Source organism: Pseudomonas sp. S3E17 (genome assembly GCF_024168685.1).
Taxonomy (GTDB): Bacteria; Pseudomonadota; Gammaproteobacteria; order Pseudomonadales; family Pseudomonadaceae; genus Aquipseudomonas; species Aquipseudomonas marginalis.
The window spans coordinates 5364111-5594796 of record NZ_JALJWE010000001.1; the positions used below are offsets into that span (position 1 = coordinate 5364111).

Annotated in this window: 196 protein-coding genes, 5 tRNA genes, 3 rRNA genes and 2 pseudogenes (2 of these 206 only partly in view); 90 read left to right on the plus strand and 116 right to left on the minus strand. The window is 61.7% G+C overall.

Translation table 11 applies throughout. The annotated features are described in order from the left end of the window. Nucleotides 1–1485, plus strand: the 3' portion of a protein-coding gene (locus J3D60_RS24165) for a methyl-accepting chemotaxis protein (protein ID WP_253493067.1). It extends 450 nt beyond the left edge of the window; the window shows 1485 of its 1935 coding nt (coding positions 451–1935); the start codon falls outside the window, past its left edge; its stop codon occupies nucleotides 1483–1485. Nucleotides 1486–1534: 49 nt separating this feature from the next. On the opposite strand, the gene J3D60_RS24170 is transcribed toward J3D60_RS24165, so the two are convergent. The 4 genes from J3D60_RS24170 to J3D60_RS24185 all read right to left on the minus strand — a co-directional run bounded on the left by J3D60_RS24170 (nucleotide 1535) and on the right by J3D60_RS24185 (nucleotide 4598). Then, nucleotides 1535–3100 carry an iron ABC transporter permease gene (locus J3D60_RS24170; RefSeq protein ID WP_253493070.1) on the minus strand — a complete coding sequence of 522 codons (1566 nt, stop codon included), beginning with the start codon at nucleotides 3098–3100 and terminating at the stop codon, nucleotides 1535–1537. After that, nucleotides 3100–4125, minus strand: coding sequence for an iron ABC transporter substrate-binding protein (locus J3D60_RS24175; RefSeq protein WP_253493071.1), 1026 nt, complete (start codon nucleotides 4123–4125; stop codon nucleotides 3100–3102). Before J3D60_RS24175 ends, J3D60_RS24170 begins: the two co-directional genes overlap by 1 nt. 145 nt (nucleotides 4126–4270) lie before the next feature. Beyond that, nucleotides 4271–4357: transfer RNA gene (locus tag J3D60_RS24180), tRNA-Leu, on the minus strand. A 154-nt stretch (nucleotides 4358–4511) separates the two neighbouring features. Next, nucleotides 4512–4598, minus strand: a tRNA-Leu gene (locus J3D60_RS24185). A 224-nt stretch (nucleotides 4599–4822) separates the two neighbouring features. Here J3D60_RS24185 and rnr point away from each other — a divergent pair. The 13 genes from rnr to J3D60_RS24250 all read left to right on the plus strand — a co-directional run bounded on the left by rnr (nucleotide 4823) and on the right by J3D60_RS24250 (nucleotide 22976). Next, a complete protein-coding gene (gene rnr, locus J3D60_RS24190) occupies nucleotides 4823–7456 on the plus strand; it encodes a ribonuclease R (RefSeq protein WP_065940880.1) in 2634 nt (877 codons plus the stop codon). Then, nucleotides 7453–8208: a 23S rRNA (guanosine(2251)-2'-O)-methyltransferase RlmB gene (rlmB, locus tag J3D60_RS24195; RefSeq protein ID WP_003217493.1), complete on the plus strand. Its 756-nt coding sequence runs from the start codon at nucleotides 7453–7455 to the stop codon at nucleotides 8206–8208. The genes rnr and rlmB overlap by 4 nt, the downstream gene beginning before the upstream one ends. A 248-nt stretch (nucleotides 8209–8456) precedes the next feature. After that, the gene (rpsF, locus tag J3D60_RS24200; protein WP_003171371.1) at nucleotides 8457–8879 is read left to right on the plus strand and encodes a 30S ribosomal protein S6; all 423 of its coding nucleotides are present in this window, start codon (nucleotides 8457–8459) and stop codon (nucleotides 8877–8879) included. 29 nt (nucleotides 8880–8908) lie between these two features. Next, on the plus strand, nucleotides 8909–9139 hold the full coding sequence (gene rpsR, locus J3D60_RS24205) for a 30S ribosomal protein S18 (RefSeq protein ID WP_003171373.1): 231 nt from the start codon (nucleotides 8909–8911) through the stop codon (nucleotides 9137–9139). 36 nt (nucleotides 9140–9175) lie between these two features. Then, nucleotides 9176–10066, plus strand: coding sequence for a hypothetical protein (locus J3D60_RS24210; RefSeq protein WP_065925619.1), 891 nt, complete (start codon nucleotides 9176–9178; stop codon nucleotides 10064–10066). 18 nt (nucleotides 10067–10084) lie between these two features. Continuing rightward, complete coding sequence (rplI, locus tag J3D60_RS24215) at nucleotides 10085–10531, plus strand: 50S ribosomal protein L9 (protein WP_003171376.1); 447 nt, start codon at nucleotides 10085–10087, stop codon at nucleotides 10529–10531. A 110-nt stretch (nucleotides 10532–10641) separates the two neighbouring features. Beyond that, entirely contained in the window at nucleotides 10642–12039 is a 1398-nt protein-coding gene (gene dnaB / locus J3D60_RS24220; protein WP_065940881.1) for a replicative DNA helicase, read from the plus strand. A 96-nt stretch (nucleotides 12040–12135) separates the two neighbouring features. Next, the gene (locus tag J3D60_RS24225) at nucleotides 12136–14439 is read left to right on the plus strand and encodes a YgiQ family radical SAM protein (RefSeq protein ID WP_141156605.1); all 2304 of its coding nucleotides are present in this window, start codon (nucleotides 12136–12138) and stop codon (nucleotides 14437–14439) included. A gap of 207 nt (nucleotides 14440–14646) precedes the next feature. Beyond that, on the plus strand, nucleotides 14647–15567 hold the full coding sequence (locus J3D60_RS24230) for a hypothetical protein (RefSeq protein ID WP_027607691.1): 921 nt from the start codon (nucleotides 14647–14649) through the stop codon (nucleotides 15565–15567). Then, nucleotides 15564–16025, plus strand: a complete 462-nt coding sequence (locus J3D60_RS24235; protein ID WP_065940883.1) for a hypothetical protein — start codon at nucleotides 15564–15566, stop codon at nucleotides 16023–16025. Before J3D60_RS24230 ends, J3D60_RS24235 begins: the two co-directional genes overlap by 4 nt. A gap of 187 nt (nucleotides 16026–16212) precedes the next feature. Continuing rightward, on the plus strand, nucleotides 16213–19503 hold the full coding sequence (locus tag J3D60_RS24240; RefSeq protein ID WP_253493072.1) for a transglutaminase family protein: 3291 nt from the start codon (nucleotides 16213–16215) through the stop codon (nucleotides 19501–19503). 96 nt (nucleotides 19504–19599) lie between these two features. Next, on the plus strand, nucleotides 19600–22086 hold the full coding sequence (locus J3D60_RS24245) for a circularly permuted type 2 ATP-grasp protein (RefSeq protein WP_253493073.1): 2487 nt from the start codon (nucleotides 19600–19602) through the stop codon (nucleotides 22084–22086). Then, a complete protein-coding gene (locus J3D60_RS24250; RefSeq protein ID WP_253493074.1) occupies nucleotides 22086–22976 on the plus strand; it encodes a transglutaminase family protein in 891 nt (296 codons plus the stop codon). The genes J3D60_RS24245 and J3D60_RS24250 overlap by 1 nt, the downstream gene beginning before the upstream one ends. A gap of 103 nt (nucleotides 22977–23079) precedes the next feature. On the opposite strand, the gene J3D60_RS24255 is transcribed toward J3D60_RS24250, so the two are convergent. Next, nucleotides 23080–23262: a hypothetical protein gene (locus tag J3D60_RS24255; RefSeq protein WP_027607695.1), complete on the minus strand. Its 183-nt coding sequence runs from the start codon at nucleotides 23260–23262 to the stop codon at nucleotides 23080–23082. Between the two features lie 332 nt (nucleotides 23263–23594). Between J3D60_RS24255 and azu the strand changes: the two genes are divergently transcribed. Further along, a complete protein-coding gene (azu, locus tag J3D60_RS24260; RefSeq protein WP_253493075.1) occupies nucleotides 23595–24041 on the plus strand; it encodes an azurin in 447 nt (148 codons plus the stop codon). Nucleotides 24042–24115: 74 nt separating this feature from the next. Here the strand turns inward: azu and nadE are convergent, their stop codons facing one another. The 3 genes from nadE to J3D60_RS24275 form a co-directional block, all read right to left on the minus strand. Beyond that, nucleotides 24116–24943: an ammonia-dependent NAD(+) synthetase gene (nadE, locus tag J3D60_RS24265; RefSeq protein ID WP_027607697.1), complete on the minus strand. Its 828-nt coding sequence runs from the start codon at nucleotides 24941–24943 to the stop codon at nucleotides 24116–24118. Nucleotides 24944–24946: 3 nt separating this feature from the next. Next, nucleotides 24947–26161 (minus strand): nicotinate phosphoribosyltransferase, encoded by a 1215-nt coding sequence (gene pncB / locus J3D60_RS24270; protein ID WP_065947132.1) that lies wholly within the window; start codon nucleotides 26159–26161, stop codon nucleotides 24947–24949. 145 nt (nucleotides 26162–26306) lie between these two features. After that, nucleotides 26307–27197, minus strand: a complete 891-nt coding sequence (locus J3D60_RS24275; RefSeq protein ID WP_065925611.1) for a LysR family transcriptional regulator — start codon at nucleotides 27195–27197, stop codon at nucleotides 26307–26309. A gap of 153 nt (nucleotides 27198–27350) precedes the next feature. On the opposite strand from J3D60_RS24275, the gene J3D60_RS24280 reads away from it, so the two are divergent. The 9 genes from J3D60_RS24280 to J3D60_RS24320 all read left to right on the plus strand — a co-directional run bounded on the left by J3D60_RS24280 (nucleotide 27351) and on the right by J3D60_RS24320 (nucleotide 38312). Beyond that, nucleotides 27351–28841: an aldehyde dehydrogenase family protein gene (locus J3D60_RS24280; RefSeq protein WP_141156609.1), complete on the plus strand. Its 1491-nt coding sequence runs from the start codon at nucleotides 27351–27353 to the stop codon at nucleotides 28839–28841. Nucleotides 28842–29012: 171 nt separating this feature from the next. Beyond that, nucleotides 29013–30296: an FAD-binding oxidoreductase gene (locus tag J3D60_RS24285; RefSeq protein ID WP_253493076.1), complete on the plus strand. Its 1284-nt coding sequence runs from the start codon at nucleotides 29013–29015 to the stop codon at nucleotides 30294–30296. 374 nt (nucleotides 30297–30670) lie between these two features. After that, the gene (locus tag J3D60_RS24290; RefSeq protein ID WP_027607701.1) at nucleotides 30671–31807 is read left to right on the plus strand and encodes a branched-chain amino acid ABC transporter substrate-binding protein; all 1137 of its coding nucleotides are present in this window, start codon (nucleotides 30671–30673) and stop codon (nucleotides 31805–31807) included. 183 nt (nucleotides 31808–31990) lie between these two features. Continuing rightward, nucleotides 31991–32905 (plus strand): branched-chain amino acid ABC transporter permease, encoded by a 915-nt coding sequence (locus J3D60_RS24295; protein ID WP_003236186.1) that lies wholly within the window; start codon nucleotides 31991–31993, stop codon nucleotides 32903–32905. A gap of 2 nt (nucleotides 32906–32907) precedes the next feature. Next, nucleotides 32908–34185, plus strand: a complete 1278-nt coding sequence (gene livM, locus J3D60_RS24300) for a high-affinity branched-chain amino acid ABC transporter permease LivM (RefSeq protein WP_027607702.1) — start codon at nucleotides 32908–32910, stop codon at nucleotides 34183–34185. Then, on the plus strand, nucleotides 34182–35057 hold the full coding sequence (locus J3D60_RS24305; RefSeq protein WP_027607703.1) for an ABC transporter ATP-binding protein: 876 nt from the start codon (nucleotides 34182–34184) through the stop codon (nucleotides 35055–35057). Before livM ends, J3D60_RS24305 begins: the two co-directional genes overlap by 4 nt. Continuing rightward, a complete protein-coding gene (locus tag J3D60_RS24310; RefSeq protein ID WP_027607704.1) occupies nucleotides 35054–35770 on the plus strand; it encodes an ABC transporter ATP-binding protein in 717 nt (238 codons plus the stop codon). The genes J3D60_RS24305 and J3D60_RS24310 overlap by 4 nt, the downstream gene beginning before the upstream one ends. Nucleotides 35771–36492: 722 nt before the next feature. Further along, nucleotides 36493–37257, plus strand: a complete 765-nt coding sequence (locus tag J3D60_RS24315; RefSeq protein WP_065940985.1) for an SDR family oxidoreductase — start codon at nucleotides 36493–36495, stop codon at nucleotides 37255–37257. Nucleotides 37258–37406: 149 nt separating this feature from the next. Next, on the plus strand, nucleotides 37407–38312 hold the full coding sequence (locus J3D60_RS24320) for a cation diffusion facilitator family transporter (RefSeq protein WP_092358954.1): 906 nt from the start codon (nucleotides 37407–37409) through the stop codon (nucleotides 38310–38312). Nucleotides 38313–38339: 27 nt separating this feature from the next. Here the strand turns inward: J3D60_RS24320 and J3D60_RS24325 are convergent, their stop codons facing one another. The 5 genes from J3D60_RS24325 to ureE form a co-directional block, all read right to left on the minus strand. Then, nucleotides 38340–39461, minus strand: a complete 1122-nt coding sequence (locus J3D60_RS24325) for an AGE family epimerase/isomerase (RefSeq protein ID WP_253493077.1) — start codon at nucleotides 39459–39461, stop codon at nucleotides 38340–38342. A gap of 118 nt (nucleotides 39462–39579) precedes the next feature. Continuing rightward, nucleotides 39580–40152, minus strand: coding sequence for a HupE/UreJ family protein (locus J3D60_RS24330; RefSeq protein WP_253493079.1), 573 nt, complete (start codon nucleotides 40150–40152; stop codon nucleotides 39580–39582). A 22-nt stretch (nucleotides 40153–40174) separates the two neighbouring features. After that, nucleotides 40175–40789, minus strand: a complete 615-nt coding sequence (gene ureG / locus J3D60_RS24335; protein WP_017849719.1) for an urease accessory protein UreG — start codon at nucleotides 40787–40789, stop codon at nucleotides 40175–40177. A 21-nt stretch (nucleotides 40790–40810) separates the two neighbouring features. Beyond that, nucleotides 40811–41485: an urease accessory protein UreF gene (locus tag J3D60_RS24340; protein WP_253493080.1), complete on the minus strand. Its 675-nt coding sequence runs from the start codon at nucleotides 41483–41485 to the stop codon at nucleotides 40811–40813. Continuing rightward, nucleotides 41482–41982: an urease accessory protein UreE gene (gene ureE / locus J3D60_RS24345; RefSeq protein WP_065940896.1), complete on the minus strand. Its 501-nt coding sequence runs from the start codon at nucleotides 41980–41982 to the stop codon at nucleotides 41482–41484. The genes J3D60_RS24340 and ureE overlap by 4 nt, the downstream gene beginning before the upstream one ends. A gap of 276 nt (nucleotides 41983–42258) precedes the next feature. On the opposite strand from ureE, the gene J3D60_RS24350 reads away from it, so the two are divergent. After that, entirely contained in the window at nucleotides 42259–42756 is a 498-nt protein-coding gene (locus J3D60_RS24350; protein ID WP_065940897.1) for a C40 family peptidase, read from the plus strand. Nucleotides 42757–42760: 4 nt separating this feature from the next. Here the strand turns inward: J3D60_RS24350 and J3D60_RS24355 are convergent, their stop codons facing one another. Together J3D60_RS24355 and J3D60_RS24360 are read right to left on the minus strand one after the other, a co-directional pair. Next, nucleotides 42761–43393 carry a TetR family transcriptional regulator gene (locus tag J3D60_RS24355; RefSeq protein WP_065900186.1) on the minus strand — a complete coding sequence of 211 codons (633 nt, stop codon included), beginning with the start codon at nucleotides 43391–43393 and terminating at the stop codon, nucleotides 42761–42763. A gap of 162 nt (nucleotides 43394–43555) precedes the next feature. Continuing rightward, nucleotides 43556–43927, minus strand: coding sequence for a hypothetical protein (locus J3D60_RS24360; RefSeq protein WP_065940898.1), 372 nt, complete (start codon nucleotides 43925–43927; stop codon nucleotides 43556–43558). 358 nt (nucleotides 43928–44285) lie between these two features. Here J3D60_RS24360 and J3D60_RS24365 point away from each other — a divergent pair, with 358 nt between their 5' ends. Next, on the plus strand, nucleotides 44286–46355 hold the full coding sequence (locus J3D60_RS24365) for an AsmA family protein (RefSeq protein WP_253493081.1): 2070 nt from the start codon (nucleotides 44286–44288) through the stop codon (nucleotides 46353–46355). Nucleotides 46356–46420: 65 nt separating this feature from the next. Here J3D60_RS24365 and J3D60_RS24370 read toward each other — a convergent pair whose 3' ends face one another. After that, complete coding sequence (locus J3D60_RS24370; protein ID WP_065940900.1) at nucleotides 46421–46951, minus strand: bacterioferritin; 531 nt, start codon at nucleotides 46949–46951, stop codon at nucleotides 46421–46423. 176 nt (nucleotides 46952–47127) lie between these two features. Here J3D60_RS24370 and J3D60_RS24375 point away from each other — a divergent pair, with 176 nt between their 5' ends. Then, the gene (locus tag J3D60_RS24375) at nucleotides 47128–48018 is read left to right on the plus strand and encodes a triacylglycerol lipase (RefSeq protein ID WP_027607716.1); all 891 of its coding nucleotides are present in this window, start codon (nucleotides 47128–47130) and stop codon (nucleotides 48016–48018) included. On the opposite strand, the gene J3D60_RS24380 is transcribed toward J3D60_RS24375, so the two are convergent. Continuing rightward, nucleotides 48015–48893: a DMT family transporter gene (locus J3D60_RS24380; RefSeq protein ID WP_065940902.1), complete on the minus strand. Its 879-nt coding sequence runs from the start codon at nucleotides 48891–48893 to the stop codon at nucleotides 48015–48017. The genes J3D60_RS24375 and J3D60_RS24380 overlap by 4 nt on opposite strands. A 97-nt stretch (nucleotides 48894–48990) precedes the next feature. On the opposite strand from J3D60_RS24380, the gene J3D60_RS24385 reads away from it, so the two are divergent. The 3 genes from J3D60_RS24385 to J3D60_RS24395 all read left to right on the plus strand — a co-directional run bounded on the left by J3D60_RS24385 (nucleotide 48991) and on the right by J3D60_RS24395 (nucleotide 51340). Then, complete coding sequence (locus J3D60_RS24385; RefSeq protein ID WP_253493082.1) at nucleotides 48991–49779, plus strand: helix-turn-helix transcriptional regulator; 789 nt, start codon at nucleotides 48991–48993, stop codon at nucleotides 49777–49779. A gap of 71 nt (nucleotides 49780–49850) precedes the next feature. Beyond that, a complete protein-coding gene (locus J3D60_RS24390) occupies nucleotides 49851–50150 on the plus strand; it encodes a PsiF family protein (protein WP_027607719.1) in 300 nt (99 codons plus the stop codon). A gap of 176 nt (nucleotides 50151–50326) precedes the next feature. Beyond that, nucleotides 50327–51340, plus strand: a complete 1014-nt coding sequence (locus J3D60_RS24395; protein WP_027607720.1) for an AI-2E family transporter — start codon at nucleotides 50327–50329, stop codon at nucleotides 51338–51340. 141 nt (nucleotides 51341–51481) lie between these two features. On the opposite strand, the gene J3D60_RS24400 is transcribed toward J3D60_RS24395, so the two are convergent. Continuing rightward, nucleotides 51482–52750 (minus strand): Hsp70 family protein, encoded by a 1269-nt coding sequence (locus tag J3D60_RS24400; RefSeq protein ID WP_253493083.1) that lies wholly within the window; start codon nucleotides 52748–52750, stop codon nucleotides 51482–51484. A 238-nt stretch (nucleotides 52751–52988) separates the two neighbouring features. Here J3D60_RS24400 and J3D60_RS24405 point away from each other — a divergent pair, with 238 nt between their 5' ends. After that, nucleotides 52989–53927: a DnaJ C-terminal domain-containing protein gene (locus tag J3D60_RS24405; protein WP_253493084.1), complete on the plus strand. Its 939-nt coding sequence runs from the start codon at nucleotides 52989–52991 to the stop codon at nucleotides 53925–53927. 46 nt (nucleotides 53928–53973) lie between these two features. Here J3D60_RS24405 and ureC read toward each other — a convergent pair whose 3' ends face one another. From ureC to urtA, 11 genes are all read right to left on the minus strand, one after another. Beyond that, nucleotides 53974–55674, minus strand: coding sequence for an urease subunit alpha (gene ureC, locus J3D60_RS24410; RefSeq protein ID WP_253493086.1), 1701 nt, complete (start codon nucleotides 55672–55674; stop codon nucleotides 53974–53976). 111 nt (nucleotides 55675–55785) lie between these two features. Then, nucleotides 55786–56091 (minus strand): urease subunit beta, encoded by a 306-nt coding sequence (locus tag J3D60_RS24415; protein ID WP_027607724.1) that lies wholly within the window; start codon nucleotides 56089–56091, stop codon nucleotides 55786–55788. Continuing rightward, nucleotides 56088–56621, minus strand: coding sequence for a GNAT family N-acetyltransferase (locus tag J3D60_RS24420; RefSeq protein WP_253493090.1), 534 nt, complete (start codon nucleotides 56619–56621; stop codon nucleotides 56088–56090). The genes J3D60_RS24415 and J3D60_RS24420 overlap by 4 nt, the downstream gene beginning before the upstream one ends. A 5-nt stretch (nucleotides 56622–56626) precedes the next feature. Further along, nucleotides 56627–57139 carry a GNAT family N-acetyltransferase gene (locus J3D60_RS24425; protein WP_253493093.1) on the minus strand — a complete coding sequence of 171 codons (513 nt, stop codon included), beginning with the start codon at nucleotides 57137–57139 and terminating at the stop codon, nucleotides 56627–56629. A 9-nt stretch (nucleotides 57140–57148) separates the two neighbouring features. Beyond that, nucleotides 57149–57451, minus strand: coding sequence for an urease subunit gamma (gene ureA / locus J3D60_RS24430; protein WP_003171437.1), 303 nt, complete (start codon nucleotides 57449–57451; stop codon nucleotides 57149–57151). Between the two features lie 146 nt (nucleotides 57452–57597). Then, the gene (locus tag J3D60_RS24435; protein WP_253493097.1) at nucleotides 57598–58437 is read right to left on the minus strand and encodes an urease accessory protein UreD; all 840 of its coding nucleotides are present in this window, start codon (nucleotides 58435–58437) and stop codon (nucleotides 57598–57600) included. Nucleotides 58438–58470: 33 nt separating this feature from the next. Further along, entirely contained in the window at nucleotides 58471–59169 is a 699-nt protein-coding gene (urtE, locus tag J3D60_RS24440; RefSeq protein WP_065940908.1) for an urea ABC transporter ATP-binding subunit UrtE, read from the minus strand. Nucleotides 59170–59181: 12 nt separating this feature from the next. Then, entirely contained in the window at nucleotides 59182–60015 is an 834-nt protein-coding gene (urtD, locus tag J3D60_RS24445) for an urea ABC transporter ATP-binding protein UrtD (RefSeq protein WP_174562753.1), read from the minus strand. Continuing rightward, nucleotides 60012–61079: an urea ABC transporter permease subunit UrtC gene (urtC, locus tag J3D60_RS24450; protein ID WP_065940909.1), complete on the minus strand. Its 1068-nt coding sequence runs from the start codon at nucleotides 61077–61079 to the stop codon at nucleotides 60012–60014. Before urtC ends, urtD begins: the two co-directional genes overlap by 4 nt. Then, nucleotides 61079–62581, minus strand: coding sequence for an urea ABC transporter permease subunit UrtB (gene urtB / locus J3D60_RS24455; RefSeq protein WP_253493099.1), 1503 nt, complete (start codon nucleotides 62579–62581; stop codon nucleotides 61079–61081). Before urtB ends, urtC begins: the two co-directional genes overlap by 1 nt. Before the next feature lie 139 nt (nucleotides 62582–62720). Beyond that, a complete protein-coding gene (gene urtA / locus J3D60_RS24460) occupies nucleotides 62721–63986 on the minus strand; it encodes an urea ABC transporter substrate-binding protein (RefSeq protein WP_027607732.1) in 1266 nt (421 codons plus the stop codon). A gap of 312 nt (nucleotides 63987–64298) precedes the next feature. Between urtA and J3D60_RS24465 the strand changes: the two genes are divergently transcribed. Further along, a complete protein-coding gene (locus J3D60_RS24465) occupies nucleotides 64299–70859 on the plus strand; it encodes a DUF4329 domain-containing protein (RefSeq protein WP_253493101.1) in 6561 nt (2186 codons plus the stop codon). Nucleotides 70860–70862: 3 nt separating this feature from the next. On the opposite strand, the gene J3D60_RS24470 is transcribed toward J3D60_RS24465, so the two are convergent. From J3D60_RS24470 to J3D60_RS24515, 10 genes are all read right to left on the minus strand, one after another. Next, entirely contained in the window at nucleotides 70863–71873 is a 1011-nt protein-coding gene (locus tag J3D60_RS24470) for an iron ABC transporter permease (protein ID WP_065940912.1), read from the minus strand. Then, a complete protein-coding gene (locus J3D60_RS24475; protein ID WP_253493102.1) occupies nucleotides 71870–72817 on the minus strand; it encodes an ABC transporter substrate-binding protein in 948 nt (315 codons plus the stop codon). Before J3D60_RS24475 ends, J3D60_RS24470 begins: the two co-directional genes overlap by 4 nt. Next, entirely contained in the window at nucleotides 72814–73596 is a 783-nt protein-coding gene (locus J3D60_RS24480; protein ID WP_253493103.1) for an ABC transporter ATP-binding protein, read from the minus strand. Before J3D60_RS24480 ends, J3D60_RS24475 begins: the two co-directional genes overlap by 4 nt. A gap of 44 nt (nucleotides 73597–73640) precedes the next feature. Next, nucleotides 73641–75749 carry a TonB-dependent siderophore receptor gene (locus tag J3D60_RS24485; protein WP_253493104.1) on the minus strand — a complete coding sequence of 703 codons (2109 nt, stop codon included), beginning with the start codon at nucleotides 75747–75749 and terminating at the stop codon, nucleotides 73641–73643. Between the two features lie 152 nt (nucleotides 75750–75901). Next, complete coding sequence (locus tag J3D60_RS24490; RefSeq protein WP_253493106.1) at nucleotides 75902–77284, minus strand: PepSY domain-containing protein; 1383 nt, start codon at nucleotides 77282–77284, stop codon at nucleotides 75902–75904. A gap of 71 nt (nucleotides 77285–77355) precedes the next feature. After that, nucleotides 77356–79425, minus strand: a complete 2070-nt coding sequence (locus J3D60_RS24495) for a TonB-dependent copper receptor (protein ID WP_253493109.1) — start codon at nucleotides 79423–79425, stop codon at nucleotides 77356–77358. 93 nt (nucleotides 79426–79518) lie between these two features. Continuing rightward, entirely contained in the window at nucleotides 79519–79920 is a 402-nt protein-coding gene (locus J3D60_RS24500) for a DUF2946 domain-containing protein (protein ID WP_253493111.1), read from the minus strand. 11 nt (nucleotides 79921–79931) lie between these two features. Beyond that, on the minus strand, nucleotides 79932–80414 hold the full coding sequence (locus J3D60_RS24505; protein ID WP_065940919.1) for a copper chaperone PCu(A)C: 483 nt from the start codon (nucleotides 80412–80414) through the stop codon (nucleotides 79932–79934). 47 nt (nucleotides 80415–80461) lie between these two features. Next, nucleotides 80462–80857 (minus strand): DUF2946 domain-containing protein, encoded by a 396-nt coding sequence (locus J3D60_RS24510; RefSeq protein WP_253493113.1) that lies wholly within the window; start codon nucleotides 80855–80857, stop codon nucleotides 80462–80464. A gap of 175 nt (nucleotides 80858–81032) precedes the next feature. After that, entirely contained in the window at nucleotides 81033–81389 is a 357-nt protein-coding gene (locus tag J3D60_RS24515; protein WP_065940921.1) for a DNA-binding protein, read from the minus strand. Between the two features lie 443 nt (nucleotides 81390–81832). On the opposite strand from J3D60_RS24515, the gene J3D60_RS24520 reads away from it, so the two are divergent. Then, the gene (locus tag J3D60_RS24520) at nucleotides 81833–82084 is read left to right on the plus strand and encodes a DUF6124 family protein (RefSeq protein WP_253493115.1); all 252 of its coding nucleotides are present in this window, start codon (nucleotides 81833–81835) and stop codon (nucleotides 82082–82084) included. Nucleotides 82085–82142: 58 nt separating this feature from the next. Here J3D60_RS24520 and J3D60_RS24525 read toward each other — a convergent pair whose 3' ends face one another. The 4 genes from J3D60_RS24525 to cbiE form a co-directional block, all read right to left on the minus strand. Further along, complete coding sequence (locus J3D60_RS24525) at nucleotides 82143–82631, minus strand: PIN domain-containing protein (protein ID WP_065940923.1); 489 nt, start codon at nucleotides 82629–82631, stop codon at nucleotides 82143–82145. Continuing rightward, on the minus strand, nucleotides 82628–82906 hold the full coding sequence (locus tag J3D60_RS24530) for a hypothetical protein (RefSeq protein WP_253493117.1): 279 nt from the start codon (nucleotides 82904–82906) through the stop codon (nucleotides 82628–82630). Before J3D60_RS24530 ends, J3D60_RS24525 begins: the two co-directional genes overlap by 4 nt. Before the next feature lie 127 nt (nucleotides 82907–83033). Next, a complete protein-coding gene (locus J3D60_RS24535) occupies nucleotides 83034–83759 on the minus strand; it encodes a cobalt-precorrin-6A reductase (RefSeq protein WP_253493119.1) in 726 nt (241 codons plus the stop codon). Then, nucleotides 83756–84961, minus strand: coding sequence for a precorrin-6y C5,15-methyltransferase (decarboxylating) subunit CbiE (gene cbiE / locus J3D60_RS24540; protein WP_253493120.1), 1206 nt, complete (start codon nucleotides 84959–84961; stop codon nucleotides 83756–83758). Before cbiE ends, J3D60_RS24535 begins: the two co-directional genes overlap by 4 nt. A 38-nt stretch (nucleotides 84962–84999) precedes the next feature. Between cbiE and cobG the strand changes: the two genes are divergently transcribed. The 5 genes from cobG to J3D60_RS24565 all read left to right on the plus strand — a co-directional run bounded on the left by cobG (nucleotide 85000) and on the right by J3D60_RS24565 (nucleotide 90354). Then, nucleotides 85000–86346 carry a precorrin-3B synthase gene (gene cobG / locus J3D60_RS24545; RefSeq protein WP_253493121.1) on the plus strand — a complete coding sequence of 449 codons (1347 nt, stop codon included), beginning with the start codon at nucleotides 85000–85002 and terminating at the stop codon, nucleotides 86344–86346. Next, nucleotides 86339–86965 (plus strand): precorrin-8X methylmutase, encoded by a 627-nt coding sequence (locus J3D60_RS24550; RefSeq protein ID WP_065925569.1) that lies wholly within the window; start codon nucleotides 86339–86341, stop codon nucleotides 86963–86965. The genes cobG and J3D60_RS24550 overlap by 8 nt, the downstream gene beginning before the upstream one ends. Then, entirely contained in the window at nucleotides 86965–87696 is a 732-nt protein-coding gene (locus J3D60_RS24555; RefSeq protein WP_065925568.1) for a precorrin-2 C(20)-methyltransferase, read from the plus strand. Before J3D60_RS24550 ends, J3D60_RS24555 begins: the two co-directional genes overlap by 1 nt. After that, nucleotides 87696–89333, plus strand: a complete 1638-nt coding sequence (gene cobJ, locus J3D60_RS24560) for a precorrin-3B C(17)-methyltransferase (RefSeq protein ID WP_253493122.1) — start codon at nucleotides 87696–87698, stop codon at nucleotides 89331–89333. The genes J3D60_RS24555 and cobJ overlap by 1 nt, the downstream gene beginning before the upstream one ends. Before the next feature lie 238 nt (nucleotides 89334–89571). After that, complete coding sequence (locus J3D60_RS24565; protein ID WP_065940929.1) at nucleotides 89572–90354, plus strand: hypothetical protein; 783 nt, start codon at nucleotides 89572–89574, stop codon at nucleotides 90352–90354. Here the strand turns inward: J3D60_RS24565 and J3D60_RS24570 are convergent. The 3 genes from J3D60_RS24570 to purD form a co-directional block, all read right to left on the minus strand. Further along, nucleotides 90351–90947, minus strand: coding sequence for a MarC family protein (locus J3D60_RS24570; RefSeq protein WP_003217330.1), 597 nt, complete (start codon nucleotides 90945–90947; stop codon nucleotides 90351–90353). The two genes, J3D60_RS24565 and J3D60_RS24570, sit on opposite strands and share 4 nt — an antisense overlap. A 147-nt stretch (nucleotides 90948–91094) precedes the next feature. Continuing rightward, nucleotides 91095–93866 (minus strand): hybrid sensor histidine kinase/response regulator, encoded by a 2772-nt coding sequence (locus J3D60_RS24575; protein WP_065940931.1) that lies wholly within the window; start codon nucleotides 93864–93866, stop codon nucleotides 91095–91097. A 102-nt stretch (nucleotides 93867–93968) separates the two neighbouring features. Beyond that, a complete protein-coding gene (purD, locus tag J3D60_RS24580; protein WP_065940932.1) occupies nucleotides 93969–95261 on the minus strand; it encodes a phosphoribosylamine--glycine ligase in 1293 nt (430 codons plus the stop codon). 58 nt (nucleotides 95262–95319) lie between these two features. Between purD and J3D60_RS24585 the strand changes: the two are divergent. Then, a pseudogene (locus tag J3D60_RS24585) lies at nucleotides 95320–95409 on the plus strand (outer membrane lipoprotein carrier protein LolA); the annotation flags it as partial. Nucleotides 95410–95424: 15 nt separating this feature from the next. On the opposite strand, the gene purH reads toward J3D60_RS24585, so the two are convergent. The 10 genes from purH to J3D60_RS24635 all read right to left on the minus strand — a co-directional run bounded on the left by purH (nucleotide 95425) and on the right by J3D60_RS24635 (nucleotide 107311). After that, nucleotides 95425–97032, minus strand: a complete 1608-nt coding sequence (gene purH / locus J3D60_RS24590) for a bifunctional phosphoribosylaminoimidazolecarboxamide formyltransferase/IMP cyclohydrolase (RefSeq protein WP_065940933.1) — start codon at nucleotides 97030–97032, stop codon at nucleotides 95425–95427. 81 nt (nucleotides 97033–97113) lie between these two features. Next, the gene (gene fis / locus J3D60_RS24595; RefSeq protein ID WP_002555375.1) at nucleotides 97114–97434 is read right to left on the minus strand and encodes a DNA-binding transcriptional regulator Fis; all 321 of its coding nucleotides are present in this window, start codon (nucleotides 97432–97434) and stop codon (nucleotides 97114–97116) included. Continuing rightward, a complete protein-coding gene (gene dusB, locus J3D60_RS24600) occupies nucleotides 97431–98444 on the minus strand; it encodes a tRNA dihydrouridine synthase DusB (RefSeq protein ID WP_253493123.1) in 1014 nt (337 codons plus the stop codon). The genes fis and dusB overlap by 4 nt, the downstream gene beginning before the upstream one ends. 185 nt (nucleotides 98445–98629) lie before the next feature. Beyond that, nucleotides 98630–99868, minus strand: coding sequence for a DUF3426 domain-containing protein (locus J3D60_RS24605; RefSeq protein WP_253493124.1), 1239 nt, complete (start codon nucleotides 99866–99868; stop codon nucleotides 98630–98632). A 30-nt stretch (nucleotides 99869–99898) separates the two neighbouring features. Beyond that, entirely contained in the window at nucleotides 99899–100777 is an 879-nt protein-coding gene (prmA, locus tag J3D60_RS24610) for a 50S ribosomal protein L11 methyltransferase (protein WP_253493125.1), read from the minus strand. 217 nt (nucleotides 100778–100994) lie between these two features. Further along, a complete protein-coding gene (gene accC / locus J3D60_RS24615; RefSeq protein ID WP_065940936.1) occupies nucleotides 100995–102356 on the minus strand; it encodes an acetyl-CoA carboxylase biotin carboxylase subunit in 1362 nt (453 codons plus the stop codon). Between the two features lie 17 nt (nucleotides 102357–102373). Beyond that, nucleotides 102374–102838, minus strand: coding sequence for an acetyl-CoA carboxylase biotin carboxyl carrier protein (gene accB / locus J3D60_RS24620; protein WP_065940937.1), 465 nt, complete (start codon nucleotides 102836–102838; stop codon nucleotides 102374–102376). A 24-nt stretch (nucleotides 102839–102862) separates the two neighbouring features. After that, on the minus strand, nucleotides 102863–103318 hold the full coding sequence (gene aroQ, locus J3D60_RS24625) for a type II 3-dehydroquinate dehydratase (RefSeq protein WP_065940938.1): 456 nt from the start codon (nucleotides 103316–103318) through the stop codon (nucleotides 102863–102865). A 307-nt stretch (nucleotides 103319–103625) separates the two neighbouring features. Continuing rightward, on the minus strand, nucleotides 103626–105587 hold the full coding sequence (locus J3D60_RS24630) for a methyl-accepting chemotaxis protein (protein ID WP_253493126.1): 1962 nt from the start codon (nucleotides 105585–105587) through the stop codon (nucleotides 103626–103628). 53 nt (nucleotides 105588–105640) lie between these two features. Beyond that, the gene (locus tag J3D60_RS24635) at nucleotides 105641–107311 is read right to left on the minus strand and encodes a PleD family two-component system response regulator (RefSeq protein WP_115486350.1); all 1671 of its coding nucleotides are present in this window, start codon (nucleotides 107309–107311) and stop codon (nucleotides 105641–105643) included. Between the two features lie 299 nt (nucleotides 107312–107610). Between J3D60_RS24635 and J3D60_RS24640 the strand changes: the two genes are divergently transcribed. Beyond that, entirely contained in the window at nucleotides 107611–108678 is a 1068-nt protein-coding gene (locus J3D60_RS24640) for a DUF2333 family protein (protein ID WP_053134622.1), read from the plus strand. Nucleotides 108679–108680: 2 nt separating this feature from the next. Then, nucleotides 108681–109217 carry an NUDIX hydrolase gene (locus J3D60_RS24645; RefSeq protein ID WP_065940941.1) on the plus strand — a complete coding sequence of 179 codons (537 nt, stop codon included), beginning with the start codon at nucleotides 108681–108683 and terminating at the stop codon, nucleotides 109215–109217. A 99-nt stretch (nucleotides 109218–109316) separates the two neighbouring features. Here the strand turns inward: J3D60_RS24645 and J3D60_RS24650 are convergent. Further along, nucleotides 109317–109406: pseudogene (locus tag J3D60_RS24650) on the minus strand (outer membrane lipoprotein carrier protein LolA); the annotation flags it as partial. A gap of 127 nt (nucleotides 109407–109533) precedes the next feature. Here J3D60_RS24650 and J3D60_RS24655 point away from each other — a divergent pair. Both J3D60_RS24655 and speA read left to right on the plus strand, forming a co-directional pair. Further along, nucleotides 109534–109905, plus strand: a complete 372-nt coding sequence (locus tag J3D60_RS24655; protein WP_027607992.1) for a translation initiation factor Sui1 — start codon at nucleotides 109534–109536, stop codon at nucleotides 109903–109905. 143 nt (nucleotides 109906–110048) lie between these two features. Next, complete coding sequence (speA, locus tag J3D60_RS24660) at nucleotides 110049–111962, plus strand: arginine decarboxylase (RefSeq protein WP_027607991.1); 1914 nt, start codon at nucleotides 110049–110051, stop codon at nucleotides 111960–111962. Nucleotides 111963–112014: 52 nt separating this feature from the next. On the opposite strand, the gene J3D60_RS24665 is transcribed toward speA, so the two are convergent. Both J3D60_RS24665 and J3D60_RS24670 read right to left on the minus strand, forming a co-directional pair. After that, entirely contained in the window at nucleotides 112015–112326 is a 312-nt protein-coding gene (locus tag J3D60_RS24665; protein ID WP_253493127.1) for a hypothetical protein, read from the minus strand. A gap of 95 nt (nucleotides 112327–112421) precedes the next feature. Then, nucleotides 112422–113771 (minus strand): MATE family efflux transporter, encoded by a 1350-nt coding sequence (locus J3D60_RS24670; protein WP_253493128.1) that lies wholly within the window; start codon nucleotides 113769–113771, stop codon nucleotides 112422–112424. Between the two features lie 213 nt (nucleotides 113772–113984). On the opposite strand from J3D60_RS24670, the gene J3D60_RS24675 reads away from it, so the two are divergent. Further along, nucleotides 113985–118880 carry an alpha-2-macroglobulin gene (locus J3D60_RS24675; protein WP_253493130.1) on the plus strand — a complete coding sequence of 1632 codons (4896 nt, stop codon included), beginning with the start codon at nucleotides 113985–113987 and terminating at the stop codon, nucleotides 118878–118880. 138 nt (nucleotides 118881–119018) lie between these two features. On the opposite strand, the gene J3D60_RS24680 is transcribed toward J3D60_RS24675, so the two are convergent. Continuing rightward, nucleotides 119019–119309, minus strand: coding sequence for a hypothetical protein (locus tag J3D60_RS24680; protein WP_253493132.1), 291 nt, complete (start codon nucleotides 119307–119309; stop codon nucleotides 119019–119021). A 99-nt stretch (nucleotides 119310–119408) separates the two neighbouring features. Between J3D60_RS24680 and pbpC the strand changes: the two genes are divergently transcribed. The 6 genes from pbpC to J3D60_RS24710 all read left to right on the plus strand — a co-directional run bounded on the left by pbpC (nucleotide 119409) and on the right by J3D60_RS24710 (nucleotide 126266). After that, the gene (gene pbpC / locus J3D60_RS24685; RefSeq protein ID WP_083236471.1) at nucleotides 119409–121739 is read left to right on the plus strand and encodes a peptidoglycan glycosyltransferase PbpC; all 2331 of its coding nucleotides are present in this window, start codon (nucleotides 119409–119411) and stop codon (nucleotides 121737–121739) included. A gap of 95 nt (nucleotides 121740–121834) precedes the next feature. After that, nucleotides 121835–122143 carry a MazG-like family protein gene (locus tag J3D60_RS24690; RefSeq protein ID WP_253493134.1) on the plus strand — a complete coding sequence of 103 codons (309 nt, stop codon included), beginning with the start codon at nucleotides 121835–121837 and terminating at the stop codon, nucleotides 122141–122143. Then, complete coding sequence (locus J3D60_RS24695) at nucleotides 122136–122885, plus strand: methyltransferase domain-containing protein (RefSeq protein WP_027607984.1); 750 nt, start codon at nucleotides 122136–122138, stop codon at nucleotides 122883–122885. The genes J3D60_RS24690 and J3D60_RS24695 overlap by 8 nt, the downstream gene beginning before the upstream one ends. Nucleotides 122886–122909: 24 nt before the next feature. After that, a complete protein-coding gene (locus J3D60_RS24700; RefSeq protein WP_253493136.1) occupies nucleotides 122910–123512 on the plus strand; it encodes a DUF4136 domain-containing protein in 603 nt (200 codons plus the stop codon). Between the two features lie 44 nt (nucleotides 123513–123556). Further along, on the plus strand, nucleotides 123557–124114 hold the full coding sequence (locus tag J3D60_RS24705; protein ID WP_027607982.1) for a DUF4136 domain-containing protein: 558 nt from the start codon (nucleotides 123557–123559) through the stop codon (nucleotides 124112–124114). 139 nt (nucleotides 124115–124253) lie between these two features. Next, complete coding sequence (locus J3D60_RS24710) at nucleotides 124254–126266, plus strand: pilus assembly protein TadG-related protein (RefSeq protein WP_253493138.1); 2013 nt, start codon at nucleotides 124254–124256, stop codon at nucleotides 126264–126266. Here the strand turns inward: J3D60_RS24710 and J3D60_RS24715 are convergent. Continuing rightward, nucleotides 126263–129004, minus strand: a complete 2742-nt coding sequence (locus J3D60_RS24715) for an ATP-binding protein (protein WP_253493139.1) — start codon at nucleotides 129002–129004, stop codon at nucleotides 126263–126265. The two genes, J3D60_RS24710 and J3D60_RS24715, sit on opposite strands and share 4 nt — an antisense overlap. After that, nucleotides 129001–129441, minus strand: a complete 441-nt coding sequence (locus tag J3D60_RS24720) for a TadE/TadG family type IV pilus assembly protein (protein ID WP_065940950.1) — start codon at nucleotides 129439–129441, stop codon at nucleotides 129001–129003. Before J3D60_RS24720 ends, J3D60_RS24715 begins: the two co-directional genes overlap by 4 nt. Nucleotides 129442–129513: 72 nt before the next feature. Between J3D60_RS24720 and J3D60_RS24725 the strand changes: the two genes are divergently transcribed. Continuing rightward, entirely contained in the window at nucleotides 129514–129987 is a 474-nt protein-coding gene (locus J3D60_RS24725) for a prepilin peptidase (protein WP_253493140.1), read from the plus strand. Nucleotides 129988–130115: 128 nt separating this feature from the next. Further along, the gene (locus J3D60_RS24730) at nucleotides 130116–130898 is read left to right on the plus strand and encodes a response regulator transcription factor (RefSeq protein ID WP_065940987.1); all 783 of its coding nucleotides are present in this window, start codon (nucleotides 130116–130118) and stop codon (nucleotides 130896–130898) included. Here the strand turns inward: J3D60_RS24730 and J3D60_RS24735 are convergent, their stop codons facing one another. Genes J3D60_RS24735 through cpaB form a run of 8 tightly spaced genes read right to left on the minus strand, consistent with a single transcriptional unit; the run spans nucleotide 130899 to nucleotide 138334 of the window. Continuing rightward, nucleotides 130899–131174, minus strand: a complete 276-nt coding sequence (locus tag J3D60_RS24735) for a DUF3613 domain-containing protein (protein ID WP_065940952.1) — start codon at nucleotides 131172–131174, stop codon at nucleotides 130899–130901. A gap of 19 nt (nucleotides 131175–131193) precedes the next feature. Next, nucleotides 131194–131910 carry a lipopolysaccharide assembly protein LapB gene (locus J3D60_RS24740; protein ID WP_253493142.1) on the minus strand — a complete coding sequence of 239 codons (717 nt, stop codon included), beginning with the start codon at nucleotides 131908–131910 and terminating at the stop codon, nucleotides 131194–131196. Nucleotides 131911–131921: 11 nt separating this feature from the next. Next, entirely contained in the window at nucleotides 131922–132806 is an 885-nt protein-coding gene (locus tag J3D60_RS24745; RefSeq protein WP_065940954.1) for a type II secretion system F family protein, read from the minus strand. Between the two features lies 1 nt (nucleotide 132807). After that, complete coding sequence (locus tag J3D60_RS24750) at nucleotides 132808–133692, minus strand: type II secretion system F family protein (RefSeq protein WP_065940955.1); 885 nt, start codon at nucleotides 133690–133692, stop codon at nucleotides 132808–132810. A 10-nt stretch (nucleotides 133693–133702) separates the two neighbouring features. Continuing rightward, nucleotides 133703–134974: a CpaF family protein gene (locus J3D60_RS24755; RefSeq protein WP_065940956.1), complete on the minus strand. Its 1272-nt coding sequence runs from the start codon at nucleotides 134972–134974 to the stop codon at nucleotides 133703–133705. Beyond that, the gene (locus J3D60_RS24760) at nucleotides 134971–136158 is read right to left on the minus strand and encodes a pilus assembly protein (protein ID WP_065940957.1); all 1188 of its coding nucleotides are present in this window, start codon (nucleotides 136156–136158) and stop codon (nucleotides 134971–134973) included. Before J3D60_RS24760 ends, J3D60_RS24755 begins: the two co-directional genes overlap by 4 nt. Then, complete coding sequence (locus tag J3D60_RS24765) at nucleotides 136155–137369, minus strand: type II and III secretion system protein family protein (RefSeq protein ID WP_065940958.1); 1215 nt, start codon at nucleotides 137367–137369, stop codon at nucleotides 136155–136157. Before J3D60_RS24765 ends, J3D60_RS24760 begins: the two co-directional genes overlap by 4 nt. A 20-nt stretch (nucleotides 137370–137389) precedes the next feature. After that, nucleotides 137390–138334 carry a Flp pilus assembly protein CpaB gene (cpaB, locus tag J3D60_RS24770; protein WP_253493143.1) on the minus strand — a complete coding sequence of 315 codons (945 nt, stop codon included), beginning with the start codon at nucleotides 138332–138334 and terminating at the stop codon, nucleotides 137390–137392. 317 nt (nucleotides 138335–138651) lie between these two features. Between cpaB and J3D60_RS24775 the strand changes: the two genes are divergently transcribed. Beyond that, entirely contained in the window at nucleotides 138652–138843 is a 192-nt protein-coding gene (locus J3D60_RS24775) for a Flp family type IVb pilin (protein ID WP_065940960.1), read from the plus strand. Between the two features lie 54 nt (nucleotides 138844–138897). Continuing rightward, a complete protein-coding gene (locus tag J3D60_RS24780) occupies nucleotides 138898–139302 on the plus strand; it encodes a response regulator (protein ID WP_065940961.1) in 405 nt (134 codons plus the stop codon). A gap of 33 nt (nucleotides 139303–139335) precedes the next feature. On the opposite strand, the gene J3D60_RS24785 is transcribed toward J3D60_RS24780, so the two are convergent. From J3D60_RS24785 to J3D60_RS24800, 4 genes are all read right to left on the minus strand, one after another. After that, entirely contained in the window at nucleotides 139336–141018 is a 1683-nt protein-coding gene (locus tag J3D60_RS24785; RefSeq protein WP_253493144.1) for a ShlB/FhaC/HecB family hemolysin secretion/activation protein, read from the minus strand. Between the two features lie 184 nt (nucleotides 141019–141202). Further along, entirely contained in the window at nucleotides 141203–142774 is a 1572-nt protein-coding gene (locus tag J3D60_RS24790) for a collagen-like triple helix repeat-containing protein (RefSeq protein WP_253493146.1), read from the minus strand. Nucleotides 142775–143075: 301 nt separating this feature from the next. Then, nucleotides 143076–143930 carry a MaoC family dehydratase gene (locus tag J3D60_RS24795; protein WP_253493148.1) on the minus strand — a complete coding sequence of 285 codons (855 nt, stop codon included), beginning with the start codon at nucleotides 143928–143930 and terminating at the stop codon, nucleotides 143076–143078. 2 nt (nucleotides 143931–143932) lie between these two features. Further along, the gene (locus tag J3D60_RS24800) at nucleotides 143933–145276 is read right to left on the minus strand and encodes a 3-oxoacyl-ACP reductase (protein WP_065940965.1); all 1344 of its coding nucleotides are present in this window, start codon (nucleotides 145274–145276) and stop codon (nucleotides 143933–143935) included. A gap of 103 nt (nucleotides 145277–145379) precedes the next feature. Here J3D60_RS24800 and J3D60_RS24805 point away from each other — a divergent pair, with 103 nt between their 5' ends. Beyond that, the gene (locus tag J3D60_RS24805) at nucleotides 145380–146657 is read left to right on the plus strand and encodes an acetyl-CoA C-acetyltransferase (RefSeq protein WP_141605439.1); all 1278 of its coding nucleotides are present in this window, start codon (nucleotides 145380–145382) and stop codon (nucleotides 146655–146657) included. Between the two features lie 133 nt (nucleotides 146658–146790). Beyond that, nucleotides 146791–147690, plus strand: a complete 900-nt coding sequence (locus tag J3D60_RS24810; RefSeq protein ID WP_027607961.1) for a PA4780 family RIO1-like protein kinase — start codon at nucleotides 146791–146793, stop codon at nucleotides 147688–147690. Between the two features lie 83 nt (nucleotides 147691–147773). Here the strand turns inward: J3D60_RS24810 and cueR are convergent, their stop codons facing one another. The 3 genes from cueR to J3D60_RS24825 form a co-directional block, all read right to left on the minus strand. Beyond that, on the minus strand, nucleotides 147774–148175 hold the full coding sequence (cueR, locus tag J3D60_RS24815) for a Cu(I)-responsive transcriptional regulator (protein WP_065925533.1): 402 nt from the start codon (nucleotides 148173–148175) through the stop codon (nucleotides 147774–147776). Continuing rightward, complete coding sequence (locus J3D60_RS24820; protein ID WP_253493150.1) at nucleotides 148172–150373, minus strand: cation-translocating P-type ATPase; 2202 nt, start codon at nucleotides 150371–150373, stop codon at nucleotides 148172–148174. Before J3D60_RS24820 ends, cueR begins: the two co-directional genes overlap by 4 nt. Nucleotides 150374–150438: 65 nt before the next feature. Next, the gene (locus J3D60_RS24825) at nucleotides 150439–150819 is read right to left on the minus strand and encodes a hypothetical protein (protein ID WP_027607958.1); all 381 of its coding nucleotides are present in this window, start codon (nucleotides 150817–150819) and stop codon (nucleotides 150439–150441) included. A gap of 147 nt (nucleotides 150820–150966) precedes the next feature. Here J3D60_RS24825 and J3D60_RS24830 point away from each other — a divergent pair, with 147 nt between their 5' ends. Both J3D60_RS24830 and J3D60_RS24835 read left to right on the plus strand, forming a co-directional pair. Beyond that, the gene (locus J3D60_RS24830; RefSeq protein ID WP_027607957.1) at nucleotides 150967–151164 is read left to right on the plus strand and encodes a heavy-metal-associated domain-containing protein; all 198 of its coding nucleotides are present in this window, start codon (nucleotides 150967–150969) and stop codon (nucleotides 151162–151164) included. A gap of 85 nt (nucleotides 151165–151249) precedes the next feature. Continuing rightward, nucleotides 151250–152443 carry a multidrug effflux MFS transporter gene (locus J3D60_RS24835; RefSeq protein ID WP_027607956.1) on the plus strand — a complete coding sequence of 398 codons (1194 nt, stop codon included), beginning with the start codon at nucleotides 151250–151252 and terminating at the stop codon, nucleotides 152441–152443. 8 nt (nucleotides 152444–152451) lie between these two features. On the opposite strand, the gene J3D60_RS24840 is transcribed toward J3D60_RS24835, so the two are convergent. From J3D60_RS24840 to J3D60_RS24850, 3 genes are all read right to left on the minus strand, one after another. Continuing rightward, entirely contained in the window at nucleotides 152452–152634 is a 183-nt protein-coding gene (locus J3D60_RS24840; protein WP_027607955.1) for a hypothetical protein, read from the minus strand. 147 nt (nucleotides 152635–152781) lie between these two features. Next, nucleotides 152782–153795, minus strand: coding sequence for a zinc-binding alcohol dehydrogenase family protein (locus J3D60_RS24845; RefSeq protein WP_065940969.1), 1014 nt, complete (start codon nucleotides 153793–153795; stop codon nucleotides 152782–152784). A gap of 24 nt (nucleotides 153796–153819) precedes the next feature. Then, entirely contained in the window at nucleotides 153820–154113 is a 294-nt protein-coding gene (locus J3D60_RS24850; protein WP_065925529.1) for a putative quinol monooxygenase, read from the minus strand. Between the two features lie 115 nt (nucleotides 154114–154228). On the opposite strand from J3D60_RS24850, the gene J3D60_RS24855 reads away from it, so the two are divergent. Both J3D60_RS24855 and J3D60_RS24860 read left to right on the plus strand, forming a co-directional pair. Next, complete coding sequence (locus J3D60_RS24855) at nucleotides 154229–155155, plus strand: LysR family transcriptional regulator (protein WP_253493152.1); 927 nt, start codon at nucleotides 154229–154231, stop codon at nucleotides 155153–155155. Nucleotides 155156–155292: 137 nt separating this feature from the next. Next, nucleotides 155293–155988, plus strand: a complete 696-nt coding sequence (locus tag J3D60_RS24860; RefSeq protein WP_065940971.1) for a helix-turn-helix transcriptional regulator — start codon at nucleotides 155293–155295, stop codon at nucleotides 155986–155988. Nucleotides 155989–156061: 73 nt separating this feature from the next. Here J3D60_RS24860 and J3D60_RS24865 read toward each other — a convergent pair whose 3' ends face one another. After that, nucleotides 156062–157015 (minus strand): adenosine deaminase, encoded by a 954-nt coding sequence (locus J3D60_RS24865; protein ID WP_027607950.1) that lies wholly within the window; start codon nucleotides 157013–157015, stop codon nucleotides 156062–156064. 194 nt (nucleotides 157016–157209) lie between these two features. On the opposite strand from J3D60_RS24865, the gene J3D60_RS24870 reads away from it, so the two are divergent. Then, entirely contained in the window at nucleotides 157210–158301 is a 1092-nt protein-coding gene (locus J3D60_RS24870; RefSeq protein WP_146478243.1) for a calcium:proton antiporter, read from the plus strand. A 104-nt stretch (nucleotides 158302–158405) separates the two neighbouring features. Here the strand turns inward: J3D60_RS24870 and J3D60_RS24875 are convergent, their stop codons facing one another. The 6 genes from J3D60_RS24875 to J3D60_RS24900 form a co-directional block, all read right to left on the minus strand. Beyond that, nucleotides 158406–159764, minus strand: a complete 1359-nt coding sequence (locus J3D60_RS24875) for an 8-oxoguanine deaminase (RefSeq protein ID WP_253493154.1) — start codon at nucleotides 159762–159764, stop codon at nucleotides 158406–158408. A gap of 146 nt (nucleotides 159765–159910) precedes the next feature. Next, nucleotides 159911–160597, minus strand: a complete 687-nt coding sequence (locus tag J3D60_RS24880; RefSeq protein WP_065940974.1) for an SDR family oxidoreductase — start codon at nucleotides 160595–160597, stop codon at nucleotides 159911–159913. Nucleotides 160598–160653: 56 nt separating this feature from the next. Continuing rightward, nucleotides 160654–161235 carry a YigZ family protein gene (locus J3D60_RS24885; RefSeq protein WP_065940975.1) on the minus strand — a complete coding sequence of 194 codons (582 nt, stop codon included), beginning with the start codon at nucleotides 161233–161235 and terminating at the stop codon, nucleotides 160654–160656. A 12-nt stretch (nucleotides 161236–161247) separates the two neighbouring features. Beyond that, nucleotides 161248–161907, minus strand: a complete 660-nt coding sequence (locus J3D60_RS24890; protein ID WP_027607945.1) for a TetR/AcrR family transcriptional regulator — start codon at nucleotides 161905–161907, stop codon at nucleotides 161248–161250. Nucleotides 161908–161994: 87 nt separating this feature from the next. Beyond that, on the minus strand, nucleotides 161995–163389 hold the full coding sequence (locus tag J3D60_RS24895; RefSeq protein WP_253493155.1) for a uracil-xanthine permease family protein: 1395 nt from the start codon (nucleotides 163387–163389) through the stop codon (nucleotides 161995–161997). Between the two features lie 87 nt (nucleotides 163390–163476). Beyond that, complete coding sequence (locus J3D60_RS24900) at nucleotides 163477–164397, minus strand: LysR family transcriptional regulator (protein WP_027607943.1); 921 nt, start codon at nucleotides 164395–164397, stop codon at nucleotides 163477–163479. Nucleotides 164398–164523: 126 nt separating this feature from the next. On the opposite strand from J3D60_RS24900, the gene J3D60_RS24905 reads away from it, so the two are divergent. From J3D60_RS24905 to J3D60_RS24950, 10 genes are all read left to right on the plus strand, one after another. Further along, the gene (locus J3D60_RS24905) at nucleotides 164524–165873 is read left to right on the plus strand and encodes an aspartate aminotransferase family protein (protein WP_253493156.1); all 1350 of its coding nucleotides are present in this window, start codon (nucleotides 164524–164526) and stop codon (nucleotides 165871–165873) included. 39 nt (nucleotides 165874–165912) lie between these two features. Further along, nucleotides 165913–167406, plus strand: coding sequence for a CoA-acylating methylmalonate-semialdehyde dehydrogenase (locus tag J3D60_RS24910; protein ID WP_167656884.1), 1494 nt, complete (start codon nucleotides 165913–165915; stop codon nucleotides 167404–167406). Nucleotides 167407–168033: 627 nt separating this feature from the next. After that, nucleotides 168034–169570, plus strand: a 16S ribosomal RNA gene (locus J3D60_RS24915). An 83-nt stretch (nucleotides 169571–169653) separates the two neighbouring features. Then, nucleotides 169654–169730 (plus strand) — tRNA-Ile (locus J3D60_RS24920). A 30-nt stretch (nucleotides 169731–169760) separates the two neighbouring features. After that, nucleotides 169761–169836, plus strand: a tRNA-Ala gene (locus J3D60_RS24925). A 249-nt stretch (nucleotides 169837–170085) separates the two neighbouring features. Further along, nucleotides 170086–172977: ribosomal RNA gene (locus J3D60_RS24930) — 23S ribosomal RNA — on the plus strand. Nucleotides 172978–173129: 152 nt separating this feature from the next. Further along, a 5S ribosomal RNA gene (rrf, locus tag J3D60_RS24935) occupies nucleotides 173130–173245 on the plus strand. Together the 16S, 23S and 5S rRNA genes with 2 tRNA genes alongside form the textbook arrangement of a ribosomal RNA operon. A gap of 152 nt (nucleotides 173246–173397) precedes the next feature. Continuing rightward, entirely contained in the window at nucleotides 173398–174057 is a 660-nt protein-coding gene (locus tag J3D60_RS24940) for a paraquat-inducible protein A (protein ID WP_065938397.1), read from the plus strand. Continuing rightward, the gene (locus tag J3D60_RS24945; RefSeq protein ID WP_027606959.1) at nucleotides 174044–174667 is read left to right on the plus strand and encodes a paraquat-inducible protein A; all 624 of its coding nucleotides are present in this window, start codon (nucleotides 174044–174046) and stop codon (nucleotides 174665–174667) included. Before J3D60_RS24940 ends, J3D60_RS24945 begins: the two co-directional genes overlap by 14 nt. Next, complete coding sequence (locus tag J3D60_RS24950; RefSeq protein ID WP_065938398.1) at nucleotides 174660–176963, plus strand: PqiB family protein; 2304 nt, start codon at nucleotides 174660–174662, stop codon at nucleotides 176961–176963. Before J3D60_RS24945 ends, J3D60_RS24950 begins: the two co-directional genes overlap by 8 nt. A 60-nt stretch (nucleotides 176964–177023) precedes the next feature. On the opposite strand, the gene mksF is transcribed toward J3D60_RS24950, so the two are convergent. Genes mksF through mksB form a run of 3 tightly spaced genes read right to left on the minus strand, consistent with a single transcriptional unit; the run spans nucleotide 177024 to nucleotide 181835 of the window. After that, nucleotides 177024–179864: an Mks condensin complex protein MksF gene (gene mksF, locus J3D60_RS24955; RefSeq protein WP_027606957.1), complete on the minus strand. Its 2841-nt coding sequence runs from the start codon at nucleotides 179862–179864 to the stop codon at nucleotides 177024–177026. Then, nucleotides 179861–180568, minus strand: a complete 708-nt coding sequence (gene mksE / locus J3D60_RS24960; protein ID WP_065938399.1) for an Mks condensin complex protein MksE — start codon at nucleotides 180566–180568, stop codon at nucleotides 179861–179863. The genes mksF and mksE overlap by 4 nt, the downstream gene beginning before the upstream one ends. Continuing rightward, a complete protein-coding gene (gene mksB, locus J3D60_RS24965) occupies nucleotides 180558–181835 on the minus strand; it encodes an Mks condensin complex protein MksB (RefSeq protein ID WP_027606955.1) in 1278 nt (425 codons plus the stop codon). Before mksB ends, mksE begins: the two co-directional genes overlap by 11 nt. Nucleotides 181836–182022: 187 nt before the next feature. Between mksB and J3D60_RS24970 the strand changes: the two genes are divergently transcribed. Together J3D60_RS24970 and rimI are read left to right on the plus strand one after the other, a co-directional pair. Further along, complete coding sequence (locus J3D60_RS24970; protein WP_141157853.1) at nucleotides 182023–182766, plus strand: energy transducer TonB; 744 nt, start codon at nucleotides 182023–182025, stop codon at nucleotides 182764–182766. Next, a complete protein-coding gene (gene rimI / locus J3D60_RS24975) occupies nucleotides 182759–183211 on the plus strand; it encodes a ribosomal protein S18-alanine N-acetyltransferase (RefSeq protein WP_003188286.1) in 453 nt (150 codons plus the stop codon). Before J3D60_RS24970 ends, rimI begins: the two co-directional genes overlap by 8 nt. Before the next feature lie 73 nt (nucleotides 183212–183284). Here the strand turns inward: rimI and J3D60_RS24980 are convergent, their stop codons facing one another. Then, a complete protein-coding gene (locus tag J3D60_RS24980; RefSeq protein ID WP_253493157.1) occupies nucleotides 183285–183689 on the minus strand; it encodes a serine kinase/phosphatase in 405 nt (134 codons plus the stop codon). A 151-nt stretch (nucleotides 183690–183840) separates the two neighbouring features. On the opposite strand from J3D60_RS24980, the gene can reads away from it, so the two are divergent. After that, nucleotides 183841–184485 (plus strand): carbonate dehydratase, encoded by a 645-nt coding sequence (can, locus tag J3D60_RS24985; protein ID WP_003188288.1) that lies wholly within the window; start codon nucleotides 183841–183843, stop codon nucleotides 184483–184485. On the opposite strand, the gene J3D60_RS24990 is transcribed toward can, so the two are convergent. The 3 genes from J3D60_RS24990 to J3D60_RS25000 all read right to left on the minus strand — a co-directional run bounded on the left by J3D60_RS24990 (nucleotide 184482) and on the right by J3D60_RS25000 (nucleotide 188127). Next, nucleotides 184482–184991 (minus strand): SET domain-containing protein-lysine N-methyltransferase, encoded by a 510-nt coding sequence (locus J3D60_RS24990; RefSeq protein WP_065938402.1) that lies wholly within the window; start codon nucleotides 184989–184991, stop codon nucleotides 184482–184484. The genes can and J3D60_RS24990 overlap by 4 nt on opposite strands. A 144-nt stretch (nucleotides 184992–185135) precedes the next feature. After that, nucleotides 185136–186305 carry a hypothetical protein gene (locus J3D60_RS24995; protein ID WP_253493158.1) on the minus strand — a complete coding sequence of 390 codons (1170 nt, stop codon included), beginning with the start codon at nucleotides 186303–186305 and terminating at the stop codon, nucleotides 185136–185138. A 121-nt stretch (nucleotides 186306–186426) separates the two neighbouring features. Further along, nucleotides 186427–188127 carry an acid phosphatase gene (locus tag J3D60_RS25000; RefSeq protein WP_253493159.1) on the minus strand — a complete coding sequence of 567 codons (1701 nt, stop codon included), beginning with the start codon at nucleotides 188125–188127 and terminating at the stop codon, nucleotides 186427–186429. Between the two features lie 158 nt (nucleotides 188128–188285). On the opposite strand from J3D60_RS25000, the gene J3D60_RS25005 reads away from it, so the two are divergent. Beyond that, complete coding sequence (locus J3D60_RS25005; RefSeq protein WP_253493162.1) at nucleotides 188286–188576, plus strand: nucleotidyltransferase family protein; 291 nt, start codon at nucleotides 188286–188288, stop codon at nucleotides 188574–188576. Continuing rightward, nucleotides 188573–188917 carry a DUF86 domain-containing protein gene (locus J3D60_RS25010; RefSeq protein WP_253493164.1) on the plus strand — a complete coding sequence of 115 codons (345 nt, stop codon included), beginning with the start codon at nucleotides 188573–188575 and terminating at the stop codon, nucleotides 188915–188917. The genes J3D60_RS25005 and J3D60_RS25010 overlap by 4 nt, the downstream gene beginning before the upstream one ends. Nucleotides 188918–188955: 38 nt before the next feature. On the opposite strand, the gene J3D60_RS25015 is transcribed toward J3D60_RS25010, so the two are convergent. Continuing rightward, entirely contained in the window at nucleotides 188956–190374 is a 1419-nt protein-coding gene (locus J3D60_RS25015; protein ID WP_027606949.1) for a short-chain fatty acid transporter, read from the minus strand. A 185-nt stretch (nucleotides 190375–190559) separates the two neighbouring features. Between J3D60_RS25015 and J3D60_RS25020 the strand changes: the two genes are divergently transcribed. Continuing rightward, on the plus strand, nucleotides 190560–191849 hold the full coding sequence (locus tag J3D60_RS25020; protein WP_253493166.1) for an MFS transporter: 1290 nt from the start codon (nucleotides 190560–190562) through the stop codon (nucleotides 191847–191849). Between the two features lie 3 nt (nucleotides 191850–191852). On the opposite strand, the gene J3D60_RS25025 is transcribed toward J3D60_RS25020, so the two are convergent. Then, the gene (locus J3D60_RS25025; protein WP_253493168.1) at nucleotides 191853–193223 is read right to left on the minus strand and encodes a gluconate:H+ symporter; all 1371 of its coding nucleotides are present in this window, start codon (nucleotides 193221–193223) and stop codon (nucleotides 191853–191855) included. A gap of 185 nt (nucleotides 193224–193408) precedes the next feature. Here J3D60_RS25025 and J3D60_RS25030 point away from each other — a divergent pair, with 185 nt between their 5' ends. From J3D60_RS25030 to J3D60_RS25040, 3 genes are read left to right on the plus strand one after another with little or no spacing between them, the layout of a single operon-like run. Beyond that, nucleotides 193409–194629 (plus strand): TolC family protein, encoded by a 1221-nt coding sequence (locus J3D60_RS25030; RefSeq protein WP_253493171.1) that lies wholly within the window; start codon nucleotides 193409–193411, stop codon nucleotides 194627–194629. An 18-nt stretch (nucleotides 194630–194647) separates the two neighbouring features. Further along, a complete protein-coding gene (locus J3D60_RS25035; RefSeq protein ID WP_253493173.1) occupies nucleotides 194648–195754 on the plus strand; it encodes an efflux RND transporter periplasmic adaptor subunit in 1107 nt (368 codons plus the stop codon). 18 nt (nucleotides 195755–195772) lie between these two features. Continuing rightward, on the plus strand, nucleotides 195773–198919 hold the full coding sequence (locus J3D60_RS25040) for a CusA/CzcA family heavy metal efflux RND transporter (RefSeq protein WP_065938410.1): 3147 nt from the start codon (nucleotides 195773–195775) through the stop codon (nucleotides 198917–198919). Here the strand turns inward: J3D60_RS25040 and J3D60_RS25045 are convergent. The 3 genes from J3D60_RS25045 to J3D60_RS25055 form a co-directional block, all read right to left on the minus strand. Next, on the minus strand, nucleotides 198843–200279 hold the full coding sequence (locus J3D60_RS25045; protein ID WP_253493175.1) for a heavy metal sensor histidine kinase: 1437 nt from the start codon (nucleotides 200277–200279) through the stop codon (nucleotides 198843–198845). The two genes, J3D60_RS25040 and J3D60_RS25045, sit on opposite strands and share 77 nt — an antisense overlap. Continuing rightward, on the minus strand, nucleotides 200276–200950 hold the full coding sequence (locus tag J3D60_RS25050; protein WP_027606942.1) for a heavy metal response regulator transcription factor: 675 nt from the start codon (nucleotides 200948–200950) through the stop codon (nucleotides 200276–200278). The genes J3D60_RS25045 and J3D60_RS25050 overlap by 4 nt, the downstream gene beginning before the upstream one ends. A gap of 339 nt (nucleotides 200951–201289) precedes the next feature. Further along, nucleotides 201290–202609 carry an OprD family porin gene (locus J3D60_RS25055; RefSeq protein ID WP_065938412.1) on the minus strand — a complete coding sequence of 440 codons (1320 nt, stop codon included), beginning with the start codon at nucleotides 202607–202609 and terminating at the stop codon, nucleotides 201290–201292. Between the two features lie 225 nt (nucleotides 202610–202834). Between J3D60_RS25055 and J3D60_RS25060 the strand changes: the two genes are divergently transcribed. The 3 genes from J3D60_RS25060 to J3D60_RS25070 all read left to right on the plus strand — a co-directional run bounded on the left by J3D60_RS25060 (nucleotide 202835) and on the right by J3D60_RS25070 (nucleotide 205223). Next, nucleotides 202835–203167 carry a DUF2790 domain-containing protein gene (locus J3D60_RS25060; RefSeq protein ID WP_065938413.1) on the plus strand — a complete coding sequence of 111 codons (333 nt, stop codon included), beginning with the start codon at nucleotides 202835–202837 and terminating at the stop codon, nucleotides 203165–203167. Between the two features lie 105 nt (nucleotides 203168–203272). Further along, nucleotides 203273–204589, plus strand: coding sequence for a PAS domain-containing methyl-accepting chemotaxis protein (locus J3D60_RS25065; RefSeq protein ID WP_027606939.1), 1317 nt, complete (start codon nucleotides 203273–203275; stop codon nucleotides 204587–204589). 58 nt (nucleotides 204590–204647) lie between these two features. Next, the gene (locus J3D60_RS25070; protein ID WP_065938414.1) at nucleotides 204648–205223 is read left to right on the plus strand and encodes a flavin reductase family protein; all 576 of its coding nucleotides are present in this window, start codon (nucleotides 204648–204650) and stop codon (nucleotides 205221–205223) included. A gap of 6 nt (nucleotides 205224–205229) precedes the next feature. Here J3D60_RS25070 and J3D60_RS25075 read toward each other — a convergent pair whose 3' ends face one another. Next, complete coding sequence (locus J3D60_RS25075; protein WP_065938415.1) at nucleotides 205230–206039, minus strand: AraC family transcriptional regulator; 810 nt, start codon at nucleotides 206037–206039, stop codon at nucleotides 205230–205232. A 137-nt stretch (nucleotides 206040–206176) separates the two neighbouring features. On the opposite strand from J3D60_RS25075, the gene J3D60_RS25080 reads away from it, so the two are divergent. Together J3D60_RS25080 and ddlA are read left to right on the plus strand one after the other, a co-directional pair. Continuing rightward, entirely contained in the window at nucleotides 206177–206815 is a 639-nt protein-coding gene (locus J3D60_RS25080; protein WP_065938416.1) for a LysE family transporter, read from the plus strand. 44 nt (nucleotides 206816–206859) lie between these two features. Continuing rightward, complete coding sequence (ddlA, locus tag J3D60_RS25085) at nucleotides 206860–207954, plus strand: D-alanine--D-alanine ligase (RefSeq protein ID WP_065938417.1); 1095 nt, start codon at nucleotides 206860–206862, stop codon at nucleotides 207952–207954. Between the two features lie 55 nt (nucleotides 207955–208009). Here the strand turns inward: ddlA and pgeF are convergent, their stop codons facing one another. The 9 genes from pgeF to J3D60_RS25130 form a co-directional block, all read right to left on the minus strand. After that, entirely contained in the window at nucleotides 208010–208732 is a 723-nt protein-coding gene (gene pgeF, locus J3D60_RS25090) for a peptidoglycan editing factor PgeF (RefSeq protein WP_253493176.1), read from the minus strand. A 23-nt stretch (nucleotides 208733–208755) separates the two neighbouring features. Then, nucleotides 208756–210585 (minus strand): gamma-glutamyltransferase, encoded by a 1830-nt coding sequence (gene ggt, locus J3D60_RS25095; protein WP_253493177.1) that lies wholly within the window; start codon nucleotides 210583–210585, stop codon nucleotides 208756–208758. A 36-nt stretch (nucleotides 210586–210621) separates the two neighbouring features. Next, nucleotides 210622–211401, minus strand: a complete 780-nt coding sequence (locus tag J3D60_RS25100; RefSeq protein WP_253493178.1) for a PhzF family phenazine biosynthesis protein — start codon at nucleotides 211399–211401, stop codon at nucleotides 210622–210624. Nucleotides 211402–211502: 101 nt separating this feature from the next. After that, nucleotides 211503–213944: a TonB-dependent siderophore receptor gene (locus J3D60_RS25105; protein ID WP_253493180.1), complete on the minus strand. Its 2442-nt coding sequence runs from the start codon at nucleotides 213942–213944 to the stop codon at nucleotides 211503–211505. 104 nt (nucleotides 213945–214048) lie between these two features. Then, nucleotides 214049–215005 carry a FecR family protein gene (locus J3D60_RS25110; protein WP_253493182.1) on the minus strand — a complete coding sequence of 319 codons (957 nt, stop codon included), beginning with the start codon at nucleotides 215003–215005 and terminating at the stop codon, nucleotides 214049–214051. Further along, nucleotides 214998–215525, minus strand: a complete 528-nt coding sequence (locus J3D60_RS25115; RefSeq protein WP_253493183.1) for an RNA polymerase sigma factor — start codon at nucleotides 215523–215525, stop codon at nucleotides 214998–215000. The genes J3D60_RS25110 and J3D60_RS25115 overlap by 8 nt, the downstream gene beginning before the upstream one ends. Before the next feature lie 132 nt (nucleotides 215526–215657). Further along, complete coding sequence (locus tag J3D60_RS25120) at nucleotides 215658–216491, minus strand: EamA family transporter (RefSeq protein ID WP_253493184.1); 834 nt, start codon at nucleotides 216489–216491, stop codon at nucleotides 215658–215660. Between the two features lie 228 nt (nucleotides 216492–216719). Further along, nucleotides 216720–217670, minus strand: a complete 951-nt coding sequence (locus J3D60_RS25125) for a transporter (protein ID WP_083236335.1) — start codon at nucleotides 217668–217670, stop codon at nucleotides 216720–216722. Between the two features lie 190 nt (nucleotides 217671–217860). After that, on the minus strand, nucleotides 217861–219108 hold the full coding sequence (locus J3D60_RS25130) for an acyl-CoA dehydrogenase family protein (protein WP_253493186.1): 1248 nt from the start codon (nucleotides 219106–219108) through the stop codon (nucleotides 217861–217863). Nucleotides 219109–219615: 507 nt separating this feature from the next. Between J3D60_RS25130 and J3D60_RS25135 the strand changes: the two genes are divergently transcribed. Continuing rightward, a complete protein-coding gene (locus J3D60_RS25135) occupies nucleotides 219616–220623 on the plus strand; it encodes a helix-turn-helix domain-containing protein (RefSeq protein ID WP_253493189.1) in 1008 nt (335 codons plus the stop codon). A gap of 298 nt (nucleotides 220624–220921) precedes the next feature. On the opposite strand, the gene J3D60_RS25140 is transcribed toward J3D60_RS25135, so the two are convergent. From J3D60_RS25140 to J3D60_RS25170, 7 genes are all read right to left on the minus strand, one after another. After that, the gene (locus tag J3D60_RS25140; protein ID WP_253493191.1) at nucleotides 220922–221599 is read right to left on the minus strand and encodes an energy-coupling factor ABC transporter permease; all 678 of its coding nucleotides are present in this window, start codon (nucleotides 221597–221599) and stop codon (nucleotides 220922–220924) included. A 68-nt stretch (nucleotides 221600–221667) separates the two neighbouring features. Then, entirely contained in the window at nucleotides 221668–222108 is a 441-nt protein-coding gene (locus J3D60_RS25145; RefSeq protein WP_253493193.1) for a nitrile hydratase accessory protein, read from the minus strand. Then, nucleotides 222105–222758, minus strand: coding sequence for a nitrile hydratase subunit beta (gene nthB / locus J3D60_RS25150; protein WP_065938429.1), 654 nt, complete (start codon nucleotides 222756–222758; stop codon nucleotides 222105–222107). Before nthB ends, J3D60_RS25145 begins: the two co-directional genes overlap by 4 nt. Before the next feature lie 20 nt (nucleotides 222759–222778). Continuing rightward, nucleotides 222779–223411 carry a nitrile hydratase subunit alpha gene (gene nthA, locus J3D60_RS25155; protein ID WP_027606924.1) on the minus strand — a complete coding sequence of 211 codons (633 nt, stop codon included), beginning with the start codon at nucleotides 223409–223411 and terminating at the stop codon, nucleotides 222779–222781. Between the two features lie 91 nt (nucleotides 223412–223502). Further along, nucleotides 223503–223991: a group 1 truncated hemoglobin gene (locus tag J3D60_RS25160; RefSeq protein ID WP_027606923.1), complete on the minus strand. Its 489-nt coding sequence runs from the start codon at nucleotides 223989–223991 to the stop codon at nucleotides 223503–223505. A 720-nt stretch (nucleotides 223992–224711) separates the two neighbouring features. Then, nucleotides 224712–224788, minus strand: a tRNA-Met gene (locus tag J3D60_RS25165). Nucleotides 224789–225148: 360 nt separating this feature from the next. After that, nucleotides 225149–225700: an RNA polymerase sigma factor gene (locus tag J3D60_RS25170; RefSeq protein WP_253493196.1), complete on the minus strand. Its 552-nt coding sequence runs from the start codon at nucleotides 225698–225700 to the stop codon at nucleotides 225149–225151. Between the two features lie 262 nt (nucleotides 225701–225962). On the opposite strand from J3D60_RS25170, the gene sctW reads away from it, so the two are divergent. The 4 genes in view from sctW to J3D60_RS25190 are tightly spaced (at most 34 nt apart) and all read left to right on the plus strand, a layout consistent with a single transcriptional unit that may run on beyond the window. Then, nucleotides 225963–227027, plus strand: a complete 1065-nt coding sequence (sctW, locus tag J3D60_RS25175; protein WP_253493197.1) for a type III secretion system gatekeeper subunit SctW — start codon at nucleotides 225963–225965, stop codon at nucleotides 227025–227027. Continuing rightward, nucleotides 227024–229117: a type III secretion system export apparatus subunit SctV gene (gene sctV, locus J3D60_RS25180; RefSeq protein WP_065938431.1), complete on the plus strand. Its 2094-nt coding sequence runs from the start codon at nucleotides 227024–227026 to the stop codon at nucleotides 229115–229117. Before sctW ends, sctV begins: the two co-directional genes overlap by 4 nt. Nucleotides 229118–229151: 34 nt before the next feature. Next, a complete protein-coding gene (locus J3D60_RS25185) occupies nucleotides 229152–230051 on the plus strand; it encodes an FHA domain-containing protein (protein WP_253494034.1) in 900 nt (299 codons plus the stop codon). Beyond that, nucleotides 230048–230686, plus strand: the beginning of a protein-coding gene (locus J3D60_RS25190) for a FliI/YscN family ATPase (RefSeq protein WP_253493198.1). The gene runs 720 nt beyond the window's last position; only the first 639 of its 1359 coding nucleotides appear in the window; the start codon lies at nucleotides 230048–230050; its stop codon lies off the right edge, out of view. The genes J3D60_RS25185 and J3D60_RS25190 overlap by 4 nt, the downstream gene beginning before the upstream one ends.

The following is a 230686-nucleotide window of genomic DNA, read 5'->3' on the forward strand; positions in this document are numbered from 1 at the left end:
TATGACGACGCGGCGGGTGAGCACCTGACTCGTTATCTGAATCGCGAAAATCCGATCAACAAGGCGTTGCTGGAAAAAGGCCAGGGCGATCGCGCCCTGGACAAAGTCCTGAACGCCGCGAAGAACGATCCTTCGGTGTTCTACGTCGAGGCGTCCATCAGCCCTAACGGCGTGGAGATTGGCAAGGTGCTCATGGGGGTGTCGACCGCGTCCGTCGAGGCCGATCTGCAAGCGCTGGACAAGCGTTTTGCCGCACTGATAGCCAGCGGTGATCAGTTGGTCGGCGACAGCCTCAAAGGTGCCGCGGCGGATAGCGCGGCGGCCATGGGCGCTCGCCTGCAGTCGGCGCAAGCCACTGCGACCCAGATGACCGTCAACACCACCGGCGCCGTGCAGGAGGCTGCCGGCACCTTGCGTTGGCGCATCGGCATGGGGCTGGCGGTGGTCGGTTTCGGCGTATTGCTGCTGATCGCCGTGGTTCTCGGCCGCCGTGTGGTCAATCGCCTGAAACTGCTTATCGCGGCCATGGATGACCTGGCAGCAGGCGAGGGCGACCTCACCAAGCGCGTGCAGATCAACAGCAAGGACGAAATCGGCGACATGGCCTCGGCGGTCAATCGCTTTGTGGATAAGTTGCAACCCATCGTGCGCGAGGCGGGCGATGTGGCCCAGCGTACCGGCGTGGAAATCGACGCCATGACCTTGCGCAATGCCGGCGCCGATGCGGCCGCTGGCTTGCAGCGTGATGAGGTGGCGGAAAGTTTGCGCGCGCTGTCGCAAATGGCCGACGAGGCCCAGGCCGAAAGCCACGCCATGCAGGCGGCGTTGCAGCAGGTGGTGGATATTCGTCAGGCGACGGACGAGAACTCGCGCACGTCGGCCGAAGTTGGCAGTTTGATCGAGGCGCTGGCGGGGCAGGTCCAGGCCGGGTCCCAGGTCATCGAGCGCCTGGCCCAGCAAAGCGAGCAGATCGAAGTGGTGCTGACGGTCATCCATGGTATCGCCGAGCAGACCAACCTGCTGGCGCTCAACGCGGCCATTGAAGCCGCGCGTGCGGGCGAGACCGGGCGGGGCTTTGCGGTGGTAGCGGACGAAGTGCGCGCGTTGGCCAGTAAGACCCAAAGTTCTACCGGCGATATCCAGGCCCATATCGTCGCGTTGCAGCAGGGCGCGCGGGAGGCGGTGGAAACCATCGGCAAGGCCGGGCGCCAGGCCAACGAAGGTTTGCTGGTGCTGCGCGACAGCGTGCGCTTGCAGCAGACGGTGCAGGCCTCGGTGGAGCAGGTGCATGCAGCGATTGGCCTGGCTACCCGCGCCGCCGAGCACCAGGCCCAGGGCGCCCATGCGGTACGAGGCCGTGTCGAGGTGATCCATGCCCAGGCCGAGCGTGCGGCGCAGGCGGTGGTGGAGACTACCGCCAGTGGCAAGGTGCTGGATGGGTTGGCGGCGCAGTTGAAGGCGAGCTTGGGGCAGTTCCGGGCTTAGCGTCGTCTGTTCTGGTCTCATCGGGGGCTTGCCCCCTCCGATAGCGATCTCAGCGGCTCAAGTACATCCGAGTTGTCAGCAGATAGACCGGCAACCCCGACACCACGATCAACAGCGCCGCATAAGGCGCTGCCGCCGCAAACTCCACATTCGAGGTGTGCGCCCACACGGCAGTCGCCAAGGTATTCAGCCCGGTGGGGCTGAGCAGCAACGTCGCCGTCAATTCCTTCATGGCGTCCAGGAACACCAGCGCAAATGCCGCACCCAATGCCGGAAAAATAATCGGCAGCGTCACTCGGCAAAACGCACTGAACGACGATGCCCCCAGCGTGCGCGCAGCCTCTTCCAGCTGCGGTGCGGCTTTGTTCAAGGCCGTGCGGATCGGCGCCTGGGCCAATGGAAGAAACAACAAGGCATAGGCGATCAGCAGCAACGCAGAGGTCTGGTACAGCGCCGGTACGTAATGCAGGGCGAAATACACCAGTGTCAACGCAATCACCAGGCCGGGCAGGGCGTGCAGCAGGTACGGCAGGCGCTCGGCCCAGATTGCCAGTCGGCCCTTGTAGCGCACCACCAGCAGCCCCACCGGTACCGCCAGCGCCAGGCACAGTGCCGCGCCCCCCAGCGACAGCGCCAGGGAGGACAGCAATGCCTCGCCAATCTCGGCCACTGGAAATGCTGCCGAGGAACCTACCGCCAACCAATAGCCGAGCATGCCCAAGGGAATGCCGCTGCCGATGATCGCCAGTGCCAGGCAATACACCTGGCCCAGTGGCGCCCACTTGCCCAGTCGCACCTGCGCCGCATGCCGCGCCGCGCCCTGGCCGATGCGCACGTGCCGGCCCTTGCCGCGCACGCGCAGTTCCAGCCACAGCAGGGTCAGGCACATCACCAACAATACCGCCGAAAGCATCGCCGCATTGGCATTGCTGAATTCCAGCTCGAATTGCTGGTAGATCGCGGTGGTGAAGGTTTGCAGGCCGATGATCGACAGCGCGCCGAACTCCACCAGCATATGCAGGGCAATCAGCAGTGCCCCGGCCAGCAGCGACGGCCACAGCAAAGGCAGGGTGATGCGCAGGAATATGCCCCAGCGATTGAGCCCCAGGGTGCGGGCCGATTCTTCAAGGGAAGGGTCCAGGTTGCGCAAGGTTGCCGCCACTGGCAAAAACACCAGCGGGTATTTGGACAGGGTCATCACCAGGATCGCGCCGCCGAGCCCTTCGAAGTGGGCGCTCAGGGATACCCAGGTGAAGCTGCTGACAAACGCCGGCACCGCGAACGGCAGGCACAGGACCACGCCCCAGAGGCGGCGCCCTGGCAGATTGCTGCGTTCCAGCAGCCAGGCCAAGGACAGACCGATCACGCCGCACGCCACCGTCACGCCGACCATCAGCGCCAAGGTATTGCGCAGCAGCCCGAACACATAGGGGCGCCAGAGCAGATGCACCGCCTGCTCCCAGCCCGCCTGCCAGGCCTTCAGCCCGACGTACACCAGTGGCAGCAGGCTCAGGCCAACCAGTAGCAGGACGGGGAGCAGTAGCCAGATCGAAGGGCGCTTGCGGCGCGGGCTGAACCCCCCGCGCAGGGCGGGGGCGGGGAGCGATGGGTTCATCAGTTCAAGCCAACCTCACGTTCCAGGTCCAGGGCTTCTTCTGCGTTGCCGAGGTCGGCAGGCGTGACTTTCGGCGGTTGCAGTTCGCTGAAAGGCTTGAGGCCGCGGTTGGATTCCATGCCTTTGCGCAGCGGGTACTCGGCCGAGGTAGTGGTAATCACGCGCTGGCCTTCTTCGCTGGCCATGAACGCCAGCAGTTGCTGGGCTTCTTTTGGATGCTTGCTGGATTTCAGCGCGGCCGCCGAAGACACGGTGATCAGGCCGCCGGCATCGCCATCGGTGAAGTAGTGCAGTTGGGAATCGAGGTTGGTTTTTTCTTTCTTCAGGGCAAACCAGTAGTAGTTGTTCACCAGAACGGTGGCTACTTCGCCGTTTTCCACGGCCTTCAGGGCGACCATGTTGTTGCTGTACACCTTGCCGAAGGCACGCAGACCGGTCAGCCATTCTTCGGCGGCTTCACGGCCGTGCAGCTTGATGATCGCCACGGCCTGTTCCTGGAAGGCGCCGCTGGTAGGTACGAAGCCGACCTTGCCTTGCCACTCGGGGCCGGCGAAATCCAATACCGACTTGGGCAGGTCTTTCTCGGCAATCAGTTTGGGGTTGAAGGCTACGACGCGGGTGCGTGCGGTCACGCCCATCCAGTCCCCGTTACGGCCGACGTAATCCTTGGGCAGGACGTCGAGCGTGCCTGCATCGATCTTGGCCAGCAGGCCTTGCTCGCCAAGTTTGTTCAATGGCGGCGATTCTTCGGTGTAGATCACGTCGGCAGGGGAGCGGTCGCCTTCCTCCACGACTTGGCTGGCCAGTTGGTTACTGCTGCCCTTGCGTACGTTGACGTGAATGCCGGTGCTGGCTTCGAAGGCCTTGGCGAGTTCATCGCCGACTTCTTTGTGTTGGCCGTTGTACAGGGTCAGGGAGACCTTGTCGGCGGAATAGGCGGCGGGGGAGAGTAGGGTCAGGCCGAGCAGAGTGATGGTCAGGCCACGCAGAAGGGATGTCTTGAGACGGGTATCGCGGATCATCATCCGGAAGTTTCCTCGCTTGAGTGCAACAAATCATTGCAAGGATAAACGATAAAACTTCTCAAGTGCGCCGAAGAGGGGAAATTGCTGGTGGAGTTTTCAAACCCCGGAAACGAAAAAACCCGCTTTCGCGGGTTTGATCTGAATTTGGTGCCCAGGAGAAGACTCGAACTTCCACGACCTTGCGATCACCAGCACCTGAAGCTGGCGTGTCTACCAATTTCACCACCTGGGCATTATCAAGCAACGTTGCCGCTGTTGATGGGGCGAACTATACGGCGGGCTTTTTAATCTGTAAACCCCTGATTCGAAAAATATAAATCGATTTTCTCGTTAAAAATCAGAAGCCTGAAACGAAAAAACCCGCTTTCGCGGGTTTGATCTGAATTTGGTGCCCAGGAGAAGACTCGAACTTCCACGACCTTGCGATCACCAGCACCTGAAGCTGGCGTGTCTACCAATTTCACCACCTGGGCAACATCAACAACGTTGCCGTCGTCGATGGCGCGCACTATACGGAGCGGTTTTTTAGCTGTAAACCCCCGCTATGAAAAAAACCTGGAAAATTTCGCCAATGGTCGTGCAAGGTGCGCGGCGAGGGCTGTAAAAGGCTTTTAAACGCTTGTTGATGCCTGAAATTTCCCGTTTCAATACGCGTATGCCAAACTAACCCGCATATAGACAAGGTGAAAAATCTCTAATGGCCGATTGGCAGTCCCTCGATCCCGAGGCCGCTCGTGAAGCGGAAAAATATGAAAACCCTATTCCTAGCCGCGAACTGATCCTGGCGCACCTCGCCGATCGGGGTTCGCCTGCTAGCCGTGAGCAGCTGGTCGAAGAGTTCGGTCTGACCACCGAAGACCAGCTCGAAGCCCTGCGCCGCCGCCTGCGTGCCATGGAGCGCGATGCTCAACTGATCTACACCCGCCGTGGCACCTATGCACCCGTGGATAAGCTCGACCTGATCCTCGGCCGCATTGCCGGCCACCGTGACGGCTTCGGCTTCCTGATCCCGGATGACGGCAGTGATGACCTGTTCATGAGCCCGGCGCAAATGCGCCTGGTGTTCGATGGCGACCGTGCCCTGGCGCGGGTTTCCGGCCTGGATCGTCGCGGTCGCCGTGAAGGCGTGATCGTCGAAGTGGTGTCCCGTGCCCACGAGTCCATCGTCGGCCGCTACTTCGAAGAAGGCGGTATCGGCTTTGTTGTGCCGGATAACCCGAAGGTCCAGCAGGAAGTGCTGATCACCCCGGGCCGCAATGGCGCTGCCAAGGTCGGTCAGTTCGTCGAGGTGAAAATCACCCACTGGCCCACTGCGCGCTTCCAGCCCCAGGGCGATATTGTTGAAGTGGTCGGCAACTACATGGCGCCGGGCATGGAAATCGACGTCGCGCTGCGCACCTACGATATTCCTCACGTCTGGCCTGAGGCTGTGCTCAAGGAAGCCGCCAAGCTCAAGCCGGAAGTCGAAGAGAAGGACAAGGAAAAACGCATCGACCTGCGCCATCTGCCGTTCGTCACCATTGACGGTGAAGATGCCCGCGACTTCGACGATGCGGTCTACTGCGAAGCCAAACCCGGCAAGCTGCGCCTGTTCTCCGGTGGCTGGAAGTTGTTCGTCGCGATTGCCGACGTTTCCAGCTATGTGAAGATCGGTTCGGCCCTGGATAACGAGGCCCAGGTACGCGGCAACTCCGTGTATTTCCCTGAGCGCGTGATCCCGATGCTGCCTGAGCAGCTGTCCAATGGCTTGTGCTCCCTGAACCCGAAAGTCGACCGTTTGGCCATGGTCTGCGAGATGACTATCTCGAAAACCGGCGAAATGACCGATTACCAGTTCTACGAAGCGGTGATCCACTCCCAGGCGCGCCTGACCTACAACAAGGTCAGCACCATCCTGGAACAGCCGAAAACCAGCGAAGCCAAGGCGTTGCGTGGTGAGTACGGGCATGTGGTGCCGCACCTCAAGCAGCTGTACGCGTTGTACAAAGTGTTGCTGGGTGCCCGTCATGTGCGTGGCGCGATCGATTTTGAAACCCAGGAAACCCGGATTGTCTTCGGTTCCGAGCGCAAGATCGCCGCGATCACCCCGACCACCCGTAACGATGCGCACAAGCTGATCGAGGAATGCATGCTGGCGGCCAACGTGGCCACCGCTGAATTCCTGAAAAAGCACGAAATCCCTGCGCTCTACCGTGTACACGATGGTCCGCCACCGGAGCGCCTGGAAAAACTGCGCGCGTTCCTCGGCGAGCTGGGCCTGTCCCTGCACAAAGGCAAGGACGGCCCGACGCCGAAGGACTATCAGGCACTGCTGGCCAGCATCAAGGACCGTCCGGATTACCACGTGATCCAGACCGTGATGCTGCGCTCCCTGAGCCAGGCGGTGTACAGCGCTGATAACCAGGGCCACTTCGGCCTGAATTACGAGGCGTATACCCACTTCACCTCGCCGATTCGCCGTTATCCGGATTTGCTCACGCACCGCGCAATCCGCAGCGTGATCCATTCCAAGCAGAACACCCCGCACGTCAAGCGCGCGGGTGCCATGACCATTCCGAAGGCGCGGATCTACCCGTACGACGAAGCGGCCCTGGAACAGTTGGGCGAGCAGTGCTCCATGAGCGAACGCCGCGCCGACGAAGCCACCCGCGACGTGGTGAACTGGCTCAAGTGCGAGTTCATGAAGGACCGCGTGGGCGAGTCGTTCCCAGGCGTGATCACCGCCGTGACCGGCTTTGGCCTGTTCGTCGAGCTGACCGACATCTACGTCGAAGGCCTGGTGCACGTCACCGCCTTGCCGGGTGACTACTACCACTTCGACCCTGTGCACCACCGCCTGGCGGGCGAGCGTACCGGTCGCAGCTTCCGTTTGGGCGATACCGTGGAAGTGCAGGTCATGCGCGTCGATCTCGACGAGCGCAAGATCGACTTTGGCATGCCTGACAAGCCCACCGAAGCGCCGGGCCGTAAAAAGCGTGGCAGCGAAACGACCGCGCCTGCAAGCAAAGGCAAAGGCGCACCCGCCAAAGCGGCAGTTGCAGAGCCCGCTCCAGCCAAGGCCGGGCGCCGTCCAGCAGCCAAGGACAAAGCACCCGAGGCCTACCGCCCAAGCGACGCGGCGGCGAAAAACGCCGAACTGCGCAAGAGCCGTGAGTTGAAGCAGCAGTTGCTCAACGAAGCCAAAAGCGGTGGTAAAGCGGCGTCTGGGGGAAAGTCCCAAGGGGCGGAAAAGCCGTCGAGCAAGCCCAGTAAACACCGTAAAGGCCCGCCAAAAGCGGGTTCGGCCCCCGCGAAAAGCGGCGGGTCGCGCAAACCTAAGGCCAAGTCATGAGTCTGGAAAAAATCTACGGCGTCCACGCCGTAGAAGCACTGCTGCGTCACCACCCTAAGCGCGTCAAGCAAGTGTGGCTGGCCGAAGGCCGTAGCGAGCCGCGCGTACAGGCGTTGGTCGAGCTGGCCAACCAAAACAAAGTCGCCATCGGCCAGGCCGAACGGCGTGAAATGGACGTGTGGGTCGAAGGCGTTCACCAAGGTGTGGTGGCGGACGTGAGTCCGAGCCAGGTCTGGGGCGAAGCGATGCTCGATGAGCTGCTCGACCGTACCGAAGGTGCACCGCTGCTGCTGGTGCTGGACGGCGTGACCGACCCGCACAACCTCGGCGCGTGCCTGCGTTCGGCCGATGCTGCGGGTGCGCTGGCGGTGATTGTGCCGAAGGACAAGTCGGCTACCTTGACGCCGGTGGTGCGTAAAGTCGCCTGCGGCGCGGCGGAAGTGATTCCGCTGGTGGCCGTGACCAACCTGGCGCGCACCCTGGAGAAACTCCAGCAGCGCGGCCTGTGGGTCGTGGGCACGGCGGGAGAGGCCGAGGTCAGCATTTATGACCAGGACCTCACCGGCCCGACCATCCTGATCATGGGGGCCGAAGGCAAGGGCATGCGTCGCCTGACCCGTGAACATTGCGATTACCTGGTGCACCTGCCGATGGCCGGTAGCGTCAGCAGCCTGAACGTGTCGGTCGCGACCGGCGTGTGCCTGTTTGAGGCCCAGCGTCAGCGTGGTGCCAAGGCCAAGGCGAAGAAGTAATTCCAAGCCTGGCGTAGAACCAACATGTGGGAGGGGGCTGTCCCCTCCCACATTTGCTTTTGTGGTGTCTGGGCGATTGTTCAAATAATCACCAATCACCTTGCGCCCGTTCTTCCCCTTCTCTACAATTGCGCCCCTTGCCTTCCTGGCAGGCACCGATGTGCCTCCCTGCGGCAAGATCCATAAGTGTCATTCACTCCTTGTCTGACCGTTTTTGAGCGGCAGGCTACAACCCGTAAGGAGCATTCATGCGTCATTACGAAATCATCTTTTTGGTCCACCCGGATCAAAGCGAGCAAGTCGGCGGCATGGTTGAGCGTTACACCAAGCTGATCGAAGAAGACGGCGGCAAAATCCACCGTCTGGAAGATTGGGGTCGTCGTCAACTGGCCTACGCAATCAACAATGTTCACAAGGCTCACTACGTGATGCTGAACGTTGAGTGCACTGGCAAGGCCCTGGCCGAGCTGGAAGACAACTTCCGCTACAACGATGCAGTGATCCGTAACCTGGTCATCCGTCGCGAAGAAGCCGTCACCGGCCAATCCGAGATGCTCAAGGCAGAAGAAAACCGCAGTGAGCGCCGTGAGCGTCGCGACCGTCCTGAGCACGAAGGCGCTGATAGCGCTGATAGTGATGACAGCGACAGCAGCGATAACGCTGACGAGTAATCCACGGACCTTATTAAGGAGCCTATCAAATGGCACGTTTCTTCCGTCGTCGTAAGTTTTGCCGCTTCACCGCTGAAGAAGTGAAGGAGATCGACTACAAAGATCTCAACACTCTGAAAGCCTACGTATCCGAGACCGGCAAAATCGTTCCAAGCCGTATCACCGGTACCAAAGCACGTTATCAGCGTCAGCTGGCTACCGCTATCAAGCGCGCCCGCTTCCTGGCCCTGCTGGCCTACACCGACAGCCACGGCCGCTGAGACCGGGCAGTCGACAAGTAGTAAGGGATTGAATGCATGCGCGCCTTAGCTGAGTTCATCATGCGCGGTCGTGTGCAGGCCACTCTGGTAGTGGCTGGATGTGCAGTGTTGCCGTTGTTGTTCTGGTTGGGTGCCGCCGCGGGTTGCCTTGTGCTCCTGCGGCGCGGTTCGGACGCCTTGAGCGTCCTGGGTCTGGGGTTGTTGTCAGTGTTGGTGAGCTGGCATTTCCTGCAAGACCCGACAGCGCTTCTGGTGCTGTTGGGGAGTTGCAGCCTGGCGTTGGTTTTGCGCGCCGGGCATTCCTGGAATCGCGTGCTGCTGGTCAGCACGGCCGTGGGGTTGTTGTGTGCGGTGAGCCTGGGGACCGTCTTCGGTTCCTTCATCGAGTCGTTGGCGCAGACGTTTCAACACGTCTTGCCGCTGGTGATGGGTGAGTCTTACGAGAAGTTCTCGGCAGACCAGAAAGCAGCACTCGCTTCACTGGCAGTTCCGATGTTGATCATTTCGACAGCGGTTTCGGTGCAGGTCTTTAGTGTGTTGTGCCTGATTCTTGGGCGCTATTGGCAGGCGTTGTTGTATAACCCCGGCGGTTTCGGAAGCGAGTTTCGCGCAATCCGGATCCCCAAGCGCGTTGCGCTGTCACTGCTGGCCGTCATGTGCGTTGCCCCGTTTATCGGGTGGCACACCTTGATCCTGTTGCCGTTGTGCGGTGTACCGCTGTTCTTCGCTGGCTTGTCCCTGATTCACGGGCTTGTCGCGCAGAAAAGACTGGCCAGTTTCTGGCTGGTGGGGATCTACGTCACCGTCCTGCCGCTCATGCACTTGATCGGTCCGTTACTCGTGGTCTTGGCCATTGTCGACAGCCTGATTGATTTTCGCGGACGTTCTGCGCCGAAAGACGCCGATAACGCGAACGGTGAAGGTTAAAAGTTAGAGGATTTTCACATGCAACTGATCCTTCTGGAAAAAGTCGCCAACCTGGGCAACCTGGGCGACAAAGTGAACGTTAAGGCCGGCTACGGTCGTAACTACCTGCTGCCATACGGCAAAGCCACCGCTGCAACCGCTGCCAACCTGGCTGCGTTTGAAGAGCGTCGCGCTGAGCTGGAAAAAGCAGCAGCAGACAAGAAAGCTTCGGCCGAAACTCGCGCTGCCCAACTGGCTGAGCTGGAAGTGACTATCACTGCCACCGCCGGTGACGAAGGCAAGCTGTTCGGTTCGATCGGCACCCACGACATCGCTGATGCACTGACCGCCTCCGGCGTTGAAGTGCAGAAGAGCGAAGTTCGTCTGCCGAACGGCACCATCCGCAACGTAGGCGAATTCGACGTAGCCGTGCACCTGCACGCCGAAGTTGAAGCCACCGTACGCGTTGTCGTGGTAGCAGCTTAAGTCGCACCTAACTGACTGGCACCTCGTGTGCCGGGCAGTTAACATCGGGCACGATCCTGTTTACAGGTCGTGCCTTTTGTTTTTCTACAATCCCCTAATTCCAAGTGGCCATGAACGATATTTCAGCTCCTGAGCAATACGATCTGCAAACCGCTGCCCTGAAGGTGCCGCCGCATTCCATCGAGGCCGAACAGGCCGTGCTCGGTGGCCTGATGCTGGACAACAACGCCTGGGAACGCGTGCTGGATCAAGTCTCGGACGGTGATTTCTATCGTCATGACCACCGCCTGATCTTCCGTGCCATCGCCAAGCTGGCCGACCAGAACTCCCCAATCGACGTGGTGACCCTGGCCGAGCAGTTGGACAAGGAAGGCCAGACCTCCCAGGTCGGCGGCCTGGGCTACCTGGGTGAACTGGCAAAAAACACACCGTCCGTCGCCAACATCAAGGCCTATGCCCAGATCGTTCGCGAGCGCGCCACCCTGCGCCAGTTGATCGGCATCAGCACCGAAATCGCCGACAGCGCCTTCAACCCCGAAGGCCGCACCGCCGCCGAAATCCTTGACGAAGCCGAGCGCCAGATTTTCCAGATCGCCGAAGCGCGCCCGAAAACCGGCGGCCCGGTCAGCGTCAACGACCTGTTGACCAAGGCCATCGACCGCATCGACACCTTGTTCAACACCGACAACGCTATCACCGGTATTTCCACCGGCTACACCGACCTCGACGAGAAGACCAGCGGGCTGCAGCCGTCCGACCTGATCATCGTCGCCGGCCGTCCATCCATGGGTAAGACCACCTTTGCGATGAACCTGGTGGAAAACGCCGTGTTGCGCAGCGACAAGACCGTCCTGGTGTACTCCCTCGAGATGCCAGGCGAATCGCTGATCATGCGTATGCTGTCGTCCCTCGGCCGTATCGACCAGACCAAGGTGCGTGCCGGTCGCCTGGAAGACGACGACTGGCCGCGCCTGACCTCGGCGGTCAACCTGCTCAACGACCGCAAGCTGTTTATCGATGACACCGCCGGTATCAGCCCGTCCGAGATGCGTGCACGTACCCGCCGCCTGGTACGTGAGCACGGCGACATCGCCCTGATCATGATCGACTACCTGCAATTGATGCAGATCCCGGGCTCCAGTGGCGATAACCGCACCAACGAAATTTCCGAAATCTCCCGGTCCCTCAAGGCCCTGGCCAAGGAATTCAACTGCCCGGTAGTCGCCCTGTCCCAGCTCAACCGCTCCCTGGAACAACGTCCCAACAAGCGCCCGGTGAACTCCGACCTGCGGGAATCCGGAGCGATCGAGCAGGATGCCGACGTGATCATGTTCGTGTACCGCGACGAGGTGTATCACCCCGAGACCGAGCACAAAGGCATTGCCGAGATCATTATCGGCAAGCAGCGTAACGGCCCGATCGGCTTTGTTCGCCTGGCATTCATCGGCAAATACACGCGCTTCGAGAACCTGGCGCCGGGCAGCTACAACTTCGACGACGACGAATAACCCGTCTGCTCAATTCCGACCATTACCGTCGGAATTGGTCAAAATTTGTGCTATATTCCGCGCCCGCGATTTTTCATCTCAACACCGGTCACCGTCATGCAAACAGCCAAGCCGTTATTTGACTATCCCAAGTACTGGGCCGAATGTTTCGGCCCTGCGCCATTCCTGCCGATGAGCAGGGAGGAGATGGATCAGCTTGGCTGGGATTCGTGCGACATCATCATCGTCACCGGCGATGCCTACGTGGACCACCCGTCGTTCGGCATGGCCATCATCGGCCGGCTGCTGGAGTCCCAGGGCTTCCGCGTCGGGATCATTGCGCAGCCGAACTGGCAGTCCAAAGACGACTTCATGAAACTGGGCGAGCCGAACCTGTTCTTCGGCGTCGCGGCCGGCAACATGGACTCGATGATCAACCGCTACACCGCCGACAAGAAAATCCGTTCCGACGACGCCTACACCCCAGGCGGCATGGCCGGCAAACGCCCGGACCGCGCCAGCCTGGTGTACAGCCAGCGTTGCAAGGAAGCCTACAAGAACGTGCCGATCGTACTCGGCGGCATCGAAGCGTCCCTGCGCCGCATCGCCCACTACGACTACTGGCAGGACCGCGTGCGCAACTCGATCCTGATCGACGCCACCGCCGATATCCTGCTGTACGGCAACGCCGAGCGGGCCATCGTCGAAGTCGCCCAGCGCCTGTCGTGGGGCCACAAGATCGAAGACATTACCGATGTGCGCGGCACCGCGTTCATCCGTCGCGATACCCCAGCCGGCTGGTACGAAGTGGATTCCACACGTATCGACCGCCCGGGCAAGGTCGACAAGATCATCAACCCGTACGTCAACACCCAGGACACCCAGGCCTGCGCCATCGAGCAGGAAAAGGGGCCGGTCGATGATCCGGAAGAAGCCAAGGTCGTGCAGATCCTGGCCAGCCCGCGCATGACCCGCGACAAGACCGTGATCCGCCTGCCCTCGGTGGAAAAAGTCCGTGGCGACGCCGTGCTCTATGCCCACGCCAACCGCGTGTTGCACCTGGAAACCAACCCAGGCAACGCCCGCGCCCTGGTGCAGAAGCACGGCGAAGTGGACGTGTGGTTCAACCCGCCACCGATTCCGATGACCACCGAAGAAATGGACTACGTGTTCGGCATGCCGTACGCCCGTGTCCCGCACCCGGCGTACGGCAAGGAGAAAATCCCGGCCTACGACATGATCCGCTTCTCGGTGAACATCATGCGTGGCTGCTTCGGCGGCTGCACCTTCTGCTCGATCACCGAGCACGAAGGCCGGATCATCCAGAACCGTTCCGAAGAGTCGATCATTCGCGAAATCGAAGAGATCCGCGACAAGGTTCCAGGCTTCACCGGTGTGATCTCCGACCTCGGCGGCCCGACCGCGAACATGTACCGCATTGCCTGTAAGAGCCCGGAAATCGAATCCGCGTGCCGCAAGCCGTCGTGCGTGTTCCCCGGCATCTGCCCGAACCTGAACACCGACCACTCGTCGTTGATCCAGTTGTACCGCAGCGCCCGTGCATTGCCGGGGGTGAAGAAGATCCTGATCGCTTCCGGCCTGCGCTACGACCTCGCGGTCGAGTCGCCGGAATACGTCAAGGAGCTGGTCACCCACCACGTCGGTGGCTACCTCAAGATCGCCCCGGAACACACCGAGGAAGGTCCGCTCAACCAGATGATGAAGCCGGGCATCGGCAGCTATGACAAGTTCAAGCGCATGTTCGAGAAGTACACCAAGGAAGCGGGCAAGGAGCAGTACCTGATCCCGTACTTCATCGCCGCTCACCCGGGCACCACCGATGAAGACATGATGAACCTGGCCCTGTGGCTCAAGGGCAACGGCTTCCGCGCCGACCAGGTGCAGGCGTTCTACCCGTCGCCGATGGCCACTGCCACCGCGATGTATCACTCGGGCAAGAACCCGCTGCGCAAGGTCACCTACAAGAGCGACGCGGTGACTATCGTCAAGAGCGAAGAGCAGCGCCGCCTGCACAAGGCGTTCCTGCGCTATCACGACCCGAAGGGCTGGCCGATGCTGCGTGAAGCGCTGACCCGCATGGGCCGTGCCGACCTGATCGGGTCGGGCAAGGACCAACTGATCCCGCTGCACCAGCCGAGCACCGACAGCTACCAGAGCGCCCGTCGCAAGAACTCGACGCCGGCTGGCAGCCACAAGGTCGCCAAGGAAACCACCACAAGGATCCTCACCCAGCACACCGGCCTGCCGCCCCGTGGCAGCGACGGCAGCAACCCGTGGGACAAGCGTGAGCAAGCCAAGGCTGCGGCCCAGGCGCGTAACAAGCAGGCGGCCAAGGAACGCAGCGATGCGGCCAAGGGCAAGGGCGGCAAGCCGGCCCGCAAGCCGGTCGTGCCACGTTGATCGTAGCCTGAATATGCAAAACGCCAGCCTCGTGCTGGCGTTTTGCTTTCTGGTCGCGGGTGAGGCTGTTTGGTAAGGTGGCGCCCATTAAATCGCTATCGGGAGCAAGCCCCCTCCCACACTTGACCGTATTCGCAATCCAATGTGGGAGGGGGCTTGCCCCCGATAGCGTCAGTCCAGTCTCCACCCTTCAAGGAAGAACACCCCATGGGCAACCCCCTGGCCGGCATCGGCATGGACTCCAACCGCTCCCAGTTCATGGCGCGCCAGCGCATCGAAAGCCAGATCAACCTGCCACGGCTGTTCGCGGCCATCGACGCCGACCCCAGCATCGTCGGCGCGGGGGTGGTGTATATCGACGCCGACTTCAACGTCATTACCCTGCGCGAATTCAAGCCCATCTGCAGCATCAAGCCCAAGCGCATCATTTTGCGTGAAGCGCAGAAGTACATTGCGCCAACACAGTTTGCTCAACATGTCGTGAGCAATCCTCGAGAATCGCGACTGATTGGCGAAGCCGTGAATACCGGAATCTCCTGCTTGGGGGCGGTCATCAGTTGGGCTGCGATCGCCAGTGGAACAATTCTGGTGCCTTTCAGCGCTGGCGCCAGTTCCGTCATCGTTGTAGTGGGGTATGCGGCTGCCGGCGCAAGTACGCTTCAGTGTTTCAACGGCATTGCCCGAACAGCGCTGGAAGTCGCCAAACCTGAAGTCAAGGATTCGCTCGACAGTGAAGGCTGGTACCAGAATGCGTCCATCGTGCTGGACGCCGTATCACTGGCAGGCGTGGGGGCTTCGGCCCTGACGACGGTCAAGCTGGTCAGGGCCGCCAAAGCATCGACGGGCAAGAGCCTGCGTGATGTGCTTCGCGGTTTGAATCGCCAGGAAAGAGCCAAGCTGACGAAAGAGCTGCTGAGCATCAACCATCCCAGCTTGACCGCGAAGATGATCAAATTGAGGCAGGCGTCGGGCGAACTCACCAAGCGTTTCACCCCTACGCAGCTCAAGCACAGCACCACTACCCAGATCAAAGACGTCCTGGGCGCAAGCGTTGGGTTTGGCGGGAGTGCCTACTCCGGAAACGTCAACACCATCGCGATTGGACTGTACGAGGAGGTAAGCGAATGAGCGAATTGATGACGCTACGCGACTTTTTCAGACAATACTTTCTGACGTTTATGGGCGGCGTATTTGCTGCGTGTTTTTCTTTGGCGTTGGCTGTGGCGCTGGCGTTCATCACCTATTTTCGTGATGCGCCGATGGCTCAAGTGGGGCTCAAGATCATGTCTGCCGGGGCGCTGCTCATTCTGTTGACGGTCCATAGCAACTTTATGATTTTGCGGGGCCGACCCTCCTGGGTGTGGGTAATGGTCGGTATCTATGTCGCCTGTCTACTGTTTGTAGTTCCGATGGTTCAATTCCAGCCTCACAAAGTCCTTTATGGGTTGGCGCTGTTATTCCCATTGCTCGGATTATTGACACTTAACAGCAAGGTTCAACGAGAGATGCGCACGAAACTCGTGGGAATCCGTCGCATTCGGCAGGCGGTTAAACCAGCCGTAATCGCAAAGCGCAAAACCCGTTGATTGGGTAGATTCGCCACCCATCCTCACATTAACGCCACAAATATGTGCGGCGCCTGCACCACGACACCACCGTTGGCGCCGTTTTGGTGCTGTACTGCACCGGGTCTTACGATAAAGCGCAATGACCGCCGCTCTGGCATAAGTCTTGCGCGCGTTGTGTCCATGCCCTGGCTCGCAGGAGGCCGCCGTGTCGATTCATGTCGCGTTGCACCACGTTACGCATTACCGCTACGACCGCGCGGTCGAACTCGGCCCACAGATTGTGCGTCTGCGCCCGGCGGCCCATAGCCGCACGCGGATTTTGTCCTATGCACTCAAAGTGCTGCCCGAGCAGCACTTCATCAATTGGCAGCAGGACCCTCAGGGCAATTACCTGGCGCGTCTGGTGTTCCCGGAAAAGACCGATGAACTGCGCATCGAAGTCGACCTGGTCGCCGAGATGGCGGTGTTCAACCCGTTCGATTTTTTCCTTGAGCCCTACGCCGAAAAAATTCCCTTCAGCTACGCCGCCGATGAACAGCGCGAGCTGGCGCCGTACCTGGAAACCCTGCCGCTGACGCCGAGGTTTGCCGCCTACCTGGCGGGTATCGACCGCACGCCGTTGCCGGCCGTGGATTTCCTGGTGGGCCTCAACCAGCGTCTGGCCGCCGACATCGGCTACCTGATCCGCATGGAACCGGGGGTGCAAACCCCGGAATTCACCCTGGAAAACGCTTCCGGTTCCTGCCGTGATTCGGCCTGGCTGCTGGTGCAATTGCTGCGCAATCTCGGGTTGGCGGCGCGGTTTGTGTCCGGCTATCTGATCCAGCTGACCGCCGACGTCAAAGCCCTCGACGGCCCCTCCGGCACCGAAGTCGACTTCACCGACCTGCACGCCTGGTGCGAAGTGTATTTGCCCGGTGCCGGCTGGATCGGCCTGGATGCCACCTCCGGGCTGTTCGCCGGTGAGGGGCATATCCCGTTGGCCTGTAGTCCCGATCCATCGTCCGCCGCGCCGATCAGTGGGCTGGTGGAACCCTGCGAGTGCGAATTTACCCACGAGATGTCGGTGGAGCGCATCTGGGAAGCACCACGGGTGACCAAGCCCTACACTGAAGAGCAATGGCTGGCGATCCAGGCCCTGGGCCGGCAAATAGATGGCGACTTGCTCAAGGATGATGTGCGCCTGACCATGGGCGGCGAGCCGACCTTCGTCTCCATCGACGACCCTGACGGCGCCGAGTGGAACACCGCAGCCCTCGGGCCGGACAAGCGGCGCTTGTCCGCCGAGCTGTTCCAGCGCATGCGCAAGCACTACGCACCCAAGGGCCTGGTGCACTTCGGCCAGGGCAAGTGGTACCCCGGCGAGCAATTGCCGCGCTGGTCGCTTAATTGCTACTGGCGCCGTGACGGCGTGCCCATCTGGCACAACAGCGCGCTGATCGCCGATGAACAACAGGACTACGGCGCCGATGGCGTAATGGCCGGGCGCTTCCTGGCCAGCGTCGCCGAGCGCCTGAAGTTGCCAGCGCGCTTTGTATTCCCGGCCTTCGAAGACAACTTCTACTACCTGTGGCGCGAAGGTGCGTTGCCGCAAAACGTCACGGCCCAGGACCCGCGCTTGAGCGACGAGCTGGAGCGCGAGCGCTTGCGCAAAGTGTTCAGCCAGGGCCTGGATAAAGTCATCGGCCAGGTACTGCCGCTGGCGCGCACGGCGGCCAATGACCGCTGGCAGAGCGGGCGCTGGTACCTGCGCGATAACCATTGCCGCCTGGTGCCGGGGGATTCACCGCTGGGCTATCGCCTGCCGTTGGCCTCGCAGCCGTGGGTGACGGCGGCGGAGTATCCGTTCGTGCACCCCACCGACCCTAACCAGGATCAGCCGGAACTGCCGACCAGCACGCAACTGCAAAGCCATGGCGAACCCGCGCCGAGCGACGAGCGAGTGCCCGAGGTCGACGAGTCCGCCGACTGGCTGACCCGCACCGCCCTGTGCGCCGAAGCGCGGGAAGGGCGCCTGTACCTGTTTATGCCGCCCTTGGAACGCGTCGAGGATTATCTGGAGCTGGTGGCAGCCATCGAAGCCACCGCCGAGGAACTGCACTGCCCGGTGCTGCTGGAAGGCTACGAACCACCGTTCGATATGCGCCTGAGCAACTTCCGCGTCACGCCGGATCCGGGTGTGATCGAGGTCAATGTGCAGCCGTCCGCGACCTGGGACGAGTTGGTGGAACGCACCGAATTCCTCTACGAGGAGGCGCGGCAAACCCGGCTGACCACCGAGAAGTTCATGATCGACGGCCGCCACACCGGCACCGGCGGCGGCAACCACTTTGTGCTGGGGGGCGCGACGCCCAAGGACTCGCCGTTCCTGCGCCGGCCCGACCTGCTGCGCAGCCTGATCAGCTATTGGCATAACCACCCCTCGCTGTCTTACCTGTTTTCCGGCCTGTTTATCGGCCCGACCTCCCAGGCACCGCGGGTGGACGAAGCCCGCAACGACGCGCTGTATGAGCTGGAAATCGCCTTTGCGCAAATGCCGCAGCCGGGTGAAGAATGCCCGCCGTGGTTGGTGGATCGCCTGCTGCGCAACCTGTTGATCGACGTGACGGGCAATACCCACCGCGCCGAATTCTGTATCGACAAACTCTACTCGCCCGACGGTGCCACGGGCCGCCTGGGCCTTCTCGAGTTGCGGGCCTTTGAAATGCCGCCCCACGCACGCATGAGCCTGACCCAGCAACTGCTGCTGCGGGCCTTGGTGGCGCGCTTCTGGCGTGAGCCCTATGCGCCGCCGAAACTGGCGCGCTGGGGCACCGAATTGCATGACCGCTTCCTGTTGCCGCACTTTATCGAGCAGGACTTTGCCGATGTGATCGTCGAGTTGAACGCCGCCGGTTACCCGTTACGCGCCGAATGGTTCGCCGCGCACCTGGAGTTCCGCTTCCCCAAGGTGGGCGATTACGCCGTCAGCGGGATCGAGCTGGAACTGCGCCAGGCCCTGGAGCCTTGGCATGTGCTGGGCGAAGAGGGCGCGGTGGGCGGCACGGTGCGCTATGTGGATTCGTCCCTGGAGCGCTTGCAGGTGAAGGTGAGCGGGCTGCCGCCGCAACGCTACCTGCTGACCTGCAATGGCATCCCGGTGCCGCTGCAACCGACCGGGCGCATTGGCGAGTTCGTCGCCGGCGTGCGTTACCGCGCCTGGCAACCGGCCAACTGCCTGCAACCGACCATCCCGGTCCATGCGCCGCTGGTGTTCGACCTGCTGGACACCTGGATGCAACGCTCCCTGGGCGGCTGCCAGTACCATGTTGCGCATCCGGGCGGGCGTAACTACGACAGCTTGCCGGTAAACGCCAATGAGGCGGAGAGCCGGCGCATGGCGCGGTTTTTCCGTCTCGGCCACACGCCTGGCAAGCTCACCGTGCCGAGTGTTGTGATCAATGACGAATTGCCGATGACCCTGGATCTGCGGCGTCACCCCAATAAAAATGACTAAAAGCGATCACAATGTGGGAGGGAGCAAGCGCCCTCCCACATTAGATTGCAGTGAATTTGAATTAAACTGAGCCCCTTTGCCTCTGCCGAGCGTTCCATGCCCGACTTGCTCGACCAATACCCGCTGACCGCGGGTACTTATCACGAACTGCTGGACGACAGTGGCGCAGTACGCGCCCATTGGCAGCGCTTGCTCGATCACCTGCAACGCAGCACACCCGCGCAACTGGCCCAGCGCCAGGCGCTGCTGACAAGGCAGATCCAGGAAAACGGCGTCACCTATAACGTCTACGCCGACCCCAAGGGTGCCGATCGCCCGTGGGAGCTGGACTTGCTGCCCCATGTGCTGGCGGCCGATGAATGGCAGCAGCTGTCAGCCGGCATCGCCCAGCGTGGGCGCCTGCTCAACGCGGTGCTGGCGGACCTCTACGGGCCGCAACGTTTGATCAAGGAGGGCCTGCTACCAGCCGAGCTGGTGTTCGGGCATAACAATTTCCTCTGGCCGTGCCAGGGCATCCAACCGCCTGATGGTGCGTTTCTGCACCTGTATGCGGTGGATCTGGCGCGTACCCCGGATGGCCGCTGGTGGGTCACCGCCGACCGTACGCAGGCGCCTTCGGGCGCCGGTTATGCGTTGGAAAACCGCACCATCGTGTCCCGCGCCTTCCCGGACCTGTACCGTGATCTGCAGGTGCAGCACCTCACCGGTTTCTTCCGCACGCTCCAGGAAACCCTGGCCCGCCAGGCACCGAGCGATGACCAGCCACCGCTGATCGTGTTGCTCACCCCTGGACGTTTCAACGAAAGCTATTTCGAACACCTGTACCTCGCGCGCCAGCTCGGCTACCCGCTGGTGGAAGGCGGCGACCTCACGGTGCGCGACAGCACGGTGTTCCTGAAAACCCTCAGTGGCCTGCGCCGGGTGCACGCGATCATGCGTCGCCTCGACGACGACTTCTGCGACCCGCTGGAGCTGCGCACTGACTCCGCCCTCGGCGTACCCGGCCTGCTTGACGCCGCGCGCCAGGGCAATGTGCTGGTGGCCAATGCCCTGGGCAGCGGCGTGCTGGAATCCCCCGGTTTGCTCGGTTTTCTGCCCAGGATCAACCAGTTCCTGTTCGGCGAAGAGTTGATCCTGCCGTCCATCGCCACCTGGTGGTGCGGTGAGGCGCCGGTGCTCGCCGAAGCCCTGGAGAAACTGCCGGAACTGCTGATCAAACCAGCGTTTCCGTCGCAAAGTTTCACCCCGGTATTCGGTCGCGACTTGAACGACGAGCAACGCCAGGCCCTGGCCGAACGCATGCTTGCGCGGCCTTACGCCTACGTCGCCCAGGAGCTGGCGCAACTGTCCCAGGCACCGGTATGGCACACCGTGGAGGATCACCTGCAACACCGCGCCATCGGCATGCGCGTGTATGCCGTGGCCAGCGTGGAGGGCTACCGCGTACTGCCCGGCGGCCTGACCCGCGTGGCGGCCGACGCCGATGCCGAAGTGGTATCGATGCAGCGCGGCGGCGCCAGCAAGGACACCTGGGTGCTGGGCGAACGCGCCAGCAGTGGCGAGCATTGGCGCGCCCAGCGCGCGATCGGTGCACACGACCTGGTACGCCGCGACCCTTATCTGCCGTCCCGCGTGGTGGAAAACCTGTTCTGGTTCGGCCGTTACTGCGAACGCTGCGACGACAGCGCACGCTGGCTGCGCATCGTGCTGGCGCGCTATGTCGACGGCGATGACCCCCTGGCCTTGCAGGCGGCGGTCGAGTTGGGTGAAAACCTGCGCCTGCTGCCGGAGGAGGGCGAGTTGCCCGAGCGTTTGCAGGCGGCCTTGCTCGGCGATGATTGGCCGTCGAGCCTGCGCGCCAACCTGCAACGCTTGCAGTGGGCGGCGTCCCAGGTGCGCGGCAAGTTGTCCCGTGAGAACTGGCAGGCCCTGGTGGAGTTGCAGCGCGAAGCCTTGGAGCTGGAAAGCGAAAGCCCAGATTTTGGTGAGTTGCTGGATTTCCTCAACCGCCTGGTGATGTCCCTGGCGGCGCTGTCTGGGTTTGCCCTCGACGACATGACCCGCGACGAAGGCTGGCGCTTCCTGATGATGGGCCGGCGCATCGAGCGCCTGCAATTTCTCAGCAGCAGCCTGGCGGCATTCCTGCGCGGCGTGGCGGTGTTCGACCAGGCGGGGCTGGAGTGGTTGCTGGAGCTGGGCAACAGCAGCATCACCTACCGCTCGCGCTACCTGGCGGTGCCGCAGTTGATCCCGGTACTCGACCTGCTGCTGCTGGACGAGCAGAACCCCCACGCGGTGCTGTTCCAGCTCAAGCTGGTGAGCCGCACGCTGCGACGTCTCAACGACGATTTTGGTGTGCCTCGGGAAACCGGCCTGGGCCCATTGGTGGAGCGCCTGGCGCGCTTCGACCTGGCGTGCCTGGAGAACCCGTTGTTTGGCGAATCCAGCGTGCGTGCCGCACTGGAAGGCCTGGCCGACCTGCTGCAGGCGGTCGCCGATGAGAGTGGGCAAGTGTCGGATCGTCTGGCCTTGCGCCACTTTGCCCATGTGGATGATGTCAGTCAGCAAACGGTGTCGGTGTGATGAGTGCGCGCTACCAGATTTTCCACGATACCCATTACCACTACGACAGCCCGGTGTCCCTGGCCCAGCAGCTCGCGCATTTATGGCCGAGGCCGTGCGCCTGGCAGCGTTGCAGCGCCCAGCAACTGGACATCAGCCCGCCGCCGTCCGCACGCCGGGATGAGCTGGACGTGTTCGGCAACCCGATCACCCGTCTGGCGTTCGAGCGGCCCCATGATGAATTACTGGTGAACGCCGGGCTGACCGTGGAAGTGCTGGCGCGGCCGGTGCTGGATTTCCAGCAGTCGCCCGCCTGGGACCAGACCCGCGACAGCCTGACCTACAGCAGCCAGCCGCTGTCGCTCGAGTTGATCGAAGCCTGCCGCTACCGCTTCGAATCGCCCTACGTGCACTTGAAGAAAACCTTCGTCGAATTTTCCGAAAGCTGTTTTCCCCCTGGCAAGCCGTTGCTGCTGGGTGTACAGGCGCTGATGGAAAAGATCTTCAGTGAATTCACCTTCGATGCCGAAGCCACCCAGGTCGCCACGCCACTGGTGGAAGTGCTGGAGCGCCGCCGCGGCGTGTGCCAGGACTTCGCCCACCTGATGCTCGCCTGCCTGCGCTCGCGCGGCCTGGCGGCGCGTTACATCAGCGGCTACCTGCTCACCCAGCCACCGCCCGGCCAGCCACGCCTGATCGGCGCCGATGCGTCCCACGCGTGGGTCTCGGTGTATTGCCCGGTATCGGGCTGGGTGGATTTCGATCCGACGAACAATGTGCAGCCGGCACTGGAGCACATCACCCTGGCCTGGGGCCGGGATTTCTCCGATGTGTCGCCGTTGCGTGGGGTGATTCTGGGGGGAGGGAGCCATGACCCGGAGGTGCGGGTGACGGTGATGCCGCTGGTGTAGGAGCGAGCTTGCTCGCGAAGAACCTGAGGGCGCCGCGTTGATCCTGGATTCCCGCGTTATCGTTGACGTTCTTCGCGAGCAAGCTCGCTCCTACAGTAAATAATTATTCAGCTGGATCTTTTGGTGTTTCAGTCTCGTCGTTCGTTACTTCACCATCAGCATCCGGGTTGAGTGCGCCGGCTTCTTCATCTACCGCGGCTTTCTTGCGTTGCAGCTTTTCCTCTTTCTTCTGTTCCTTGGCCAAGTCTCTCTGACGTTTGGCGAAGGAGTAATTAGGTTTGGCCATGGGCGATCCTCTAGGGTCGAAGGTGAGGGTGGCGGCGCGCAGCTGCCTTGGGACGACATGGTAGCAGCTTCAAGGGGCGCTTGGCCTTCACTTACCGCAGGCGTACGCGGCCAGGAGGCCATTGAACAGTTGGTTGAGGTGCATGGCTCGGGCTCCAGTGGGTGATGGGCCGATCATAGACAGCCTGCGGCACTTTGGCTGGTTGATTGTGTCGATAAGTCTGATAGCCTAAAGTTGTATACAATCTGTTGATTCAGGTCATAAGCATTTCTGCCTGCCTCAGGCACCCTTGTCGCATTACGCGTTGTTTAAACCCTGCCTTGGAGATTCACATGTTTGCCAAACTCGTTGCTGTTTCCCTGCTGACTCTGGCCAGCGGCCAGTTGCTTGCTGCAGAGTGCAAGGTCACCGTCGACTCCACTGACCAGATGTCCTTCAACACCAAGGAAATCACGATCGACAAGAGCTGCAAGACGTTTACCGTTGAGTTGACTCACTCCGGTAACCTGCCGAAAAACGTCATGGGCCATAACTGGGTGCTGACCAGCGCCGCCAACATGCAGCCGGTTGCCACTGATGGCATGGCTGCTGGCATCGACAAGAACTACCTGAAAGAGGGTGACGATCGCATCATCGCCCACACCAAGATCATTGGTGCCGGCGAGAAGGATTCGGTGACCTTCGATGTCTCGAAACTGGCGGCCGGTACGGATTACACGTTCTTCTGCTCGTTCCCGGGCCACATCTCGATGATGAAGGGCACTGTGGTCCTGAAGTAAGACCGCGTTATCGTTCATCGGGGGCTTGCCCCCGATGACTGCCTGCCAATCAACACACCACTATCTGGCTCACCTCAAGGCGCAAACGGCATCACCCGCTTGTGTTCGGTCTTGCGGTACGTCTCGCAGATGATTCGGAACGCTTCCTCGCGCACCGGCTCACCGTGCAGGAACGCATCGATCTCGGCATAGGTCACGCCATGTGACGCTTCATCCGGTTTACCTGGCGACAGGTCTTCAAGGTCGGCCGTCGGCACCTTCTCCACCAACGACTCCGGCGCACCAAAGAACCGCGCAATCGCGCGTACCTGGTTCTTTACCAGCCCGCTCAACGGCGCCAGGTCGCAGGCGCCATCACCGAACTTGGTGAAAAAGCCCATCACCGCTTCCGCCGCATGGTCGGTACCGATCACCAGGCCGCTGGCCGCGCCGGCGATGGTGTACTGCGCCACCATGCGCATGCGCGCCTTGGTGTTGCCGAGTACGAAGTCGCGGGACACCGCCGCCTTGCCTTCAAACGCCGCCACTTCATTGGCCAGGGCTTTCACCGCCGGGCCGATGTTCACGGTGTGGCGCTCGTCCGGGTCGATAAAGTCCACCGAGGCCTGGGCATCGATTTCATCGAACTGGGTTTCGTAGGGCAGGCGCACGGCGATAAAGCGGTAGGCCTCGTCACCGGTGCGGGAGCGCAGTTCCTGCATCGCGCGTTGGGCCAACAGGCCGGCAGTCAGGGAGTCGACGCCGCCGCTGATGCCCAGCACCAGTGTCTTGAGCCCGGAATTGCGCAGGCAGTCCTGGATAAACGCCACGCGCCGAGCAACCTCGGCCTCGAGGGCGGCCTGGTCCTTGAACGGCGCTTGGACCTTGAGCTGTTCAGCAATCTCACGCTGTACGGCTTGCATGATTCACTCCTTGCTAGAGATGGCAGGTACTTTGAAAACATGACGCAAATAGGCGACAAAATTCGGGTCGGTGCAGTGGGTCTTGCCCGCTTCATCGGAGATCTTTGCGACGGGCTGGCCGTTGCAGGCGGTCATTTTAAGCACGATGCTCATCGGTTCCACCCCTGGAATATCGCAGGTCAGGTTGGTGCCGATGCCGAAGCTCACATTAATGCGACCACGCAGCGCGCGGAATATTTCCAAGGCCTTGGGCAACGACAGGCTGTCGGAGAACACCAGGGTCTTGCTCATCGGCTCGATGCCCAGCTTGTGGTAGTGGGCGATGGCTTTTTCGGCCCACTGCACCGGGTCGCCGGAGTCGTGGCGCAGGCCGTCGAACAGCTTGGCGAAGTACAAGTCGAAGTCGCCGAGGAAGGCATCGGTGGTGATGCAATCGGTCAGGGCGATACCCAGCAGGCCACGGTATTCGCGGACCCAACAGTCGAGGGCGGCGATCTGGCTGTCGATCAGGCGTGGGCCCAGTTGCTGGTGGGCCATGATCCATTCATGGGCCATGGTGCCCAGCGGCTTCATGTCGAACTCGCGGGCCAGGTGCACGTTGCTGGTGCCGACAAAACGCCCGGGGAAGTCATGTTTGAGCACGCTGACCACCTCTTCCTGCACGCGGTACGAGAAACGTCGGCGCGTGCCGAAGTCGGCCACTTGCAGCTCGGCCAGCTCGTCGCTGCTGGCGTTGGCCGTCAGCCAGTCGAACTTGCGGTACAGCTGCTCGCGGGCCTGTTCGAGGATCACGGTCTGGTAGCGGTAGCGGTTACGCACTTCGCTGACGATCGCCAGCATCGGCACTTCAAACAGAATCACATGCAGCCACGGCCCGCGCAGGCGGATAAACAACTCACCGTTCTCGATGCCGGTCTGCACATAACGCAGGTTGAAGCGAAACAGCCCGAGAAAGCGCAAAAAATCCGGCTTCATAAAACTGATACGTTCCAGGAACCCCAGTTGGTCGGGGCTCAGGCTCAGCTCGGCGAGGCGCTCGATCTGGTAGCGGATCTCCGCCAGGTACGGGCGCAGGTCTTCGCTGTTGCGGCAACGAAACTCCCATTCAACTTCCACGTTGGGGTAGTTGTGCAGCACCGCCTGCATCATGGTCAGCTTGTAGAAGTCGGTGTCGAGCAAGTTCTGCACGATGCGATCGGCAAACACACTCTCGCTCATAACGGGAATCTCCAGACAGGTCGGGCGATGGGCGCCGACCTTTACGCACAATTAAGGAAGGGGGCTAGTGGCGCATAGACGCGGGTAGGTTTGCCAGTGATTTTTTTGCCAAGGCCACTTGCCGCCGATGGCGATATTCCAGGCACTAAACAACCTGCTCCATCATCCACTTCACAAACTCCCGCACCTTGGGCACCTCCGCCGCGTGTTCCGGGAAGGCCAGGTAATAAGCGTCCTGGCTCGGCATCGCATGCTGCCAGGGGATCACCAGCTTGCCGTCGGCCAGTTCTTCTTCCACCAGGAAGCGCGGTAGCAGCGCCACGCCACAGCCCACCTGCGCCGCGCGGATGCACATATAAAAGGTGTCGAAACGCGGTCCGTGGTAGCTGTGTTCGGTGTGATAACCCTGGTCGGCAAACCAATCATGCCAGCCCTGGGGGCGCGAGGCGTTTTGCAGCAGCACCAGGTCGCTCAGTTGCGTGGGATCGGTGAACGGCTGCGCCGGCAGGCTTTCCGGGGCGCACACCGGTACCAACTCTTCGCTGAACAGTTTCAGGCTCTCGGTGCCGGGGCGCGAGCCCTGGCCGAAGTAGAAGGCCATGTCGGCCTTGCCTTGCAGCAGTTCGTCCGGCTCCTGTTCGTTGCACAGGTCCAGGTGGATCTGCGGGTGGCGCAGGCGCCAGCCCTTGAGGCGCGGCACCAGCCAGCGCGCGCCAAAGGTGTAGGGGGTGGACACGCGCAACACTTCGGTCTCGCCGCCATAGGAGCGCAGGTAGTGGGTGGACATCTCCACCTGCGTGAGGATCTTGCGCACTTCCACCAGGTACAGGTCGCCTGCCGGGGTCATCTGCAAGCGGCGGCGTACGCGGCGGAACAGCAGGTGCTGGAGTAATTCCTCCAACTGCGCGACCTGTTTGCTCACTGCGCTTTGCGTGAGGTTCAGCTCCTCGGCGGCGCGGGTGAAGCTCAAGTGGCGGGTGGCGGCCTCGAAACACTGCAGCGCGGTGATCGAGGGCAAATGTCTTTTGTTCAGCACGGCATGCCTCTTTTTATTCTTTGCATGAATAAACGGAATGATATCTCGCCTAATCGTCGTTTGTTGGCAAGTCTTGGGCCAGCTACAAATAAGGCCTGGATCGCCGTGCGTGCCGCGGTGCGATTTTTTGTTCGAAGATTGAAGGAGTGACCCATGGTTGCCGCATTGCTTGATCGTCTCGGGGTAAACCCGGCGCTGTACCAGGCGGGTAAACAACCCGTGCATTCGCCGATTGATGGCAGCCGTATCGGCAGTGTGCACTGGGAGGGTGCCGCCGAGGTGGAGCAACAGGTCAGTCGCGCCGAGCATGCATTCGAGGCCTGGCGCAACGTGCCGGCACCCCGTCGCGGCGAGTTGGTGCGCCAGTTCGGCGATGTCCTGCGCCAATACAAGGCCGATCTGGGCGAACTGGTGTCCTGGGAAGCCGGCAAGATCACCCAGGAAGGCTTGGGTGAAGTGCAGGAAATGATCGACATCTGCGACTTCGCCGTGGGCCTGTCCCGCCAGTTGTACGGCTTGACCATCGCCTCCGAGCGCCCAGGCCACCATATGCGTGAAACCTGGCACCCGCTGGGCGTGGTCGGGGTGATCAGCGCCTTCAACTTCCCGGTGGCCGTGTGGGCGTGGAACACCACACTGGCACTGGTGTGCGGTAACGCAGTGATCTGGAAGCCGTCGGAAAAGACCCCGCTCACCGCCCTGGCGTGCCAGGCGCTGTTCGAGCGTGTGCTGAAGAATTTCAAGGACGCGCCGCAGTACCTGAGCCAGGTGATCATCGGCGGCCGCGATGCCGGCGCTGCGCTGGTGGATGACCCACGCGTGGCCCTGATCAGCGCCACCGGCAGCACCCGCATGGGCCGCGAAGTGGCGCCGAAAGTCGCCGCGCGGTTTGCCCGCAGCATCCTCGAGCTGGGCGGCAACAACGCGATGATCCTCGGCCCGAGCGCCGACCTGGACATGGCCGTGCGCGCCATCCTGTTCAGCGCCGTCGGCACCGCCGGCCAGCGCTGCACCACCTTGCGCCGCCTGATCGCCCACGAGTCGGTCAAGGAAGAAATCGTCACCCGCCTCAAGGCCGCCTATTCCAAAGTGCGCATCGGCCACCCGCTGGAGGGCAACCTGATCGGCCCGTTGATCGACAAGCATGGCTTCGAGGCTATGCAGGACGCCCTGGAGCAGGCCTTGAGCGAAGGCGGCAAGGTGTTCGGCGGCAAGCGCCAGTTGGAAGACAAGTTTCCCAACGCCTACTACGTGTCGCCGGCCATTGTCGAAATGCCTGAGCAGAGCGATGTGGTGTGCACCGAAACCTTCGCGCCGATTTTGTATGTCGTCGGCTACAAGGACTTCGCCGAAGCCCTGCGCCTCAACAACGCCGTGCCCCAAGGCCTGTCGTCGTGCATTTTCACCACTGATGTGCGCGAGGCCGAGCAGTTCATGTCGGCGGTGGGCAGCGACTGCGGAATCGCCAACGTCAACATCGGCCCGAGCGGCGCGGAGATTGGCGGCGCGTTTGGCGGTGAGAAAGAGACCGGTGGCGGGCGTGAGTCGGGTTCGGATGCATGGCGCGGGTATATGCGCCGCCAGACCAATACCGTGAACTACTCGCTGGAGTTGCCACTGGCCCAGGGCATCACCTTCGACTGACCTCCTCAAGACGGAATGCGGTCACATGTGGGAGGGGGCTTGCCCCCGAAAGCGGTGGATCAGCTGCACATCTGTTGATTGACACACTGCGATCGGGGGCAAGCCCCCTCCCACATTTGACCGCATTGCACATCAAGATTGTTGTTTGTTAGGTCTCACCGGAGTCTGGCAATGGCACTACGCGAAGCATGTTTGTGGGAACACCTCACCCCTGGCCGGCCTGATCGTGCCGCGCTCCAGGGCGAGGTCAAGGTGGATGTGTGCGTGATCGGCGCCGGCATCACCGGTTTGTCCGCCGCCATTCATTTGCTGGAACAGGGTAAAAGCGTCGCTGTGCTGGAGGCCCATCGCACTGGCCACGGCGGTTCGGGGCGCAACGTCGGGTTGGTGAATGCCGGCCTGTGGATCCCTCCGGACGAGATCGAAGCCGGTTTCGGCGAAGCGGTTGGCAGCCAGCTCAACCGCATGCTCGGCGCGGCACCGTCGCTGGTGTTCAGCCTGATCGACAAATACAACATCGATTGCCAATTGCGCCGCGAGGGCACTTTGCACATGGCACATAACGCCCGTGGCGAGGCGGATTTGCGCAGTCGTGAAGAGCAGTGGAAGCGCCGTGGCGCGCCGGTGGAATTGCTCACCGGCCAGGCTTGTGAACATGCCACCGGCACCAAGAAAATCGCCGCCGCTTTGCTGGATCGGCGTGCCGGTACCTTGAACCCGATGGCCTACACCAGCGGTTTGGCGAATGCCGCCGTGGGACTTGGCGGGCAGTTGTTCGACCATTCGCCGGTCACCCGGTTGGAGCGCCAAGGTGCGAGCTGGTCCGTTCAGACCGCCAGCGGTTCGGTGCAGGCTGCACAAGTGGTCATCGCTTCCAACGCCTACACCGAAGGTGAGTGGACCGAGCTGCGACGCAATTTTTTCCCCGGCTATTACTACCAGGTCGCCTCCGCGCCGCTGACCGACGCCGCCGCCGAGCAGATTCTGCCCGGCGGCCAAGGCTCATGGGACACGCGCCAGGTACTGAGCAGCATCCGCCGCGATGCCGATGGCCGCCTGTTGCTTGGCAGCCTGGGCAACGGTAACCAGAAACCGGCGTGGTTCCTCAAGGCGTGGGCTGATCGGGTGCAGCAACATTACTTCCCGTACCTCAAATCGGTGCAATGGGAGTTCACCTGGACCGGCTGCATCGCGTTCACCCCCGATCACCTGATGCGCCTGTTCGAGCCCGCCCCCGGCCTGGTGGCGGTAACCGGCTATAACGGGCGCGGCGTGACCACCGGCAGCGTGGTCGGCAAGGCGTTCGCCGACTATTTGTGTCACCAGGATCCCCAGGCGTTGCCGATTCCGTTTGCACCCATGCAACCGCTGGCCGGGGTTGGGCTGCGCAGTTGCCTGTATGAAGCCGGATTTTCGCTGTATCACGCCGGGCAATGCCTGAGGATCGTGATCTGATCAGCGAAATACCGCTCAGAAGCCTGCATTTTCTTAGCCGGCTACTAATCTGTATTGGTGCAGGTCGTAGCAGTTGCGCACTGTAAATGTGCAGTTCCGTTACGCAGGCTGTTACAGCTGTAGGAACTGTCGTTTATTGCTTTGGTTGCAGGTGCGACCCGTCAGGGTTGTACTTTTTCGGCCCGCGGGTTGCACCTATTGATGCTAGAGGGTTGCACGTCCTGGCGAGCGGAGCCGAAACGCCTGCAATAACAATGACACCGTGTCTTTTTGAAGAATAAAAACGTAATGGCACGAGGCTTGCTCTGGGCTTTCAGTGAAAAGTTTGAACGCAAGTTGTCGTGCCAAAAATCAAAAATATCGGAGCACCACTCATGTCCCAGACGTTTTACAAGAAAGGTTTTCTGGCCCTCGCCGTTGCAGCGGCGCTGGGTGTTTCTACGTTTGTTCAAGCTGATGTGAAGATTGGCGTTGCGGGGCCGATGACCGGCGCCAACGCCTCGTTCGGTGAGCAGTACATGAAGGGTGCCCAGGCGGCAGCCGAGGTGATCAACAAGGCCGGTGGCATCAATGGCGAGAAAGTTGTGCTGGTGGCCGGTGACGATGCATGCGAACCCAAGCAGGCCGTTGCCGTGGCCAACCGCCTGGCTGACCAGGACAAAGTGATTGGCGTGGTCGGGCACTTCTGCTCGTCGAATACCATCCCGGCCTCCGAGGTCTACGACGAAGCGGGCATCATCGCGATCACCCCAGGTTCTACCAACCCACAAGTGACCGAGCGCGGCCTGGGCGCCATGTTCCGTATGTGCGGGCGTGACGACCAGCAAGGCATCGTCGCCGGCGACTACATCGTCGACGTGCTCAAGGGCAAGAAAGTCGCCGTCATCAACGACAAGGACACCTACGGTAAAGGCCTGGCCGACGCCACCGCTGCCCAGTTGACCAAGCGCGGCGTCAAGCCGGTGCTGGAAGAAGGCCTGACCCGTGGCGAGAAGGACTTCAGTGCGCTGGTCACCAAGATCCGCTCCCTGGGCGCTGACGTCGTGTACTTCGGTGGCCTGCACCCGGAAGCCGGTCCATTGGTTCGCCAGATTCGTGAAGCGGGCCTGAAGGACGTCAAGTTCATGTCCGATGACGGCGTAGTGACCGATGAACTGGTGGCCACCGCTGGCGGCGCGCAATACGTCGATGGCGTGTACATGACCTTTGGCGCCGACCCGCGCCTGCTGCCAGACAGCAAGGCCGTGGTGGAGGAGTTCCGCAAGGCCGGCTACGAGCCTGAGGGCTACACCCTGTACGCCTACGCTTCGTTGCAGGCCCTGGCCGCCGGCTTCAATGGCGCCAAGTCCAACAAGGGCGAAGACGCGGCCAAATGGCTGAAAGCGCACCCGGTCAAAACCGTGATGGGCGAGAAGACCTGGGACGCGAAGGGCGACCTGAAAGTCTCCGACTACGTGGTTTACCAGTGGGATAAAGACGGCAAATACCACCAGCTGGAAAAGCAGAAGTAATCCATGTGGGAGGGGGCTTGCCCCCGATGCGGTGGGTCAGATGAGCAATTGTTGACTGACACACCGCTATCGGGAGCAAGCCCCCTCCCACATTGGGACAGCGTTGTTATTGAGATCTGTCTTTTCCTCCAGAAGCGCCGCACACCGACTGGTGTGCAGGTGCTCACCGCGTGAGATTGCGTTATGGATGGTATTTTCCTGCAGCAACTGGTCAACGGCCTGACCCTCGGGTCGGTCTATGGCCTGATCGCCATCGGCTACACAATGGTCTATGGCATCATTGGCATGATCAACTTCGCCCACGGCGAGGTTTATATGATTTCCGCTTACCTCGCGGCGATCAGTCTGGCACTGCTGGCTTACTTCGGCATCGAATCCTTCCCGCTGCTCATTCTCGGCACCCTGATCTTCACCGTGGTCGTCACTGGCGTGTACGGTTGGGTCATCGAACGGGTCGCCTACAAACCGCTGCGCAACTCCACCCGCCTGGCTCCGCTGATCAGCGCCATCGGCATCTCCCTGATCCTGCAGAACTACGCGCAGATCGCCCAGGGCGCGAAACAACAAGGCATTCCAACCCTGCTGGCCGGTGCCTGGCGCGTCGATATCGGCAGTGGGTTCGTGCAACTCACGTACACCAAGGTCTTCATCCTCGTGGCGGCGTTTGCCGGCATGGCGTTGCTCACCTACATCATCAAGTACACCAAGCTCGGCCGCATGTGCCGCGCCACCCAGCAAGACCGCAAGATGGCCTCGATCCTGGGGATCAACACCGACCGCGTGATCTCCTACGTGTTTGTCATCGGTGCCGCCATGGCGGCCCTGGCCGGCGTGCTGATCACCCTCAACTACGGCACGTTCGACTTCTACGCCGGCTTCATCATCGGCATCAAGGCGTTTACCGCAGCGGTACTCGGTGGCATCGGTTCCCTGCCTGGGGCGATGCTGGGCGGGATTATCCTGGGTATTTCCGAGTCGTTGTTCTCGGGGTTGATCAACTCCGACTACAAAGACGTGTTCAGTTTCTCCCTGCTGGTGGTGATTCTGATTTTCCGTCCCCAGGGCCTGCTTGGTCGCCCACTCGTGGCTAAGGTGTAAACATGTCTGCTGCCAAACCCATCGATATCAAGAAAAGTGTGGTCGACACGGTCCTTGCCGGGCTGATTTCGTTGATCGTGTTCGGTCCGATCGTCGGCGTGGTCCTCGACGGCTACAGCTTCAACCTGGAACCGGCCCGTGTGGCTACCCTGGTCGCCATCGTGATGGCCGGGCGCTTTGCCCTCAGCCTGTTCCTGCAAACCCCCAAGGGCCTGAAGATTCTGCAGGGCTTCGAAAGCAGCGGCTCCGGCGTGCATGTACTGCCACCGGACTACAAGTCGCGGCTACGCTGGATCATCCCGGCGCTGATCGTGATCGCCATCGTGTTCCCGATCTTCGCCAACAAGTACCTGCTGACCGTGGTGATCCTCGGGTTGATCTACGTGTTGCTGGGCCTGGGCCTGAACATCGTGGTCGGCCTGGCCGGGCTGCTCGACCTGGGTTACGTGGCGTTCTACGCCATCGGCGCCTACGGCCTGGCGCTGGGTTATCAATACCTCGGCCTGGGCTTCTGGAGCGTGCTGCCGCTGGCAGCCATCGCAGCGGCGCTGGCGGGGTGCATACTCGGCTTCCCGGTGCTGCGAATGCACGGTGACTACCTGGCCATCGTGACCCTGGGCTTCGGTGAAATCATTCGCCTGGTGCTCAACAACTGGCTGTCGTTCACCGGCGGCCCCAACGGTATGCCGGTGCCTTCGCCGACCTTCCTGGGCCTGGAGTTCGGGCGCAAGGCCAAGGAGGGCGGGGTTCCGTTCCACGAGTTCTTCGGCATCGATTACAACCCCAACATCAAGTTCATGTTCATCTACATCGTGCTGTTCCTGGTGGTGCTGGCCGTGCTGTACATCAAGCACCGCCTGACCCGCATGCCGGTCGGCCGCGCCTGGGAAGCCTTGCGTGAAGATGAGATCGCCTGCCGCTCCATGGGCCTGAACCACGTGCTGGTCAAGCTCTCGGCCTTCACCATCGGCGCGTCCACTGCCGGTTTGGCCGGGGTGTTCTTTGCCAGCTACCAAGGCTTCGTCAACCCGTCGTCGTTCACCTTCTTCGAGTCGGCGCTGATCCTGGCCATCGTGGTACTGGGCGGTATGGGCTCGACGGTCGGCGTGGTGATTGCCGCGTTCGTGTTGACCGTCGCGCCTGAACTGCTGCGCAGCTTCAGCGAATACCGCGTGCTGCTGTTTGGCGTGCTGATGGTGGTGATGATGATCTGGCGACCGCGCGGCCTGATCCGGATCAGCCGCACCGGTGTGACACCACGCAAGGGGGTAGCGCCATGAGCAAGGAAGTCGTCCTCTCCGTGGAACACCTGATGATGCACTTCGGTGGCATCAAGGCCTTGAGCGATGTGAGCCTCAAGGTCGAACGCAACTCGATCTTCGCCCTGATCGGCCCCAACGGTGCCGGCAAGACCACCGTGTTCAACTGCCTCACCGGCTTCTACAAAGCCAGCGGCGGCAAGATCGAACTGAACATCCGTGGCAAGCAGACCAATGTGATCCAGCTGCTCGGCGAGCGCTTCAAGGCCGTCGACTTCGTATCGCCGAAAAGCTTCTTGAGCCGGGTGTACTACAAGATGTTCGGCGGCACCCACCTGGTCAACCGCGCCGGCCTGGCCCGGACCTTCCAGAACATTCGCCTGTTCAAGGAAATGTCGGTGCTGGAAAACCTGCTGGTGGCCCAGCACATGTGGGTCAACCGCAACATGCTGGCGGGCATCCTCAACACCAAGGGCTACCGCAAGGCCGAAAGCGATGCCCTCGACCACGCGTTCTACTGGCTCGAAGTGGTGGACCTGGTGGACTGCGCCAACCGCCTGGCCGGTGAGCTTTCCTACGGCCAGCAGCGCCGCCTGGAAATCGCCCGCGCCATGTGCACCCGGCCGCAGATAATCTGCCTGGACGAACCGGCAGCGGGCCTCAACCCCCAGGAAACCGAAGCCCTCAGCGCGATGATTCGCCTGTTGCGCGACGAACACGACCTGACGGTGGTGCTGATCGAACACGACATGGGCATGGTGATGAGTATTTCCGACCACATTGTGGTGCTGGACCACGGCAACGTGATTGCCGAAGGCGGGCCGGAAGCGATCCGCAACGACCCGAAAGTGATTGCCGCTTACCTGGGCGCTGACGAAGAGGAGCTGGTATGAGTGCACCTATCCTCGAAATGAAGGACCTGGACGTGTTCTACGGCCCGATCCAGGCCCTGAAAAAAGTCTCGCTGCACATCAACGAAGGCGAAACCGTGAGCCTGATCGGCTCCAACGGCGCGGGTAAATCCACGCTGCTGATGTCGATCTTCGGCCAGCCACGGGCCGAGTCGGGGCAGATCCTCTACAATGGCGTCGATATTACCCACAAGTCGTCCCACTACATCGCCTCCAACGGCATTGCGCAGTCGCCGGAAGGGCGGCGGGTGTTCCCCGACATGACCGTCGAGGAAAACCTGCTGATGGGCACCATCCCCATTGGCGACAAGTTCGCCCAGGACGATATGCAACGCATGTTCGAGCTGTTCCCACGGCTCAAGGAGCGACGTAACCAGCGCGCCATGACCATGTCCGGTGGCGAGCAGCAAATGCTCGCCATCGCCCGCGCGCTGATGAGCCGGCCCAAGCTGTTGCTGCTGGACGAACCGAGCCTGGGCCTGGCGCCGATTGTGGTGAAGCAGATCTTTTCCACCCTGCGCGAACTGGCCTCCACCGGGATGACCATCTTCCTGGTGGAGCAGAACGCCAACCATGCACTGCGTTTGTCGGATCGGGCGTATGTGATGGTCAACGGTGAGATTCGCCTTACCGGCACCGGCAAGGAATTGCTGGTGAACGAGGAAGTGCGCAACGCCTACCTTGGCGGTCACTGATCCAAACAACGATGCAGTCCCTGTGGGAGGGGGAGCCCCCTCCCTCATTTGTTTTATGTGATCCACAAGGCCGATCCCAAATTGTGGAAAACAAATCCAGCCCCCCTCCAAAGCGCGACATATAGCCGCCGCAAATCCCTGTTTTGTCACACTTTTGACTTGTCCCCATCCACTGTGGAACCGGCTGTGGGTAACGTGGGAGTAGCTGGCTGAACGCCTTTAAAACCGTGGCTTTCAGCTATGTGGTTGTTTTTTGATCAGTGGCTTTTTCGCGGCCGATCGAGGGGTTTGTCAACCTGTTTAAAGACACAGGTATATGACTGAAATATGTCCCGCCGGCCTGTGGATAAGTCTGTGACTAAACTCTGGAAAGACGGCCGCAGAGGCCGGAATGACTGGCCTGGAGCCATCGCTCGATTTGTCCCGCTGCCCCTGGGCCTACATACGCCTTCGTCCAGGTCAAGCAAAAAACTTTCTAAAATCGCCTGGAAGCCTTGTACACAGCGGCCTGAAGGGTTTTGCACTTGCCCCCAGAGACTGTGGGCGCAGCTGTGGATAACCTGCGCGCATATGGCTGCAAGCCACGGTTCATAAGGGTTTGCTCTGAATGATTAAAAAATGACCAGTCGTGCATGAAGTTCTGTGCATGGCGGTTGCCGCAACCGCGGCGTAAGGGCATTCTGCTGGCTGATTTTTTTCCCGATGCCCGCAAGGAGAACACCATGTCCAACACGCTGTTTATTACTGGCGCCACCTCAGGTTTTGGCGAAGCCTGCGCCCGTCGGTTTGCCGAGGCCGGCTGGAAACTGGTGCTTACCGGTCGTCGTGCCGAGCGTTTGAATGCGCTGGTCGAAGAGCTTTCCAAGCAGACCGAAGTGCACGGCCTGGTGGTGGACGTGCGGGATCGCAAAGGCATGGAAGAGGCGATCGCTAACCTGCCGCCATCGTTCGCCACCCTGCGCGGGCTGATCAACAACGCGGGCCTGGCCGTGGGCACCGACCCGGCGCCCAAGTGCGACCTCGACGACTGGGAAACCATGGTCGATACCAACATCAAAGGCCTGCTGACCACCACCAGCCTGCTGCTGCCGCGCCTGATCGCCCATGGCCGTGGCGCCGGGATCATCAACCTGGGCTCCATCGCCGGCAGCTACCCGTACCCGGGCAGCCATGTGTATGGCGGTTCCAAGGCGTTCGTGAAGCAGTTCTCCCTGAACCTGCGCTGTGACCTGCAGGGCACCGGCGTGCGTGTGACCAACATCGAGCCGGGCCTGTGCGAAAGCGAGTTCTCCCTGGTGCGCTTCGGCGGTGACCAGGCGCGCTACGACGCCACCTACGCCGGTGCCGAGCCGATCCAGCCGCAGGACATTGCCGACACCATCTTCTGGGTGCTGAACACGCCGGCGCACGTCAACATCAACCGCCTGGAACTGATGCCGGTGAGCCAGACCTGGGCTGGGTTTGCGATTGAGCGGGGGGCCAAGTAAGGCTCTAGACCGCGTTGCTGCCATCGGGGGCTTGGCGAATCGTAGCACCGCCCCGATGGCGTCAAATCGGCCAAAACAGGCCATAAGGTACACTCCACCCCTGAAACCCCACCGCACCCTGCGGTTTAAAGGTTTTGACGGGAGGAAATGTGAGTAACCGAGGTGAGCAGTCACTGCTCAAACAATCGACGATCCTGATGTTCGCGGTAGCGATCGCCGGGATTGTCACGGGTGTGATATCTGGCGCCCAATCCATTCTGTTCGACGGCTTTTTCTCGCTGATCGCCACCGCCATCAAGGTGTTGATGCTGATCACGGCCAAGCTGATCGCCAAGAAAAGCAACGAGCGTTTCCAGTTCGGCTATTGGCACCTGGAGCCCATGGTGCTGCTGATCGAAGGCAGCTTCCTGCTGCTGATCGCCATCTATGCGTTCCTGAACGGTGTGTTCGGCATTATCAATGGCGGGCGCGAGATCGAGTTGGGCCTGGTGATCATCTACGCGGCGGTGTTTACCGTGGTCGAGTTCGCCTACTTCTTCTATGTGCGCTATCGCAACCGCAGGCTGAAATCCTCGCTGATCCAGTTCGACAACATCAGTTGGCTGGTGGACGCGATGCTCTCGGTGGGCCTGCTGGTCAGCTTTCTCGCCGCGCTGTTGCTCAAGTCCCAGGGCTATGGCGAGTGGGCCGTGTATGTCGACCCATTGATCCTGATCCTGTTGGCCCTGAGCATGCTGGCACCGGCGTTCAAGATCCTGCGCCCGGCGTTGCGCGAGGTGCTGGGGATCGCGCCGGATCACCTGGATGACAAAGTGCGCGAGGTGATGGACGCGGCGCAGGCCAGGCATGGGTTCGATGACTACGTGTCCTACGTGCAAAAGCACGGTCGGGCGCGGTTTATCGAAATCCATGTGGTGCTGCCGGCGGATTACCCGGTGGATAACGTCGCGACCCTGGATGGGCTGCGTGAAGAGATATCCACAGGGCTGGGCGCACCGGATGCGGCGCGCTGGCTGACGATCAGCTTTACCGGGGATCGCAAGTGGATTGCGTGATGGGTCGTTAGACCGAGGTCCTGCAGGTCACCCGAGATGCTGGATCAGCCCCTGGTAGCAGGTTGCCAAATGATAAGGGGTGGTCGATGGCATATCCCGTCGGCTCACCGCGCCGTTGGCATCCAGGCATTCATGCCAGCCTTTCTCATGCAGGAAATGCTGTTGCAGCGCCAGCAGTTGGCGCTGCAGCACCGACTCACTGCCAGGGCGCAAGGTCAGTGCCCGCAGGTACTCGGCCTGGGCCCAGATACGCTGGGTGCCGTCGCGCACGCTGCCGTCGAGTGCCAACATGCCGCTGACCGCTCCGGTCGCGCTGTCCACACCCTTTTGCTCAGCGTAGGCAAACGCCCGCGTCAGTGACGCATGCAGCGGGGTGCCGCGCAGCACGGGCGACGATTCGAGCAAAAAGAACCACTCGAACTGGTGCCCCGGCTCAAACCAGTTATCCACAGCGCCCAGCGGTTTTTCCATCATCACGCCGTGCCGGCGGTCGATGAAACGCTGCTGCATGGCCGTCGCCAAAGCCAGCAGGGCCGCTTGCACAGGGGCATCCTCGCGCACCGCGAGGGTGGCGAGGAAACCTTCGGCCAGGTGCATCAACGGGTTTTGCAGCGGGCCGGACTGGAGGGACGACCAGTTGCGTTCCAGCACCGCCTCGTACAGGCCGTCCTCGGTGGCGAAGCGCCGGGCGACGACTTCGAGGGCGGCGTTCAGCACCGATTCCACCAACGGCTCACGCACCTTGGCCCAGTAATGGGCGCAGGCAAAGATGATGAAGGCGTGGGTGTAGAGGTCTTTGCGCTTGTCCAGCGGCTGGCCGGCGGGGTCGACGCTGTAGAACCAGCCGCCGTGTTCGGCATCGTGGAAATGCCGTTGCAGGGAGCGGAACAGCACCGCCGCGCGCTCTTCTGCGAAGGCCGCCCCTGGCTCGCCGATCAGGCTGGCGAACAGGTACAACTGTCGCGCGCAGGCCATGGCGCGGTAGCGTTGCGGCGGCAGTGGGTGGTGATCGGCGTCCAGCGCCTCATAGGGCAACGCCAATTCGGCATTCCAGCCAGGGCCCTGCCAGAGCGGCACGATCAGGGTGTGGAAGTGCGTGAGCACGGCATTCAACGAAGGCTGGGGGGCGGAGCTTGGAGCGATGGGCATCGGCTGGCGTCGTCACGGCAGGGGTGTAGGCGCGCATGGTAGCAGAGGGGCAGCTTTAAGTTGTGAGCTGCAAGCTGCAAGTAAGAGCGGTTTGGCTTTTACTTGCAGCTTGCGACGTTTAGCTGGCGAGCAGCCACACCCCAGTCGCCGCCGAAGCCGCTCCGGCAATCCGTACCAACGGTGCGGCTGCGGCCGGCAGCCAGCGCACCAGCGCATACCCGGCTGCGTGCAGTGCAGCGGTCGCGCCGACAAAACCGGCGGCATACGCCCAAGGGCTCGACATCTCCGGCAACTCCAAGCCATGGGCCACACCATGGAATAACGCAAACACCGCCGTCGCACCCATGGCCATGAACAACGGCGGACGCACCGCCAGTGCCACGGCCAGGCCCAGGGCCAGCACCGAGGCGGCGATCCCGCTTTCCAGCGCGGGCAATTGCAGGCCTTCAAAACCCAGCATGCCACCGATCAGCATGGTGCCGACAAAGGTGCACGGCAGGGCCCAGCGCGCGGCGCCTTTTTGCTGAGCGGCCCACAGACCCACCGCAAGCATGGCCAGCAGATGGTCGAGGCCACCCAGCGGGTGGCTGATACCGGCCACCAGGCCGTTATCGCCGTGTCCAGGGTGAGCGAAAGCCAGGGCGGGTGTGAGCAGCAGGGCCGCTGCGGCGAGAAGTTTATTGAGGCTCATGAGCAGGTTCCTTATGGGTTGATCAGGCGGCGGTCAGCAGGCCTTGGCGTTCGATAAAGGCGACGATTTCATCCAGGCCGACTCCGGTTTTCTGGTTGCTGAACACAAAGGGCTTGCCGTTGCGCATGCGCTGGGTGTCGCTGTTCATCAGCTCCAGCGACGCGCCCACCAGCGGCGCCAGGTCGATCTTGTTGATCACCAGCAGGTCGGATTTGCAGATACCCGGCCCGCCCTTGCGCGGCAGCTTGTCGCCGGCGGACACATCGATCACATAGATGGTCAGGTCCGACAGCTCCGGGCTGAAGGTGGCCGACAGGTTATCGCCGCCGGACTCCACCAGGATCAGGTCCAGGCCGGGAAAGCGGCGGTTGAGTTGGTCCACCGCTTCCAGATTGATCGAGGCGTCCTCGCGAATCGCCGTGTGCGGGCAGCCGCCGGTTTCCACGCCGATGATGCGCTCCGGCGCCAGGGCCTGGTTGCGCACCAGGAAGTCGGCGTCTTCGCGGGTGTAGATGTCGTTGGTGACCACCGCCAGGTTGTAGCGATCGCGCAGCGCGAGGCACAGGGCCAGGGTCAGGGCGGTCTTGCCGGAGCCGACCGGGCCACCGATACCGACACGCAGGGGTTGTGTGTTCATGTCTGATTCTCCAAAAAAACCTTAGGAACGGAACAGGCGGCTGTACTGGCGCTCGTGGGCCATGCTCGCCAGGGACAGGCCGAAGGCGGCGCTGCCGAAATGCTGGGGGTCGATGCGGGCGGCGTCCTGCTGGGCCTGTTGCAGCAGGGGCAGCAGCTCGCTGGTCAGGCGTTGCGCGGCTTGCTGGCCCAGGGGCAGGGTTTTCATCAGCACGGCCAATTGGTTTTCCAGCCAGCTCCAGAGCCAGGCGGCGAGGGCGTCGTCGGCGCTGATCGCCCAGGCGCGCGCGGCCAGTGCCCAGCCCAGGGCCAAGTGCGGTTCGCGGCGCTGCTCCAGGAAGCTGCGGGCGTCGCTGTCCAGTTCCGGCAGGCCATTGAGCAACTGCTGCAGGGAATAACCCATCTGCCGACTTTCCTGATACAGCTCCCGGGTTTCGCGGCTGGCTTGATGCGCTTCGCACAGCTGCGCCAACACTGGCCAGTCCTGCTCTGCGGCGGCGCGGCAATGGGCGAGCAACAGCGGGGCTTCGAAGCGCGCGAGGTTGAGCAGCAATTGGTCGCTGATCCAGCGGCGAGCGCTGGCGGCATCGTTGACGTGGCCGTTCTCCACGGCCATTTCCAAACCTTGGGAATAGCTGTAGCCGCCAATCGGCAACTGCGGACTGGCCAGACGCAACAGCGCCCAGGCTGGGCTCATAGACGTACGCCGAACTGATGCAGCTTGGGCGGGTAGTTGAAATCCTCATCGCCATGCCGGGAGTGGTGGTGGCCGCCGCCATAGGCGCCGTGTTCCGGTTGGAACGGCGCCTCGATGGTTTCGGTGTGGGCGCCCAGTTGCTCAAGCATGGCCTTGAGCACGTAGTCGTCGAGCAGGCGCAACCAGCCATCCCCCACTTGCAAGGCCACATGGCGGTTGCCGAGGTGGTAGGCGGCGCGGGTCAGTTCAAAGGCGTTGCTGCAGGTGACGTGCAACAGGTGTTCAGGGCGGGCGCACACGCGTACGACACGTCCGTCTTCGGCTTGTAGGAATTCGCCATCGTGCAACGGCGGCTGGCCGCGCTCCAGAAACAGGCCGACGTCTTCGCCGTCGGCACTGAAACAGCGCAGGCGGCTTTTGCTGCGTGCTTCGAAATTCAGCAGCAGCTCAGCGGCCCAGAGGGTTTGGGGGGCGATTCGGCGGTGGATCACCAGCATCAGGAAGCTTCCAGCTATGAGCGATGGAAGTGCTAGAGCAAGGGGCTTGCCAATCCGGTCAGGCGTAGGAATTACCTGTCGGCAGACAGGGCTGTGCTACTGAACGGGGCGTGGGAAGGGTTTACGAGTGTTCGAAAATGGTGCGATTAACTTATGCGTGCACTGCTCTCGAGCGTTTTCGGATTTGTCCTACGCTCGATCAGGAATTGGCGTTCAAAACGTTACGTGCCGTGTCTTTAGGCTATGCGCCGTGTTTAATCCACTGCGACGTTTATCATGTTCAAGTCATTTTTTTGCTTGGCTATTGTCAGTCTGTCTTTGGCCATTTCATCGGCCTCGGCCAATCTGCAACCACGTTCGACCTTTACAGTTTCGGTTAAGGAGGCCTCTATCAATGATGTGATCGACCGCGCCCACGAACTGCTGGGCACCCCCTACAAGTGGGGTGGTTCTTCAGCAGAGCAGGGGTTCGATTGCAGCAGCTTCCTGGTTTACCTGTTCAAGACCCAAGCCAATATCCAGATACCGCGCACCACGGTGGCGATGCACCGCTCAACGGCCCCGACGATCCAACGCACGGCTTTAAAGCCAGGGGATGCGGTGTTTTTCAAAGGCAATGGGCGCGGCCAGGTCAGCCATGTCGGCCTGTATATCGGCGGGGGTAAATTCATTCATTCACCGCGCACCGGCAAAAGCATCCGCATCGATTCACTGAGCAACAGCTACTGGAACAAGCACTACACCACCGCCAAGCGTTTTCACACCGCGGGTTGACGGCCTATTCGGTGCTGCCCAGGCCTTGCCAGTGCTTGAGGCCGATAAAAATAAAGCGCAGTTGCTGGGTGATTTTCGCCTGGGGCGTGAGGTGGGCAGGCAAGGCCTGGGCGGGCGGGTCGATGATGTCGGGGAGGGTGGCAAACACGCTTTTGACGATCAGGTCGGCCATCACGTGCAACCCTTCTGCGTCCAGGTGCTGCAACTTGGGCATCAGCGTCAGGTCGGCCGCCAGGTCGCGGGTGATGTCTTCACGCAGGGCACCGATAGCTTGGCGCACCGCCAGGCAACCGCCGTATTGCTCGCGGGCCAGGAACAGGAATTGCGAGCGGTTGGCCGAGACCACATCGAGAAAAATCCGCACTGAGGCATCGATAATGCCGCCCATCACGAATTCGTTGTGACGCACCAGGCGAATGGTGGCGCGAAAGGTCTGGCCCACCTCACTCACCAATACAAGTCCAAGCTGGTCCATATCGGCAAAGTGGCGATAGAACCCGGTGGGGACAATGCCTGCAGTCTTGGCCACTTCACGCAGGCTCAGGCTGCCAAACCCACGGCCACACTCCATCAGATGGCGGGCAGCGTCCATCAGGGCGAGGCGGGTTTGTTGCTTCTGTTCGGCGCGGGGCAGCATGGGCGGGCGGGCTTTGTCGGCAAGTACAGCGACGCACTCTAGCAAAACAGCTTCATTGACGTCGAACTTGGCGGGGGATAGGTGAGGATGTTGCGTGACAGGCTCTACAAAAAGTCAAAAGCCCGGTCGGCAGATCGGGCTTTTTTCTGGGCCACCACGGGGTCAGCTCTGAGCTTGATGCAGTTCTTGCAGGCGATCAGCACCACCTTCGGCAACACCTTCGGCGTAGGCACGCTCGTTGGCTTGTTCCGCACCACCTTCAACCAGACCTTTCTGTTCCAGGCGATCACGACCACCTTCGGCAACACCTTCAGCGTAGGCACGCTTGTTGGCGTGTTCCGAACCGTTTTCAGCGACAGCACCTTTGGCGTAGTCACGGTTCTCGTCTTCTTGCGAACCGCTGCGGGCCAGGGTCTGGTTGAAGTGAACGGCGTCGGCCTTGGCTTGTGGGGTAACCTGTTCGGCGGCTGGCAGGGCAAAGGCGCTGGAAGCCAGGATGGATAACAGGACGGTAGCGAGTACTTGGCGTTTCATGATGGGTTGCTCCTTGGGAGGGCGATAAAGTGGGTACAGGGCTAATGCTACTCTCGATAAGTCGATATAAAAGTTCATAAACACAATGGTAATAATCAACAGAATTGATTGTTCGTCAGGGAGGCTCTAGATCGGGCCTCTCAAGCACGCGGTTTTGCACCGAGGTGGGTATTTTCGACACGAACATGGGTAACAATGGTGCGCCGTGGATGATCGAATCTGTCGAAATGGTCAGGAAAGCAGGTTTTCAAGGGTAAATCGGAGATTGGGTTAAACCCACGAGCGGTTTGCCAGTCGTAGTTTTATAAGCTGTCCTACAGGTGTTGGTTCAGCCGGTCGTATTCAGGAGTCCTGTGCAATGACGCGCACTCGTAAAATCGTCATGTGGAGCTGCGCCAGCTTCGTTGTGTTAATCGCTGTGGTGGTACTGGTCCTGGTGTTCTTCGACTGGAACCGCATCAAGCCCCCGCTCAATGCCAAAGTTTCTGAAGAGCTGCATCGCCCGTTTGCCATCAACGGCAACCTGGCGGTGGTGTGGGCGCGTGAGCCCGATGAAGGCGGCTGGCGCGCCTGGGTGCCGTGGCCCCATGTGATTGCCGAGGACCTGACCCTGGGCAACCCCGACTGGTCGAAAAAACCGCAGATGGTCACGCTGAAAAAGGTCGAGCTGCGCATTTCGCCGCTGGCGTTGCTGGTGCAGCGCGTGGTGATCCCGCGTATCGACCTCACCGAACCGAGTGCCGAGTTGCAGCGCCTGGCCGATGGCCGCGCCAACTGGACGTTCACGTTCGACCCCAAGGACCCCGACGCCGAGCCTTCCAACTGGGTGGTGGACATCGGCGCCATCGGGTTCGACAAGGGCCACGTGACCCTCGACGACCAGACCCTCAAGACTCAGTTGGACGTGATCATCGACCCCCTGGGCAAGCCGATCCCGTTCGGTGAAATCGTCGGTGACGCCGATGCCAGGAAGGCCCTGGAAAAAGGTTCCGCGCCCCAGGACTATGCGTTCGCCCTCAAGGTCAAGGGCCAGTACCACGGCCAGAAGCTCGACGGCAGCGGCAAGATCGGCGGCCTGCTGGCCTTGCAGGACGCGGCAAAGCCGTTTCCGCTGCAAGCCCAGGTCAAGATTGCCGATACCAGCATCGCATTGGCGGGCACCTTGACCGACCCGTTGAACCTCGGCGCCCTGGACCTGCGCCTGAAACTGTCCGGCAGCAGCCTGGGTAACCTCTACCCGCTGACCGGCGTCACCTTGCCGGATTCGCCGGCCTACTCCACTGACGGCCACTTGATCGCCAAGTTGCACGAGGCCAGCGGCGCGTCATTCAGTTACGAAAACTTCAACGGCAAGATCGGCAACAGCGATATCCACGGCAACCTCGCCTATGTCGCCAGCCAGCCACGTCCCAAGCTCAGCGGTGCGTTGGTGTCCAACCAGTTGCTGATGACCGACCTCGCGCCGCTGATCGGTGCCGACTCCAACGCCAAGCAAAAAGCGCGTGGCGGTGAGAGCAAACAGCCGGCGACCAAAGTGCTGCCGGTGGAAGAGTTCCGCACCGAGCGCTGGCGCGACATGGATGCCGATGTGGAATTCACTGGCAAACGCATCGTGCACAGTGCCGAGTTGCCCTTCACCGACCTGTACACCCACCTGGTGCTCAACGACGGCGAACTGAGCCTGGAACCGCTACGATTCGGCGTCGCCGGCGGCAAGCTGGATGCGCAGATCCGCTTGAACGGCCGCACCACGCCGATGGAAGGCCGCGCCAAACTGACTGCGCGCAACTTCAAGCTCAAGCAGTTGTTCCCGACCTTCGAACCGATGAAAACCAGCTTCGGTGAACTCAACGGCGATGCCGATCTTTCCGGGCGCGGTAACTCCGTCGCGGCGCTGCTGGGCACTTCCAACGGTGACTTGAAGATGCTGATCAACGACGGCGCCATCAGCCGTGGCCTGATGGAAATTGCCGGGCTCAACGTGGGCAACTACGTGGTGGGTCGCCTGTTCGGCGACAAGGAAGTGAAGATCAACTGCGCGGCGGCGGACTTCGGGATCAAGACCGGCCTGGCAACCACACGCTTGTTTGTGTTCGATACCGAGAACGCGATCATCTATATCGATGGCACCGCCAACATGGCCACCGAACAGCTCGACCTGACCATCACCCCCGAATCCAAGGGCTTCCGCCTGTTTTCCCTGCGTTCGCCGTTGTACGTCAACGGCCCGTTCATCAAGCCCAATGCGGGTGTAAAAGCCATCCCCCTGGCCCTGCGTGGCGCGGGCATGGTGGCACTGGGCGTGATCGCCGGCCCGGCAGCGGGTCTGTTGGCGCTGGTGGCACCGAGCGCCGATGCGCCGAACCAGTGCGCACCGTTGTTGCAGCAGATGAAGGAAGGCAAGGCGCCGAAGACGGTGAAAGGCTGACGGACAGAACGCAACTCAAAAATGTGGGAGGGAGCAAGCCCCCTCCCACATTGGTTTTGCGCTATTTACAGGCTTTCTAGGATGTCGGCCATATCGTCCGCATGCTCTTCTTCCTGAGCCAGGATCTCTTCAAACAGACGGCGCGTGGTCGGATCCTTATCACCGATGTACTGGATGATTTCGCGGTAGCTGTCCACCGCGATCCGCTCGGCCACCAGGTCTTCGTAGACCATTTCCTTCAAGCTGTTACCGGCCACGTATTGGGCATGGGAGTTTTTCGACAGCAGGTCCGGGTTGAACTCCGGCTCGCCGCCCAGTTGCACGATGCGTTCGGCGAGTTTGTCGGCGTGCTCGGCTTCCTGGGTGGCGTGTTCGAGGAATTCCTGCGCGGCGACAGCGGCTTTAACGCCGCTGGCCATGAAGTAGTGACGCTTGTAGCGCAGCACACACACCAGTTCAGTGGCCAGGGAGCCGTTGAGCAGGCGGATGATCTCTTCGCGGTCGGCGTCATAGCCCTCGGTCACGGCACCGTTTTCGACGTTCTGGCGGGCGCGGCTGCGCAGGGTCGCAACGTCAGTCAAGTTTGCTTCACTCATCTCAATCTCCTGGGGCTAATCCGGTTTTACGCCACGCTCTGTCGGCGTGATCGCTCCCAGTTGTGAGTCACGGGCGCGGCAAAAAGTTTTATTGGATTTGCCAGGCGTGTCATCAGCGCGTCGCCGGAATTGGGCTAGCCTGCCATCATCCTCTCTTGATCAAGGACGTTCGCTTCATGTCGCAGTCGTTAGCCACGCGTTATCCCTTGGTGCTGGTGCCCGGCATGCTGGGGTTCGTGCGCCTGGGGTTCTTCCCTTACTGGTACGGCATTGTCCCGGCACTGCGGGCGGGTGGGGCGCAGGTGTTTCCCATCCAGGTGGCGCCGCTGGACTCCAGCGAGGTGCGTGGCGAGCAGTTGCTGGCGCAGATCGAGCGGATTCGCCTTGAGACCGGCGCCGACAAGGTCAACCTGATCGGCCATAGCCAGGGCGCGCTGACCGCCCGTTATGCAGCGGCCAAGCGCCCGGAGTGGGTGGCGTCGGTGACGTCGGTGGCCGGGCCCAACCACGGTTCGGAACTGGCGGACCATATCCACGCCCATTATCCGGCCGACAGCGTGAAGGGCCGGCTGATGAGCGCGCTGTTTCATCTGGTTGCAACGGTGATGAGCCTGCTGGAAACCGGCTATCGCGGCCCGCGCTTCAAGGCGGACTTGCAGGCGTCCCACCATTCCCTGACCAGCGCAGGTGTGGCGCTGTTCAACCGCAAGTATCCCCAAGGGTTGCCGCACACCTGGGGCGGGCACGGGGCGGAGGTGGACAATGGCGTGCGCTACTACTCATGGTCCGGCACCTTGCAACCGGGCAAGACCGACCGTGGGCGCAACCTGCTGGACGGGACGAATCGCAGCTGCCGATTGTTCGCCCGCAGCTTCGTGCGCGAGAAGGGCCAGTGCGACGGCATGGTCGGGCGCTGCAGCTCGCACCTGGGGCGGGTGATCGGCGATGACTACGCCCTGGACCACTTCGACATCGTCAACCAATCCATGGGCCTGGTCGGCAAGGGCGCCGAGCCGATCCGCCTGTTCGTCGAGCATGCCCAGCGCCTGAAGGCGGCCGGGGTTTAAGCCTGGCGGCGCACCGGCGTGGTCCAGCGCTCTGACAAAATCACCCCGCCCAAGGTCAGCAAGCCGCCCACCAGGTGATACAACGCCAGCTCTTCCTTCAACACCACGGCGGCAATCAATGCAGTGATCAACGGCAGCAGGTTGAAAAACAGCGTGGTGCGACTTGGGCCCAGGGTCTTCACCGAGTGCATCCACGCCAGTGGCGCCAGCATCGAAGCCAGCAAGCATGCATAGAGCACCAGCGGAATATTCGTCCAGCCCAGGCCGGCTTTTGCCGAGAACAGAAACAGCGGAAACAGCACCACCACCGCCACCAGCACCTGCAAATACAGGAGCACCAGCGGCGGCAGGCGCAGCTGCCATTTTTTCAACAGGGTGCTGTAGACCGCGTACGCCAGGGTCGCGACCAGCATCATCGCATCGCCCAGGTTCACGCCGTGCTGCAGCAACGCGCCGAGGCTGCCGGCCGACACCACCACCACCACCCCTGCGAATGACAGCACCGCACCCGTCAGTGCGCCAAAGGTCAGGCGCTGGCCCAGGCTGATGATGGCCGCCGTCAAGGCCATCAACGGCATCAACGACAGGATGATGCCCATATTGGTGGCGCTGGTCAGCGAAGCGGCGTAGTACGCCAGGCTCTGGTACACCGCCATGCCCAGCACCCCAAGGATGCCGATCTTACCCAGGTTCGGGCGGATCAGCGGCCAGTGGGCGATGACCGGCTTGAGCATGAACGGTGTAAACAGCAATGCAGCCAGTAACCAGCGGTAAAAGCCGATTTCAGCGGGGAAGATCGAACCCACGGCCAGTTTATTGACCACGGTATTGCCGGCCCAGATAAAAATGGCCAGCAGGGGATACGCGTATTGCATCGAAAGAAACCAAGTGTGTTGATAAGGCCGGATTATCCCTTGTCTGGATCGAAGCCTATACTGCGATCCAGACAAACGACCTCTGTATCCAGACAATATGGCCCGACACACCGTACGCCTCGCGGACTTTGCTCGCCTGCCAAGCCCCGTGTACTTCCGTTACTCCGACTTTGCCCCCGACACTGAGTGCACCCCGCACCAGCATGTCTGGGGCTCGCTGGACTACTCCGCCAGCGGCGTGATGCGCATGGAAGTGGCCGGCAACCGCTTTATATCGCCGCCGCAGTACGCGGTGTGGGTCCCACCCAATACCGAACACAGCTCCTACAACGCCGAGGCGATTGTCTACCGTTCGGTGGGCCTTTCGCCGCCGCTCTGCGAGCACTTGCCCAAGCAGCCTTGCACCCTGGCCATCAGCGACATCCTCAAGGCCATCCTCAGCGACTTCGCCCAGCGTGACGTCAACATCCCGCACACCGAGGCCGACATCCGCCTGGCCCAGGTGCTGGTCGATCAGCTCAGGCAGGCGCCGATCCACGAGGGTTTTTTGCCCTACGCCCGCCACCCCGGGCTGCTCGGCGTGTTGGAAGGCATGCAGGCCGACCCCGCTGACAACCGCCCCCTGGCGCACTGGGCCGAGCAGGTGCATGTGAGCGAGCGCACCCTGGCGCGGCAATTTGTGCGTGAGCTGGGCATGAGCTTCGGCGAATGGCGCCAGCGCCTGCGCTACCCCGCCGCCATCGAAGCCCTCGACAGCGGGCGCAGTGTGCAAAATGTGGCGTTTGACCTCGGCTACAGCAGCGCCTCGGCGTTTATCGCGATGTTCCAGCGCCAGGCCGGCTGCACCCCGGAGCAGTACCGGCGGACGAATATTCGCAGCCGATGAAGATGTAACAAGGTTTGGCTACACTGCTGGGTAGGCCGTGCCTCCCGGCACGGTAACAGGGAGAAAACTCCATGAAGATGCTGCGTATTCCGCTGTTGATGATGGGCCTGCTGCTGTGTTCCCAAGGCTTTGCCGCCACCGCCCAGCAAAACAAGATGACCACCTGCAATGCCGAAGCCACCACCAAGACGCTCAAGGGCGACGAGCGCAAGGCTTTCATGAAAACCTGCCTGTCGGCGCCGGCGGCCAATGATGCGAAGACGCTCACCCCGCAACAGCAGAAGATGAAGGATTGCAATGCGTCGGCGAAAACCAAGGCGTTGACCGGCGATGCGCGCAAGACGTTCATGAGCACCTGCCTGAAGAATTGATAGCCCCAGGCCCCAGAAGGCTGCGACACTCGCACACAGCCCCTCTGTAGGAGCGAGCTTGCTCGCGAAGAACGCAATTACCCCGCGTTTATTCAGAATAAACGCGTTATCGTTGGCGGCCTTCGCGAGCAAGCTCGCTCCTACACATCCTTTAACGCCGTTCGTTTTGAGGCTGTATGCCAACGTTTTCTCAGCGTCACGTGTTATTGCTGGCCAGCTACATCATCATTTTCGGCGGGTTGCTGCTGGTATTGCCGCTGAAGTTGCTGCCCAGCCTGCTGGCCGGCCTGTTGGTCTATGAACTGGTCAACATGCTCACCCCCCAACTGCAACGGCTGATCGAAGGGCGCCGCGCGCGCTGGCTGGCGGTGGCCTTGCTCGGCACCCTGATCGTCAGCGTGCTGGCCCTGATCTTCGCCGGCGCCATCAGCTTCCTGCTTCACGAAGCGGAAAACCCCGGGGCTTCCCTGGATAAATTCATGGGTGTGGTCGACCGCGCGCGCGGCCAGTTGCCGCCGTTCCTCGATGCCTACCTGCCCGCCAGCGCGGCCGAATTCCGCGTGGCCATCGGCGACTGGCTGAGCAAGCACCTGAGCGAACTGCAACTGGTCGGCAAAGACGCCGCACACATGTTCGTCACCCTGCTGATCGGCATGGTGCTCGGCGCGATCATCGCCCTGCAGCGGGTGCCCGACCTGACCAAACGCAAGCCCCTGGCCGCGGCGCTGTTCGACCGCCTGCACCTGCTGGTCCAGGCCTTTCGCAACATCGTCTTCGCACAGATCAAGATTGCCGCGCTCAACACCGCCTTCACCGCCGTGTTCCTCGCCGTGGTGCTTCCGCTGTGCGGCATCCACCTGCCGCTGACCAAGACCCTGATCGTGCTGACCTTCCTGCTCGGCCTGTTGCCGGTGATCGGCAACCTGATGTCCAACACCCTGATCACCATCGTCGCGCTGTCGCTGTCGATCTGGGTGGCGGTGGCGGCGCTGGGGTATCTGATCGTGATCCACAAGGTCGAGTACTTCCTCAACGCGCGCATTGTCGGCGGGCAGATCAGTGCCAAGTCGTGGGAGTTGCTCCTGGCGATGCTGGTGTTTGAAGCGGCGTTTGGTTTGCCGGGGGTGGTGGCGGGGCCGATTTACTATGCGTATCTGAAGAGTGAGCTGAAGCTCGGCGGGATGGTTTAAGGCGTGTGTTGCCTGGGCGGGCCCCATCGGGGGCAAGCCCCCTCCCACATTTACTGTGTCTACACCGGTCGACTTGTGAACACGGTCAGTGTGGGAGGGGGCTTGCCCCCGATGAAGTCACCACGGTATTTCAGGTGAAATTCAGCAGCCGTAGCGCTTGCTCGCCTCAATTGCCAAACCACTGCCGATACTGCCGAAGATATTCCCCTCCACATGCCGGGCATTCGGCAGCATGGCCGAGATGCTGTGGCGCAGCGCCGGGATGCCGCTGGAACCGCCGGTAAAGAACACCGTGTCCACCTGGGCCACCGCCACCGAAGCATCGGTGAGCAACTGCGTCACGCTGTTGCGCACGCGCTCCAGCAAGCCGTCGATGGCCGACTCGAACAGTGCGCGGCTCAGGTCCACGCTCAACCCTGGCTCAACCCGGTCCAGCAGCACGTGGCGGTTGTCTTCGTGGGTGAGCTGGATCTTGGTCTCTTCCACTTCCATGGCCAGCCAGTGCCCGGCGCGCTGTTCGATCAGCTTGAACAGGCGGTCGATGCCGCCGGTGTCTTCGATGTCATAGCGCATGCTGCCCAGGGCCAGCTGGGATTTCTGCGAGTACACCGAGTTGATGGTGTGCCAGGTCGCCAGGTTCATGTGGTGGCTGGTGGGCATGTAGGCGCCGCTTTTCATGCGGCTGCCGTAGCCGAACAGCGGCATGATGCCGGCCAGGGACAGTTGCTTGTCGAAGTCGGTCCCGCCGATGTGCACGCCGCCGGTGGCGAGGATGTCGTCCTGGCGGTTGTCGTTGTGGCGGCGCTCCGGGGACAGGCGGACCAGCGAGAAGTCGGACGTACCCCCGCCGATGTCGACGATCAGTACCAGTTCTTCCTTCTCGATGGTGGACTCGTAGTCGAACGCGGCGGCAATCGGTTCGTACTGGAACGAAATGTCCTTGAAACCGATCTTGCGCGCTACGTCGACCAGGGTGTTTTCGGCTTCCTGGTCGGCCATCGGGTCGTCATCGACAAAAAACACCGGGCGGCCCAGCACCACTTCTTCGAACTCGCGGCCGGCGGTGGTTTCGGCGCGGCTCTTGAGCTGGCCGATAAACAGCGCCAGCAGGTCGGTGAACGGCATCGCCGTGCCCAATACGCTGGTGTCGTGCTTGATCAACTTGGAACCCAGCAGGCTCTTGAGGGAGCGCATCAGCCGGCCTTCGTAGTTCTCCAGGTATTCGTGCAGGGCCAGGCGACCGTAGACCGGGCGGCGCTCCTCGAAGTTGAAGAACACCACCGACGGCAGGGTGATCTTGTCGTCCTCCAGCGCGATAAGCGTTTCCATGCCGGGGCGGATCCAGCCGACAGTGGAGTTAGACGTGCCGAAGTCGATACCGCAGGCACGGGCTGGGGATGGGTTTTTCATGTCTATCGGGTTCCGGTTGAAAAACGGCCGCGCAGTGTATGCCAGTCGAGGGCGGATGCGTAGGCCGACCATCCGTTAAATCGTGCTTGAAAGTTCAGCATTCGCCCCCACATTTGGTGCATACGGCAAGCGCCGATAACACTTTGACGCACCCCCAGGCCACAAGACTCAACAGGTGCAAACCAGCGCACGTTGTGCCCCGGGCTGTGCGATCTCGATTAAGGATGGTGAACCGCCGATGGATTTCAAAGACTACTACAAGATTCTGGGTGTCGAGCCGAGCGCCGATGACAAGGAAATCAAGGCTGCCTATCGCAAGCTCGCGCGCAAATATCACCCGGACGTGAGCAAGGAAAAAGACGCCGAAGCCAAGTTCAAGGACGCGTCCGAAGCCTATGAAGCGCTTAAAAGCGCCGACAAGCGCGCCGAATATGACGAGTTGCGCAAATACGGCCAGCATGGCCAGCCGTTCCAGGGCCCGCCAGGCTGGCAGAGCCGTGGAGGGTTTGGCGGTGGCCAGGGCACCGAGGATTTTTCCGACTTCTTCAGCTCGATCTTTGGCGGGCGTGGCGATGCCTTCGGTGGCGGCCAGCGCCGTCCAACCGGGCGCAAGGGCCAGGACGTGGAGATGCAGCTGTCGGTGTTCCTCGAAGAGACACTGTCCACCGAGTCCAAGCAGATCAGCTTCCAGGTGCCGCAATACGACGCCTCGGGCCGGCATGTCAGCAACACCACCAAGAGCCTGAACGTGAAGATCCCCGCCGGTGTCGCCGACGGTGAGCGTATTCGCCTCAAGGGCCAGGGCGCACCGGGTGTTGGCGGCGGGGCCAACGGTGACCTGTACCTGATCGTCAAGTTTGCGCCGCACCCCAAGTTCGAAGTGGACGGCGAAAACCTGATCATCAACCTGCCGCTGGCACCATGGGAATTGGCGCTGGGCGCGGAAGTGGCCGTGCCGACCCTGACCGGCAAGATCAACCTCAAGGTGCCGGCCGGCAGCCAGAACGGGCAGCGCATGCGCGCCAAGGGCCACGGCTTGCTGAACAAGGCCGGGCAGCGTGGCTTCCTGTACGTGCAGCTCAAGGCGGTGATGCCACCGGCAGGCACTGACGAGGTGAAGGCGTTGTGGCAGGAGCTGGCGCAGAAAGCCGCGTTTAATCCGCGCGAGCAGTTCTAAGGGGATTTGTGGTGAGGGCACAAGCTCCCTCACCACAGGTTTCAAGTCAGAACAGGAAATACCGCTGCGCCATCGGCAACACATCCGCCGGCTCACACCATAGCAGCACCCCGTCGGCCTTGACCTGATAGGTCTGTGGGTCCACCTCGATGTCCGGCAGGTAATCGTTGTGGATCAGGTCGGTTTTCTGCACATCGCGACACCCCTTCACCACCCCAATCTGCTTCTTCAAACCCAGCGCTTGCGGCAAGCCTGCGTCCAGCGCCGCCTGGCTGATAAACGTCAGGCTGGTGGCATGCAATGAGCTGCCGAAACTGGCGAACATCGGGCGATAGTGCACCGGCTGCGGAGTGGGGATCGACGCATTGGCATCGCCCATCAGGCTGGACGCAATCGCGCCGCCCTTGAGGATCAGGGTCGGCTTGATGCCGAAGAACGCCGGGCGCCACAGCACCAGGTCAGCCCACTTGCCCACTTCGATGGAACCGACGATATGGCTGATGCCATGGGTAATCGCCGGGTTGATGGTGTACTTGGCGATGTAGCGCTTGGCGCGGAAGTTGTCGTTGCCCGGGCCGTCACCGGGCAGGGCGCCGCGCTGTTTCTTCATCTTGTCGGCGGTCTGCCAGGTGCGCGTGATCACTTCACCGACGCGGCCCATGGCCTGGCTGTCGGAGCTGATCATCGAGAACGCGCCGAGGTCGTGCAGGATGTCTTCGGCGGCGATGGTCTCGCGGCGGATGCGGCTTTCGGCGAAGGCCACGTCTTCGGCAATACTCGGGTCCAGGTGATGGCAGACCATCAACATGTCCAGGTGTTCGTCGATGGTGTTGCGCGTGAACGGCCGCGTCGGGTTGGTGGAGCTGGGCAGCACGTTGGGAAAGCCGCAGGCCTTGATGATGTCCGGCGCGTGGCCGCCACCGGCACCTTCGGTGTGGTAGGTGTGGATGGTGCGGCCCTTGAGCGCGGCCAGGGTGGTTTCGACAAAGCCGGATTCGTTGAGGGTGTCACTGTGGATCGCCACCTGCACGTCGTACTGGTCGGCGACGCTCAGGCAGTTGTCGATGCTGGCGGGCGTGGTGCCCCAGTCTTCGTGCAGCTTCAAGCCGATGGCGCCGGCCTTGACCTGCTCGATCAACGGCTCGGGCAAGCTGGCGTTGCCCTTGCCGGTAAACCCGATGTTCATCGGGAACGAGTCGCTGGCCTGCAGCATGCGCGCCAGGTGCCAGGGCCCGGAGGTGCAGGTGGTGGCGTTGGTGCCGGTGGCCGGCCCGGTGCCGCCGCCGATCATGGTGGTGACACCGCTGGTCAGCGCCTCTTCGATCTGCTGCGGGCAGATGAAATGCACGTGGGAGTCGATGCCGCCGGCGGTGAGGATCATGCCTTCGCCGGCGATCACTTCGGTGCTGGCGCCGATGGCCATGGTCACGCCGGGCTGGATATCCGGGTTACCGGCCTTGCCGATCGCGTAGATGCGGCCGTTCTTCAAGCCGACGTCGGCCTTGACGATGCCCCAGTGGTCGATGATCAGCGCGTTGGTGATCAGGGTGTCGACGACTTCATGGGCGAGCAATTGGCTCTGGCCCTGGCCGTCGCGGATCACTTTGCCGCCGCCGAATTTCACTTCTTCGCCGTAGACGGTGAAGTCCTGCTCGACTTCGACGAGCAGCTCGGTGTCGGCCAGGCGGACCTTGTCACCGACGGTGGGGCCGTACATGTCGGCGTAGGCTTGGCGGCTGATTTTCATGTGTGTGCCCTGAAATATTTGTGTTGAATGTGAAATCGCTATCGGGGGCAAGCCCCCTCCCACCTTTGGAATGCGTTCCCCTGTGGGAGGGGGCTTGCCCCCGATGAGGCCCTAAAGGTCGCCCATGATCCGCCCGGCAAACCCGAACACCCGCCGACCGCCGCTCAAATCCACCAGCTCGACCTCACGGCTCTGCCCCGGCTCGAACCGCACCGCCGTGCCCGCCGGAATATTCAGGCGCATGCCGCGGCTCAATGGGCGGTCAAATGTCAGCGCGTCATTGGTCTCGAAAAAATGGTAGTGCGAACCCACCTGGATCGGCCGGTCGCCGCTGTTGGCCACGCTGAGGGTGACGGTGCGCCGGCCGACGTTGAGTTCGATCTCGCCAGGCTGGATCTGATATTCGCCAGGAATCATGCAGGTTGCCCCAGGGTCTTGAAGTAGATGGCGGTCGGGCTGTAGCGCCCGTCCGGGCTTTGGCAGTAGTCGGGCAGTTCACCGATCTTGGTGTAGCGCAGCGACTGGTAGAAGGCTTCGGCAGGCGAACCGGCTTCGGTGTCCAGGTACAGCAGGCCGCGCTTGTGCTGGCGCGCGGCGAGTTCCAGGGCGTTCATCAATTGCTGGCCAAGGCCATGGCGCCGAGCCTCGCTGTGCACCAGCAGCTTTTGCACTTCGGCGCGGTTCAGGCCGTTGGCTTTCTGGCACAGCGCCAACTGCACGCTGGCGATCACCTGCTCATCGCGCACCACCACCCACAGCAACAGGCTGGCGTCTTCTATGCTTGCCTGTACGCCGTCCAGATAGGCACGGGCCTGGGCCTCATCGAAGTCGGCCATGAAACCCACCGACGCACCGTGCTTGACCGCATCCAGCAACAGCTCGATCAGGCCCCGACGGTAGTGGGCAAAACTTTCAGCATTGACTCGACGCAGTTGCGCGGCGTTCATCGAACTCACTCCTTGGGCGGTTGCGCGCCCGGATTCAATGTCAGTTGCATAAAGGTCAGGTCCAGCCAGCGGCCGAACTTGATGCCCACCTGAGGCATTTGCCCGGTGGTGACGAAACCCAGGCGCTCGTGCAGGCGGATCGAGGCCAGGTTGCCGCTTTCGATGGCCGCCACCATCACGTGTTTGCCACAGGTTCCGGCGCGTTCGATCAGGGCCTGCATCAGCCGTGGGCCGAGGCCCTTGCCGCGCTGGTCGTTGCGTACATACACCGAGTGTTCGACGCTGTAGCGAAAGCCTTCGAACGGGCGCCAATCGCCGAATGAGGCGTAGCCGGTGACTTCATCGTTCTCCACTGCGACCAGGATCGGATAGCCCTGGGCCTGGCGTGCACTGAACCAGGCCTGGCGGTTGCCGAGGTCCACCGGTTGTTCGTTCCAGATTGCCGTGGTGTTGAGTACCGCGTCGTTGTAGATGTCGCGGATCGCCGGCAGGTCTTGCTCGGTTGCATCACGAATCATGGCCAGCCCTCACGCAATCGGCTGGTGGACGGTCACCAGCTTGGTGCCGTCGGGGAAGGTGGCTTCCACCTGGATATCCGGGATCATTTCCGGGATGCCTTCCATTACCTGTTCACGGCTGAGCAGGGTGGTGCCGTAGTGCATCAGGTCGGCCACGGTGCGGCCATCGCGGGCGCCTTCCATCAAGGCGGCGGAGATATAGGCGATGGTTTCCGGGTAGTTGAGCTTCACACCGCGCGCCAGGCGCCGTTCGGCGACTAAGCCGGCGGTGAAGATCAGCAGTTTGTCTTTTTCCCGTGGGGTCAGGTCCATGGTTCAAGGTCCTTCAAAGAATGCATTCTTAAATACAACAGAGATCAAGTGTGGGAGGGGGCTTGCCCCCGATGGGGGGTGTCAGGCAATACATCTTTCACTGACCCACCGCCATCGGGAGCAAGCCCCCTCCCACATTTTGATCTTCATGTGCTCCATATTCGTGGTGAGACTGCTTCCCGTCCTAGCACCGCCGGGCGTAACAGTTTCCATAAATCAATTAACCACCCCCGCGCCAGCAGCGCTTCACTGGCCAGGCAGCGGGCGACCAGCAAGCCGGGCAGTTGGGTCAGGTCGCCGCGCACGGCGTGGGGCAGGGCGCGGCAGTGTTCGAGTAATTCGGGCTCGATATCGCCGGTCACCAGCAGGGTGGCGAACACCGGTTGGCCGTCCAGGCCGATGGGCGAGTCGAGCAGGCCATCGGCGCCCACAATGCGCTGGCGCTCGTGCCAGAGCAACTGGCCGTCGCGGCGGATATCCAGGTGCGATTGAAAGTGGCCCAGGTCGAAGCGCTCGCCACTGGCCGGACGCCCCAGGGCGATCACGTCCCAGTAGAACAGCCGGGCATCGCCGTGCAGGTCGATGCGGGTGTTGAGTTCGGCCTGGGCGGCGCTGAACACAATGGTTTCCTGGGGCAGCCATTCCAGGGTCGCGCCGGCTTCCACGGTGAGATCAAGTTGCTGATACGCCGGGCCGCTGGCGCGATACCACTTCGCCGCGCCGGGGCTGGTCAATTGCGCCCAGGCACCCTCGGCCACATGGGCGCGGATATCCAGGCGGTCGCCGCCGGCAATCCCGCCGGGCGGGTGCACGATGATGTGCTGGCACACCTCGGGGCCTTCGGCGTACAGGTGCTTTTGCACCCGCAGCGGGCCAAGGTGACGGCGCATCACCGGGCGCGTGGTGTCGCCGAAACGCGCGTAGCCGAGGTCCAGCTCGGCGTGCCAGCTGGGGGTGAACAGGGCAGGGGAAACGGGCAGGTTCATGGTTTCTTGTGCTTATCGTCAGGACGCTACAGGTTAGATGGTAACCAAACCGCGCACACCCTCACTCTCCATATTTTCACCACGGCCCTGCTGCACGATTTCACCGCGCGACATCACCAGGTACTGGTCGGCCAGTTCGGCGGCAAAGTCGTAGAACTGCTCCACCAGCAGGATCGCCATATCGCCGCGCGCCGCGAGCTTCTTGATCACGGCGCCGATCTCCTTGATCACCGAGGGCTGGATGCCTTCGGTGGGCTCATCGAGGATCAACAGGCGCGGGCGGCTGGCCAGGGCGCGGCCGATGGCCAACTGTTGCTGCTGGCCGCCGGACAAATCGCCGCCGCGTCGGTGCTTCATTTGCAGCAAAACCGGGAACAGTTCATAGATAAACGCTGGCACTTCCTTGGCTTCGGCGCCGGGAAAACGCGACAGCCCCATCAACAGGTTTTCTTCCACCGTCAGCCGCCCGAAAATCTCCCGGCCCTGGGGCACGTAGGCGATGCCGGCGTGCACGCGCTGGTGCGGCTTGAAGCCGGTGATGGCCTTGCCCTCCCAGTTCACCACGCCTTCCTTGGCCGGCAGCAACCCCATCAGGCATTTGAGCAGGGTGGTCTTGCCCACGCCGTTACGGCCGAGCAGGCAGGTGACTTCGCCGATCTTCACGTCAAAGGACAGCCCGCGCAGGATGTGGCTACCGCCGTAGTACTGGTGCAGCTTGTCGACTTGCAGCATGTTCAGTTCTCCTTAGCGACCGAGGTACACCTCGATCACCCGCTCATTTTCCTGCACCTGTTCCAGCGATCCCTCGGCCAGCACGCTGCCCTGGTGCAACACGGTGACGTGGTCGGCAATCGAGCCGACAAAGCCCATGTCGTGTTCCACCACCATCAACGAATGCTTGCCCGCCAGACGCTTGAACAGTTCGGCGGTGAATTCGGTCTCGGCGTCGGTCATGCCCGCCACCGGTTCGTCCAGCAGCAACAGTTGCGGGTCTTGCATCAGCAGCATGCCGATTTCCAGGAACTGTTTTTGCCCGTGGGAGAGCAGCCCGGCGGGCCGATGCACCGAAGCGGTGAGGCGGATGGTGTCGAGCACTTCATCGATACCATCCTTTTGCTCACCGCTCAGGCGTGCACGCAGGCTGGCCCACACCGACTTGTCGGTCTTCTGCGCCAGCTCCAGGTTTTCGAACACGCTCAGGGCTTCGAACACCGTGGGTTTCTGGAACTTGCGGCCGATGCCGGCCTGGGCGATCTGCACTTCGCTCATGCTGGTCAAGTCGAGAGTTTCGCCAAACCAGGCCTTGCCGTGGCTGGGCCGGGTCTTGCCGGTGATCACGTCCATCAGGGTGGTCTTGCCCGCACCGTTGGGGCCGATGATGCAGCGCAATTCACCGACGCCGATGTACAGGTTCAAGTCGTTGAGCGCCTTGAACCCATCGAAGCTGACGCTGATATCTTCCAGGGTCAGGATGGTGCCGTGGCGGGTGTTCAGGCCGGTGCCTGCGGCCTGGCCGATGCCGATGGCATCACGGCCGCTGCCCGCGTCGAAAATAGGTTCGAGCATGACGTTCCTCATTTCTTCAACAGCCCGATAACGCCCTTGGGCAGGTACAGGGTGACGATGATGAACAGCGCCCCGAGGAAGAACAGCCAGTACTCCGGGAAGGCCACGGTGAACCAGCTCTTCATGCCGTTGACCACACCGGCGCCGAGCAACGGCCCGATCAGCGTGCCACGCCCGCCCAGGGCCACCCACACGGCGGCTTCGATGGAGTTGGTCGGCGACATTTCACTCGGGTTGATGATGCCCACCTGCGGCACGTACAACGCGCCTGCCAGGCCGCACAGCACCGCGCTCAGCACCCACACGAACAGCTTGAAGCCGCGCGGGTCGTAGCCGCAGAACATCAGGCGGTTCTCGGCATCGCGCAGGGCGGTCAGTACCCGGCCGAACTTGCTCCGGGCCAGGCGCCAGCCGATGTACAGGCTCGCCACCAGCAGCACCACCGTGGCCACGAACAGCACGGCCCGCGTGCCTGGTTCGGTGATGCCGAAACCGAGGATGCTGCGGAAGTTGGTGAAGCCGTTATTGCCACCGAACCCGGTCTCGTTGCGAAAGAACAACAGCATCCCGGCAAAGGTCAGCGCCTGGGTCATGATCGAGAAATACACGCCCTTGATCCGCGAGCGGAAGGCGAAAAAACCGAACACCAGCGCCAGCACGCCCGGCGCCAGCACCACCAGGCACAGGGCCCACAGGAAGTGCTCGGTGCCGACCCAATACCAGGGCAATTCGGTCCACGACAAAAACGTCATGAACGCCGGCAGCTCACTGCCTGCGGCCTGGCGCATCAGGTACATGCCCATGGCATAACCGCCGAGGGCAAAGAACAGGCCGTGGCCCAGGGACAACATCCCCGCGTAGCCCCACACCAGGTCCAGGGCCAGGGCGACAATGGCGTAGCAAAGGATCTTGCCCACCAAGGTCAGGGTGTAGGCCGATACATGCAGCGGGTTTTCCGGCGACAGCAGCGAGCACAACGGCAGGGCCAGCAGCAGCAACAGCACCACCGCGCCGACTGCAATCGTCACCTGGGGGCCGGCCTTTTGCGTGGCCGTAAGCATCAATGGCTGGTTCATCAGTCGATCACCCGTCCTTTCAGTGCGAAGAGTCCCTGCGGGCGTTTCTGGATAAACAGAATGATCAGCGCGAGGATCAGGATCTTGCCGAGCACGGCACCGATCTGCGGTTCCAGGATCTTGTTGGCGATACCCAGGCCGAACCCTGCCATCACGCTGCCGGCCAACTGGCCGACGCCGCCGAGCACCACTACCAGGAACGAGTCGATGATGTAGCTCTGGCCCAGGTCAGGGCCGACGTTGCCGATCTGGCTCAGCGCCACGCCGCCCAAGCCCGCGATACCGGAGCCCAGGCCAAATGCGAGCATGTCCACCCGCCCGGTGGGTACGCCGCAGCAGGCGGCCATGTTGCGGTTCTGAGTCACGGCGCGCACGTTGAGGCCCAGGCGCGTCTTGTTCAGCAGCAGCCAGGTGAGCACGACCACAAACAGCGCGAAGGCGATGATCACGATGCGGTTGTAGGGCAGCACCAGGTTGGGCAGCACCTGGATCCCGCCGGACAGCCACGCAGGGTTGGAGACCTCGACGTTCTGCGCGCCGAACACCAGGCGCACCAGTTGGATCAGCATCAGGCTGATGCCCCAGGTGGCGAGCAGGGTTTCCAGCGGGCGCCCGTACAGGTGACGAATCACCGTACGCTCCAGGGCCATGCCGATGGCGGCGGTGACGAAGAACGCCACCGGCAGTGCGATCAACGGGTAGAACTCGATGGCCTGGGGCACATAGCGCTGCATCAGCAACTGCACCACATAGGTGGAGTAGGCGCCGAGCATCAGCATCTCGCCGTGGGCCATGTTGATCACGCCGAGCAGGCCGAAGGTGATCGCCAGGCCCAGGGCCGCCAGCAGCAGGATCGAGCCCAGGGACATGCCGCTGAAGGCCTGGCCGAGGATCTCGCCCAGCATCAGTTTGCGTTTGACCTGGGCCAGGCTGGTCTCGGCGGCGGTGTGCACGGCGGCGTCGGTTTCCACGCCGGGCGCCAGCAGCGCTTCGAGGCGCGTGCGGGCCAGCGGGTCGCCGGTACTGCCAAGCAGACGCACGGCGGCGAGGCGCACGGCCGGGTCGGTGTCGACCAGTTGCAGGTTGGCCAGGGCCAGGCTGAGGGCGGAGTGCACGTCCTCATTGGTCTCGGCGGCGACCTGCTGGTCGAGGAATTTGAGTTGCGCCGGTTGGGCGCTTTTTTGCAGGGTGCGTGCCGCGGCCAGGCGCACCTTGGGGTCGGCGGCGAGCAGTTGCTGGCTGGCCTGCACGTTGTCGATCAAGCCGCGCAGGCGGTTGTTCAGGCGTACGGTCCTGGTTTCACCGTTGAGCGTGAGCTGGCCTTGTTGCAGGGCGTCCACCAACTCGATGCGCGCCGGGTCGGGCCGGGCGGCCCAGTCCTGGAGGAGCTTGGCTTGTTGCGTCGGGTTGGCGGCCAGGAAGTCTTCGGCGTCGCCGGCATGTACCGCCAAAGGCAGCAACAGCAGGGCCGTGAGGATGAAACGGTGCAGGGCAGTGGGCATACAAATTGTCCTGATCGTACGCGGTCAATTGTGGGAGGGGGCTTGCCCCCGATTGCGGTGCATCAGTCAGCACATGCAGTGCCTGACACTCAGCTATCGGGGGCAAGCCCCCTCCCACATTTTTGATCTGTCGTGAGACTTAGTTGCTCTTCACCGCATAGTCCGGCTTCTTGTCATTGCCAGGAATGTACGGGCTCCACGGCTGTGCCCGGATCGGCTCCTGGGTCTGCCACACCACCGAGAACTGCCCGTCGGACTGGATCTCGCCGATCATCACCGGCTTGTGCAGGTGGTGGTTGGTCTTGTCCATGGTCAGGGTAAAGCCCGATGGCGCGGCAAAGGTCTGGCCGGCCAGGGCTTCGCGCACTTTGTCGACGTCGGTGGACTTGGCTTTCTCGGCTGCCTGCGCCCACATGTGGATGCCCACGTAGGTGGCTTCCATCGGGTCGTTGGTCACCGCTTTGTCCGCGCCTGGCAGGTTGTGTTTCTTCGCGTAGGCTTTCCAGTCGGCGACAAACTTCTTGTTCACCGGGTTCTCCACTGACTGGAAGTAGTTCCAGGCCGCGAGGTTGCCCACCAGCGGCTTGGTGTCGATGCCGCGCAGTTCTTCTTCACCCACGGAGAAGGCCACCACCGGTACGTCGGTCGCTTTCAAACCCTGGTTGGCCAGCTCCTTGTAGAACGGCACGTTGGAGTCGCCGTTCACGGTGGAAATCACCGCCGTCTTGCCACCGGCGGAGAACTTCTTGATGTTGGCGACGATGGTCTGGTAATCGGCATGGCCGAACGGGGTGTAGACCTCTTCGATGTCCTTGTCCGCCACGCCTTTGGAATGCAGGAACGAGCGCAGGATCTTGTTGGTGGTGCGCGGGTACACGTAGTCGGTGCCGAGCAGGAAGAAACGCTTGGCGCTGCCGCCTTCTTCGCTCATCAGGTATTCCACCGCCGGGATCGCCTGCTGGTTCGGCGCCGCACCGGTGTAGAACACGTTCGGCGACATCTCTTCACCCTCGTATTGCACCGGGTAGAACAGCAGGCCGTTGAGCTCTTCGAACACCGGCAATACCGATTTGCGCGACACCGAGGTCCAGCAGCCAAACACCACGGCGACCTTGTCCTGGGTCAGCAGCTGCCGGCCCTTTTCCGCGAACAGCGGCCAGTTCGACGCCGGGTCCACCACCACCGGCTCAAGCATCTTGCCGTTCACCCCGCCCTTGGCGTTGATCTCGTCGATGGTCATCAGCGCCATGTCTTTGAGGGACGTTTCGGAGATGGCCATGGTCCCGGACAGCGAGTGCAGGATACCGACCTTGATGGTCTCGGCGGCCTGCACGGTCCAGGTCAGGCCCATGGCGACAATGGAGGCGGACAGGGTGAAAGCCTTGATCAAGCTGCGACGCTTCATGGTGCGGTCTCCGTAAACGTTTAGTTTTTTTTGATAGGCCGATGTGAACGCTGAAGGGGTACTAGCAAGGGCTGTGCCCGATGGCGCAACGCCCGGTTTTGCGGGGGCTGGAGCCCGGTGCCTGGCGTTGGCGCACCAATGCGGAGCGTGCAGGCGTTGGCGGTGCAGGGGATGCGCCTAAAGAGTGCCTGGGGGCCTCGATAACTATGCAGCGCCCTGCTGGCGGTTCAAGCGAGGACGCTTCTGCATGGCAAGCGTTGTGCGAGCCCGGTGCCCATGGGCACCGACGACGAACATGATCAAGGGAGTGTCATGCAAGAGCATTTATCCAGAGAGGAGCGCGCGGCAGCGAGGGGCCTTCGATACACCCTCAGCCCTGGGTTTATCAGTGCCGACGATGCTGCACGCTATGTGCACGAGCGCATTGGCGACAAGCGCGACCGCGAGTACGGCAGTGTCATTCTCCAGCGCCTGGCCGATAGCAAAGTGTTTGCCACCGAGCCGATTCCCGGCAAGGCGGCGACGTTCGACTTTTCGCTGTTGCTGGAGCGCGGGGCGCAGAACGAGTTCCTCGATCCTGCGGGCTACAAACTGGTGGGCGGGGTGCATTCCCACCCTGACCAGTTTGCCCAGATCAAGGCGCTCAACCCCGGTTATCGGGATCGCCAGGTGCGTATCTTCAACAGCTTTTTTTCCACCCGCGATGTGGTCTTCAACCACTACGAAGGGCGTGCGTTCGGCACCGCCTACTTGTCGGGACCACAGGGTGTATTGCTCAAGTACCAGCCGGGTTTTTCCGAGGCCGAGCGCAAGTTTGTCGACTGGATCGACGACGTCAGCACGGCCGTGCCCGCCGATGGTCACGATGGCACGCTCGAAGGCTTTATCAGGAAAGTGGCGTCGGTAGGCCGCTTGTCGTTGCTGGTCGCCAGCGATGACTGGGGTGGGGTGCCCGGTGTCATTGATCAGCGCTGGCGGCCCTATCTGCCATTGAACAGCGGCCAGCCCACCATCGCCTGCGGGGCGGTGTATCCCGAGGCCACCCAGGCGCTCAATGCCGTGCAGGCGCGCATGCGGCGCATGCCCAATGTCAGCCAGATGGCCCTGCTGCTCAAGCATGAGCTGCGCGATGAATTCGCCGCCACCCAGCCCTTCGTACTCAGCAGTGCAGAGCAGTTGCCCACCGACAACCACCTGCCTTTGCTGGCGGGCGGGCCACTCTTGCCGGAGGGCTTTCACCTGCAGGGGTTCTTCTATCTGTCGCGGCCGGTGCCGGCGCAGTTTCCGACGGTGGAACCGTGGCTGTACCAACAGTTCTTCAGCCCTCGGGAGCTGGCGGCCTACATCGCCAAGGCCCGCCGCTACATGCATACGGCGCCCTCCGTGCTGGGCATCTCGCTGTACCTGCGCACCAAGGACAATGCCTTGCTGCGCTACCGGTTCAGCGGCTCACCGGCGGAAACGCGATTGTTCACCACCGATGAGCCCGGCCTTGACCTGGCCCTCGCGGCGGGAACCCTGACCCCGCGCCAGTTTGTGAAACAGGTGGCCGAAGCCGGTGAGTTGAGCGTCGAACAGACCAGCCCGCTGTGGGACGTGGAAGGCGTGGTCGAGAACAATTGGACGCCCTATGCACGCTTCCCGTTCAAGCAGGCCACCCTCGGCCAGGCGTTTTCGTCGGCCGACAAGGCCGCGCAGTTTGCCCATGCGCAGGTGGGCGAGCGCCGTGACCGCGCCTATGTGGCGCTGATTCTGAAGCACCCCGACCAGCACTTTGTTCTGACGCAATTGCTGCAGGCGGGCACCAACCCCTATGGGTTTCAGGGGTTCTACCCGTGGGACGCTTACAGCAAACAGTTGGCGTTGCCCGGTGGTTATCAACTGCACGCCTGGTTCGGCTCGCACATGGCGTTGTCATGGGAGAACCTCGATGCCGGTTTCAAGACGAAGTGGACCCGCGACGATGCCAGCGTCTACTTCCAGGGCTTTACTGACGTCGAGGCCCACAGGATTCATCAACTGCGTGTGCCGGGCTACCTCTCCGGCGCGGCAGACAGCCTGCTTGTGCTGGAGCCGGAAGGGGCGGACCAGGTCGCATTCACGCGATTGTTCGCGCCGGCGCCGGGCGGCAGCCTGATTGCCAGAGACCTGGCGGACGGTACCTATACGCCTGCCGAAGGCGTGCGCAAATTGGCTGGGGTCAGTCGCCTGCGGGTGGTCCTGGGCAATGCGCTATGGGGGCCGCCTGGCGTGATTGACCGGCAGTGGCGAGCGTTTGCCGCTGCGCCGTCCCTGCCGAGCGGCGCGACCGCCGTGGCCACTCTGCCGGCCTTGAGCCCGGCGTTTGTGTCCGCGGATGATGCGGCACTGTGGGCTCATCGGCGTATCGGGGCGCGACGCGAGCGTGAGTTCGGTGGAGTCATCCTGAAAAAGCCTGGCGGGCATTTCTTTGCCACCGAGCCGCAAGTCAGCAGCGGCGCGCGGTTCGACTTCCTCACCCTCCTGGCCACGGATGATCGCGCCCAGTTCATTGCTCCGCCCTCTTATGAATGCCAGGGCTTCTACCGTTCCTATCCGGCCGAGCCTGGCGAGGTGGAGCGCTACAACCCGGGCTTCACCCCGGACCAGGTCGCGCTGACCGGCAGCTTCTTCTCGAATGCCGATCAGGTGTTTGCCCTGTCCCACCGTGATTTCACCCCGGTGCATTATCTGTCCGGTCCTGACGGCGCATTGCTCAAGTACACGAGCAGCGGTTCCCAGCAGGAACAGTCCCTGTTGCGGCAGTTGACGGGGGTCGAGCCGGAGCAGCCTCTCACCGCGTTCGAGGGGGCGGTGTGGAGCCTGGCGCAGGCCGGGGACTTGCGGGTCGTGGTGGCCAGCAAGGTCTGGGGTGGGGTGCGGGGGCGTGTGCTGCACGGCTGGACCCTGGGCAGCCCTGTCACCTCGGTGCAGGACCTGCCGTTTTTTACCCCGCTGCTGTCGATGGGGCACAGCGCGGTGCTGGTCGCCCTGAGCAGCGTCGACTTGCTGGGGCAGGCGGCGGTGGGCGTGGTGCTGAAACACCGTACCACCTCGAATTACATCGCTACGCTGCCGGCGCCGTTGGGGACGACCCTGGACAGTCTGTTTCCCGTGGGGGACCGCGGTGAGCCAAGGCTGGTGCCGAACTATCGCCTGGTGGGCCTCTATCACGCCCAATCAGCACAGGCGCCGCAGAGGCTGCCACCCATGGACGCATGGCTCTATAAGCGTTTCGCTACGCCGGCGGTGCTGGTGGATGCCATGAGGCAGTCGATCGCCAGCGCCGGTATGCAGATCGCCGCGCTCGGTCTCAAGCTGTATCTGCGCACCGCCGATAACGCTTTGCTGCACTGGCAGGTACCGAGCGCCGGGTCCGTTAACGAGCTGTTTGTCGTCGATGGTCAAACCGTAGCGGACAATGGTAATGAGGCGGCCCTGCTCGACGGCACGTTGTCGCCGCGGGATTTCGTGCGCCGCGTGATGCGCGCGGGGGAGTTGTCGGTGGTCCAGCAAGGTGGCCTGTGGAACACCCTCGGGCCGTTGTATGACAGCGAGCACTTGCCGCTCGGTTCAGGCGCGCTGCCCTTGAGCGGGATGTTCCTGAGCGCGGACGACGCCGCGCGGCATGCCCATGAACGCATCGGCGTTCGCCGCGGCAACGCCTATGCCGGGTATGTCCTCAAGCGAGACGATGGGCGATTCGTGTTCACCGAACCCGTGGCCATTTCCGGCGACGGCTTCGCCTCCGACCTGCTGCGCCCTGCCAACGGCAGTGCTTATCTGGTGCCGCCTGCTGGCCATCAGCTCTATGCGCGCTACAGTTCGCATACCGCGTTATCCGTGGCTGACCTGGAGCGTCAACGGCGTCTTGGCTGGACGCTGGCCGATCTGGAAGTCAACGCCACGCTGTTCTCCGATGTGGAGATCCGTTCGGTGATCGAATCGCGGTTGCCGGCCTATCTGAGCGGTTCGCCGAATAACCTGATCAGCTATCGCCCCAGTGGTTCTGCCAATGAGCTGCTGGTACTGAGCAACACCCAGCGCGAGCCCGGCCAGCATGGCTATTTCGAACGGCTGGAGAGCGGCCAGCTCAAACCGGTGGACATCGTCGCCCGGCTGGCCGATGCCGGCACCTTGAGCGTGCTGGTGCGCAGCGCGCTGTGGGGGCCGCGCGGCCGGGTCTACAACGACTGGACGCCCAACTTCGACTACGCCGAAGTCGATCTGCAGGCACCGGCGTTCGGCGCGATCTTCGACAGTCTCGATGCCGCGGCACTCAATGCCCATGTGCGCTGGTACGGCAGGAACCTGGATGCGCAACGCTGCACGGCGTACATCCTCAAGCATCCGCAGCGCGATGAGTTTGTGGTCAGTGAACTGCTGGCGATCACCTCCGGCGGGCGTTGGTTGAGTGACTCCTCCAGGGGCGTCGGTTATCTGGCCGGTGGCGAATTCGCCAAGGGGTTCGAGCTGGCCGGCCTGCTGTTTTCGCAGCAATGGGTGCCGGCGGGATTGCCCACCACCGAGGCCTGGCTGGCGCGGTTCTTCATCACCCCCGAGGTGCTGCTGCGCGCCGAACAGGATGCCCGGCATCTGCCGCGCCCGGCAGCCACTGCGATACTGCCGGTGTATGTGTCGACACACGATGGCGCCTTGTTGCGCTATCAACCTCCGGCAACCTCCCGGCTCAAGGAAACCACCGACGGCACGGGCGTGATCATCGCCGGGATGAACCTGCACAACGGGACGCTGGACGTCCAGCGCTATGTGTCACAGGTCGCCCGGCCTGCGGACCTGCGGGTGCTCTACACCAGCCAGTGCTGGGACCGCCGGGGAGCGGTGGGCCAGGGGGGCGTGGCCTGGCGCCCCTACGCCAACTTCATCCGCCGTCGCCTGGGCCCGGCCTTTCATTCCCAGGACGATGCGGCCCGGCACGCCCGTTCGCTGCTGCAGGGCAATGGTCTGCTGGGCGGGTTAATTCTGCAGCGTCCCGATGGCCTGTTTGTCGCCACCGAACCGCTCAAGGTGCCCCAGGAAGACTTCGACCCCAAGTGGATTTTCCCGGATGAGGTGGTCAGTACCGGTGGCTTCCCGGCGGCCCATACGGTGGTTGCACGTTACCGCTCCAGCCCGGCCCGGGAGTTGCCCTTCGTACTCGAACTGGCGCAGGCCGGCCTCTATCGCAACATGCTGTCCACCCGCGTGATTTCATCGGCGCTCGCAGGCCAGGACGCCCGCCTGAACCGCGAGTACCTGCTGGGTTCCGATGGCTGTGTGGTGAGCTACACACGCAGCCGCTCCGCGCTGGAGGAAGCGCTGAGAAAACAGCTTTTGCCCCTCGACGAGACACGACTCGATCGCCTGGAAAACCAGCTCGAACGTCAGATTCGCAACGCCGCACTGGCGCCTGGCGAATTTGTCACGCGCCTGGCCAATGCGGGTGTCTTGCGGGTGGTGGAGGGCAGCCCGACGTGGGGCACGCCACGCCGGATCACTGGCGCCTTCATCGTCAATAGCGACCGTCCCGCGCCATTGGCGATCCGGAACGCACTGGCAGACCCGGCGTTCAGCCCGCTGTTCACCCAGGAGCAGGACGCGGTGCGGTATGCCCATCAGCATCGTCGGCATGGCGAACACCTGCAGTTCGGCTACGTGTTCAAATCGCAGAAAAACGGGCACTACATGGTCAGCATGCCGCTGGTGCGCCAGAGCTATCGTGACTTTACACAAGTCTTTCCCGACGGTCTTTTCCCCCAGGGCTATGGGCTGGAAGGCTTCTACCTGTGTGCCAGCAGCGACAGCGTCACGCCGGTCACGGACCCGCTGCACCAGGCATTTTTTTCGCCCACGGACATGGACATCGGCATCCGCTTCTCGATTCATGGCATCAGGGGCAAGCAACTCACGTTTTACCTGTCATGCGCGGACGGTGCCCTGCTCAGGTATCAATACCTGGGCACGGATGCGCAGCTGGATTCGTGGGGCACGCTGCTTGAAACACGGCAGCAGTTACGCGCGGGCCGGATGACCCTGCTCAGTTACGTCCATCGCCTGCTCGACAAAGGGGTCCTGGATACGTTGGTCCGAGGCGAGGTCTGGACCACGCGCAATCGTGTCGATACGTTCTGGCAGCCCGGTGTCAATGAGGTGTTTGTGCCGCCTTGGCGTGCGGCCTGCGGTCCGGTTTTTTCCGATGGGGATGATGCCGCGCGCTATCTCCGGCGCCAGCTTTCGCCGTATCAGGGCAAACAGTACCTCTCGGCGATACTCGCCAACGCGGCGGGCACGTCGTTCCTGGCCACCTTGCCGGTAGCGGCCGGGGCCGACCAGTCGCTGATTCTGCGCCTGTTCTACAGCGGGCCGCTGGGCCCTGTACAACCGGCGGTGCCGCCAGCGCCCCTGCCGGACTTTCCGCAGCAATATGCGGTTGCGGGTGTCCATCTGCTCTACAACAGCATGCCGGCCACCGACAGCCGGGCGCCGAAGGATATCGCCCTGACGCGTCATTTCGTGGCGCCGACCTTCCTGAGCTATTTCATCAGGGTGTTGCGCGGGCTGTCGCGGCCGTCGCCGGGTCTTTATCTGTCGAGCCAGGCCGGTGCGTTGTTGAAGTACCTGCCCAGTTATTCGGCGCAGGAAAGCCTGGTCCTGGTGGGCGGCCCCGAGGTGTATCCCACCGTGTTCCTGAAGGGCGTGGCCAGGACCGGCAAGCTGTTTGTGCTGGACAAGGACGGCTTCTGGATGAACGAGGGGCTACTGTCCGAACAGCAAGTGGAGCGCTCCAATGGACTGGAAATCGCCGTGCCCGAGGTCGACGAACCGCTGAGCCTGCGCGACCGCGACGAGCTGTAAGCCTCAACGCTTGCGCATCAGGCCGATGAAGAACAGGCCGCCGATCGCCGCCGTGGCCACGCCGATCGGCAGGTCTTCGGGGGCGATCAAGGTGCGCGCCGCCACATCGACCCAGACCAGGAACAGGCTGCCCAGCAATGCGCATACCGGCAGCAACCGACGATGCTCGGCGCCCACCAGGCGCCGGGCGATGTGCGGCACCATCAGCCCGACAAAGCCGATGGAGCCGCTGATGGACACCAGTACGCCGGTCATCAACGAGGCGACCAGGAACACCTTCAGCCGTACATTGCGGGCGTTCAGGCCAAGGGTCACGGCGGTCTGTTCGCCGGCCATCAGCGCGTTCAACGGGCGGGCCATGCCCACCAGCACCAGCAGACCGAGCACTACACTGGCGCCCGGAATCGCCAGCAGTTCCCAGCGTGCCAGGCCGAGGCCGCCGAGCATCCAGAACATCACCGCCGAGGCGGCGCGATGGTCGCCCATGAACAGCAGCAGATTGGCCGCCGCCATCATCACGAACGACACTGCCACGCCGCACAGCAACAGGCGATCACTCTCCAGCCGGCCATTGCGACTGGCTACCGCGAGCACCACGATCATGCTCGACAGTGCGCCGATAAAGGCGGCGATGGGCAAGGTCAGCAGACCGATGATCTCGCCCACATGCAGCACCACGATCACCGCGCCCAGGGTCGCGCCGGAAGTGACACCCAGCAGGTGCGGATCGGCCAGCGGATTACGCGTGACCGCCTGCAACACCGCACCGATCAACGCCAGCCCGGCCCCCACCAATGCCCCCAGCAGCATGCGCGGCACGCGGATCAGCCAGACGATAGGTACCTGCCCGGCCGACCAACTCACTTCGCCGATGCCGAAGACCTTGTACAGCAGGATGCGCCACACCACGTCCGCCGGTACCCGCGCGGGGCCGAAGCCCAGGGATATCACGCAGGACACCAGCAGCAATGCGCCCAGGGCGGCAAGCAGCAGGGTGTAACGACGGGTGATCATTCGCCGTGGAACCCCTTGGCCAGGGTTTCCACCGCCAGCACGTTATCGATGCCCGGCGTGGCTTGTACATACGGGATCACGATAAAGCGCTGGTTCCTGATCGCGTCCACTCCTTGCAGCGCCGGGTTGTTGAGCAGGAATTGCTGTTTTTGATCGGCGGTGACTTCGCTGTAGTCGACGATCACGATCACCTGTGGATTGCGCTCCACCACCATCTCCCAGTTGACGCGGGTCCAGCTGGCGTCGACGTCATCGAGGATGTTGCGCCCGCCGGCCGCGTCGATCAGCGCCTGGGGCATACCGAGGCGGCCGGAGGTCATGGCGCGGTCTTCACCGCTGTCGTAGAGGAACACGCGCGGCTTGTCGGCGGGCAGGTCTGTCTGCACCTCGGCGACCTGTACCTGCATCTGCGCGATCAAGGCATTGGCGCGGTCCTGCACGTCGAAAATCCTGCCCAGGTTGCGCAGGTCGTTATAGGTGTCGTCCAGGGTCGCGGCCGGGCGCTTCATCACGAAGGCGCACGACTCGGTCAGCTCGTACACGTTGATCCCCAGCGGCTGCAGGGTGTTCGGCGTCAGGTCGCCGCCCACTCGCATGCCGTAGTCCCAGCCGGCAAAAAAGAAATCCACATTGGCATTGAGCAGGGTTTCCACCGACGGGTACTTGCTCGCCAGCTCCGGCAGGCCGTCGAGGGTCCGGGCCATGTCCGGGGTGACCGACTTCCAGCCGGTGATGCCGCTGTAGCCGGCCATCCGCGGTTTGAGGCCCAGGGCGAGCATCATCTGGGTCATGTTGATGTCATGGCTCACCGCATGCTTCGGCGCCTCCTGGAAGGTCACGTCGCGGTTGCAGCTTTTGACGGTGACCGGGTAATGGGTGGCTTCAGCGAAGGCTGGTGAAGCACCGGACAGCAGGGCCACAAGGGCGAAGGCGCGCAGGATCATGGTTGGGTTATCCAGGTGATGCGGGGATGGTCGGCCAGGGGATGAGTGTCGATCAGCGCCTCGACGCCGAACACATCGCGCAGCAGTTCAGTGGTCAGCACCTGGTGAGGCGTGCCGCTGGCGACGATGCGCCCGTGGTCGATCACGTAGAGCCGATCACAAAAAGCGGCGGCCAGGTTGAGGTCGTGGATGCTGGCCAGGGTGCCGATACCCAGGCGCTTGACCAGCCTCAACAGCTCAAGCTGGTAGCGTGGGTCGAGGTGGTTGGTCGGCTCGTCGAGGATCAGTAATTGCGGTTGCTGGGCCAGGGCGCGGGCGAGGATGACGCGCTGTTTTTCACCGCCCGAGAGGGTGGCGAAGGCATGCGCTTCAAAGCCCTGCATGCCCACCGATACCAGCGCCTGTTGCACCAGCTGCCGATCCTCCAGGGTGTCGCTGTCGAACAGGCCCTTGTGGGGCGTGCGGCCCATGGTGACCACTTCATCGACTCGCAGGCCAAAGGCATCCGGGAACTCCTGCAACACCACGGCGATACGTTGCGCACACCACTTGGCGCCTTGCTTCCACAGGTTCCGGTGGGCGAGCAATACGTCGCCGCGTTGCGGCTGGGTGAACCGATAGGCGCAGCGCAACAGGCTGGTCTTGCCGCTGCCGTTGGGGCCGATCAGCCCGACGAACTCCCCCGCAGCGACGTGAAGCCCGGCGTCACGCAGTTGGAACGGGGGTTGGCAGAGGTTCGCCGGGGCCCAGTTGATGCGGGTGAGGGTGAGTGAAGTCATCAAGTCTCTCAAGGCCTGCAGGGATCCAACGGTGTTTGGGTCAGTTAGAAGGTGTAGTCCGCCGTGACGAAGAACGAGCGCGGTTCACCGAGGATCCATTGCTGGCCGTCGTTGTACTGGCTGACCGCGTAGGTGCAGTCGAACAGGTTGTTCAGTTGCAGGCCCAGGGTGGTGTTGCGCATCGCCTTCCACGACAGAGTGGCATCGACCACGGTGTAGCTCGGCAGCTCGTTCTGGTTGGCCATGTCGGCATACCGTGCATCGACATAGCGCACACCGGCACCGGCGCGGATGTCGTCGCTCAGGGCCTTGCTCAGCCACAGGTTGGCGGTGCGGCGTGGCACGTCCACCGGGCGATTGCCGTCGCGGGACACTTGTACGCCGCCGACAGCCTGTTTGAAGTCGTCGTACTGCGCCCGCACGATGGCGGCGTTGGCTTGCAGCGCCCAGGCGTACGGCAGTTGCAGGTCGAGGCTGGCTTCCAGGCCGCTGGAGGATTGCTGGCCGACTTGCTGCTTGAGGTCCGGGTTGCCGGGGACGTCGGTGAGCAGTTTCTTCTTGACGATATGGTAGGCCGCCACTGTCCATTCGCCGCGTTGATCCCAGAAGGCCTGCTTGAGGCCGATCTCGGTTTGCCTGGCGCTGGAGAGGTCGAACCGCTGCTGGCCAGGGCTCAGGGAAATCAGGCCGCCGACCCCGTCGGTGCTGGTGGCGTACTGGCCGTAGACCGAGGTGTCCGGGGTGATTGCGTAGACCAGGCCGGCCTTCCAGTTATTGCCGGTGAGGGTCTTGTCGCTTTGGCTGGCGTCACGCAAATCATCGCGCTCGACGTGGGCATAGTCGCGGCGGATGCCGGTGACCAGCGCCAGTTGGTCGGTGAGTTGCAGGCGGTTTTCGGCGAAACCGGCAACGGTTTTGGTGGTGGTGGCGAACAGCGGTTTGAACGGGTTCTGGCTGTCGAACCGAGCGGACGCCGGATCGTTGATATCCACCGGCTGGCCGCCGGGCAGCACGTCGTTGAACGGTGAGTTGCTGGCCAGGCGGAAACGGATGCGGTTGTATTCCACGCCCGTCACGGTCTGGCTGTCGAGGCCGAACAGGCTGTGCTTGAAGGTGAAGGTCTGGCGATCGCCGACCTGTTCCTGGTTGTGCTTGATGCCGAAGTTGCCGCTGCGGGTCAGTTGCCCGTTGGTGACGTTGTAGTTCTCGGCGTTCTGCCAGCGGCGCTGGTTCTTCAGGTAGAACAGTTCATTGGTGGCACTGACGTTGTCATTGATCTGCCACTCGCTGGTCAGGCGCGTCCACTGGTCGTTGTAGTGCTGGGTGTCGTTGCTGACGTTGTAGTTCTTGTCGCGCAGGCCCTTGTGCAACTGGCCATTGATCAGCGGCGTGCCGAAGTAGTTCTGCGGGCGCTGGTCGCCATAATCGCTGGCCAGGGTGAAGCTCAGGTTGTCCGCCGCCTGCCAGCGCAGGGCGCCGCTGACGAAGTCGCTGCTGGAGTCGCCACGGTCGATAAAGCCGTGGCTGCGCAGACGGTTGAGGTTCAGGCGATAGCTCAGGGTGTCGGTCAGCGAGCCGCCGCTGTCCAGGGCCTGTTGCTGGCGATCGTAGGCGCCGTAGCCGAGGCGGAGGTGGTTTTCGATCTCGCCTTCGAAGGGTTTTTTCGGCACGGTATTGATCACCGCACCGGTGGCGCCTTCGCCGTACAGCACCGAGGCCGGGCCGCGCAAAACGTCTACGCGTTCCACCGCCCAGGTGTCCACCGGGAAGCTCGAGGTGCCCATGCCCATGTACATGCGGGTGCCGTCGTACAGTTGCATCACCGAGCCCTGGCCGGTAAAGCCACGGGCCGACAGCGAGGTGCCGCCATCGCCCGGGGTGCCGGTGCGGCTGATGCCGGTGGCACGGGAAATGGCGTCCTGCACGCTGGCGTCGCCACGTGCGCGGATCTGCGTGCCGGTCTGGCTTTCGACACTGCCCGGGGTTTGCAGCGCGCTGAGATTCAGGCGCGAGCCTGCGGTGGTCGGTGTGTTCAGGTCGACGTGTTGGTCATCCACGGCCGCTGCGGTCACCGGGCTGGCGGGCAGGGTCAGGGCCTGGGCGCTGTCATGCAGGGCGAGCAGGCACAGGCCGGACACTAGGTACTTGTTCATTGGGCGGAAAATCGCTTCTTCGAGGCGGTGCTCGCCGCTGGGCGCGGCGAGCTGAGGTATGCAGTAAGTGTTATAAGTTAACACTTACTGCGTCTTTGGCGAAAGCCCGCGTAAGACTACCTAACGCCTCTATGTAGGGCATCTCGCCTACTTCATAGCGAACCTGAGGTGGATTCACGTTGGCTGAACAACCGCGACAACACCAGGCGATCCAGCGCCCAGACCGCGATCAACGAGGCGCCCACCAGCGGGAACAGGAGCGCCAGCCCGAGCATGATTACCATCGCGGTTTTCCACTTCGGCAGGTCATGACGCAACGGCGGAACTCCCAGGCCGCCCTGGGGCCGGCGCTTCCACCAGATCACCACGCCACTCACCGCGCTGAGCAGAATCATCAGGCAGATCAGCAGCACGATCATCTGGTTCACCCAGCCGAACATCTTGCCCTCGTGCAGCATTACGCCGGTCTCGGTGGCCCGTGCCACGGTGTTGTAGTGCGCCCAGCGCACATCGGCGAGGACCTTGCCGGTGTACTGGTCCACATGCAGGGTGGCGTCGTTGCGCGGGTCGTCGGCGAACACGGCGACGGTGAACACGCCTTCGGCGGTGGTGGGGAAAGTGATGCTGTAGCCGGGCTCGACCTTGCGTGCCTTGGCCAGGTCCACCACCTGTTGCAGGCGCACCGTGGGCGCGGCGGGAGCAGCGTGCATGGCACCGTGGTTCATGTGTTCGGCATGGTCGCCGGACATCGGCATCGGCGTGTTTTCCATGGCCCAGGGCACGGTCTGTTGCGTTGCGGTATTGAGCACCCGCGCCTGCTGATCGGACTGCGGCACGTTGTTCCACATCGCCGCTGGGAAGGTGTTCCAGAGGTCGGCGTATTGCTTGCCCCAGAAGCCGGTCCAGGTCATGCCGCTGAGCAGCATCACCAGCAGAAACGCCGCGCCCCAGAAGCCGGCGACGGCATGCAGGTCACGCCAGAACACGCGGCCACGGCTCGTGAAACGCGGCCATAACACGCCGGCCGACGTTTTGCCGCGCGGCCACCACAGGTACAGGCCGGACACCACCAGCATCACGCCCCAACCGGCGGCGAGTTCAATCAGGCGATCGCCGACGGTGCCGATCATCAGCTCGCCGTGCAGGGCGCGAGCGATGGCTTGCAGGTTGTTTTTCGCATCCTGCTCACCGAGTACGGTGCCGCGATAGGGGTCGACGAACACTGTCACTTCGCGCCCGCCGTCGTGCATCACGAACTGCGCGCTGCTGGTGGCGTCGGCGGGTGGCAGGTATTTGCTGATCTTGCCCTGGGGAAAGGCCGCCTGGGCGCGTTGCAATTGCTCGTCGGCGCTCAAGGCGTGCTCGGCGCTTTGCACCTTGAGCAGGTCGCCGTACATCAGCGGATCGAGCTGGGGTTTGAACAGGTAGATGACGCCGGTCAGGGCCAGCAGCACCATGAAAGGGGCGACGAAGAGGCCGGCGTAGAAGTGCCAGCGCCAGGCCAGGTTGTAGAAGGAAACTTTTTGAGTGGTCATTGGGGATGCTCCGCAAAGCTTGAATTTTTGTCGTTGGTCAGGCCGCTATCGGGGGCAAGCCCCCGATGCTTTTAGAAGCTCATGTCCACCTTGGTCCAAAGGGTCCGCCCCGGCTCCTTGATGGCCTGCGGGTCGTTGGCCGGATAGCCGAACCCGGCGTTGCCGGCCAGGTTCAGGTGTTCGGCGTAGGCCTTGCCGAACAGGTTGTCGACGCCGGTGCTGACCTTGAAATTCTTGTTGATGCGATAGGCGCCATTGACCGAGAACACGCCAAAGCCACCGCTCTTGTCGTAGTCCTTGCCGACCACGTTGCCCTTGTTCTGGTCGATGCGGTTCTGCGCCGCCACTACCCGCCACAACGCGCCGGCACTCCAGTCGTCTTCGCTATAGGTCAGGCCGAAGCGCGCATCCAACGGTGGCATTTGCGGCAGGGCCTTGCCGTCGCTGCTGTTCTTGCCCCAGGCGTAGGCGAGGGTGGCATCGGCTTTCCAGTTCTGCGTCAGTTTGTAGGCCGCGCCGAGTTCAACGCCCATGATGCGCGCGTCCACATTGCGCGCCTGGGAGGTGGTGCCCATCATCCCTGCCCGGTAGTCGAACAGGATGAAGTCACGCACCTGGCCGACGTAGCCCGAGGCCCAGGCTTCGAGGTTGTCGGCTTTGTACTGTGCGCCGACGTCGAGCTGGGTGGTTTTCTCCGGTTTCACGCCGTCGAAGGCGTTGACCGAACCGACTGCGCCGGTGTTGGGCGAGAACAGCTCCCAGTAGTCCGGGAAGCGCTCCGAGTGGCCCAGGCCGGCATAGAGGGTGGTCGGGCTGTCGGCCAGGTCGTGCTCATAGCGCATAAAGCCCGAGGGCAACGTATCGGCGCGGGTGTCGTCGGCGGTGGGGTTGGCGCGTGCACTCATCCGGGAGCCGGTGGTTTGCCGGAAATCCTTGGCCGAGGCGCGGTCCAGGCGTGCGCCGGTGATCAGGCGGTCACGGTCGGCGGCGTACCAGGTCAGTTCGCCGAACACGCCGTAGTTGTGGAAGTTGGCGTCCTTGACCTTGGGCAAGTCCTTGTAGGTGTCGATGCCCATGCTGCTGCGTTGGCGGTGTTCGTTGGTCTGCGCATCCAGGCCGCTGATCAGTTGCACATCGGCCCAGCGCCAGGTGGCCTTGATGCGCGCGCCGAGGGTGCGGCGGTCGACGTTGGAGGCCATGGGCCCGGCCATCATTCCGGTGCCCGAGGGCGTGCGCAGGCTGTAGTTGTCCATCACGTGGTCGGCGTAGTTGTAGTAGACCTGGGCTTCGACCTTATCCAGCACTTCGCCGATATTCGATTTTTCGAAGCGCAGGCCCAGGCTTTCGCGCAGGAACTGCGAACCGTCCATGCCGCGCCCGGCGTAACGCGCTTCGCCGTCGCCACGGCCGGCGGTGAGTTCCAGCAGGGTGTCGGCATCCGGGGTGAAGCCGACGGCGACGTCGCCATTCCATTTGTCGTAGCGCGAGGCGACGGTGTCGTTGTTGCCGTCCTTGTAGTCATCGGCATGGGCCTGGTTGCCGATCACCCGCACATAGCCCAGCGGCCCACCGGCGGCGGCATCGATGACCTTGTCGAAGCGCCCGTTGGAGCCGGCCAGCACACTCGCGTTGAGCCGCGTGCCGAGTTCACCGAAGTGTTCCGGTTCGCGCTCGAACAGGATGGTGCCGGCCGACGCGCCCGGGCCCCAGAGTACGGTTTGCGGGCCTTTGATCACGGTGAGCTTGTCGTAGGTTTCCGGCGAAATGTACGAGGTCGGCGCATCCATCCTGCCGGGGCAGGCGCCGAGCATCATGCTGCCGTTGGTGAGGATGTTCAGGCGCGAGCCGAACATGCCGCGCAGCACGGGGTCGCCATTGGTGCCGCCGTTGCGTACCAGGGCGAAGCCGGGGATGGTCTTGAGGTAGTCGCCGCCGTCGCTGGCGGGCACCGGTTGGCGTGGGTCTTTGGGGTTGGTGACCACGGTCAGCGGCGAGCTGGGCGCAATGGCGGTGATCACCGTGGGCGTCAGCTCATGCTCGGCGTGTTCATCGGCCTGGGCGTGGGGAACGAGCAGGGCGCCGCATAGGGCAGCGAGCACAGAGGTGCTTCCCAAACGGGAGTCAGCAGTAAACCTGGACATGACAAATTCCATCAATCAATCGTAAACAACACGGCCAGCAGCCTGCGGCTGTCTGTCTAAAGTCGGCCGGGGTGAAGTAACGGTGGCAGGGGCTTACGAGGCGATGGGCGGGGCGCGGCTGCGGGCGCCGGGGAAGATGCTCTGCCGGGCATGGCCCAGGCGCGGTGCGGGGGTAAGGGCATTGGCCGGCGGCGGGGTACCGATGGCCACGAATGACACGCTGCCGGGCAGGGCCGGGCAACTGTAGAGCAAGTCGCAATAGCCGCACTTGGACCAGAGCGCGTGGTGTTCGTCAGGGGCTTTCTTGTGATGGGCGTCGCCGTGGTCGCCGGGCATGTCCATGGACATGTTCATCGACATACCGGCGTGATGATCCATCGGCATCGCTTGGGAAATCAGCGGACCGATAAAGATCATCAGCATGGCGAACAGGCTGATCCGACTGCCGCGCTTCACGCGGCGGTGTGGGGATAGCCTGGCGCGAGGGGCGCCCATCTGGAGTCAGTCTATTGAGGGTGCTTGTGCTCGTGGCCGGCCATCGGCGGCGCTTTCTGCACCGACACTTCCACCTCGACCTTGCCGGCTTTTTCAAAGGTCAGGGTCAGCGGGAATTGCTTGCCATCGGCCAGCAGGCTGCGGTCCTTGAGGCCCAGCAACATCACGTGATACGCCATGGGCGCGAAGGTCAGGTCACCCTTGGCCGGTACGGCAACGCTGGGGACTTGCTGCATCTTCATCAAGTCGCCCTGCATCACATGCTCATGCAGCTCGGCCTTGTCGGCCACTGGCGTGTCGACACTGAGCAGGCGATCCGGTGTCGCACCGGTGTTATGAATCACGAAATACGCGGCGACGGTGGGCGCGTTGGGCGGCAATTCCTGGGACCAGGGATCGCTGACCAGCAGGTCGCCGGCCTTGTAGTCTTCGGCATTGGCAGCACTGAACACCGGCAGCAGCAACGCAGCCAGAAGCAGGGAAGATTTAAGCATGGCAGTTCTCCAGAACGGTTCTAAACGCAGTTCACTTGCGAAGAAGATCAGGCCGTCGGAGAGGCGCGGGGGTTGAGGCTCGGCCATTGCTGGCGCGGGGTGGGGGTTTGCAATGGGGTGTGTGGTTGACGCTGTACCGTCTCGAATTGCGTGAGATACAACTGCGGCACATGCCCCGGCAACGCCACCAACGGCGCCGAGCCCGAGCAACACCAGCAATGCTGCATGGTGGAATGATCGTCCTGCTGCGGCGCCGGAATCTCCAGCTTGCCCAGGGCAATGGTCTTCAGGCTGGCGCCATTGGACGAACAGAAACTGCCCCACAGCAATTGCTGCACGGGGTCCTTGGACTGCTGCATCGCGCTGGCCATTGGCATGGCAAAGGCGTTGAACAGCACTGCAATGCAGGCGATCCAGGCAATTGCAAAGCGTTGACGGGCCATGGCGGACAATCCGTAGGGTTAAACGATCAGGCGGGTATTTAGCCTGATCGGGGGGGATAAGTAAAAAGTGGTGGTGTGGTTTGGTGTCGCAGTGCTGGGTTTGAGGATAGACGGGGAATCGAGAGGATGCCGATCTTCAAGTCGCCGCCCCTCCCACATTTTGGATTGTGTGTGGCTATTGCTTGGCGTTGAGCCTGCTAGTCGCGCGGGCAATGTCGGCTCGCGCCACCTTGATCAATGAGCCATCGCCTGGGTCTTCTTCGATACAGGCTTCAAGGAAAGCATCCATCTCTTCTTGTGTGTGAAGATGGTCAGCAGCGTCGAAAACTGTGAACGTCGTCTTTCTGTCAGATAGGTATTGGGCTTTTTCCAGCCATTGGTTTAATCGAGCTGCGACTTCGGGTTCATCCAATTTTAGTTCGTCGGCCTCAAGGCTTAGCGCGTGCGCGAACTCTGGGTTCGCGATTATGTGCTCGATAATTGTGCTTTCAGCAGGTCGAGTCAGGTGCTGCGTACGGGGTTTGTTAGTCATGTGAACCTCATGTTTACGCCGTAGGACAAAGCGTCGAGGATCATCGCCAAGGGTATGCGGTTCTAGGTAGTCAGCGGGTTCCGTTACGCATGTAGGTAAATTCTCCTTGATCCGCCGCGCAGCCCGAATATGAGGTCGTTCCACAGAAACTTCCGACAACTCTTTGAGGTTGCTGGTAGGAAACTCAATCTCTAGTCTTCGTACACCGCTGCAAATGCCGCGGACGGGCGTCGCGGCCCGACTTCCTAAGAGCAAAAGCGCTATCGTCTGCTTTCAGTTGATGCTTTTTTATCGTCTACTGTGCGGCGCTATGGCGGCTGTGCGCGGGATACCTTTGGGTATGCCGGGTTGCCTCGGGACCGGTCCGCGAACCTGCGTACAGCTGCCACCCTATCGCGTCGCGGCGAATCAGTGGCAGCTCCACATTCCTGAGGAGCTTCACAATGATCAAACCCACCCCCAATCCCCCCGTCCGGCTGTTCACCGTGGCAGATGGCATCAGCACCGAAGACCTGCTCGTCAACCTCAGCGAAACACTCGCCTCGGCCAACGCGCTGAGTTGCGACCTTGCCTTTAACCTGGAAAGCGCACCACGCGAGGAATTACTGGGCGTTGCGCAGTTGATCGAGCTGGCACAATTGCTCGCTGACAGGGTGCACGAAGGAGCAGGGCAGGCAACCGCCGCGAATAGTTAACAAGTTCGATGAGCGATCGTTCCTGCGCATATGTGTGGGAATGATCGTGTGGCAGGTCTTAGGCCTCCCAGCTGGCTTCCCGTATATGATTGAAGTTGACGACATCTACGCAGTGCTGATGAGCAAACCCAGCGACTCTGAGATCGTCAGTCAAAACCAGATAGTTATCTTTTGCTGCGGCAACAATGCCAACGTCGGTAAGGCCGTAGGGTGAAAGCTCATAATCGCGACTTATATCCAAGGCTGGATGATGGACCTCGATTATTGTTGATAGTGAGTTTTTTAACGTTGCATAAAAATCGCGCAGCTTGTTTCCATGAAGTCCATTTGTCAGGTTGCTGACTTCAGCGAGAATGTGAGGGGTTGAAACAAGTTTTTCGAACTGGTCAATCACTTTGAGCAAAAGTTGATAGTCTGCATCGCTGTAGCCGCGTGTTCTCTTGAACTCTACGATGCTGGACGTTCCTCCTATCAGTGCCAGAAGCAGCAAGTTAGTATCAACGATGATTCCTTTTCTTCGGTATTGCTTGATGTAGGCTTCGATCATACTTCGCGAATCTTCATGGAGCGGAACTCGCCAGTCTCCGAGTCGATGATGAATGTTTTGTATTTTCTTGCATGTATTTGTCCGGCTAAAGATGCGCCTAGCCTTTCATAGTTATTAGGGTTGGGGACATTGAAGCCCAGTGTTATTGCCCAGGTTTTATTGCCTGGGTCTAACTCTACTTCCTCAAGCATCAGGTCTTGTAGTGCTGTTTCTTGCCCGAGAAAGTCGTTTGCGACCGCCTTGGCGACTTGTACGGCTTCTTTAACTTCTATCATGTCAGCTCCTGAATACCGTTGGGCTTGGCTTGAACTGTTCCTGGAGTTTAGCACTTCGTGTTGTGGGTTCATCGCCGTCCCTTGAGGTAACAAATAGATTGGATAGAGGGTGGCGGATGATCCTGATCTATCGAATGAAATCTGCCAACGAATCGATTGTTTCTGCGGGCGACAAAAGCTCCCGATCCACCGCCGCCAACACCGGCCGCTTCAACACCAACACAGGCACCCCCCGTTCCCGCGCCACTTCCAGCTTCGGCTCGGTGGCGGTGCTGCCACTGTTCTTGCTGATCAGCACATCAATCCCCCGCCGTTCAAACAACGCGCGTTCATCTTCGATCAGGAACGGACCGCGTGCGCCAATCACTTCACAGCGATCATTGCCGGGATACACATCCAGCGCGCGCAGCGTCCAGAACTGCTCGGGCGGGATTTCATCAAGGTGCTGCAACGGCTCGCGGCCCAAGGTGAACAATGGGCGCTTGAAGGGTTTCAAGGCCTCGATCAATTCAGCCCAGTCACTGACCTCTCGCCAGTCATCGCCGGCCTGCGGCTGCCACGCCGGGCGACGCAATGCCCAGCACGGTACACCACTCAACTGTGCAGCCTCGGCGGCATTGCGGCTGATCTGCGCCGCATACGGATGGGTCGCGTCGAGGATCAGGCTGATCCCTTCATCCTGAACAAACTGCGCCAAGCCTTCAGCGCCGCCATACCCGCCGACCCGCACCTGGCAGGTGAGATCGGTCGGCACACGCCCCACACCCGCCAGGCTGTAGATATGCTCCGGCCCCAAGGTGCGCGCGATAGCCAGCGCTTCGGTCACACCGCCCAGCAGCAGGATGCGTTTCATCGCGGCTTGACCACGTCCAGCAGGGTGATTGGAAGCGCCTGGCGCCACGTATCGAACTCACCCAGTGGCTGGGCCTGAGCGACGTGGATGCGCGTCAGTTCGCCGCCATGCTCCGCGCGCCAGTTCATCAAGGTCATTTCACTTTGCAGGGTGACGGCATTGGCCACCAAGCGACCGCCGGGGCGCAGGTGTTGCCAGCAGGTGTCGAGCACGCCGTCGCGGGTGACGCCGCCGCCGATGAAGATGGCGTCGGGAGCTGTAAGGCCGTGCAACGCTTCCGGGGCTTTGCCACGAATCAACTGCAAACCGGGCACGCCGAGGGCGTCGCGATTGTGTTCAATAAGGCCCTGGCGGCCTTCGTCTGCTTCAATTGCCAATGCTCGGCAGCTCGGATGGGCACGCATCCATTCGATACCGATGGAGCCGCTGCCCGCACCCACGTCCCACAGCAGTTCGCCGGGCATCGGGGCGAGGCGGGCGAGGGTCATGGCGCGCACATCGCGTTTGGTCAGTTGTCCGTCGTGCTGGAAGGCGGAATCGGGCAAGCCAGCGAGGCGCGACAGACGTGGTGTGTCGCTGGAGGCCACGCAGTCGATGGCGACCAGGTTCAAATCGGCGACACAGGCGTGCTGCCAATCCTCAGCCAAACCGTCGATGCGCCGCTCATTCGCGCTGCCCAGGTGTTCAAATACTGTCAATCGGCTGGGCCCAAACCCGGATTCAGCCAACAACGAAGCAATCAACGCGGGACTGCCGCCGTCATTACTCAGTACCAATAAACGCACACCTGTGGCCAGATGCGCATTGATCGCCGCCACTGGCCGTGCCACTACGGACAGCGTCACCACCTCCTGCAACGGCCAGCCCAGCCGCGCCGCTGCCAACGACACCGACGACGGTGCCGGCAAAATCAGCAGTTCTTCAGCCGCCACCTGTCGTGCCAGGCTGGCCCCCACGCCATAAAACATCGGGTCACCACTGGCCAGCACGCACACAGGCTCGCCACGCCGCGCCAGTACCGGTTCCAGGGAGAACGGGCTCGGCCACACCTGGCGCTCACCGCGAATACACACCGGCAACAGGTCCAACTGGCGCTGACCACCTATAATCCGCGATGCGCGCAACAGGGCATGCCGGGCATTCCTGCCCAGCCCCTTGAAGCCGTCTTCACCGATGCCTACAACCGTCAGCCAGGGCGACATATCAATTCCTTGAGCGACATCCGACGGGCAGGCTTTTCATGCCGCCGGACAAAGCAGGCATAATACCGCGCCTTTACCCGTCAACCGGTAGCCCCTTGAACCCAACGCCCGCTGTGAATACCTTGCGCCCCTCGGCTTGTCCGGGGTTGCTGCGTATCGTCCAGGCGCTGGATGGCGGCATCTGCCGGATCAAACTGGCCGGTGGCTCGATCAGCGCCGCCCAGGCCCGCGCCGTGGCGGACGCGGCCCAGGCCTATGCGGGCGGGGTGATCGAGGCGACCAACCGCGCCAACCTGCAGATACGTGGGATCGGTGCCGAGCAAGACGCCTTGATCGCCATGCTGCTGGCCGCCGATCTGGGCCCGAGTACCGCTGCCGGCGATGACGTGCGCAACCTGATGCTCAGCCCCAGCGCCGGTATCGACCCGCAGATGCTGTTCGACACCCGGCCGCTGGCCGAGCAGATCCTCGCTACCCTGCAAAACTGTCCGCGTTTCCATGAGCTGTCGGCCAAGTTCGCCGTGCAACTGGACGGCGGCGAGGCTCTGGCGATGCTCGAGCATCATCATGATCTGTGGCTGTCGGCGTTCGTACGCAATGGCGAGACGCTCCTTGCGTTCGGCCTGGCGGGTTGTCCAGGGCGGGATGCGCCGTTGGCCGCCGTGCCGTTGGCACAGGGTCATGGGTTGGTGGTGGCGGTGCTGGAGGCGTTTCTTGACCTCGCCACCCCGGAACAAACCCGCATGCGCCACCTGGCTGTGGATAAGTTGTTGAGCCGCCTCAGCCTGCCGCTGCTGCCGGCCGATGGCTTCAAACGCCCACCCAGCGGCGCTTTGCTGCACCTCGGGAGTTATCCACAGGCTCAAAGCAATCAATTCTACGTCGCGGCCATCGCACCCCTGGGGCGCCTGGATTCGACGATGCTCACAGGCGTGGCGCAGCTCGCCAGCGAATATGGCGACGGCACCTTGCGCTTCACCCCCTGGCAAGGTGTGTTACTGCCCAACGTCGAAAAACCTCACGCCGTGACCCAACGCCTGGCGCAACTGGGCTTCCTCTGCACCGTCGATCAACCCTTGGCCCGCGTGATCGCCTGCACCGGTTCCAGCGGTTGCGGCAAGGCCCTCGCCGACACCAAGGCCGACGCCGTGCACTTGGCCGCGCTGCATCCCGGCCATGACGTGCACCTGTCCGGCTGCCCACGTTCCTGCGCCGCCGCACATATCGCGCCGGTCACCTTGCTGGCGGTGAGCCCCGGCCACTACGACCTGTATTTTCGCGATGCAGCCCACCCCGGTTTCGGCCGGCTGCACGCACGCACCCTTTCCATTGAAGCGGCGGGCGCCTTGCTGCGCGCTCACCCACGGAGCAACACCGATGATTGATTACATCCGCGACGGTCAGGAGATCTATCGCAACTCCTTCGCCATTATTCGCGCGGAAGCCAAGTTGGAGCGTATCCCGGCCGACCTGGAGAAACTCGCGGTGCGGGTGATCCATGCCTGCGGCATGGTCGAGGCCATCGATGGCCTGCAGTTCTCCGAAGGTGCGGGTAAGGCCGGGCGCGATGCGCTGGCCGCTGGTGCGCCGATTCTGTGTGATGCGCGGATGGTCTCCGAAGGCGTGACCCGTGCGCGCCTGCCGGCCAACAACCCGGTGATCTGCACCCTGCGCGACGACAGCGTGCCGGAGTTGGCGCGGGAGCTGGGCAATACCCGTTCCGCTGCGGCCCTGGAGCTGTGGCGTCCGCACCTGGAAGGCAGCGTGGTGGTAATCGGCAACGCGCCGACCGCGTTGTTCTACCTGCTGGAAATGCTCGACGCGGGGGCACCGAAACCGGCGTTGATCCTCGGCTTCCCGGTCGGCTTTGTCGGCGCGGCCGAATCCAAGGCGATGCTGGCAGCGGACAGTCGCGGCGTACCGTTCGTGATCATGCAGGGCCGCCTGGGCGGCAGTGCCATGGCCGCCGCGGCGGTGAATGCGCTCGCCACGGAGGTCGAATGATGCCGGCACGCGGACGTTTGATCGGCCTGGGCGTCGGCCCCGGCGACCCGGAACTGATTACCCTCAAGGCCCTGCGCCTGCTGCGCGAATCGCCGGTGGTGGCCTATTTCGTGGCCAAGGGCAAGAAGGGTAACGCCTTCGGCATCATCGAAGACCACCTGGTGCCACAACAAACCCTGATGCCGCTGGTGTACCCGGTGACCACCGAAGCGCTACCGGCGCCGTTGTCCTATGAACAAGTGATCAGCGACTTCTACGACACCGCCAGTGTCGAGGTGGCCGTGCACCTGGACGCCGGTCGCGACGTGGCGGTGATCTGTGAAGGCGACCCGTTCTTCTACGGCTCCTATATGTATTTGCATGACCGCTTGGCCGAGCGCTACGAAGCCCAGGTTATCCCCGGTGTGTGCTCGATGCTTGGCGGCGCCTCGGTGCTGGGCGCACCGTTGGTGTATCGCAACCAGAGCCTGTCGGTGTTGTCGGGCGTATTGCCCCACGAAGACCTCAAGCGCCGCCTGGCGGATGCTGACGCGGCGGTGATCATGAAGCTGGGGCGCAACTTCCCCAAGGTGCGCCAGGTACTCGAAGAACTTGGCCTGGCCGAGCGCGCACTGTATGTGGAGCGCGCGACCATGGCCAACCAGAAAATCGTGGCGCTGGACCAGGTGGAGCCGATGTCTTCGCCGTACTTCTCGCTGATCATCGTGCCGGGTGAACGGTGGCAAGGTTGATGAACCCGGCGATTGTCATTCTGGGCCAGGGCAGCCTGGCCACCGCGCGCAGGATCCAGCAGGTTTACCCTGGGGCACTGATCCACGGCCTGGCCGGGCGGGTTGAGGGGGTGGACCAGCCTTACGGCGAATTCGGCGCGACCCTGCGTCAGCTCTACCAGCAGGGCACACCGCTGATCGCCCTGTGTGCGGCCGGCATCGTGATCCGCACCCTGGCGCCGCTGCTGCTGGAGAAAGGCGAAGAACCCGCCGTGCTGGCCGTGGCGGAAGATGGCAGCGCCGTGGTGCCGTTGCTCGGTGGCCTTGGCGGGGTGAACGTCATGGCGCGGGACATCGCGGCGGCGCTGGGTGTCGCTGCGGCGATCACCACCAGTGGCGAGCTGCGTTTCGGCACCTGCCTGCTCAACCCGCCGGCGGGTTATGAGCTGGCGGACCTGGAACTGGGCAAGCGCTTCGTGTCCGACCTGCTGGCCGGCGAAAGCGTGCGTATCGAAGGTGCGGCGCCGTGGTTGGACCAGGCGAATTTGCCCCAGGACCAGCAGGCGCATCTAGCCATTCACGTGGGCAGTGCCGAGCGTGTGCCTGCCGCCAACGAGTTGCTGATCTATCCGAAGACGGTGTGCGTGACCTGCAAGCCGGGTGCGCAGTTGGCCGAGCGTGTGCGCACGGACTTGCACGAGGCGGGCATTGCCGTGCAATCCCTGGCGTGCCTGTTGGCCAGCGATACGCAGATGGCTGACCCGTCGTTGCACGAAGCCGCGTCGGCGTTGGGTGTGCCGCTGCGCTTTGGCGGCGTTACCCAGGCTGCCGATATTGTCATCGAGGTGGCTGACCAACCGCTGGACCTGGCCCAGGTCGGCCGCCGCCGTGGCCGCCTTGCCGTGATCGGCCTGGGCCCTGGCGCCGCCGAGCTGATGGTGCCGGCGGTCAAGGCCGAGCTGGCACGCTGCACCGATGTGCTGGGCTACGAAACCTACGTGCGCATGGCCGGGCCGTTCCGTGACGATCAGGTACAGCATTGCACCGATAACCGCGAAGAGATGCAGCGCGCCCGCCACGCCTTCGAGCTGGCCGCCCAGGGGCGTTCGGTGGTGGTGGTGTCGTCCGGCGACCCGGGCGTCTTCGCCATGGCGGCAGCGGTGATCGAGGCGTTGCACGAGTCCGGCAATCCGGCGTGGCATCAGGTCGACCTGGAAATCCTGCCGGGGGTTTCGGCCTCCCTGGCCACCGCGGCCCAGGCCGGTGCGCCGTTGGGCCACGACTTTTGCGTGATGTCGCTGTCGGACAACCTCAAGCCCTGGTCGATCATCGAAAAGCGCCTGGACCTCGCGTCCCAGGCCGACCTGGCCCTGGCGTTCTACAACCCGATCTCGCGTTCGCGGCCTTGGCAGCTGGGGCGCGCCCTGGAAATCGTCGCGCAACACCGCACGCCTGAAACCCCGGTGGTGCTGGGTCGCGATATCGGCCGCCCCGGCCAGACCCTGCGCGTCACCACCCTCGGGCAACTCACGCCAGACCAGGTGGACATGCGCACCATGGTGCTGGTCGGCTCGTCCACTACCTGCACATTCCCTCGCGCTGGTGGCGGTGAATGGGTGTACACGCCGCGCTGGTACGGTGCAAAGCCCGCCTCCTGAAAACGCCTGGATGGCTGCACGAAAGCTCCGAATGACAATGGGTGATTGCCTATTGTCGCTCGGGGCTTTTTCTTTTTTTTGCCGCGAAAACCGGAAGGGCTCGAGGAGTGCCCCGTCATTGCTGGGCAGGGGTTTTTGCCGTGTGCCGGCAAGCGATGTTTGTGGCATGGAAGAGCCGCCGGTGGCTGGACTAGTGTGGACACAAGCCCCGAGTCGGGGTGTTTGTGGAGAACTGAAAATGGAGCGACATCACAGAAGGATCAACAACACAAAACGGCGCAAGTTGATTGCGCGCTACACATTGCCGAGGGCGCCAGGCGCGCAGCCCTCATTGCCGCCGCTCGACATGGAGGACGACAGCAACGCGGCGGTGGTCAACAACAGTGTGATTTCGTTTGCCGAGGGGCTGTCCGGGCTGAACCGGGAATACATCCGTAAAAGCTATCTGCTGGCCAGCAGCTACGTCAGCGATGTATTGAAGATCCATCGAGGTACCGAGGCCTGGTACGACGAATTTATCAAGGTGATGGTTGGTTTGGGCTGGCTGCCGGTGCGCAGTCGATTCGAGCGGGTTTCAAGCTCCGGCAAGGGCCTGACGGTGCAACTTGCGGCGCTGAATATCATCGCCAGCCTGTTGGCGTCGACGTCACTGACCGGGCCGTTGCTCACTGCGCTGCCCAAACTGGCCGCCGATGCGCTGGAGGCCCTGAAGCAGCAGCCGGCATCCTTCGAGCTGTTCAAGCGCAATAGCAGCGTGCACGAGGGCGGTGATTTTGGCCTGGCGTCATGCGCCGAAACGGACGGCGAATTGACGATGGTGCTGGTGACTTACAGTACCCATGGCGTGAGCAAGCAGGTTGGGCTGCCGTTTCTGGAATGGGACAGTACCCAGTTCGAGGCTTTCAGTGGGCAAACCTGCCTGGTGCTGAATACCTCGGTGGTCAACGAAAAAACCATCCAACTGATGCGCGAGAGCGCGGGCGACAAGGTGCAGTCGGCGATTGCCAAATACCGGATCTAAGGCACCAGGTAGCCGCGCACCCCGGTAAAGATGATTTGCGCGGCGAGGGCACACACGAACAATCCCATCAACCGACTGACAATCTGCAAGCCCTGGTCACCGAGAATCCGTTCGATACGGTTGGACAGGTACAGCACCACACCGACCGTGAGGCTGGCCAGGGCGATGCTGAGGATGGCCGTGATCTTGTCATCCCAGTGCGGTTGGCTGACGCCCATGACCAACAGCGCACCGATGGTGCCGGGGCCGACCGTGAGGGGGATGGTCAGCGGCACGATGGTCACGTCCTGCTGCACATTGTCGGTCTGCACGGCCGACTTGCCCTGGGCCATGCCCAGGGCGGAGATAAACAGCACACTGCCGGCGCCGATGCGAAAGGCATCCACGGTGATGCCGAACACGCTGAAGATCACCCGGCCGAACAGGTAGAGCAACACGCTGGATACCAGGGTCGCCAGCGCTACTTTCCAGGCCAGGCGCCGCCGCTCTTTGCTCGAATAACCACGGGTCAGGCTGATAAAGCAGGACAGCACGAAGAACGGGCTGTAGAGCACCAGCATCTTCAGGTAAACGCTGAATAACACGTGGAGCATGTGGAGGGCTCGCGGGCGGGGAAAGTGTGGAGAGTCTATCAGGCGCCAGAGATCAAATGTGGGAGGGGGCTCGCCCTAATGCCAGTCAGTTACAGTGTTCGCTCTTGACTGAAGCAAGCCCCACCCACAGTGGAATTACATTTCAAGTCAGGACGGAGCGTGTTCAGGCCGTTGTTGACGCTGCGCCACCCAGAACTCCACCAGCTCACGCAATTGCGATAACTCCACCGGCTTGGCCATGTGCCCGTCCATCCCCGCCTGGCGTGCGCGTTCTTTGTGCTCCGAGAGGATATGCGCCGTGAGCGCTACCACGGGGGTGCGAATGCGCTGGTGGCTGACTTCCCACGCCCGCAGTTGCTGGGTGGCCGAGAAACCATCGAGAACCGGCATCTCACAGTCCATCAACACCAGGTCATAACGCTGGGCCTTCATCGCCTCAAGGGCTTCCTCACCGTTGCTGGCGGTATCCGGGTTGAGGTTGAGCTTGCCGAGCATGCCGCGAATCACTTTGGTGGAGATGCTGTTGTCTTCGGCCACCAGGATCCTGAAATCGCTGGGCACGGTCACCGTCGCCGGGACGCTGAGGGGCGGACGGGGCTGCACGCCACCTTTGCTGCGTTGGGTCAACTCGTCGGCCAGGGTGGTCTTGAGGGTATAGCCGGCAACCGGCTTGGCGAGGATGCGCTTGATCCCGCAGTTACGCGCGATGATCTTGCTCGGTGCATTGCTGATGCCGGTGAGCATGATCAGCAGGATGTCGTGGTTCAGGCTCGGGTCTTCCTTGATCTTCGCCGCCAGTTGCATGCCGGTCATGCCGGGCATGTTCTGGTCCAATAGCACCACATCGAAGTAGTCGCGCAGGTGCGCCTTGGTGCGCAGCAAGGCCAGGGCCTCTTTGCCGGAAGGCACGGCGCTGACATTCAGGCCCCAGGCCGAGCATTGCTGCACCAGCACTTTGCGGCACGTATCGTTGTCGTCCACCACCAGCACCCGCGCGCCTTTGAGCGGGCCGTCGAGGTCGGAGGTGGGGTGTTCCAGGCGTTCCGGGTCCAGCGGCAGGGTCAGCCATAGCGTGCTGCCCTGATGGCTGCCGCTCTTGATGCCGAATTCACCGTTCATCAACAGGATCAACTGGCGCGCGATCACCAGGCCCAGGTGACCGCTCAAGCGGGTGGCGGAGAGGAAGTTCTTGCTGTGCAGCTCGCTGTGCAGCAGGGCCTCGCGTTCAGCGGCTTCCATGGGCAGGCCGCTGTCCTGCACGGCAATGCGCAGGCGCGGCTTGGTGCTGCGGTCATCCAGGGCGACGACGATCAGCACTTCGCCTTCGTCGGTTTTGTGCAGGGCGTTTTCCAGCAGGCTCAGCAGCGCCTGGCGCAAGCGAGTCGGATCGCCGCTGATGACGCGGGGCACCTGGGGCTGGATGAAGCTGATCAACTCGACGTTCTGCTGCTCGGCCTTGGCGCGGAAGATGCTCAGGCAGTCTTCGATCAGCGCATTGAGGTCGAATTGCACGTCATCCAGTTCGATCTGCCCGGATTCGAGCTTGGAGATGTCGAGGATCTCGTTGATCAAGGTCAGCAGCTCGTTGCCGGCGCTGTGGATGGTTTGTACGTAGTCGCGCTGCTTCACCGACAGTGGCGTGCCCAGCAGCAGTTCGGTCATGCCCAGCACGCCGTTCATGGGGGTGCGGATTTCGTGGCTGATCTTGGCCAGGAATTCGGCCTTGGCGGCGATCTCGGCATTACTGGCGGCCAGGTCGCGGCTGAGGCTGAAGCGGGCCTCGACAATCGCACGCTGGCGCTCGCCCAGGGCCAGGCTCATCAACAGGCCGCTCAGGCAGATGAAGGCCAGCAATGTGACGATCAAACCCTGGGGCGACACCATCGTCAGCCCCAGCAACGCCGGGAGAATGATCAGCGTACCGATGTTGAACACCACCATGCCCGCCACGAACAAGCGCGCCGGGCGGTAGCCTTTCTGCCAGTGATACGCCGAGACAAACAGCATGCTCAGGCCCGCCAGGGCCACCAGCGCGTAGGTGATGATGTTCAGCGGCAGGGTACTGACGAACAACAGCAGCAGGCCGCACAGCACGATAAACAGGATGTCGGCCATCAATAGCTTGTTCAGCGGGTGCGGACCCAGGGGCATGAAGAAGCGATAGGCATACATCAGCCCGCACGGCGCAGTCAGCAGCAGGGCCAGGTAGGCGCCGGGGGTCTGGACCGCGTGCCAGTTCGGCAGCCATGGGCCTACCAGGTTGAGCAGCAGCGCCAGGCTGAGCATCAACAGCAGTTCGCAGGCCGCCAGCCACAGGCTGCTGCGCGAGCGGTGGTAAGCGAAGCGCGTGAGGTTGTGCAGGATCAGCATCAGCAGGCAGCCGAACAGCAGGCCGTAGATCAATGTCTGGGTCTGGTCGGCGGCGGCCAGCACGGCTGACTCCAGGGTGATATAGGGGCGCAGTTCGTGCTCTGAAACCAGGCGCAGGTAGACGTCGAGGGTCTTTTGGCTCTGGGGCATCGGCAGCATGAAGTCGTTGCTGGGCAGCGGACGTTCCGCCTGGGGCTGGCGGTTACCGCTGCTTTGTTGCTCGATCAGGGTGTCGCCGTCCAGCACATAGAGGCTCAGGTGTGCCAGGTCCGGGGCGAATACCCGCAGCACCTGCTCGTGCTTGCCAGGTTGCAGCTTGAAACGTACCCACAACGCACCGTCCGGTTCCGCGGCGGTAATGCGGTCCAGTTCGATGGGGCTGAATTGATTGGTGTAGCGCGAGGAGCGGATGTCGCTCAGCTGCAGGTCGGCCTGTTCATCAAGCAATACTGCCCAGCCACTGCCTTGCGCGGCGGCCTGGGCCGGGAACAGGCAGAGCAGCGTCAGCAGACTGACAGTGAAACCTATGGCGATCCTGAGCCAGCGCACGGCGAAATCCCTTCGTAGGTTGATGCACGGTTAACTATGCGCGGGGAGGCCTGTATACGGCAAGGGCCAGAAGCCCTTGCCTAACCGAACGGATAGCTCGCGTTACTGGCTTTCGCCACGTTCACGGGCAATGGCGCGGTAGCCGATGTCCGTGCGGTAGAAGCAGCCTTTCCAGTCGATTTTTGCAGCCAGCTTGTACGCCTGTTGCTGTGCGGCGTCGACGCTGGCACCCATGGCGGTGGCGCACAGCACACGGCCGCCGGCGGTCACCACCTTGCCGTCCTTGAGCGCGGTGCCCGCATGGAACACCTTGCCTTCCAGGGTAGCAGCCGCGTCCAGGCCTTCAATCACATCGCCCTTGGCGTAGTCGGCCGGGTAACCACCGGCGGCCAGCACAATGCCTACGCTCGGACGTGGATCCCACTGCGCTTCAACCTTGTCCAGGGCCTGGGCGAGGGCGGCTTCCACCAGCAGCACCAGGCTCGATTGCAGGCGCAGCATCACCGGTTGGGTTTCCGGGTCGCCGAAGCGGCAGTTGAACTCGATGACTTTCGGGTTACCGGCTTTGTCGATCATCAGGCCGGCGTAGAGGAAACCGGTGTACACATTGCCTTCATCGGCCATGCCGCGCACGGTCGGCCAGATCACCAGGTCCATCACGCGCTGGTGCACGTCGGCGGTCACCACCGGGGCAGGGGAGTAGGCACCCATGCCGCCGGTGTTCGGGCCAGTGTCGGCGTCGCCGACGCGTTTGTGGTCCTGGCTGGTGGCCATCGGCAGCACGTTCTTGCCGTCGACCATCACGATAAAACTGGCTTCTTCGCCGTCGAGGAATTCCTCGATGACGACGCGCGAACCCGCGTCACCAAAGGCGTTACCGGCGAGCATGTCACGCACGGCGTCTTCGGCTTCCTGCAGGGTCATGGCGACGATCACGCCTTTACCGGCAGCCAGGCCGTCGGCCTTGATCACGATCGGCGCACCTTTTTCACGCAGGTAGGCCAGGGCCGGCTCGATCTCGGTGAAGTTCTGGTAGTCGGCGGTCGGGATCTTGTGGCGCGCCAGGAAATCCTTGGTGAAGGCTTTCGAGCCTTCCAGTTGGGCCGCGCCAGCGGTTGGGCCGAAGCAATCCAGGCCGCGGCTGCGGAACAGGTCTACGACACCGGCAACCAATGGCACTTCCGGACCGACGATGGTCAGGGAGACGTTTTTCTCGGCGAAGTCGGCCAGTTGCTCAAGGGCCAGTACGTCGATGGCGACGTTTTCGCACTTGGCTTCGATGGCGGTACCGGCGTTGCCGGGGGCGACGAAGACTTTCTGGACCCGTGGGTCCTGGGCAACTTTCCAGGCCAGGGCGTGTTCACGGCCACCGCTGCCAATGATCAAAACATTCATTTCAAAAACCTCTGTGAAACGCTGTGCTTTCTGTAGGAGCGAGGGGGACGTCTAGTTCTTGCTCGCGAAGATCGTCAACGATAACGGGGGGCATCTGACTCCCCGTGGCGTTCTCGGTTTTTTCGCGAGCAAGCTCGCTCCTACAGTAGGAAAGCAGTGGTGTTTAGTGACGGAAGTGGCGCATGCCGGTGAAGACCATGGCAATGCCGGCTTCATCGGCAGCGGCGATCACCTCGGCATCGCGCATCGAGCCGCCCGGTTGGATCACGGCAGTCACGCCCGCTTTCGCGGCGTTGTCCAGGCCATCACGGAACGGGAAGAATGCATCGGACGCCATCACCGAGCCGGCCACCTGCAAACCGGCGTGCTCGGCCTTGATCGCGGCGATACGCGCCGAGTTCACGCGGCTCATCTGGCCAGCGCCGACACCGATGGTCTGGCGGTTCTTGGCGTAGACGATGGCGTTGGATTTAACGTACTTGGCCACTTTCCAGGCGAAGATCAGGTCGTTGATCTCTTGCTCGGTCGGGGCGCGCTTGGTCACTACCTTGAGGTCTGCGCTGCCGATCATGCCGATATCGCGGCTCTGTACCAGCAGGCCGCCATTGACGCGCTTGTAGTCCCAGGCAGCGGCACGTTCAGCCGACCACTCGCCGCAGGCCAGCAGGCGCACGTTGGCTTTGGCCGCCACGATGGCGCGGGCTTCTTCGCTCACGGAAGGGGCGATGATCACTTCGACGAACTGACGCTCGACGATGGCCTTGGCCGTCTCTGCATCCAGCTCACGGTTGAAGGCGATGATGCCGCCGAACGCGGATTCGGTGTCGGTGGCGTAGGCCAGTTCGTACGCCTGGCGAATGCCGCCTTCAGCGTCCGGGCTCACGGCCACGCCGCACGGGTTGGCGTGCTTGACGATCACGCAGGCCGGCTTGACGAAGCTCTTCACGCATTCCAGCGCGGCGTCGGTGTCGGCCACGTTGTTGTAGGACAGTTCTTTGCCTTGCAGTTGGGTCGCAGTGGCGATGCCCACTTCCGCAGGCTTGGCTTCCACGTAGAACGCCGCGCTCTGGTGCGGGTTCTCGCCGTAGCGCATTTCCTGAGCCTTGATGAACTGGCTGTTGAAGGTGCGCGGGAACTGGCTGCGGCCTTCTGTGCTCAGGGTTTCGGCGGTCTGGTTCACGGTGCCCATGTAGTTGGCGATCATACCGTCGTAGGCGGCGGTGTGTTCGAACGCCTTGAGCATCAGGTCGAAACGCTGGGCGTAGGTCAGGCCGCCGGCTTTCAGGCTTTCCAGCACCTGGGCGTAGTCGCCGGCGTTGACCACGATGGCCACGTCTTTATGGTTCTTGGCCGCCGAGCGAACCATGGTCGGGCCGCCGATATCGATGTTTTCGATGGCGGTCGGCAGGTCGCAGCCCGGCTTGTTGATGGTGGCTTCGAACGGGTAGAGGTTGACGGCCACCAGGTCGATCGGCTTGATGCCGTGCTCGGTCATGATGGCGTCGTCGATGCCGCGACGGCCGAGGATGCCGCCGTGGATTTTCGGGTGCAGGGTCTTGACGCGACCGTCCATCATTTCTGCGAAACCGGTGTAGTCCGCCACTTCCACTGCGGCCACGCCGTTGTCCTGCAGCAGCTTGAAGGTCCCGCCCGTGGAGAGGATTTCCACGCCCAGGGCTTCCAGCTCCCGGGCAAATTCGAGGATCCCGGTCTTGTCGGAGACACTGATCAAGGCGCGGCGGATCGGCAGGCGGGTAGTCTGGTCGGTCATTTCAATTTCCATCAAAAGCAAAGGAGTCAGCAAAAAAGGCGACCGGTTTTACGCGGGCGCCTTTCTGGTTTGATTGAATGCTTACAGCAAATCGTATTGCTTGAGCTTTTTGCGCAAGGTGCCACGGTTGAGGCCCAGCAGCTCACTGGCTTTGGTCTGGTTGCCCTTGACGTAGTTCATCACGCTTTCGAGCAGGGGCGCCTCGACTTCGGAGAGCACCAGGTTGTACACGTCCGTGACGGAAGCGCCCTCAAGGTGGGCGAAATAATTATGCAGCGCCTTCTCGACACTCCCGCGAAGGGTCTGGCCTTCTTCGCTCGGCGTGTTGAGGTGCTGTTTCAAATTGACGTTGTCGCTCACGGGTGTTGTTCCACTCACTAAAGTCTCGGTCATCATCGTCATGCGGCCACCCATTCTCCGTCCCCTGCTCTCAGGCTCTTGTCTCGTTCGGCAAAAAACTCACGAACGGCGGTGACCTGTGCTTGCGTTTCATCCAAACGATTGAACCCGGCGCGAAACTCCCTGGCGCCTGGCAGGGTTGCGAGATACCAACCCACATGCTTGCGAGCAATACGCACGCCCATCACCTCTCCATAGAAGGTGTGAAGTGCAGCCAGATGCTCTAGCAGAATACTTTCCACCTCGACCAGTTCCGGCGCCGGCAGGACTTCACCCGTACGCAGGAAATGCTCGACCTCACGAAAAATCCACGGCCGCCCCTGGGCGGCCCGGCCAATCAACACACCATCGGCACCGGTGGCGTGCAGCACGCGCCGGGCTTTTTCGGCCGAGTCGATGTCGCCATTGGCAAATACCGGCATCGACACCGCCTGCTTGATCGCGGCGATGGTGTCGTACTCGGCTTCACCGGTGTAAAGGTCGGCGCGGGTGCGACCATGCACCGCCAGCGCTGTAATGCCTGCCTGTTCGGCGATCTTCGCCACCGTCAGGCCGTTCTTGTTGTCCCGGTCCCAACCGGTACGAATCTTCAGGGTCACCGGCACATCCACTGCGGCAACAACGGCCTGCAGGATCTCGGCAACCAACTGCTCATCTTTCAACAGCGCGGAACCGGCGGCCTTGTTGCAGACCTTCTTGGCCGGGCAGCCCATGTTGATATCGATGATCTGTGCGCCCAACTCCACGTTGGCCCGGGCCGCATCCGCCAGCATCTGCGCATCACCGCCGGCGATCTGGACCGAGCGGGGCTCGGGATCACCTTCGTGGATCATGCGCATCCGCGATTTGCGGGTGTTCCACAAGCTCATGTCGCTGGTGACCATTTCCGAGACTACTAGACCCGCGCCCAAACGCTTGCACAGCTGACGAAAGGGCTGGTCGGTGACGCCCGCCATCGGGGCGAGAATCAAGCCATTCTGCAATGTATATGGGCCGATGCGTACCGCCGACATAGGACTTCCCTGTTGTGGGGCCGGATCATTAGAGTTCGAAAAAGGGTTGGCATGATACCCGCTCTCGATGACTGGATAAAGGCTGAATTGGATAAAATCTGAACAGTTATTTCTTTATCGCCGCCGGTTTGGATGGGCGGTGACCAATCAATACTCCACCGTCAAGCGACGGTGCGTAGGCCGATTCACTCGGGCGAGTGGAAGCTCAGGCTGTAATTCACGGCTTTATTGCCCGGATCGAGGATATCCAGGGAGATATGGATCGGGGTTTGTGATGGCATTTCGCTCACCCCGGCCAACTCGCCGCTCAGGTATTCGGCGGGCTTGAAGCGACGACTGGCAATCAGGTTGCCGTTGAGGTCGGCGAAACGCAGTTCCAGCAGCGGAAAGGGCTGGGAGAACGTCGCGCGGTTATAGATGATCGCATCCACCACCAGCGCCCCGGCGAACTCAGGGTGGCTGCGTACCACCAGGTTGCTGCTCTTGATATGGGCGATATCGACCCGCGACGGCACTGTGCAGCCCAGTGTCGGGCACAGTTGCTGGAACCACGGGCGGTAAGCGTCCTGGCGGGCCAGGTCGTCGAATTGATAGGCAATGTACTGCGCGGCCAGGCCGGCGGCGGCGATCAGTACCAGCAGCACCCAGATCAGGCGACGGCCCAGGCCCTGCGGGCGTTTTTGCGCGTACAGGTGCAGAGGGTCGTCTTCCAGGTCCTGGAGCAGGTCGTCATGGACGCCGGCCTCGGGACGTGGGCGCTTGCGACGGGATTGCGCGCGCTCTTCGGGCTCCGCTTCATCCGCTGCCGCTGTCAGGGGCGTGAACGGCGGGTCGATGTGTTCATCTTCCGGGGGGGAGCGCAGCGCGGGCTCATCGTCGAGGTGCAACGACATGGAGGGCTCGGTGCGCTGCCGGGTCGCAGGGGCTTTGGTCGGTTCAGGTTCGTCTTCGGAAGCGTTGGCGCGTTCTTCAGGCGGTTCGCTGAACAGGCTGGCGGCCCATTTCTCTTCTTCGGCCTTGACGGTTTCGCGGCTGGCGCTGAGAGCGTCTTCTTTCTGCCGGCGGTCGGCACCAGGCTGGCGGCGTTCCGTGCCTACGGGCAGCGTGTGCTGAATCTCGCGGCGTTCCAGCTTGGCCAGTTCCTGGTCCAGGTCCAGATTGTCCAGGTCCAGCTCTTCGGCGCTCCACTGCTTCTGGCTGATTGCCCGCTGGGGCTCAGGCGCGGCTTCGCGCGCAGGCTCGATCGTGGCCGGTTGCTCCGGCGCAGGCGCCTGGGCGCGCTGCTCCAGCAGCTGGCGGGCAGCGTTGAAGACTTGCAGGCACGAGCCGCAGCGAACCACGCCGCGAGCCACGCTCAATTGGGCGTGGTTGACGCGAAAGCGGGTTTGGCAATGCGGGCACTGGGTGACGAAACTGTCGGTCATGCGGCCATCCGATTCAGGCAAGCGCTCATTCTAGCGCCGACGTCCGCTGATGCGTACCCAGCCATCACGGTTAGCGATCGGGTCCAGCTCGAAATCCTTGGCGTAGGCGGCGGCGACATCTTCGCCCTGCTCGGCGAGGATGCCCGACAGCGCCAGGCGCCCGCCCGGCTTGACCAGGCTCGACAGTTGCGGCGCCAGGGCCACCAGCGGGCCGGCGAGGATATTGGCGACCAGCACGTCGGCCTGCACCTGGGGCAAATCCTGCGGCAGGTAGAGCGGGAATTTGCCTTCAGGAATGTTGTTGCGCCCGGCGTTATCCCGGGACGCTTCCAGGGCCTGCACGTCGATGTCGGTGCCCACGGCTTCCTTGGCGCCCAGCAACAGGGCGGCAATCGCCAGGATCCCCGAGCCGCAGCCGAAATCCAGCACGTGGCTGTCCGTCAGGTCCTGGCCGTCCAGCCACTCCAGGCACAACGCGGTAGTGGGGTGGGTGCCGGTGCCGAATGCCAGGCCCGGATCCAGCAGCAGGTTGACCGCGTTCGGCTCCGGGGCGGCATGCCAGCTCGGCACGATCCACAGGCGCTGGCCGAAGCGCATCGGCTGGAAGTTGTCCATCCAGCTGCGTTCCCAGTCCTGGTCTTCGATGATTTCGCTGTGATGCTCGGGCAACGGGCTGCCGGTGAGCAATTCCATATGGGCCAGCACGGCGGCGGCGTCGGTGCCGTCTTCGAACAGGGCCAGCAAATGGGTGTGGGACCACAGCGGGGTGGTGTTGAGTTCCGGTTCGAAGATCGGTTGGTCTTCGGCGTCCATGAAGGTCACCGAGACGGCGCCCACTTCGAGGAACGCGTCTTCGTAGGTTTCGGCTTGTTCTGGGCTGATGGCGAGACGGACTTGCAGCCAAGGCATGGCGGGCACCTTTGAAAAAAATGAGTGTGCAGCGGGGTAGGCTGCGAAAGCGCGCAAGTTTACGCGAGCGAACAGCATAAGACGACATTACTGAGTGAATGCGGACCAAATGTGGGAGGGGGCAAGCCCCCTCCCACATTTCGACTGTGTGCATCCTGGAAAACAGGTGTGCAGAAACAACAAAGCCGCCCGAAGGCGGCTTTGTTGGGTGGAGCACTTACTGGTTGGCCAGCTTGTGTTCCAGGTAGTGAATGTTCACACCACCTTCGCAGAAGCCTTCATCACGAACCAGGTCCCGGTGCAGCGGGATGTTGGTCTTGATGCCGTCGACCACGATTTCGTCCAGGGCATTGCGCATACGGGCCATGGCCTCGTCGCGGGTCGCGCCCCAGGTGATCAGCTTGCCGATCAGCGAGTCGTAGTTGGACGGAACCTTGTAGCCGCTGTACAGGTGCGAATCCACACGTACGCCGTTGCCGCCGGGCGCGTGGAAATGCTTGACCAGGCCAGGGCTTGGGATAAAGGTCTTCGGGTCTTCGGCGTTGATCCGGCACTCCAGGGAGTGGCCGTGGAGCTTCACGTCTTCCTGGGTGAAGGACAGCACGTTGCCGGCGGCGATGCTGAGCATCTCCTTGACGATGTCGATACCGGTGACCATCTCCGACACCGGGTGCTCTACCTGCACGCGAGTGTTCATCTCGATGAAGTAGAAGCGGCCGTTCTCGTAGAGGAACTCGAAGGTGCCGGCGCCGCGGTAGTTGATGTCGATGCACGCCTTGACGCAGCGAGCCAGGACTTCCTGGCGAGCGGTTTCGTCCAGGCCTGGTGCCGGTGCTTCTTCCAACACCTTCTGGTGACGACGTTGCAGCGAGCAATCGCGGTCGCCCAGGTGGATGGCGTGGCCCTGGCCGTCGGACAGCACCTGCACTTCCACGTGACGTGGGTTGGTCAGGTACTTCTCCAGGTAGACCATCGGGTTGCCGAACCAGGCAGCCGCTTCGGAGCGAGTCTGCTTGGCGGCTTCGATCAGCTCTTCTTCCTTGTGCACCACGCGCATGCCGCGACCACCACCGCCACCGGCGGCCTTGATGATCACCGGGTAGCCGACTTCGCGACCAATGCGCAGTGCGGTTTCCTCGTCTTCAGGCAGCGGGCCGTCGGAGCCCGGAACGGTTGGCACGCCGGCCGCGATCATGGCGTCCTTGGCCGATACCTTGTCGCCCATCAGGCGAATGGTTTCGGCTTTCGGGCCGATGAAGGCAAACCCGGATTTTTCCACCTGTTCGGCGAAATCGGCGTTTTCCGCGAGGAAGCCGTAGCCCGGGTGGATGCCATCAGCGCCGGTCACTTCTGCTGCGGCGATGATGTTCGAGACTTTCAGGTAAGAGTTCGTGGCCAGTGGCGGGCCGATGCAGATACTCTCGTCCGCCAGTTTCACGTGCATCAATTCGGTATCGGCCGTCGAGTAAACAGCGACGGTCTTGATGCCCTCTTCCTTACAGGCGCGCAGGATACGCAGCGCGATCTCGCCGCGGTTGGCGATCAGGACTTTTTGCAGTTTCTTCGCAGGTTTCAACATCGAAGGCGCTCCGCGGTTCAAACGATGGTGAACAGCGGCTGGTCGTACTCAACCGGCTGACCGTTTTCTACCAGGATGGATTCGATGACGCCGGCTTTTTCGGCCGTGATGTGGTTCATCATCTTCATCGCTTCAACGATGCAGATGGTGTCGCCCACTTTCACGGTCTTGCCCACTTCAACGAAGGCTGGCGAGGTCGGTGCCGGGGTGCGGTAGAACGTACCGACCATTGGCGACTTGACCACGAAACCGTTCAGCGCTGGGGCAGCCGGTGCGGCAGGTGCAGCGGCAGCAGCAGGCGCGGCGGCGGCCGGAGCAGCCGCTGGAGCCGGTGCTTGCATCTGGGGTGCGTAGAACTGTTGGGCCGGGGTCTTGCTGTGGCGGCTGATCCGTACGGACTCTTCGCCTTCCTTGATTTCCAGCTCGTCGATACCGGATTCTTCCAGCAGTTCGATCAGTTTCTTAACTTTACGGATATCCATGAATCATCAACTCCCAAGGGTCGGTCAGGGGCGCTTGGCCGGTTGTTCAAGCTGTTCCAGGGCGGCCTCCAGGGCCAGTCGGTAACCGCTGGCGCCAAGGCCGCAGATCACTCCTACCGCAACGTCGGAGAAGTAAGAGTGATGGCGGAAAGGTTCGCGTTTGTGCACGTTCGATAAATGCACTTCGATGAATGGGATGCTCACCGCCAGCAGCGCGTCACGTAATGCAACGCTTGTGTGCGTAAAAGCGGCGGGATTGATCAGGATAAAGTCCACGCCTTCGCTACGGGCGGCATGGATGCGATCAATCAATTCATACTCGGCATTGCTTTGCAGGTAGAGCAAATGGTGGCCGGCTTCACGTGCCCGTCGTTCCAGGTCAAGGTTGATCTGATCGAGGGTCACTGCCCCGTAGACGCCCGGTTCACGGGTGCCGAGCAGGTTCAGGTTGGGTCCGTGAAGAACCAGTAAGGTCGCCATCGGCTGTTCCTTGTTATTGATGTGGGCAAGGCAGAACCCGGCGACTATGCCGCAAAGCCTTTGTGACTGTCCAGTTCTATGCAGTAGGCGGCACGATTAGCGAGGATTGCGCAAAATTTATGACTGGGGGCTGGGATCCGGTCATTGGTAATACGCCCTTGAATACTGTGGAGATCAAATGTGGGAGGGGGCTTGCTCCCGATTGCAGTGTGTCAGTATCGACATCTGTAACTGATCCACCGCTATCGGGAGCAAGCCGCCTCCCACATTTTGATCTTCATTTGATTTTGGATCTTCATGGGGCAGGTCAGACGCGGAACGCCTGCACTGCCGTATTGAGCTGCCCACCCAGCACCAGCAAATGCTCACCCTGGCTGCGGCCGTGGCCGATGCGCAGCAAATTATCCTCGCCGAGCTGATGAATCCGCTCGCTGTTGTCGCGAATCTCACTCACGGCGCCACTTTGCTGCGCCGTTACATCGGCAATCCGCACGGCGGTGGCGGAAATGGTCTGGATCGCGCCGACGATTTCATCCAGCGCGCCATCCGCAGCCTGGGCTTGCTGGGCGGTAGCCTCGGCGTGTTCAACCTGGGCGCGCATGCCCTGCACCGATTGATGCGCAGCGGTTTGCAGGCCGGTGATCAAGGCCTGGATCTCGGCGGTGGCGCCAGCGGTGCGTTGGGCCAGGGTGCGCACTTCGTCGGCGACCACGGCAAATCCGCGCCCGGCCTCACCGGCGCGTGCGGCTTCGATGGCGGCGTTGAGCGCCAGCAGGTTGGTCTGGTCGGCAATCGAGCGAATCACGGTCAATACGCCGCCAATGGTGGCGGACTCCTCGGCAAGTTTCTCGATCATCTGCGCATTTTGCTGCACTTCACCCACCAGCGCGTGCAGGCCGGTCAGGCTCAGGCCGATCACGCGCTGGCCTTGCTCAACCGCCTGGCCAGCGCTGCGGCTGGCGCCGGCCGCAGCGCTGGCGTCACCGGCGACTTGCTGGATGGTGGCTTCCAGTTCGCCCAGGGAGTCACGAATCTGTGCGGTATCCCCGGCCTGGCGTTCGGCGCCGTCGTGCAGGCCACTGCTCAGTTCGGCCAGGGCGCGGCTGCTGCCGGCCACTTCTTCGGCATTGCCACGGATGGTACCCACCAGATCCACCAGGTAGGCGCGTAGACGGTTGAGGGACGCTTCGATGTCGCGCAGTTCGCGGTTGGTCTTGCCCAAGGTGATCGGTTGGCTGAAGTTGCCCTCGCCCCAGGTCGACAAGGCCGGGGCCAGGCTGGTCAGCACCCGCGCCAGGCGCCGTTGCAGGGTGTCGATCAGCAGGGCGATCAGCAGAATCAGGCCGATCATCACGCCTTGCATCAGGCGCACTTCGCCCTGGATCTTGCCGTGTTGCGCGCGCACCACCGGCTCCAGGCCGGCGATGGCCTGCTGAACGGCGGCGATTTTCAAGTGGGTGGCGGCGGCCAGGTCGGCACGCTGCTGGATCTGCGTGCGGGTGCGCTGGAGTTCGGCGGGGTAGCGGGCCAGCAGGCCGTTGAGTTCGCGCTTGAGGTCGACGCCGGTGTCCTGGGCTTCGGTTTTTGCGCTGTTTTCCAGGCCCATCAAGGCCGAAAAATCATCGGTGTTGGATTCTGCGCTGGCCTTTACCCCGAGTAATGGCAGTTGCTCCAGCAGGTCGGCCTGGCTGCGCATATTGCCGACTTCGCGTTCCACATCGTCCGCCAGTTCCGCGCGGCCGCTGCTCACCAGTTTGTCGCGGGCCAGGGACAGCTTGCCCAGGTGCTGTGAGGCTGCCAACAGCGGCGGCAGGTAGCGCGCGGCTTCGGGGGTGTTGACGCCTATGGCGTACTGGCTCAACTGCTCCAGGTTGGCGCCCAGCTCCCGCTCGGCCTGCAGCAACAGGGCTTGTGGGTCACCTGCCAACTTACCGGCCGCCAGCAGGTCGGTCTTGCTGAAGGCATCCAGGTCCGCAAGGCTGGGGCGCAGGTTCTGTGCGAGGTCGGCGGGCAGTTCATCCAGGTGCTGCAACAGGTTTTCCAGGCTCTGGCTGGCACTGCTCAAGCGCAATGCATCACCGCTGGCGAGGTAGTCGTCGATATTGCGCGCGGCCTGGTTCTGGAAGGTCTGTGACAGGCCGAGGTAGCGTTCCATCAGCAAATAAGGCTGTTCCAGCGCCCGTTGCGACCACCACAGCGTCGCTCCAAGTGCCAGGCACACGGCCACCAGCAGGAGGGTATTGAGATTGGTCAGCAGCTTCAGGCGCATGCGGGGTATCAACCGACAGCAAAAGGTAAGTGCCTGAAGTTATTGCGTTTTCATTACAGGGTTATGACGGAATCAGTGGATTCTGGTGAAAAGGTGGCACTTTGCTTTGACGTGCGCGCCGCTTGCACGCGGTTACGCCCGGCGTCCTTGGCGCGGTACAGCGCCTCGTCGGCCTGGGCGGCCATCATCAGGCTGTCGGAGCCGTCACACAGCTCCACCACCCCGGCGCTGAAGGTGCACCACAAATCCTGCGGCTGCGCCGGATAGTGAATCTCGGCAAAGCGCCCACGAATTTCATCCAGCACCTTGCAGGCCGAGTCCAGGTCGGTGTCGGGCATCACGATGGCGAATTCTTCACCGCCGTAGCGGCCGATGTAATCGGTCTTGCGCAGGCGTTGCTTGAGAAACAGCGCCAGGCTCTTGATCACGCGGTCGCCCATGGGGTGGCCATGGCTGTCATTGACCCGCTTGAAGTGATCGATGTCGAGCATGGCAAAGCTCAACGGCTTGTTCTCGCGGCGCGCGCGGAAGCTGCAGTCTTCGAGCAGTTGCAGGATATGGGTGTGGTTGTACAACCCGGTCAGGCTGTCGCGCACCATCCGCGCCTTGAGGTTGCGCGCACGGGCGGCGCGGTTGCGCACCGTGGTGATCAGGTGGCGCGGCTTGATCGGTTTGGTGAGGAAGTCGTCGCCGCCTTCGCTCATGGCGTCCAGTTGCTTGTCCAGGTCGTCTTCGGCCGACAGGTAGATGATCGGCACGCTGACATAACGGTCGTTGTGGCGAATCACCTTGGCCAGTTCGGTGCCGGTACAGGCCGGCATGTACATGTCGAGGATGATCAGGTCGGGCTGGAAGTCTGCCAGCTCGGCCATGGCCTGGATCGGCTCGATCAAGGTGCGGGTGACGATGCCGGCACTGTTGAGCAAGCGCTCGGTGTGCAGCGCCTGGGCCCGCGAGTCATCGATGATCAGCACTTTGTATGGTTCGTACTGGGCGACGCAGGTCAGCACTTCGATCTTTTCCAGCAGGCTGGAGGCTTCCAGCGTGCCGGTGAGGAATTCCTGGCCGCCGGCGCGCACCGCGGCCAGGCGAGTGGGGGTGTCGGTTTCGTGCAGGCTGAAAAACAACAGCGGCAGCTTATGCTCCAGGCCTTCCTGGGCTTCGGCGGCGAGCTTGAGGCCCAGGCCGGCGCCGCAGAAATCCACGTCCATCACGATCGCCGACGGCAGGCGCTCGGCCATGGACGCGCGAAACGCCGCGACGCTGTCCAGGGACTGGGCGCTCATGCCAAAGAATTCCAGCTGCTTGGCCAGGCGCTCGGCGCGGTCGTGATCGGCCAGCATCACGTAGATCGGCTTGCGCATCGGCGGCAGGAAGGTTTGTTCCAGCTGGTCGCCCTGGCGCAGGCCGGTGCGGGACAGGCGCTGCATCAAGCGGTTGAGCTCGGTGATCAACTGGCTGCTCAGGCGCCCGCGGTTTTCGTCCACGGCCTTGAGCGATTCGCCGATGTGCCGGGCCAGTTGGCCGTGCTCGGGTTGTTCGAAACGCTCGGCGAAGCGCTGCAGGCGCAGGTTGGCCTCGCTGAGTTCGGAGAGGTCGGCGCCTGACCATTCGCTGCGTTGCAGGCGCTGCCAGATCTCAAGAATTTGACGTGCCTGATGAATTACCCGCTGGGCAAAATGCTGCTTGAGACGCTCACGGCTGGGGTCTTCTGGCTCGGTCATATCCTGACTACTAGTGAGGGTGCATGCTGAGGTCGAACTGATGGCTCTATGCTAGCACCTCTTTTCAATGGGATGAGTGTCATATGTCAATTAACTGTGTGTCCCTGATATTCAGTTGGTGACCTGACGGTCGCGCAGCTTAAAAAGCGTGCATCCTTTATAGTCGAATGCTTGCCGTATGCACGTTTGGTGAAAAGCCCCGCATGGGCGGGCACGATGGGGTAGGGTTGTGGTCGGAGTGTTTGAACGCACGCCCTCAATTCAAGTGCATGAACTCAAGTGATTGAAAGGATATCGCCATGCTGGACTGGAAAAACCGTGCGGGCAGTGCCAAAGGCCCTGCCCCTGAGCCCAAGTCGGCCAACCGCAGCTATTTTCGTACTCTGCTGATGAGCCGAGCCGTGCTCAGTGTGCTCGGCCTGTATCTGTTGGTCACCGGCGCCCTGGGCTGGTACTGGAGCGAAGAGCCGGCGCTGTTCCCGGTCCAGCAGAATGCGCAGCTTGCCGCCGAGAAGGAAGGCAAGCAGATGGTGGTGGGCTATACCACCGTCGAAACCCTCAAGACCGTGGTCGGCACGTTGCTGAACAAGCCCGGTGGCTATATTTCCAACGACCGTTTCCCGCCGGGCCTGTGGATGGACAACATGCCCAGCTGGGAATACGGCGTGCTGGTGCAGGTGCGCGACCTGACCCGCGCCCTGCGTAAAGACTTCGCCCGCTCCCAGTCGCAGTCGGCCGAAGACGCCGACTTGGCCAAGGCCGAGCCGCGCTTCAACTTCGACAACAAGAGCTGGGTGCTGCCGTCCAGTGAGTCGGAGTACCAGGAAGGCATCAACTCCCTGAGCCGCTATGAAGCGCGCCTGTCCGACCCGAACCAGCGTGGCGCCTTGTTCTATGCCCGCGCCGACAACCTGAACAACTGGCTGGGCGATGTGGCCACCCGCCTGGGCTCGCTGTCGCAACGCCTGTCGGCCAGCGTGGGCCGGGTCAAATTGAACACCGCACTGAAAACCGAAGCCCTGGCGCCGGGTGAAGTGCCGCAGGTCGACGAAGAGGTGGTGGAAACCCCATGGATGCAGATCGATAACGTGTTCTACGAGGCCCGTGGCCAGGCCTGGGCGCTGTCCCACCTGTTGCGTGCCATCGAAGTCGACTTTGCCGACGTGCTGGCCAAGAAAAACGCCACCGTCAGCGTGCGCCAGATCATTCGTGAGCTGGAGGCTTCGCAAGAGCCGGTCTGGAGCCCGATGATCCTCAACGGCAGCGGTTTCGGCGTATTGGCTAACCATTCGCTGGTCATGGCCAACTACATTTCCCGGGCCAATGCGGCGGTGATCGATTTGCGTCAACTGCTCAACCAGGGTTGATGATGGACGCTGCTCAAAACGAGGCCGCGCACCGTGCGGCCTCTGATGCCGAACTGATCTGCTGGGTCGACGAGCGGGACAACCTGCTTGGCCATCTCGTCAGGTCCGATTTGCGCCAGCGCGGCTTGATCGGCCGTTGCACCTTTATCTTTCTGTTCAATTCCAAGGGTGAGCTGTGCGTGCATCGGCGCACCCTGAGCAAGGCCCTGTACCCGGGGTTCTGGGATACGGCGGCGGGGGGGATGGTCGCGGCGGGCGAATCCTACGCGTTATCGGCAGCCCGCGAGTTGGAAGAGGAGCTGGGTGTCGGCGGGGTGGAACTGACCGAGCATGACCATTTCTACTTTGAGGATGGCGACAGCCGGCTCTGGTGCAAATCCTACTCGGCGATTTGGGATGGGCCATTGCGCCTGCAGCCTGAAGAAGTCATGGAGGCGCGCTTTTTGCCCGTGGAAACGGTCCTGCAGGAAGCCGAGCACAAGCCTTACTGCCCGGACGCCCAGGAGGGCTTGCGGCGCTATCTGGCCTCACGTCGCTAAAGCTGCATAAATTGGCGCCATTTGGCTCTTAGCAAGTGGGCTTTTTGCCGTTACACTGCGCGACTTTTCACCCGAACCGCCATTGTTGCACCCTGGGATCACTGTAGGAGCGAGCTTGCTCGCGAAAAACTCAAGAGCGCCGCGTGCATTCGGAATGCACGCGTCATCGTTGACGATTTTCGCGAGCAAGCTCGCTCCTACAGGTGGGGATTAGCCTTGGCGGCTCGGTAGCGCTGCCCCTGCCTGAGTGGGGCTTCGCGGTCGGTCGTCCCTTAGCGGAGGCCGATCAGTCTTTGTCCTCCCGAGAGGATTGCCGGTGGCCAAAAAAGCCGCATCCTTCGCCGCCCTCGGCGGCCTGGTATTTTCCACCGACGCAGGTCGACACTGCCCGGACTGTCGTCAGCCCGTGGATTCGTGTACCTGCAAACAGACCCTGATCCCCGAAGGCGACGGTATTGCCCGCGTGCGCCGCGAAAGCAAAGGCCGTGGCGGCAAGACGGTGACCACCATCACCGGCGTGCCGTTGGCCGAAGAGCCGCTCAAGGCACTGGCCACCACGCTGAAAAAGCGCTGTGGCACCGGTGGCGCGTTGAAAGACGGTGTCATCGAGATCCAGGGCGATCACGTCGAACTGCTGTTGGCCGAGCTGATCAGGCTGGGTTACAAGGCCAAGAAGTCCGGCGGCTGAAAGCCTCTTCCCAACCTGTGTCTAAACTCTGTCCTGCGAGTGGGGTCTACCTTGCTTACAGGCAAATCGTCATTTTCATTCTTTAGACTGCGCCAGCCTCGAACGAGAGGCGGCGCCTTCGCCTTCATTTATAGGGGACTTCGATGTCCGTACGACGCACACGCAAAGACGATGGCAGCCAATGGACAGTTGCGGACAGCCGCAGTGTTTACGGGATTCGCCATTGGGGGGCCGGGTATTTCGCGATCAATGATGCCGGTCGCGTTGAAGTCCGTCCGAACGGCCCGAACAGCACACCCGTCGACCTTTACGAGCAAGTGGACGAGCTGCGCAAGAGCGGCCTTTCCCTGCCGCTGCTGGTGCGCTTTCCCGACATCCTGCAAGACCGTGTACGCCAGCTGACCGGCGCTTTCGACGCCAACATCGAGCGCCTGGAATACCAGAGCAAGTACACCGCGCTGTACCCGATCAAGGTGAACCAGCAGGAAGCGGTGATCGAGAACATCATCGCCACCCAGAACGTTTCCATCGGTCTCGAAGCCGGCTCCAAGCCTGAGCTGCTGGCCGTGCTGGCCCTGGCGCCGAAGGGCGGCACCATCGTCTGCAACGGTTACAAGGACCGCGAGTTCATCCGCCTGGCGCTGATGGGCCAGAAGCTCGGCCACAACGTATTTATCGTGATCGAGAAAGAATCCGAGGTTGAACTGGTGATCGAAGAGGCCGCCAGCCTCAAGGTCAAGCCACAGGTGGGCCTGCGCGTGCGCCTGTCGTCCCTGGCGTCGAGCAAGTGGGCGGACACCGGTGGCGAGAAGTCCAAGTTCGGGTTGTCGGCGGCGCAACTGCTGTCGGTGGTCGAGCGCTTCCGCGCGGCGGGCCTGGACCAGGGCATCCGCCTGCTGCACTTCCACATGGGTTCGCAGATCGCCAACCTGGCCGACTACCAGCATGGGTTCAAGGAAGCCATTCGTTACTACGGCGAACTGCGCAACCTCGGCCTGCCGGTGGACCACATCGACGTGGGCGGCGGCCTGGGCGTGGACTACGACGGTACCCACTCGCGTAACGCCAGCTCGATCAACTACGACATGGACGACTACGCCGGTGTGGTCGTGGGCATGCTCAAGGAGTTCTGCGACGCCCAGAGCCTGCCGCACCCGAATATCTTCTCCGAAAGCGGCCGCTCCCTGACCGCCCACCACGCCATGCTGGTGGTGCAGGTCACCGACGTCGAGAAACACAACGACGAAATCCCGGTCATCGAAAACAAGGAAAGCCTGCCGGAAACCGTGCAATGGCTGGTGGACCTGCTCGGCCCGACCGATATCGAAATGGTCACCGAAACCTACTGGCGCGCCACTCACTACATGAGCGATGTGGCCACCCAGTACGCCGACGGCAAACTGACCCTGGCCGAGAAAGCCCTGGCCGAACAGTGCTACTTCGCCGTGTGCCGCCGCCTGCACAACTCGTTGAAAGCCCGCCAGCGCTCGCATCGCCAGGTCCTGGACGAACTCAATGACAAGCTGGCCGACAAGTACATCTGCAACTTCTCGGTGTTCCAGAGCCTGCCGGACACGTGGGCCATCGGCCAGGTCCTGCCGATCCTGCCGCTGCACCGTCTCGACGAAGAGCCGCTGCGCCGCGCCGTGCTGCAAGACCTGACCTGCGACTCCGACGGCAAGATCAAGCAGTACGTCGACGAGCAGAGCATCGAGACCAGCCTGCCGGTGCACGCCTTGAACGAAGGCGAGGACTACCTGCTGGGCATCTTCCTGGTCGGCGCCTACCAGGAAATCCTCGGCGACATGCACAACCTGTTCGGTGACACCGACTCGGTGAACATCTACCAGCGCGAAGACGGTTCGGTGTACAGCGCCGGTATCGAGACCCACGACACCATCGAAGACATGCTGCGCTACGTGCACTTGTCGCCGGAGGAGTTGATGACTCACTACCGTGACAAGTGCGCCAGCGCGAAGATCAGTGCCAGTGAGCGGACGCAGTTCCTCGACGCCTTGCGCCTGGGCCTGACGCGTTCGTCATACCTGTCGTCCTGATGCTGGGTTGAACGACGCGCGGGGTTTCTCGCGGGTCGTATCGGTGGGCGGTTCAGTACGCGACCAGGCAGAGCTTGAGCGGGCATTGGCCTGGGTTGAATTGAAGGACAACCCGGTCAAGTCTGTCGGCACCGGTGGTGGTGGGCGCCACCGTGACATTTTGGCTATTAAAGGGCAGTTCAATATTTGCACCTGGAGCGAGGGCGTGGCGCTCGGTTCCTTGGAAGAGCGTCAGATTGGACCGGCTACTGTTTGTAACACGCAGTCTGTCCTCGATAGTGTTCGGCCCTTGCCCATTGGTGCATCCCGCGATGCTCGCCAGTGTGCAAGCCGTAGCGATCCAAAGCGCTTTCGTGATGTTCATATCCGACTCTCCTTGAATCTATGGGATGGGTTTTACCCATGGCCATTCAACGCCCGGAATGTCGGTCTGTAACCTGTCAGAATTAACAGGTAGGTTCAGTCGGCACGGGTACCGAACCACTCCCCCCGCTGCTTGAGCCGCCAGGCAATGCTCCCCAGGGTCAGGCTGCGCAAGGCCATGAACAGCAGGAACGTCATCCACAGCCCATGGTTGCCCAGGCCTTGCAGTGCCCAGGCAAAGGGCAGCACCATCAGCACTGTCAGCAACATGCCATTGCGCATTTCCTTGGCGCGCGTAGCGCCGATAAACAACCCATCCAACAGATAACTCCACACCGCAATCAACGGCAGTACCGCCAGGTACGGCAGGTAGAGATCGGCGGTTTCGCGCACGCTGGGGATATCGGTCTGCATGGCAATAAACAGGTGGCCGGCGAAGGTGAACAGCAGAGCAAACCCCACACTGGCGATCAGCGACCAACCGCCGGCGACCACCAGCGAACGGCGCAGCGCGGCGCGGTCATGGGCGCCGATGGCGTGTCCGCACAAGGCTTCGACCGCGTGGGCCAGGCCGTCCAGCGCGTGAGCGGTCAGCAACAAGCCATTGAGCAATAGAGCATTGGCTGCCACGGTGGCATCGCCCAGGCGTGCGCCTTGCACCGTGATCATGAAAAATACCGACTGCAGCGCCAGGCTGCGGATAAAGATGTCGCGGTTCACCGCCAGCAACGGGCGCCAGCTTTGCCACCGTTTCAACACGGCCCAGGCGATATGCCCGGGGTAGGCGCGCAGGGCTTTTTGCGTGAGGGCCAGGCCAAGCAGGGCGCCGGTCCATTCGGCGATCACCGATGCGCGGGCCGAGCCGACCACGCCCCAGTCCAGGCCCAGTACAAACCACAGGTTCAGGGCGATGTTGACCAGGTTGGTGGTCAACAGGATTGCCAATGGCGCCCGGGCGTTTTGCGTGCCGAGGAACCAGCCCACCAGCGCGTAGCTGGCCAGGGCGGCGGGCAGGCCGAACAGGCGGGTGTGGAAGAACTCGCGGGTCAATTGGTTGAGTTCGGGGGACGGTTGCATCCATTCCAGAGCCAGATGGCTCAGGGGGATGCCGACGGTCCCCAGCAACATCGCCAGCCCCAGCGCCAGCAGCAAACCTTGCAGCAGGATCTGTCGCAGTGCCGCACCATCCTTGCGCCCGGCGGCCTGGGCGGCGAAACCGGTGGAACCCATGCGCAGAAAACCCATGGCCCAGGCGAGGAAGGTATACAGGCTGGCACCGACGGCCACGGCGCCCAGTTGGTGGGCGTGGGGCAGGTGGCCGATGACCATGCTGTCGACCAGTGCCACCAACGGCACGGAGATGTTCGAAAGAATCATCGGCGCGGCCAAAGCCCATACGCGGCGATGGGTAGGGCGGTCGCGCCAGTCGGTCAGTAAGGTGGACATGCGGGCTCCTTGGGGGAGCGGCATTGTAACCGCCCATTGGCAGCGCAACAGGGCCAATGTGGAATGGAGCCCTATGCCTGTGGGATTTGGCTGGGACTTGAGACCGTTGAGAACCAACTCACCCTCCGTCGGTCAATGTGACCAGCGCCACATCGGCTTGGCCGGCGCTGATATATAGTTCACCCCTCGGTTCCCTCTGACTACGAGTGCCCCATGCTTAACAAAGGATTGTTCCTGGCCTGCGCGCTGGCCCTGCTGAGCGCCTGCGATTCTTCCGATAAACCGGCAGCACCGCCTGCGCCCACCGTGGCGGCAGCGCCGAAACCGGCCAAGGCCGCGGTGGATGTGGCGGCGCTCAAGCAGCGTTATGCCGGGCGTGAGTTGAGTGTGGTGGACGTGTCCGAGGTACAGTTGGACGGCGCCAGCACCTTGTCGGTGAGTTTTTCCATTCCGTTGGACCCGGAGCAGAAGTTTGCCGACAAACTCCATCTGGTCGACAGCAAGTCCGGCAAGGTCGATGGCGCCTGGGAGCTGTCCGATAACCTCATGGAGCTGCGCCTGCGTCACCTGGAACCCCAGCGCAAACTGGTGCTGACGGTGGATGCCGGGGTGAAGGCGGTCAACGCCAACACGCTCGCCGCCGAGTACATCGCGCGCCTGGAAACCCGTGACCTGCAAGCCACCGTCGGCTTCGCCAGCCGTGGCACATTGTTGCCGACGCGCCTGGCCGAAGGCCTGCCGGTGATCGCATTGAACGTCGACAAGATCGACGTTGAATTCTTCCGTATCAAGCCCGAATCGCTGCCGTCGTTCCTGGCACAGTGGGGGCGCAATACCAGCCTGCAAAGTTATGAATCCCGCGAACTGCTGCCGCTGGCCGACCTGGTCTACGGCGGCCGTTTCGACCTGAACCCGGCGCGCAATACCCGTGAAACCCTGCTGCTGCCGATCGCCGGCCTCAAGCAATTGCAGCAACCGGGCGTGTACCTGGCGGTGATGCGCGCTTCGGGCACCTACAACTATTCGCAACCGGCCACGCTGTTTACCTTGAGCGATATCGGCCTGTCGGTGCACCGCTACGCCAATCGCCTGGATGTGTTTACCCAGGCGCTGGAAGGTGGCAAGGCGTTGGATGGCGTCGACCTCGAAGTGCTCGACGCCGACGGCCGTGTGCTGGGCCAGGGCAAGACCGAAAAGGGCGGTCACGCTGAGTTGCCGTTGCCGAAAAAGGCCCAGGTGCTGCTGGCCAAACAGGGTGAGCAGACCAGTCTGCTGCGCCTGGACAGTGCCGCGCTGGATCTGGCCGAGTTCGATATCGGCGGCCAACCTTCCCATCCGTTGCAGTTCTTTGTGTTCGGCCCGCGCGACCTGTATCGCCCCGGCGAAACCGTGCTGCTCAACGCCCTGCTGCGCGACAAGGACGGCAACGTGGTCAAGCCGCAGCCGGTGAGCGTCGAAGTGCGTCGCCCGGATGAACAGGTGAGCCGCAAGTTCGTCTGGGATGCCGATGCCTCCGGCCTCTATCAATATCAACTGCAGCTGGCCGGTGAAGCCCCGACTGGCCGCTGGCAGTTGGTGTTCGACTTGGGCGATGGCAAGCCGCAGCTGTATGAATTCCTCGTCGAAGACTTCCTGCCCGAGCGCCTGGCGCTGGAACTCAAGGGCAGCGACACGGCATTGAGCCCGGCGGATAACCCGGTGATCAAGGTCAATGGTCGCTACCTCTATGGTGCGCCGGCGTCGGGCAATCGCGTCAGCGGGCAAGTCTATGTGCGCCCCCTGCGCGAAGCGGTCAAGTCGCTGCCGGGCTATCAATTCGGCTCCGTCACCGAAGAGGAACTGAGCCAGGACTTCGAGCTCGACGAAAGCGTGCTCGACGCCAAGGGCCAGGAAGAACTGACCCTGGAAAGCAAATGGGCGGAGGCCAAATCTCCCCTGCAACTGATCGTGCAAGCCAGCCTGCACGAGTCGGGCGGACGGCCGATCACCCGGCGCCTGGTGCAGCCGATCTGGCCGGCCGAGCAACTGCCGGGCCTGCGTGGTCTGTTTGACGGCAAGGAAACCAATGGCGACGGCCCGGCAGAATTCGAAGTGCTGCTGGCCAACCAGGACGGGCGGAAACTTGCCGCGCAAAACCTCAAGGTCCGCCTGGTGCGCGAGCGCCGTGACTACTACTGGAACTACTCCGACAGCGATGGCTGGAGCTATCACTACAACGAGAAATTCCTCAACCTCGACGAACAGACCCTGGACATCAAGGCCGGCGATACCGCCAAGGTCAGCTTCCAGGTGGAGTGGGGCCCGTACCGTGTCGAGGTCGAAGACCCGCAGACCGGCCTGGTCAGCAGCCTGCGCTTCTGGGCCGGCTACCAGGCCCAGGACAACACCGAAGGTGGCGCCGTACGGCCCGATCAGGTCAAGCTGGCGCTGGATAAACCCGCCTATGGCGACGGCGATACCGCCAACGTCACGGTCACGCCGCCGGCGGCCGGTAAAGGCTACCTGCTGGTGGAGTCCGCCGAAGGGCCGCTGTGGTGGCAGGAAATCGACGTGCCGGCCGAAGGCAAAAGCTTTGCCGTGAAGCTTGATCCGAAATGGTCGCGCCATGACCTGTACGTCAGCGCCCTGGTGGTTCGTCCCGGCGAGCGCAAAGCCAATATCACCCCCAAGCGCGCGGTAGGCCTGCTGCATCTGCCGCTGGATCGCACCCAGCGCAAGCTGGGCGTGACCCTGGCCGCGCCGGAAAAAATGCGCCCCAAGCAACCGCTGACGGTGAAGATCGCCGCCAAAAACGCCGATGGCAGCGTGCCGAAACAGGTGCACGTGCTGGTGGCGGCGGTGGACGTGGGCATCCTCAATATCACCGAATACCCGACGCCGGACCCGTACTCCAGCCTGTTCGGCCGCAAGGCCTATGGCGTGGACCAGTTCGATATCTACGGCCAGTTGATCGAAGCCGGGCAGGGCCGCCTGGCCAGCCTGGCCTTTGGCGGTGACGCCGCGCTGGCCAAGGGCGGCAAGCGTCCGGACACCAGTGTGACCATCGTCGCCCTGCAAAGCGCGCCGGTGACCTTGAATGAGCAGGGCGAGGGTGAAGTCAGCGTCAACATCCCCGACTTCAACGGTGAACTGCGCCTGATGGCCCAGGCCTGGAGCGACGACCGCTACGGCATGGCCGAAGGCAAGACCGTGATCGCCGCGCCGCTGATCGCCGAGCTGTCGGCGCCGCGCTTCCTCGCCGGCGGTGACCAGACGACGTTGGCCCTGGACCTGTCCAACCTGTCGGGCAAGGCGCAGAAACTCGATGTGCAACTGAGTGCCGAAGGGCAGTTGGAGTTGGTCAACACGGGCGCGCAAACCATCGAGCTCAAGCAAGGCCAGCGCACTACCCTGCGTATCCCGGTGAAAGCCTGGGGTGGCTTGGGTCAAGGCAAGGTGAAGGTCACGGTCAATGGCCTGGACCTGCCCGGTGAGAACCTCCCGCCGTTCAGCCGCGAATGGACCCTGGGCGTGCGCCCGGCCTACCCGGCGTTGCTCAAGCATTACCGCGCGGTGCTCAAGGGCGAGCCGTGGAGCCTGCCCGCCGGCGCATTGGATCAATTCGATGCCTCTGGGCGTGAGGCGCTGCTGAGCCTGTCGAGCCGGCCGCCGCTGAACCTGGGTGCGCAGATCTCGGCGCTCAAGGCCTACCCTTATGGGTGCCTGGAGCAGACCGCCAGTGGTCTGTACCCGTCGCTGTACGCCGACGACGCGCTGCTCAAGCGCCTGAGCATCAAGGGCGAGCCGGATGCCGAGCGCAAACGCAAGATCGAGCTGGGCATCGAACGCCTGCTGGGCATGCAGCGCTACAACGGCAGCTTCGGTTTGTGGGGCGCCGATGGCGAAGAGGAGTATTGGCTGACGGCTTATGTCACCGACTTCCTGTTGCGTGCCCGTGACCAGGGCTTCGCGGTACCGCCTGAAGCGCTGAAAAAAGCCAGCGAGCGCCTGCTGCGCTATGTGCAGGAGCGCAACCTGATCGAAGTCGACTACAGCGACAACGCTGACCACACGCGCTTTGCCGTGCAGGCCTACGCCGGCATGGTACTGGCGCGCAGTCAGCAGGCGCCGTTGGGGGCGCTGCGCAGTATTTTCGAGCGGCGCAGCGACGCGCGTTCCGGGTTGCCGTTGGTGCAGTTGTCCATCGCATTACAGAAGATGGGTGACCAGCCCCGCGCGGATCAAGCCTTGCTGGCCGGCCTGGCGGCGCAACGCAGCGCCAAGGAATGGCTGGCTGACTACGGCAGCCCGCTGCGCGATCAGGCGATGATCCTGGCATTGCTGGAAGAAAACGACTTGGCCAAGGGCAAGCGTGAGGAGCGCTTGTTTAGCCTGTCCGATCAGTTGGCGGCCAGCCCGTACCTGTCGACCCAGGAGCGCAATTCGCTGTTCCTGGCCGGGCGCCTGGGGTTCGCCCAGCCCGAGTCGGCCTGGAAGGTCCTGCTCAATGGCAGCGGTGGGGAACATGAGCTGAACAATCAACAATCGACGCTGGACCTGGAAGGCAAACTGCTTTCCAGCGATCTGAGCCTGACCAATCAGGGCGATGTGCCGGTCTACCAGCAACTGACGATCTCGGGTTATCCCCAGGTGCCACCGACACCGGGCGGCGACAACCTGAGCATCCGCCGGGAATACCTGGGCATGAATGGCCAACCGCTGAACCTGCGCAACCTCAATAGCGGCGACCTGGTGCTGGTGCACCTGGCCGTGAGCGCCAAGCAGCGCGTGCCGGATGCCTTGGTGGTCGACCTGTTGCCTGCGGGCCTGGAGCTGGAAAACCAGAATCTGGCACAAAGTGCGGCCAGCCTGGAAAACGCCAGCAGCCAGGTGAAGGAATGGCGCGAGTCGATGCAGAACGCGGCGCTCAAGCATCAGGAGTTTCGTGATGACCGTTACGTGGCGGCCATCAACCTCGACGGCGATGGCACCACGCACTTGCTGTACCTGGCCCGTGCCGTGACACCGGGCACTTACCGCGTGCCGCCGCCGCAGGTGGAGTCGATGTACCGGCCGAACTGGCAGGCGGTGGGGGAAACGCCGGCGGATCTGGTGATCAAGGGACGCTGAAATTTGACGGTTGATCACTGTAGGAGCGGGCTTGCCCGCGAAGAACGCAAGGGCACCGCGTTTATTCAGGATGTCAGCGTTATCGTTGACGTCCTTCGCGAGCAAGCTTGCTCCTACAGTGGGTGGGTGTTTTTGGGTTCAGTGCACGACCCAACTGAGCAGCCATAGCCCAAGCATCAGCCAGATTACCCCGATGATGATCGAGGCACGCATGAACGCGCGTACGGCCGAATACAGAAACAGCAGGCCGATGATCAGGGTGATGATGTTGATGATCGAGGTGTCCATGCCCAATGCTCGGGACATGCCACCGACAAAGTCGCCGCCAGCGTTGGAGAGCATATTGAACAGCCCGCTGAAGAATTCGACGATGTAGTGGATGATCAGACCGAGTGTGTGACCCAACCATCCGAAAAAGTCTACTTGCATAGGTGTGTCTCGATGAAAGAGTGGACGAAATTGCCTGCACTGAGCCTTTGGTTGTTTATCAACCAGGCGAGTTCCTGTGAAGCATAGAGGTTTCGCCGTTTGAATTTGCGTTTACTTCTCCGTTGGACCCTGGCGAGCCTGGTCTTGATGATTGCCCTGCTGTGGCTGGCCGATCGTATTTGGCCGTTGCCGTTGCCCAAGGACGACCTGGCGCGGGTGGTGCTGGCCGAGGATGGCACGCCGTTATGGCGGTTTGCCGATGCCAACGGCGTGTGGCGTTATCCGGTGCAAACCAGCGAAGTGTCGCCGTATTACCTCGATGCACTGCTCACCTACGAAGACCGCTGGTTCTATCAGCATCCCGGTGTTAACCCGTTGGCGCTGGTGCGGGCGACGTGGCAGAACCTGACGGGCGCGCGGGTGGTGTCGGGTGGCAGTACGTTGTCGATGCAGGTGGCGCGTCTGCTGGATCCTCACTCACGGACCTTCCACGGCAAGTTGCGCCAACTGTGGCGCACGGCGCAGTTGGAGTGGCACCTGTCCAAGGAACAGATTCTCAACCTGTACCTGAACCGCGCGCCGTTCGGAGGCACGTTGCAGGGCGTGGCGGCCGCCAGCTGGGCGTACCTGGGCAAGTCCCCGGCGCAACTGACCCACGCCGAAGCCGCTTTGCTCGCGGTATTGCCCCAGGCGCCGAGCCGCCTGCGCCCGGATCGCCACCCGCAGCGCGCCCAGGAGGCCCGCGACAAAGTGCTGCGCCGCCTCGCCGAGTTCCAGGTGTGGCCACAAGCGGCCGTCGACGAAGCGCTGGAAGAGCCGTTGCTGCTCGCCCCGCGCCTGGAGCCGAGCCTGGCGCCGCTGCTTGCCCGCCGCCTGAACCGTCCGGACAGCCCGCCGCTGATTCGCACCACGCTGGATGCCACCCTGCAGCGCCGTCTTGAAGACCTGTTGCTGGGCTGGCGTGCGCGGTTGCCGGAATACACCTCGGCCGCGATCCTGGTGGTGGAAGAAGAAAACATGGCCGTGCGCGCTTACCTGGGGTCAGTGGACATCAACGACGCCAAGCGCTTTGGCCATGTGGACATGATCAGCGCGCTGCGTTCGCCGGGCTCTACCTTGAAGCCGTTCCTGTATGGCATGGCCCTGGACGAGGGCCTGATTCACTCCGAATCGCTGCTGCAGGATGTGCCCCGGCGTTATGGCGATTATCGCCCAGGCAACTTTTCCATGGGCTTTACCGGCGCAGTGCCGGCGAGCACGGCGCTGTCCAGTTCGCTGAACCTGCCGGCGGTGCAGTTGCTGGAAGCCTACGGGCCCAAGCGGTTTGCCGCGCAGATGCGCATCGGCGGCGTGCCACTGGCCCTGCCGGCGTTGGCCGAGCCCAACCTGGCGCTGATCCTCGGCGGCGCGGGCAGCCGCCTGGAGGATCTGGTCAGCGGCTACAGCGCCTTCGCCCGCAACGGCAGGAGCGCCACCCTTCGATTGCAGCCGGACGATACGCTGAGAGAACGGCCCTTGCTGTCGCCAGGGTCCGCCTGGATTGTTCGGCGCATCCTCAGTGGCCAGGCGCGGCCTGATCGCGACCCGCGTGCCGAACTGGTGCAGCGCCCGGTCCTGGCCTGGAAAACCGGGACCAGCTACGGTTTTCGCGATGCCTGGGCGATTGGCGTGGGGCCGCGCTATTTGATCGGTGTGTGGATCGGTCGCCCGGACGGCACGCCGGTGCCGGGGCAGTTCGGTTTGGCCTCGGCGGCGCCGCTGATGTTGCAGGTGCATGACGTGCTGACCAATCGCGACAGCCAGCGCGGCATCAGCGCGCAGGTGGTGGCGGTGCCGACCAATGTCGGCGTGGCGGCGATTTGTTGGCCGCTGGGCCAGCCCATGAACCGCAGCGATCCGAATTGCCGCCGCCAGCGCTTTGCCTGGACCCTGGACAACACCACGCCGCCGACCTTGCAGGCGCTGGATCAGCCGTTGAGTGTGGGCTTGATGGAAAGCGTCTGGGTCAACGCCAAGGGCTTGAGGGTGGATGCCCATTGCCCTGGCGCGGTGTCTAAAAATATCGCCCTGTGGCCCGCACCGCTGGAGCCATGGTTGCCCAGGATCGAGCGCCGTGAAGCGCGGATTCCCGCCGCCGACCCCGATTGCCCGCCACCGGCGCTGGCGGCGTCTTCGCCGCTGTCGATTGTCGGCGTGCGCGAAGGCGACCAACTGCGCCTGCCCGCCGCCAGCCAGCAAACCCTGCGCCTCAAGCTTTCCGCCCTGGGCGGCAGCGGCCGGCGCTGGTGGTTCCTCAACGGCGCACCGCTGGGCGACAGCGCCAACCAGGACAGCATCAATGCCAGTTTCGAGCGCTTGGGCCGCTACCAACTCAGCGTCCTTGACGAAGCCGGCCAGACCGCCCGGCTCGAATTCAGCGTGGTGGATTAGGGCCTCATCGGCGTCAAGTCGAATCGTCGCACCACTGCTATTCACTTGCCTTCACTCTCCATCCCCCTGAAGCTATACCCATTCAGGAGCCCCCCATGAACCTCGAACACCTCACCGAACGCCTGCACCGCATCCGCGATACCAACGACTGGAAGCCATTCCACAGCCCGAAGAACCTGGCCATGGCCGCCAGCGTGGAAATGGCCGAACTGGTGGAAATCTTCCAGTGGCTCACCGAAGACCAGTCCCGCCAGTTGCCCGCCGATAAACTCGCCCACGCCGGCCAGGAAGTGGGCGATATCGTGCTGTACCTGCTGTTGCTGTGCAGCGAGCTGGGCCTGGACATGAACGAGGTGGTGAGCGCCAAACTGGCCGACAGCGAGCGGCGGTTTACCCATGAGTGACCGGCATTTCGACCAGTTGGCCACGCGCTTCGCCGAGAAAATCTACGGCGGTGCAAAAGGCGCGATTCGCCTGGCAGTGCTCCAGGCCGACCTGGCTGAGGCCCTGCCGGAGCGCCCGTTACGCGTGCTGGATATCGGCGCGGGCCTGGGGCATATGTCGCTGTGGCTGGCCGAGCGCGGCCATCAGGTGACCCTGGCCGAACCCGCCGAGCCGATGCTCGAAGGCGCGCGCCAACGCTTCGCCGAGGCCGGGCAGGACGCCACCTTTATCCACGCGCCGTGGCAAGACCTGCTCGGCCAGCTCACCGAGCCCTACGACCTGGTGCTGTGCCATGCCGTGCTGGAATGGCTGGCCGAACCCCACGGGATCCTGCCGGTGCTGCATCAGCTGACGCTGCCCGGTGGCTGGCTGTCGCTGGCGTTCTACAACCGCGATGCGCTGATTTATCGCAACCTGCTCAAAGGCCATTTCCGCAAGATGCGCAAGAATGACATGGCCGGCGAAAAGCAGAGCCTGACCCCGCAACAGCCCCTCGACCCGCGGGAATTGGCGGCGCAACTCGAAGGGCTTTGGCAGGTCGAAAGCCAAAGTGGCGTGCGGGTATTCCACGACTATATGCCGGTGGAATTCCAGGCCCGCGCCGACTTGAAGGACCTTGTAGAGATGGAGCTCGCTCACCGTCGTCACCCAAGCTTTGCCGGACTTGGGCGTTATTTGCACTGGATCTGCCGCCCGGTATAAGCGGCCCAGTCTGCGGAGGTCGAAATGCGTCGTCTCTGTTTGATCCTGTTATCCCTCGGGCTGGGCGCCTGCTCCAGCCCCAACCCTTATGTGGCGGCTTCTGCGCCCATGCCGCCAGCCCCCGCGCGGGCGGCCACTACCTTCGACGCCAGCGCTTACCCGGCGCCGGTGCGTGATTACGGTGCCTACCGCAATTGGGCCTGGCGCAACGGCCAGCTCCCGGCCGGCACGGCCTGGGCGGACTCGGCGCAGATCGCCGAAGCGGTCAGCGGTGCCCTCGACCAGCGCGGCCTGCGGCCCTTGCACGACAACCGCCCGGCGGACCTGCTGGTGAGCGCCGATGTGCGCCTGGAGAAGCGTCTCAAGCAGGTCCGGGACGATTACGGCTACGGATACGGCGGCTATAACCGCTACGGTCCGGGCTACGGCATGTACAACTCGGTGCCGATCGTGCGCACCTATGAAGTTCAAGTGGTGGTGGTGCGCGTCAACCTGTTCGACGCCCGCAGCGGCCAGCCGGTGTGGAGTGCCAGTGCGGAAACCGGCAGCCAGGGCAGCCTCAGCGAGCGTGCGGATGCGTTGCGCCAGGCCGTGCAAAAGGCGATGACCGCCTATCCTCCGAGTTAACAGCTATTCTCATCTAAAGCCCGGTCCCTTGTTGGAGATCAACCATGTTTCGTCGTATCGCTACGCTAGCTTTTGTTGTGCTGCTGGGCGGTTGCCAGACCAGCCAGGTCAACCACGATTTTGATGCCAGCCGCGACTTCGGCGCCTACCGCAACTGGGCCTGGAAAGACCCGGCGCTGCAATACCGCCCCGATGATCCGCGGATCAAGAGCGACCTCACCGAACAACGCATCCGCCAGGCCGTGGGCGAACAGCTTGACCAGCGCGGCCTGCGCCCGGCAGCCGCAGGCACCCGGGCTGACCTGAACGTGCAGGCCTACCTGATCGTCGAAGACCGCCAGCAACAAGTCACCACCAACTATGGCGGCGCCTGGGGTGGCCCGTGGAACGGCTATTGGGGCGGGCCGATGTACAACGAAACACGCAACATCACCTACAAGGTGGCGACCATCCAGATCGACCTGCTCGACGGCAAGGACGGCAAGTTGGTGTGGCGCGGCAGTGATGAACAGATGATGAGCAGCACGCCCAACCCCCAGGATCGTAATAACGCGATTCGCACGACGGTGACCCGCATCCTCTCCAGCTATCCCCCGCATTGACCCTCTGCCGGAGCGCTGTGCTTGCGTCCGACTGCGCCTGTTTGCCATCAGGTTGATTTGTGGCGACTTGCCAGCGCTCCTATGAAGCCTTGTCTACACTCCACAGCATCTACGGAGAGTAAGCGCGAAGGAGTGCTCGATGTCTCCCCGACTTCGTTGCAGGCAGCGTGGTGCGATTGGCTTGATGGCGGCCTTGACGCTGGGTTTGGCGCTGGTTTTCCTGCTGCTGGTGGTCGACAGCGGCCGGCTCTATCTTGAAAAACGCAAACTGCAAGGCATTGCCGACATGGCCGCACTGGAAGCGGTGCAGCGCAACGGCGATTGCCTGGCGGCAAGCAACAACACCGCCAGCACCTTTGCTGGCGCCAGTGCTTCGCGCAATGGCTACATCATCCCGCCTGCCAATGCACTGGATGTTCGCTGCGGTTCGTTGACCACGGCGGCCTCGAATTTACGGGTCTTCTCCGCAGACGCCACCCAGCGCGATGCCATTCAGGTGATCGCTTCGCGCCCGGTGTTGACCAGTGTCGCCGGTGGCGTGTGGTCGCTGTTCAATGGCGGCGCCTACAGCCTGACCACGTTATTGACGGCCAGGGCCGTGGCCGCGCCGAAGATTCTGCCGCCCCAGGCGCAATTGACCATCAAGTCCACCCTGGTGTCGGTCAATTCCAACGATTCCGCGGCGTTGAACCTGCTGTTCGGCAAACTGTTGGGGGGTAACCTGTCGCTGGATGTTGCCAGCTGGCAGGGCCTGGTCGACAACAACATCAACCTGCTCGGTTATTTGAACCAGTTGGCTGTGAACGTGGGGGTACAGGCGGGCAATTATGACGAGTTGCTGGCCAAGAACCTCAAGCTCGGTCAACTGATCGATGCGGCGGTCACCGTCTTGCAGGCCGGCGCCGGCACCGCCACGGTGGCCGCCTCAGGGCTTGCGCAGATCAATGCGTTGGTGGGCAACCTCGACGTCACGTTGGGCAACGTGCTGCAGTTGCAGACGGGGGCGGTGGCCGCCGGGCTCAACACCACATTGAATGTGTTCCAACTGGCTGAAGCTTTTGTGCAACTGGCCAACAAGAAAAACGGGGTGGTCGCTGAAGTGCCGGTGACTATCCCGGGGGTGATCAACGCCAGCGTCAAGCTCAAGGTGATCGAACCGCCACAACTGTCGGCGATAGGCGACCCCACATACGCCAAGAACAAGACCGATGCGAGCACGCGGATTTATGTGCGCACGGCTCAGCTCAGCCTGGGGTTGACGGTGGCGCTTCCGCTGCTTAATACGCCTGCGGTGAATCTGGTATTGAACGGCTTGGTCAGCCCGCTTACGGATGTGTTGAACAATCTTCTCAGCCTGAATTTGGCCGGAACTGTCAGTTCGCTCCTTTGTGCGGTCGGAGGGACGCCTTGCCGGACCACCGACTTGAGGCTGCTGTCCTCCGCGACCGACCCTTCTGTGCCCAGTGTCGATGTGATTCTGGAACTGGGTATTGCTGAAAGCTATGTCACAGGGTTTACCTGTGCGAGCGATGCGACCAAAACGCTGACCACCCAAACCAACGCCTCGGTGGTGACCATCAAAATCGGCCAGAGCCCCACCCTGATCAATTCGTTGGGTACCAGTCCGCCGCTGGCGACGGTGCCACCACTGCCGGTGATCGACATCGGTGCGGTGACCTGCCTCAAGCCGTTGTTGGGGCTTGGCCCGACCACCTGCGATTACCCTAACCGCAAGGCGTTTTATGGCGGTGGGATTGGGATGCTTATCGACCCGGACTTGGGACCGATCACCGCCGCTGGTAGCGCCTACACCTACAACCAGCCACCGGAGATCAAGCAGCCACCGCTCTACCATGGGCTCTCGACCGCTAGTTTGGTGGCGTCCCTCGGGCAGGCGTTGCAAGGACGGTTGAAGTTCCAGGTTTACAAACCCACAGGCTTCAACCTGCTCGGCGGGTTATTGACAACCAGTGCCACGCTGCTCAACGACGTGAATACCACCCTGGGCAACGTTATCGGTACGGTGCTCAGCCCGATTGTCGACCCGCTGGTCAATGGCTTGCTGTCCACGCTGGGCATCAATCTGAACCAGGTGGAAGTCGGTGCCAACCTCAGTTGCAAACCCCACGGGCAGGCGGCACTGGTGATTTAAGCGTCCACGATGGGTAACTCCACACAAAACCTGGCGCCTGCTTCGCCATTGACGACACTCAAGCGGCCGCCCATGTTTTCCACAATTCCGTAGCTCACTGATAAGCCCAGTCCTGTCCCCACGCCAATGGGCTTGGTGGTGAAAAACGGTTCGAAAATTCGCTCCAGCAGGCGTGGGTCGATACCGCCGCCGTTGTCCTCTACCCAGATCCGCACATGCCGCGTGTCCTGCTCGCAACGCAGCGCGATCCAGGGGCGCAGCGCCGGGTTTGTTTCGCGCTGGCTCAACAGGGCATCGCGGGCGTTGACCATCAGGTTGATCAGCACTTGTTCCAACTGATCGACATAGCCTTTGACCTCCACCCGTGCGTCCGACAGGGTGACACGCACATCCACCCCCTTGCCACGCAAGCCTTCGTTGAGCAGTGACAGCGTGCCCTCGACAGCCTGCGTCGGGTCGAAGGGATGTTGCTCCATTTCCGAGCGCCGGCCGAATACCCGCATATGGTCCACCACCCGCGCTGCGCGTTGCACCTGGGCATCGATGCGCTGGAGTTTTTCGGTGAGGTAATCGACCCCGGCGTTGCCGTCGCCAAGGCGCTTGAGCACATTGACGATGGCCATGCGCATCACGTTCAGCGGCTGGTTGATCTCGTGGGCCAGGCCCGTGGCCATTTCGCCGAGGGTGGCCATCTTGGCGCTTTGGGTCAGCTGTTGCTGGGAACGGCGCACTTCCGTGTTGTCGCGACCCACCGCTTGTACTTCCACCAGCGCGCCATGCTCATCAAACACGCCGCGGTCCGACCACACCCACCAGGCATGCTCGCGCCCAGGCAGTTCAAGGCTGATTTCAGCAGTGCTGACCGGGAATTCCGGGGTCAGCTGGCGGATGCGTTGCACAAAGGCCTGGCGCTGTTCCTCCGACAGCCAATGCCCAAGGTTCATCCCCGGCAGTTGTGTGGGCAGGCATTCCAGGTAGTTGGCCAGTGGCGTGTTGCCGAAGGTCAGTGTCAGGTCCGGGCGGTAGCGGCAGATCATCGCCGGCGAGTCTTCCACCAGGATGCGGTAGCGCTCTTCGCTTTGCTTGATGTGCTCGGCGGCCAGGGTCGCGTCGGTGACGTCCAGCCAAAGGCCGACGGCTTCGACCGGTAAACCGAGGTCATCGCGCAGCAGCTTGGCTTCGTCGAGCAGCCAATGGTAATGACCCTGTTTGTCACACACGCGGTAGCGGCTGCGCACATTGCCTTCACGCAGCAGTTGGCGGGTGCGTTCGAAGTACAGGTCGCGGTCCTCGGGATGGATCCATTCGATGAGGGTGGCCGGCGTGCACTCGGCGAGGGTGCGGCCGAGCAGAGGCAGCAGGCTGTCACTGAAAAACAGCGGCTGCAGGGTGCCTTCTACATACCGTTGCACGTAGATGATTGCCGGGGAGCTGGCGATCAGGTTATCCAGCCGTGCGTGGGCGGCGGCGGCCTGTTGCTGCTGGTTTTTTATGTCGCTGATGTCGAGCATGAAGCCGATCACTCGACGGCTGTTTCCTGCGCCCAATGCCAGGCCTTGAACGCGATACCAGATGGGGCTTTGGGCCGAGTCCAGGCGATGCAGGCGCACGCTGGCAGACACCGGCTTGCTCAGGGTCTGCAAGTCCAGCAGGCGGCTGGCAAGCTCCTGGCGATCAGCGGGGTGGATCAGCATCAGCCAGTCTGTCAGGGCCATACGTGGGGTGCTGTGGTGGGGGCTCAGGTGCTGCAGCAACTGCGGGGCCAGCTGTATGTCTTCAGTGTCTGCCGGCAGCTCCCACCAGCCGGTGCCCAGTAAACCTTGCAGGGCTTCGAGCCGCTCCAATTGCTGCTGATGACGCTGCTCGCGAAGGCGGCTGAGCAGAGGTGCGGCGAGGGCCGCAGTCAGCTGTAGCCAGGCGCGTTCACTGGCTTGTTCTTCGTCACGATAAAAACCGCAGAGCAGCCAGGCGGCAACGCCATGCTCGTCACGGTAGGGCACCAGGAAGCCCTCGGCATTGGCGAAAACCCCTTGCAGGCGTGGATGTTCGCTGAGGCCCTGGTTCAGGGTCAGGCTCAAGGGGGTCTTACTGTCCAGGCTATCCAAGGCCGTTCCCAGGGATTGCCCGTCGTGCCACAGCGGCGGTGCATCGTGGGCGCGATAATGGCTATGAACCAGCCAGCCCTGGTCGTTTTCGTCGAGCAGGGCAATGGCGACACAGGGAATCTGCCAGTGCTGGGCGATATTTTGCAGGTTGTCCTGCAGCACCTCGGGCAAGCGCGTCAGGCTGCAAACCCGCAGTCGCTCGCTGATCTGGTCACTCAGGTACTGATTCTGCTCGATGCCTTCAGCCAAATGCCGGTGGGCGATCAAGTCGCCGATGTCCAACAGCTGCAGCAGCCACCCATCACCTTGAGGCTCAATCCAACCTCGGGTTTGCACGGGTCGCCCGCCGTACCCCTTGAAATCCAGGTCCAGGCTCTGCCCCTGCCAGTCGCCGGGGTTGCCCTCGATCACGACGGCGCTGTGGTCTTGCACATAGTCCAGCAGCGGCACCGGGTGTTGCGGGTCAGGCGTCTTTGCCAAACGATGACGTAGCGTTCCGTGGGTTTGCACCACCCGACCGAGGTTGTCCAGCTGGATGTGCAGGCCGACATGCATGGGTGGCTGGGCCGACGAGGCATGGAGGCCAGGAGGGCGGCCCATGAGTCGATCGAAAAACCTTTCCCCGGCGGTCAAAACTGCAGGCTCGCTTGGGCGGAGAGTGTCGCAGGCAAGTTGGGCACGGTGCCGAGGCCTGGCAGGACCAGAAAGGGCAAGACGCTTTTAAGGTTGTCGGAGGGGTAGTTGATTTGTACGGTCAGCATGCCGGTGCCCGAATAGGTGGCTGTGACATACGCGGGCACGAATTTGAAGGCGGGGGGCAGCCATTGCAGTTGTGCCTGGGCGGCGGCGATTGCGCGGTTTTTCAGGGCATCGGCGTAGCCTGGGGTGGTGGGGTCCAGGGCCACGCCGCGCCTCACGCCTTCCGCCGTTGCCTGGTTGAATGACTGCAACAGCAGCAGTGGCAGGCTGTAACTGAGCAAACCGTAAAACACGGCAAAAAAAATCATGAATACCATCGCGAACTCAAGCGCGGCGGCACCTTTCTGTTTTCGAGGGAGGCCTTTTTTCATGACTGCGTCTACCCTGACAACCACTACCTGATGTCAGCATAGAATCATTCAGCGGAAAGGGATTTTTTTTACGTGATTCAGAGCCTGTTGCTGTTTGTTTGGCTGGCGTTGTGTGCGGTGCAGGATGTCCGTGAACGTCAGATCGCCAACCGCCTGACCCTGGGTGGGTTGCTGCTGGCTTGGCTCTACGTGCTCTGGAGCGGTACTACCTGGCTTGGCGCTTCGGCTGCCGAGGGTGGGTGGGCGTTTGGCTTGGCGCTGCTGTTGAGCCTGCCCGGCTATGCCTTGGGCCGGTTGGGGGCGGCGGATGTGAAATTACTGGCGGCTCTGGGGGTGGCGACCAATAGCGACTACTTGCTGGGCACTTTTGTCGGTGCGGGGACGGCAAGTGTGGCGTGGCTGTTATTGGCGCCGAGGGCGTGGCCGCTGATGAATCAGGGGGTTAGAAACGCTTTGCAGTCCCTTCAGCCGCTGGCGTCAAACAAGCAGCCCTTTGCGCCTTTTCTGTTTGTGGGATTCGCCCTGGCATGGGTTTGGATCCATTAGTCGTGACGTAGGCTGGTGCTATGTACATAGTCAGAAAGTACGTCTACGTTTGTAGTTACGTTGTTCGGAAAAATTAAGCGGAGCAATGGATCGGTTGGTCTTTGGCTTGCCCAGGCATGGAGTTGCGCGTGAACAAGCTTACCTCTGAAGTGAAAGTGCTGGTTGTCGATGATCAGCCTCTGATTGTGGAAGAACTCTGCGAGTTTCTGGAAAGTAGCGGTTATCGTTGCACCCCTTGTCACTCAAGCCTTGATGCGGTCGAGCGTTTTCGCGAAGACGCCGGAATCGGCCTGGTGCTGTGCGACCTGCATATGCCGGACATGGACGGTATCGAGTTGGTGCAGGAGTTGCAGCGCCTGGCCGGCAAGCAGCGCGTGTTCGAAGCGATCATGCTGACGGGGCGCGCCGACAAGCAGGATGTCATCAAGGCGTTGCGCGCAGGAATTGCGGACTACTATCAGAAACCGATCAACCTCAATGAACTGCTCGAAGGTTTGCAGCGCCAGGAGGCGGTGCTGCAAGAGCGGCACAAAAACCTGGAACTGGGGCAGTTGAACCAGAAGCTGCAGTACCTCTCGGCGTCTATCGATGATCTGTATCACGATCTCGACAAAGTACGCAGCAGCCCTCAGCCCTTGGCTGTCTCGAGCGTTGAGGACGGCGAAGCCGCCGACGTCGAGATTCCGGTGATTTTCAAACAACTGTCACCGCGCCAACTGGATGTCGCCAGGCTGGTGGGCAAGGGGCAGACCAACTACCAGATTGCCTGTGAGCTGGGCATCACGGAAAACACCGTGAAGCTCTATGTGTCCCAGGTGCTGCGCCTGACGCACATGCATAACCGCACGCAACTGGCGTTGGCGCTGTCACCCAGTGGTGCTTCGATACGCCAACGGGTGAGCGCCCACTGACTATTTGCTACCACCACCCGCTGAGTTGCCGCCTTGTTTCTGCTCGTAATACTCGGGAATCGCGTGTTTGTAGCTGTCCATCAGGCGCTGCATGGCGTTCTCGCGCTCAGCGGGGGTGGCCTTCTGCGGTGTGGAGGAGGCCATTTGGCCGCTGAGCTGCAGCTGTAGCCAGCGTTCGGTCTGTTGCTGCTGCGGTGATGAGGGGCCGGGCTCGATGGCCTGGGCGGCCAGGGGCAGCGTTGCCAGCAGCAGGTTGGCGAGCAGTGTGAGTTTCATAGGGGCACTCCCTGATGACTTACTGGATAGGCGCCGGCAAGGCCTTGCTGACCGTCGCCATCTGGGCATTGGATGGCGATGCCGGTGAACGTTTGAGCTGCTGCGCCCGGGCCTGGGCCTGGGTGACTTGATCAGGACTCAACCCCATGCGTCCGGCCACTTGTGCCGCCTGGCCCCAGTTGTCCTGGTAAATCAGCAGGGTCACCAGGTTGACGGCGGCCAACTGATTGCCTTGGTTGAGTTCCATGGCGGTGAGGAATTCGAAACGTGCATCGTTCATGCGCAGCTGGTTGAGGTAGACCACGCCCAAGTCATTGCGGATCTTTTCATCGGTGGGCGACAGCCTGGCGGCCTGTTGCAGATGCGCCATGGCTTGAGCGTTGTCACCCCTGGCGACGGCCAATTGCCCGAGGCCGTGTTCGCCTTCCGCCGACAAGCATGTGCCCAGCAGGGTTTTGTACAGCGGCTCTGCCTCGTTACGCCCCAGCAATCGGTAGACCTTGGCCTTGCGCAGGCGTACCTGGGGCAGGCTGTCCGACATGTTTTGCAGATTGGCCAGGCTGGCGTGCAGCTTGCCGTCGTTGGCCATGTCGTCGGCAAGGTTCAGCGAAAGTTCCTGGTCGGCGCTGGGCTTGGAGCAACTGCCGTGAGCGGTGAACCCCGCCCAGGGCGTCTGGCCCAGGTTTGCGCAACCGCCCAACAGCAACAAGCCGCATGCAGCAATCAGTGCTTTCATCGTGTGTCCTTTCAAGGCCCCATGGCCTTCGATATGGCGATAAAGCCGGGGCCGGCCAATACAATCAGCAACGCCGGAAACAGAAAAACCATCATCACCACGGACATCTTCGCCGACATCTTGGAGATGAATTCCTGCATGCGCGTCAGGCGACGGTCGTCCAGCAGTTGCTTGAGCGCCTGCAACGATTTCATGGCGCCGCCACCCTGGTACAGAAGCTGTTGCAGAATCGAACAGGTATCGCTGAATTCATCGACGCCGAGCATCAGGCTGGCCTTGCTCAACTCTTCGCCAAGCTCCAGGCCCGAGTCCACCCGGGCCAGCACAATGCGTAATTCCGAGGTGAGCACCGGCAGCAGTTTTTGCGCTTCATGGGCCATCACCCGCAGGGTCTGCTCAACGGCCATGCCTGATTCAAACAGGATCCTCAGCAGCGGAATAAAGGTCGAGACCTCTTGGGCAATCTGTTCCTGGCGACGTTTGGCCAGCGCCGCGAGCACGCGCTTGGGCAGCAAGTAACCCGTGGCCAGCCCCAGGAACGGCGCGAGCCATACGGGGTCGGCCTCCGCGAAAAACACGCCCTGTATCAACAGTGTCAGGCCCAGCAGCAACAGCGGCGTCGCCACTTGGCAGGCAGCAAACATCGAGCGCTGACCGGCCCTGCGCCAGCCGAGTCGGTTGAGCAGAGTTTGGGTTTCGTTATCGAGGCTGATGGTGCGTTGGCCAATCCGGGTGTTGCCCAACTGGCGCAACCACTGGCTTATCTTGTCTTCACGCGTGGTTTCGCCCTGCAATCGGGAGGTGACCAGGCGCTGCTGGCGACGTTGCGCCAGGATATTGCCGACCACCAGCAACAGCGCGGCAAAAAATAATAATGCGCTGAGCAGCAGGGCCATGTCAGACGCTCCTCAGCATGCGCCAGAGCGCGACGCAACCGAAGACCTGCATGAGGAACGCACCGACCAGCATCCAGCGGCCACTGTCATCCGTCCACATCCCCACCAGATACGTCGGGTTGGTCAGCAGGAAGTAGCCGGCAACGCTGACCGGCAGCAGCGCCAGCACCACCGCTGTCACCCGGGTTTCCCCGGTCATCGCCCGCAGTTGACGGGCGCCCTGGTCCCGTTCGCGGATCAGCTTGATCAGGTTTTCCAGCAGTTCGCTGGCGTTGCCGCCGTAGCGATGATTGACCTTCAGGCCGAGGGCAAACAGGCGCAGTTCATCCTGTTCATAAAACTCGGCAAAGTCGTGCACGGCTTCCGGCAGGCTGACCCCGAGGATGACGTTGCGCTTGATACGCCCCATGGACCTCTTCAGCGGGTCGTCACTGGCCTCTATGCCACCCAGTACGGCATCCGCCAGCGTGCGTCCGGATTTGAGGCTGCGCACGGCATGGTCCAGCAGTTGCGGCAATTGCTCGATCATCCGACGCAAACGGCGTTGGTAGCGCAGGGCGAGGTAGAACCGCAGGATCAGCGGCGGCAGCAAAAGCATCGCCAGCAGGCCCAGCCATTGAGCGGCGAGCACACCCAGCACCACGCCCAAGCCCCATAGTGTGAGCCATAGCCCCAGGCGTTCGGTGGGTTTGCCCAACCCGGCGCGAATGAACATGCGCTCAAGGCTGGTCACCACGGTCTTGTCATTCAACGCCTGGGGCTGGCCCTGGCCGAGACGCTCCATCACACGATCGGTCCGGGCCTGGCGCAAGCCACTGCGCATCAGGCGCGTGGCCAGCAACAGCATGCCCAGGGAGATCAACGCGAGTAGGATCGGACCGATCATCAGGCGTCTCCTACAGTGGCATGGGGATTTCGCGGCGCAATTTGTCGCCGGCGGGGTTGACGGCATCGCGCAGGAACCCGAACCCGGTGCGTTTGTCATGGCGGAACAGCGTGTTGGTGACATACACGTCATCACGCACACCCACCACTTCCACCACTTCACTGACGCAACGGCGGCCGTCGGGCAGGCGAGTCAGTTGAATCACCACATCCAGTGCCGCGCAGACCATCTGGCGTAGGGTTTTTTCCGCGATCACGCGACCGGTGAGACCCACCAGCGTCTCCAGGCGCAGCAACGCATCCTGTGCGTTGTTGGCGTGCACGGTGCTCATCGAACCGTCGTGGCCGGTGTTCATCGCCGTGAGGACGTCGAGCACTTCCACGCCACGAATCTCACCCAGAATGATGCGATCCGGGCGCATCCGCAGGGCGTTGCGAATCAGGTCGCTGGCCTTCACTTCACCGTGCCCCTCGGCATTCGGCGGACGGGTTTCCAGGCGCACCACGTGGGGGTGGCCCAGTTGCAGTTCGGCCACGTCTTCGATGGTGACGAGCCGCTCATGGGGGTTGATCAGTTGGCTCAGGATGTTCAGCAGCGTGGTTTTTCCCGTGCCGGTACCGCCGCTGATCAGAATGTTGCAGCGCTTGCCGACGGACTCCTGGAAGAACTCGAAAATCGCCTGGTCGATCGTCTGCATGGCCATCAGGTCGGTGCTTTTGAGCATGTCCTTGCGAAATTTTCGGATCGACAGGCAGGGGCCGTCCAGGGCAATCGGCGGAATGATCGCATTGACCCGGCTGCCGTCCGGCAACCGCGCATCGACCATCGGCGACGACTCGTCCAGGCGCCGCCCCAGCGGCGCCAGGATGCGCTGTATGACCCGCTCCACGTGGTGGTCGTCGATAAAGCGCAGGTCGCTCTGGTGTAACAGGCCATCGCGTTCGATGAACACGCGATGGGGGCCGTTGACCAGGATTTCGGTGACGGACGCGTCGCGCAGCAGCACCTCCAGCGGCCCGAACCCGGTGAGTTCATCGACAAGCTCTTCTGCAAGACGCTCCATTTCGTAGCGGGAGACCGCCAGGTGCATGCGGGTGATGTACTCGGCGACCTTATCCGTCACAAATTGCGCCAGGGTTTGGCGGGTGCCTTCCAGCAGGTTTTTTCCCGACTCCTCGATGGCATCGATGATATAGCGGTGCAGGACCAGCTTGAGGCCGTCGTGATCGGTGTTGCCTGGCGCGCCGCGTAACGGTACGCCGAACAGTTTCTCGCTGCTCATTTTGTGCTCCAGAGCCGGGTGAACCAGTTGGCCGGTGGTTTCTCAAGGCCCTCGGAATGTTTGGCCAGACGCTCGCCGAGGGTACGCAGGCCTTGGGTCAACGGCTCCCGTGGCGACAGGGAAAACAAGGTCTGGCCTTGGTTTTTGGCATTCAGGCGGATTTCTGCGCTCAGGGGCAGTACGGCAATCACCTCCAGGCCGAAGGTTTTGCCCAGCGCTTCGGCCTCCGGAGCGGCGCCTTTGATATAGCGATCGACCAGCAGGCGTCCGTGCTCCAGTTTCATGCCTTTTTCGCGCCATCGATTGAGCACCGCGAGGTTGCGCCGGCAGTCGAGCACGCTTTGATCGGTGCACCACAGCAGCTTGTCGCAGTGGCTGACAAAGGTGCGCAGCGCTTCGCTGTCCGGTTGCCCGGCAAGGTTCACCACAATGTGCTGAAAGTGTTGGCGCAGTGCGCTGAGCAGCATATACAGCTCGGCGGCGCTGGTTTGCTCCAGTGCTTCGTCGCCGTCGGTGTAGGCCAGGATGCGCAGGCCGGCTTCGGTTGAGGTGAAGGCGCTGTTGATCAGGGTCGCATCCAGGCGCCGCAAGTGGCGCAGGGCATCCCCGAAGTGAAACGAGCTTTCCAGGCCCAGCAACGCCAGGCTGTCGCCCCGGGGCAGGCCCAGGTCCAGCACCAGAGTTTGCTGCCCGCTTTTTTGCACCACCTGAGCCAGGTGGAGAGCGAGCAATGCGCCGTCGGTACCGCATTGAGTGCCATACAGCACCGTGAGACCGCCCAGGTGGGTAGTATGGGTGACCGCCGGCAGGCGTTTGCTCAGGCGTCGCACCAGGCCCGCGACTTCGCTGGAGCGCGAGCCATAGGCGACAAAGTCACGTGCGCCGGCGCGCATGGCATTGAGGACGAGTTGATTGTCCATGCCGTCGCCCAACGCAACGATGGCCAGCATGGGCTTGGCTTCCAGTGCCCCTTCGATCAGGGCGCACTGTGTGGTGACGTTTTCTCGGTCCAGGCCGATGAAGACCAGGTTGGCGAAGGTCACGTCGACCAGCGCCAGCAACTCGTCGAGGCTGCCGCCTGCGCTGACCACTTGGCCCAGCGGTGCAAGAGCGCCCTGAAGCCATTCGAGGTCTGTGCTGTTGCGCGTGATGGCCAGGAATGTCTGGCTCAGGCTCTCGCTCATTGGGAAAGCCCCGTGCGCCGGTCGAAGTTGCCATTTTCGAGGAAGAACAGGCGGTACCAGTTCGGGTCGTAGCTGCGCAGTTTTTCGCCGGGCAGGGAGGGCAACTGCGCGTCGGCGGCCAGGGGTTGCACAAGGTGCGGGGTGACGATCATCAGCAGCTCTTTTTCTTCGCGGCTGATGTTGGAGTCACGGAAGAATGCCCCCAACACCGGGATATCGCCCAGCCCGGGAAACTTGTTGATGGTGGAGCGGTTGTTGGTGCTGATCAGGCCACTGATGACAAAGCTTTCACCATCGGCCAGCGACACGCTGGTGTCGGTACGCCGCACGGTGAGGGCGGGGACCTGGATACCCTGGATCTGCACCGCGTTGCTGTAGTCCAGCTCGCTGACTTCAGGGGCCACCTTGAGGGTGATGCGGTTTCGGTCGACCACCGTGGGGGTGAGGGTCAAACGAATACCGAACTCTTTGTACTCGATGGAGATCGTGTCGCTGCCCGCGCTGGGCACCGGAATCGGCACCTCACCACCGGCCAGGAAGGTTGCACTTTGCCCGCTCAGGGCGACCAGGCTGGGGCGCGCCAGGGTATAGGCAAAGCCGCTGCTTTCCAGGGCGTTGATCATGGCCGAGACTCGCCCGCCGCCAAAACCGATATTGAAGTTGGACGCGCTCACTGGCAGGGCCGGCGTGCCGGCACTGGGCACGGTCAGGTTGGGGCTGCCGATGAGGAAGTTCTTGCCGATCCCCAGGATCGAGGTACTCGCTTCCTTGAGCTTGGAGCGGCTGACTTCGACAAAACGGATGTCGGTCTGCACCTGACTGGGCAACGAGGGATCTTCCGAGGGCGACAGCGACAGGCTGGTCAGCGCCGAGGTGGCTTTGCCTTTGACGAACACCATGCTCTGGCGTGGGCTACTCGAACATGCCGTCCAGATCATCAGGCTGGTGGCCCCCTGGGAGACGCCGGTGAGCAGGAACGCCTGGTTACCGTTGACTTGAACGTCGGCGATTTTTGGATCACCAACGGCCAGCCGGGTAATGGCCACCGGGGATTGCAGGGCTTGTTGCATGCCCTCACCGACTTCAAGCGTAGCGGGCAATTGGCCCAGGCTGCTGCAGTTGCCGGTTGCCGCCTGTGCGCTGCCGATCCCCAGCAGGATGACGAGGGCCCAGAAAGCGCGTGAAAAAAACCGCACGGAACGACTGCTCATTCAAGGCATCCTTAGCGCTATCAGGGCGTTTGTTGAGTAACCTGGTTGCCGCGTATCACCTCGATACTCGAGCGACGTGGCGTGCCGTTGGCCGCCGATGGACTGGCGTTGTTGGTGGGGGTGGATGTAAAGGCCAACTGATTGAACTGGTAGAGATCGCGCTTGGCATTGTCGAGGTTTACCAGGGAGTCATTGTCGCCCGCCCAGTAGAGGCTCAAGCGTTGTTCGTCGGCGCTGCGCACGGCCAGGCGCAATGCGCCTGCCTGGGTCGCCAGCACCAGCCGAGTCATCAATTGCTCTGGAACCGCGAGCAACACCGTGCGTGCGCTGGCGCGGTTCTGTTGTTGCCTGGCTTTGTCTTGCGCCGTGGTTGCCACGGGGGAGCCGGGTTTGCCGTCATTGGTCAGCCCCAGTTGGTCGCCCACACCCAGCAGGCGAAGTGCAGGGATTACGGTTTGCGCCGAAGGTTGCGGGTTACCGTTTTCCTGGCGCAGGTACAGCATCACGTCGACATAGTCGCCGGGGTTCAATTGCCCGCCGGCACCGGTGACTTCATCCACGGCAACGGCCAGGGCGCGCTCATTGGGGCGGATCATGCGGGCGAGGCTCCCGCCGGCGTCGAAGCTCTGTTCGGTCAACCACGTGCCGGCCTCAAGGCTGCGCCAGGGCACGCGGCCGATGGCTTGTTCCAGTGTGGTGAGGCTGCCTGCCGGGGCCGTACGCAGCTTTTCCAGGGCCAGGTCGGCAGCCGTGAGGGCTACGAAGGGCGGCACGTCATGGGCCAGCACCACCACGGCTTGACGTGTGGGGTCTTCGGCGGGCGCGACCGCAGTGGCGCTGGCAAGCGGTTGGGTGATGACGGCGGTTGCCGGTTCCGGACGGCTCAGCACGAGGCCCCAATAGCCGGCAATCAGCGCACCCACCAACAGTAATCCGGCCAGAATCATACTGATGCGACTGCTCATAAAGGCTCTCCCTTTCCTACTGCAGAACCTGCCGGCTGGTCCATCCAGTCACTGCGCAATGAGTTCACGCTGAACATCTAACTATTTCGCTATTTGAAGGTAGTTCAGCTAGGACGAAATGCCATTACCCCCTGGGAAATATTCTGTACTTCAGTTGGAAACAGCCCGGATTTGGCGCCATGGAGTTGGCTAATACTTTGTGATTAGTCGCTTATTACAGTTGTTGGGAGTGCATTTGCCGACAATGCTCTAACAGCAAGGCGGAATCATGTCGTAGGCCCTCTATATCGGCGCTTTGAGCGCGCAGGAGAAGTCATATGTTCCTTGATGTCATTCGCAAGGTGTTTATCAAAATCCAGATTTTTTCCTATGAAAGAGAAGGGGCTTCCGGTATCGAATATGCAATTGTCGCGGCGATGTGCGCGGCGGTGATCGGGCTGTTCATGACGCCCATCAGTACCAAAGTTAAGGCTATTTTTACTTCGATCCAGACAGGCATCGGCACTTGATCAATACTGTAGTGTGACTACCCTGAGTGCATTACCAGTGTCAGGACTTTTCCCATGAGTTCCTCTTCGCCGACCCGGCAACAAATCCTGTTAGTGGACGATGAAGAGGACGCCCTTATCGAGCTCGCCGAATCCCTCGAGAATGAAGGGTTCGTCTGTTTCACGGCCAGCTCCGTCACCGAGGCTCTGCAGGAACTCACCCTCAACCCTGATATCGCCCTGGTCATCACCGACCTGCGCATGCCCGAGGAAAGTGGTATCTCCTTGATCAAGCGCCTGCGCGAACACACCTCACGCTCGCACCTGCCGGTCATTGTGATGTCGGGTCATGCCGAGATGGATGACGTCAGCGATATGCTGCGCCTGCAGGTGCTGGACCTGTTTCGCAAGCCGATCTACCTGGTGCGGTTGATCGATACGTTGAACAGTCTGTTTCCCATAACCAAACGCTATCTGTAGGAGCGAGCACGTTCGCTCCTACAGGCGCCTGCGTCACAGCTGATAGCTGAAACTCAACATATAGCGCGGCTTGCGATTGAAGTTGTCGAGTGCCACGTCTGACATCGGCTTGGCCGCCTCGAGGGCGATGTTGTAGTACTTGGCGTCGCCAAAGCGCATTCCCACAGCGGCCGATGACAGGTCGTTGTGCTTGATCGGCAAGTCGTTGAACCAGGTCCGGGCGCGGTCGAGCACCACGTAGGGTTGCAGGATGCGCACCCAGTCGCCGGCGCGGTTGTAGCTGTAGTTGATCTCGTAGGCCATGCCCCAGCCCTTGTCGCCGGAGCCTTGATCATCGGGGTAGCCACGGCCGAAGTTCTGCCCGCCAAAGGTGGCGCGCTCGCTGTCGGGCAAGGTGTCGTCGCTCCAGTAGAGGGCGCCGGAAACCACGCCTTGCCAGTTACCGAACAGCGTGTTGCTTTGCACGCCTGACAGGCGCAGGCGGAAGAAGTCGAGGTCGGGCTTGAGGCCGCCGAAGTCGCTGCGGGCCTTGGCTCCCATCGCGTGGGTGCCTTGGTAGAACCCGGCGCTGAGGATGCGCAGTTGGGTGGTGTCGGCCTTGCGCCAGTCGCCTTCGACGGCCAGGGCGCGCAGGTCGGTTTGCAGCGCCAGGCGTTGCGGGAACCCCACCAGTTGGTAGCGCGTGGTCTGGTCGACGGCGTAATAGCGTGCGCCGAGGTTCAGAGACTCATTGGGCGAGGCGATCAACGGGTGGCTGAGGCCGATGGAGTAACGGTCAATTGCCTGGTGTGGCTTGAGTTCGAAGCCGCCGCCCAGTTGCAGGCGGGTACGTGGATCGGCGCGGTAGCGTTCACCCGACAGCACCCACTGGGTGCCTTCGGCATTGATGAACTGGCTGTAGGCGGCACGGTAGTAATGTTCTTTATCGTCTCCCGGTGGGAACAGGCCACTGACGCTCAATTGTTCGCCCATGGATGTCCACGCGTTGCTGGTGGCCGTCAGGAGCGCCTGGGTACCGCCTCGGCTGTTCTCGTTCAGGCTCATGCTGGTGGTGAAGGGTTTGCGGCTGGCGCTGATTTGCATGTGGGTGCCGCCATCGGTGGTGCCGGGCGGTGGTACCTGAGCCTGCAACGTCACCCCGGGGATGGTGCTCATCAGGGTGGTATAGCGCTCGAAGGTCTTGCGGGTAAGCGGGCGTTCGGCCTTGAGCTTTTGTGCCAGCTTGTCGACGTAGGACGACACCGAACCGATATCGCCCTGCACGTTGTAATCGCGGATATAACCCTCCACCAGCACCACGCGCACCAGGCCGTTTTCGAAGCGTTGCTCCGGCAGGAAGGCGTAGGACAACAGGTAGCCATCCTTCTGGTAGCGCAGGGTGATGCGGCGCGTGGCCTCGATCAGTTGCGCTAGGTTGGTTTCGCGGCCAATCAAGGGCTCGAAGACCTGGGCCACGTCCTTGAGCGGATAGACCGTGCCGCCGTCGATCTGCAGTTTGCGGATGGTCACGTTGGTGTCCATCCGCAAGGGCTGCGCCGCTGTGTCGGCGGGCACCGGCAATTGGGTCTGCGTGGGAGCCGGACGGTAGGCATCGGCGGGCAGGTTGGGTACGGGCAGGTTGCGGATGGTGTCGTTACTGTTGAGGAAGCTGGGAAGAGTATCGGCGTGTGCATAAGCACTGAGGGTGAGCAATAACAACGGTGTCAAAGCGCGCATAGGACACTCCATGGTCAAAACTGCAGCGGCGTTTTGCAGACGCCCGCCGGGCTCTGGGGCGCGGTTCGGGTGTTTTTCATAGGCCTCTCATGGCCCATAAAAAAGACGAGAGATGGATGGGATCTCTCGTCTCAACCAAGCGTAGGCGCTGTAGATGAGGCCGTCTAATCGGCCAGGTGCAATTCTATTTTGTGCCGGTCAGGCCACCGAGAATCCCACCCAGTACACCACCGTTTGCAGTGGCGCCTGCGCTGGTCGTTGTGTTGGCGCCCACGCCGAGACCGCCGCCGGGCAGGCCTCCACCACTGCTTGTGCCGCCGGTCACAAGGCCGCCGACCGACGCCACGGTGCCACCCACTGCGCTCACGGTGCCGCCCAAGGCGTTGGTGACCGGGTTGGCGTTGGTGGCGCTGATTTGTCCGCCCAGGCTGCCGACCGCGCCGCCCACGTTGGTGACGAGGCCGTTGACCGGCGCACCCAGCCCCGTGGCCCCGCCGACGGTTTGGGTGAGGCTCTGTACACCGCTGGTGACAGGGTTGAGTGCGACGCCGAGGGTGTTGGTGATCGGGGCAACCGCCGCACCGGCCGTTGCGTTCGGTACGCCATTGCCGCCGAGCAGGGTACCCAGGGATGCCACGGTGCCGCCGGCCTTGACGCCTGTGACGCCGGTAGCGCTCACCACTCCATTGGTACTGCCCGCATTCAGGCCGCTGCTGGCGCCTGCGATCACGCCGCCGACCAGTTCCGCCAGGCCCAGTGAGTTAGGGCTGCCACCCGTCCCGCCGCCGTTCGAGGCGACATAACCGCTGGCCGTGCCAACCGTGGTGCCCACGCCATTGAGCACGTTGCCTACTACGTCAGTCACAGGATTGTTGCCGGTACTGGCGACTTTATCGCCAAGGCCGTCGACAGTACCGCCGACTTTTTGCAGCAGGCCGCCGACCGGGCTGCCCAGGCCGGTCGTGCTGCCGACTTTGCCGGTGGTGTTTTCCAACAGGGACACCACGGGTACCAGGACTCGTGCGCCAACGGTATCCGTGACCGAACCCAACGGGCCGGTAGTGCTGGCAGTGCTTAATGTATCGCCGAGCATGGTCACGGCATTGCCGACTTTATTGACCACGCCGCCCACTGCTGGGGCGGCGGTTCTCACCACCGGCACTCTCCCGAGCAAGGTGGCGACGTTGTCCCCTGTGACGCTTACCCCATCGCCCAGGTCAGAAACGCCGTTGCCCACGCCGGCGAGGGTTGTGCCCAAAGCGTTGCTGTCGGTACCCAGCGAGCCCAGGCCTTCCGACAGGCCATCACCGATACTGCCCACGGCGGTGCCGGTCGCGGTCACCAGGCCGTCGGCGGTTGCGCCTACGATCGGCAGGCTGCCGAGGGTGGTGCCCAGGCTGCTGACGGTGCCGCCGAGATCGGTTACGGTGCTGCCGACGGTGTCGACCACGTCTGCGGTGACCAGCGTGCTGCCGGTTCCGCCTGTGCCGCCACCCGTGCCGCCGGTTCCTCCACCGGTTCCGCCTGTGCCGCCGCCCGTGCCGCCGGTTCCTCCACCGGTTCCGCCTGTGCCGCCGCCAGTGCCACCTGTTCCTCCACCGGTCCCGCCGTCCGTGCCACCCGTGGCAGCAGGGTCCGAGGACGCAGAGCCGCTGCTGTGATGCCCGCCGCCACCGCTGCTGCAGCCGCCCAGCGTCATTGCTATTGCCAGGGCCAGCGCGGTACTTGCTCTCCAAAACACTACTTGAGTTTTCATGATTGAGTTCCCTGCACCTGTACAACCTTAGTTGTCATCAAACGCTCGTTATTTCTTGGATAGCGATGCGTTTGTCCGTGTGTTCATCACAGACCCAGGTTGGCGTTCTCTCAATGCTCAAGTTGGTATTAACGATTTATATAGAAGGGTCGAAACATCCGCTTAGTGATTAATGAGAAGGGTGTAGGGAGAGGGTGTATCAGGATATATATATGTTTTGATTCAACGGGTTGAATAAAAATAGCGGACGTGAACACGTCCGCTATTACTTAGGGCATATATATACAATTAATCAGGGGTTTTACCCGATGGGCCGCCACTTACCGGCCATATGTTCAATGTCACCCGCCCCTTTCAACCACAATTCACCACTGGAACCGGCAGCGCTGCTGTGCAGTATCACTTCGCTGGGCAGGCGCACCGGTTTCTTGAACACCACCTCTATTTCCACATTCGCGGCGGGCAGGTGCTCACCAAGGGCCGCCAGCGTGCGTGCCTTGTTCCACAACCCATGGGCGATCGCCTGGGGAAAGCCAAACCCTTTGGCGGTCAGCGCACTCAGGTGGATGGGATTGTAGTCGCCGGATACCCGCGCGTAGCGGCGGCCGATATCGGCGGGGGCTGCCCAGCGCGTCAGCTCGCTGACCTGTACAGGTACAGGTGCAGGGGGCGTGTCATCCGCCGCGTCGCCGTCGAGTTTCACACCGCGACAGAGCATCCGGCTCTCGGCTTCCCACAACACGCCCAGAGAATCCTCGGCGCAGGTCACCACGTCAAACGTTGCGCCCTTGGCGTGGGGCTGGAGGTTTTGCGCGTGTACGCCGATGAACATTTCGTTGATGCTGCCCAGGGGCCTATGGATGCGGATGCGATTGCTCAGGTGAATCAGCCCCAGCAGCGGAAAGGGAAAGGCCTTGGCGGTGAGTAACTGCATCTGCAAGCCGAACGCCAGGATGTGTGGATAAGTCGCCGGCAGGATGGGGCTCTCGACAAAACCGCAGACCTTGCGATAGGCCGCTACGTCCCTGGGGTTGACGCCGACCCGGCAGCGCAGCCCTTGCTCGGGCAGTGTGTGGCCGGTGATCTTGCGCTTGAGCGCTGCCCGCCAATACAACGGTGGCAGAAACGGCGTACTGCCTAAGGTTTGCCAATCCATGCTTACGCTCCCAATAGACTTTGCCCACACACCCGCAGCGCTTGCCCGCTGACCGCCCCGGACCCCGGCTGGCCCAGCCAGGCCACGGCTTCTGCGACGTCCTGCGGCAAACCGCCCTGGCCCAGGGAACTCATGCGCCGCCCGGCTTCACGCAGGGCAAAGGGAATATGCGCAGTCATCTGGGTTTCGATAAAGCCGGGGGCGACGGCGTTGATGCTGATCCCGCGTTCCTCCAGCAACGGCGCCCACGCCTGTACCAGGCCGATCAAGCCGGCCTTGCTCGCGGCGTAGTTGGTTTGCCCGCGGTTGCCGGCGATGCCGCTGATGGAGGCCAGCACCACCACGCGGGCGTTGTCGCGCAGGGTGCCGCTGTCCAGCAGTGCCTTGGTCAGCACTTGCGGGGCATTGAGGTTGACCGCCAGCACCGCGTCCCAGTATTCCGGGGTCATGTTGGCCAGGGTCTTGTCACGGGTGATCCCGGCGTTGTGCACCAGGATGTCGAGGCCGTCGGGCAGGTGTTCGATCAGCTGGCCGGCGGCGTCTTCGGCGCAGATATCCAGCACCACGGTGCGCGCACCCAGGCGTGCGGCCAGGGCCTCGAGGTCGGCCTTGGCCTGGGGCACGTCGAGCAGGATGACTTCGGCGCCGTCGCGGGCCAGGGTTTCGGCGATGGACGCGCCAATGCCACGGGCTGCGCCGGTGACCAATGCCTTGCGCCCGGCGAGGGGGCGAGTCCAGTCTTCGACGGGCGTGGCACAGGCCTTGAGGCGAATCACCTGGCCGGAGATATAGGCGCTTTTCGGTGAGAGGAAGAAGCGCAGCGCACCTTCCAGTTGGTCTTCGGCACCGTCGCCGACGTAGAGCAATTGCAGCACGCCGCCGTTGCGCAGTTCCTTGGCCAGTGACCGGCTGAAACCTTCAAGGGCGCGCTGGGCGCTGGCGGCGAACGGGTCGCTGAGGCTTTCCGGCGCGCGGCCGAGGATCACCAGGTGTGCACTGTGATCCAGGTTTTTCAGCAACGGTTGGAAAAACTCACGCAGTTGCTTGAGCTGGTCGGTGTGTTGCAGGTCGCTGGCATCGAACACCACGGCCTTGAGCTTGGGGCCGTGGCCGGGAATCCAGGTCGAAGTGTCGGCGCCGTACGTGTAAATGGCGTCGGTGAGCCGGTTGGCAAACGCTTTCACGTTCGTTGCCAGCGCGCCACCACCCAGTAACAGCGCACCTTCCACCGGGCGCAGGCGCCCGGCTTGCCAGCGTTCCAGGCGTACCGGTGACGGCAGGCCAAGGGCGGCGACCAGGCGATGGCCCAGGCTTGAGTTGGCGAAGTCGATATAACGGTCAGACATGGAACGCTCTCCGAAGGCTGGGGTTCAAAGGGTTGACCATCCCAGGGTAGCAGTCGTTCGACTAGGCTCAGTTATCCAGACCACAACCGACAGGGAGCTTTCCATGACTCAATTGCGCCGTGTAGCGATCATTGGCGGTAACCGCATTCCTTTCGCCCGCTCCAATGGCCCTTACGCCACGGCGAGCAACCAGGCGATGCTGACCGCGGCCCTGGAGGGCCTGATCGAACGCTACAACCTGCACGGCCTGCGCATGGGCGAGGTGGCCGCCGGCGCGGTGCTCAAGCATTCCCGCGACTTCAACCTCACCCGTGAATGCGTGCTGGGTTCACGCCTGTCGCCGCAAACCCCGGCCTATGACATTCAGCAGGCGTGCGGCACGGGGCTCGAGGCGGCGTTGCTGGTGGCCAACAAGATCGCCCTGGGCCAGATTGAATGCGGGATTGCCGGTGGGGTGGATACCACCTCCGACGCGCCTATCGGCGTGAATGAAGGGCTGCGCAAGATCCTGCTGCAAGCCAATCGCAGCAAGTCCATGGCGGATAAATTAAAAGTCCTGTTACAACTTCGTCCCCAGCATCTCAAGCCTGAGCTGCCGCGTAACGGCGAGCCGCGCACCGGTTTGTCCATGGGCCAGCATTGCGAATTGATGGCACAGACCTGGCAGATTCCCCGCGCCGAGCAGGACCAGCTCGCCCTAGAGAGCCACCAGAAAATGGCCGCTGCCTATGCTGAAGGCTGGCATAACGATCTGCTCACGCCGTTTCTGGGCCTGACCCGCGACAACAACCTGCGCCCCGACCTGAGCCTGGAGAAACTCGCCGCACTCAAGCCCGCGTTCGAACGCAGCGAAAAAGGCACGCTCACGGCCGGCAATTCCACACCGCTCACCGACGGTGCATCCCTGGTGCTGTTGGGCAGCGAGGCGTGGGCCCAGGCGCGTGGTTTGCCGATCCTGGCGTACCTGCGCGATGGCGAAGCGGCGGCGGTGGATTTCGTCAACGGCGCCGAAGGCCTGCTGATGGCGCCGGTGTATGCGGTGCCCCGCTTGCTGGCGCGCAACGGCCTGACGCTGCAGGACTTTGATTACTACGAGATTCACGAAGCCTTCGCGGCCCAGGTGTTGTGCACGCTCAAGGCCTGGGAAGATGCGGACTACTGTAGGACCCGTCTCGGGCTGGACGCCCCGTTAGGGGCCATCGATCGCAGCCGCCTGAACGTCAAGGGCAGTTCCCTGGCGGCCGGGCATCCGTTTGCCGCCACCGGTGGGCGCATCGTCGCCAACCTGGCCAAGTTGCTCGACGCGGCGGGCAAGGGGCGCGGGCTGATTTCGATCTGCGCTGCCGGCGGCCAGGGCGTGACGGCGATCATCGAACGGTGAATTCGTCGAAATTGGCATATTGGATGCATTCTTGAGTGGTCAGAGGTCGGTAGCCCCTCCCACCGGCGAGCCGATTGCCGTATAACGAGTGCCATACGCGTATTTGGTAATAAAGGACCCACAATAAAAGCTGATGAAGACTCCTAAACGCATTGAACCCCTGATCGAAGACGGTCTGGTCGACGAAGTGCTGCGCCCACTCATGAGTGGTAAAGAAGCAGCTGTTTATGTGGTGCGCTGCGGCAATGAATTGCGTTGCGCCAAGGTTTACAAGGAGGCGAACAAACGAAGTTTTCGTCAAGCGTCCGAATACCAGGAAGGCCGTAAGGTCCGTAACAGCCGGCAGGCCCGGGCCATGGCCAAGGGCTCGAAATTCGGCAAGAAAGAAACCGAAGATGCCTGGCAGAACGCCGAAGTGGCGGCGTTGTTCCGCCTGGCCGGTGCGGGCGTTCGCGTGCCCAAGCCGTACGACTTCCTCGAAGGCGTGCTGTTGATGGAACTGGTGGCCGACGAGTACGGCGATGCCGCGCCACGCCTGAATGACGTGACGTTGGAGCCGGACCAGGCGCGTGAATACCACGCCTTCCTGATTTCCCAGATCGTGCTGATGCTGTGTACCGGCCTGGTGCACGGTGACCTGTCCGAGTTCAACGTACTGCTCACGCCGACCGGCCCGGTCATTATCGACCTGCCCCAGGCAGTGGATGCGGCGGGCAACAACCACGCGTTCAACATGCTGGAGCGGGATGTGGGCAACATGGCTTCCTACTTCGGGCGTTTTGCCCCGGAGTTGAAGAAGACCAAGTACGCCAAGGAAATGTGGGCGCTCTACGAAGCCGGCACCTTGCACCCGGCCAGCGTCTTGACCGGCGAGTTCGACGAGCCGGAAGAGCTGGCGGACGTGGGCGGTGTGATCCGCGAGATCGAAGCGGCAAGGCTGGACGAAGAACGGCGCCAGGCCATTCGGGCGGCGGATGATGCGCCACCGAGCAAGGCGTCGGAAGAACCACCGCCGCCGCCCTGGATGCAGTGATCTTCGGGTACATGAAGATCAAAATGTGGGAGGGAGCAAGCCCCCTCCCACATTTGGTTTTGCATGTATTCAGATAGATTCCGTCACGCGCAGCAGCTTCCCGATGCCAGTTCCTTGAGAATCGGACAATCCGGCCGGTGATCTCCCTGGCAGTGCTCCACCAGGTCCTGCAACGTATCGCGCAATTGCCCCAACTCCAGGATCTTCTGGTTCAACTCATCGATATGTTGGCGCGCCAGGGCTTTCACATCGGCGCTGGCCCGTTGCCGGTCCTGCCACAGGGTCAGCAGTTTGCCCACCTCTTCCAATGAAAACCCCAGGTCCCGCGAGCGTTTGATAAACGCCAGGGTGTGCAGGTCGTCGGTGCCGTAGATGCGGTAGCCGCTGTCGGTGCGATGGGCCGCCTTGAGCAGGCCGATGGATTCGTAGTAGCGAATCATCTTCGCGCTCAGCCCGCTTTGCCGGGCGGCTTGGCCGATGTTCATGGGCGTTGATCCTCCAATTCCTTGGGTTTCCAAGTTTTCAACAGCAAGGCATTGCTCACGACACTGACGCTGGACAAGGCCATGGCCGCACCTGCAAGCACCGGATTGAGCAGGCCGAATGCGGCCAGGGGAATGCCGATCAAGTTATACACAAAGGCCCAGAACAGGTTCTGGCGGATTTTGGCGTAGGTCTTGCGGCTGATCTCCAGGGCGGCCGGGACCAGGCGTGGGTCGCCGCGCATCAAGGTGATGCCGGCGGCATGCATGGCCACGTCGGTGCCGCCGCCCATGGCGATGCCGATGTCGGCGGCAGCCAGGGCCGGGGCGTCGTTGATGCCGTCGCCGACCATGGCCACCACGCCGGTTTTTTTCAGTTCGGCGACGGTGGCGGCTTTATCGGCGGGCAGGACTTCGGCGTGTACGTCATCAATGCCCAGCGCTTCGGCGACGACGCGGGCGCTGCCGCGATTGTCGCCGGTGAGCAAGTGGCTGCTGATGTGCCGGGCCTTGAGTTGTGCCACCGCTTCCAGCGCGCCAGGCTTGAGCGTGTCACCAAAGGCAAACAGCCCGAGCACACGGGGTTGTGCGCCTTGCTCGATCAGCCAGGACAAGGTACGGCCCTCGGCCTCCCAGGCCGTGGCAGAGTCGGCCAGCCCACCCGCGTCCAGGCCGTTTTCTTCCAGCAGGCGACGATTCCCCAATGCCAGTTGGCGCCCGTCGAGGGTGCCGGTAATGCCACGTCCAGTCAGGGATTGGCTGGTGCTTACGTCCGCCACCGTCAGGCCTTGCTCGCTGCACGCATCCAGCACGGCCTTGGCCAACGGGTGTTCGCTGCCGCGTTGCAGCGCACCGGCCTGTTGCAGCAATGTGGCTTCATCGCCATCCACTGCCGCCAAATGGGCAATTTTCGGAGTGCCGGAAGTTAGAGTGCCGGTTTTGTCGAACACCACGGTGCTCACTTCATGGGCGCGCTCCAGCGCTTCGGCGTCCTTGATCAGGATGCCGTAGCGTGCGGCGACGCCGGTGCCGGCCATGATGGCGGTCGGTGTAGCCAGCCCGAGTGCGCACGGGCAGGCGATCACAAGCACCGCCACGGCGTTGATGATCGCGGTCTCCAGCGGCGCACCGTACAGCCACCAGCCCACCAACGTGATCAACGCCAGCACCAGCACGGTCGGCACGAATACCTGGCTGACTTTATCCACCAGCTTCTGGATCGGTGCCTTGGCGGCCTGGGCGTCTTCCACCAGGCGGATGATGCGCGCCAGTACGCTTTCGGCACCGAGCGCGGTGGTGCGCACCAGCAGGCGACCTTCACCATTGATGGCACCGCCGGTGACGGCGTCGCCGGGCTGTTTCGGCACCGGCAGGCTTTCGCCGCTGATCAGTGCCTCATCGGCATGGCTCTGGCCTTCTACCACTTCACCGTCCACCGGGAAGCGCTCGCCGGGTTTGACCAGCACCAGGTCATCGAGTTTGAGCGCGCTGATGGCCACATCCTCCTCGCGGCCAGCCTGTACACGCATCGCGCGTTCAGGGCGCAGGGCTTCCAGGGCGCGGATGGCGCTGGCGGTCTGGCGTTTGGCGCGGCTCTCCAGGTATTTACCGAGCAGCACCAGGGCGATCACCACGGCCGACGCTTCGAAGTACAGATGGGGCATGGTGCCCGCGGGCGCGGTCAGCCATTCATAGAGGCTCAGGCCGTAACCGGCGCTGGTGCCGATGGCCACCAGCAGGTCCATATTGCCGGCGCCGGCCCGCACGGCCTTCCAGGCTGCGATATAGAAGCGTGCACCGAAGATGAATTGCACCGGGGTCGCCAGGAGGAACTGCACCCAGGCCGGCAGCATCCAGTGCAGGCCGAAGGGTTGCACCAGCATCGGCAGAACCAGAGGCAATGCCAGCACAATCGCCAGCAGCAGCGACCAGCGCTCGCGGTGCAGGCGTTGGGCCTGATCGGCCTCGGTCCTGGTTTCGCTTTGCGGCAGGCTGGCGGTGTAGCCGGCTTTGTCGACGGCGGCGATCAGCACGGCCGGGTCGATCTGGCCCTGCACTTCGACGTGGGCGCGCTCGTTGGCCAGGTTGACGCTGACGCTTTGCACCCCCGGCACTTTGCCCAGCGCGCGCTCGACACGCCCGGCGCAACTGGCGCAGGTCATGCCGCCGATGGGCAGGTCAAAGGTGGTGGATCCATTCATGGGGCAGTCCTCCAGAGAAGTTGCCCCTAGGATCAACCTTGACCTGTGGGGAAGGTCAAGCGTCTTCAGTATTCCAGTGCGGCGGGTTTGAGGTACATGCCTTCCGGGCCCTGGGCAATGCGCAACTTGCGTACGTCACCGGCCTTGAGCGTGATGTTCTGCGCCGGCGGCGCGAGCAGGCCCGGCAAGCAACCCGGTGACTGGCCCGGCAGCAGTTTCAGGCGCAGCGACACATTGCCGGCGGGCAGGTTGAACGAGGTGGACTGTTCTTGGAACAGGCGCCCGGCCAACTGGTCCTGGATGTACAGGCCGATCTCGCAATTGGTCGGTACTTCCAGGCGTTCGCGGGAAATGATCAGTACCGCATAGTCTTCTGCGGCGAGGGCCTGGGGCGCAGCGGCAGACAAGCTCATCAGGCCGACAAGGCCAAAAAACGACCAGCGCATGGCGAATGCTCCGTGGTTTGAATCGAAGATGGGTGAAGCTTGGCCGACGCCGCGGTGTAATACCAGCCCGGCCGAAAGTTTCAGAACTTGACCTTGCCATCGTGGCAAGGTCAAGACTGGGTTCAACCTCATCAAAGGAGTCATGTCATGCAAATATTCAGCGTTGAAGGAATGACCTGTGGCCATTGCGTTCGGGCGGTCACCCAGGCGGTGCAGAGCCAGGATCCGGCGGCCAGCGTGAAGGTCGACCTGGCGGCGAAAGAGGTGGGCGTCGAAAGCCGCCTGTCTGCCGAGGAAGTGATCAGCCTGATCAGCGAAGAGGGCTACAGCGCCAAGCTCGCCTGACCCATTCAAATAGTTAGCGAGCTATCGTATTCAATGCACCCAAGCGCGGCTAAACTGTCGGGCTGCCGACACACTTGGGTGCCTGATGAACCTTCGCATAATCCTGATTCTGGGCGCCTTGAGCGCCTTCGCGCCGCTGGCGATCGATTTCTACCTGCCTGGCTTTCCTGCCATGGCGACGGCCTTCGGGACCGACGAAAAACATATCCAGCTGACCCTGGCGGTGTATTTCGCCGGCCTGGCCATCGGCCAACTGATCTACGGCCCACTGGCAGACCGCTTTGGTCGACGCGGCCCGCTGCTCAGCGGCGTGACCCTGTTTACCCTGGCGTCCTTTGCCTGCGCATACGCGCCGTCCCTGGAATGGCTGATTGGCGCACGCTTCGTGCAGGCCCTCGGCGGTTGCGCGGGCATGGTGATTTCCCGCGCCGTGGTCAGTGACAAATGTGATGCGGTGGGCTCGGCCAAGGTGTATTCGCAACTGATGCTGGTGACCGGCCTGGCGCCGATCCTTGCGCCGTTGGCAGGCGGGGTGATGGTCGGGTTATGGGGCTGGCAGTCGATTTTCCTCGCACTGTCGATCTTCAGCGTGATGGCGGCGATTGCCGTGGCGGTCGGTTTGCCGGAAACCTTTCCGGCGCACCAGCCGCGTCAACCCTTGTCCGGGTCGCTGCGCCGCTATGGCGCGCTGTTGTCTGACCGGGTCTACCTCGGTTACGCCCTGACCGGGGGCATTTCGATTGCCGGGATGTTTGCCTACATCGCCGGCTCCCCGTTCGTATTTATCAAACTCTATGGCGTGCCCGCCGAGCATTACGGCTGGCTGTTCGGCTCCAACGCCGCCGGGTTCATCCTGGTTGCACAGGTTAATGCGCGGCTGCTGGCCAAGCGTGGCCCGGCGTTTCTGCTGTCGCGCACGGTGTGGGTCTATCTGCTGGCGGCGCTGTCGCTGTTGGGCATCGCGGCCTTGCGCACCGAAGCGTTATGGCCGTTGCTGGTACCGCTGTTCATCTGTATCGCCAGCCTGGGCTGCATTCTGCCCAACACCTCGGCCTGCGCCATGAGCGGGCAGGGCGCCCGGGCCGGCAGCGCGTCGGCCTTGCTCGGTTGCATTCAGTTTGGCGTGGCGGCAGGGGCGGCTTCGTTGGTGGGCGTGCTGCACGACGGCACGGCGATGCCGATGGCGATGGTCATCAGCTTGTGCGGGGTGTTGGCGGTGACGATTGCAATGTCGACCCAGCGCCTGCAACGGGCAAGGGCCACGCAGGCGCAGGGCTGAAATGCAGGTCAGCCAGCGGCGGAACGTTGCTGGCTGAGCGGGAAGCGGTGGGGAGCCTGGATACGGGCTTGCAGGGTATCGGCGAAGGCGCGGGCCTCGGCCTCGCTGCGGAAGGTGAACGCGTCGCCGTCAAGGCGAACCTGCCATTTATTGCCTGGGGATTTTGCTAACGCTTTTATCAGGATTTTCATTGCTGACTTCCTCACGTAAAAGAATCGTGGCAAAGGCGGCCAATATAAACCCGAATACGCTCACAAATATGACAAAGATCAACTCTCTGACTAGCGGTGTCATCCATCACTCACACGAATAACGGACGACACTGACAGACGTTATCTTCAGAACCCTTCCAGCACGATCTTGCCCTTGGCCTTCCCGCTTTCCAGCAGTGCATGGGCACGGCGCAGGTTCGCCGCATTGATCACACCGAAGTGCTCGCCCACCGTCGTTTTCAAGATGCCGGCGTCGATCAGTTCGGCCACGCGATTAAGCAGGTTGTGCTGCTCGATCATGTCCGGGGTCTCGAACATCGAGCGCGTGTACATGAACTCCCAATGCAGCGACAGGCTCTTGCGCTTGAGTTTGCTCACGTCCAGCGCCTTGGGGTCGTCGATCAGCGCCAGCTTGCCTTGGGGTTGCAGCGCTTCGACCAGTTGGTCCAGGTGATGCTCGGTCTGGGTCAGGCTGGCGACGTGGGTCACCTGCGGGTGGCCGGCTTGTTTCAGCGCTTCGCTCAGCGGTTGGCTGTGGTCGATCACCAGGTCGGCGCCAAGTGCCTTGGTCCATTCCTGGGTTTCCGGGCGCGACGCGGTGCCGATCACCGTCAAGGCGGTGAGCTGGCTGGCCAGTTGGGTCAGGATCGAACCCACGCCACCGGCGGCACCGACGATGAGCAGGCTCTGGCCTTCAGCCTCTTTACCTTCACGCACTTGCAGGCGTTCGAACAGCAGCTCCCAGGCAGTGATGGCGGTCAGCGGCAGCGCGGCGGCTTCGGCAAAGCCCAGGCTCTTGGGCATGTGGCCGACGATGCGTTCATCCACGGTATGCAGTTCGCTGTTAGCGCCCGGGCGGACCAGGGAACCGGCGTAGAACACGTTGTCGCCGACTTTGAACAGGCTCACTTCACTGCCGACGGCCTTGACCACACCGGCCACGTCCCAGCCCAGCACTTTGGCCGCGCCGTTCTCCGGCGCGACGTTCTGGCGCACCTTGGTGTCCACCGGGTTGACCGAGATGGCCTTGACTTCTACCAGCAGGTCGCGAGGGCCGGCGACGGGCTCCGGCAGTTGGATGTCTTGCAGGGATTTTTCGTCGTTGATCGGCAGTGATGCGTAATAGGCAATGGCTTTCATGGGGGCTCCGGAAAAAGGCGGTGATCAGGCGAGAAACTTCAGGCGCTTGAGTTCGAAGTGTTCGATGACATCAGCGGCTTTAGCGCGAAAATGTTGGATATGCGCGCTCTGGTCGTGGTCGGCCAGTGCGGCGTCATCGCTCCAGCGTTCGAGCATGTAGAAGGTCTCAGGGTGTTGCAGGTCCTGGTGCAGGTCGTATTGCTCGCAGCCGGCTTCAAGACGGGTGGGTTCCAGCAGGTCGCGCAGCAGCGGCTCCAAGGTGGCCTGTTGGCCCGGTTTGGCGATCAGCGTGGCGATGACATTAAAGGCTGTGGACATATTCAACTCCAGACACGTGATAACGGGATGGGCAGATGATTGGCCATTTCCCTGCAAGATAAAAGCGGCTAAAACAGCACTCTGTTTCAATAATATTTTGATAATAGGTGGTTGAATGCTGCGTTTTGATGATTTGCAGTTGTTTGTACGCGCCGCGGACCTGGGCAGTTTATCGGCGGCGGCGCGGGTGATGGACCTGTCGCCCGCCGTGGCCAGCGCGGCGCTCAAGCGTATCGAACAGCAGCTGGGCACGCGTTTGCTGGCGCGCTCCACCCGCAGCCTGCGCCTGACCGCCGAAGGTGAGGGTTTCCTGGAATATGCCCGAACTGCATTGAGCGCCCTGGACGAAGGACGGCGCTTATTGGCCAGTGGCCAGGACCATGTCAGCGGGGTGTTGCAACTCTCGGCCCCTTCGGATTTCGGCCGCAACCAATTACTGCCCTGGCTGGACGAATTTCAGCACGAGTACCCGCAACTCACCGTGCGCCTGCTGCTGGGCGATCGGATTGCCGACCTGTTCCGCCAGCCGGTGGACATTGCCCTGCGCTATGGCGAGCCCGAAGATTCCAGCCTGATCGCCCTGCCCGTCGCGCCGCACAACGTTCGCGTGTTGTGCGCAGCCCCCAGCTATCTCGCGCGTCATGGCGAGCCGCGACACCTGGAGCAATTGGCCCAGCACAATTGCTTGCTTTACATGCTTGGCAGCCGAGTGCATGACCACTGGAGCTTCCACGATGGCAAACGCGAAGTCAGCCTCACGGTCAGTGGTGATCGCTTCAGCGACGATGCCGATGTGGTGCGCCGCTGGGCGGTGGCGGGCGTGGGCATTGCCTACAAATCCTGGCTGGATGTGAGCACCGATGTACTGGCCGGGCGCTTGCGCCTGGTCTTGCCTGAATTGCGTGGCGAGCGCACACCGCTCAATTTGCTGTGCGCCCATCGGGCCCAGTTGAGCAAACCCATCAACCTGCTGCGGGAAATGCTCGTGTCGCGCTGTGCGACATTGACCGCTCAATTGCCGGAGCGATTGGGTACGACCTAACAGCCTCCATCACACAAGGAAATTTCACTCAGCTCCTGTCCCTATTCACGCTGTCAGACGCCGCGGAACCGCTGGTTTACGCACCTATACTTTGGCGCCCACCACAGCAGAAAAATAATTCGACAGGGAGTGAATCGATGGAAGAAGCACCATGCATCAGTCAGATCGCCAGCTTGCTCGCCGAACCCAAACGCACCGCCATGCTCTGGTCCCTGATGGACGGCTCGGCCAAGTCGTCGGAGGAACTGGCGCTGCTTGCCGGGTTGTCACCTGCCTCGGCGAATGCCCATCTGGCACGGCTGACGGGGAGTGGCTTGCTGCGTACCGAGGGCCGGCGTGGCAAGCGGCTGTTTCGCATGGCGGCGGCCGATGTCAGCGTCGCCATCGATGCCTTGGCCAGTACAACCCTGGCCAGCGCCGCACGTAGTGCGCCGCATGCTTCACCGCCGGTGTTGGTGGCGCCGCCATTGTTGCGACATGCGCGGCTGTGCCAGGGCCACCTCGGCGGCGAAGTTGCGGCGGATCTGCATGAGCGGATGTTGGTGGCGGGGTGGATCGAGCGTCATGAACAACGCATTGAGGTGACGATCAAGGGCGCGCAGCACCTGGCGGGCCTGGGTATTTACACCCAGGCGCTGGCGTCGCCACTGGTGTGCGACTGCTTCGATTGGAGCCAGCGGCGACCGCACCTGGGCGGCGCGCTGGGTGCGGGGCTGTTGCAGTTGTTCCTGCAATCGAACTGGATCAGCCTGGTCAACGAGTCCCAGGCGGTGCAGCTCAACGACAACGGGCTGGCAGAAATCACCCGATTGGCCATGTCCGAACAACCTTAGCCTTGAGGGTTTGCCATCCTCGCCCTGGCCCTTTTTGATTCCATGGGCCGGGCGATGATGACTTTCCGTCCAGTCAGGGTTTTACCAGGCGCGCATCCAGGCTGTTCTGCGCCAGGCGTTTGGCCTGGTCCTGGGTCATGCCCAGCGAGGTGTACAACGCGTGGAAGTTCTCGGTGACATAGCCGCCGAAGTACGCCGGGTCATCCGAGTTCACCGTGACCTTCACGCCACGCTCGAGCATGTCGAGGATGTTGTGCTGGGCCATGTCGTCGAACACACAGAGCTTGGTGTTGGACAGCGGGCAGACGGTCAACGGGATCTGCTCGTCGATGATGCGCTGCATCAGGCGCTCGTCTTCGATGGCGCGTACGCCATGGTCGATACGCTGGATTTTCAGCAGGTCGATCGCTTCCCAGATGTACTCGGGCGGGCCTTCTTCACCGGCGTGAGCGACGGTGAGGAAGCCTTCGTGGCGGGCGCGGTCGAACACACGCTGGAACTTGCTCGGCGGATGACCCATTTCCGAACTGTCCAGGCCCACGGCCACAAACGCATCGCGGAACGGCAGCGCCTGGTCGAGGGTTTTCTCGGCTTCTGCTTCGCTCAGGTGGCGCAGGAAACTGAGGATCAAACCGCTGGTGATGCCCAGTTGCTGTTCGCCGTCTTTGAGCGCCGCGGCGATGCCGTTGAGCACCACTTCGAACGGTATGCCACGGTCGGTGTGGGTTTGGGGGTCGAAGAAGGGCTCGGTGTGGATCACGTTCTGGGCTTTGCAGCGCAGCAGGTAGGCCCAGGTCAGGTCGTAGAAATCCTGGGAGGTGCGCAGCACATCGGCGCCCTTGTAATACAGGTCGAGAAACTCTTGCAGGTTGTTGAAGGCATAGGCCTTGCGCAGGGTTTCGACGTCGTTCCACGGCAGCGCGATCTTGTTGCGCTCGGCCAGGGCGAACAGCAGCTCAGGCTCCAGCGAGCCCTCCAGGTGCAGGTGCAATTCAGCCTTGGGCAGGGCGTTGAGCCAATCGTACATTTTCTAAATTCTCATCAGGTGCAATGGCGGCATTCTACAGGCCATGGCTGAAATAATCGGCAAAACCTGACCAGCAGGAGAGTATTCGATTTGTTCACGCAAGGACCGTGTGAACTAAGGTGTAACGAAACGTTAGCGGCTTGACGCAGTCTGTACCCCATCAATGACTGATTTGCCGCACTAAAAGGCCCGGAATGCTCACATCCCTCAAGCAAGAAAAATTCATGCTGCTGGCGCTGATTGCCGCCATCGCCGCCTACCCGCTGGAGCACTGGATGCTGCACAGCGGGCAAATGGTGGCATTGTTGGCCGGCGTGGTGTTGATCGGTTTTATCGTCGTGGCGTCGATGCGCGTGGCCCACCACGCCGAGCAACTGGCGGAAAAGGTCGGCGATCCCTACGGCACCATGATACTGACCCTCGCCGCAGTGTTGGTGGAGGTGGTGATCCTGGCGATCATGATGAGCAACGAGCCATCACCGACCTTGGTGCGGGACACCATCTATTCGGCGGTGATGCTCGATATTAACGGCATCCTCGGCCTGGCAGCGTTGATGGGCGGCATCAAGCATGGCGAACAGTCCTACAATGATGATTCGGCGCGGACCTACAGTGTAATGATCCTGACCGCCATGGGCGTGTCGATGGTGGTGCCGGAATTTATCCCCGAAGCCGATTGGAAAATTTACTCGGCCTTCACCATCGGCGCGATGGTGGTGCTCTACACCTTGTTCCTGCGCATGCAGGTAGGGCCCCACAGTTATTTCTTCAGCTACAGCTACCCGGAAAAGCGCCGCAAGAAGCTGCCGGAGGAACAAGAGTCGCCGCCGGTGAACCTGGCGTTCTCCATCGGTACCCTGGTGTTTGGCGTGATTGTGATCGGTGCGCTGGCCGAGGTGATGTCCAAGACCCTCGACCTGGGCCTGGAAGGCACGGGCGCACCGCCGGTGATCACGGCGATTGTGGTGGCGGCTATTTCGGCGGCACCGGAGATTCTGACGGCCTTGCGCGCCGCATTGGCCAACCGCATGCAGTCGGTGGTGAACATCGCCCTGGGCGCGTCGTTGTCGACGGTGATCCTGACGGTGCCGGTGATGGAAGCCATGGCGCTCTATACCGGCCAGCCGTTCCAGATGGCGATGACGCCGGTGCAAACGGTGATGGTGTTTATCACGCTGATCGTCAGTGCGATCAACCTCAACGATGGCGAAACCAATGCCATCGAAGGGATGACCCATTTTGTGTTGTTTGCGACCTTTATCATGTTGTCGCTGTTGGGCCTGTAGGAGCGAGCTTGCTCGCGAAGAACCTGAGAGCGCCGCGTTAAACCAGAAAACCCGCGTTATTGTTGACGTTTTTCACGGGCAAGAACTATGCGTCCCCCTCGTTCCTACAGGGGATGGATCAGGTTACGCGCCGCCTGGCTGTGATCGGCGATCAAGCCTTTCAGGTCCAGGCCTTCCACCTGCCCGTCGATAACCCGCCATTTACCGCCGATCATCACCCGGTCCGCCCGATCCGCGCCGCACAGCAGCAGTGCGGAGATCGGATCATGGCTGCCGGAGAAACGCAGTTCATCCAGTTTGAACAGTGCCAGGTCGGCCTGTTTGCCTACGGCCAGTTCACCGATATCCGTACGCCCGAGTAGCTGCGCCGACCCCTTGGTCGCCCAACCCAGCACGCCTTCGGGGGTGATCTTTTCGGCGCCGTAACGCAGGCGCTGGATGTACAGGGCCTGGCGGGTTTCGAGGATCATGTTCGACGCATCGTTGGAGGCAGAGCCGTCCACACCCAGGCCGATGGGCGCGCCGGCAGCGATCAGGTCCAGGGTCGGGCAGATGCCGGAGGCCAGGCGCATATTGGAGCTTGGGCAATGACAGATGCCCGTACCGGCGGCGCCCAGGCGGGCAATTTCATCCGGGTTGAAGTGAATGCCATGGGCCAGCCAGGTGCGCGGGCCGAGCCAGCCGACGCTGTCCAGGTAATCCACCGTGCGCAGGCCGAAGCGCTGCAGGCAGAAATCTTCTTCGTCGAGGGTTTCGGCCAGGTGGGTGTGCAGGCGCACATCCAGGCTGTTGGCCAGTTCGGCGCTGGCTTGCATGATTTGCGGGGTGACGGAAAACGGTGAGCAGGGCGCCAGGGCAATCTGGATGTACGCTCCGTCGCCGCGTTGATGGTATTCGCGGATCAGGCGCTGGCTGTCGTCGAGGATGACCTGGCCCTGTTGCACGGTCTGTTGCGGTGGCAGGCCGCCGTCGGCTTCGCCCAGGCTCATGGAGCCGCGGGTGAGCATGGCGCGCATACCCAGTTCGCGCACGCTGTCGACTTGTACATCGATGGCGTTTTCCAGGCCGTCGGGGAACAGATAGTGATGGTCTGCCGCCGTGGTGCAGCCCGAGAGCAGCAACTCCGCGAGCGCCACCTTCGACGCCAGGGCGAGTTTTTCCGGAGTCAGTCGCGCCCAGACCGGGTACAGGGTTTTCAACCAGGGAAACAAGGGCTGATTGACCACCGGCGCCCAGGCGCGGGTCAGGGTCTGATAGAAGTGATGGTGGGTGTTGATCAGCCCGGGCAGGACAACATGCTCACGCGCATCGAACACTTGGGCGCAGGGCTGTGCGGGTTCCTGACCCTGTGCCAGCACTTCGGCGATCACACCGTCTTGCAGCACCAGGCCGCCACGGGCGTCGAGGCCGTTGGCGGTGAAAATCGCGAGGGGGTTTTTTAACCAGATACGGGTCGCAGGCATTGGCCGGCTCCTCTGAATGATGGGTTCAGGTTTGCCAGCTCAGTGATGCCCTGTCTGCTGATCCAGGGTCGCCGGTGAGGGCGAGGTGGGCAGTCTACGCGTGGATCGTTATCGACGGCAATCGTTCGATAACGACCCTGTGCGGCTTACCAGGCGATGGTGTCGCCTTTGTAGTCCACGAAGTGATGGCCGCCCTTGCCGGTGTAGGCGTTCACCTGGTCTACCAGGCCGCGCACGCTGGTGTCGACATCGATGTGCGCGTTTTCGCCGCCCATGTCGGTCTTCACCCAGCCCGGGTGCAGCGACAGCACGGTAAGTTTGTGATCGCCCAGTTGGGTAATGAAGCTGTTGGTCATGGAGTTGAGTGCGGCCTTGCTGGCCTTGTACAACGCCAGGTCCGAGCCGTCGGGGATGGTCACGCTGCCCAGTACTGAACTCATGAACGCCAGCACGCCGCTGTCCTTGCGGATCTGCCCGACAAAGCGCTGGGCCAGGTTGATCGGCGCCACGGCGTTGGTGAAGAACAGCTGGCCGACTTCCGCCAGGGTGGCATGGCCAGGTTCTTGATTGGCGGGGCCCTTGACGCCTGCGTTGACGAACAACAGGTCGAAGGTGCGGTCCTTGAGGCGCTGGTTCAGGGCGATCACGGCCTGCTGATCGTCCATGTCGAGTTTCTCGATCTGCACCGGGCCCACGGCTTTCAGGGCATCGGCCTTGTTCGGGTCACGCACGGTGGCGGTCACGTCCCAGCCGTCCTGGAGCAATTGCTTGACCAGGCCGAGGCCCAGGCCGCGTGAGGCGCCGATGATCAGTGCGGTTTTTGGCGTAGACATGAAGGCTTCCTTTAAAAGTCGCGGTTCAGGGTGTTCAGCGAACAACAGTAGCAGTTTCAGCGTTGCAGCAGGATGCGCCCACGGCTCAGGTCGGCGAGCTGGGTTTGCAGGGTGTCGATGTGGGCATCGCCCAGGGCCAGTTGTAACTCCACGCCATTGGCGGTGAAGGTTTCTTCCAGCACCAGCCCGCCCAACTCGGCGACGCGCAATTTGACCAGGTTCAGCTCGGAGAATCCGCAGGCGCAACTCAGCGGCACGCGGCTGATCAGTTCGATGCGCTCGGCATTTTGCAGGCACTTGTTCGCACCGCCGCCATAGGCGCGGGCCAGGCCGCCGGTACCGAGTTGAATGCCGCCATACCAGCGAATCACCAGCACCGCGACCTGATCGAAACCTTGGGCCTCGATGGCCGCCAGGATGGGCCGTCCTGCGGTGCCGCCGGGTTCGCCGTCGTCACTGCTGCGGTATTGATCGGCCAGCTTCCAGGCCCAGCAGTTGTGCGTGGCGTTAAGGTCGCTGTGCTGCTCGAAAAATGCCTGGGCTTCTTGCGGGCTGGTGATCGGTGCGGCCAGGGTAATGAAGCGGCTTTTGCGAATTTCTTCGCGGAACTCGCAAAGGCCGGTAAGCGTGAAAGACATAAGTGGCTTCGTCTAGAGGGCCGGCTTGATGCCGCAGCCCTTGAGAATGATGTGGATCAGGTTGGTGCCGGCGTCTTCCATATCCTGCTTGGTCAGCTTGGTGCGACCGGTGACGCGGCAGATCTGGGTGGCGAAGTCGGCATAGTGCTGAGTGCTGCCCCACAACAGGAAGATCAGGTGCACGGGGTCGATGGGGTCCATCTTGCCCGCGTCGATCCAGGCCTGGAACACCGCCGCCCGACCACTGAACCAGGCGCGGTAATCCTGGCTGAAATATTCGGTCAGGCATTCGCCGCCGCTGATGATCTCCATGGCGAAGATTCGCGAGGCCTGGGGCTGGCGCCGCGAAAACTCCATCTTGGTGCGGATGTAGCGGGAGAGGGCCACGGCCGGGTCGTCCTCGGCGGTCAGCGTGTTGAAGGTGCTGTCCCACAGTTCGAGGATATTGCTGAGCACCGCGATATACAGGCCCAGCTTGTTGGTGAAGTAGTAGTGCAAGTTGGCCTTGGGCAGCCCGGCACTGGCAGCAATGGTGTTCATGCTGGTGCCCTTGTAGCCATGGCGCGCGAACTCATCTTCAGCAGCCTGGAGAATCGCTTGTTCGTTCTTTTGCCGAATGCGGCTGGCGGGCTTACCGGCGTGGTTGCTGTGGGCAGGAACTTCGAGGCTCATGGAGGTTTCCGTGCTGATCGATAGAGACGACGTGTGCACAGATAACCCACCCTCAAGTCCCAGACAAGTCCCGATGCAATAAAACCGTCAAAGCGGTTCCAGGGTGTCGCTTTCCGGCGCCTGGTTTGCGGCAGGAGCGGGCACCTTGGATTCCGGCAGCAACAGGCACAACACGATGGCGGTCAGGCCGCCGCTGGTGATGGCCGAGTCGAACAGGTTCTGCACCAGGGTCGGCATCAGGTGCAGCAGGTTCGGTTGGGCGGCGATGCCCAGGCCGACGCCGAACGAGGTGGCGATGATCAGCATGCTGCGACGGTCCAGCGGTGCCTGGGCGAGGATGCGTACGCCGGCGGCGGCCACACTGCCGAACATCACCAGGGTTGCGCCGCCCAATACGGGCTTGGGGATTTGTTGCAGCACGGCACCGATCAGCGGGAACAAACCCAGGCAGAACAGCACCACGCCGATGTACAGGCCGACGTAACGGCTGGCCACGCCGGTCAGTTGGATCACGCCGTTGTTCTGGGCAAAGGTGGTGTTGGGGAAAGCGCTGAACGTGGCGGCGATCATGCAACTGACGCCATCGCCGAGGACGCCGCCTTTGAGCCGGCTTATATAAGACGGGCCGCTGATGGGCTGGCGCGCGATCATGCAGTTGGCGGTGAGGTCGCCGACAGTTTCGATGCTGCTGATCAGATAAATCAGCGCGATCGGCAGGAAGGCGCTCCAGTCGAAGTTGAAGCCGAATCGAAACGGGATCGGCAGGCTGACCAAAGGCAAGTCGCCCAGGGCCTGGGGCACCAGCTTGCCGCTGAACCAGGCGGCGAGGCTGCCGAGGGCCAGGCCGATGATGATCGCCGAGAGGCGCACCCAGGGTGTGTTGGAGCGATTGAGCAAGATGATGGTCAGCACCACGAACAGGCCCAACGCAAGGTTGGCCGGTGCGCCGAAGTCCGGTGCGTTGAAACCGCCGCCCAGGTCGGTGATGCCGACCTTGATCAGGCTGATGCCGATCAGGGTAATGACAATCCCGGTCACCAGCGGGGTGATCACTCGGCGCAGCTGACCAATAAAGCGGCTGAGAATGATCTGCACGGCAGCGCCGAAAAAGCACACGCCGAAGATCATCGCCATGATGTCTTCCGGGCTGCCGCCGCGTTGCTTGACCAGAAACCCGGCCGACAGCACCGCGCCGAGAAACGCAAAGCTGGTGCCTTGCAGGCAGATCATCCCGGCGCCGATCCCAAATGGCCTACGGGCCTGAATGAATGTGCCGACACCGGACACCATCAACGCCATGCTGATCAGGTAGGGCAAGTGTGCGGTCAGGCCCAAGGTGGAGCCGATGATCAGCGGTGGCGTGATGATGCCGACAAAGGCGGCCAGCACATGTTGCAGTGCGGCCAGCAATGCAGGAGCGGGTTTGGGGCGGTCATTAAGGCCGTAGATCAGGTCGCTGGGGCTGGAGGATTCTGGTGGCATGGCAAGCAAACTCGAGGCGGACGGTTCTAGGTCCTCGTGTCCTTGCAAAAAGCTGTCCAGGTGCTCAGCTTTTTCGTAAGCCCCGCGTTAGCGCGTTGCCGCCAGGCTTTCCAGGAAGCTTTCCAGCACCAAATGAGGGCGACGGCCTTTGCGCGTGACCGATGCCAGGCTTAAATCGTAAAAGCGCGTAGCCGGTTTCAGCGCGCGCAGTCGGCCTTGTTGCACCCATAGGCTGGCGTAGTGGTCGGGCAAGTAACCGATGTAGCGACCGGTGAGAATCAGGAATGCCATGCCTTCGCGGTCCGAGGCACTGGCGGTGCAGTTGAGCGCCTGATAGTGGGCCTGGATCTCGGCGGGCAGGCGGAAAGTGGGGGCGATGGCGTCCTGGGCGTCGATGCGCTCGTCGCCCAGTTGCTTGTCGTCGGCATAAAACAGGGGGTGGCCAACCGCGCAGTAAAGCAGTGAGCGTTCGCTGTACAGCGCCTGGTACTCCAGGCCGGACAGGGCGCTGGCCTGGGGCACCACACCGACATGCAGGCGGCCGTCGAGTACGCCTTGTTCGACTTCGTTGGGGGCGATCATGCGGATCTGGATCTGTACGTCCGGCCCGCGTTCCTTCAACTGTGCCAGGGCGTGGGTGATGCGCATATGCGGCAGGGTCACCAGGTTGTCGGTGAGGCCAATGATCAACTCGCCGCGCAAGTGCTGGTGCAGGCCGTTCACCTCTGTGCGGAAACTTTCCAGGGCGCTTAATAGTTGCAGGGCCGATTGGTAGACCTCCCGGCCTTCTTCGGTCAGCGAGAAACCGGCACGGCCACGTTGGCAAAGCCTTAATCCGAGCCGCTGCTCAAGATCGCTCATTTGCTGGCTGATGGCGGAACGGCCGATGCCGAGCACGGTTTCCGCCGCCGAGAAGCCGCCGCACTCCACGACGCTGCGAAAGATGCGCAGCAGGCGAATATCGAAGTCGCTGACTTGGGCCAGGGGATCGGGTCGACGGCTGCTCATAGTTTAGTGAAGGCCTGACTGAAGGTTAGAAGAGTTGAATTTCACCGACTTTATCCCCGTGGCAATTTAGCTGCAACAACGCTTTTTCAATCCCGACGCTGCCTGTTGCCCTGCGAGGTTTTGCTGATGAACATGCCCGAAAACGCCCCATCGTCCCTGGCCAGCCAACTGAAGTTGGACGCTCACTGGATGCCCTACACCGCCAACCGTAACTTTCAGCGTGACCCGCGTCTGATCGTGGCCGCCGAAGGCAGCTGGTTGACCGATGACAAGGGGCGCAAGGTCTACGACTCGTTGTCGGGCCTGTGGACCTGTGGCGCCGGGCATACGCGCAAGGAAATCCAGGAGGCGGTCGCCAAGCAACTGGGCACGCTGGACTACTCCCCAGGCTTCCAGTACGGCCATCCACTGTCCTTCCAACTGGCGGAAAAAATTACCGATCTGACCCCAGGCAACCTGAATCACGTGTTCTTCACCGACTCCGGTTCCGAGTGCGCCGATACCGCGGTGAAGATGGTGCGTGCCTACTGGCGCCTGAAGGGCCAGGCCACCAAGACCAAGATGCTCGGCCGCGCCCGTGGTTATCACGGTGTGAACATCGCCGGTACCAGCCTGGGCGGCGTCAATGGCAACCGCAAGCTGTTTGGTCAGGCGATGATGGATGTTGATCATCTTCCGCATACCCTGCTGGCGAGCAATGCGTTCTCCCGGGGCATGCCGGAGCAGGGCGGTATCGCCTTGGCCGATGAGTTGCTCAAACTGATCGAACTGCACGACGCGTCGAACATCGCCGCGGTGTTTGTCGAGCCAATGGCCGGCTCCGCTGGCGTGCTGGTGCCACCACAGGGTTACCTCAAGCGCCTGCGTGAGATCTGTGACCAGCACAACATTCTGTTGGTGTTCGACGAAGTGATCACGGGCTTTGGTCGTACCGGTTCGATGTTCGGCGCTGATAGCTTTGGCGTGACCCCGGACCTGATGTGCATCGCCAAGCAAGTCACCAACGGCGCGATCCCCATGGGCGCGGTGATTGCCAGCAGCGAGATCTATCAGACCTTCATGAATCAGGCGACGCCTGAGTACGCTGTGGAATTCCCCCACGGCTACACCTACTCGGCGCACCCGGTTGCCTGCGCGGCCGGCCTGGCGGCGTTGGACCTGCTGCAGAAGGAAAACCTGGTGCAGAGCGTGGCCGAAGTCGCGCCGCACTTTGAGAATGCGCTGCACGGCCTGAAGGGCAGCAAGAACGTGATCGACATCCGTAACTACGGCCTGGCCGGTGCGATCCAGATCGCCCCACGTGACGGTGATGCCATCGTGCGTCCATTCGAGGCCGGCATGGCTCTGTGGAAAGCGGGATTCTATGTGCGCTTTGGCGGTGACACGCTGCAGTTCGGGCCAACCTTCAACAGCAAACCGCAGGACCTGGATCGTCTGTTCGATGCGGTCGGCGAAGTGCTGAACAAGATCGACTGATTTCTCCTTCTATATAGAACAACTTTTCAGGAGCCCTGCATGAGCCTTATCCAGCATTTGATCAACGGTGAGTTGGTCAGTGAGTCCGGCCGTACTGCCGATGTGTATAACCCGTCAACCGGCCAGGTGATTCACCAAGTGCCACTGGCCAGCCGCGAAACCATTCAACGTGCTATCGACTCGGCCAAGGCGGCCTTTCCGGCTTGGCGTAACACACCAGCGGCCAAGCGCGCCCAGGTCATGTTCCGGTTCAAGCAATTGCTGGAGCAGAACGAAGCGCGCATCTCGCAGCTGATCAGTGAAGAGCACGGCAAGACGCTGGAAGACGCCGCCGGCGAACTCAAGCGCGGGATCGAGAACGTGGAGTACGCGTGCTCGGCGCCGGAGATTCTCAAGGGCGAGTACAGCCGTAATGTTGGGCCGAATATCGATGCCTGGTCGGACTTCCAGCCGTTGGGCGTGGTGGCGGGTATTACCCCATTCAACTTCCCGGCGATGGTGCCGCTCTGGATGTATCCGCTGGCGATTGTTTGCGGTAACTGCTTCATCCTCAAGCCTTCGGAGCGTGATCCGAGTTCGACGCTGTTGATCGCGCAACTGCTGCAGGAGGCCGGTCTTCCTAAAGGTGTGCTGAGTGTTGTGCACGGCGACAAGGGCGCGGTGGATGCGTTGATCGAGGCGCCGGAAGTCAAGGCCCTGAGTTTTGTGGGGTCGACGCCGATTGCCGAGTACATCTATTCCGAAGCGACCAAGCGCGGTAAGCGCGTACAGGCGTTGGGTGGGGCGAAGAACCATGCGGTGCTGATGCCGGATGCTGACCTGGATAACGCGGTCAGTGCTTTGATGGGCGCGGCCTATGGTTCCTGCGGCGAACGCTGCATGGCGATCTCGGTAGCTGTGTGTGTCGGTGACCAGGTGGCGGATGCGTTGATCGCCAAGCTGGTGCCGCAGATCAAGGCGCTGAAGATCGGTGCGGGCACTACCTGTGGGCTGGATATGGGGCCACTGGTGACGGGCCAGGCGCGGGATAAGGTCAGCGGCTATATAGAAGACGGTGTTGCGTCTGGTGCGGAGTTGGTGGTTGATGGTCGTGGACTGAGTATTGCCGGGAATGAAGACGGCTTTTTCCTGGGGGGCAGTCTGTTTGACCGTGTGACGCCTGAAATGCGCATCTATAAGGAAGAGATCTTCGGGCCCGTATTGTGCGTGGTTCGGGTGAGCAGCCTGGAAGCGGCGATGCAGCTGATCAACGATCACGAGTATGGCAACGGTACGTGCATCTTCACCCGTGACGGGGAAGCGGCGCGTCTGTTCTGTGACGAAATTGAAGTGGGGATGGTCGGTGTGAATGTTCCATTGCCTGTGCCAGTGGCTTATCACAGCTTTGGTGGCTGGAAGCGCTCGCTGTTCGGCGACTTGCATGCCTATGGGCCGGATGGGGTGCGTTTCTACACCCGTCGCAAGGCGATCACCCAGCGTTGGCCGCAGCGGGCCAGCCATGAAGCGTCGCAATTCGCTTTCCCTAGTCTGTAAGGCTCAGTAAGCAGAAGGCCGGCCCCTTGGGGCCGGCTTTTGCGTTTTTGGGCGTTTTTGACTTATATGACAGAAAGATGAAAAAGAAGGTTGACGGCAGATCCTGGAAGTCTATAATTCGCCCCACTTCCGGCGCAGTCGAAACGTAAAACTCCTTGGTAAACAATGAGTTATGCAGGATAAGGCAGCGGTTTGCTTCAGTTCATCGAAGCCCAGAAGGAGTTGGTAGAGTCGTGTTGTTTGACGCTATTAACGATTCGATCTTCTCGGTCGAAAGCGGAGAAAAAGAGGTGTTGACAGCAGCGTGTAACGCTGTAGAATTCGCCTCCCGCTAACGAGAGATCGCAAGCGCAAGTGGTTGAAGTTGTTGAAGAAATCTTCGAAAGCTTCTGAAAATAATCACTTGACAGCAAATGAGGCTGCTGTAGAATGCGCGCCTCGGTTGAGACGAAAGCTCTTAACCAACCGCTCTTTAACAACTGAATCAAGCAATTCGTGTGGGTGCTTGTGGAGTCAGACTGATAGTCAACAAGATTATCAGCATCACAAGTTACTCCGCGAGAAATCAAAGAATAACCAACGATTGCTGAGCCAAGTTTAGGGTTTCTTAAAAACCCAAAGATGTTTGAACTGAAGAGTTTGATCATGGCTCAGATTGAACGCTGGCGGCAGGCCTAACACATGCAAGTCGAGCGGTAGAGAGAAGCTTGCTTCTCTTGAGAGCGGCGGACGGGTGAGTAATGCCTAGGAATCTGCCTGGTAGTGGGGGATAACGTTCGGAAACGGACGCTAATACCGCATACGTCCTACGGGAGAAAGCAGGGGACCTTCGGGCCTTGCGCTATCAGATGAGCCTAGGTCGGATTAGCTAGTTGGTGGGGTAATGGCTCACCAAGGCGACGATCCGTAACTGGTCTGAGAGGATGATCAGTCACACTGGAACTGAGACACGGTCCAGACTCCTACGGGAGGCAGCAGTGGGGAATATTGGACAATGGGCGAAAGCCTGATCCAGCCATGCCGCGTGTGTGAAGAAGGTCTTCGGATTGTAAAGCACTTTAAGTTGGGAGGAAGGGCCATTACCTAATACGTGATGGTTTTGACGTTACCGACAGAATAAGCACCGGCTAACTCTGTGCCAGCAGCCGCGGTAATACAGAGGGTGCAAGCGTTAATCGGAATTACTGGGCGTAAAGCGCGCGTAGGTGGTTTGTTAAGTTGGATGTGAAATCCCCGGGCTCAACCTGGGAACTGCATTCAAAACTGACTGACTAGAGTATGGTAGAGGGTGGTGGAATTTCCTGTGTAGCGGTGAAATGCGTAGATATAGGAAGGAACACCAGTGGCGAAGGCGACCACCTGGACTGATACTGACACTGAGGTGCGAAAGCGTGGGGAGCAAACAGGATTAGATACCCTGGTAGTCCACGCCGTAAACGATGTCAACTAGCCGTTGGGAGCCTTGAGCTCTTAGTGGCGCAGCTAACGCATTAAGTTGACCGCCTGGGGAGTACGGCCGCAAGGTTAAAACTCAAATGAATTGACGGGGGCCCGCACAAGCGGTGGAGCATGTGGTTTAATTCGAAGCAACGCGAAGAACCTTACCAGGCCTTGACATCCAATGAACTTTCTAGAGATAGATTGGTGCCTTCGGGAACATTGAGACAGGTGCTGCATGGCTGTCGTCAGCTCGTGTCGTGAGATGTTGGGTTAAGTCCCGTAACGAGCGCAACCCTTGTCCTTAGTTACCAGCACGTTATGGTGGGCACTCTAAGGAGACTGCCGGTGACAAACCGGAGGAAGGTGGGGATGACGTCAAGTCATCATGGCCCTTACGGCCTGGGCTACACACGTGCTACAATGGTCGGTACAGAGGGTTGCCAAGCCGCGAGGTGGAGCTAATCCCAGAAAACCGATCGTAGTCCGGATCGCAGTCTGCAACTCGACTGCGTGAAGTCGGAATCGCTAGTAATCGCGAATCAGAATGTCGCGGTGAATACGTTCCCGGGCCTTGTACACACCGCCCGTCACACCATGGGAGTGGGTTGCACCAGAAGTAGCTAGTCTAACCTTCGGGAGGACGGTTACCACGGTGTGATTCATGACTGGGGTGAAGTCGTAACAAGGTAGCCGTAGGGGAACCTGCGGCTGGATCACCTCCTTAATCGACGACATCAGCTGCTCCATAAGTTCCCACACGAATTGCTTGATTCATTGAAGAAGACGATAAAGAAGCAGCCCGAAATTGGGTCTGTAGCTCAGTTGGTTAGAGCGCACCCCTGATAAGGGTGAGGTCGGCAGTTCGAATCTGCCCAGACCCACCAATTTTGTGTGGGAAACGCCTGTAGAAATACGGGGCCATAGCTCAGCTGGGAGAGCGCCTGCCTTGCACGCAGGAGGTCAACGGTTCGATCCCGTTTGGCTCCACCACTACTGCTTCTGCGTTATGAAAGCTTAGAAATGAGCATTCCATCAGTATGATGGTGAATGTTGATTTCTAGTCTTTGATTAGATCGTTCTTTAAAAATTTGGGTATGTGATAGAAAGATAGACTGAACGTTACTTTCACTGGTAACGGATCAGGCTAAGGTAAAATTTGTGAGTGGCTCTTAATTGAGTATGATCGAATTTTCGGCGAATGTCGTCTTCACAGTATAACCAGATTGCTTGGGGTTATATGGTCAAGTGAAGAAGCGCATACGGTGGATGCCTTGGCAGTCAGAGGCGATGAAAGACGTGGTAGCCTGCGAAAAGCTTCGGGGAGTCGGCAAACAGACTTTGATCCGGAGATGTCTGAATGGGGGAACCCAGCCATCATAAGATGGTTATCTTGTACTGAATACATAGGTGCAAGAGGCGAACCAGGGGAACTGAAACATCTAAGTACCCTGAGGAAAAGAAATCAACCGAGATTCCCTTAGTAGTGGCGAGCGAACGGGGACTAGCCCTTAAGTGGCTTTGAGATTAGCGGAACGCTCTGGAAAGTGCGGCCATAGTGGGTGATAGCCCTGTACGCGAAAATCTCTTAGTCATGAAATCGAGTAGGACGGAGCACGAGAAACTTTGTCTGAATATGGGGGGACCATCCTCCAAGGCTAAATACTACTGACTGACCGATAGTGAACTAGTACCGTGAGGGAAAGGCGAAAAGAACCCCGGAGAGGGGAGTGAAATAGATCCTGAAACCGTATGCGTACAAGCAGTGGGAGCCCACTTTGTTGGGTGACTGCGTACCTTTTGTATAATGGGTCAGCGACTTATTTTCAGTGGCGAGCTTAACCGAATAGGGGAGGCGTAGCGAAAGCGAGTCTTAATAGGGCGTCTAGTCGCTGGGAATAGACCCGAAACCGGGCGATCTATCCATGGGCAGGTTGAAGGTTGGGTAACACTAACTGGAGGACCGAACCGACTACCGTTGAAAAGTTAGCGGATGACCTGTGGATCGGAGTGAAAGGCTAATCAAGCTCGGAGATAGCTGGTTCTCCTCGAAAGCTATTTAGGTAGCGCCTCATGTATCACTGTAGGGGGTAGAGCACTGTTTCGGCTAGGGGGTCATCCCGACTTACCAAACCGATGCAAACTCCGAATACCTACAAGTGCCGAGCATGGGAGACACACGGCGGGTGCTAACGTCCGTCGTGAAAAGGGAAACAACCCAGACCGTCAGCTAAGGTCCCAAAGTTATGGTTAAGTGGGAAACGATGTGGGAAGGCTTAGACAGCTAGGAGGTTGGCTTAGAAGCAGCCACCCTTTAAAGAAAGCGTAATAGCTCACTAGTCGAGTCGGCCTGCGCGGAAGATGTAACGGGGCTCAAACCATACACCGAAGCTACGGGTATCACGTAAGTGATGCGGTAGAGGAGCGTTCTGTAAGCCTGTGAAGGTGAGTTGAGAAGCTTGCTGGAGGTATCAGAAGTGCGAATGCTGACATGAGTAACGATAATGGGTGTGAAAAACACCCACGCCGAAAGACCAAGGTTTCCTGCGCAACGTTAATCGACGCAGGGTTAGTCGGTCCCTAAGGCGAGGCTGAAAAGCGTAGTCGATGGAAAACAGGTTAATATTCCTGTACTTCTGGTTATTGCGATGGAGGGACGGAGAAGGCTAGGCCAGCTTGGCGTTGGTTGTCCAAGTTTAAGGTGGTAGGCTGAGATCTTAGGTAAATCCGGGATCTTAAGGCCGAGAGCTGATGACGAGTTACCTTTTAGGTAACGAAGTGGTTGATGCCATGCTTCCAAGAAAAGCTTCTAAGCTTCAGGTAACCAGGAACCGTACCCCAAACCGACACAGGTGGTTGGGTAGAGAATACCAAGGCGCTTGAGAGAACTCGGGTGAAGGAACTAGGCAAAATGGCACCGTAACTTCGGGAGAAGGTGCGCCGGTGAGGGTGAAGGACTTGCTCCGTAAGCTCATGCCGGTCGAAGATACCAGGCCGCTGCGACTGTTTATTAAAAACACAGCACTCTGCAAACACGAAAGTGGACGTATAGGGTGTGACGCCTGCCCGGTGCCGGAAGGTTAATTGATGGGGTTAGCTAACGCGAAGCTCTTGATCGAAGCCCCGGTAAACGGCGGCCGTAACTATAACGGTCCTAAGGTAGCGAAATTCCTTGTCGGGTAAGTTCCGACCTGCACGAATGGCGTAACGATGGCGGCGCTGTCTCCACCCGAGACTCAGTGAAATTGAAATCGCTGTGAAGATGCAGTGTATCCGCGGCTAGACGGAAAGACCCCGTGAACCTTTACTATAGCTTTGCACTGGACTTTGAATTTGCTTGTGTAGGATAGGTGGGAGGCTTTGAAGCGTGGACGCCAGTCTGCGTGGAGCCAACCTTGAAATACCACCCTGGCAACTTTGAGGTTCTAACTCAGGTCCGTTATCCGGATCGAGGACAGTGTATGGTGGGTAGTTTGACTGGGGCGGTCTCCTCCTAAAGAGTAACGGAGGAGTACGAAGGTGCGCTCAGACCGGTCGGAAATCGGTCGTAGAGTATAAAGGCAAAAGCGCGCTTGACTGCGAGACAGACACGTCGAGCAGGTACGAAAGTAGGTCTTAGTGATCCGGTGGTTCTGTATGGAAGGGCCATCGCTCAACGGATAAAAGGTACTCCGGGGATAACAGGCTGATACCGCCCAAGAGTTCATATCGACGGCGGTGTTTGGCACCTCGATGTCGGCTCATCACATCCTGGGGCTGAAGCCGGTCCCAAGGGTATGGCTGTTCGCCATTTAAAGTGGTACGCGAGCTGGGTTTAGAACGTCGTGAGACAGTTCGGTCCCTATCTGCCGTGGACGTTTGAGATTTGAGAGGGGCTGCTCCTAGTACGAGAGGACCGGAGTGGACGAACCTCTGGTGTTCCGGTTGTCACGCCAGTGGCATTGCCGGGTAGCTATGTTCGGAATAGATAACCGCTGAAAGCATCTAAGCGGGAAACTAGCCTCAAGATGAGATCTCACTGGGACCTTGAGTCCCCTGAAGGGCCGTCGAAGACTACGACGTTGATAGGTTGGGTGTGTAAGCGCTGTGAGGCGTTGAGCTAACCAATACTAATTGCCCGTGAGGCTTGACCATATAACACCCAAGCAATTTGCGTCGAAAGGCCAGATTGCGGTGTGTGAAGACGCAATGAACCGAAAGTTCGAGATTTCACAAAACACCGACAGCTGTCACATACCCAATTTGCTGAAGCGAGGCCCGCTGGCCACGACTCAGTACCCGAATTTCTTGACGACCATAGAGCATTGGAACCACCTGATCCCATCCCGAACTCAGCAGTGAAACGATGCATCGCCGATGGTAGTGTGGGGTTTCCCCATGTGAGAGTAGGTCATCGTCAAGATTAAATTCCGAAACCCCATTTGCGAAAGCAGATGGGGTTTTGTTTTGGGCGGTCGAAAAGTGTGGAAAGACGCACGACAAATTTGCACAGTTATTTCTGAACCAGACCACTAGAATAGGCACCTAACCTTTTTTAGAGTCAGAGCCCTATCTATGCCGGATCCGGTTGATGCCCTTGAGGTGTCGGATGTACCACTGGACAACTTGGTGGCATGCCATGAGTGCGACTTGCTGATGCGTAAACCCGTGCTCGCCCTCGGTGAAAAAGCCCAATGCCCGCGTTGCGGTTATGAACTCTACGCTCACCGCCATAATGTCGTTGAGCGCAGCCTCGCCCTGGTACTCGCCGCGCTGTTGCTGTACGTCCCGGCGAACTTTCTGCCCATCATGCAGCTCAATCTACTTGGACAGTCCTCAGAAGACACCGTGTGGAGTGGCGTAGTCGGTCTATTCGATACCGGGATGCAAGGCGTCGCCGCCGTGGTGTTCCTATGCAGCATGGGTATTCCGCTGCTCAAGCTGCTTTGCCAGCTGGCGGTGCTGCTCAGTATTCGTTGGAAGATCGGCCGTAGTTACGGCCTGCTGCTGTACCGCATCTACCATCATATGAAAGATTGGGGAATGTTGGAGGTCTACTTGATGGGCGTACTGGTGGCGATCGTGAAACTCGCCGACATGGCCTCAATCACCATCGGCCTGGGTCTGGCCTGCTTTGTCAGCCTATTAATGGTTCAGGTTCTGCTTGAGGTGGTGATGTCGCCGCACCAGATCTGGCAAGCACTGTCAGGGGAAGATGATCATGCGGGCGATTGATGCGGGCATTCTGATTTGTACTGAATGCCACGAGCTGAACAAACAAGAGCCTGATACCGATGAGCAAACCTGCACCCGATGCGGTGCGCTGATCCATGCCCGTCGCCCCAACAGCCTCACCCGTACCTGGGCCCTGCTGATCACGGCGGCCATTCTGTATATCCCCGCCAACCTGTTGCCGATCATGACCGTCAACTCTCTTGGCCAAGGCGAGCCCAGCACCATCATGGCCGGAGTCATTCAACTGGTGCAGCACGGCATGTTCCCGATTGCGGCTGTGGTGTTTATCGCCAGCATCCTGGTGCCAACGTTCAAGCTGGTGGGCATTGGCCTTTTACTGTTCTCGGTTCAGCGTCACCAACCGCTTTCCGCGCAGCAACGCATTATCATGTACCGCTTTATCGAATTCATTGGCCGCTGGTCCATGCTGGATATCTTCGTGATCGCCATCCTGGTGGCGGTCGTAAACTTTGGACGGCTTGCCAGCGTCGAGGCCAACCTCGGCGCCGCAGCGTTCGCCAGTGTGGTGATCCTTACGATGCTTGCCGCAGTAACTTTTGATCCCCGACTGATTTGGGATAACACGGAGTCGGACGACGACCATGAGTGATTTGCCTAAAGCTAAAACCCGCCCGGCCTCCAACTGGTCAGCCATTTGGGTTCTTCCCCTGATTGCCTTGATCATCGGCGGTTGGCTGGGGTGGCGTGCCTATTCCCAGCAGGGTATTGAGATCCAGGTGCGCTTTGAAAGCGGCGAAGGCATCCAGGCCAACAAAACCGAAGTGGTCTACAAAGGCATGTCCGTGGGTAAGGTCAAGACCCTTGCCCTTGACGACGAGGGCAATAATCGCGGGGTGATTGCCACCATCGAGATGAACAAGGATGTCGAGCAATACCTCAAGACCAACACGCGCTTCTGGCTGGTCAAGCCCAGTGTCAGCCTTGCCGGTATCACCGGCCTGGAAACCCTGGTGTCGGGTAACTACATCGCCGCCAGCCCCGGTGACGGTGAGCCCACACGCAAATTCAAGGCGCTCTCCGAAGAGCCGCCTTTGTCCGACGCCAAGCCTGGCCTGCACCTGACCATCAAGGCCGACCGGCTTGGCTCGCTCAACCGTGGCAGTCCGGTGTTCTATAAGCAGATACAGGTCGGCCAGGTCAAAAGCTACTTGCTCTCCGAGGACCAGAGCACCGTCGAGATCAAGGTCTACATCGAGCCGACCTACGCCAACCTTGTGCGCAAACACACCCGTTTCTGGAACGCCAGCGGCATCAGCATCGATGCCAATCTCTCCGGCGTGAAGGTGCGCAGCGAATCTCTCTCCAGCATCGTCGCAGGCGGCATTGCCTTCGCCACGCCGGAGAATCGCAAGGACAGCCCGCCGACCGATCCGAGCCTGCCGTTCCGCCTGTACGAAGATTTCGATGCGGCCGCTGCCGGTATCAAGGCCAAGGTCAAGCTCACGGACTTCGAAGGCCTGCAGGCCGGTCGTACACCGGTGATGTACAAAGGCATTCAGGTGGGCAGCCTGAAAACCTTGAAGATCGACCCGGACCTGTCCAGCGCCAACGCCGAGCTGACCCTCGACCCCTTGGCCGAAGACTACCTGGTTCAGGACACCCAGTTCTGGGTGGTCAAACCTTCCATCTCGCTGGCTGGTATTACCGGCCTGGAAGCCCTGGTCAAAGGTAATTACATCGCCATTCGTCCTGGCGACAAAGGCAGCGCCCCGCAACGCGAATTCGTCGCCCGCGCCAAGGCGCCGCCGCTGGACCTGCGTTCCCCAGGCCTGCACATGGTGCTGTTCACCGACAACCTCGGCTCCCTGGATGTCGGCAGCCCAATCCTCTACAAACAGGTCAAGGTCGGCTCGGTGCAGAGCTACCAGTTCTCGCGCAAGAACAAGCAACTGGTGATCGGCGTTCATATCGAGAAGGAATACGAAAACCTGGTTAACGGTTCGACACGTTTCTGGAATGCCAGCGGCGTGACCCTGACCGGCGGCCTTACCGGTGGTATCCAGGTGAAGAGTGAGTCCCTGGCCAGCCTGATGGCCGGCGGTATTGCCTTCGAAACGCCGCAGCCGAACGTACCACTGAAAAAGCGCATTCCACGATTCCGCTTGTTTGCCGACCGTGAGGCGGCCAATCAGCATGGCACCCTGGTAACCATCAAGGTCGAGCGTGCTGACGGTATGCGTCCAGGCACACCGGTACGTTTCAAAGGCCTGGATGTGGGCAAGATCGAGAGCGTAGACCTCAGTGCCGATATGCAATCGGTGTTGCTCAGCGCACGTATTACCCAAGTAGCGGATCGCATCGCGCGCGTCGGCAGCCAGTTCTGGGTGGTCAAGCCAGAGCTGGGCCTGATGAAAACCTCCAACCTGGAAACCCTGGTCACCGGGCAATACATCGAGGTGCAGCCGGCTGCGAAAAACGCCGGTCCGCAAAAGAGCTTCGTCGCACTGGCCCAACCCCCTGAAGCTGTCCGCCAGGAGGCCGGCCTGAGCCTGACACTCAGCGCCGCACGCCGTGGCTCGTTGAAGGAAGGTGTGCCGGTGACCTACCGTGAAGTCACCGTGGGCAAAGTGACCGGCTACGAGTTGGGCCAGACCGCCGATCGGGTGCTGATCCACATCCTCATCGAGCCCAAGTACGCACCGCTGGTACGCAGTGGCAGCCGCTTCTGGAACACCAGCGGCTTTGGCCTCGACTTTGGCCTGTTCAAGGGGGCGACGGTGCGCACCGAGTCCCTGGAGACTCTTGTGGCCGGCGGTATCGCATTTGCCACGCCAGACGGCGACCGCATGGGCAACGCCGCGCGGCCGCAGCAAACCTTCCCGCTGTTCGACAAATTCGAAGAGGAATGGCTGACCTGGGCACCGAAAATCCCACTCGGCAAATAAAGCTACAAAAAAGGCCGCGATCCAATGGATCGCGGCCTTTTTACATTTCAGCGCAAAACGTCAGACCTCATCCAGCTCCGGCTCATCCGCCTGCACATTCACTGTTGCCTTCACCACATCATGGCGACGGATGTACTTCCAGTCCGCCTCATCAATGTAGATCCCGTTCGGCCCGCTGCCGCCTTCCAGGTCGATTGCCACCTGGGCAGACACCTGCGGCTTCACACTGGCGAGGATCGGCACAAAGCCCAGCTGCAAACTGGTTTCCAGCAACGCCGCCTGGTTCTTCTCATCGATATCCGCTGCTTCGTCGAGGTAGTACGGCAAGCGCACACGCCCGGCCTGGTCACGGTCCATCAAGTGCAGCAACAGGTACATGTTGGTCAGCGCCTTGATGGTCATGGTGGTGCCGTTGGACGCCGCGCCATCGATGTCGGTGTGGATCACCGGCTGGCCGTGCACCTTGGTGATCTCGAAGGCCAGCTCGAACAGGTCCTTGAGGCCCAACTGGTTATGGTTGGCGGCCACCAGGCGGGCCAGGTATTCCTTGGCCTCTTCGTTCTTGTTGTCCTGCTCGGCACTTTGGCTGAGGTCGAACACCGACAGGGTTTCGCCTTCTTCGTACTGGCCAGCACTGTGGATGATCTGGTCGATATGCTTGAGGGCTTCCTTGTTCGGCGCGAGCACGATGCGGAAACTCTGCAGGTTGGACACCTGACGCTTGTTGATCTCGCGGTTGAACAGCGCCAGCTGGTGTTCCAGGCTGTCGTAGTCGCTGCGGATATTGCGCAGGGTCCGGGCGATATCGGTGACCGCCGCGCGGCGCGCCTTGCCCAGTGTCAGCGCCTCATCTGTACGGTGCGCATAAGCGTTGATCAACAATTGCAGACGACGCTCTACATCATCCTCGCTGTCGAACTTGGCCACGCCCTTGAGGCGTACCTGTGCGTACAACGCCTCGATCTGCCCATCGGCACGCAGCAAGCCCTGCCAGCTGTCCTGATAGTCATTGAGCAGCGGCAGCAGGTTGTCCATGGAGTCATCGACCGGGTCCATGAACGGCGTGCCGAACGGCAGGTCGGCCGGCAACAGCTGCCGGCGGCGCAAGGCGTCATCCAGCGTACGTTGCTTGGCTTCCATATCGCCGATCTGGCGGCCCACCAGTTGCAGCTTGGCGGACAGTTGCTGGACGCGTTCGGTGAACGCATCGCTGGAACGTTTCAATTCATCCTGGGCCGCTTCCATCTGTGCCAGGTTTTCCAGTTTTTCGCCTTCTTCGGCACTCAGGGTTTGCGCGCGACGGAAGTCTTCCAGCGCCTTTTGCGCGTCCAGCACCTGCTGGTACAGCGCTTCGGTCTGGGTCTTGCTCGCCGCGCGGTCGGAGGCCACGGCTTGCTGGGTTTTCAGCTGCTTGAGTTCTTTCTCCAGGCGTTCCTTTTGGTCGCGCAACGCCGCGCGATCCGCCAGGGCCTGCAGCGCCGGTGGTTCGATGTGGGAGATGTCGATGGACAGCCCCGGCACTTCAAAGCGCTCGCCCTTGAAGCCATCGAGGATCTGCTCCAGGGATTTGACCCACTGGCCGTCCTCGTCCAGGGTGATGCCGTGTTCACCCAATGGCAGGCTGAACAACGAGCTGTTGAACAAGCGCATCAGGCGCTCGACGTCCTGCTGCGAAAACTCTTCGCGCAGCTTGGCATAGCTGTTGTTGTCGGCGTGATCAAGCTGCTGCTTGACCGACTTCAAGCGTTTTTCCAGGTCACGCAGACGCTCGTCCAGATCCTCGGCGCTGAACTGCCGCGACTGCGCCAGGGCGCCCGCCAGTTCATCGTGAGCATCCTTGGCCGCCAGCAGTTGCTGCTCCAGCACCTTGACGTCATCCACCAGGGCAAAGCGATGCTTGAGCACCGACAGCTCGCCCAGCCAACGCTGGATACCGCTGATTTCCCGCTCCAGGCGCATCAGCTCCTGGGTGCCGCCGCGCTGGTCGTTCTGCAGTGCGTCCTGCTCGTTGCGGTAGTGCTCGGCCTGGATGGTCAGCTCTTCCTTGCGCGCACTGGCATAGTCCGACCAGGTGCCGAGCAGCGAATCCAGCAGCGGCGACAGGCGATGCAGCTTGCCGCGCAGGACGTCGCGCTGGCGAACGCCGTTGGCCAGGGCTTCCACCAGCGGGCCGGCTGCGACCAGGGAATTGTAGTCCTGCTCCATACGTCGTACGTCGCGGAAGGCTTCTTCGCACGCTGCGATGTAATCCACACTACCCGAACGCAGGCTATGCTCGAACGCATCCAGGAACAGCTGCTTGAGCTTGGCCGCGGTGATTTCGCGCATGTGCAGCAGGTTGATGAACAGCGCACGGAAGGTTTTCAGGCTTTGCTCACTGGTGGAGCGCAGCGGGATCAGGGTCAGGTCCAGCGGGATCGACGTATGACCACCCACCAGCAAACGGCGCAGTTCGTCAGGCTTGAGTTCGTAGGCTTTCAGGCCTTCGCGCTCAAGGTTGGTGAACAGCTCTTTCTGACGCAGGCAGGTGTCGTTTTTCTGATAGTGGGCCAGGTCCAGCTTGCCGGCGTAGGCAAAGAACTGGTGCCCGAAACCGCCGCCCGGGCCACGCCCGACCACGCCGATTACGTGGGGGCCATGGGGCAGGGACACCTCCACCAGGATGTAGCTGGTGTCGGTGGCGAAGTAGAAGCGCCGCGATTGCTCCAGGGTGTACTTGCCGAAACTCATGTCCGACATGCGCGCCAGGATCGGGAACTGCAAGGCGTTGATCGACGCGGATTTACCCAGGTTGTTGGCGCCATACACCGACAGCGGCTCTTCCAGCGGGAACAAGCCCAGGCTGTAACCGGCGGTGTTCAATAGGGCGAAGCGGCGGATGCCGTAGCGTTCCTTACTCATGCGTCGGTCTCCTGTTCTTCGGCAATGGCGCGGGCCAGGGCGTCTTCTTCGCTTTCTTCCGCGAAGTCACTCAAATCCAGCGGGTCATCGGTCTTCAGCAGCTTCTCATCGCTGTCTTCGTCGATGATCACCGGTGCCGGCAGCGGCAACACGCTGTGCACGCTGGCCGCTAGGTCACGGTCTTGCTGCACCGACAGGCACACGTCGAGGAAGCGGTGCATCGGCGGCAGGAAGCGGTAGATGCCGTTGTCTTCGCTGGCAAAACCCAGCTGGGTCATGCGGCGCATGATTTTTTCTTCGAGTTCTTCCTGGGTCTGCACTTCGGCCTGGATAAACAGGTCGCGGTATTTTTCCAGCAGGGACGGCAGTTCATCGCGACCGAGGCTGCCACCGTCGAGCACGGCGATCGGGTCGCGGCCCTGGTCGGCCAGGTGCTCGACAATGATGAAGGTGAACAACGCCAGGCGCTGGGCGGTCTTGTTGACCTGCGCACTGGCAATCGCGGAGTCCGGCACGAAGTAGTAGAAGCCACGGGTATCGCACACCAGCTCAAAGCCCAGGGCCTTGAACAGCGTGCGGTACTGGTCCTGGAAGTTCGACAGTTGTGTGTACAGCTCGGGGTCGCGGCGGCTGACGTGGTAACCCTTGAACAGCTCGCGAAAGATCGGCGCCAGCTGGGACAGTTCGGATAGATCAAGATGCATGAGGTGTACTCGCAGAATGCTCGGCGGCGTCGGTGCCGGCCGGGAGCAGGGCGAATGAGCGCAGGCTGACCTGGTGCTCGTGTGTGTGGTAATCGCGGCGTTCCAGGCGCTCGCGCTTGAAGCGTTTCTCCCGCGATAGCCGCGAGAACCAGTACAGCAATTCGTCGGTGGCACCGTCCGGTTCCTGCTCCAGCAGCCAGGTCATCAGGTCCGGCATCGGCAGTGCGTCTTCGCAGCGCTCGAGCATTTCCTTGACCGTCCGTGGTGCGCGCTGGGCTTCGCCCTTGTGGGACTTGTGCGCCTTGGGGAACCGGGCCGGTTTCGGCTCGAAGTTCGCCAGGGCATACACATAGGCCTCGACCTGGCTGGCACTGCCGAGGAAGGTGCTTTGCGGTCGGGTAAACATCGGCATCGCCGCCTGCGGCACCGCGTCCAGGCCCTTACGGCGGATGGCCGACAGCGCCAGCGCCGCACCGCGGGTCACGGCGTTGTGCCGACGCGCTTCTTCGCGCAGCGGCAACAGCAGCTCGCGGGCATGCCGCAAGGTCAACTGGGCGCTGGTCTGCATTTCGAGGATGCGCGCGTGGGTGCGCAGCAGCATGTCGTCGTCCACCAGGTGGCCGAGGCGCTGTTGCTCGGTGAGCATGCGCAGCAGCACGTTTTCCACCTTGCGCACGCCTTGTTCGAAGGCACCGTCGGCGTTCACCAGTTGGATCATCGGTTCGACGTACTCGTCCCAGGTCGCCAGAACTTCAGCATAACGCTGGCGCAACGGGATCTGCCGGTCGCTGGTCTTGGCACGGTCGGCCACGGCCGCGAGGGCCTGTTCGTCGTTGGCGAGTTTTTTCAGTACGTCGCGTACGCGCATGTCGAGCAGGCGCAGTTGGCGGGCCAGGTCGTGACCATCACGGATGTCGAAGGCATCCTGGATATAACCGGCCAGGCGCTCCAGATGGCGCAGGTAGGCTTCGATTTCCAGGCACAGGCCAAGCCGGTGCTCCTTGCGAAGATAAGCCAGGAAGTCGTGGATCTGCGCGTTGAGCTCGAAACGGTTAGGGCTCTTGGCGACAGGCACCAGGATATCCAGTCGAATCCACACGTCCAGCAGGCTGGTGATGTCCTGGGGCGTGCTGTCCAGTTGTTGGGCGGCCAGTTGTGCGCGCAGCTCGCCGAGGCTCAGGGTGCCTTGGTCGAAGTGTTCGCACAGTGGCTCAAGTAAGGCCCAGTGTTCGGCGAGGGCGCGCAGGACGCGCTTGGGTTCGATCATGGGAATGGCCGGCTGGTTGGCGATTAAAAGTCGCGATTGTACTGCATCAGGCGCGGGATTTATCCACAGTCGGTCAGTGCACAGTGGGCGATTGTTACCGAACAGCGGTAGAATCCCCGCTCTTTACTTATCCACAAGTGGCCGAGCTGTGCTTATCGAGTCCCGACGTCGCGCTTACTTGACCGCCATGCAGGTGGTCAACTGGCTGCCCCGCACCGAACTGCCGTTCGCCGCCCCGTCGCGGCCCGAGCTGTTAGAGGCGCTTGAACCCTATGAGGCGTTCGAGGTTTCGGGGGAGGAGGCGGCTGCACCGGTGGCCGTGGTCAAACCCGTACTGGAAGCTCGTCCTGCGGTTGAACGCGTCAAGGTCGAGGTGCCGCGCCCGGGGCCAATGGCCAAGCCCGTGGTGGCCGAAGCGGCTGCGCCGGTTGCCAAGGCCCCCGTGGTGCCGCCACCACGCTTTGCCCTGCAGTTATTGCGGGCCGGGCGTTGCCTGCTATTGGTGGAGTTACCCACCGGCGAGCGCTTCCAGACCCGCGACCCCGCCTACATGCTGCTCAAGGACATGCTGCGCGCCGCCGGCCTGCCCGACAGCCCGCAAATCGTCGGCGACCCGGTCCGTTGGCCGCTGCTGGTACGCGGCACCATGGACCAGGGCCCGGAAGCGGCGCGGGATTTCGTGCAAGGCTTCGTCTCGGCACGCCTGGAGGACGAACCCTGCGTGTGCCTGTGGCTGATCGGCCTGCCCGCCGTACGGTTTGCCGGCGAAGCGAACGCCGAAGCCTGGTACCGCGAACTGCAGGTCGAGGGCCTGGGTTCTGTATGGGCCCTGCCGGGCCTGGAATTATTAATGGAAGAGCCACAGCGTAAGGCTGATGTCTGGCAAGCCATGCGCCGGCTGATGGCGCGCTGGAAAACAACCGATGAGTGAGGCTTTATCCTTCCGCCCGATGACCGAGGCCGACCTCGACGCCGTGCTGAAAATCGAATACGCGGCATTCAGCCACCCCTGGACCCGCGGGATCTTTCTCGACGGGCTGGGCAAGTACCAGATCTGGCTGATGTTCGAAGGCGAGCAGCAGGTAGGCCACGGCGTGGTGCAGATCATCCTGGATGAAGCGCATTTGCTGAACATCACCGTCAAGCCGGAAAACCAGGGCCGTGGCCTGGGCCTGGCACTGCTGGAACACCTGATGTCCCGCGCCTATGCCGCCAACGCGCGGGAATGCTTCCTGGAAGTGCGCGACAGCAATACCGGCGCGTTCCGCCTGTATGAGCGCTATGGCTTCAACGAGATTGGGCGTCGTCGGGACTATTACCCAGCCGTGGGGGGGCGTGAGGATGCAGTCGTGATGGCCTGCACCCTGGTCGATTAAACACACAAGCCAATGTGGCAGGGGGCAGGTCGAATCATCGCACCGCCCCTCCCATATCTGGATTTGCGCAGTGTCAACGGTTTCCGTCTACCGGGTCCAGATCAGCCAGTTCCGCTTCATCCAGGCCATTGCCGCCGCCAATGTCATCTTCATCGACAATGCTCAGGTCAAAATCCGCCGGGTTGTCTTCGCCCGCCTCCCGAGCATCCCGCGCACCGTCTTCATGGATCAGGGTTTCCGGGCTCATATCATCATCGGTCGATTCATGATCAGCCGTTGAAGCCCCGGTCAGTCCGGCCTCGCGCACCCGCTCGTCTGGGATCAGGTGCTCGCGCTCGCCACGAGGTATTTCATCACCGATCTCCGCCGTCGGCTCGTCTTCGTCAAAATCCAGCTCGCGCATCGAGCCCATGCGATCTTCGTTGTCGTCAATCGGTTCGGGCTGTGTAGCGCCGTAGGGACGTCGTGATTCAGTCATGGCCAATCCTCATACTGTGGGGCTTATAGTGTGTGGACAGGCATGGCCCCCCAAGATTCAAGTAATTGGCCGCCGGCTATCTTTATGATCGGCGTGACCCGGACGGGCGGTCGTCTGTCAAAGCTGCGCATCATTCCTGAGGCTTTCCCTGATGAACGAACTACAAGACCTGCTTGATAACAACGAACGCTGGGCGGATGCGATCAAACAGGAAGATCCCGAATTCTTCGCCAAGCTCGCCCGCCAGCAGACCCCCGAATACCTGTGGATCGGTTGTTCCGATGCCCGGGTACCGGCCAACGAGATCGTCGGCATGCTGCCCGGTGATCTGTTCGTACACCGCAACGTGGCCAACGTGGTGCTGCACACCGACCTCAATTGCCTGTCAGTGATCCAGTACGCGGTCGATGTGCTCAAGGTCAAACATATCCTCGTCACCGGCCACTATGGCTGCGGCGGCGTGCGCGCGTCGATGCAGGACCGCCAGTTCGGCCTGATCGACGGCTGGCTGCGCACCATCCGCGATCTCTACTACGAAAACCGTGACGTGCTGGCCCAACTGCCGACCGAAGAGGAGCGTGTGGACCGCATGTGCGAGCTGAACGTGATCCAGCAGGTGGCCAACGTCGGCCACACCAGCATTGTGCAAAATGCCTGGCACCGTGGGCAGAGCCTGTCGATCCACGGCTGTATCTACGGCATCAAGGACGGCCGTTGGAAGAGCTTGAACACCACCATCAGTGGCTTCGAGCAATTGCCGCCGCAGTATCGCCTGCGTCCGCTGGGCGAAGCCTAAGGCCGTTTGCGTTCGCGCCAATGGGTCATGAACGCCTGGCCCTCGGCGTTCAAACACTCTGTGCTGCCGGTGATCCAGCCCCGGCAGTTCAGCTCGCCGCATTGGCAGGCGAACTGTCGGAACAAGGTGTCCTCGGTACTGGCGTAGTCCAGGGTCAGCGGGGCGCCGGCGAGGATGGGCTGTACGGTCCAGAGTTCCAGGTAAGTGGTGTCGAAAAACACATTCGGATTGCAGGAGTGTCGCAGCAGGCCGCAGAACCAGCTGTCATACAGGTGGATGCGGGCCGACAGCTGCAGCGTACGTGGGCGGCGCTCGTTCACGGCGTAACCGGACACCCGGGCAATGCGCACGCGGCCGTCAAAATCCACGCGAGCCCTGACGCCGCCGTCGCGCTCAACCTTAAAGTGTTTGGCCGAGGGATAGCCCTGTTCAACGAGCAGTGTCTTGAACGGGTACAAACCATCACTCACAGCGGTTTTAGCCTGGTCCATGGCTTGAGTTTTCATAACTCTCCTTGGTTAGGCTGCATCGACCTGCGGGTGGTGGCTGACTACCAGTCTTGCAGCGGATGGGCCCGGCTCAAGACTCGCTGAACGTGGAGCCGATTTCTACTGTCAACTTTGACAGTAGAAATCGGATTTTTTTGCTGTCTACAGCGCAGGCGCCGTGATGCTGGGGGCGGGGGCTGCGTTCTTCAGCTGCTTGAGCTGCGTCTTGATCGAAGGCGTGGCGCATTTGGCGTTCGCCTGTTCCGGGGTCAGGTTGCGCACCGAGGTGTAGAACAATTCGCAGGTCTGTTCTTTGCGCGTGACCTGCCAGGTGTTCATGCAGGCCTTGAGCAGCACATTCGGATCGCTCGCGGGTTTCCGGCCCATTCCGGCCTGCCAGCAGGCGGCGCTCAAGTCCTGGCCCATCACTTTCAAGCCGGCTTCATCGGCTTTCTGCTCGTTACCGTCATAGGTGTCCGGGCTGGCCGCGTACCAGATGTAGCTGGGGTGGTTGGCGCCCAGCACCGAGACGGTCTTGCCCGCGGCAGGGCTGATCTGCGCCAGGCCCAGCACACCCACGGTTTGCCCGTATTGCTGCTTGATCCAACTGCGCACCGGCGCGCCGAACGCGACCATTGGCAGCGAGCCGTTGGGGTGCAGGCTCAGTTCGCTGACCATGCGGGTCTGGTAGTCGGTGAAGTAGCCGTAGACGTTCTCCAGGTCCTTGCCCGCATTGGAAGGTGCGGCAATGGGGGCGATATCTATGATGGTCTGGTAGGCCGGGGTTTCGGTGGCCGGCACGCCGTTATCGGTGAGCAGGCTGGCCCAGCGGTCGGTGGTGGCCGACTCCAGGTAATCCTGGGCCTGGGTCAGCGAATAATCCGGCGGGAAATGCAGCAACTCGATGCTCTTGCGGTTTTCCAGGGCCATGCCCAGTGGCAGGAACAGGTACCAGTTGTACGCCCACTTGCCGTCGCTGTTGAGTCTGCTTGCGCCCTGGTAGGCCAGGTCAGCGGTATTGAGCAGCGCGGTCAGGGGCTGGCCGTAACTGTCGGGTACACCGCTGAAGGTCGCGGCGAGCTGCCCTTCATGGTTCTTGACGCTGACCTTGGCTCGGCTGTAGCCATCGCGCTGCAGGCTTTGGTTCAGGTAGTGCTCGGCGGTCTGCTCCAGCGTCCATGGCCGAAAGCAGATCACATTGCAGTTATTGGGGTAGGCGAACAACTGGGTAACCCGTTGAGTGCTGCCCAGCGGTACTTCGATGTCGGCGTGTACGACCGCACTGGCCATCAGTGCGGCCAGGGTGAAGGACAACCTGGTCGGTTTGAACATACTTGATTCCTTGTCAGCGAAAGCCCGTCTGCGCGGGGTGAAAGCCCACCTCCTCACAGTAGCGGTTGGCCAGGAAAACCGCGTGCTAAATCGCCAGGCATGTCGCTATTGGATAAGCGTCCTACATGCTGAACTGCAACGCGTTGCTCAAATCCCCCATGGGTTTCTGTCCGCGGGCAATCATGGCGTCATCGCGTTGCTTGAGCCCGTCCAGGGTCTCCAGTTGGAAGACCCGCGTAATCAAGCGCAGGATCGACGCGGTGTCGTACACCGTATGGTCCACGGTGCCTTTGCGCGCGAAGGGCGAGACCACCAGCGCCGGAACCCGTGTGCCTGGGCCCCAGCGGTCGCCTTTGGGCGGGGCGACGTGGTCCCACCAGCCGCCGTTTTCATCGACGGTCACCACCACCACCATGTTTTTCCATTGCGGGCTTTCCTGCAGCACCTTCAAGGCGCGGACGATGTGGCGGTCGCCCGACGCCACATCAGCGTAACCGGCGTGCATATTCAGGTTGCCCTGGGGCTTGTAGAAACTCACCGCCGGTAGCTTGCCGGCCTGGGCATCGGCAAAGAACTTATTGGTGCTCGCCTCATCGCCCAAACCGCCATCGCGCAGGCGCTTGTCACGCTCGGCACGATTCTCGGGGCCCTGCTGCTTGAAATAGTTGAACGGCTGGTGGTGGTACTGGAAGTTGGGGATCTTCGGGATACCGCCCGAATCCTTGAACTGATCCAGCGTCGCTTGCCACGCCCCGGCGTACCAGGCCCAGTCGACGTTCTTTTTCGACAGCTTGTCGCCGATGTGCTCATGGGTCTGCGGCACCAGCACGTTGGGCAGGTCGGCTTTTGCGTAGTCCGGGTTTTCCGGGTCACGAATCCAGGTCGGCCAATACGGCGGTGCCAGGGTGTTCACACCGTAGCCGTCCGGGGTCAGCGCGCTGGGGCCGAACTGCGGCGGGCCGGTCATGGCGCTGGCCGGGGATTTATCCAGGGGCTTGAGACGCGGGTCGGTGGGGTCATCGCTTTGCAGCGTGGCGATCTGCGCCTTGGCCACCGACTGCGCGGCATTCGGGTAGAACGGCGCGGTGGCGCTGATCAGGTATTGATGGTTGAGGAACGAGCCACCAAACGCGCCCTGGAAGAAGTTATCGCAGAGCACAAACTCCTTGGCGACATCCCACAGGCGCAGGGAATAACGGCTCTGGGCGTAATGGCCCATGACCAGGCCGCCAGCGTCGGCCCAGGCGACGAAACCGTCGTTCTTGCCGTCGTTGATCTGCATCTGGTTCTGGTAGAACACGTGCCACAAGTCGCGGGTGACCAGGCTCAACGGCAGGTCTTCGGCGTTCGGGCCCTTGAGGGCGAACGGGGCGTTGGGCAGGTTTTCCTGGAATTGCACTTCGCTGGGGTAAGTCACCCCGTCCACGCTTTGCGGGCCCACTTGCAGCACACCGCCCCAGGCCGGGGGCAGGGTGGTCAACAGGCTGCCGTCGCGGTCGCGCTGTTGTGTGTCGGCGGCGGAAAGCCCCGACAGCGGTTTCTCAACGCCTGGGAAGTCCGCAAACAGATTGTTGAAGCTGCGGTTCTCGGCATAGATCACCACCACGGTCTTCACCTGGTCGTGCAATGCCTTGTCCAGCTCCTGGGGCGTGAGCGGCCGCACCACCGGCTTGCCCGGCGTCTCACTGCTGTTGCCGCAGGCACTCAAGGTCGCGCCAACCCCCAACACCGCCGCGCCCCCCAGGAAGCGCCGACGGCCGGTGTCTACCGGCGGTTGGACCATGGAATCAGGGGAAGGGCGGTCTTCGTGATCATCACTCATTGCGGGGAGTCCTGGCTGGCGAGATGTTGCAAGATATTTCGCAGGACGGTAGCAATGCAATGTGACGGAACGAAGACAGCGGTGTGATGAGCAAGACATGTCTACGCGCGGCCAGCGCTGCTAGACTTGCCCAATAATGGACATCACTGAGGTGAACCGTGAAGCCTTCAACCGCCCTTGATCTAAAACGTTCAGCCGTCAGAGAAGTGGTGGGCCGATTTCGCATCTCAAACCCGAGGGTATTTGGGTCTGTATTGCTGGGTACCGACCAAGAAGGCAGCGACCTGGATTTGCTGGTCGATGCGCCGCCGGGAACCACTTTGTTTGATCTTGGCGGGCTTCAAGTTGAGCTTGAGGACCTGTTGGGGGTCAATGTGGATCTACTGACGCCTGCCGATTTGCCTTTGAAGTTTCGCGCAAAAGTGTTGGCTGAGGCCCGGCCTGTATGACAGCAAATCGCCTCGAGGATTATTTGGATCACATAAGGCAGGCCACTGCTGATGCGATCAGTTTTGTAGAGGGCCTTAGCAAGGAAGAGTTTCTGGAAGACAGGCGTACTCAACAAGCGGTGGTCATGAGTCTGGTCATCATCGGCGAGGCGTCGACGAAAATCATGGATCTGCACCCGCACTTCGCTGAGGCTCATTCACACATTCCTTGGCGCAGCATGCGGGGAATGCGTAACCGCATCGCTCACGGTTACTTCGAGATCAACCTCGATGTGGTTTGGGACACGATCCAGAGCGCATTGCCTGATCTATTGGCGCGTCTTCCCGTAACTGCAGCGTGACTGCACCTGTTGTTACAACAGGTGCAGTCATCAGTGATTCAAGGCATGACGGGCGGCAGATACTTCAATGTCGTCCCCAGCGCCCACAGCAGGAACAGCACCAACGGTGTGTGCACCAGCAACTGCACAAACGAAAACCCGATCAAATCCCGCGCCTTCAACCCCAGCACTCCCAGCAACGGCAGCATGTAGAACGGGTTGATCAGGTTCGGCAGCGCCTCGGCCGCGTTGTAGATCTGCACCGCCCAGCCCAGGTGGTACTGCAGGTCATTGGCCACTTGCATCACATAAGGCGCCTCAATGATCCACTTGCCGCCGCCTGACGGAATAAAGAAGCCCAGCACTGCCGAGTACACGCCCATCAGCAGGGCATACGTGTCGTGGGAGGCTATGGACGTGAAGAAGGTCGAGATATGGTGCGCCAGGGTCTGGCCGTCGCCGCCCTTGACCACGGTCATCAGCGCCGCAATCGAGCCGTACAGCGGGAACTGGATCAACACGCCGGTGGTGGTCGGCACTGCACGGGCCACCGCATCGAGGAAGCTGCGCGGGCGCCAGTGCAGCAGGGCGCCGACCATGATGAACAGGAAGTTGTAGGTGTTCAGCCCCGAAATCGCGCTGATCGCCGGCTTGGTCGAGAACTCATGGAACAACCAGCCCGCCGCCAGCAATGCCAGCAGAATGGTCAGCAACGGGCTGTGTTCCAACCATTCGCCGGGGCGGCCCGGTGGTTGCAGCTTGGGCAGGTTGAAGGCCGGGTCGACGCCACAGGCCTTGGCGTCACGGGCGCTGTTGGGGCCGGGCGCGGTGGCGTAGGCGATGATCAGCGACACCACGATCAGTGCCAGCAACAGCACACCGGATTGCCACAGGAAGATGGTGTCGGTAAACGGGATCACCCCGGTGATCGACAGGATCGACGGCGGCAAGCTGGCCGGGTTGGCCTGCAATTGTGCGGCTGACGACGACAGCCCCAGCGCCCACACCGCGCCCAACCCAAGATAGGCCGCCGCACCCGCAGCACGGTAGTCCATGCGCAAATCCGTACGGCGGGCCAGCGCACGCACCAGCAAGCCACCGAACACCAGGGACAGGCCCCAGTTGAGCAATGACGCCACCATGGAGATCAACGCGACCCACGCCACGGCGGAGCGGCCGTTCTTCGGGATGCGTGCCAGGCGGTCGATCAGCTTGACCGCCGGTGGCGAGCTGGCGACCACGTAGCCACCGATCACCACGAAGGCCATCTGCATGGTGAACGGGATCAGGCTCCAGAACCCGTCGCCAAAGGCCTTGGCGGCTTCGGTCGGCGCGGCGCCCATGCCCAGGGTCGCCACGGCGACGATGATCACGGCGAGGGCGGCGAACACCCAGGAGTCCGGGAACCAGCGCTCGGCAAAGTTCGAGCAGCGCAGGGCAAAGCGGGCATAGCGGCTTTCTTCGATAGCATCGGCCACGAGTCTTTCCTCTTGTAGTTATTATGGTGTCGGCAATTTTTCGGCATGTTCCTCCACGGCCATTGATATGGGAATGCAGTTATCTTCATCGATCGATGAGGAAAACAAATATATCTGCCGCGATTGCCATCAACCGGCTCAGCTCATAACCTGCACGCCATTTTGTTTGTCTGCCGAGCCTCAACATGACTGCCACCTCTGTTCCACAGGCGCAGCGTTTTTCCCGCTCCGACTACAAGACCCTGGGCCTGGCCGCCCTGGGTGGCGCCTTGGAAATCTACGACTTCATTATCTTCGTGTTCTTTGCGCTGACCCTCAGCCAACTGTTCTTCCCGCCGGAAATGCCCGAGTGGCTGCGCCTGCTGCAAAGCTTCGGCATCTTCGTCACCGGTTATCTGGCGCGTCCGCTGGGCGGCATCCTGATGGCGCACTTCGCCGATCACCTGGGGCGCAAGCGTGTGTTCAGCCTGAGCATCCTGATGATGGCGTTGCCGTGCCTGCTGATCGGGATCATGCCCACCTACGCACAGATCGGTTATTTCGCACCGCTGATCCTGTTGGTGCTGCGCGTGCTGCAAGGTGCGGCGGTGGGCGGTGAAGTGCCCAGCGCCTGGACCTTCGTCGCCGAACACGCACCGCGCAACCATCGTGGTTATGCCCTGGGCTTCCTGCAAGCCGGCCTGACCTTCGGCTACCTGCTCGGTGCGCTGACTGCCACGCTGCTGGCACAGGCCTTCACCCCGACCGAAATCCTCGACTATGCCTGGCGCTTCCCCTTCCTGCTCGGCGGTGTGTTCGGCGTGATCGGCGTCTGGCTGCGGCGCTGGCTCAGCGAAACCCCGGTCTTCCTCGAAATGCAGGCCCGCCGCCAGGCCGCTGCCGAGCTGCCGCTGCGCACCGTACTGCGTGACCATCGCGCCGTACTGTTGCCGGCGATGATCCTCACCTGCGTGCTCACCTCCGCCGTGGTGGTGCTGGTGGTCATCACCCCGACCATGATGCAGAAAACCTTCGGCATGAGCCCCAGCCACACCTTTGCCTTGAGCGCCCTGGGCATTGTCTTCCTGAATATCGGCTGCGTCCTCGCCGGCCTGCTGGTAGACCGCATCGGTGCCTGGCGCGCGGTGCTGGTCTACAGCCTGCTGCTGCCGGTGGGTATTTTCCTGCTGTACGCAAGCCTGATCAGCGGCGGCATCTGGCTTGGCGCGGCGTACGCGCTGGCGGGCTTGAGTTGCGGGGTGGTGGGTGCGGTGCCGTCGGTGATGGTCGGCCTGTTTCCGGCGCAGGTGCGGGTGTCGGGCATTTCCTTCACCTACAACATCGCTTACGCACTGTGGGCAAGTACCACGCCGCTGATGCTGATCGCGCTGATGCCGACCAGCCCGTGGATTTGCGTGGGGTATTGCGTGGTGATGGGCGCGGTTGGGGTGGGGTGTGTGACGCTGTTTGGCAAGCGCCACACCTTGGCGGCCTGAAGATCAGGTCAAGAAGTGCCACAGCACCAGCGTACCGACCAACCCGACCACCGAAACAATCGTCTGCAACACCGACCACACCCAAATCGTCTGTTTCAGCTGCAAGCCAAAGTACTCGCGCACCATCCAGAACCCCGCATCGTTGACGTGGCAGAAGAACACCGAGCCGGCGCCGATCGCCAGTGCCACCAGTGAGCTTTGTGTCGCCGCCAACCCGGCCATCATCGGTGCGAGGATGCCGGCGGTCGTGGTGGTGGCGACCGTGGCCGAGCCGGTGGCCTGGCGCAGCGCCACCGCGATCAACCAGGCCAGCAGCAGGTACGGCATGTGCGCGCCTTCGGCGACTTTGCTGATGGTCTGGCTGACGCCGGCGTCGAGCAGGGTTTGCTTGAGGCCGCCGCCGGCGCCGATGGTCAGCAGCAACACGGCGATGGGCGCGAGGGCCTTGCGCAGGGTGTTGCCGACCTCAGCGCGCGGCATCCCGGCGGCCCAGCCCAGGCAGATCACGGCGGCGATCACTGCCAGGCCCAGGGCGATCAGCGGTTCGCCGAGGAATTTCAGGGTCAGGCCCACGCTGCTTTCCGCTGGCAGCGCGACTTTGGCCAGGGTGCTGCCGAGCATCAGAATCACCGGCAACAGAATGATCAGCAATGACACGCCAAAGCTCGGCTGGCGCGGGGCCTTGGGCGGGGCGCTGAACAGCGCGCCGATGTCGGCCGGCTCATCCACATGCAGGCGCCTGGACAGCCAGTTGCCATAGAGCGGCCCGGCGAGGATCACCGCCGGCACCGCCAGGCAAAAGCCCAGCAACATGGTCAGGCCCAGGTCGGCGTGCAACGCGCCCACCGCAATCAGCGGCCCCGGGTGCGGTGGCATCAGGGCGTGTAAGGTGGTCATGCCCGCCAGCGCCGGGATGGCGATTTTCAACAGCGGCTGGTTCGAACGTTTGGCCATCACAAAGATGATCGGCACCATCATCACCAGGCCCACTTCGAAGAACAGCGGCAGGCCGATCACCATCGCCACCAGCGCCATCACCCATGGCAACGACTTGCCCTTGCCCAGCCCGAGCAGGGTGGTGGCGATGCGGTCGGCCGCGCCGGATTCCGCCATCAGCGAACCCAGCATCGAGCCCAGGGCAATGATGATCCCGGCCTCACCGAGGATCGCCCCGGCGCCCTTGCTGAAGGCCTTGGCCACTTCTTCTGCTGGCAGCCCGGCGCCGACCCCGGCGATAAAGGTGCCGATCAGGATCGACAGGAAAGGCGGCAACTTGGTCGCGCTGATCAGCACGATGATGCTGGCGATGGCCAGCAGTACGCAGAGCATGAGACGGGTGTCGTGAACCATCCACGCGGCAGTCGATAACGCCAAGGCGAGACTCCTTATCGAACAGGTTGGGAGAATTGTTTCTTTTTGTTTCCTGTCTCAAAAGCATACCTGATAACGCCCGCCCCAGAGCCATTGCTGTCGGATTTGTAATCTTTGCTCCACCGCCCTGATAAGTCGCGCCCGCTACATTCTCCCGGCTTTTACTTTATGGGCGTGGAACTCTCGTTATGGCAATTTCCGTTAGAAAGCTGCTGGGGGCGACGCTGTTGTGGGGCGCCGCCAGCATTGCCCAGGCACAAACCCTCACCCTCGACGCCGCCCTGCAGACTGCCTTCGCCAACAACCCTGACCTGGCGGCTGCGCAATGGGACATCGAGATCGCCGCGGGCGGTCGCCAGCAGGCCGGGTTGATCCCCAATCCGGTGGCGTCCTGGGATGCCGAAGACACACGTCGCGATACGCGCACCACCACCCTCAAGCTCAGCCAAACCCTGGAACTGGGTGGCAAGCGCGGTGCTCGCATTGACGTGGCGACGAGTGCCCAGGACGCCGCCGCACTGGCCTTGGAACAGCGCCGCAATACGTTGCGCGCCGAGGTGATCGAGGGCTATTACGGCGCCCTGCGCGCCCAGGAACGTCTCGACCTGGCGCAACGCTCCCTGGCGTTGGCCGAGCGCGGCCTGGTGGTCGCCAACGGCCGCGTGACTGCCGGAAAATCCTCACCGGTGGAAGCCACGCGGGCCCAGGTGCAGCTGTCGGAAATCCGCCTCGAACTCAACCGCGCACACATGGGCCTCACCGACGTCTATCGTCGCCTGGCCGCCAGTACCGGCAGCGCGGCGACCGACTTCCAGGCCGTCGCCACGCCAAGCCACTCCACACCGCCGTTGCCGTCCGCCACGCACCTGTTGGCGCGCCTTGAACAGACCGCCGAACTGCGCCTGGCCGAACTGCAGATCGTGCAGAACGAAGCCAGCGTGGGCCTGGAAAAAGCCCAGCGCATCCCCGACCTGGATGTGTCCATCGGCAGTCAGTACGACGCCAGTGTGCGCGAGCGGGTGAACCTGGTCGGCGTGTCGATGCCGATTCCGTTGTTCAACCGCAACCAGGGCAATGTACTCGCCGCCACGCGCCGTGCCGATCAGGCCCGCGACCTGCGCAACGCTGCTGAATTGCGCCTGCGCACCGAAACCCGCCAGGCCCTGGACCTGTGGCAAACCGCGAACAGCGAAGTGCGCGCATTCAACCAGCAGATCCTGCCCGCCGCCCAAAGCGCGGTGGACAGCGCCACTCGCGGCTTCGAGATGGGCAAGTTCAACTTCCTCGACGTGCTCGACGCCCAGCGCACCCTGATCGCGGCGCGCACCCAATACCTTGCGGCCACCGCCCAGGCCACCGATGCCTGGCTGCGCATCGAACGGATTTACGGCGACCTCGCCCGGTTTTGATTTTTTCTGGAGTGCCTTATGAACAAACGACACGGCGTGGCGCTTGCCGTCGCCTTGGGCCTGATGCTGTCCGGCGTGGCCAACGCCGAGGAAGAAGAAGGCACCCTCGAGCTGACTGAACAACAAATCCAGGCCGCCGGCATCGAGCTCGCCGAGGCCCAATCCCGGTCGATCAGCACATTGCTGACGCTGCCGGGGGAGGTGCGTTTCGATGAAGACCGCACCTCGCATATCGTCCCGCGCGCGGCCGGTGTGGTGGAGTCGGTGAAGGTCAATCTTGGCCAGGCGGTGAAGAAGGGCGAGCTGCTGGCGGTGATCGCCAGCCAGCAGATTTCCGACCAGCGCAGTGAACTGGCGGCCAGCGAGCGTCGGGTTGAACTGGCGCGTATTACCTTCCAGCGTGAACGCCAGTTGTGGCAGGACAAGATCTCCGCCGAGCAGGATTACCTGCTGGCGCGCCAAACCCTGCAAGAAGCCGAAATCGCGCTGAACAATGCGCGCCAAAAAATGACCGCGCTCAGCGGCAACACCGTGCTGGCCGGCGGCAATCGTTACGAACTGCGTGCGCCGTTCACAGGCGTGGTGGTGGAAAAGCACCTCGGTGTCGGCGAGGTGGTGAGCGAGACCAGTAACGCCTTCACGCTGTCTGACCTGTCCCAGGTGTGGGTCACCTTCGGCGTATTTCCCAAGGATTTGAACAAGGTCCGGCTCGGCAAACCGGTGAAAGTCAGTTCCACGGAAATGGGCACCGACGTGCTGGGCACCGTGGCCTATGTCGGCAATTTGCTCGGCGAGCAAACGCGCACCGCCACCGTACGTGTGACGGTGCCCAACCCCGACGACGCCTGGCGCCCAGGACTGTTCGTCACCGTGCAACTAGCCACCGACACTTACCAGGCCAAGGTCACCGTGCCGCAAACGGCGATCCAGACTGTCGAGGAAAAACCGTCGGTATTCGTACGCACCCCAGACGGTTTTATCACCCGCCATCTCGAGCTTGGCGCCAGTGAAAACGGCTACGTCGAAGTGCGCCAGGGCCTGGAGGCCGGAGCTCAGGTGGCCACCACCGGCAGCTTCATCCTCAAGTCCGAATTGGGCAAGGGCTCGGCCGAGCACGCCCATTGATCCTGCGAGTGATTTCCCATGTTTGAGCGCCTTATCCAATTCGCCATCGAGCAGCGCATCATCGTGCTGCTGGCGGTGCTGTTGATGGCCGGTGTCGGCATTGCCAGCTATCAGAAACTGCCCATCGACGCGGTGCCCGACATCACCAATGTGCAGGTGCAGATCAACTCGGCGGCGGCCGGTTTTTCGCCGCTTGAGACCGAGCAGCGCATTACCTTTCCCATCGAAACCGCGATGGCCGGCTTGCCGGGGCTGCAGCAGACCCGTTCGCTGTCACGCTCCGGCTTGTCCCAGGTGACGGTGATCTTCAAGGACGGCACCGACCTGTTCTTCGCCCGCCAGTTGGTCAACGAGCGCCTGCAGGTTGCCCGCGAGCAATTGCCTGTGGGGATTGAAACCGCGATGGGGCCGATTTCAACCGGCCTCGGGGAAATTTTCCTGTGGACCGTGGAGGCCGAGGAGGGCGCACGCAAGGACGACGGCACGCCCTACACGCCGACCGACCTGCGGGTGATCCAGGACTGGATCATCAAGCCGCAACTGCGCAACGTGCCTGGTGTGGCCGAGATCAACACCATCGGCGGCTTCGCCAAGGAATACCAGATCGCCCCCGACCCCAAGCGCCTGGCGGCCTATAACCTGACCTTGAACGATCTGGTCACGGCGCTGGAGCGTAACAACGCCAACGTCGGAGCGGGCTACATCGAGCGCAGCGGCGAGCAGCTGTTGATCCGCGCGCCGGGGCAGGTGGCGTCCATCGACGACATCGCCAATATCGTCATTACCACGTCCGACGGCACGCCGATCCGCGTGCGCAATGTCGCCCAGGTCGAGATCGGTCGTGAGCTGCGTACCGGCGCCGCCACGGAAAACGGCCGCGAAGTGGTGCTGGGCACGGTGTTTATGTTGATCGGAGAAAACAGCCGCACCGTGTCCCAGGCGGTGGCTTCCAGGCTCGAACAAATCAACCGCTCGCTGCCCGAAGGTGTGGTGGCGGTGACCGTCTACGACCGCACCAACCTTGTCGAAAAAGCCATTGCCACCGTGAAGAAAAATCTCTTCGAGGGTGCGCTGCTGGTGGTCGCGGTGCTGTTCCTGTTCCTGGGCAATATCCGCGCGGCGCTGATCACCGCGATGGTGATTCCCCTGGCGATGTTGTTCACCTTTACCGGCATGTTCACCCACAAAGTCAGCGCCAACCTGATGAGCCTCGGCGCGCTGGACTTCGGCATTATCGTCGACGGCGCGGTGGTGATCGTCGAGAACGCCATCCGCCGCCTGGCCCATGCGCAGCAGCGCCATGGCCGCCTGCTGACCCGCAGCGAGCGCCTGCACGAGGTGTTCGCGGCGGCCAAGGAAGCGCGGCGTGCGCTGATCTTCGGGCAACTGATCATCATGGTCGTGTACCTGCCGATCTTCGCCCTTACCGGGGTGGCCGGGAAGATGTTCCACCCCATGGCATTCACCGTGGTGATCGCGTTGTTGGGGGCGATGATTTTGTCGGTGACCTTCGTGCCTGCGGCGATTGCGCTGTTCGTGACCGGCAAGGTCAAGGAAGAAGAAAACCTGGTGATGCGTACCGCGCGCCGGGCCTATGGGCCGGTGCTGGATTGGGTGATGGCGCGCCGGCCACTGGTGTTCGGCTTGGCCGTGCTGACCATTGTTGCGTCGGGCGTGGTGGCCAGCCGCATGGGCAGTGAGTTTATCCCCAGTCTCAGCGAGGGCGACTTCGCCCAACAGGCCCTGCGCGTGCCCGGCACCAGCCTGACGCAGTCGGTGCAGATGCAGCAGCAACTGGAAAAAACCTTGATGGCCCAGGTGCCGGAAATCGAACGGGTATTCGCCCGTACCGGTACGGCGGAAATCGCCTCCGACCCGATGCCGCCGAATATTTCCGACAGCTACGTGATGCTTAAACCGAAGGCGCAATGGCCGGACCCGAACAAATCCCGCGAAACCCTGATCGCCGATATCCAGCGCGCCAGTGCGATTGTGCCGGGCAGTGCGTACGAGTTGTCGCAACCGATCCAGCTGCGTTTCAACGAGCTGATTTCCGGGGTGCGCAGTGATGTGGCGGTGAAGGTATTCGGCGACGACATGGCGGTGCTCAACACCACCGCCGCAGACATTGCCGAGACCCTGCAAGGCCTCGATGGCGCTTCGGAAGTGAAGGTCGAACAGACGTCCGGCCTGCCGGTGCTGACCATCAATATCGACCGTGACAAAGCCGCGCGCTTTGGCCTGAATGTCGGCGATGTACAGGACACCATTGCCGTCGCCGTCGGTGGGCGTCAGGCCGGTACCCTGTATGAAGGTGACCGGCGTTTCGACATGGTCGTGCGCTTGTCCGACGCGCTGCGTACTGATATCGACGGCTTGTCGCGGCTGTTGATTCCAGTGCCGGCGCTGGCCGGGAGTGCGGCGGGGCAGTTGGGGTTCATTGCGTTGTCCCAGGTCGCCAGCCTGGACCTGGTGCTCGGCCCGAACCAGATCAGCCGCGAGAACGGCAAGCGCCTGGTGATCGTCAGTGCCAACGTGCGCGGGCGGGATATGGGGTCGTTCGTGGAAGAGGCCGAGGCTGCACTCACGGCGCAAGTGAAAGTGCCAGCGGGTTACTGGACCACCTGGGGCGGCCAGTTCGAACAGTTGAAGGAAGCCGCCGAGCGTTTGCAGATCGTGGTGCCGGTGGCCTTGCTGCTGGTGTTCGGGTTGCTGTTCATGATGTTCAACAACCTCAAGGACGGGCTGCTGGTGTTTACCGGGATTCCGTTCGCGTTGACCGGCGGGATCATGGCGCTGTGGTTGCGCGATATTCCACTGTCGATCTCGGCAGGCGTGGGCTTTATCGCCTTGTCCGGCGTGGCGGTGCTCAACGGCCTGGTGATGATTGCCTTCATCCGCAACCTGCGCGAGGAAGGGCGTTCGCTGTCGGTGGCTATCCACGAGGGCGCGCTGACCCGCCTGCGCCCGGTATTGATGACCGCGCTGGTGGCTTCCCTGGGCTTCATCCCCATGGCCCTGGCCACCGGCACCGGCGCCGAAGTGCAGCGTCCGTTGGCGACGGTGGTGATCGGCGGGATCATTTCTTCTACCTTGCTGACCTTGCTGGTGCTGCCGGCGTTGTACCAGTGGGCCCATCGCAAGGAAGAGGAAACACCAGGCTGAACCGTGTAAACCGGCCTGGCTGGCTGCTGACGTCGGCGTGCCCCTGATGCAGCTGCATGATCGACTGCACAATGGCCAGCCCCAGCCCCGTGCCACCTTCGGCGCGGGTACGGCTGCTGTCGGCGCGGTAGAAACGTTCGAACAGATGCGGCAGGTGGTGCGCTTCGATGCCACGCCCGGGGTTGCCCACCGACAACGCCACGCTCTGGTCGTAGGTTTCCACCAGCAGCAGCACGCTGGAGCCTTCGGGCGTATGGCGGATGGCATTGGACAGCAGGTTGGAAATCGCCCGCTGGATCATCAGGCGATCGCCCGTCACCCAGGCGTCGCCGCGCAGGCTGAGGGTCACGTGTTTGTCTTCGGCGCTGAGGGCGAACAGCGCCATCACCCGTTGTGCTTCTTCACCCAATGACACCGGGCCAAACCCGGCCCGCGCCGCCGGATGGCTGACCTGGGCCAGGAACAGCATGTCGGAGACGATGCGCGACAGGCGTTCCATTTCCTCGGTGCAGGATTCCAGCCCCGCCTTGTATTCCTCCGAGGGCCGTTCGCGGGACAGGGTCACCTGGGCCTTGCCCATCAGGTTGGTCAGCGGCGCGCGCAGTTCGTGGGCGAGGTCGTCGGAGAACTGCGACAGCTGCTGCACACCGGCGTCCAGGCGACGCAGCATGACGTTGATGCTTTGCGCCAACTCGCCCAGCTCCTGGGGCAGGTTGTCGATGGATAAACGGTGGGTCAGGTCCTGGGTCGTTACCTGGGCCGCGACATGGCTGAACTGCTTCAACGGTGCCAACCCACGCTGCACCAGCCACCAGGCGCCCATGCCAATCAGGATCAACAGCATCGGCAGGGCGATGAGGGTAGCGCGCAGGTAGGCACTGAGCAGCGCCTGGTCATCCCTGCGGTCCAGCGACAGCAACACCCGTACGCGCTCGCCGCTGGCCAGGCGCATCAGGCTGGAGGCACTGAGTACCTGGTTGCCGTCCTGGTCTTGCCAGTTGAGATAACCGAGGGTTTCCCGGGGGGAGAAGTCGGTCAGCAACGGTTCCTGGGGTTTGGCACCGACACTGAGCAGCACCGCGTTATCGGGTGCGGTGCCGACGATGGTCAGGTAGAAATTGTCGTGGCCCATCACCAGGTCCAGCAACGAGTGGGGGCGGGCTTTGATTGCGTGGGTGTCCAGGCCCAGCGCGAGGCTGTGCTGGAGCTGTTCCATCTTGCTTTCGAGGCCCTTGCGCGCGAGCTTTTCCAGCTCATGGGTCAAGGCCAAGTAGGCCAGGGTCGCCAACAGTACCACCAGCCCGGCGCCCATGAGGCTGACCGTCAGCCCCAGGCGCATCGACAGGCTGCTGGTCCTCATTGGCGCGCCTCCAGCACATAACCCACGCCGCGAATGGTGTGGATCAATTTGACCTCGCTCTGGTCATCGACCTTGCCCCGCAGGCGGCTGATGGAGACCTCGACCACGTTGGTGTCGCAGTCGAAGTTCATGTCCCACACCAGCGAGATGATCTGCGTGCGGGTCATTACCTCGCCGGCCTGGCGCATCAACACATGCAGCAGGGCGAACTCCTTGGTGGTCAGGTCGATGCGCCGGCTGCCGCGATAGGCGCGATGGCGGCGCGGGTCCAGCTCCAGGTCCGCGACGCGCAGCACATCCGGCAGCGGGATATGTTCGCTGCGGCGCAGCAAGGTGCGCACACGGGCCAGCAGTTCGGGGAACTCGAAGGGTTTGACCAGGTAATCGTCGGCGCCCATGTCCAGGCCCTTGATCTTGTCGGCCAGGCGGCCGCGCGCGGTCAGCATCATCACGCGCTGGTTGCCGTCCCGGCGCAGTTGTTCCAGTACCTCCCAACCGTCGGTATTGGGCAGGTTCACGTCGAGGATCACCAGTTCGTAGGTGTGCTGCCGGGCCAGGTGCAGGCCGTCGATGCCGCTGGCGGCGCAATCGACGACGTAGCCACTTTCGGTCAGGCCTTGCTGCAAGTAATCGGCGGTTTTCTGCTCGTCCTCAACCACAAGGATACGCATGGGGATTTACCTTCAAGGAAAACGAAAGGAGATGGCCTCATAGAGGCTTTAATGGGCTGTAGGAAAACTCTGAAGCCTGAAGTAGCTTTAGGGTCAAGCCGCGTCAGGCCGGTGCGACGATTCGTCACTGACCGGGCACGCAAAAAAAACGCCCCGGCTGGGGCGTATAAAATTCATCTCTGTTCCAAAGGAGCTACACAAAAGCCGCAGAGATGAGAGGTGTTCGATGCGCAGTATAAAAAGTGCAACTTAACGAGAAGGTGAGGCCGATATTACAGTTCTGACAGACTTCAACCTGTGAAGAGATGTAGGGCATCGGCAAGTGAATGTAAGCGCGTCTTAAAGCACCGCCAGTGGGTATTCGATAATGACGCGGACTTCTTCAAGGTCGGACTCGAATGAACTCGAGCGCACGGTGGCCTGGCGCAGCCGCAGCGATAAGTCCTTCAAGTTGCCGCTTTGCACCACGTACTTGGCTTCGATATCCCGCTCCCAACGGCGTTGGTCGGTGAGCGGATCGCCGGCGGCATCGCGGCGCATATACACTGCGTTGGCGTTGCTGTAGTCGGCGCCGGTGCCCTTGCCGTAGCGGGTCATGAATGACAGGCCGGGAATGCCGAATGGCTGCATGTCCAGGTCGTAGCGCAGCATCCACGAGCGCTCCTTGGGCGAGTTGAAGTCGCTGTACTGGATCGAGTTGTTGAGGAAGATCGAGTCCGACTGGCGCAGGTAATCGAAGTCGTCATCGCCGTTGTTGCGCTGGTGCGACACAGCCAGGCTGTGGGCACCCACCTTCACGCCGAGCCGGGCGCTCCAGATGCTGTTATCGAATTCACCCAGCAGCTTTTTGCCTTCGTCCACGGCCTTGTAGTAGTTGATGTCGCCGAACAGCGAGACGTCTTCGTTCAGCGGGTAACTGGCGGCGCTGCCGACGTAGTACTGGTCCCAGGCGTCCTTCAGGCGGCTGCTGTACAGGCTCAGGCTGAGGTGTTTGTTGAGTTGGTAATCACCACCGGCATAGCCGATCCAGGGCGAGTCCACGGGGCCTGCATAAAACGTCGCAAAGCCCTTGTTCATGCCGCTTTCGTTGGGCTGGCTCATGCCGCTCAGACGCCCGCCCTGCAAGGTCAGGCCTTCCAGGCTGGTGTTCTGCAACGTCACGCCACGGAAGCTTTCCGGCAACACCCGCGAATCGCCGTAGGCCACCACGGGGGTCAGCGGGAACACGTCGCCGGCCTTGATCACCGTGTCCAATACCCGCAGTTTCGCCGCGCCGCCGACCTTGCTGTAGTTGTCTTCGGGATGGTTGTTGCTGTCCACCGGCAGCACGCCGAACGAACCCTTGCCGCCGCTGCGGCCGGTACCCGAGTCGAGCTTCACGCCGACCATGGCGAAGGCGTCCAGGCCAAAGCCTACGGTGCCCTGGGTAAAGCCGGATTCGAATTTACCGATCAGTCCCTGGGCCCAGGCTTCGGAATAGCCGTTACCGGTGGGGCTGGATTGGCCCTTGCGGTCATCGCGGTTGAAGTAAAAATTGCGCGCCAGCACGTTCACGCTGCTGCCTTCGATAAACCCTTCAGGTTTGTCTTCCGCGGCCACGGCTGCCAGGGGCAATGTGGCGATCAGTGAAAGGGGAAGGGTGTAGTAACGGATCCGCATGTTTCGCTCCTCGGTGTTGGCAGTTATCAGCTTCTTATGGAGGCGGGCGTTCTTATTGATCTGGCCCGGGCTGATAGTTGCAAACCGTGGATAACGATTGGGTGGCGTGAACATTACAATTCTGGAAGCTCGTCGCCACCTAACAAATAAGTAATGTTCTGGTGAACATCGCGTCAGGGTTGGTTCGTTAGTCTCGGTACTGAACTTTCAGTCGAGGAACAGGTGATGAACTTTTCTACCGCAGGCGTAGGTGTATTAACGGCCGTCCTGTCATTTGGTGCATTGGCCGAAGGCGGGGGTGACCGGACCTTTGCCCTGATGATGGAGCGCAATGAAAAAGCCATGGCCGCCTACGCCGAGAAAAACGGTAAGCCGGCGCCCCAGGTCCAGGTGTATCGCTATGGCATGGACCTGGACATTGCCAAAGTGGTCAACGTGACGCCGCCGATCCGCGCGTGCAGTACCGTGCCTTCGCGCATGACCTATGAAGACTCCAGCGGCAAGCTCACTACGCTGGAGTATCAAGTCATGGGGGTGTGCCGGAATAACGGCAGTTAATGGCGTCAAAAAAAAGAGTGGGGTGTAGCACCTGAGTTCGCTTCAGAAACAGCCAATAGGGCCGATGCAGCTCTGATACTTCTCTCCCATCGACCTCGGTGCCCTATGTTTAACACCCGCTTGAAGCAGGAGCTGTCCGCTCTTCGCGAAGAACTGTCCAGCTTGCAACAGGTCAGGGAGAGCCTGGAAAGCGAAATGCTCTGCCTGACGCTGGACGCAGAAGGTCGGGTTGAATGGGCCAATGCCAACTTTCTGCAGGAACTGGTCTACCAGAGTTCCACGCTGCTGGGGCGCCCCATCGAAGATCTGGTGCCCGCCCATGTGCGCCAGGACGAATTCCAGCAGCGCTTCAAGAACGCCCTGCTGCGCGGTGAGCATTTCGCCGGCGCCGTACGCCTGATGCGCGGCAACGGGCAGGAAGCCTGGTTGCGCTCGATTGTGCAGCCGGTGCGCAGTTCCGATGGGCGCATCAAGCACTTTTCGATTTACTCCAGCGACCTCACCCGCACCATCGAAGCGTCGCGCGAGCATGAAAACCTGATCACCGCGCTGGTGCGTTCCACCGCCGTGATCGAGTTCGACCTGGATGGGCATGTGCTGACCGCGAACGACCGTTTCCTCAGCGGCATGGGCTACAGCCTGGCGCAGATCCAGGGCAAGCATCACCGTATCTTCTGTGAGCCGCAGGAGTACAACAGCGCCGAGTACCAGCATTTCTGGAAACGCCTGAACGCCGGAGAATTCGTCGCAGCGCGCTTCAAGCGTGTGGACAGCCATGGCCGCGTGGTGTGGCTGGAAGCCACCTACAATCCGGTGCTGGACGCCAATGACCGTTTGTACAAAGTGGTCAAGTTCGCCACGGTGATTACCGATCAGGTCAATCGGGAGCAAGCCGTGGCCGAGGCCGCGAACATTGCCTACAGCACCTCGTTGCATACCGACGACAGCGCCCAGCGCGGTACCACCGTGGTGACGCAGGCGGTGGAGGTGATGCGCGACCTGGCCACGCACATGCAGGCGGCGGGTGAAGGCATCGAGGCACTGAACGCGCAATCCCAAGTGATCGGCACCATCGTCAAGACCATCAGCGGCATTGCCGAACAGACCAATTTGCTGGCGCTCAACGCGGCCATCGAAGCGGCACGTGCCGGCGAGCAAGGCCGGGGCTTTGCGGTGGTGGCCGATGAGGTGCGCCAGTTGGCATCACGGACCAGCAAAGCCACCGAGGAAATTGTTGGTGTGGTGCGTCAGAACCAGGATATGGCCCGCGACGCGGTGGCCCTGATGACCGACGGCCGCCTGCAAGCCGAGCAAGGCCTGGCCCTGGCGGCGGAAGCGGGCACGGTGATCGTGGAGATCCAGGACGGCGCACAGAAGGTGGTCAGCGCCGTAGGACAATTCGCTAACCAACTGTCGAGCTGATCCATAGGGCTGATGCTTGAGGTATCGTAGGTTTTTTCGTTTGAAGAGCCGATCCTCCATGAGCCCTACCCACTGCCGCCCCGTTCCGTTGCCCAAGGCCTACCGTTTGCTCAATCACGGGCCAACCGTACTGGTGAGCGCGGCCCACAACGGCCAGCGCAATATCATGGCGGCCGCCTGGGCCATGCCGCTGGATTTCGAACCGCCGAAAGTCGCCGTTGTGCTGGACAAGTCCACCTGGACTCGCCAATTGCTGGAAGGCGCCGGCAGCTTCGTGCTGCAGGTGCCCTGTGTGGCCCAGGTCGACCTCGTGCAGACGGTCGGCAATACCACCGGTACCGAGGGCGACAAATTCGCTGCTTATGGCCTGCAAACCTTCAGCGGTGAACACAGCGACGCGCCCTTGCTGGAAGGCTGCGTAGCGTGGCTGGAATGTCGCCTGCTGCCCGAGCCCCACAACCAGCAGACCTATGACCTGTTCCTCGGCGAAGTGGTCGCAGCCTATGCCGATGAGCGAGTATTCAGCGAAGGCCGCTGGCACTTCGAAGGGCATGATCAGTTACGCACCTTGCACCATGTAGCGGGTGGGCATTTCCTGAGCATCGGCGAGCCCATCGATGGGCATTCGCTATAAGCGCACTCAGCGCCCGAGCATCTTCACCCATCGCGACGGCGGCATACCGTAGGTGCTGCGAAATTGCCGGGTCATGTGGCTCTGGTCGGTGAAGCCGGCGGTCAGCGCCGCGTCCACCAGCGACTGCCCCTGCGCCAGCAGACTGCGCACCAGGTCCAGCCGGCGCATCGTCAGGTAGCGATAGGGGCTGGTGCCGAACAGCACGCGAAAATCCCGCGACAATGCCCAGCGGTCGCGGCCGGCGTGGTCGGCCATTTCGTCCAGGGTGATGCTGCGGCCCAGGGCGCTATGGATAAACTCCCGGGCGCGCTCGGCGGCGACGTAATCGAACGCCTTGCGGCTGACGATGGCGCCCGCGGCGTTGCTCAGCGCGTGGGCCAGGTCGAACATCGCGTCCTGTTCCTGCAACGGGTCGATGGGGTTATCCAGGTTTTGCAGCAGCACATCGCTGGCGCGGAACAGCCTGGGGTCAGTGGACAAGCCGCCGGGGATAAACGGCAACGGCTTGCCGCCAAGGATCTGCTGGATCAGCGACGGCTCCACGTAAATCATCCGGTATTTGAAACCCTCGTCACTGCCGGCGTGGCCGTCGTGGGTCTCATCGGGATGAAGCACCATGGTGGTGCCGGGCAGGCTGTGGATCATGTCGCCGCGGTAGTGAAAACTCTGTACGCCAGACAAGGTACGCCCGATGGCATAAGTGTCATGGCGATGGGGGTCGAAGGCGAAACCGGCGAAGTACGCCTCGATACGGTCCAGGCCGCTGGCATGGGGGGCACGGTGCAGCCAGTCGAAGTTGCGGGTCGGTTTGCCCATGGTGGCTTGTCACAAAAAGAGGTGGAAACACGTTAACCCAGTCTGCATCCCTTGTCTGCCGTGGTCTTGTACGATTGTGCAGGTGGCGGGCGAGGTCTATGCTCCCTGCTCGTGCCCTGCGCTGATGGAACCGCCCAATGGAATTTATCAACCCCACCTATGTAGCGCCTCTGGTCTCGCTGGCCCTGCTGTGGACGGTGGCGGTGGTTACGCCGGGTCCCAACTTCTTCAACACCGCGCAGTTGGCCGCCAGTTGTTCGCGCCGTCATGGCGTAGTGGCGTCGGCGGGCGTGGCCACCGGCACGATCATGTGGGGGCTGGCGGGTGGGCTGGGCATCAAGTCGCTGTTTACCGCCGCCCCCATGTTGTACCTGGCGTTCAAGATCATCGGCGGCTGCTACCTGATTTACCTGGGGCTGAAACTGTTCAAGCGCTCGACACCGGCGATGGGCCAGAGCCTGTTGCCGGACGAAGCGCGCCGCTCGTTGTTTTCCGCCTGGCGCCTGGGGTTGCTGGGCAACCTGTCCAACCCCAAGGCCGCGTTGTTCGTCGCCACCATCTTCGCGTCCACCATGCCACTGTCGCCATCCCCCGCGCTGCTGGCCCTGGCGGTGATCACCATGGCCAGCTTGTCGTTCAGCTGGTATGCCTGCGTGGCGCTGGTGTTTTCCAGTGCGCACATGGCCAACCTCTACAGCCGTTCGCGCAAGTGGCTCGACCGTTTTGCCGGCGGGTGCTACGTGTTGTTCGGCGCCCATCTGGTAGCGAATCGCTGACCGTCCGTGGTAAGAAGCCTTACTTTCAACAGTGAGGCCGGGTCATGAGCAAGGTGCGTGTAGGGATTATTTTTGGTGGCCGTTCGGCCGAGCACGAAGTCTCGTTGCAGTCGGCGCGCAATATTGTCGACGCACTCGACCGCACCCGCTTCGAGCCGGTTTTGATCGGCATCGACAAGGCCGGCCACTGGCACCTCAACGACACCTCGAACTTCCTGATCAACCAGGAAAACCCGGCGCTCATCGCCCTCAACCAATCCAACCGCGAACTGGCGGTGGTGCCCGGCAAGGCCAGCCAGCAGGTGGTGGAAACCTCCGGCAACGACCTGCTGGCACACATCGACGTGATCTTCCCCATCGTCCATGGCACCCTCGGCGAAGACGGCTGCCTGCAAGGCCTGCTGCGCATGGCTGACCTGCCTTTCGTTGGCTCCGACGTGCTCGGCTCGGCGGTGTGCATGGACAAGGACATCAGCAAACGCCTGCTGCGCGATGCCGGCATTGCTGTGACGCCGTTCATCACCCTGACCCGCAGCAACGCTGGGCGTACTTCCTTTGAAACAGCGGTGAATAAACTCGGCCTGCCGATGTTCGTCAAACCGGCCAACCAGGGTTCTTCGGTGGGCGTGAGCAAGGTTGGCAACGAGGCTGAGTACCACGCCGCCGTTGAACTGGCCCTGGGTTTTGATCAAAAGGTGCTGGTGGAGTCGGCGGTCCAGGGCCGCGAAATTGAATGCGCCGTGCTGGGCAACGAAAACCCTGTGGCCAGCGGCTGCGGCGAGATCGTGGTGAACAGCGGCTTTTACTCCTACGACAGCAAATACATCGACGGCCAGGCGGCCCAGGTGGTGGTGCCGGCCGACATCAGCCATGAATCCAGTGAGCGGATCCGCCGCTTGGCCCTTGAGGCGTTTGAGGTGTTGGGGTGCGCAGGGTTGGCGCGGGTCGATGTGTTCCTGACCGACGATGGTGAAGTGCTGATCAACGAAATCAACTCACTGCCCGGCTTCACTCGCATCAGCATGTACCCCAAGCTGTGGCAGGCGGCGGGCATGAGCTACAGCGAGCTGGTGAGCCGGTTGATCGAGCTGGCGTTGGAGCGGCATGCGGGGCGTAAGGGGTTGAAGATCAGCCGTTAACGGATGGGATAAATACCTGTGGCGAGCCCGCTCGCCACAAGGGGGCGTAGGTTCGTCAGGGTCTACGAGCAATCCACGAATAAATCAACGTCTTCGCTTCCTCCGGCTGATGCGTCCTTCTGCGGTAGCTGGCAAACGTCGGCGACGTACAGTAGGTGCAGACCTCGCTCACGTCGATCTGCTCACGCTTGACGCCCGCCGCTTGCAGCAGCAACAACCCATACCCGCTCAAGTCAAACCACGCACTGCCTGCTTGCCTTGCATGGGGCGGATTGATTTGCGGGGACCGCAGCGGTGCCGGTTGCACGAAGCGCCACGGTGCCTGGGCGTGTTGCCACAGGTGCCCTTGGTCACTCTGGAACTCGGCGATAAAGCCTTCGCTCACTTCATAACAGCACGGCTTGATCGAGGGGCCGATAGCCACTTGCAGCTGGTCGGCTGCAATCCCTTCGGCGGCAAAGCGCTGCATGACGTTGGCGATAATCCCGCGTTGCAACCCCTTCCAGCCGCCATGGACTGCGGCCACCCGTTCGCCCGTTATCGACGCGAACAGAATGGGCAGGCAATCGGCGGTGATCACCGCGATCGGGTGAGCGTGGTGCGTCAACACACCATCGGCCTCGATCGTATTGGCCACCTGGCCCGCCTGCCATTCAATCACCGAGGCGCTGTGCACTTGTTTGCAGATGAACACTTCATCCGGGCGCAGCGGGTCATCGATCGAACAGAAACCGTGGTCGATGCCAGGGATGGCAGCGAGATTTTCAGCCTGATGCAAGGGATCACCTCCGTTCAATAAAGTCAGTCGCCCAGCGCTTCGCCTTCGCGCCGAGGGTCGGCGCCGCCGCTGAGCGACACCTTACCCTGGGCGTCCCGCTTGAGCACGATGGCCTGGATGCCGCTGGTCATGTCTATCTCGCTCAGCTCATGGCCCTTGTCCTTCAGCACTTGCTTCAGGCCTGGGCTGAACAAGCCCGCCTCCAGCTCGGTAGCCCCATTGCGGCTGCCGAAGTTGGGCAGGCTGATGGCGGCTTGCGGGTCGAGGTTCCAGTCGAGCATCGCCACCAGGGATTTGCTCACGTACTCGATGATTTGCGAGCCGCCCGGCGAACCGAGCGTGGCCAGCAATTCACCGCTCTCGCGGTCGAACACCAGGGTCGGCGCCATGGCCGAGCGCGGGCGTTTGCCGGGTTGCACGCGGTTGGCGACCGGCTGGCCGTTTTCTTCGGGGATGAATGAGAAGTCGGTCATCTGGTTATTGAGCAAGAAGCCCTGGACCATCACATGGGAACCGAACGCGGCTTCCACCGTGGTGGTCATCGACACGGCGCCGCCCAGGTCATCTACGGCGACGACTTGTGACGTGGAGATGCGCAGCGGCGAACGGTCCGGTGCATACGCGACTTGAATACCGGCCGGTCGGCCTGGCTTGGCGATGCCCATGCTGCGCTCGCCGATCAGCGTGGCACGCTGTGCCAGGTAGTTCGGGGCCACGAGGCCGGCCACCGGCACCGGTGTGAAGTCCGCATCGGCCACGTACAGCGCGCGGTCGGCAAAGGCCAGGCGACCGGCTTCGGCGATCAGGTGTACGGCCTCGGGCGTGGGCTCAAGCCCGGCAGGCGAGGCGCTGTTTATCGGGGTCATCGGCGCGATGGCCAGGTGCGGGTCGCGGGCTTCCAGGGCCTGCAATGTGCCGAGCATCTGCGCGACCGCAATCCCGCCTGAGGACGGCAGCGGCATGCCGCAGACTTTCCAGCGCTTGTAATCGGTGCACAACGGCGCGCGTTCCTTGGCGACGTAGCCCTTGAGGTCTGCTTGAGTCAGGCTGCCGGCATTGCGGTTGCCTTGCACCTTGCGCGCAATCTCGTCGGCAATCGGCCCGTGGTACAGGGCGTCCGGTCCTTCCTTGGCAATGCGTTTGAACACAGCGGCCAGCGCCGGGTTTTTCAGCTGTGTACCGGTGGCTTTAGGCGTGCCATCGGCATTCAGAAAGTAGGCTGCCATCTCCGGCGATTGAGGGATAAAGCGGTCAGCGGCGATCAGGCTGTGCAAACGCGGTGAAATTGCGAAGCCCTGCTCCGACAAGCGAATCGCCGGCTCGAACAACTGGGCCCATTGCAGGCGGCCGGTCTTCCTATGGGCCATTTCCAGGGCCCGCAGCACCCCGGGCGTGCCCACTGAACGCCCGCCGATCTGCGCGTCGGTGAAGGCCATCGGCATGCCGTCGGCGTTCAGGAACAACCGCTCGGTCGCCCCGGCCGGAGCCGTTTCCCGGCCGTCATAGGCGTGCACGTTTTTCCCATCCCACAGCATGATGAACGCACCGCCGCCAATGCCGGAGGATTGTGGTTCAACCAGGGTCAACACCGCCTGCATCGCAATGGCGGCGTCAATGGCCGAGCCGCCCTGGCGCAACATCTCGCGTCCGGCCTCGGCCGCCAGCGGGTTGGCGGCGGCGGCCATATGGCGCTCGGCATGGCGGGTGCTGAGGTCGGTGCGATAGCCCGAGCCCAACTCCGGTGCCGGTGGTTGGTCGTTGACCGGGGTGTGGCAGGCAGCCAGGGCAAGGGCTGCCGCCATGAGCGACAGTTGGCGGCGGGAAATCGAAAACACGTGCTGAACTCCGTTCATTGTGCGAATGATCTGTTGTCCGTGGGGCGCTGCGGTTTACAGGTAAATCGTGCCTTGCATGTACAACACTGCCTTGCCGGAAATAATCACGCGGTCGCCCTGCAGCTCGCAGTGCAACTGACCCTTGCGCTGGCCCCCTTGCTCGGCTGTCAAGTGCGATTTGCCCAGGCGCTCGGCCCAGAACGGTGCCAGCGAGGTGTGTGCCGAGCCGGTGACCGGGTCTTCATCGATCCCCACATTCGGCCCGAACCAGCGTGAAATAAAATCAAACCGGGTGCTCTTGGCAGTGACTGCAATCCCGCGTTTTGGCAGGCCCTTGAGCTGCGCAAAGTCAGGCGTCAGCGCGGCGACCTGGGCTTCGTCGTCCACCAGCACGATGTAGTCATCGGTGCTGAACACGTCGGCGCTCTCGATCCCCAGGGCACTCAACATTCCGGCGGGCGGTTCGCAGCGCTGTGGTTGCCGGGCGGGGAAATCCATCGCCAGTTCATCGCCATTGCGCGTCACCCGTAGCTCGCCGCTGCGGGTGGCAAAGCGCAGCACCTGGGGTGCATCCGCCAGTGCGTGAATCAACACCCACGCCGTCGCCAGCGTGGCATGGCCGCACAGGTCGACTTCGACTTGCGGGGTAAACCAGCGCAACTCGTAGAACCCATCGCGGGGCACGAAGTAGGCGGTTTCGGAGAGGTTGTTTTCGGCGGCGATATGCTGCAGTTGCTCATCGGGCAGCCACTCGGTGAGCGGGCACACCGCGGCAGGGTTGCCGCCGAAGGCATGTTGGCTGAAGGCGTCGACTTGGTAGATGTCCAGTTTCACCGTGAAGCACTCCGTGCGTGGGGGGAGGCTGGACACTAACAGTGGCAAGGGAGGGCGTCAAAAGCGGCCTACCCTCGGGATAGGCCGTGTGGCTCAGGCAATCAGAAGTCCCAGCGCGTGGTCAGCATGAAGTGACGCGGTGCGCCATAGATGGCGGAGTTGTAGAAGCCCACGTTGGTGTAATACGGCTTATCGAACACGTTATTGAGGTTCAGCGTGGTCGACAGGTTTTTCGTGAATTGGTAGCGCGTCATCAGGTCCACCACCCAGTAGGATTCCTGGGAAAATTTCTCGGTGGTGTCTTTGGGGCTGTTGTAGATGTCCTGCCACACCGTGTTCTGCCAGCGCAGGCCGCCGCCGATGCTGACTTTGTCCAGCTCGCCCTTGAGCTTGTAGATCGTGAACATGCTCACTTGATCCTCGGGCTCGAAGGTCGAGATTTTTTTGCCGGCGTCGTCGCGTACCACCTTGTGGGTGTAGCCACCCTGCAACTGCCAGCCTGGAGCGATTTCGCCGGACAGTTCCAGTTCGTAGCCCTTGGTCGTCGCGTCGGTGCCCTTGAAGGCAAAGTTGGGCGGTGTCGGGGTCTGGTTGTTGTACGCATCGTCGGGCAGGGAGCGGTTGCTTTCCTTCACCTCGAAGTACGCCAGGCTGGCGTTCAGGCGACCGCCGAGGAACTCACCCTTGAGGCCCACTTCATAGTTCTCGCCTTCGTCCGGGTCAATCAGCTTGCGGTTACGGTCGAGGTTGTAGCTTTCCTGGGGCATGAAGACATCGGTGTAGCTGACATAGGCCGACAGGTTGTCCGTGAGGTCATAGATGGCTCCGGCATAGGGAATGAAACGTCCGGTTTCACGGTAGGTATCGGTGCTGCCGGTCAGGGTGTAGTCGACCACGCGCCCGCCGAGCAACAGTTTCAGGTCGTTGCTGAGGTTCCAGCGGGTGGTGAGGTACATGCCGGTCTGGCGAATGGTGTCGTCGGTGACTTGGGAGGCCACGCCCCAGTCGGGCTTGGCCAGGTTGCCATGCCAGTTGACGTAGTCGACCAGGTTGGCGGTGGGGAAGGTTTCGTCCCAATAGCCCTTGCCCTTCCAGTGGGCGGTGCTGATGGATCCACCGATCACCAGGTCATGTTCACGCCCGAGGAAATTGAACGGGCCGCTGATATACAGGTCGGCCGAGTCGCTGGTGGTTTCGCCCTTGTAGCGCTGGGCGTTGATATTGGCGGTGCCGTCCGCCGCCGGCTGGTAGAACTGGATCGCACCCATCTGGGCGTCGTAGCCGTTGAGCTTGTGGTCCAGTTGCAGTTTGGTCACCCAGCCGTCGCCGAGGTCGTGCTCCAGGTTCGCGAACACCGTACGGGTGTATTGCTGCCAACTGCTCCAGTCAGTGGCATTGCTGAAGGAGCGCTTGGCATTGTTCAACTCGCCGGCATGGTTGAACAGCGGGAAACTGCCGGACCAGGTGGAGCCTTTGGGTTTGCTGTCCTGATAATCGGCGCCCACGGTGAGCAAGGTGTCGGGTGACAGGTCGAATTCGAGAATGCCGTAGAACACCGAGCTTTTGTTCGAGTAGCGGTCGATCCACGACTTGTTGTCCTGATAGGCCGCCACCGCCCGCCCACGCACATTGCCGGTTTCGGTCAGCGGGCCGCTGACGTCCACTTCCGTGCGGTAGTGATCCCAGGTGCCCGCCGCCGTGGTGATGTGGCCGAGAAATTCCGCCGTAGGCTTCTTGCGCACCAGATTGATGGTGCCGCCCAGGGAGCCGGCGCCGCTGAGCAGGCCGGAGGCGCCCTTGAGCACTTCGACCCGGTCATAGATCGCCATGTCGCTCAGGGTGTTGCCCGCCGAATAGGCCACGTTGCGCACGGCCGAGGGAATACCGTCGTACTGGAAATTGTTGATCGAAAAACCGCGCGAGTAGTAATTGCTGCGGTCGGTGTCGTAGGCCGACACGGTAATGCCAGGGGTATGACGCATCACGTCGTCGACACTGTCGAGGGCGAAGTCATCCATGTGCTGGCGGGTGACGACACTGATGGACTGCGGCGTTTCACGCGGGGTCAGCACCAGGCGCGTGGCCGTGGCGATGGTGCCCGGGGTGTAGGAGCCGGTGCCTTCGGTGACGGTGCCCAGTTGGTTGCTGATCACGGTGGTGGTGCCCAGTTGCAGGGCCGCGCCGGGTTGTGCGGTGCGGGTCAGTATGACCGCGTTGGGACCATTGAGCTCGAAGCTCAGGGGCGTGCCTTTGAGTAACTGGGCCAGCGCCTCCAGGGCGGTCATGCGGCCGCTGACGCCAGGCGACTCGACGCCTTGGGCCAAGTCCGCCGCATAGGCAATTTGCAGCCCGCTCTGCACACTCAATTGATCCAGGGCATTGACCAGCGACTGACGCGCTATGGCAAAGCTGCGGGTATCTGCTGCTTCACGAATGGCCGGCTTGCCCGCCGGTTCCACGGCAACCGCAGTGCTGCACGCCAGGCAGACGGCAAGCGCAAGAATGCTACGGGCGTGGGTCGGATTGAGTGCTGGAAAGTGCATGTGAGCCCCGTTAGAAATAGGAATGATTTGCAAAGGCAAAGTTCTTGACGGGTTGAAGCTTCGAAAGCCGTAAAACTTTTTGCGACGGGGTCAGGGGCTCTGTATCAGCGAATAATCAGGATGCCACCCGGCAGGCGCTGGACGTGGGTGGAAGTGACTCTACTCAACGCCTGCACGATCGCCTGGGGGTCATCCAATTGGTAATTGCCGCTGACCCGCTCACCGGCGGCGGTATCGTTCAATAGCAGGATCGGTGAGGGATAATAGCGACGGATCTCTGACAACACCTGTGCCAGCGGCGCGTTCTGGAACGACAGCCGTCCGTTGATCCAGGCCATCTGCTGTTCGCCACCTTCCAGGGACAGCGGTTGCAGGTGCCCACCCAGCAACTGTTGCCAGTTGCCCGCCTGCAACAGGCTCTGTTCGCCCTTGCGGTTGGCGAAGCGCACGCGGCCTTGTCGCACGGCGACGGTGACGCCCGCGTCGCGCTGGCTGACGCTGAATTGCGTGCCGACTACGGTCACGCTGGCCTCGGCGGTTTCGATGCTAAGAGGGCGCTCTGAGTCGTGTGCGGCTTCGACGTAGAGCTCGCCGCGCAGCAGCTTGATGCGGCGATGGGCGCCGTCGAAAGCGATGCTGATGGCGCTGTGGCTGCCCAGCACGATGTGCGAGCCGTCCTCCAGGTCAAAGCGTTCCAATTGCGCAACGTCGGTCATGTGGTCAGCCTGCAGGCGCATCGGCACATCGGTCATCCAACCGATGCCCAGCGTGATCAATACGGCAGCGGCGGCAGCCATAAAGCGTGTCTTGCGGTGCGTGGCAGCTTGCGGGGCAGGGGGCAATTCCAGGTCGCCGGCGAGGTTTTTCAAGGCTTGCTCGAAGGCGCGGCTTTCCCACAGCGCGGCCAGTTCCGCATACGCCGTGGCGTGCCGGGGATCCGCGTCGCGCCACTGCTCAAAGCGCTGGCGGGTGATGGGGTTGCGCACCGTTTCATCGCGCTGGGCGAACCAGTCGGTCGCCTGCTTACGTATGGCATCGGGGGTGTCGGCGCGATCAATCATGGTAGGTCGTTTGCTTGACGCAGGCAGTGAGGGCTTGGCGCAGATCTTTTTCCACCGTGCTCAACGACACCTGCAGGCGTTGGGCGATCTCGCTTTGGGACAGTTCATGCAATCGATGCAATACCAGGATTTGTTGCTGGCGTTTGGGCAAGGTAGCGAGCACCTGTTGAAACTGCAGCAGTTGTTGTTGGCCCTGGGCCTGGCTCTCCGGACCGGGTGCCGTGGTGGGCACCTCGACAACCAGGCTTTCGGCCAGATGGCACTCATAGCGCCTTTTACTGCGCACACTGCGCAGATGATCAAAGGCCAGGTACTGCGCAGTTTGATAAAGAAACGGCTTCAAGTGTTCGATAGGGCGAGCGTACAGTGCTTTCGCCACCTTCAGGTAGGTTTCCTGGGCCAGGTCCTCCGCCTGGCTCGAACAGCCGACGACGCGCGACAGCATACGGATTAACGCACTGCGCTGCCCGATAAAAACGGCGCTGAGTTTTTCCTGATCCCCTGGCGTCCCTGTCTCCATGGCCCCGATACCCTGATGCGGCGTTGCGCGAATAGCAGGCATACTAATGAGAAGTTGTCTCATTTAATAGGGTGGCGGGGGATTTGTTCGGTGGCCAGTCCAGCCAGGCATCTCCTGGGTTCGACCGGCGCGTCAGCCCAGCCGCAACACCATAGCCCCGCCGGCAATGATGCACGCAGCCATGATGCGGCGGCGGGTCAGCCGCTCTTTGAGCACCAGTGCCGAGATCACCACGCCGAACAGAATGGAGGTCTCCCTGAGCGCCGAAACCGTGGCGATCGGTGCCGCCGTCATTGCCCAAAGTGCCAGGCCGTAGGACACGACGGTGCCGAAGCCACCGATAACACCTGGGCGCCAGTGGCGCGCCAGATAGCGGCAGAATTCGCGCCGCCTGATGGCAAATGCCCATACGGCAAGCGCGAGGCCGGTGAGCAGGAATATCCACAACGTATAGGCCGCCGGGGCGCCGGATTTGCGCACACCCACACCATCGATGAGGGTGTAGCCGGCGATGACCGCCGCGTTGACCAGCGCCAGGAGCATCCCTTTTCGCTGACCGATGCTGGGGGCGGCAGCCATGCTCAAAATACCGATGCAGATGATGGCAATGCCGAGCCAGGCGAATGAGGACAAGGATTCGGACAACAGTCCCACGCTCGCTGTCGCCACCAGCAACGGCGCGGTGCCGCGCATGATCGGGTAGGTCTGGCTCATGTCGGCAATGCGATAAGTCGAGGCGACCAGCACGAAATACACCACCTGCAAAATCACTGACGCACCGATGAAGGGCCAACTTTCCTTGGCCGGCAGCTCCAGAAACGGAATGACCGTCGCTGCGATCAGCGATGCAATGGACGCGATCATGCAGGTGGTCAGGAGCTTGTTGTCACCGCCCTTGACCACGGCATTCCAAGTGGCGTGCAACGCAGCGCCCAGCATGATGATTGCGAACACATCAAGGCTCATGAAGGGACGTCCTATTGGCTAAGTTCTGTATCCAGGAGGGGGGCTGCGAGTATGCCCCAGGCACTTTCTTCAAGGCATAAAAAAACGGTCTACCTTTCGGTAAGCCGTTATCAGTACCGGGTTACGCGTCAATTGAGGGCAAATGCTGTTCGATTACGCCTGGTCGCCCCATGCCCGGATATGTTTCAACGCCAGGCGTTATCGAGTAGCCCTGAATGAGATTGTTGCTCAGAACACCTGCAACAGTCGAACGTTGATGCGGGCGCTTTCCTTGAAGCCATTTTCCACCTCAAGATCGCGCCCGAGCGCCACCAGCAGTTGCGTCTTCGGGCGGATGAAGTAACTGCCACCCACGCTGATTTTTCGTTGTCGAGCTTCGTCGTCGCTGTCAACGCCATTGACTCGGGTCTCACCGCCCCAGGTCTGCGACAGACCGACGAAAGCGTTGGCTCCGGGGGTGAACTGGTAACGCAAATATCCCTGCCCCTGGTAGAGCTGTTTCTGCTTGAGCGTGTCGCCGGCAGCGCCGTAGTTGTCGTTCTTGCCGTGGAACATGACGTCGCCGGTCAAATCGACATACCAATTGTCGGTCAGCCCTTTGACGAAACCTACCTGTAAATCAAACTTCCAGCGGTTTTCACCCAGATTGAGCGGGCGGTCGTGGCTATAGCTACCCGTTGGAAGGTACAGATAGGGTGCTATGGCTAGATAAGTGCGAGACGCTGAGTCGTTGATCAACCAGACTGGTGCGGCCAGGATAACGTCACCTACCCCGCTGGTCTTGCCCAGTGCACTCGTGTCGCGCCCGGCATCCAGCCGGCCAAACGGTACCAGGATCTGGGGGCCTACCGTCAGCCCGCCAATCGTGGTGTAGTGCACCAGCCTCCCGATACCGACATCCGAGACCAGCCGAGGATCCCGCGCCGTCTGCCGTCCCTGGGCATAGAGTTTGTTGCGCTCGGCATGCTGCAGGTACAGCAACCCCGCCGTCGTACCCTCCGGCGCCGGGACGAAATCACCGATGTCCACATCGATGGCCCGCGCGGTCATCGGCACCATCGTGACCATCGGTAGACAGGCCAAGGCCAATACCTTGTTCATGCTGCTCAGGGGCGAGTGGGTACCGGCCTTTGACACGTGGCCGGTCCTGCGGGCGACGCTGGAGAATGCTTGGGTCATTACGGAAGTCCTCTCTCGAGTAGTCATCTGTCATTGATCGGTCGGCGAAGTGCGGCGACACAGGACAACGCGGCAGTGCGCATGACAAAGATAGGGGGGACGCGCCCCAAGTCGCTTTGTTGGGGCGGTCATTCGTTGTGCTGGGAAGGACAGCTGCTCGGCGCTTACGCCTCGTGGCACGGGGGCCGCTTCAACTGCGTGCCTCTGCACCGGCCATGGCGTCGTAGGTCGGCGAGCGCAGCAGCGCATGGAGTTGCCGGCGGCGGACCCCCATGTTGCCGCCGTCGTACAGGGGAAAACACAGCGCGTCCTGCATCAGGCCGGCCAACGGGTAGAGGTCGGTGTAGGCATCGACACCGACAACGCGCATGGCATCGTAGACAGCCTGAACGCACAGTTCCGAACAGTGAACCTTGGTGATGATGGCCAGTTCGCGGCTGCGTCCCTGGGTGATATCGAGCTGGTGACAGGCTTTCCAGGTCAGGTAGCGCGCGGCCTCGATGCGCATCTTGATATCGGCCAGCATGAAGCCAACGTTCTGGTGCTCAATCACAGGCACCGTGCCGGAGCGCTTGTCGGTGCGGGCAAACTTCAAGGCGACGTCGAAGGCCGCGCGCATCACACCTACGCAGGCCGCGCCGATGAGCGCCGCAGTCCAGGAGAAGGCATCTTCCACCATGGCAATGCCATCGCCCGGCTTGCCCACAATATTGGCCGCCGGCACGCGCACATTGTTGAAATGGATGCGCGGCGAGATCGTCGCGCGATGGCCGACGGTATCGAGAAAGCCCGCGATCTCGATGCCCTGGGCGCTGCCGGGCACCATGATGACCGCCAGCGATTGCTGCGGCGGCAGGGCCGCATCGGTGCGGCATATGACGCTGTACAGGTGCGCGCCCTTGCCGTCCCAACCGGTGCCGTTGGTGGTGTAGTGCTTTGCGCCGTTGATGACCCATTCGTCGCCTTCGAGGCGGGCGAATGTCTGCACGCCGGCGGAGGGGTCGGGACTGTCGTAGTTAGCGCCTCCGGTGACCTCAGTGAAGGCCAGGGCGGCCAGGCGCGAGCCATCTTCGACGAAGTCCGGCAGGAAGCGGCGCTTCTGCTCCTCGGTGCCGTGGTGCAGCACCGCGTGCAAACCCAGGCCGGTGCCCAGCAAGGCCGAAGGCAAGTTGACGTCGGCGGCGGCGAGTTCTTCGGCAGCCAAGGCAAAATCCAGCGTGGTCAGGGCGCTGCCGCCGCACGAGGCGGGCAGCAACGCCTTGATGAAGCCGGCGTCGACCATTGCATCGTAGAACGGCCGCGTGGCGTAGAACCGGTCTTCCGGTCGCGCGATTGGGGCGATGGTGGGGGCGACCTTGCTGAGGACTTCGGCGGCGAAGGTTCGCGCGCTTGCCTGTAAAGCCTTCTGTGATTCGGTGAGCTGGAAATCGATAGCCATGGGAAGCGACCTTTCTTGCGGTGGGTTAGGTAACGGACAACCCATCGTAGGCAGCTGGCCTGCCTCGGTCTCGCTGGAGCGTGCAAGCCCAATTGACGATTTGCGCAAGGGCACAGGGCTTTCCCGACTGAGGTCGTGCCTTCTGCAGAAAGAGCCTGTAGCGGGTGAATGCCCCCTTGGTTCTGGCGCGGACTTTGCGTCTTTCTGCCGCAGGTCACATGGGTTCAGTCCTGCGCCTGTTTATCCGGCGGAAACTGCACCGGCATGACGCATTCGCATTCCCGCCGTGCACAGCGCAGGCACAAGCGAAAATGCCGTGCCAGGGTGCCTGCAAGCCCATCAACCGACGACTTGCCTTTGCGTGCAAGACCAGTTGACGATCTGTGCAACAGGAGGACCACATGACACGTCTGAGCGGCCCGCCATACCGTGACATTGGCTCAGAAATCAGTCGCTGGCTTGCGCTCGCGATGATTGTCTTTTGCGCCACTGAGGGGTGACCGCAGGATGCAAATCTGGACTACCGAAGCGTGCGTGCAGCGTGAAAGATTCAGCTACTGGCGTGAGGTCCTCTGCGAAGCCTTCGTCTCGCTCAATCCCATCCTCAAGCAAGAGCATGCAGGATCGGACTTCACGGGCGAGGTAAGCTCCCGGCCCCTCTCCATGAGCGCGCAGACCCGCGTGTTTTCCCGTGCGCAGTTCGTCCAACGACGCTGGGATGAAATCCGCCGCAACCCGGTCGAGTTCTGCTTCGCGAACTTCCAGTTGGAAGGGTCATGCGTGGTACGTCAGGATGGGCAGGAGACACTGGTGTTGCCCGGTGACTTCTCCGTCGTGGACTCCACGCGTCCCTACTTTCTCGATTTCAGGGAAGATTGGCGCGTGCTGTCATTCCGTATACCCAGGGAGCAACTGGTGTCCAGGCTCGCGGCACCGCGCCAGGCGACAGCGCGCTGCGTCAGCGGACAAGCGGGACTTGGACTGGTCGCGGCTCGCTTCGCCCGCTCACTTGAACAGATGGACGCCAGCGTCGGCCTACAGGCGCAGCATGGGCTCAGCGCCGCGCTCAACGGTGTCATCGCCGTCGCGCTGGGCGCCACGCTGGAGGCACAGGAGCAGGACCGGGTGCCGCTGCGGACAGCCTTCCGCCAGGCGGTCGAAACCTATATAGCCGATCATTTATCTGAGCCCGGGCTCGGGCCGGACCTGCTTGCGGCGCGATTCAAGGTCTCGCGCCGGACACTCTATGGCCTGTTCGAGGAAGAGCCATTTTCCGTCAGTGGCCTGATCCGGGAGCTGCGCTTGCGGCACAGCGCGCGCGATCTCTGCAGTTCCGGCCATCCTGGCGTGCTCGCCGTAGCGCTGCGCTGGGGATTTAACGATGCCTCGCATTTCTCGCGGTTGTTCAAGCAGCGGTTCGGGATCTCCCCGCGCGGACTTGCAGCCAGCGTCGAAGGTGAAGCCAAACCAGGAACGAACAGTTTTGGATCGGTCCAGGATCTTCTGATCAGGTGAAGACAAGGTTCAGGAACTACAAAGGCGATCAAGGTGCGAGGTGCCGGGATGGGATGGGATGCGGCGCAGGGTGACCCGCGTTCATCTGTTGGTAGTCCCCGTTCATCACGGCGCGTTTCGCCATGAATATGGAGCCAGCGGTACTCCCCGGACTGACTTGTGGGGGCTATTTCTGAAAAGCATCAACTACCTCCAGTTTTGCTCACGAGGTGTTGAGGTCGTTCTCGCTCTTGATGCCCCGAGCATTGCGGGCTTCGAATGCCCGGGGACAGTCTGGCTTGGACTGGCGTCTGTCGACTCAGGCGGCCTGGTACAGACGGCGCTCGACCAGCCTGCTGTTACGCAGGCGATGCGTTGCCTTGGCACCGGCCAGCACGGCCAGGTCCAACAGCGGTTCGAGGATGACGACGGTCATGTAGGCACTGCCGAAGGTCAGGACTGACAGTGCGTTCTCTGCCGTGAAGCCCTTCCCGTAGAAGGCCCAGAAGGCAACCCAGGCGACGATGCCTGACTGGAAGGCCGTCGACAGGCCCAGTGCCTGGCGATAGCCCAGATCAACATAGGGCGTGTTTGGCGCGATGATACGCCGCGCCAGGGCAGCAACTGCCAACAGCGGTACCAAAAGGGTGGTGACGTTCATGCCGTACTGCGGCAGGTCGAATGGGGCGAAGAACAGCCCCTGGATTAACAGCCCCAAAGCGAGACCTACTGCTGCAGGTGCTGCACCGAACAACAGGAACAGCGTCGAGCCGAGTATGAGATGCACCTCCGAGACGCCAACCGGATGATGCGGTAGCAGTTCAAAGAAGCCAAACACCAGCGCCGTGGCGGCGGCGGCGCGAACTACCAGCGAGACGGCACCTCGTTCGCCAACGGCGTCCGCAACGAGTTTGACGGTGTAGGTGCCGACGCTTGCGGCGGTAACATAGCTCAACCAGAGTTTTCCGGCTTCCACGAGGCCAGGTTCGATATGCATGACGATGACTCCTTGGCCGCCTCTGCGGCTTGCTAGGTAAAAAAGGACAACAAAAAACTGCTCCTCCCTCAGTTAGAGGCTCGGCTGATCGCCACGGGCTCGCGATGCGGCAGATGCTCACCGGTGTGCCCGTGGGCCGGTGGACAGCTTGCATTGAGCAAAACCACTGGTTGTCCATGGGGAGTATTCAGATAGGCCTGCCTCCATTCCTCGCCCCGTTGGACGATGTCCTCCATCCCGGTCAGGCCTAGGGTGGTGACCATTCTTTCCATGGCCGTGATCCATTGCCGGTAATAGGCGTCATTGACGCTTTCTCCGGGTTGCGCCGGGGCAGCCTTGATCTCTTCGCTGAATACCTGCACCCAGTCCTTCCAGGGGAACACGCCGGCTTGGTGCAAGTGCACCAGCAGGGAAAAAGCCTGAGCCTGCCAAGGCTTGTCGAACACCGGGCCTTCATCGTCGAGAGGGAGGCCGACGGCCTTGTAGTCGTGGCGCATGCTCGTGTTCATACGGCCTCCAGGTAGTTGTCCCATAGGTCGATGCACACACTGTCCGGTCGCCGTACTCCCCACAATTCTTCGGCACTGAAGCGTACGGCATAGACCTGCTGCGGCTGTTCGCCCAAACCATGGGCCATCGTGTCCGGGGTAGCGAACGCGCCATGCGCGATCACGATTGTGCCGACCTTACCGCGCGCGTAGCGTGGCAGCCGGGTGTGATTGGTTGGGTTGAGGCACTTCGTCCGCACCCGGTCACCGACTCGGAATTGGCCGGGGACATCTTCTTTTGCCCGCGACGAGGCGCCGCCGAGCACTACGGCGTCGACGATGTCCGGAGTTAACACCGTGACGGGCTGTGTCGGTGGGGTTGGTTTGGCCGTACCCAGCAGTTCGGCGGTGCTGATGATGCCCTTTTCTGTCAGCAGGGTCTCGAAGGCGTGCAGCCAGTGCTCGTAGTAGCTCGACTGCAGGTATTCGGCCGGCTTCATGCGTTCGATGGCGTGGCGGAATTCGTCGACGTTGAAGTACCCGCCGACGAAGAGCGAGGCGAAGAGCGGAAAAACCCTGCGCTCCCAATCATGATGGAAGATGGGTTCGTGCTCTTCCGTGAGCACTGGGCCGAAACCATGCATGCCGCCCAGGTCGTGTATACCATTCATGGGTTTTCTCCTTTTCAGGTTCAGGCTACTTGATCCGGATTCTTAGGCAGTCCGGTACCGATCATGGCGTCGCGAGTCACGAGTTCGACTAGTTGTTCCTCGTTCCAGCCATCAGTACCCGCCGGACGTTCCGGCAATACCAGATAGCGCAGCTCAGCGCTGCTGTCCCAGACGCGAACTTCCTTGTCATCAGGAATCGTCAGACCGAACTCCGCCAGCACGCCGCGCGGGTCAATGACTATCCTCGAGCGATAAGGTGCGGATTTGTACCAGACCGGTGGCAGGCCCAGGGTCGGCCACGGGTAGCAGGAGCACAGTGTGCATACCGTCACGTTGTGCACGGTCTGGCTGTTCTCCACGACCACCATGTCTTCACCCTGAACCCCAGAAAAGCCCAACTCGGCGATGGCTGCGGTGCCATCTTCCAGCAGCCTGTGTTTGTACAGAGGGTCGAACCAGGCTTTTGCTATGACCTGGGCGCCGTTTCTCGGGCCGACCTTGTGTTGGTAGGTGTCCACCAAAGCATCCATGGCTACGGGATCGACCAGGCCCTTTTCCGTCAGCAGGGACTCGAGCGCTTTGACGCGTAGCGCTATGGCCTCCGGTGGCTCAGTGTGGTCGTGATCGTGATGATGTTCGTGCGTATGACTCATGTCTTTGCCCCCTCTGAAGTTGGTGAAATCGCTCCCTGCATTACTCGACGAGTGCAGCAATACCAGTATCCGGCGCCAGCTTTTTCACAGGTTACTTCCCTCGTTTCGGCCAAATTACCCCAACGCTTTTCATTCCTTTGGCGGGGTCCATTTCGGGGTGTGCGAGTACTACGTCGCGGTAGGAGGGGCTACCAATCACGGCGGGTTTAAACTTGATCAGAAAGTCATTGACCTCTTTGCGCAGGTCCGGTGCCAGATCGTAGTCGTTGTAGCATTCCTCAAGACAATCGAGCACGGCTTGCCAGTGCACCTCGGTAAGACCCATTCCGCGATGCGCGGTGACCATGTCCCTACCTCGGTATTTGGCGCTGCCACCCCAATGTTCAGAAAGGAAATCGACAAAGTTGATGTGTTCCTTCTGGAATGTTGATTCGGACATGTGGGCCCAGATATGGCCGATAGCGGGATGTCCCATGGTCTTCCTCAAAACTGCACCTGCGAACTGATAAATGACGTCGTAGCCCCCAAGACGCGCATAGAGGGAGGGCTGTTGTTCCACGGATGGTTGCTGGTCGGTCATGATGCGGTTTCTCCGTTTCGGCTGGGGACGATCTCATTCGCTCAATGTCGTGTTCCGCACGGTTGATAAAGGGCGCGAGAACTGGCGACGAATCCAAATTAGAGCTGCTGTCGAGCGCACGCTTTGCTGGCAAGGACAATCGCTTGGTCTGGACGGACAACGGCTTAGAAAAACCGTGCTTGCAGCAGACGCAGAATGCTGACATCGGAACTGGTCCTGCGGCCATGAGGGTAGATATGGTCCGTGACAGGGGGGCCTTTATTTCTGTCTTGACCGGACGGTTCGCTGTTCTAGATCTCCGTGGACGTTGGTGTTTTACGATTGCTCCCATTCCATCGGCGTTGCAGCACCAAGGTCCCGAGTTGCAGCAGGTAAGTGGCAAACTCTTCGGGTGCCATGTCCCATCTGTGTAAAAACCAGGATGAATCGGATAGTCGCTGCTGTTCTCGTAGACGCATGAGACACCTCGTCATTTGTGTTTGTAGGGACACGGCATGGAGTGAAAGTTATCTAGGGGAGATGAGGTGTGCTTGGTTCGAATGGACAACCGTTTGGTTAAAAAGGACAGGTATAGATGTCCGGCATGCCAGTGGGCAGCGATGGTGCGGGGGGAGGGGATAGGGATAGACAGAGATAAACGGCCAGACACAAGAAAGCCCGCACTAGGCGGGCTTCTTGAGGTGATTCATAGACTGCTGTAGACATCTATGGATCGGTACTTGGTGGCTACACAGGGACTTGAACCCCGGACCCCAGCATTATGAATGCTATGCTCTAACCAACTGAGCTATGTAGCCAAGTGGCGCGCATTATTCGCGTAGAACGGGAATGCGTCAAGCATTTATTTTGAATTTTTATCTACGCTTTCAATTGTTTATCGGAAACGCGCGAGTTGGGCGACGAGTGGTTGATGATTCGCTGCTTCTGTGAAGAGACGCCCCTGGCGCCAGGCAATCCCTCGGCTGCTGGGCAAAGCAGCTCGTTGATCCTGCTTGCAACGGGACTGATCGCTCAAGGGGCTTGGGGCTGATGTTCGGTTTTGGCGGGATCGGTGCGACGCTGTCAGGGTGATTGGTGATCTTCCTGGCACGTACGAAAAAGGTCTGTTCGGTTGGGCAGATATCCCTGTCGCCCAACGCTTGGCCAGTCAGCCGGTTTTACGATTGGAACGGGTTCTGGGTGGTGCGCTTGAGCTGTTCGCGTGCTCGCGACAGGCGTGAGCGAACGGTGCCGATGGGGATGTCCAATACATCGGCGGTGTCCTGGTAGCTGCCGTCGGTTTCCAGCGAGGCGTACATCGTCCTGCGCATTTCCGTCGGCAGGTGGTCAATGGCGCTCAGGGTGGTCTCCAGGCGGCGGTTGATCTCAAATTCCCAATCCAAGTTGTTGTTTTCTTCCTGTCCATGCCACAACGACTCATCAAATTCGCAATGCACGGGTTTGGCATACATGCGCCTGAAGTGGTTGCGAATCAGGTTCTGTGCGATGCCGCACATCCAGGTGCTGAGCGAGGCGTTGCCGCAGAAACGCTCGCGGTTGCGCCAGGCTTCCAGGTACGTCAGTTGCAGAAGATCATCCGCATCTTCCGGGTTGAGTACGCGCTTGTGAATGAAGCGCCTGAGTTTTTTCTGCTGGTCGTCTGTCAGGTGATGCATGAATTGAGGCGAGCTGCCAACGAGGTGAGCTAAAGCTTCAATGGGGAGATTCATGTTTTTTTTCCTTAGGGTAGACGCAGTCGAGCGGGTGTCGACAGGTCCCTTTAGCACTCCCTGTGCCAAGCGGAAAAAATTCGTAACCTTATGATTTATATATATAAATATTTTGAATTGATGCGTTTTTGTGCAGCGATTTGCACGGAGCACTGAAGGCTTTTGCAAGTTTTTTCAAATTCGTATTGAGAAAGGATTTCGATGGAACTGCATGGGCAGCCGTTGCCACACAGGGAAACACTCTTCCTGTACTGGCGTGTCCATGAAAGTCGAATCCAACAACGATGTGCAACCAATCCGCCCCCTGGATCAGGCGGCTATCAGTCATGCCTCAGTTCCCGCACCCGCGAAGGGAATCGATGAGCTTGCACATCTGTTCGGCCAGGAGGTGGAGCTCAACAGCCGAGCGCTGAGCGGCCGGAAGATGACGTTGCGCGTGCCCCCCGTCGAGCAGCTTGCGCAACTTTATGATCAGTTGGGCCATCCGGCCAAGAAGACGCTGGCGTTCCTTTCGCTACTCTTCAGGCAGCAATTGCAGGGCAGACCTACTGTCGAAAAATTGCTGAAGCTTGCGGACGGGGACCCGGCGCGTGCGTTTGTGGTGCTCAAGCATGTGGTGGCCAAGGCTGGCAGCGAGGCCCGTCAGTCCGACGCTACGTTGGCGCGCGATGCCATTGCCCAGCTTGAAGCCCGTTTCAAAGGGGAGATCCAGGCAGGCCTGAACATTGCCTTGGCATTGCAGTCGGCCGGGGTCGACCCGCAGGAGCGCCAGGCACTGCGTATGCTCTACTACGCCAATGTGGTCACGCGCCAGTCCCTGTCGACGATGATGCAGGCTTTGCTGGGTGTATACGGTGGTGAGCAGTTCCACGTCGGGCTCCAGGTGATGCGTAAGGCGTTGGCGGATGACATTGCGGCCAAGGTGTCGTCAATGCCCACGCCCCTGTTGCGCACTTTGCTGCAGGGCCTGCGAGACTGCGGGCAGTTGAGCTCCGTGTTGGCTGGGTGCAATGAGTTGATCGGGCGCTTGGGCATCGAACATGACGCGGTAGGCTTGTTGCAGCGTCTGCTGGCTTACGCCGGCGGTGGCATTGAGGCTGCTGAGGCACTGCGACTGGCGAATGATCTGGGAGGGATCTCATCCCTCCAGCAACTGCTAGCCCTCCAGGCGATTTACCCATTGTTCAAGCAGTTGCCCTTGGCCTTGTGGTCTGACAATCAAGTACGACGGGATACCTTGGCTCGGCTTGTGACGGTGGTGGATGAACTGGACCGGCATATGCGCGGGCCTACACGACATGCCGGTGAGCCGAGGACCATGACGTGACCGCTCTGTCGGCCATCAACCGTGTATTGCTCAAAGTGGCACAACGCGCCGAAGTGTTGGGCGCCGTGGTGGTCATGGCCATCGTATTCATCTTTATTGTGCCGCTGCCCACTTGGCTGGTGGACATTTTGATCGCCCTCAATATCTGCATTTCGTGCCTGTTGATCGTGCTTGCGCTCTACCTGCCGGGCCCCCTGGCGTTTTCGTCGTTTCCGTCGATCCTGTTGTTGACCACCATGTTTCGACTGGCCCTGTCGATTGCAACCACGCGTCTGATCCTGCTGGAGCAGGATGCGGGTGACATCGTCGAGGCCTTCGGTAATTTTGTGGTGGGGGGCAACCTGGCAGTGGGGATGGTGATTTTCCTGATCCTGACCCTGGTTAACTTCCTGGTGATCACCAAAGGCTCGGAGCGGGTTGCCGAGGTCGCGGCACGGTTCAGCCTGGACGCGATGCCGGGCAAGCAGATGTCCATCGACAGTGACTTGCGTGCCGGTCTGATTGACGGCACACAAGCGCGGGACAAGCGCGAGCAGTTATCCCGTGAGAGCCAGTTGTTCGGCGCGATGGATGGGGCCATGAAGTTCGTCAAGGGCGACGCTATCGCGGGGTTGATCATCGTCGTGGTCAACCTGTTGGGCGGCTTCTCTACGGGCATGTTCCAGCACGGCTTGAGCGCTGCTGAATCAATGACGTTGTATTCGGTGCTGACTATCGGCGACGGTCTGATTGCACAGATTCCGGCGCTGCTGATCTCTCTGACCGCCGGCATGATCATCACCCGCGTGGCGCCGGAGGGGCGTAAGGGCATCAGTAACATGGGTGCCGAAATTGCCCGGCAAATGACCAGCGAGCCCAAGAGCTGGGTCATCGCTTCGGTGGGCATGCTCGCGTTTGCGATAGTGCCCGGTATGCCGACCGGGGTATTTATCCTTATTTCGCTGATAACCGGCAGCCTGGGGTATTACCTGATGCGCCAGCGTCAGCGACAGGCAGAGCCCGCGGCCGCAGTCGCCGAAGCCGTGCGTCCCGAAGAGAACGGAAAAGAGGACTTGCGCGGGTTCGATCCGTCGCGCCCTTACCTGTTGCTGTTCCCTCCGGTTTTGCGTGGGACGCCTGAGGTGACGGAGCTTATTCATGGGATTCGTCAGGCCCGAAATGCACTGGTTGCCAATATCGGTCTGACCCTGCCGCCCTTCGAAGTCGAACTCGATGACTCGCTGGCCGCCGACGAAATGCGTTTTTGTGTGCATGAAGTGCCGATGGTCAAGGCCTCGGTTGTCAACTATCTGGCCGTTGAGCGTAACGCCTTGACGGTCGAGCCTGAGCACGGAATACCCGGGCTGGCTGAGCGTGATGAACAGGACTGGGTCTGGCTGGCACCGGATGATCCATTGCTCGATGACCCGCAATTGGAACGCTTTACCGCGACCAGTCTGATCATCGAACGCATGAAGCAGGCCATGATGCTCAGCGGACCGCAGTTCCTGGGGATCCAGGAGAGCAAGTCGATCCTCAGCTGGCTGGAGCACAACCAGCCGGAACTGGTGCAGGAACTGCAACGAATCATGCCGCTGTCGCGGTTTTCGTCAGTATTGCAACGCCTGGCCGGTGAAGGCGTGCCGCTGCGCGCCGTGCGGTTGATTGTCGAATCGCTGATCGAGTATGGCCAGCATGAGCGTGAGCCGGAAGCATTGGCCGACTACGCGCGTATTGCGCTCAAGGCGCAGATTTTCCATCAATACAGCGAGGCCGACGGCCTGCATGCCTGGCTGCTGTCACCGCAGTCTGAAAACATCCTGCGTGAGGCATTGCGCCAGACCCAGACCGGGGTGTTTTTCGCGCTTGACGACGACCACAGCGCCGCGTTGATCACCCTGCTCAACCAGGCCTTTACCTTAAGGGCCAAGCGCAAGAGTGTGCTGTTGGTGGCGCAGGACCTGCGTAGTCCCTTGCGTACCTTGCTGGTGGAAGAGTTCAACCATGTCCCGGTGCTGTCGTTTGCTGAGTTGGGGAGCACCTCCAAGGTCAAAGTGCTGGGGCGCATTGACCTTGGCCAGGACGAGCTGATGCGTGGTGCAGTGGAATGAGTATTGGGCCATGACCAGCGTGGAGGTCTCGCTGATGTTTGAGTTAAGGGTGCTTGACGGGCTGCGCCAGGGCGCTGCGTTGCCGTTGTTTGGGGAGCAGTGGAGCATTGGCGCTCACGCGGACGCCGACCTGATGTTGAACGACCCGGGAGTCGTCGAGCAGCATGCGCGCCTGCAGCTTATTGACTCCAACTGGTTGGTGCAGGCCGAAGCGGGGCTGTTGCGAGACCCCGAAGGCCAGGTACTGGCGCAGATCGCCAAGCTGGAACTGAATGTGCCGTTTTCAGTGGGAGGGGTGCGTCTGTGCGTCACCTTGGCCGAGGAGCCTTGGCCCCAACCCGCAGCCCCTGTGACGGTAGCGCCGCCGCCGGCCCATGAGCCTGCGCAAGCGATGAAGTTATCGTCAATCTCGCAGTCGCAGCAAAAGCGCCTGATCAGCCTGGTGTTGGTGGTAACGGCAATCCTCGTGGCCGTGGGCACGGTCTCCACAGGGGAGCGTGAAGCGCAGGCTTCGCTGATGCCGCCCGTGGTTCAGAAACAGGAGCTGGCTTCGCCTTTTGAAGTACGCCAGCAGCTGTTGAAGATGCTCAGCGAGCGTGAGTTGAGTCAGCGGGTCACCTTGCAAGTGATCAATGGCCAGGTGGCGCTCAGCGGAGATGTTTCCCAGGACGACGTGGAGCTGGTAGCGCGCATGCTCAGACGTTTTGGTGAGCAATTCGACAGCTCGGTACCGGTGATCAGCCGTGTGCGTGCGCGCGACGGCACATTGCCATTTAGGATTGTGCAGATCGTCGGCGGGCCGAACGGTCACGTGGTCCTGGAAGAGGGCGGCCGACTGTTTGTGGGCGACGAAGTGGAAGGGCTGCGATTGGTGCTGATCGACAACAGCAAGGTGGTCTTCGACGGCGCGCAGCGTTACGAGGTGCGCTGGTGAGTGCGGATTTGCAAGCGCGTCTTGAAGCCTGGCAGCAGCGCCAGTCCCAGTCATTGAGCAACTTTGCACCGGTGACGATGCGTGGCCGAATCCTGCGCGTCAACGGCATGCTGCTGCAGTGCCGGCTACCCCAGGCGCGTATCGGCGACTTGTGCCAGGTGGAAAAAAGCCCGGGCGACTACATGCTCGCCGAGATCATCGGCTTCGATCAGCAGGATGCGGTGCTCAGTGCCTTGGGTAATTTGGAAGGCGTGCGGGTAGGTGCTGGAGTGGAGCGCCTTGGGGTATCGCATCGGGTCCAGGTCAGCGAGGCCCTGTTGGGACAGGTGCTGGATGGTTTCGGCCGGCCGATTGCGGGGCAGGGCGTGAGTGCGTTTGTCGAGGCTGACTTACCGGATACCAGTGCGGTGTTATGTGAAGCGCCGTTGCCCACCGAGCGGCCGAGGATTAACCGTGCACTGGCCACCGGCGTGCGTTCGATCGATGGCCTGATGACGATTGGCGAGGGGCAGCGTGTAGGCCTGTTCGCCGGGGCCGGTTGTGGCAAGACCACCTTGCTGGCCGAGATCGCGCGTAACGTCGAGTGCGATGTCATCGTATTCGGGCTGATCGGCGAGCGGGGGCGGGAGCTGCGC

Coding starts and splice junctions, on each gene's coding strand:
- J3D60_RS24170 (WP_253493070.1), bottom strand. CDS start 3,100: ATGAACCCATCGCTCCCCGCCCCCGCCCTGCGCGGGGGGTTCAGCCCG.
- J3D60_RS24175 (WP_253493071.1), bottom strand. CDS start 4,125: ATGATGATCCGCGATACCCGTCTCAAGACATCCCTTCTGCGTGGCCTG.
- rnr (WP_065940880.1), top strand. CDS start 4,823: ATGGCCGATTGGCAGTCCCTCGATCCCGAGGCCGCTCGTGAAGCGGAA.
- rlmB (WP_003217493.1), top strand. CDS start 7,453: ATGAGTCTGGAAAAAATCTACGGCGTCCACGCCGTAGAAGCACTGCTG.
- rpsF (WP_003171371.1), top strand. CDS start 8,457: ATGCGTCATTACGAAATCATCTTTTTGGTCCACCCGGATCAAAGCGAG.
- rpsR (WP_003171373.1), top strand. CDS start 8,909: ATGGCACGTTTCTTCCGTCGTCGTAAGTTTTGCCGCTTCACCGCTGAA.
- J3D60_RS24210 (WP_065925619.1), top strand. CDS start 9,176: ATGCGCGCCTTAGCTGAGTTCATCATGCGCGGTCGTGTGCAGGCCACT.
- rplI (WP_003171376.1), top strand. CDS start 10,085: ATGCAACTGATCCTTCTGGAAAAAGTCGCCAACCTGGGCAACCTGGGC.
- dnaB (WP_065940881.1), top strand. CDS start 10,642: ATGAACGATATTTCAGCTCCTGAGCAATACGATCTGCAAACCGCTGCC.
- J3D60_RS24225 (WP_141156605.1), top strand. CDS start 12,136: ATGCAAACAGCCAAGCCGTTATTTGACTATCCCAAGTACTGGGCCGAA.
- J3D60_RS24230 (WP_027607691.1), top strand. CDS start 14,647: ATGGGCAACCCCCTGGCCGGCATCGGCATGGACTCCAACCGCTCCCAG.
- J3D60_RS24235 (WP_065940883.1), top strand. CDS start 15,564: ATGAGCGAATTGATGACGCTACGCGACTTTTTCAGACAATACTTTCTG.
- J3D60_RS24245 (WP_253493073.1), top strand. CDS start 19,600: ATGCCCGACTTGCTCGACCAATACCCGCTGACCGCGGGTACTTATCAC.
- J3D60_RS24250 (WP_253493074.1), top strand. CDS start 22,086: ATGAGTGCGCGCTACCAGATTTTCCACGATACCCATTACCACTACGAC.
- J3D60_RS24255 (WP_027607695.1), bottom strand. CDS start 23,262: ATGGCCAAACCTAATTACTCCTTCGCCAAACGTCAGAGAGACTTGGCC.
- azu (WP_253493075.1), top strand. CDS start 23,595: ATGTTTGCCAAACTCGTTGCTGTTTCCCTGCTGACTCTGGCCAGCGGC.
- nadE (WP_027607697.1), bottom strand. CDS start 24,943: ATGCAAGCCGTACAGCGTGAGATTGCTGAACAGCTCAAGGTCCAAGCG.
- pncB (WP_065947132.1), bottom strand. CDS start 26,161: ATGAGCGAGAGTGTGTTTGCCGATCGCATCGTGCAGAACTTGCTCGAC.
- J3D60_RS24280 (WP_141156609.1), top strand. CDS start 27,351: ATGGTTGCCGCATTGCTTGATCGTCTCGGGGTAAACCCGGCGCTGTAC.
- J3D60_RS24285 (WP_253493076.1), top strand. CDS start 29,013: ATGGCACTACGCGAAGCATGTTTGTGGGAACACCTCACCCCTGGCCGG.
- J3D60_RS24290 (WP_027607701.1), top strand. CDS start 30,671: ATGTCCCAGACGTTTTACAAGAAAGGTTTTCTGGCCCTCGCCGTTGCA.
- J3D60_RS24295 (WP_003236186.1), top strand. CDS start 31,991: ATGGATGGTATTTTCCTGCAGCAACTGGTCAACGGCCTGACCCTCGGG.
- livM (WP_027607702.1), top strand. CDS start 32,908: ATGTCTGCTGCCAAACCCATCGATATCAAGAAAAGTGTGGTCGACACG.
- J3D60_RS24305 (WP_027607703.1), top strand. CDS start 34,182: ATGAGCAAGGAAGTCGTCCTCTCCGTGGAACACCTGATGATGCACTTC.
- J3D60_RS24310 (WP_027607704.1), top strand. CDS start 35,054: ATGAGTGCACCTATCCTCGAAATGAAGGACCTGGACGTGTTCTACGGC.
- J3D60_RS24315 (WP_065940985.1), top strand. CDS start 36,493: ATGTCCAACACGCTGTTTATTACTGGCGCCACCTCAGGTTTTGGCGAA.
- J3D60_RS24325 (WP_253493077.1), bottom strand. CDS start 39,461: ATGCCCATCGCTCCAAGCTCCGCCCCCCAGCCTTCGTTGAATGCCGTG.
- J3D60_RS24330 (WP_253493079.1), bottom strand. CDS start 40,152: ATGAGCCTCAATAAACTTCTCGCCGCAGCGGCCCTGCTGCTCACACCC.
- ureG (WP_017849719.1), bottom strand. CDS start 40,789: ATGAACACACAACCCCTGCGTGTCGGTATCGGTGGCCCGGTCGGCTCC.
- J3D60_RS24340 (WP_253493080.1), bottom strand. CDS start 41,485: ATGAGCCCAGCCTGGGCGCTGTTGCGTCTGGCCAGTCCGCAGTTGCCG.
- ureE (WP_065940896.1), bottom strand. CDS start 41,982: ATGCTGGTGATCCACCGCCGAATCGCCCCCCAAACCCTCTGGGCCGCT.
- J3D60_RS24350 (WP_065940897.1), top strand. CDS start 42,259: ATGTTCAAGTCATTTTTTTGCTTGGCTATTGTCAGTCTGTCTTTGGCC.
- J3D60_RS24355 (WP_065900186.1), bottom strand. CDS start 43,393: ATGCTGCCCCGCGCCGAACAGAAGCAACAAACCCGCCTCGCCCTGATG.
- J3D60_RS24360 (WP_065940898.1), bottom strand. CDS start 43,927: ATGAAACGCCAAGTACTCGCTACCGTCCTGTTATCCATCCTGGCTTCC.
- J3D60_RS24365 (WP_253493081.1), top strand. CDS start 44,286: ATGACGCGCACTCGTAAAATCGTCATGTGGAGCTGCGCCAGCTTCGTT.
- J3D60_RS24370 (WP_065940900.1), bottom strand. CDS start 46,951: ATGAGTGAAGCAAACTTGACTGACGTTGCGACCCTGCGCAGCCGCGCC.
- J3D60_RS24375 (WP_027607716.1), top strand. CDS start 47,128: ATGTCGCAGTCGTTAGCCACGCGTTATCCCTTGGTGCTGGTGCCCGGC.
- J3D60_RS24380 (WP_065940902.1), bottom strand. CDS start 48,893: ATGCAATACGCGTATCCCCTGCTGGCCATTTTTATCTGGGCCGGCAAT.
- J3D60_RS24385 (WP_253493082.1), top strand. CDS start 48,991: ATGGCCCGACACACCGTACGCCTCGCGGACTTTGCTCGCCTGCCAAGC.
- J3D60_RS24390 (WP_027607719.1), top strand. CDS start 49,851: ATGAAGATGCTGCGTATTCCGCTGTTGATGATGGGCCTGCTGCTGTGT.
- J3D60_RS24395 (WP_027607720.1), top strand. CDS start 50,327: ATGCCAACGTTTTCTCAGCGTCACGTGTTATTGCTGGCCAGCTACATC.
- J3D60_RS24400 (WP_253493083.1), bottom strand. CDS start 52,750: ATGAAAAACCCATCCCCAGCCCGTGCCTGCGGTATCGACTTCGGCACG.
- J3D60_RS24405 (WP_253493084.1), top strand. CDS start 52,989: ATGGATTTCAAAGACTACTACAAGATTCTGGGTGTCGAGCCGAGCGCC.
- ureC (WP_253493086.1), bottom strand. CDS start 55,674: ATGAAAATCAGCCGCCAAGCCTACGCCGACATGTACGGCCCCACCGTC.
- J3D60_RS24415 (WP_027607724.1), bottom strand. CDS start 56,091: ATGATTCCTGGCGAATATCAGATCCAGCCTGGCGAGATCGAACTCAAC.
- J3D60_RS24420 (WP_253493090.1), bottom strand. CDS start 56,621: ATGAACGCCGCGCAACTGCGTCGAGTCAATGCTGAAAGTTTTGCCCAC.
- J3D60_RS24425 (WP_253493093.1), bottom strand. CDS start 57,139: ATGATTCGTGATGCAACCGAGCAAGACCTGCCGGCGATCCGCGACATC.
- ureA (WP_003171437.1), bottom strand. CDS start 57,451: ATGGACCTGACCCCACGGGAAAAAGACAAACTGCTGATCTTCACCGCC.
- J3D60_RS24435 (WP_253493097.1), bottom strand. CDS start 58,437: ATGAACCTGCCCGTTTCCCCTGCCCTGTTCACCCCCAGCTGGCACGCC.
- urtE (WP_065940908.1), bottom strand. CDS start 59,169: ATGCTGCAAGTCGACAAGCTGCACCAGTACTACGGCGGTAGCCACATC.
- urtD (WP_174562753.1), bottom strand. CDS start 60,015: ATGAGGAACGTCATGCTCGAACCTATTTTCGACGCGGGCAGCGGCCGT.
- urtC (WP_065940909.1), bottom strand. CDS start 61,079: ATGAACCAGCCATTGATGCTTACGGCCACGCAAAAGGCCGGCCCCCAG.
- urtB (WP_253493099.1), bottom strand. CDS start 62,581: ATGCCCACTGCCCTGCACCGTTTCATCCTCACGGCCCTGCTGTTGCTG.
- urtA (WP_027607732.1), bottom strand. CDS start 63,986: ATGAAGCGTCGCAGCTTGATCAAGGCTTTCACCCTGTCCGCCTCCATT.
- J3D60_RS24465 (WP_253493101.1), top strand. CDS start 64,299: ATGCAAGAGCATTTATCCAGAGAGGAGCGCGCGGCAGCGAGGGGCCTT.
- J3D60_RS24470 (WP_065940912.1), bottom strand. CDS start 71,873: ATGATCACCCGTCGTTACACCCTGCTGCTTGCCGCCCTGGGCGCATTG.
- J3D60_RS24475 (WP_253493102.1), bottom strand. CDS start 72,817: ATGATCCTGCGCGCCTTCGCCCTTGTGGCCCTGCTGTCCGGTGCTTCA.
- J3D60_RS24480 (WP_253493103.1), bottom strand. CDS start 73,596: ATGACTTCACTCACCCTCACCCGCATCAACTGGGCCCCGGCGAACCTC.
- J3D60_RS24485 (WP_253493104.1), bottom strand. CDS start 75,749: ATGAACAAGTACCTAGTGTCCGGCCTGTGCCTGCTCGCCCTGCATGAC.
- J3D60_RS24490 (WP_253493106.1), bottom strand. CDS start 77,284: ATGACCACTCAAAAAGTTTCCTTCTACAACCTGGCCTGGCGCTGGCAC.
- J3D60_RS24495 (WP_253493109.1), bottom strand. CDS start 79,425: ATGTCCAGGTTTACTGCTGACTCCCGTTTGGGAAGCACCTCTGTGCTC.
- J3D60_RS24500 (WP_253493111.1), bottom strand. CDS start 79,920: ATGGGCGCCCCTCGCGCCAGGCTATCCCCACACCGCCGCGTGAAGCGC.
- J3D60_RS24505 (WP_065940919.1), bottom strand. CDS start 80,414: ATGCTTAAATCTTCCCTGCTTCTGGCTGCGTTGCTGCTGCCGGTGTTC.
- J3D60_RS24510 (WP_253493113.1), bottom strand. CDS start 80,857: ATGGCCCGTCAACGCTTTGCAATTGCCTGGATCGCCTGCATTGCAGTG.
- J3D60_RS24515 (WP_065940921.1), bottom strand. CDS start 81,389: ATGACTAACAAACCCCGTACGCAGCACCTGACTCGACCTGCTGAAAGC.
- J3D60_RS24520 (WP_253493115.1), top strand. CDS start 81,833: ATGATCAAACCCACCCCCAATCCCCCCGTCCGGCTGTTCACCGTGGCA.
- J3D60_RS24525 (WP_065940923.1), bottom strand. CDS start 82,631: ATGATCGAAGCCTACATCAAGCAATACCGAAGAAAAGGAATCATCGTT.
- J3D60_RS24530 (WP_253493117.1), bottom strand. CDS start 82,906: ATGATAGAAGTTAAAGAAGCCGTACAAGTCGCCAAGGCGGTCGCAAAC.
- J3D60_RS24535 (WP_253493119.1), bottom strand. CDS start 83,759: ATGAAACGCATCCTGCTGCTGGGCGGTGTGACCGAAGCGCTGGCTATC.
- cbiE (WP_253493120.1), bottom strand. CDS start 84,961: ATGTCGCCCTGGCTGACGGTTGTAGGCATCGGTGAAGACGGCTTCAAG.
- cobG (WP_253493121.1), top strand. CDS start 85,000: ATGCCGCCGGACAAAGCAGGCATAATACCGCGCCTTTACCCGTCAACC.
- J3D60_RS24550 (WP_065925569.1), top strand. CDS start 86,339: ATGATTGATTACATCCGCGACGGTCAGGAGATCTATCGCAACTCCTTC.
- J3D60_RS24555 (WP_065925568.1), top strand. CDS start 86,965: ATGCCGGCACGCGGACGTTTGATCGGCCTGGGCGTCGGCCCCGGCGAC.
- cobJ (WP_253493122.1), top strand. CDS start 87,696: ATGAACCCGGCGATTGTCATTCTGGGCCAGGGCAGCCTGGCCACCGCG.
- J3D60_RS24565 (WP_065940929.1), top strand. CDS start 89,572: ATGGAGCGACATCACAGAAGGATCAACAACACAAAACGGCGCAAGTTG.
- J3D60_RS24570 (WP_003217330.1), bottom strand. CDS start 90,947: ATGCTCCACGTGTTATTCAGCGTTTACCTGAAGATGCTGGTGCTCTAC.
- purD (WP_065940932.1), bottom strand. CDS start 95,261: ATGAATGTTTTGATCATTGGCAGCGGTGGCCGTGAACACGCCCTGGCC.
- purH (WP_065940933.1), bottom strand. CDS start 97,032: ATGACCGACCAGACTACCCGCCTGCCGATCCGCCGCGCCTTGATCAGT.
- fis (WP_002555375.1), bottom strand. CDS start 97,434: ATGACGATGATGACCGAGACTTTAGTGAGTGGAACAACACCCGTGAGC.
- dusB (WP_253493123.1), bottom strand. CDS start 98,444: ATGTCGGCGGTACGCATCGGCCCATATACATTGCAGAATGGCTTGATT.
- J3D60_RS24605 (WP_253493124.1), bottom strand. CDS start 99,868: ATGACCGACAGTTTCGTCACCCAGTGCCCGCATTGCCAAACCCGCTTT.
- prmA (WP_253493125.1), bottom strand. CDS start 100,777: ATGCCTTGGCTGCAAGTCCGTCTCGCCATCAGCCCAGAACAAGCCGAA.
- accC (WP_065940936.1), bottom strand. CDS start 102,356: ATGTTGAAACCTGCGAAGAAACTGCAAAAAGTCCTGATCGCCAACCGC.
- accB (WP_065940937.1), bottom strand. CDS start 102,838: ATGGATATCCGTAAAGTTAAGAAACTGATCGAACTGCTGGAAGAATCC.
- aroQ (WP_065940938.1), bottom strand. CDS start 103,318: ATGGCGACCTTACTGGTTCTTCACGGACCCAACCTGAACCTGCTCGGC.
- J3D60_RS24630 (WP_253493126.1), bottom strand. CDS start 105,587: ATGCGCCTGAAGCTGCTGACCAATCTCAATACCCTCCTGCTGGTGGCC.
- J3D60_RS24635 (WP_115486350.1), bottom strand. CDS start 107,311: ATGACCGAGCCAGAAGACCCCAGCCGTGAGCGTCTCAAGCAGCATTTT.
- J3D60_RS24640 (WP_053134622.1), top strand. CDS start 107,611: ATGCTGGACTGGAAAAACCGTGCGGGCAGTGCCAAAGGCCCTGCCCCT.
- J3D60_RS24645 (WP_065940941.1), top strand. CDS start 108,681: ATGGACGCTGCTCAAAACGAGGCCGCGCACCGTGCGGCCTCTGATGCC.
- speA (WP_027607991.1), top strand. CDS start 110,049: ATGTCCGTACGACGCACACGCAAAGACGATGGCAGCCAATGGACAGTT.
- J3D60_RS24665 (WP_253493127.1), bottom strand. CDS start 112,326: ATGAACATCACGAAAGCGCTTTGGATCGCTACGGCTTGCACACTGGCG.
- J3D60_RS24670 (WP_253493128.1), bottom strand. CDS start 113,771: ATGTCCACCTTACTGACCGACTGGCGCGACCGCCCTACCCATCGCCGC.
- J3D60_RS24675 (WP_253493130.1), top strand. CDS start 113,985: ATGCTTAACAAAGGATTGTTCCTGGCCTGCGCGCTGGCCCTGCTGAGC.
- J3D60_RS24680 (WP_253493132.1), bottom strand. CDS start 119,309: ATGCAAGTAGACTTTTTCGGATGGTTGGGTCACACACTCGGTCTGATC.
- J3D60_RS24690 (WP_253493134.1), top strand. CDS start 121,835: ATGAACCTCGAACACCTCACCGAACGCCTGCACCGCATCCGCGATACC.
- J3D60_RS24695 (WP_027607984.1), top strand. CDS start 122,136: ATGAGTGACCGGCATTTCGACCAGTTGGCCACGCGCTTCGCCGAGAAA.
- J3D60_RS24700 (WP_253493136.1), top strand. CDS start 122,910: ATGCGTCGTCTCTGTTTGATCCTGTTATCCCTCGGGCTGGGCGCCTGC.
- J3D60_RS24705 (WP_027607982.1), top strand. CDS start 123,557: ATGTTTCGTCGTATCGCTACGCTAGCTTTTGTTGTGCTGCTGGGCGGT.
- J3D60_RS24710 (WP_253493138.1), top strand. CDS start 124,254: ATGTCTCCCCGACTTCGTTGCAGGCAGCGTGGTGCGATTGGCTTGATG.
- J3D60_RS24720 (WP_065940950.1), bottom strand. CDS start 129,441: ATGAAAAAAGGCCTCCCTCGAAAACAGAAAGGTGCCGCCGCGCTTGAG.
- J3D60_RS24735 (WP_065940952.1), bottom strand. CDS start 131,174: ATGAAACTCACACTGCTCGCCAACCTGCTGCTGGCAACGCTGCCCCTG.
- J3D60_RS24740 (WP_253493142.1), bottom strand. CDS start 131,910: ATGAAAGCACTGATTGCTGCATGCGGCTTGTTGCTGTTGGGCGGTTGC.
- J3D60_RS24745 (WP_065940954.1), bottom strand. CDS start 132,806: ATGGCCCTGCTGCTCAGCGCATTATTATTTTTTGCCGCGCTGTTGCTG.
- J3D60_RS24750 (WP_065940955.1), bottom strand. CDS start 133,692: ATGATCGGTCCGATCCTACTCGCGTTGATCTCCCTGGGCATGCTGTTG.
- J3D60_RS24755 (WP_065940956.1), bottom strand. CDS start 134,974: ATGAGCAGCGAGAAACTGTTCGGCGTACCGTTACGCGGCGCGCCAGGC.
- J3D60_RS24760 (WP_065940957.1), bottom strand. CDS start 136,158: ATGAGCGAGAGCCTGAGCCAGACATTCCTGGCCATCACGCGCAACAGC.
- J3D60_RS24765 (WP_065940958.1), bottom strand. CDS start 137,369: ATGAGCAGTCGTTCCGTGCGGTTTTTTTCACGCGCTTTCTGGGCCCTC.
- cpaB (WP_253493143.1), bottom strand. CDS start 138,334: ATGAGCAGTCGCATCAGTATGATTCTGGCCGGATTACTGTTGGTGGGT.
- J3D60_RS24775 (WP_065940960.1), top strand. CDS start 138,652: ATGTTCCTTGATGTCATTCGCAAGGTGTTTATCAAAATCCAGATTTTT.
- J3D60_RS24780 (WP_065940961.1), top strand. CDS start 138,898: ATGAGTTCCTCTTCGCCGACCCGGCAACAAATCCTGTTAGTGGACGAT.
- J3D60_RS24785 (WP_253493144.1), bottom strand. CDS start 141,018: ATGCGCGCTTTGACACCGTTGTTATTGCTCACCCTCAGTGCTTATGCA.
- J3D60_RS24790 (WP_253493146.1), bottom strand. CDS start 142,774: ATGAAAACTCAAGTAGTGTTTTGGAGAGCAAGTACCGCGCTGGCCCTG.
- J3D60_RS24795 (WP_253493148.1), bottom strand. CDS start 143,930: ATGGATTGGCAAACCTTAGGCAGTACGCCGTTTCTGCCACCGTTGTAT.
- J3D60_RS24800 (WP_065940965.1), bottom strand. CDS start 145,276: ATGTCTGACCGTTATATCGACTTCGCCAACTCAAGCCTGGGCCATCGC.
- J3D60_RS24805 (WP_141605439.1), top strand. CDS start 145,380: ATGACTCAATTGCGCCGTGTAGCGATCATTGGCGGTAACCGCATTCCT.
- J3D60_RS24810 (WP_027607961.1), top strand. CDS start 146,791: ATGAAGACTCCTAAACGCATTGAACCCCTGATCGAAGACGGTCTGGTC.
- cueR (WP_065925533.1), bottom strand. CDS start 148,175: ATGAACATCGGCCAAGCCGCCCGGCAAAGCGGGCTGAGCGCGAAGATG.
- J3D60_RS24820 (WP_253493150.1), bottom strand. CDS start 150,373: ATGAATGGATCCACCACCTTTGACCTGCCCATCGGCGGCATGACCTGC.
- J3D60_RS24825 (WP_027607958.1), bottom strand. CDS start 150,819: ATGCGCTGGTCGTTTTTTGGCCTTGTCGGCCTGATGAGCTTGTCTGCC.
- J3D60_RS24830 (WP_027607957.1), top strand. CDS start 150,967: ATGCAAATATTCAGCGTTGAAGGAATGACCTGTGGCCATTGCGTTCGG.
- J3D60_RS24835 (WP_027607956.1), top strand. CDS start 151,250: ATGAACCTTCGCATAATCCTGATTCTGGGCGCCTTGAGCGCCTTCGCG.
- J3D60_RS24840 (WP_027607955.1), bottom strand. CDS start 152,634: ATGAAAATCCTGATAAAAGCGTTAGCAAAATCCCCAGGCAATAAATGG.
- J3D60_RS24845 (WP_065940969.1), bottom strand. CDS start 153,795: ATGAAAGCCATTGCCTATTACGCATCACTGCCGATCAACGACGAAAAA.
- J3D60_RS24850 (WP_065925529.1), bottom strand. CDS start 154,113: ATGTCCACAGCCTTTAATGTCATCGCCACGCTGATCGCCAAACCGGGC.
- J3D60_RS24855 (WP_253493152.1), top strand. CDS start 154,229: ATGCTGCGTTTTGATGATTTGCAGTTGTTTGTACGCGCCGCGGACCTG.
- J3D60_RS24860 (WP_065940971.1), top strand. CDS start 155,293: ATGGAAGAAGCACCATGCATCAGTCAGATCGCCAGCTTGCTCGCCGAA.
- J3D60_RS24865 (WP_027607950.1), bottom strand. CDS start 157,015: ATGTACGATTGGCTCAACGCCCTGCCCAAGGCTGAATTGCACCTGCAC.
- J3D60_RS24870 (WP_146478243.1), top strand. CDS start 157,210: ATGCTCACATCCCTCAAGCAAGAAAAATTCATGCTGCTGGCGCTGATT.
- J3D60_RS24875 (WP_253493154.1), bottom strand. CDS start 159,764: ATGCCTGCGACCCGTATCTGGTTAAAAAACCCCCTCGCGATTTTCACC.
- J3D60_RS24880 (WP_065940974.1), bottom strand. CDS start 160,597: ATGTCTACGCCAAAAACCGCACTGATCATCGGCGCCTCACGCGGCCTG.
- J3D60_RS24885 (WP_065940975.1), bottom strand. CDS start 161,235: ATGTCTTTCACGCTTACCGGCCTTTGCGAGTTCCGCGAAGAAATTCGC.
- J3D60_RS24890 (WP_027607945.1), bottom strand. CDS start 161,907: ATGAGCCTCGAAGTTCCTGCCCACAGCAACCACGCCGGTAAGCCCGCC.
- J3D60_RS24895 (WP_253493155.1), bottom strand. CDS start 163,389: ATGCCACCAGAATCCTCCAGCCCCAGCGACCTGATCTACGGCCTTAAT.
- J3D60_RS24900 (WP_027607943.1), bottom strand. CDS start 164,397: ATGAGCAGCCGTCGACCCGATCCCCTGGCCCAAGTCAGCGACTTCGAT.
- J3D60_RS24905 (WP_253493156.1), top strand. CDS start 164,524: ATGAACATGCCCGAAAACGCCCCATCGTCCCTGGCCAGCCAACTGAAG.
- J3D60_RS24910 (WP_167656884.1), top strand. CDS start 165,913: ATGAGCCTTATCCAGCATTTGATCAACGGTGAGTTGGTCAGTGAGTCC.
- J3D60_RS24940 (WP_065938397.1), top strand. CDS start 173,398: ATGCCGGATCCGGTTGATGCCCTTGAGGTGTCGGATGTACCACTGGAC.
- J3D60_RS24945 (WP_027606959.1), top strand. CDS start 174,044: ATGCGGGCGATTGATGCGGGCATTCTGATTTGTACTGAATGCCACGAG.
- J3D60_RS24950 (WP_065938398.1), top strand. CDS start 174,660: ATGAGTGATTTGCCTAAAGCTAAAACCCGCCCGGCCTCCAACTGGTCA.
- mksF (WP_027606957.1), bottom strand. CDS start 179,864: ATGAGTAAGGAACGCTACGGCATCCGCCGCTTCGCCCTATTGAACACC.
- mksE (WP_065938399.1), bottom strand. CDS start 180,568: ATGCATCTTGATCTATCCGAACTGTCCCAGCTGGCGCCGATCTTTCGC.
- mksB (WP_027606955.1), bottom strand. CDS start 181,835: ATGATCGAACCCAAGCGCGTCCTGCGCGCCCTCGCCGAACACTGGGCC.
- J3D60_RS24970 (WP_141157853.1), top strand. CDS start 182,023: ATGCAGGTGGTCAACTGGCTGCCCCGCACCGAACTGCCGTTCGCCGCC.
- rimI (WP_003188286.1), top strand. CDS start 182,759: ATGAGTGAGGCTTTATCCTTCCGCCCGATGACCGAGGCCGACCTCGAC.
- J3D60_RS24980 (WP_253493157.1), bottom strand. CDS start 183,689: ATGACTGAATCACGACGTCCCTACGGCGCTACACAGCCCGAACCGATT.
- can (WP_003188288.1), top strand. CDS start 183,841: ATGAACGAACTACAAGACCTGCTTGATAACAACGAACGCTGGGCGGAT.
- J3D60_RS24990 (WP_065938402.1), bottom strand. CDS start 184,991: ATGAAAACTCAAGCCATGGACCAGGCTAAAACCGCTGTGAGTGATGGT.
- J3D60_RS24995 (WP_253493158.1), bottom strand. CDS start 186,305: ATGTTCAAACCGACCAGGTTGTCCTTCACCCTGGCCGCACTGATGGCC.
- J3D60_RS25000 (WP_253493159.1), bottom strand. CDS start 188,127: ATGAGTGATGATCACGAAGACCGCCCTTCCCCTGATTCCATGGTCCAA.
- J3D60_RS25010 (WP_253493164.1), top strand. CDS start 188,573: ATGACAGCAAATCGCCTCGAGGATTATTTGGATCACATAAGGCAGGCC.
- J3D60_RS25020 (WP_253493166.1), top strand. CDS start 190,560: ATGACTGCCACCTCTGTTCCACAGGCGCAGCGTTTTTCCCGCTCCGAC.
- J3D60_RS25030 (WP_253493171.1), top strand. CDS start 193,409: ATGGCAATTTCCGTTAGAAAGCTGCTGGGGGCGACGCTGTTGTGGGGC.
- J3D60_RS25035 (WP_253493173.1), top strand. CDS start 194,648: ATGAACAAACGACACGGCGTGGCGCTTGCCGTCGCCTTGGGCCTGATG.
- J3D60_RS25040 (WP_065938410.1), top strand. CDS start 195,773: ATGTTTGAGCGCCTTATCCAATTCGCCATCGAGCAGCGCATCATCGTG.
- J3D60_RS25045 (WP_253493175.1), bottom strand. CDS start 200,279: ATGAGGACCAGCAGCCTGTCGATGCGCCTGGGGCTGACGGTCAGCCTC.
- J3D60_RS25050 (WP_027606942.1), bottom strand. CDS start 200,950: ATGCGTATCCTTGTGGTTGAGGACGAGCAGAAAACCGCCGATTACTTG.
- J3D60_RS25055 (WP_065938412.1), bottom strand. CDS start 202,609: ATGCGGATCCGTTACTACACCCTTCCCCTTTCACTGATCGCCACATTG.
- J3D60_RS25060 (WP_065938413.1), top strand. CDS start 202,835: ATGAACTTTTCTACCGCAGGCGTAGGTGTATTAACGGCCGTCCTGTCA.
- J3D60_RS25065 (WP_027606939.1), top strand. CDS start 203,273: ATGTTTAACACCCGCTTGAAGCAGGAGCTGTCCGCTCTTCGCGAAGAA.
- J3D60_RS25070 (WP_065938414.1), top strand. CDS start 204,648: ATGAGCCCTACCCACTGCCGCCCCGTTCCGTTGCCCAAGGCCTACCGT.
- J3D60_RS25075 (WP_065938415.1), bottom strand. CDS start 206,039: ATGGGCAAACCGACCCGCAACTTCGACTGGCTGCACCGTGCCCCCCAT.
- J3D60_RS25080 (WP_065938416.1), top strand. CDS start 206,177: ATGGAATTTATCAACCCCACCTATGTAGCGCCTCTGGTCTCGCTGGCC.
- ddlA (WP_065938417.1), top strand. CDS start 206,860: ATGAGCAAGGTGCGTGTAGGGATTATTTTTGGTGGCCGTTCGGCCGAG.
- ggt (WP_253493177.1), bottom strand. CDS start 210,585: ATGAACGGAGTTCAGCACGTGTTTTCGATTTCCCGCCGCCAACTGTCG.
- J3D60_RS25105 (WP_253493180.1), bottom strand. CDS start 213,944: ATGCACTTTCCAGCACTCAATCCGACCCACGCCCGTAGCATTCTTGCG.
- J3D60_RS25110 (WP_253493182.1), bottom strand. CDS start 215,005: ATGATTGATCGCGCCGACACCCCCGATGCCATACGTAAGCAGGCGACC.
- J3D60_RS25115 (WP_253493183.1), bottom strand. CDS start 215,525: ATGGAGACAGGGACGCCAGGGGATCAGGAAAAACTCAGCGCCGTTTTT.
- J3D60_RS25120 (WP_253493184.1), bottom strand. CDS start 216,491: ATGAGCCTTGATGTGTTCGCAATCATCATGCTGGGCGCTGCGTTGCAC.
- J3D60_RS25125 (WP_083236335.1), bottom strand. CDS start 217,670: ATGACCCAAGCATTCTCCAGCGTCGCCCGCAGGACCGGCCACGTGTCA.
- J3D60_RS25130 (WP_253493186.1), bottom strand. CDS start 219,108: ATGGCTATCGATTTCCAGCTCACCGAATCACAGAAGGCTTTACAGGCA.
- J3D60_RS25135 (WP_253493189.1), top strand. CDS start 219,616: ATGCAAATCTGGACTACCGAAGCGTGCGTGCAGCGTGAAAGATTCAGC.
- J3D60_RS25140 (WP_253493191.1), bottom strand. CDS start 221,599: ATGCATATCGAACCTGGCCTCGTGGAAGCCGGAAAACTCTGGTTGAGC.
- J3D60_RS25145 (WP_253493193.1), bottom strand. CDS start 222,108: ATGAACACGAGCATGCGCCACGACTACAAGGCCGTCGGCCTCCCTCTC.
- nthB (WP_065938429.1), bottom strand. CDS start 222,758: ATGAATGGTATACACGACCTGGGCGGCATGCATGGTTTCGGCCCAGTG.
- nthA (WP_027606924.1), bottom strand. CDS start 223,411: ATGAGTCATACGCACGAACATCATCACGATCACGACCACACTGAGCCA.
- J3D60_RS25160 (WP_027606923.1), bottom strand. CDS start 223,991: ATGACCGACCAGCAACCATCCGTGGAACAACAGCCCTCCCTCTATGCG.
- J3D60_RS25170 (WP_253493196.1), bottom strand. CDS start 225,700: ATGAATCTCCCCATTGAAGCTTTAGCTCACCTCGTTGGCAGCTCGCCT.
- sctW (WP_253493197.1), top strand. CDS start 225,963: ATGAAAGTCGAATCCAACAACGATGTGCAACCAATCCGCCCCCTGGAT.
- J3D60_RS25185 (WP_253494034.1), top strand. CDS start 229,152: ATGTTTGAGTTAAGGGTGCTTGACGGGCTGCGCCAGGGCGCTGCGTTG.